The sequence below is a fragment of the Ruegeria sp. CRTD044 genome, assembly GCF_059613485.1.
In genome coordinates this window covers 171623-402308 of the sequence record NZ_JBXWSP010000011.1, presented here as the reverse complement: position 1 = coordinate 402308, position 230686 = coordinate 171623, and the positions used below count along the sequence as shown (strand labels likewise).

Annotated in this window: 206 protein-coding genes, 2 tRNA genes and 4 pseudogenes (2 of these 212 cut by a window edge); 100 read left to right on the top strand and 112 right to left on the bottom strand. The window is 61.1% G+C overall.

Features of this window, described 5'->3' with window-relative positions:
* Positions 1 to 1428, top strand: the 3' portion of a protein-coding gene (locus tag AC2FNL_RS11875; RefSeq protein WP_496833757.1) for a TRAP transporter permease. Its footprint begins 366 nt before the window's first position; only the last 1428 of its 1794 coding nucleotides appear in the window; its start codon lies beyond the left edge, outside the window; it ends in the stop codon at positions 1426 to 1428.
* 140 nt (positions 1429 to 1568) lie between these two features.
* On the opposite strand, the gene AC2FNL_RS11870 is transcribed toward AC2FNL_RS11875, so the two are convergent.
* Both AC2FNL_RS11870 and AC2FNL_RS11865 read right to left on the bottom strand, forming a co-directional pair.
* Positions 1569 to 1766 carry a hypothetical protein gene (locus tag AC2FNL_RS11870; RefSeq protein ID WP_496833756.1) on the bottom strand — a complete coding sequence of 66 codons (198 nt, stop codon included), beginning with the start codon at positions 1764 to 1766 and terminating at the stop codon, positions 1569 to 1571.
* A gap of 538 nt (positions 1767 to 2304) precedes the next feature.
* The gene (locus AC2FNL_RS11865) at positions 2305 to 2955 is read right to left on the bottom strand and encodes a 5-formyltetrahydrofolate cyclo-ligase (RefSeq protein ID WP_496833755.1); all 651 of its coding nucleotides are present in this window, start codon (positions 2953 to 2955) and stop codon (positions 2305 to 2307) included.
* A gap of 293 nt (positions 2956 to 3248) precedes the next feature.
* Between AC2FNL_RS11865 and AC2FNL_RS11860 the strand changes: the two genes are divergently transcribed.
* The 7 genes and pseudogenes from AC2FNL_RS11860 to AC2FNL_RS11830 all read left to right on the top strand — a co-directional run bounded on the left by AC2FNL_RS11860 (position 3249) and on the right by AC2FNL_RS11830 (position 8252).
* Complete coding sequence (locus tag AC2FNL_RS11860; protein ID WP_496833754.1) at positions 3249 to 4136, top strand: LysR family transcriptional regulator; 888 nt, start codon at positions 3249 to 3251, stop codon at positions 4134 to 4136.
* 107 nt (positions 4137 to 4243) lie between these two features.
* The gene (wrbA, locus tag AC2FNL_RS11855; protein ID WP_170446185.1) at positions 4244 to 4867 is read left to right on the top strand and encodes an NAD(P)H:quinone oxidoreductase; all 624 of its coding nucleotides are present in this window, start codon (positions 4244 to 4246) and stop codon (positions 4865 to 4867) included.
* Positions 4867 to 5505: a DsbA family oxidoreductase gene (locus AC2FNL_RS11850; protein WP_496833753.1), complete on the top strand. Its 639-nt coding sequence runs from the start codon at positions 4867 to 4869 to the stop codon at positions 5503 to 5505. The genes wrbA and AC2FNL_RS11850 overlap by 1 nt, the downstream gene beginning before the upstream one ends.
* A 177-nt stretch (positions 5506 to 5682) precedes the next feature.
* A complete protein-coding gene (locus tag AC2FNL_RS11845; RefSeq protein ID WP_496833752.1) occupies positions 5683 to 6579 on the top strand; it encodes an EamA family transporter in 897 nt (298 codons plus the stop codon).
* A gap of 255 nt (positions 6580 to 6834) precedes the next feature.
* Positions 6835 to 6984: pseudogene (locus tag AC2FNL_RS11840) on the top strand (IS3 family transposase); the annotation flags it as partial.
* A 132-nt stretch (positions 6985 to 7116) separates the two neighbouring features.
* Positions 7117 to 7251: pseudogene (locus tag AC2FNL_RS11835) on the top strand (excisionase family DNA-binding protein); the annotation flags it as partial.
* Between the two features lie 17 nt (positions 7252 to 7268).
* Positions 7269 to 8252, top strand: coding sequence for a tyrosine-type recombinase/integrase (locus AC2FNL_RS11830; protein ID WP_496833751.1), 984 nt, complete (start codon positions 7269 to 7271; stop codon positions 8250 to 8252).
* Positions 8253 to 8321: 69 nt separating this feature from the next.
* Here the strand turns inward: AC2FNL_RS11830 and AC2FNL_RS11825 are convergent.
* Positions 8322 to 8398 (bottom strand) — tRNA-Pro (locus AC2FNL_RS11825).
* Between the two features lie 105 nt (positions 8399 to 8503).
* Positions 8504 to 9616 (bottom strand): THUMP domain-containing class I SAM-dependent RNA methyltransferase, encoded by a 1113-nt coding sequence (locus AC2FNL_RS11820; RefSeq protein ID WP_496833750.1) that lies wholly within the window; start codon positions 9614 to 9616, stop codon positions 8504 to 8506.
* Between the two features lie 298 nt (positions 9617 to 9914).
* Here AC2FNL_RS11820 and AC2FNL_RS11815 point away from each other — a divergent pair, with 298 nt between their 5' ends.
* Genes AC2FNL_RS11815 through nqrF form a run of 6 tightly spaced genes read left to right on the top strand, consistent with a single transcriptional unit; the run spans position 9915 to position 15774 of the window.
* Positions 9915 to 11258: a Na(+)-translocating NADH-quinone reductase subunit A gene (locus tag AC2FNL_RS11815; protein WP_496833749.1), complete on the top strand. Its 1344-nt coding sequence runs from the start codon at positions 9915 to 9917 to the stop codon at positions 11256 to 11258.
* 5 nt (positions 11259 to 11263) lie between these two features.
* A complete protein-coding gene (locus AC2FNL_RS11810; protein ID WP_170407596.1) occupies positions 11264 to 12472 on the top strand; it encodes an NADH:ubiquinone reductase (Na(+)-transporting) subunit B in 1209 nt (402 codons plus the stop codon).
* Entirely contained in the window at positions 12465 to 13280 is an 816-nt protein-coding gene (locus AC2FNL_RS11805; RefSeq protein ID WP_170341479.1) for a Na(+)-translocating NADH-quinone reductase subunit C, read from the top strand. The genes AC2FNL_RS11810 and AC2FNL_RS11805 overlap by 8 nt, the downstream gene beginning before the upstream one ends.
* The gene (locus AC2FNL_RS11800) at positions 13280 to 13933 is read left to right on the top strand and encodes an NADH:ubiquinone reductase (Na(+)-transporting) subunit D (protein WP_170341481.1); all 654 of its coding nucleotides are present in this window, start codon (positions 13280 to 13282) and stop codon (positions 13931 to 13933) included. The genes AC2FNL_RS11805 and AC2FNL_RS11800 overlap by 1 nt, the downstream gene beginning before the upstream one ends.
* Positions 13933 to 14541, top strand: a complete 609-nt coding sequence (gene nqrE / locus AC2FNL_RS11795; protein WP_050603817.1) for an NADH:ubiquinone reductase (Na(+)-transporting) subunit E — start codon at positions 13933 to 13935, stop codon at positions 14539 to 14541. The genes AC2FNL_RS11800 and nqrE overlap by 1 nt, the downstream gene beginning before the upstream one ends.
* 12 nt (positions 14542 to 14553) lie before the next feature.
* The gene (gene nqrF / locus AC2FNL_RS11790) at positions 14554 to 15774 is read left to right on the top strand and encodes an NADH:ubiquinone reductase (Na(+)-transporting) subunit F (protein ID WP_093963365.1); all 1221 of its coding nucleotides are present in this window, start codon (positions 14554 to 14556) and stop codon (positions 15772 to 15774) included.
* Between the two features lie 303 nt (positions 15775 to 16077).
* Here nqrF and AC2FNL_RS11785 read toward each other — a convergent pair whose 3' ends face one another.
* The 6 genes from AC2FNL_RS11785 to AC2FNL_RS11760 all read right to left on the bottom strand — a co-directional run bounded on the left by AC2FNL_RS11785 (position 16078) and on the right by AC2FNL_RS11760 (position 20041).
* On the bottom strand, positions 16078 to 16395 hold the full coding sequence (locus AC2FNL_RS11785; RefSeq protein WP_496833748.1) for a hypothetical protein: 318 nt from the start codon (positions 16393 to 16395) through the stop codon (positions 16078 to 16080).
* 39 nt (positions 16396 to 16434) lie between these two features.
* Positions 16435 to 17718, bottom strand: a complete 1284-nt coding sequence (tviB, locus tag AC2FNL_RS11780; RefSeq protein ID WP_496833747.1) for a Vi polysaccharide biosynthesis UDP-N-acetylglucosamine C-6 dehydrogenase TviB — start codon at positions 17716 to 17718, stop codon at positions 16435 to 16437.
* Between the two features lie 22 nt (positions 17719 to 17740).
* Positions 17741 to 18754: a GDP-mannose 4,6-dehydratase gene (locus AC2FNL_RS11775; RefSeq protein WP_496833746.1), complete on the bottom strand. Its 1014-nt coding sequence runs from the start codon at positions 18752 to 18754 to the stop codon at positions 17741 to 17743.
* Positions 18755 to 18867: 113 nt separating this feature from the next.
* Positions 18868 to 18990 (bottom strand): hypothetical protein, encoded by a 123-nt coding sequence (locus tag AC2FNL_RS11770; RefSeq protein WP_496833745.1) that lies wholly within the window; start codon positions 18988 to 18990, stop codon positions 18868 to 18870.
* Between the two features lie 144 nt (positions 18991 to 19134).
* Positions 19135 to 19806: a polysaccharide biosynthesis/export family protein gene (locus AC2FNL_RS11765; RefSeq protein ID WP_496833744.1), complete on the bottom strand. Its 672-nt coding sequence runs from the start codon at positions 19804 to 19806 to the stop codon at positions 19135 to 19137.
* The gene (locus AC2FNL_RS11760) at positions 19766 to 20041 is read right to left on the bottom strand and encodes a hypothetical protein (protein WP_496833743.1); all 276 of its coding nucleotides are present in this window, start codon (positions 20039 to 20041) and stop codon (positions 19766 to 19768) included. The genes AC2FNL_RS11765 and AC2FNL_RS11760 overlap by 41 nt, the downstream gene beginning before the upstream one ends.
* A gap of 158 nt (positions 20042 to 20199) precedes the next feature.
* Here AC2FNL_RS11760 and AC2FNL_RS11755 point away from each other — a divergent pair, with 158 nt between their 5' ends.
* The 3 genes from AC2FNL_RS11755 to AC2FNL_RS11745 all read left to right on the top strand — a co-directional run bounded on the left by AC2FNL_RS11755 (position 20200) and on the right by AC2FNL_RS11745 (position 22702).
* Complete coding sequence (locus AC2FNL_RS11755) at positions 20200 to 21000, top strand: metallophosphoesterase family protein (RefSeq protein WP_496833742.1); 801 nt, start codon at positions 20200 to 20202, stop codon at positions 20998 to 21000.
* A 116-nt stretch (positions 21001 to 21116) separates the two neighbouring features.
* Positions 21117 to 21638 (top strand): sugar transferase, encoded by a 522-nt coding sequence (locus tag AC2FNL_RS11750; RefSeq protein WP_496833741.1) that lies wholly within the window; start codon positions 21117 to 21119, stop codon positions 21636 to 21638.
* A gap of 206 nt (positions 21639 to 21844) precedes the next feature.
* Positions 21845 to 22702 (top strand): Wzz/FepE/Etk N-terminal domain-containing protein, encoded by an 858-nt coding sequence (locus tag AC2FNL_RS11745; RefSeq protein WP_496833740.1) that lies wholly within the window; start codon positions 21845 to 21847, stop codon positions 22700 to 22702.
* 17 nt (positions 22703 to 22719) lie between these two features.
* On the opposite strand, the gene AC2FNL_RS11740 is transcribed toward AC2FNL_RS11745, so the two are convergent.
* Complete coding sequence (locus AC2FNL_RS11740; RefSeq protein ID WP_496833787.1) at positions 22720 to 22926, bottom strand: hypothetical protein; 207 nt, start codon at positions 22924 to 22926, stop codon at positions 22720 to 22722.
* Between AC2FNL_RS11740 and AC2FNL_RS11735 the strand changes: the two are divergent.
* From AC2FNL_RS11735 to AC2FNL_RS11725, 3 genes and pseudogenes are all read left to right on the top strand, one after another.
* Positions 22879 to 23007 (top strand): annotated as a pseudogene (locus AC2FNL_RS11735) (hypothetical protein); the annotation flags it as partial. The gene AC2FNL_RS11740 and the pseudogene AC2FNL_RS11735 overlap by 48 nt on opposite strands.
* Positions 23008 to 23388 carry a hypothetical protein gene (locus AC2FNL_RS11730; RefSeq protein WP_496833786.1) on the top strand — a complete coding sequence of 127 codons (381 nt, stop codon included), beginning with the start codon at positions 23008 to 23010 and terminating at the stop codon, positions 23386 to 23388. It begins immediately after the preceding pseudogene.
* Positions 23389 to 23428: 40 nt separating this feature from the next.
* Positions 23429 to 23710, top strand: coding sequence for a hypothetical protein (locus AC2FNL_RS11725; protein WP_496833739.1), 282 nt, complete (start codon positions 23429 to 23431; stop codon positions 23708 to 23710).
* A gap of 4 nt (positions 23711 to 23714) precedes the next feature.
* Here AC2FNL_RS11725 and AC2FNL_RS11720 read toward each other — a convergent pair whose 3' ends face one another.
* On the bottom strand, positions 23715 to 24239 hold the full coding sequence (locus AC2FNL_RS11720) for a CBS domain-containing protein (RefSeq protein ID WP_093963355.1): 525 nt from the start codon (positions 24237 to 24239) through the stop codon (positions 23715 to 23717).
* Positions 24240 to 24364: 125 nt separating this feature from the next.
* On the opposite strand from AC2FNL_RS11720, the gene AC2FNL_RS11715 reads away from it, so the two are divergent.
* The 7 genes from AC2FNL_RS11715 to AC2FNL_RS11685 all read left to right on the top strand — a co-directional run bounded on the left by AC2FNL_RS11715 (position 24365) and on the right by AC2FNL_RS11685 (position 31664).
* Entirely contained in the window at positions 24365 to 24550 is a 186-nt protein-coding gene (locus AC2FNL_RS11715) for a hypothetical protein (RefSeq protein WP_170341480.1), read from the top strand.
* A 66-nt stretch (positions 24551 to 24616) separates the two neighbouring features.
* A complete protein-coding gene (locus AC2FNL_RS11710; protein ID WP_496833738.1) occupies positions 24617 to 25642 on the top strand; it encodes an FAD:protein FMN transferase in 1026 nt (341 codons plus the stop codon).
* A gap of 15 nt (positions 25643 to 25657) precedes the next feature.
* The gene (gene nqrM, locus AC2FNL_RS11705) at positions 25658 to 25903 is read left to right on the top strand and encodes a (Na+)-NQR maturation NqrM (RefSeq protein WP_496833737.1); all 246 of its coding nucleotides are present in this window, start codon (positions 25658 to 25660) and stop codon (positions 25901 to 25903) included.
* Positions 25904 to 27571, top strand: a complete 1668-nt coding sequence (locus AC2FNL_RS11700; RefSeq protein ID WP_496833736.1) for an alkaline phosphatase family protein — start codon at positions 25904 to 25906, stop codon at positions 27569 to 27571.
* A gap of 92 nt (positions 27572 to 27663) precedes the next feature.
* The gene (gene gpmI, locus AC2FNL_RS11695; RefSeq protein WP_496833735.1) at positions 27664 to 29181 is read left to right on the top strand and encodes a 2,3-bisphosphoglycerate-independent phosphoglycerate mutase; all 1518 of its coding nucleotides are present in this window, start codon (positions 27664 to 27666) and stop codon (positions 29179 to 29181) included.
* Positions 29178 to 30311: a murein hydrolase activator EnvC family protein gene (locus AC2FNL_RS11690; RefSeq protein ID WP_170582712.1), complete on the top strand. Its 1134-nt coding sequence runs from the start codon at positions 29178 to 29180 to the stop codon at positions 30309 to 30311. Before gpmI ends, AC2FNL_RS11690 begins: the two co-directional genes overlap by 4 nt.
* Before the next feature lie 6 nt (positions 30312 to 30317).
* Positions 30318 to 31664 (top strand): S41 family peptidase, encoded by a 1347-nt coding sequence (locus AC2FNL_RS11685; RefSeq protein ID WP_093963348.1) that lies wholly within the window; start codon positions 30318 to 30320, stop codon positions 31662 to 31664.
* 54 nt (positions 31665 to 31718) lie between these two features.
* Here AC2FNL_RS11685 and AC2FNL_RS11680 read toward each other — a convergent pair whose 3' ends face one another.
* From AC2FNL_RS11680 to AC2FNL_RS11670, 3 genes are all read right to left on the bottom strand, one after another.
* On the bottom strand, positions 31719 to 33245 hold the full coding sequence (locus AC2FNL_RS11680) for an MFS transporter (protein ID WP_496833734.1): 1527 nt from the start codon (positions 33243 to 33245) through the stop codon (positions 31719 to 31721).
* A gap of 110 nt (positions 33246 to 33355) precedes the next feature.
* Positions 33356 to 33715 (bottom strand): hypothetical protein, encoded by a 360-nt coding sequence (locus AC2FNL_RS11675; protein ID WP_093963757.1) that lies wholly within the window; start codon positions 33713 to 33715, stop codon positions 33356 to 33358.
* 11 nt (positions 33716 to 33726) lie between these two features.
* A complete protein-coding gene (locus AC2FNL_RS11670) occupies positions 33727 to 34488 on the bottom strand; it encodes a DUF6478 family protein (RefSeq protein WP_496833733.1) in 762 nt (253 codons plus the stop codon).
* 247 nt (positions 34489 to 34735) lie between these two features.
* Between AC2FNL_RS11670 and AC2FNL_RS11665 the strand changes: the two genes are divergently transcribed.
* The 4 genes from AC2FNL_RS11665 to AC2FNL_RS11650 are packed head-to-tail and all read left to right on the top strand — an operon-like array spanning position 34736 to position 40992.
* Positions 34736 to 37816 carry an ABC transporter transmembrane domain-containing protein gene (locus tag AC2FNL_RS11665; RefSeq protein WP_496833732.1) on the top strand — a complete coding sequence of 1027 codons (3081 nt, stop codon included), beginning with the start codon at positions 34736 to 34738 and terminating at the stop codon, positions 37814 to 37816.
* A gap of 2 nt (positions 37817 to 37818) precedes the next feature.
* Complete coding sequence (locus AC2FNL_RS11660) at positions 37819 to 38718, top strand: CPBP family intramembrane glutamic endopeptidase (protein WP_496833731.1); 900 nt, start codon at positions 37819 to 37821, stop codon at positions 38716 to 38718.
* 58 nt (positions 38719 to 38776) lie between these two features.
* Positions 38777 to 39721 (top strand): acetyl-CoA carboxylase, carboxyltransferase subunit beta, encoded by a 945-nt coding sequence (gene accD / locus AC2FNL_RS11655; RefSeq protein ID WP_093963343.1) that lies wholly within the window; start codon positions 38777 to 38779, stop codon positions 39719 to 39721.
* Positions 39718 to 40992, top strand: coding sequence for a bifunctional folylpolyglutamate synthase/dihydrofolate synthase (locus AC2FNL_RS11650; protein WP_496833730.1), 1275 nt, complete (start codon positions 39718 to 39720; stop codon positions 40990 to 40992). Before accD ends, AC2FNL_RS11650 begins: the two co-directional genes overlap by 4 nt.
* A gap of 39 nt (positions 40993 to 41031) precedes the next feature.
* On the opposite strand, the gene zapE is transcribed toward AC2FNL_RS11650, so the two are convergent.
* Positions 41032 to 42090 (bottom strand): cell division protein ZapE, encoded by a 1059-nt coding sequence (gene zapE / locus AC2FNL_RS11645; protein WP_496833729.1) that lies wholly within the window; start codon positions 42088 to 42090, stop codon positions 41032 to 41034.
* A 145-nt stretch (positions 42091 to 42235) separates the two neighbouring features.
* Between zapE and AC2FNL_RS11640 the strand changes: the two genes are divergently transcribed.
* Positions 42236 to 43477 carry an MFS transporter gene (locus AC2FNL_RS11640; RefSeq protein ID WP_496833728.1) on the top strand — a complete coding sequence of 414 codons (1242 nt, stop codon included), beginning with the start codon at positions 42236 to 42238 and terminating at the stop codon, positions 43475 to 43477.
* A 2-nt stretch (positions 43478 to 43479) separates the two neighbouring features.
* Here AC2FNL_RS11640 and AC2FNL_RS11635 read toward each other — a convergent pair whose 3' ends face one another.
* The 6 genes from AC2FNL_RS11635 to mbfA all read right to left on the bottom strand — a co-directional run bounded on the left by AC2FNL_RS11635 (position 43480) and on the right by mbfA (position 48982).
* Positions 43480 to 44100, bottom strand: coding sequence for an HAD family hydrolase (locus tag AC2FNL_RS11635; protein ID WP_496833727.1), 621 nt, complete (start codon positions 44098 to 44100; stop codon positions 43480 to 43482).
* Positions 44101 to 44173: 73 nt separating this feature from the next.
* The gene (locus tag AC2FNL_RS11630; protein ID WP_496833725.1) at positions 44174 to 44629 is read right to left on the bottom strand and encodes a YaiI/YqxD family protein; all 456 of its coding nucleotides are present in this window, start codon (positions 44627 to 44629) and stop codon (positions 44174 to 44176) included.
* On the bottom strand, positions 44626 to 46095 hold the full coding sequence (sthA, locus tag AC2FNL_RS11625) for a Si-specific NAD(P)(+) transhydrogenase (protein WP_496833724.1): 1470 nt from the start codon (positions 46093 to 46095) through the stop codon (positions 44626 to 44628). Before sthA ends, AC2FNL_RS11630 begins: the two co-directional genes overlap by 4 nt.
* A gap of 3 nt (positions 46096 to 46098) precedes the next feature.
* Positions 46099 to 46932 (bottom strand): S-formylglutathione hydrolase, encoded by an 834-nt coding sequence (gene fghA / locus AC2FNL_RS11620; protein WP_496833722.1) that lies wholly within the window; start codon positions 46930 to 46932, stop codon positions 46099 to 46101.
* Positions 46933 to 47033: 101 nt separating this feature from the next.
* Positions 47034 to 47963 carry an AEC family transporter gene (locus tag AC2FNL_RS11615; protein WP_496833720.1) on the bottom strand — a complete coding sequence of 310 codons (930 nt, stop codon included), beginning with the start codon at positions 47961 to 47963 and terminating at the stop codon, positions 47034 to 47036.
* A 44-nt stretch (positions 47964 to 48007) separates the two neighbouring features.
* A complete protein-coding gene (gene mbfA, locus AC2FNL_RS11610; RefSeq protein WP_093963335.1) occupies positions 48008 to 48982 on the bottom strand; it encodes an iron exporter MbfA in 975 nt (324 codons plus the stop codon).
* Between the two features lie 127 nt (positions 48983 to 49109).
* On the opposite strand from mbfA, the gene AC2FNL_RS11605 reads away from it, so the two are divergent.
* Complete coding sequence (locus AC2FNL_RS11605) at positions 49110 to 49727, top strand: TetR/AcrR family transcriptional regulator (RefSeq protein ID WP_496833718.1); 618 nt, start codon at positions 49110 to 49112, stop codon at positions 49725 to 49727.
* A gap of 9 nt (positions 49728 to 49736) precedes the next feature.
* On the opposite strand, the gene AC2FNL_RS11600 is transcribed toward AC2FNL_RS11605, so the two are convergent.
* The 12 genes from AC2FNL_RS11600 to AC2FNL_RS11545 all read right to left on the bottom strand — a co-directional run bounded on the left by AC2FNL_RS11600 (position 49737) and on the right by AC2FNL_RS11545 (position 59549).
* Positions 49737 to 50576, bottom strand: a complete 840-nt coding sequence (locus AC2FNL_RS11600) for an EamA family transporter (protein ID WP_170588888.1) — start codon at positions 50574 to 50576, stop codon at positions 49737 to 49739.
* Between the two features lie 175 nt (positions 50577 to 50751).
* Positions 50752 to 51387 (bottom strand): urease accessory protein UreG, encoded by a 636-nt coding sequence (gene ureG / locus AC2FNL_RS11595; protein WP_093963332.1) that lies wholly within the window; start codon positions 51385 to 51387, stop codon positions 50752 to 50754.
* Positions 51384 to 52037 carry an urease accessory protein UreF gene (locus tag AC2FNL_RS11590; protein ID WP_496833716.1) on the bottom strand — a complete coding sequence of 218 codons (654 nt, stop codon included), beginning with the start codon at positions 52035 to 52037 and terminating at the stop codon, positions 51384 to 51386. The genes ureG and AC2FNL_RS11590 overlap by 4 nt, the downstream gene beginning before the upstream one ends.
* Complete coding sequence (locus AC2FNL_RS11585) at positions 52021 to 52467, bottom strand: urease accessory protein UreE (RefSeq protein WP_093963330.1); 447 nt, start codon at positions 52465 to 52467, stop codon at positions 52021 to 52023. The genes AC2FNL_RS11590 and AC2FNL_RS11585 overlap by 17 nt, the downstream gene beginning before the upstream one ends.
* A gap of 14 nt (positions 52468 to 52481) precedes the next feature.
* Positions 52482 to 54191 (bottom strand): urease subunit alpha, encoded by a 1710-nt coding sequence (ureC, locus tag AC2FNL_RS11580; RefSeq protein WP_496833714.1) that lies wholly within the window; start codon positions 54189 to 54191, stop codon positions 52482 to 52484.
* Complete coding sequence (locus tag AC2FNL_RS11575; RefSeq protein ID WP_170341555.1) at positions 54191 to 54496, bottom strand: urease subunit beta; 306 nt, start codon at positions 54494 to 54496, stop codon at positions 54191 to 54193. The genes ureC and AC2FNL_RS11575 overlap by 1 nt, the downstream gene beginning before the upstream one ends.
* On the bottom strand, positions 54493 to 54651 hold the full coding sequence (locus AC2FNL_RS11570; RefSeq protein WP_170341545.1) for a hypothetical protein: 159 nt from the start codon (positions 54649 to 54651) through the stop codon (positions 54493 to 54495). The genes AC2FNL_RS11575 and AC2FNL_RS11570 overlap by 4 nt, the downstream gene beginning before the upstream one ends.
* 11 nt (positions 54652 to 54662) lie before the next feature.
* Positions 54663 to 54965, bottom strand: a complete 303-nt coding sequence (locus AC2FNL_RS11565) for an urease subunit gamma (RefSeq protein WP_005976933.1) — start codon at positions 54963 to 54965, stop codon at positions 54663 to 54665.
* A 1-nt stretch (position 54966) separates the two neighbouring features.
* Entirely contained in the window at positions 54967 to 55734 is a 768-nt protein-coding gene (locus tag AC2FNL_RS11560; protein ID WP_496833712.1) for an urease accessory protein UreD, read from the bottom strand.
* 311 nt (positions 55735 to 56045) lie between these two features.
* Positions 56046 to 58025, bottom strand: coding sequence for a bifunctional 2',3'-cyclic-nucleotide 2'-phosphodiesterase/3'-nucleotidase (locus AC2FNL_RS11555; protein ID WP_496833709.1), 1980 nt, complete (start codon positions 58023 to 58025; stop codon positions 56046 to 56048).
* A gap of 209 nt (positions 58026 to 58234) precedes the next feature.
* Complete coding sequence (locus AC2FNL_RS11550; RefSeq protein WP_496833707.1) at positions 58235 to 58954, bottom strand: glutathione S-transferase family protein; 720 nt, start codon at positions 58952 to 58954, stop codon at positions 58235 to 58237.
* Entirely contained in the window at positions 58941 to 59549 is a 609-nt protein-coding gene (locus AC2FNL_RS11545; RefSeq protein WP_496833705.1) for an NAD(P)H-dependent oxidoreductase, read from the bottom strand. Before AC2FNL_RS11545 ends, AC2FNL_RS11550 begins: the two co-directional genes overlap by 14 nt.
* Before the next feature lie 128 nt (positions 59550 to 59677).
* Between AC2FNL_RS11545 and AC2FNL_RS11540 the strand changes: the two genes are divergently transcribed.
* Positions 59678 to 60043, top strand: a complete 366-nt coding sequence (locus tag AC2FNL_RS11540; RefSeq protein WP_170588900.1) for a winged helix-turn-helix transcriptional regulator — start codon at positions 59678 to 59680, stop codon at positions 60041 to 60043.
* A gap of 4 nt (positions 60044 to 60047) precedes the next feature.
* Here AC2FNL_RS11540 and AC2FNL_RS11535 read toward each other — a convergent pair whose 3' ends face one another.
* On the bottom strand, positions 60048 to 61061 hold the full coding sequence (locus AC2FNL_RS11535; RefSeq protein ID WP_170341549.1) for a LacI family DNA-binding transcriptional regulator: 1014 nt from the start codon (positions 61059 to 61061) through the stop codon (positions 60048 to 60050).
* Between the two features lie 246 nt (positions 61062 to 61307).
* Between AC2FNL_RS11535 and AC2FNL_RS11530 the strand changes: the two genes are divergently transcribed.
* The 6 genes from AC2FNL_RS11530 to AC2FNL_RS11505 all read left to right on the top strand — a co-directional run bounded on the left by AC2FNL_RS11530 (position 61308) and on the right by AC2FNL_RS11505 (position 67176).
* Complete coding sequence (locus AC2FNL_RS11530; RefSeq protein WP_260066514.1) at positions 61308 to 62576, top strand: ABC transporter substrate-binding protein; 1269 nt, start codon at positions 61308 to 61310, stop codon at positions 62574 to 62576.
* 101 nt (positions 62577 to 62677) lie between these two features.
* Positions 62678 to 63523 carry a carbohydrate ABC transporter permease gene (locus tag AC2FNL_RS11525; RefSeq protein WP_170341551.1) on the top strand — a complete coding sequence of 282 codons (846 nt, stop codon included), beginning with the start codon at positions 62678 to 62680 and terminating at the stop codon, positions 63521 to 63523.
* Complete coding sequence (locus tag AC2FNL_RS11520; RefSeq protein WP_170341552.1) at positions 63520 to 64359, top strand: carbohydrate ABC transporter permease; 840 nt, start codon at positions 63520 to 63522, stop codon at positions 64357 to 64359. Before AC2FNL_RS11525 ends, AC2FNL_RS11520 begins: the two co-directional genes overlap by 4 nt.
* Before the next feature lie 21 nt (positions 64360 to 64380).
* Positions 64381 to 65421 (top strand): ABC transporter ATP-binding protein, encoded by a 1041-nt coding sequence (locus tag AC2FNL_RS11515; protein WP_480776202.1) that lies wholly within the window; start codon positions 64381 to 64383, stop codon positions 65419 to 65421.
* A 10-nt stretch (positions 65422 to 65431) separates the two neighbouring features.
* On the top strand, positions 65432 to 66709 hold the full coding sequence (locus AC2FNL_RS11510; RefSeq protein ID WP_496833702.1) for an amylo-alpha-1,6-glucosidase: 1278 nt from the start codon (positions 65432 to 65434) through the stop codon (positions 66707 to 66709).
* 44 nt (positions 66710 to 66753) lie between these two features.
* Positions 66754 to 67176 carry a GNAT family N-acetyltransferase gene (locus AC2FNL_RS11505; protein WP_170457488.1) on the top strand — a complete coding sequence of 141 codons (423 nt, stop codon included), beginning with the start codon at positions 66754 to 66756 and terminating at the stop codon, positions 67174 to 67176.
* Between the two features lie 17 nt (positions 67177 to 67193).
* On the opposite strand, the gene AC2FNL_RS11500 is transcribed toward AC2FNL_RS11505, so the two are convergent.
* From AC2FNL_RS11500 to AC2FNL_RS11485, 4 genes are read right to left on the bottom strand one after another with little or no spacing between them, the layout of a single operon-like run.
* Entirely contained in the window at positions 67194 to 68177 is a 984-nt protein-coding gene (locus tag AC2FNL_RS11500) for a glycosyltransferase family 4 protein (protein WP_496833701.1), read from the bottom strand.
* A gap of 14 nt (positions 68178 to 68191) precedes the next feature.
* Positions 68192 to 69178: a glycosyltransferase family 2 protein gene (locus AC2FNL_RS11495; RefSeq protein WP_496833699.1), complete on the bottom strand. Its 987-nt coding sequence runs from the start codon at positions 69176 to 69178 to the stop codon at positions 68192 to 68194.
* A gap of 20 nt (positions 69179 to 69198) precedes the next feature.
* Entirely contained in the window at positions 69199 to 70119 is a 921-nt protein-coding gene (locus AC2FNL_RS11490; RefSeq protein WP_496833698.1) for a glycosyltransferase family 2 protein, read from the bottom strand.
* Positions 70116 to 71354: an oligosaccharide flippase family protein gene (locus AC2FNL_RS11485; RefSeq protein WP_496833696.1), complete on the bottom strand. Its 1239-nt coding sequence runs from the start codon at positions 71352 to 71354 to the stop codon at positions 70116 to 70118. The genes AC2FNL_RS11490 and AC2FNL_RS11485 overlap by 4 nt, the downstream gene beginning before the upstream one ends.
* 195 nt (positions 71355 to 71549) lie before the next feature.
* On the opposite strand from AC2FNL_RS11485, the gene AC2FNL_RS11480 reads away from it, so the two are divergent.
* Positions 71550 to 72779, top strand: a complete 1230-nt coding sequence (locus tag AC2FNL_RS11480) for a polysaccharide biosynthesis/export family protein (RefSeq protein WP_496833694.1) — start codon at positions 71550 to 71552, stop codon at positions 72777 to 72779.
* On the opposite strand, the gene AC2FNL_RS11475 is transcribed toward AC2FNL_RS11480, so the two are convergent.
* From AC2FNL_RS11475 to AC2FNL_RS11460, 4 genes are all read right to left on the bottom strand, one after another.
* Positions 72769 to 75327: an ATP-binding protein gene (locus AC2FNL_RS11475; protein ID WP_496833692.1), complete on the bottom strand. Its 2559-nt coding sequence runs from the start codon at positions 75325 to 75327 to the stop codon at positions 72769 to 72771. The genes AC2FNL_RS11480 and AC2FNL_RS11475 overlap by 11 nt on opposite strands.
* 61 nt (positions 75328 to 75388) lie before the next feature.
* On the bottom strand, positions 75389 to 75889 hold the full coding sequence (locus AC2FNL_RS11470) for a putative pterin-binding protein (RefSeq protein WP_254437822.1): 501 nt from the start codon (positions 75887 to 75889) through the stop codon (positions 75389 to 75391).
* A 100-nt stretch (positions 75890 to 75989) separates the two neighbouring features.
* The gene (locus tag AC2FNL_RS11465; RefSeq protein WP_170341569.1) at positions 75990 to 76877 is read right to left on the bottom strand and encodes a UTP--glucose-1-phosphate uridylyltransferase; all 888 of its coding nucleotides are present in this window, start codon (positions 76875 to 76877) and stop codon (positions 75990 to 75992) included.
* A gap of 21 nt (positions 76878 to 76898) precedes the next feature.
* On the bottom strand, positions 76899 to 78272 hold the full coding sequence (locus AC2FNL_RS11460; protein ID WP_496833689.1) for a WecB/TagA/CpsF family glycosyltransferase: 1374 nt from the start codon (positions 78270 to 78272) through the stop codon (positions 76899 to 76901).
* A gap of 253 nt (positions 78273 to 78525) precedes the next feature.
* On the opposite strand from AC2FNL_RS11460, the gene AC2FNL_RS11455 reads away from it, so the two are divergent.
* From AC2FNL_RS11455 to AC2FNL_RS11445, 3 genes are all read left to right on the top strand, one after another.
* Positions 78526 to 79140 carry a response regulator transcription factor gene (locus AC2FNL_RS11455; protein ID WP_496833687.1) on the top strand — a complete coding sequence of 205 codons (615 nt, stop codon included), beginning with the start codon at positions 78526 to 78528 and terminating at the stop codon, positions 79138 to 79140.
* A 115-nt stretch (positions 79141 to 79255) separates the two neighbouring features.
* Entirely contained in the window at positions 79256 to 80737 is a 1482-nt protein-coding gene (locus tag AC2FNL_RS11450) for a GumC family protein (protein WP_496833685.1), read from the top strand.
* A complete protein-coding gene (locus AC2FNL_RS11445) occupies positions 80734 to 82017 on the top strand; it encodes an O-antigen ligase domain-containing protein (RefSeq protein ID WP_496833683.1) in 1284 nt (427 codons plus the stop codon). The genes AC2FNL_RS11450 and AC2FNL_RS11445 overlap by 4 nt, the downstream gene beginning before the upstream one ends.
* Here AC2FNL_RS11445 and phoB read toward each other — a convergent pair.
* The 6 genes from phoB to AC2FNL_RS11415 all read right to left on the bottom strand — a co-directional run bounded on the left by phoB (position 82002) and on the right by AC2FNL_RS11415 (position 88023).
* Entirely contained in the window at positions 82002 to 82685 is a 684-nt protein-coding gene (gene phoB, locus AC2FNL_RS11440) for a phosphate regulon transcriptional regulator PhoB (protein WP_093963307.1), read from the bottom strand. The two genes, AC2FNL_RS11445 and phoB, sit on opposite strands and share 16 nt — an antisense overlap.
* The gene (phoU, locus tag AC2FNL_RS11435) at positions 82685 to 83413 is read right to left on the bottom strand and encodes a phosphate signaling complex protein PhoU (RefSeq protein WP_254920167.1); all 729 of its coding nucleotides are present in this window, start codon (positions 83411 to 83413) and stop codon (positions 82685 to 82687) included. Before phoU ends, phoB begins: the two co-directional genes overlap by 1 nt.
* Positions 83410 to 84207 (bottom strand): phosphate ABC transporter ATP-binding protein PstB, encoded by a 798-nt coding sequence (gene pstB / locus AC2FNL_RS11430; protein WP_496833680.1) that lies wholly within the window; start codon positions 84205 to 84207, stop codon positions 83410 to 83412. The genes phoU and pstB overlap by 4 nt, the downstream gene beginning before the upstream one ends.
* Before the next feature lie 19 nt (positions 84208 to 84226).
* Positions 84227 to 85531 carry a phosphate ABC transporter permease PstA gene (pstA, locus tag AC2FNL_RS11425; RefSeq protein WP_496833678.1) on the bottom strand — a complete coding sequence of 435 codons (1305 nt, stop codon included), beginning with the start codon at positions 85529 to 85531 and terminating at the stop codon, positions 84227 to 84229.
* Positions 85532 to 85542: 11 nt separating this feature from the next.
* Positions 85543 to 86919 (bottom strand): phosphate ABC transporter permease subunit PstC, encoded by a 1377-nt coding sequence (gene pstC, locus AC2FNL_RS11420; protein ID WP_254444320.1) that lies wholly within the window; start codon positions 86917 to 86919, stop codon positions 85543 to 85545.
* Positions 86920 to 86985: 66 nt separating this feature from the next.
* The gene (locus tag AC2FNL_RS11415; RefSeq protein ID WP_093963304.1) at positions 86986 to 88023 is read right to left on the bottom strand and encodes a substrate-binding domain-containing protein; all 1038 of its coding nucleotides are present in this window, start codon (positions 88021 to 88023) and stop codon (positions 86986 to 86988) included.
* Between the two features lie 303 nt (positions 88024 to 88326).
* Here AC2FNL_RS11415 and AC2FNL_RS11410 point away from each other — a divergent pair, with 303 nt between their 5' ends.
* Positions 88327 to 88989: a L,D-transpeptidase gene (locus AC2FNL_RS11410; protein ID WP_093963303.1), complete on the top strand. Its 663-nt coding sequence runs from the start codon at positions 88327 to 88329 to the stop codon at positions 88987 to 88989.
* Between the two features lie 4 nt (positions 88990 to 88993).
* Here the strand turns inward: AC2FNL_RS11410 and AC2FNL_RS11405 are convergent, their stop codons facing one another.
* A complete protein-coding gene (locus AC2FNL_RS11405) occupies positions 88994 to 89266 on the bottom strand; it encodes a hypothetical protein (protein WP_170529911.1) in 273 nt (90 codons plus the stop codon).
* Positions 89267 to 89515: 249 nt separating this feature from the next.
* Between AC2FNL_RS11405 and AC2FNL_RS11400 the strand changes: the two genes are divergently transcribed.
* The 17 genes from AC2FNL_RS11400 to AC2FNL_RS11320 all read left to right on the top strand — a co-directional run bounded on the left by AC2FNL_RS11400 (position 89516) and on the right by AC2FNL_RS11320 (position 109673).
* On the top strand, positions 89516 to 92026 hold the full coding sequence (locus AC2FNL_RS11400; RefSeq protein ID WP_496833676.1) for a heavy metal translocating P-type ATPase: 2511 nt from the start codon (positions 89516 to 89518) through the stop codon (positions 92024 to 92026).
* A 13-nt stretch (positions 92027 to 92039) separates the two neighbouring features.
* Entirely contained in the window at positions 92040 to 92426 is a 387-nt protein-coding gene (cueR, locus tag AC2FNL_RS11395) for a Cu(I)-responsive transcriptional regulator (protein ID WP_093963300.1), read from the top strand.
* Positions 92427 to 92603: 177 nt separating this feature from the next.
* Positions 92604 to 93269, top strand: a complete 666-nt coding sequence (locus tag AC2FNL_RS11390; protein WP_093963299.1) for a Crp/Fnr family transcriptional regulator — start codon at positions 92604 to 92606, stop codon at positions 93267 to 93269.
* Between the two features lie 96 nt (positions 93270 to 93365).
* Positions 93366 to 93581 carry a YgaP family membrane protein gene (locus AC2FNL_RS11385; RefSeq protein ID WP_093963749.1) on the top strand — a complete coding sequence of 72 codons (216 nt, stop codon included), beginning with the start codon at positions 93366 to 93368 and terminating at the stop codon, positions 93579 to 93581.
* 1 nt (position 93582) lies between these two features.
* Positions 93583 to 94014, top strand: a complete 432-nt coding sequence (locus AC2FNL_RS11380; protein WP_093963298.1) for a YeeE/YedE family protein — start codon at positions 93583 to 93585, stop codon at positions 94012 to 94014.
* A 4-nt stretch (positions 94015 to 94018) separates the two neighbouring features.
* A complete protein-coding gene (locus AC2FNL_RS11375) occupies positions 94019 to 94456 on the top strand; it encodes a DUF6691 family protein (protein ID WP_093963297.1) in 438 nt (145 codons plus the stop codon).
* Between the two features lie 85 nt (positions 94457 to 94541).
* Positions 94542 to 95426, top strand: coding sequence for an MBL fold metallo-hydrolase (locus AC2FNL_RS11370; protein ID WP_170341794.1), 885 nt, complete (start codon positions 94542 to 94544; stop codon positions 95424 to 95426).
* A 15-nt stretch (positions 95427 to 95441) separates the two neighbouring features.
* Positions 95442 to 97124, top strand: a complete 1683-nt coding sequence (locus AC2FNL_RS11365) for a bifunctional protein tyrosine phosphatase family protein/NAD(P)/FAD-dependent oxidoreductase (RefSeq protein WP_496833673.1) — start codon at positions 95442 to 95444, stop codon at positions 97122 to 97124.
* A gap of 65 nt (positions 97125 to 97189) precedes the next feature.
* The gene (locus AC2FNL_RS11360) at positions 97190 to 98926 is read left to right on the top strand and encodes a SulP family inorganic anion transporter (protein WP_496833783.1); all 1737 of its coding nucleotides are present in this window, start codon (positions 97190 to 97192) and stop codon (positions 98924 to 98926) included.
* Between the two features lie 87 nt (positions 98927 to 99013).
* Positions 99014 to 102574: an AAA family ATPase gene (locus tag AC2FNL_RS11355; RefSeq protein ID WP_496833671.1), complete on the top strand. Its 3561-nt coding sequence runs from the start codon at positions 99014 to 99016 to the stop codon at positions 102572 to 102574.
* A 30-nt stretch (positions 102575 to 102604) separates the two neighbouring features.
* Positions 102605 to 102862, top strand: a complete 258-nt coding sequence (locus AC2FNL_RS11350) for a DUF4242 domain-containing protein (protein ID WP_093963294.1) — start codon at positions 102605 to 102607, stop codon at positions 102860 to 102862.
* A gap of 105 nt (positions 102863 to 102967) precedes the next feature.
* Positions 102968 to 104383 carry an FAD-binding oxidoreductase gene (locus tag AC2FNL_RS11345; RefSeq protein WP_496833669.1) on the top strand — a complete coding sequence of 472 codons (1416 nt, stop codon included), beginning with the start codon at positions 102968 to 102970 and terminating at the stop codon, positions 104381 to 104383.
* 105 nt (positions 104384 to 104488) lie between these two features.
* Complete coding sequence (locus tag AC2FNL_RS11340) at positions 104489 to 105304, top strand: ABC transporter substrate-binding protein (protein WP_093963292.1); 816 nt, start codon at positions 104489 to 104491, stop codon at positions 105302 to 105304.
* 1 nt (position 105305) lies between these two features.
* A complete protein-coding gene (locus AC2FNL_RS11335) occupies positions 105306 to 106139 on the top strand; it encodes an amino acid ABC transporter permease (protein ID WP_093963291.1) in 834 nt (277 codons plus the stop codon).
* Positions 106139 to 106870, top strand: a complete 732-nt coding sequence (locus AC2FNL_RS11330) for an amino acid ABC transporter ATP-binding protein (protein ID WP_093963290.1) — start codon at positions 106139 to 106141, stop codon at positions 106868 to 106870. The genes AC2FNL_RS11335 and AC2FNL_RS11330 overlap by 1 nt, the downstream gene beginning before the upstream one ends.
* Before the next feature lie 98 nt (positions 106871 to 106968).
* On the top strand, positions 106969 to 108813 hold the full coding sequence (locus AC2FNL_RS11325) for an amidohydrolase (RefSeq protein ID WP_496833667.1): 1845 nt from the start codon (positions 106969 to 106971) through the stop codon (positions 108811 to 108813).
* A gap of 41 nt (positions 108814 to 108854) precedes the next feature.
* On the top strand, positions 108855 to 109673 hold the full coding sequence (locus AC2FNL_RS11320; RefSeq protein ID WP_496833666.1) for a M90 family metallopeptidase: 819 nt from the start codon (positions 108855 to 108857) through the stop codon (positions 109671 to 109673).
* Positions 109674 to 109680: 7 nt separating this feature from the next.
* Here AC2FNL_RS11320 and nadC read toward each other — a convergent pair whose 3' ends face one another.
* From nadC to AC2FNL_RS11280, 8 genes are all read right to left on the bottom strand, one after another.
* The gene (gene nadC, locus AC2FNL_RS11315; protein ID WP_496833665.1) at positions 109681 to 110529 is read right to left on the bottom strand and encodes a carboxylating nicotinate-nucleotide diphosphorylase; all 849 of its coding nucleotides are present in this window, start codon (positions 110527 to 110529) and stop codon (positions 109681 to 109683) included.
* The gene (locus AC2FNL_RS11310; RefSeq protein ID WP_496833664.1) at positions 110502 to 112094 is read right to left on the bottom strand and encodes an L-aspartate oxidase; all 1593 of its coding nucleotides are present in this window, start codon (positions 112092 to 112094) and stop codon (positions 110502 to 110504) included. The genes nadC and AC2FNL_RS11310 overlap by 28 nt, the downstream gene beginning before the upstream one ends.
* A gap of 8 nt (positions 112095 to 112102) precedes the next feature.
* Complete coding sequence (gene nadA, locus AC2FNL_RS11305; RefSeq protein WP_496833663.1) at positions 112103 to 113155, bottom strand: quinolinate synthase NadA; 1053 nt, start codon at positions 113153 to 113155, stop codon at positions 112103 to 112105.
* Positions 113156 to 113297: 142 nt separating this feature from the next.
* The gene (locus AC2FNL_RS11300) at positions 113298 to 114308 is read right to left on the bottom strand and encodes an endonuclease/exonuclease/phosphatase family protein (protein ID WP_496833782.1); all 1011 of its coding nucleotides are present in this window, start codon (positions 114306 to 114308) and stop codon (positions 113298 to 113300) included.
* Complete coding sequence (locus tag AC2FNL_RS11295; RefSeq protein WP_496833661.1) at positions 114308 to 115348, bottom strand: ABC transporter ATP-binding protein; 1041 nt, start codon at positions 115346 to 115348, stop codon at positions 114308 to 114310. The genes AC2FNL_RS11300 and AC2FNL_RS11295 overlap by 1 nt, the downstream gene beginning before the upstream one ends.
* Before the next feature lie 10 nt (positions 115349 to 115358).
* Positions 115359 to 116243 (bottom strand): ABC transporter permease subunit, encoded by an 885-nt coding sequence (locus AC2FNL_RS11290; protein ID WP_496833781.1) that lies wholly within the window; start codon positions 116241 to 116243, stop codon positions 115359 to 115361.
* Positions 116244 to 116279: 36 nt separating this feature from the next.
* Positions 116280 to 117161: an ABC transporter permease subunit gene (locus AC2FNL_RS11285; protein ID WP_093963282.1), complete on the bottom strand. Its 882-nt coding sequence runs from the start codon at positions 117159 to 117161 to the stop codon at positions 116280 to 116282.
* A 63-nt stretch (positions 117162 to 117224) separates the two neighbouring features.
* Positions 117225 to 118532 carry an extracellular solute-binding protein gene (locus AC2FNL_RS11280; RefSeq protein WP_437342520.1) on the bottom strand — a complete coding sequence of 436 codons (1308 nt, stop codon included), beginning with the start codon at positions 118530 to 118532 and terminating at the stop codon, positions 117225 to 117227.
* Positions 118533 to 118751: 219 nt separating this feature from the next.
* On the opposite strand from AC2FNL_RS11280, the gene AC2FNL_RS11275 reads away from it, so the two are divergent.
* Positions 118752 to 119765: a LacI family DNA-binding transcriptional regulator gene (locus tag AC2FNL_RS11275; RefSeq protein WP_093963281.1), complete on the top strand. Its 1014-nt coding sequence runs from the start codon at positions 118752 to 118754 to the stop codon at positions 119763 to 119765.
* Positions 119766 to 119787: 22 nt separating this feature from the next.
* Here AC2FNL_RS11275 and AC2FNL_RS11270 read toward each other — a convergent pair whose 3' ends face one another.
* The 6 genes from AC2FNL_RS11270 to AC2FNL_RS11245 all read right to left on the bottom strand — a co-directional run bounded on the left by AC2FNL_RS11270 (position 119788) and on the right by AC2FNL_RS11245 (position 125220).
* The gene (locus AC2FNL_RS11270; RefSeq protein WP_093963280.1) at positions 119788 to 120561 is read right to left on the bottom strand and encodes a LamB/YcsF family protein; all 774 of its coding nucleotides are present in this window, start codon (positions 120559 to 120561) and stop codon (positions 119788 to 119790) included.
* A 16-nt stretch (positions 120562 to 120577) separates the two neighbouring features.
* Positions 120578 to 121594, bottom strand: coding sequence for a 5-oxoprolinase subunit C family protein (locus tag AC2FNL_RS11265; RefSeq protein WP_093963279.1), 1017 nt, complete (start codon positions 121592 to 121594; stop codon positions 120578 to 120580).
* On the bottom strand, positions 121591 to 122319 hold the full coding sequence (locus AC2FNL_RS11260; protein ID WP_093963744.1) for a 5-oxoprolinase subunit B family protein: 729 nt from the start codon (positions 122317 to 122319) through the stop codon (positions 121591 to 121593). Before AC2FNL_RS11260 ends, AC2FNL_RS11265 begins: the two co-directional genes overlap by 4 nt.
* Before the next feature lie 8 nt (positions 122320 to 122327).
* The gene (locus tag AC2FNL_RS11255; protein ID WP_496833658.1) at positions 122328 to 123623 is read right to left on the bottom strand and encodes a TRAP transporter large permease; all 1296 of its coding nucleotides are present in this window, start codon (positions 123621 to 123623) and stop codon (positions 122328 to 122330) included.
* A gap of 9 nt (positions 123624 to 123632) precedes the next feature.
* Positions 123633 to 124184 (bottom strand): TRAP transporter small permease, encoded by a 552-nt coding sequence (locus AC2FNL_RS11250; protein ID WP_496833657.1) that lies wholly within the window; start codon positions 124182 to 124184, stop codon positions 123633 to 123635.
* A gap of 64 nt (positions 124185 to 124248) precedes the next feature.
* On the bottom strand, positions 124249 to 125220 hold the full coding sequence (locus AC2FNL_RS11245) for a TRAP transporter substrate-binding protein (protein ID WP_170341620.1): 972 nt from the start codon (positions 125218 to 125220) through the stop codon (positions 124249 to 124251).
* A 180-nt stretch (positions 125221 to 125400) separates the two neighbouring features.
* Between AC2FNL_RS11245 and AC2FNL_RS11240 the strand changes: the two genes are divergently transcribed.
* The 3 genes from AC2FNL_RS11240 (at position 125401) to AC2FNL_RS11230 (ending at position 127659) form a co-directional block, all read left to right on the top strand.
* Positions 125401 to 125922, top strand: a complete 522-nt coding sequence (locus tag AC2FNL_RS11240; RefSeq protein ID WP_093963275.1) for a winged helix DNA-binding protein — start codon at positions 125401 to 125403, stop codon at positions 125920 to 125922.
* Positions 125888 to 126745: a class I SAM-dependent methyltransferase gene (locus AC2FNL_RS11235; protein WP_496833655.1), complete on the top strand. Its 858-nt coding sequence runs from the start codon at positions 125888 to 125890 to the stop codon at positions 126743 to 126745. The genes AC2FNL_RS11240 and AC2FNL_RS11235 overlap by 35 nt, the downstream gene beginning before the upstream one ends.
* A gap of 71 nt (positions 126746 to 126816) precedes the next feature.
* Positions 126817 to 127659 carry an ATP-grasp fold amidoligase family protein gene (locus AC2FNL_RS11230; RefSeq protein ID WP_496833654.1) on the top strand — a complete coding sequence of 281 codons (843 nt, stop codon included), beginning with the start codon at positions 126817 to 126819 and terminating at the stop codon, positions 127657 to 127659.
* Between the two features lie 50 nt (positions 127660 to 127709).
* On the opposite strand, the gene AC2FNL_RS11225 is transcribed toward AC2FNL_RS11230, so the two are convergent.
* Positions 127710 to 127794, bottom strand: a tRNA-Leu gene (locus AC2FNL_RS11225).
* Between the two features lie 738 nt (positions 127795 to 128532).
* On the opposite strand from AC2FNL_RS11225, the gene AC2FNL_RS11220 reads away from it, so the two are divergent.
* The 12 genes from AC2FNL_RS11220 to AC2FNL_RS11165 all read left to right on the top strand — a co-directional run bounded on the left by AC2FNL_RS11220 (position 128533) and on the right by AC2FNL_RS11165 (position 144418).
* Positions 128533 to 128961, top strand: coding sequence for a hypothetical protein (locus AC2FNL_RS11220; RefSeq protein WP_093963272.1), 429 nt, complete (start codon positions 128533 to 128535; stop codon positions 128959 to 128961).
* Between the two features lie 2 nt (positions 128962 to 128963).
* Positions 128964 to 130976: a dynamin family protein gene (locus AC2FNL_RS11215; protein WP_496833653.1), complete on the top strand. Its 2013-nt coding sequence runs from the start codon at positions 128964 to 128966 to the stop codon at positions 130974 to 130976.
* A gap of 7 nt (positions 130977 to 130983) precedes the next feature.
* Positions 130984 to 132702 carry a dynamin family protein gene (locus AC2FNL_RS11210; protein ID WP_496833652.1) on the top strand — a complete coding sequence of 573 codons (1719 nt, stop codon included), beginning with the start codon at positions 130984 to 130986 and terminating at the stop codon, positions 132700 to 132702.
* A 126-nt stretch (positions 132703 to 132828) separates the two neighbouring features.
* Positions 132829 to 133230: a hypothetical protein gene (locus AC2FNL_RS11205; RefSeq protein ID WP_170341629.1), complete on the top strand. Its 402-nt coding sequence runs from the start codon at positions 132829 to 132831 to the stop codon at positions 133228 to 133230.
* A gap of 23 nt (positions 133231 to 133253) precedes the next feature.
* Positions 133254 to 134111 (top strand): hypothetical protein, encoded by an 858-nt coding sequence (locus tag AC2FNL_RS11200; RefSeq protein WP_496833651.1) that lies wholly within the window; start codon positions 133254 to 133256, stop codon positions 134109 to 134111.
* Positions 134112 to 134182: 71 nt separating this feature from the next.
* A complete protein-coding gene (locus tag AC2FNL_RS11195) occupies positions 134183 to 136225 on the top strand; it encodes a dynamin family protein (RefSeq protein WP_496833650.1) in 2043 nt (680 codons plus the stop codon).
* Entirely contained in the window at positions 136222 to 137505 is a 1284-nt protein-coding gene (locus tag AC2FNL_RS11190; RefSeq protein ID WP_496833648.1) for a dynamin family protein, read from the top strand. The genes AC2FNL_RS11195 and AC2FNL_RS11190 overlap by 4 nt, the downstream gene beginning before the upstream one ends.
* A gap of 340 nt (positions 137506 to 137845) precedes the next feature.
* Positions 137846 to 139987: a serine/threonine-protein kinase gene (locus AC2FNL_RS11185; RefSeq protein ID WP_496833646.1), complete on the top strand. Its 2142-nt coding sequence runs from the start codon at positions 137846 to 137848 to the stop codon at positions 139985 to 139987.
* Between the two features lie 207 nt (positions 139988 to 140194).
* On the top strand, positions 140195 to 141202 hold the full coding sequence (locus tag AC2FNL_RS11180; RefSeq protein WP_093963264.1) for an FHA domain-containing protein: 1008 nt from the start codon (positions 140195 to 140197) through the stop codon (positions 141200 to 141202).
* Positions 141203 to 141205: 3 nt separating this feature from the next.
* Entirely contained in the window at positions 141206 to 141991 is a 786-nt protein-coding gene (locus AC2FNL_RS11175; RefSeq protein ID WP_496833645.1) for a PP2C family protein-serine/threonine phosphatase, read from the top strand.
* Positions 141992 to 142013: 22 nt separating this feature from the next.
* Positions 142014 to 143264 carry a transporter substrate-binding domain-containing protein gene (locus AC2FNL_RS11170; RefSeq protein WP_170341687.1) on the top strand — a complete coding sequence of 417 codons (1251 nt, stop codon included), beginning with the start codon at positions 142014 to 142016 and terminating at the stop codon, positions 143262 to 143264.
* Positions 143265 to 143308: 44 nt separating this feature from the next.
* On the top strand, positions 143309 to 144418 hold the full coding sequence (locus AC2FNL_RS11165) for a transporter substrate-binding domain-containing protein (RefSeq protein WP_170341645.1): 1110 nt from the start codon (positions 143309 to 143311) through the stop codon (positions 144416 to 144418).
* Between the two features lie 50 nt (positions 144419 to 144468).
* Here AC2FNL_RS11165 and AC2FNL_RS11160 read toward each other — a convergent pair whose 3' ends face one another.
* Positions 144469 to 145332, bottom strand: coding sequence for a polysaccharide deacetylase family protein (locus AC2FNL_RS11160; RefSeq protein WP_496833643.1), 864 nt, complete (start codon positions 145330 to 145332; stop codon positions 144469 to 144471).
* Positions 145329 to 147104 carry a carbamoyltransferase family protein gene (locus AC2FNL_RS11155; RefSeq protein WP_496833641.1) on the bottom strand — a complete coding sequence of 592 codons (1776 nt, stop codon included), beginning with the start codon at positions 147102 to 147104 and terminating at the stop codon, positions 145329 to 145331. Before AC2FNL_RS11155 ends, AC2FNL_RS11160 begins: the two co-directional genes overlap by 4 nt.
* A gap of 475 nt (positions 147105 to 147579) precedes the next feature.
* On the opposite strand from AC2FNL_RS11155, the gene AC2FNL_RS11150 reads away from it, so the two are divergent.
* On the top strand, positions 147580 to 149157 hold the full coding sequence (locus tag AC2FNL_RS11150) for a carbamoyltransferase C-terminal domain-containing protein (protein WP_496833639.1): 1578 nt from the start codon (positions 147580 to 147582) through the stop codon (positions 149155 to 149157).
* 12 nt (positions 149158 to 149169) lie between these two features.
* Here AC2FNL_RS11150 and AC2FNL_RS11145 read toward each other — a convergent pair whose 3' ends face one another.
* Positions 149170 to 150330, bottom strand: a complete 1161-nt coding sequence (locus AC2FNL_RS11145) for a glycosyltransferase (RefSeq protein ID WP_496833637.1) — start codon at positions 150328 to 150330, stop codon at positions 149170 to 149172.
* Positions 150331 to 150394: 64 nt separating this feature from the next.
* A complete protein-coding gene (locus AC2FNL_RS11140; protein WP_496833636.1) occupies positions 150395 to 151711 on the bottom strand; it encodes a lipopolysaccharide biosynthesis protein in 1317 nt (438 codons plus the stop codon).
* Between the two features lie 289 nt (positions 151712 to 152000).
* Here AC2FNL_RS11140 and AC2FNL_RS11135 point away from each other — a divergent pair, with 289 nt between their 5' ends.
* Complete coding sequence (locus tag AC2FNL_RS11135) at positions 152001 to 153014, top strand: sulfotransferase (RefSeq protein WP_496833635.1); 1014 nt, start codon at positions 152001 to 152003, stop codon at positions 153012 to 153014.
* A gap of 230 nt (positions 153015 to 153244) precedes the next feature.
* Here AC2FNL_RS11135 and AC2FNL_RS11130 read toward each other — a convergent pair whose 3' ends face one another.
* The 11 genes from AC2FNL_RS11130 to AC2FNL_RS11080 form a co-directional block, all read right to left on the bottom strand.
* Complete coding sequence (locus tag AC2FNL_RS11130) at positions 153245 to 154438, bottom strand: glycosyltransferase family 4 protein (RefSeq protein WP_496833633.1); 1194 nt, start codon at positions 154436 to 154438, stop codon at positions 153245 to 153247.
* 51 nt (positions 154439 to 154489) lie between these two features.
* Positions 154490 to 155623, bottom strand: coding sequence for a glycosyltransferase family 4 protein (locus AC2FNL_RS11125; RefSeq protein ID WP_496833631.1), 1134 nt, complete (start codon positions 155621 to 155623; stop codon positions 154490 to 154492).
* Entirely contained in the window at positions 155620 to 156621 is a 1002-nt protein-coding gene (locus tag AC2FNL_RS11120) for a glycosyltransferase family 2 protein (protein ID WP_170369542.1), read from the bottom strand. Before AC2FNL_RS11120 ends, AC2FNL_RS11125 begins: the two co-directional genes overlap by 4 nt.
* On the bottom strand, positions 156618 to 157571 hold the full coding sequence (locus AC2FNL_RS11115) for an NAD-dependent epimerase/dehydratase family protein (protein ID WP_496833630.1): 954 nt from the start codon (positions 157569 to 157571) through the stop codon (positions 156618 to 156620). The genes AC2FNL_RS11120 and AC2FNL_RS11115 overlap by 4 nt, the downstream gene beginning before the upstream one ends.
* A gap of 215 nt (positions 157572 to 157786) precedes the next feature.
* Positions 157787 to 159001 (bottom strand): DegT/DnrJ/EryC1/StrS family aminotransferase, encoded by a 1215-nt coding sequence (locus AC2FNL_RS11110; protein WP_496833628.1) that lies wholly within the window; start codon positions 158999 to 159001, stop codon positions 157787 to 157789.
* Positions 159002 to 159020: 19 nt separating this feature from the next.
* On the bottom strand, positions 159021 to 160148 hold the full coding sequence (gene rfbG / locus AC2FNL_RS11105) for a CDP-glucose 4,6-dehydratase (RefSeq protein ID WP_496833627.1): 1128 nt from the start codon (positions 160146 to 160148) through the stop codon (positions 159021 to 159023).
* Positions 160149 to 160155: 7 nt separating this feature from the next.
* Entirely contained in the window at positions 160156 to 160965 is an 810-nt protein-coding gene (gene rfbF, locus AC2FNL_RS11100) for a glucose-1-phosphate cytidylyltransferase (protein WP_093963249.1), read from the bottom strand.
* Between the two features lie 106 nt (positions 160966 to 161071).
* Complete coding sequence (locus tag AC2FNL_RS11095; protein WP_093963248.1) at positions 161072 to 162694, bottom strand: hypothetical protein; 1623 nt, start codon at positions 162692 to 162694, stop codon at positions 161072 to 161074.
* A gap of 164 nt (positions 162695 to 162858) precedes the next feature.
* Positions 162859 to 164982 (bottom strand): polysaccharide biosynthesis protein, encoded by a 2124-nt coding sequence (locus tag AC2FNL_RS11090; protein ID WP_093963247.1) that lies wholly within the window; start codon positions 164980 to 164982, stop codon positions 162859 to 162861.
* 474 nt (positions 164983 to 165456) lie between these two features.
* A complete protein-coding gene (locus tag AC2FNL_RS11085) occupies positions 165457 to 166323 on the bottom strand; it encodes a sulfotransferase family protein (protein ID WP_093963246.1) in 867 nt (288 codons plus the stop codon).
* Positions 166324 to 166387: 64 nt separating this feature from the next.
* The gene (locus AC2FNL_RS11080) at positions 166388 to 167608 is read right to left on the bottom strand and encodes a polysaccharide biosynthesis/export family protein (RefSeq protein ID WP_496833626.1); all 1221 of its coding nucleotides are present in this window, start codon (positions 167606 to 167608) and stop codon (positions 166388 to 166390) included.
* A 667-nt stretch (positions 167609 to 168275) separates the two neighbouring features.
* Here AC2FNL_RS11080 and AC2FNL_RS11075 point away from each other — a divergent pair.
* The 14 genes from AC2FNL_RS11075 to AC2FNL_RS11010 all read left to right on the top strand — a co-directional run bounded on the left by AC2FNL_RS11075 (position 168276) and on the right by AC2FNL_RS11010 (position 185760).
* Complete coding sequence (locus AC2FNL_RS11075) at positions 168276 to 168902, top strand: sugar transferase (protein WP_217360697.1); 627 nt, start codon at positions 168276 to 168278, stop codon at positions 168900 to 168902.
* Positions 168899 to 169813: a methionyl-tRNA formyltransferase gene (locus AC2FNL_RS11070; protein WP_496833624.1), complete on the top strand. Its 915-nt coding sequence runs from the start codon at positions 168899 to 168901 to the stop codon at positions 169811 to 169813. The genes AC2FNL_RS11075 and AC2FNL_RS11070 overlap by 4 nt, the downstream gene beginning before the upstream one ends.
* Complete coding sequence (locus tag AC2FNL_RS11065; RefSeq protein ID WP_496833622.1) at positions 169810 to 170505, top strand: PIG-L deacetylase family protein; 696 nt, start codon at positions 169810 to 169812, stop codon at positions 170503 to 170505. The genes AC2FNL_RS11070 and AC2FNL_RS11065 overlap by 4 nt, the downstream gene beginning before the upstream one ends.
* A gap of 13 nt (positions 170506 to 170518) precedes the next feature.
* Entirely contained in the window at positions 170519 to 171700 is a 1182-nt protein-coding gene (locus AC2FNL_RS11060; protein ID WP_496833620.1) for a DegT/DnrJ/EryC1/StrS family aminotransferase, read from the top strand.
* Positions 171701 to 171778: 78 nt separating this feature from the next.
* The gene (locus AC2FNL_RS11055) at positions 171779 to 172897 is read left to right on the top strand and encodes a glycosyltransferase (RefSeq protein ID WP_496833619.1); all 1119 of its coding nucleotides are present in this window, start codon (positions 171779 to 171781) and stop codon (positions 172895 to 172897) included.
* A gap of 12 nt (positions 172898 to 172909) precedes the next feature.
* Positions 172910 to 174856, top strand: a complete 1947-nt coding sequence (gene asnB / locus AC2FNL_RS11050) for an asparagine synthase (glutamine-hydrolyzing) (protein WP_496833618.1) — start codon at positions 172910 to 172912, stop codon at positions 174854 to 174856.
* Between the two features lie 129 nt (positions 174857 to 174985).
* Entirely contained in the window at positions 174986 to 176329 is a 1344-nt protein-coding gene (locus tag AC2FNL_RS11045; RefSeq protein ID WP_496833616.1) for a hypothetical protein, read from the top strand.
* Between the two features lie 178 nt (positions 176330 to 176507).
* On the top strand, positions 176508 to 178016 hold the full coding sequence (locus tag AC2FNL_RS11040; RefSeq protein ID WP_496833614.1) for an ArnT family glycosyltransferase: 1509 nt from the start codon (positions 176508 to 176510) through the stop codon (positions 178014 to 178016).
* A gap of 106 nt (positions 178017 to 178122) precedes the next feature.
* Positions 178123 to 178563 (top strand): GtrA family protein, encoded by a 441-nt coding sequence (locus tag AC2FNL_RS11035; RefSeq protein ID WP_496833612.1) that lies wholly within the window; start codon positions 178123 to 178125, stop codon positions 178561 to 178563.
* A 309-nt stretch (positions 178564 to 178872) separates the two neighbouring features.
* Positions 178873 to 180714, top strand: a complete 1842-nt coding sequence (locus AC2FNL_RS11030; protein WP_093963236.1) for a GumC family protein — start codon at positions 178873 to 178875, stop codon at positions 180712 to 180714.
* Between the two features lie 131 nt (positions 180715 to 180845).
* The gene (locus AC2FNL_RS11025) at positions 180846 to 182288 is read left to right on the top strand and encodes a hypothetical protein (protein WP_496833610.1); all 1443 of its coding nucleotides are present in this window, start codon (positions 180846 to 180848) and stop codon (positions 182286 to 182288) included.
* Positions 182289 to 182363: 75 nt separating this feature from the next.
* A complete protein-coding gene (locus AC2FNL_RS11020; RefSeq protein ID WP_093963234.1) occupies positions 182364 to 183302 on the top strand; it encodes a UbiA family prenyltransferase in 939 nt (312 codons plus the stop codon).
* A gap of 252 nt (positions 183303 to 183554) precedes the next feature.
* Positions 183555 to 184274, top strand: a complete 720-nt coding sequence (locus tag AC2FNL_RS11015) for a class I SAM-dependent methyltransferase (RefSeq protein WP_170589041.1) — start codon at positions 183555 to 183557, stop codon at positions 184272 to 184274.
* Between the two features lie 43 nt (positions 184275 to 184317).
* Positions 184318 to 185760 carry a pectate lyase gene (locus tag AC2FNL_RS11010; protein ID WP_093963232.1) on the top strand — a complete coding sequence of 481 codons (1443 nt, stop codon included), beginning with the start codon at positions 184318 to 184320 and terminating at the stop codon, positions 185758 to 185760.
* Positions 185761 to 185769: 9 nt separating this feature from the next.
* Here AC2FNL_RS11010 and AC2FNL_RS11005 read toward each other — a convergent pair whose 3' ends face one another.
* The 5 genes from AC2FNL_RS11005 to AC2FNL_RS10985 form a co-directional block, all read right to left on the bottom strand.
* Complete coding sequence (locus AC2FNL_RS11005) at positions 185770 to 186939, bottom strand: O-antigen ligase family protein (RefSeq protein ID WP_496833608.1); 1170 nt, start codon at positions 186937 to 186939, stop codon at positions 185770 to 185772.
* Positions 186940 to 187130: 191 nt separating this feature from the next.
* The gene (locus tag AC2FNL_RS11000) at positions 187131 to 188018 is read right to left on the bottom strand and encodes an NAD-dependent epimerase/dehydratase family protein (RefSeq protein ID WP_496833607.1); all 888 of its coding nucleotides are present in this window, start codon (positions 188016 to 188018) and stop codon (positions 187131 to 187133) included.
* Entirely contained in the window at positions 188015 to 189049 is a 1035-nt protein-coding gene (locus AC2FNL_RS10995; RefSeq protein ID WP_496833605.1) for an ATP-grasp domain-containing protein, read from the bottom strand. The genes AC2FNL_RS11000 and AC2FNL_RS10995 overlap by 4 nt, the downstream gene beginning before the upstream one ends.
* A gap of 1 nt (position 189050) precedes the next feature.
* Positions 189051 to 189836, bottom strand: coding sequence for a metallophosphoesterase family protein (locus AC2FNL_RS10990; protein WP_496833603.1), 786 nt, complete (start codon positions 189834 to 189836; stop codon positions 189051 to 189053).
* Positions 189837 to 190154: 318 nt separating this feature from the next.
* Positions 190155 to 192368: an NADP-dependent isocitrate dehydrogenase gene (locus AC2FNL_RS10985; protein ID WP_496833601.1), complete on the bottom strand. Its 2214-nt coding sequence runs from the start codon at positions 192366 to 192368 to the stop codon at positions 190155 to 190157.
* Between the two features lie 297 nt (positions 192369 to 192665).
* Here AC2FNL_RS10985 and AC2FNL_RS10980 point away from each other — a divergent pair, with 297 nt between their 5' ends.
* Positions 192666 to 194972 (top strand): Tex family protein, encoded by a 2307-nt coding sequence (locus AC2FNL_RS10980; protein WP_496833600.1) that lies wholly within the window; start codon positions 192666 to 192668, stop codon positions 194970 to 194972.
* A gap of 21 nt (positions 194973 to 194993) precedes the next feature.
* Here AC2FNL_RS10980 and AC2FNL_RS10975 read toward each other — a convergent pair whose 3' ends face one another.
* On the bottom strand, positions 194994 to 196268 hold the full coding sequence (locus AC2FNL_RS10975) for a replication initiation protein (protein ID WP_093963740.1): 1275 nt from the start codon (positions 196266 to 196268) through the stop codon (positions 194994 to 194996).
* Positions 196269 to 196814: 546 nt separating this feature from the next.
* Between AC2FNL_RS10975 and AC2FNL_RS10970 the strand changes: the two genes are divergently transcribed.
* The 4 genes from AC2FNL_RS10970 to AC2FNL_RS10955 all read left to right on the top strand — a co-directional run bounded on the left by AC2FNL_RS10970 (position 196815) and on the right by AC2FNL_RS10955 (position 204028).
* On the top strand, positions 196815 to 198236 hold the full coding sequence (locus tag AC2FNL_RS10970; RefSeq protein WP_496833599.1) for an AAA family ATPase: 1422 nt from the start codon (positions 196815 to 196817) through the stop codon (positions 198234 to 198236).
* Complete coding sequence (locus AC2FNL_RS10965) at positions 198229 to 199296, top strand: ParB/RepB/Spo0J family partition protein (RefSeq protein WP_496833597.1); 1068 nt, start codon at positions 198229 to 198231, stop codon at positions 199294 to 199296. Before AC2FNL_RS10970 ends, AC2FNL_RS10965 begins: the two co-directional genes overlap by 8 nt.
* 509 nt (positions 199297 to 199805) lie before the next feature.
* On the top strand, positions 199806 to 202952 hold the full coding sequence (locus tag AC2FNL_RS10960) for an adenylate/guanylate cyclase domain-containing protein (RefSeq protein ID WP_496833596.1): 3147 nt from the start codon (positions 199806 to 199808) through the stop codon (positions 202950 to 202952).
* Positions 202953 to 203107: 155 nt separating this feature from the next.
* The gene (locus AC2FNL_RS10955) at positions 203108 to 204028 is read left to right on the top strand and encodes a hypothetical protein (protein ID WP_480727755.1); all 921 of its coding nucleotides are present in this window, start codon (positions 203108 to 203110) and stop codon (positions 204026 to 204028) included.
* A gap of 86 nt (positions 204029 to 204114) precedes the next feature.
* Here AC2FNL_RS10955 and queF read toward each other — a convergent pair.
* The 6 genes and pseudogenes from queF to AC2FNL_RS10925 form a co-directional block, all read right to left on the bottom strand.
* A pseudogene (queF, locus tag AC2FNL_RS10950) lies at positions 204115 to 204491 on the bottom strand (preQ(1) synthase); the annotation flags it as partial.
* 143 nt (positions 204492 to 204634) lie between these two features.
* Positions 204635 to 206098 carry an aldehyde dehydrogenase gene (locus AC2FNL_RS10945; protein WP_496833594.1) on the bottom strand — a complete coding sequence of 488 codons (1464 nt, stop codon included), beginning with the start codon at positions 206096 to 206098 and terminating at the stop codon, positions 204635 to 204637.
* Positions 206099 to 206109: 11 nt separating this feature from the next.
* A complete protein-coding gene (locus AC2FNL_RS10940) occupies positions 206110 to 207147 on the bottom strand; it encodes an LLM class flavin-dependent oxidoreductase (protein WP_496833593.1) in 1038 nt (345 codons plus the stop codon).
* 1 nt (position 207148) lies between these two features.
* Positions 207149 to 208063: a flavin reductase family protein gene (locus AC2FNL_RS10935; protein ID WP_496833591.1), complete on the bottom strand. Its 915-nt coding sequence runs from the start codon at positions 208061 to 208063 to the stop codon at positions 207149 to 207151.
* Entirely contained in the window at positions 208060 to 208875 is an 816-nt protein-coding gene (locus AC2FNL_RS10930; protein WP_496833590.1) for an alpha/beta fold hydrolase, read from the bottom strand. The genes AC2FNL_RS10935 and AC2FNL_RS10930 overlap by 4 nt, the downstream gene beginning before the upstream one ends.
* Positions 208847 to 209449 carry an amino acid synthesis family protein gene (locus AC2FNL_RS10925; protein ID WP_496833589.1) on the bottom strand — a complete coding sequence of 201 codons (603 nt, stop codon included), beginning with the start codon at positions 209447 to 209449 and terminating at the stop codon, positions 208847 to 208849. The genes AC2FNL_RS10930 and AC2FNL_RS10925 overlap by 29 nt, the downstream gene beginning before the upstream one ends.
* A 102-nt stretch (positions 209450 to 209551) precedes the next feature.
* On the opposite strand from AC2FNL_RS10925, the gene AC2FNL_RS10920 reads away from it, so the two are divergent.
* On the top strand, positions 209552 to 210253 hold the full coding sequence (locus AC2FNL_RS10920) for a GntR family transcriptional regulator (RefSeq protein ID WP_496833588.1): 702 nt from the start codon (positions 209552 to 209554) through the stop codon (positions 210251 to 210253).
* Positions 210254 to 210265: 12 nt separating this feature from the next.
* Here the strand turns inward: AC2FNL_RS10920 and AC2FNL_RS10915 are convergent, their stop codons facing one another.
* The 20 genes from AC2FNL_RS10915 to AC2FNL_RS10820 form a co-directional block, all read right to left on the bottom strand.
* Positions 210266 to 211768 carry a mannitol dehydrogenase family protein gene (locus AC2FNL_RS10915; protein WP_496833586.1) on the bottom strand — a complete coding sequence of 501 codons (1503 nt, stop codon included), beginning with the start codon at positions 211766 to 211768 and terminating at the stop codon, positions 210266 to 210268.
* Positions 211768 to 212541: an L-iditol 2-dehydrogenase gene (locus tag AC2FNL_RS10910; protein WP_093963214.1), complete on the bottom strand. Its 774-nt coding sequence runs from the start codon at positions 212539 to 212541 to the stop codon at positions 211768 to 211770. The genes AC2FNL_RS10915 and AC2FNL_RS10910 overlap by 1 nt, the downstream gene beginning before the upstream one ends.
* Positions 212538 to 213542, bottom strand: a complete 1005-nt coding sequence (locus tag AC2FNL_RS10905; protein ID WP_093963213.1) for an ABC transporter ATP-binding protein — start codon at positions 213540 to 213542, stop codon at positions 212538 to 212540. Before AC2FNL_RS10905 ends, AC2FNL_RS10910 begins: the two co-directional genes overlap by 4 nt.
* A gap of 10 nt (positions 213543 to 213552) precedes the next feature.
* Entirely contained in the window at positions 213553 to 214383 is an 831-nt protein-coding gene (locus AC2FNL_RS10900; RefSeq protein WP_093963212.1) for a carbohydrate ABC transporter permease, read from the bottom strand.
* Positions 214384 to 214396: 13 nt separating this feature from the next.
* Positions 214397 to 215263, bottom strand: coding sequence for a carbohydrate ABC transporter permease (locus AC2FNL_RS10895; RefSeq protein WP_093963211.1), 867 nt, complete (start codon positions 215261 to 215263; stop codon positions 214397 to 214399).
* Between the two features lie 108 nt (positions 215264 to 215371).
* Complete coding sequence (locus tag AC2FNL_RS10890; protein ID WP_093963210.1) at positions 215372 to 216673, bottom strand: ABC transporter substrate-binding protein; 1302 nt, start codon at positions 216671 to 216673, stop codon at positions 215372 to 215374.
* Positions 216674 to 216771: 98 nt separating this feature from the next.
* The gene (locus tag AC2FNL_RS10885) at positions 216772 to 217803 is read right to left on the bottom strand and encodes a LacI family DNA-binding transcriptional regulator (RefSeq protein WP_093963209.1); all 1032 of its coding nucleotides are present in this window, start codon (positions 217801 to 217803) and stop codon (positions 216772 to 216774) included.
* Between the two features lie 113 nt (positions 217804 to 217916).
* Positions 217917 to 218816, bottom strand: coding sequence for an FAD:protein FMN transferase (locus AC2FNL_RS10880; protein ID WP_496833584.1), 900 nt, complete (start codon positions 218814 to 218816; stop codon positions 217917 to 217919).
* On the bottom strand, positions 218813 to 219331 hold the full coding sequence (locus AC2FNL_RS10875) for a nitrous oxide reductase accessory protein NosL (RefSeq protein ID WP_496833582.1): 519 nt from the start codon (positions 219329 to 219331) through the stop codon (positions 218813 to 218815). The genes AC2FNL_RS10880 and AC2FNL_RS10875 overlap by 4 nt, the downstream gene beginning before the upstream one ends.
* Positions 219328 to 220149, bottom strand: coding sequence for an ABC transporter permease (locus AC2FNL_RS10870; protein WP_496833581.1), 822 nt, complete (start codon positions 220147 to 220149; stop codon positions 219328 to 219330). Before AC2FNL_RS10870 ends, AC2FNL_RS10875 begins: the two co-directional genes overlap by 4 nt.
* Entirely contained in the window at positions 220146 to 221039 is an 894-nt protein-coding gene (locus AC2FNL_RS10865) for an ABC transporter ATP-binding protein (protein WP_496833580.1), read from the bottom strand. Before AC2FNL_RS10865 ends, AC2FNL_RS10870 begins: the two co-directional genes overlap by 4 nt.
* Positions 221029 to 222285: a nitrous oxide reductase family maturation protein NosD gene (locus tag AC2FNL_RS10860; RefSeq protein ID WP_496833579.1), complete on the bottom strand. Its 1257-nt coding sequence runs from the start codon at positions 222283 to 222285 to the stop codon at positions 221029 to 221031. Before AC2FNL_RS10860 ends, AC2FNL_RS10865 begins: the two co-directional genes overlap by 11 nt.
* Positions 222286 to 222288: 3 nt before the next feature.
* Positions 222289 to 224196 carry a TAT-dependent nitrous-oxide reductase gene (gene nosZ, locus AC2FNL_RS10855; RefSeq protein WP_170369480.1) on the bottom strand — a complete coding sequence of 636 codons (1908 nt, stop codon included), beginning with the start codon at positions 224194 to 224196 and terminating at the stop codon, positions 222289 to 222291.
* A 14-nt stretch (positions 224197 to 224210) separates the two neighbouring features.
* Complete coding sequence (locus AC2FNL_RS10850; RefSeq protein WP_496833780.1) at positions 224211 to 226385, bottom strand: 4Fe-4S binding protein; 2175 nt, start codon at positions 226383 to 226385, stop codon at positions 224211 to 224213.
* A complete protein-coding gene (locus AC2FNL_RS10845; RefSeq protein ID WP_496833577.1) occupies positions 226382 to 226846 on the bottom strand; it encodes a DUF2946 family protein in 465 nt (154 codons plus the stop codon). The genes AC2FNL_RS10850 and AC2FNL_RS10845 overlap by 4 nt, the downstream gene beginning before the upstream one ends.
* 120 nt (positions 226847 to 226966) lie before the next feature.
* Positions 226967 to 227230, bottom strand: coding sequence for a hypothetical protein (locus tag AC2FNL_RS10840; RefSeq protein ID WP_170589094.1), 264 nt, complete (start codon positions 227228 to 227230; stop codon positions 226967 to 226969).
* A complete protein-coding gene (locus AC2FNL_RS10835) occupies positions 227187 to 228695 on the bottom strand; it encodes a cytochrome D1 domain-containing protein (RefSeq protein ID WP_496833779.1) in 1509 nt (502 codons plus the stop codon). The genes AC2FNL_RS10840 and AC2FNL_RS10835 overlap by 44 nt, the downstream gene beginning before the upstream one ends.
* A gap of 70 nt (positions 228696 to 228765) precedes the next feature.
* Entirely contained in the window at positions 228766 to 229980 is a 1215-nt protein-coding gene (gene nirJ / locus AC2FNL_RS10830; RefSeq protein WP_496833576.1) for a heme d1 biosynthesis radical SAM protein NirJ, read from the bottom strand.
* 5 nt (positions 229981 to 229985) lie between these two features.
* Positions 229986 to 230468, bottom strand: coding sequence for a siroheme decarboxylase subunit beta (gene ahbB / locus AC2FNL_RS10825; protein WP_496833575.1), 483 nt, complete (start codon positions 230466 to 230468; stop codon positions 229986 to 229988).
* Positions 230465 to 230686, bottom strand: partial view of an Lrp/AsnC family transcriptional regulator gene (locus AC2FNL_RS10820; RefSeq protein WP_496833573.1) — the final stretch only. It continues 231 nt past the right edge of the window; 222 of the gene's 453 nt are visible here — the last part of the coding sequence; its start codon lies beyond the right edge, outside the window; its stop codon occupies positions 230465 to 230467. The genes ahbB and AC2FNL_RS10820 overlap by 4 nt, the downstream gene beginning before the upstream one ends.

Here is a 230686-nt window from a genome sequence, read left to right as displayed (position 1 = left end):
CCGCTTCCCACAGTGGCAGCCCTCGCGCTTCTCTATGCATTTTTCGGTCAGCACATTCCCGGGGAGTTTGGTCATTCGGGAATGCCTCTGCGTTCCTTCCTTGGTTCGATGACCATTGCCGAAGGTGGCATCTGGGGCAGCCTTACGGCCGTCTCCGTCGGCGTGGTCTCGATTTTCGTGATATTTGGCGCCGTCTTGAACGCCGGCGAGGCGGGACAGGGCTTCATGAATGTAGCGGCTGCTGCCGCTGGCCGGCTCAAAGGCGGAGCGGCCAAGGTTTCCGTTTTGTCGTCTGCGCTGTTTGGCTCCATATCCGGTTCGGCCAGCGCAAATGTTGCTTCGACCGGAGCCATTACGCTCCCCGCCATGATGCGGTTGGGATACCCTAAGCGGCTGGCGGCGGGTGTCGAAGCCGTTGCAAGTTCGGGCGGACAGATCATGCCGCCGCTGATGGGAGCAGGCGCCTTTGTCATGGTCGAGCTCACGGGCGTCCCCTATACCCAGATCATGGGAGCCGCGCTTCTGCCTGCCATTCTCTATTTCTTGGCGGTCTGGGTGGGTATCAACGCCTACGCCACCCGGTTTGAGCTCAAGGGCTTGGACCCATCACAACGCCCGAAAACGCGCGATGTGGTCGTAACGTCCCTGTTCTTCCTCGTGCCCTTCAGCGTGTTGATGGTCGGAATGTTCGCAGCCGGCTACACGCCCCAATATGCGGCATGCCTTGCCATTTTCGCAGGAGCATTCCTGTTGCTGATCGATGGCAAGCTGACGTTCGACGTGAACAGGACCGCAGCCCGCATAATCCAAGCGCTGGTCACCGCATCCCGGCAAGTGTCCATGATCGCGGCTATCATCTTCTGCGCCTCGATCATTATCGGCGTCTTGGGGGCGACCGGGCTGGGCGTAAAGATCACTTCCGTGATCCTCGAAGGGTCTGGGGGCGTGTTGTGGGCATCCTTGTTGTTGACTGCCATTGCCTGCCTGATCCTGGGCATGGAAGTGCCGACAACGGCGGCTTACGTGATCTGCGTATCGGTGGCCGGCCCGGCCTTGATGCAGCTTGGCCTTGAGCCACTCCAAGCACATTTGTTCGTTTTCTGGTTCGCGCTGTTATCCACGATTACGCCACCCGTTTGTGGGGCTGTTTTCATCGCTGCTGGGATGGCGGGAGAAAACTGGATCAAGGTGGCGCTGACAGCGATGGCTTTAGGTGTCGGCCTCTATTTGATCCCGGTCGGGATGATCACTTGGCCGGATCTGATCCAACTTCCGTCTGAGCCAGTTGCTGCTATTACGGCATTTGTTGCCTTGGCCCTTGGGCTGTCAGCGTTGTCTTTCGCGCTGATTGGGCGGGCAAATATTTTGGTGAGAACGGCCTTGGGCCTCGCGAGCGTTGCGATCCTTTTGGGGCCGGTGATTGTGTGAGTTGGATCACGGGTTGTGGCGTTCGCCAACGCATCGTTTTTCGGGAGTCGCGGCCTGTTGCTAAGATCCGGACTTATCGCCTTCGATCATTGCATAGTGATGATGAAATATGCCGAGGTCCTGATGCAACGAGAAAGCCATCAAGACAGCAATTTCATCGATCCCTTGAGCCGCTTTTCCGCGTCGTTTGCAATGGCATGCAAGCGCTCTCGACGAGTCACATTTTCGCCGGACCCCTCCTGGCTTGATGACAAACCGGTTCGCGTGCGCCCTGTGTTTTCATCCCGTCCCGGACGCTTGTGGAGGTCTTGTTTTTTGCTTTCGTCTGTCTGTGCCATTCCGTTTCCTCCGTCTAGCCGTGAATCGTAGGCGATGGCTTCACCTGTGGCAATCACCCAGGAAACAGTTGGCCTTTGAATAGCTGACTGGTCTGTTCACAGATCACTGACCGCCGGGACCAGGAATGGCTCATGATCCTGTTCGCGGGATCCGTAGCGCTTACGAAAGAATGAAGTCTTAGAATTCTTTCGATGTGCGAAAGGGGATGCATTTTGGCTTGGCGCAGTTCAGAGAGCCAAAGCTCCCATTCAGTAAGAGACCAGGCACGCTTTGTTCGCTGGCTGCGGTCTGTTCGACTGCAAATCCAATCTCGGTCGGTCCCGGGGCCAGCACTCTAGTTGGCGGGCCTCCGGAAAAATCTTTCGAGTGTATTAGAGCGGTGTGTCCGTCAGTGTAGTCAGCGCGTTGTGATGGGGTGCCATGGCTGCACTGCGACGCTGTTGACCGGGGTGGCAACGTCAAGCTGTCCGAGCGGGAAAGTGAGCCTGGTGCGTAAGCATCTGTTAGAGACACTTGGCGCAAACACACCAATTTGAGTCAAGGTAAGCTTTTCCCATCGGACAGCACGATTTCATCCATCGGCACATCCCAAGGCATCGGGAAGATGGTTTCGATCACGCAATTTGCGAAACCCACGCCAATTACATGTGGACGTGGATCCAAGGACGCTAGCGTTCTGTCGTAATATCCACCGCCATTGCCCAGCCGGTAGAGGCTTTCGTCAACACCGACCAATGGTGCAATGACGATGTCCGGCACGTCTGCGCAGCTGTTTTTGGGAACCGGAATGTTCCACACGCCGCGCATCATTTCGCAGCCAGGGGACCACTTGTGGAATTCAAGCGGCTGGTCCTTTCCTCCCACAACAGGCAGAAGAACCGTGGCTCCGGCTTTATAAATCGACGCCATCCATTGCCGCAAATCAGGTTCGCCGCGAATGGGCCAATAAATCGCGATCTTCAGTCCTGGCTCCGGAGTGATGACGCTCTCCAACCCCGCGACCAATGTTTTGGTGGCATGTTCCCGTTCTTGAAGTGGCATCTTTCTCTGTGCCAACAGTCGAGCCCGCTCGGCCTGCCGGAAACGCGCAACATCGCGCGCGGCTTCGCGGTCGATACTAACTCCGGCGACGATCAGATGTTGGAAGCAGGGTGCTGAACCGCCAAGATCCGAATTGTCATCACTCATGCCGTTGCCTCCTGTGGCACCCTGCAATTAGTTTGCAAATGATTCAATACTACTGGTTGTTGAGCCCGATCATTCAAATCAACCGATTTGGCGCTTGTCGCAGCCTTGACTGCAGTGCGGGTGTTTTCATACTTGAGACAGCGATCTCCTACGTATCAAGCGTTGTCCAGAGCGTTGCCTGCGGAGATTTTGGAAGCACAAGTTTTAGGCCGCCGCCGTAGGAAATGGATGCGCGTTATTTGCGCGCAAATACGTCTGCTAGGGCCGTCAATTCGACAGAAAGGGTGCCCGATATGGACAAGCTGGCGGTCATGCACGCCTTTCGGCGCATCGTGGAACGCGGCAGCTTTGCGCGCGCATCCGAGGACTTAGGCGTGTCGCCAGCGTTGCTGAGCCGAGAGGTCAGGCTCTTGGAAGAAAGCTTGGGCACGCTTCTTCTGACCCGGACCACTCGGTCCATGTCACTCACCGATGCGGGCCGACTATATTACGAGGAGGCGCAAAACATTCTCGCTGCGGTAGGCGACGTTGAGAACCGCATCCGGGAGGGGGCCGGAGCGGTCCGGGGACACCTGCGAGTCAATGCGTCCAGCTCTTTTGGCCAAGAGGTGATTGCACCGATGCTGCCGGGGTTCATGGCGAGCTACCCTGATTTGCGGGTCACGCTGTCGATGGATGATCGCGTCGTCGACATGGTTGAAGGCGGTTTTGACGTGTCGATCCGCATTCGTGCAGCGATGCCAGACTCGGCGTTGGTTGCCCGAAAGATCGGAGCGGTGCGGCAAAGAGTGTATGCCTCACCAGCTTATGTTGCGTCGGCCGGAATGCCGGAAAAACCCGAGGACGTAGCCCGGCACAAAGTGATCGGATTTCTTCTTGCCGATCACCTCACCACATGGACGCTTACTGGTCCGGATGGGACAACCACAGTTGAGCTCGACCCAATGATCCGCGTGGGGAACAGTCTTGTTCTGCGAGACTTGCTGATTTCCGGTCAAGGTATCGGGACCTTGCCCGATTTCGTCTCGCGCCGCGCCGAAGCGCGCGGAGATCTGGTCCGCGTTCTTCCTGACTACGAGCTCCCGGCGCCTGAAATCTTTGCCGTAACAACATCAAGACTGGGTGCGGACGCAAAGGTATCGGCCTTTGTCGATCATCTGCGATCGGCCTTGCGCGACTGAGATTATTCAACCTGCGTAAAGAATGAAGTCAAACCAGACCGCTTACTGCGTGGTCGGGTATTTCCCATTCTCTCTGGCAAGCAAACGTCACGCCTGAGAGGTTCAAAATGACACGCATTCTCGTTCTTTACTATTCCAGCTACGGTCACGTCCGCGCCCTTGCAGAGGCTGAGGCGGAAGGCGCACGCAGCGTCGCCGGCACACATGTCGATCTGCGTCGCGTTCCGGAAACCGTTCCTGAAGAAATTCGCCAAAAAGCAGGGTTCACAGACGACAGAACCCCTGTGGCAAGCCCTGCCGACCTTGAGCGCTACGACGCCATCATCTTTGGCACACCAACCCTGTTCGGCATGATGGCCGGTCAGATGAAATCCTTTCTCGATCAAGCCGGCAGCCTTTGGGCGCGCAATGCACTGGTTGGCAAGGTCGCGGCGGTTTTTGCCTCCACCGGCTCGCAGCATGGCGGGCACGAAGCGACGCTGCTTACTACGCAAGTCCCGCTCCAGCACTTTGGAATGCTGATCGTTGGCATGCCTTATACCTATGTTGGCCAAACCACGGCTGACGAAATCGTCGGCGGCGCGCCCTACGGCGCTGGCACCATCGCTGGCGCGGATGGATCGCGCAGTCCGACAGAGAAGGATCTCGCCGGTGCGCGGTTTCAGGGCAAACATGTTGCGCGAATCGCAGTGCGGCTGGCCGGGGCGAACCTTCATGAGGAGGCCGCGTGATGGCGCCCCTCACTGTAGAGTTCTACCACGATGTCGTGTGCTGCTGGTGTTTCAACATTTCCTCGCGGCTGCGCGAACTTGCCACCGAGTTCGATCTGAAGGTCGTGCATAGAACTTTTATCCTGCAGGCAAGTCGCGCAGAAATGGCAGAGCGGTGGGGCACAGCGGATCAGGCCCGTGATACCATCCTTGGCCATTGGTCGGTTTGCCGACAGGTCAGCGACCGGCCCGAATTGGTTGATATCGATGCGATGCGCACGGCTAAATTCGACTATCCGCACGGAATGACCGCAGCCATCGGTTGCAAGGCAGCGGAACGCTTGGGCGGACAACCTGCCCATTGGGATATGTTCGACCGCCTCCAATTGGCCCATCTCAGCGAGGCGCGCAACGTCGCGGACACCGAGGTTGTGTTTAGCGTCGCAGACGAACTGGGTCACGACCCGCGCTTGTTCGCCGAAGTGTTCCGGGACCCAGCATCGGCCCGGGCGGTGGAGCAAGACCGACACCGCGCGCGCGCTCTGCAAGTTCACTCTGTTCCGACCCTCATCATACGAGAAACCGGCACTCGTCTGGTCAATGGGCCAACCGATGACCTTGCCGCGCAGTTGCGAACTGCCATGCGCCTGGTCGCCTGAAAGGAGAACGCCATGAAACGCATCATTCGACGGGTTTTCAAACCCATCCAACCGCCACGCCATGTGCGTTGCGATCTGCCACCTGAACTACGTCGCGACATGGGGCTTCCCCCGTGTCCGCAACGTCCCCGCTTGAAGATCCACACTCTGTGGTGATTAAGAATCTGGAGCTCTGCCATGTCCCGCACAACCGACATCTTTCTGACCGCTCTGGCGCCCGCCGTCTGGGGCAGCACCTACCTGGTTACGACCGAGGCTTTGCCGGACGGCTACCCGATCACCTTGGCAGCTTTGCGCGCGCTACCGGCCGGGCTGCTTCTTCTGGCGCTGACACGCTGTCTGCCTCATCGCGCCTGGCTGGGTAGGGTCTTTCTGCTGGGCGCCTTCAATTTTGCAGTGTTTTGGGTGCTGCTGTTCATTGCAGCCTATCGCCTTCCAGGCGGCGTTGCGGCGACCTTGGGTGCTCTTCAGGCAATGATGGTTATCTTCATGGCGCATGGCTGGCTCGGCACCCCCATCCGGATCGGGGCAGTTGTGGCAGCAGCGACTGGTGTCGTGGGAGTGGCCCTGTTGCTTGTCACACCGGAGGCCGCGTTGGACCCTGTCGGTGTTGCCGCCGGTCTTGGCGGGGCCGCGTCGATGGCGGCGGGAACTGTTCTCAGCCGGAAATGGCTACCACCAGTCTCAGCACTGAGCTTCACCGCTTGGCAGTTGACGGCTGGTGGTTTGATCCTGGTACCCGTGGCTTTGATCTTTGAACCGCCTCTACCTGCGCTCAGCGCGACAAATGTTGCCGGTCTTTTGTGGCTTGGATTGATTGGTGCTGCAGCTACCTATGCTCTTTGGTTCCGTGGCATAGCGCGCCTGGAGCCCAGTGCGGTTTCGATGCTTGGGATGATGAGCCCCTTGACAGCTGTCGTGCTCGGTTGGGTATTTCTTGGACAGGGGTTGAGCCTCACACAGTTGATAGGATCAACCCTAGTTATTGGCTCTGTTTTGATCGGCCAAAGAGTAAACCGAAAGGACAATTTGGGTTCAAATATTTGGCGATCATCGACAGTCGAGTCCGTCTGATGGTTTTTCCGTCGGCATGTGGACAGCTCAGAATGTCGACCGCATGCTCAAGTCATTAGAGCGAGTATCCGTAGAATTCGTTTCCGGTCAGGACCATGTCCGCGACCAGTAGTGCGGCACGAAGCATGCTGGTCCTGCCCGGCATCTGGTCGTAGCGAACATTGCCTTTGACCTGCTCCCCGCAAAATCACTCACCATGAAGTAGAGTCTGCCCAACCTATGTAGGAGCAGACGAATGCGGAAGAGCCGTTTTAAAACACCGTCGGGCCGCACCCATCGCTCGGGAACAAAACGCCGGCCGAGGCGCGCCGGACGCATGAGCAATTTGAGGGCTCCGCGCCCGGCGCGCTTGCCAAACCCGAAACCGACGACTACCAAAATCAAACCCGCACACTTTCGTCATGAACGAGGGGCCAGCGGGGCAGGTCAGAATTTCTTTCGTTTATTTTCAATATCTTAAACTTTTTCTCCCAAAACTTCGCGCATCGCAGCTCCTCGTCGCTATAGACAACTCAACTTGATCGAGGAGAGCAAAAGGTGACACGACCGTATACCCCGGAATCCCTTGCAAAGCGTTGGGATTGCAGCGCTGAAACTGTGCGGCAGCTCTGCAAGTCAGGCCGACTGAGTTCGTTTAGAATTGGTCGGCTTTTTCGCATCCCTTCACAGGCAGTAGAGGAATTTGAGCAGTGCAGGAATACACAATCGGCCGCCTCAAAGGTCGCTTCGTCGTTGTCTGGTATGAGAAAGGTGGAAAAAGACGCCGGTATCGTCGTGATGCGGAAACCCGTGAGGCAGCTGAAGCAGAAGCGCGGGATATCCTCCTCTCCGCAACAGCCCAGAAAAGCCAGTTGACCGTGGAAATGATCTGGCATGCATATAGCGAAACCGTCGTAGGCCGCCCGGTCCATGAAGACATGAAATACACAGGGCGTTCGGTTCTGCCATGGTTCGGATCTCTTCGCCCTGATCAGATCAGTGCGAATGACTGCCGTGCCTATATTGCGGACCGGAAGAGAGCGGGAATTCAGGATGGAACGATCTGGACCCAACTGGGGAAACTGAGAACATGTTTGAATTGGGCGGAGAAGACAGGGCTGATTGAGCGAGCGTCCTACATAGAACGCCCTAGCAAACCTGCGCCGAAAGAGAGACACTTAACGCGAGACGAGATCAAGAAGCTGCTTTCAGTTGATTGCGCACCCCACATCAAACTGGCGATCCGGCTGATGCTGTCGACAGCGGCACGAGTGACTGCCGTCTTGGCACTCACCTGGGACAGGGTAGATTTTTCGCGCCGCCAGATAATTCTTCGCACCGGTGAGGGGCGCAGAAAGGGCCGCGCCATAGTGCCCATGACCGACGGTCTCGACTCAGCATTGATAGACGCACACGAAGCGGCACTTTCGGAGTATGTGATTGAATGGGCGGGCGGTCCTGTGAAGTCTATCAAGAAAGGGTTCAAGGCGGCTGCGGACGCCGCTGGGCTGCGGAACGTTTTGCCGCATGTTCTTCGGCATACTGCGGCAGTCCATATGGCTGAAGCAGGAATTTCGATGGATGAGATAGCTCAGTATCTCGGCCACACCGATACCAGAATCACGGCGCCGACCTATGCTCGGTTCAGTCCCGAGCATCTGCGGAAGACTGCCAGAGTTCTGGAGTTCGAATAGCAATGAGGTTCAACGAACCTTGGGGCTCTGTCCTGCCACCAAAAGGCGCCAAAGGGCGCCTTGATTTATTGGTCGGAGTGAGAGGATTCGAACCTCCGACCCCTGCCTCCCGAAGACAGTGCTCTACCAGGCTGAGCTACACTCCGACCGTGGCGCGTGATCTATACCCAGTGGATTTGATGCGCAAGAGGGATTCTGTGTGCTTTTTGTCCGAACTGGCTATGCCGCTTGGACCCGCAGGAATTGTCCGGTCAGGGCAGGGCCTCGGTTTGATAGAGGCGTATCTTCGTGCCGCCATGATCGACGATCGGACCCGGAGGCAGCAACGGCAGGCGGGTGGCGCGCGCCAGAGACTGGTTGCTGGTAACGACGCCGACACGCCAGCCGGAAAACCTGGACAACATCACCTTGCCAAAGCTGCCATACAGCGACCGCAGGCGTTTTTCATCGCCGATGCGTGCCCCATACGGTGGGTTGACGATTACCAGGCCCGGCCCGCCCATGGGCGGTTTCAGGTCAGCGACTGCGCGTTTTTGGAATTGCGTCGCGCCGTCCACCCCGGCGCGGCTGGCATTTGCCTGCGCGGCCGCGATCGCCCCGTCATTCCGGTCCGAGCCAAAGAACACGGTATCTGTCTGCGTCGCGACCCAGTCGGCGCGGAGTTCTGCCCATGCCTTGGGGTCGAATCCAGCAAAGTCCTGAAAGGCAAAGGCTCTGTCGCGGCCGGGCGGCAGGCCCATCGCGATCTGCGCGGCTTCGATCACGAAAGTGCCCGAGCCGCACATCGGGTCCAGCACCGGTTCAGATCCGTCAAAGCCGCAATTGCGCAGAAACATCGCCGCCATCGTTTCGCGCATGGGGGCCTTGGCGACCGCTTCTTTGTGCCCACGCTTGTGCAGCGCCTCTCCGGAACTGTCGAGGGAAAGTGTGCAGATGTCTTTCTCGATTCGCAGTAGAACGCGGACCGTCGCCTCGGACGAGATCGGAGCCCCCAACGTGTCAGAGATCGCGCCTTCAATCCGTTGCCGTGCGGCGCCGGCATGATAGATGCGGGACTTTCGACTGGTGGCCTCAACCCGGACCGGAACGTCGGGTTTCAGAAAAACTCCCCACGGAAACTTTCGCGCCCGCTTGTCCAGCTGAGCCAGGTGCACAGCCGGGAACGAGCCCACCCGAACCAACACCTTGTTGGCCCCGCGCAACTGGAGATTGGCCCGCCAGACCTCGCGCAGGTTGCCACGAACCGTGACACCTCCGGGTGCGAGCCGGGCCTCTGCGAATCCGGCCTCCTGCGCTTCGGCAAGGAGGGGAGTCTCCAGACCGGGTGTCGCGACCAGAAAAATCTCAAGATCGGTGTTGTCCATTCCGGCTGCTTATAACAGCAGGGCCGTCCGTGCGACACGAAATTTCCTACCAAGTTTTTGGTATTCTGCCCGTGGTTTCGGGTAAAAATATATACACGGCGCGCGATTTGGGCGGTAACAGGTTTGCGTTTGGCCGCTTCGCCGCGTAAAGGGGCCGTAATCAGAGAGACGTCCGCGGGTTTCGGCCGGTCCTCGTCGTTTTAGCGACGGGCTTGACGAAACTCCGCGCCATTCAGCGCCCAAAGCAAAGGGCCCTGTATGACGGGCGCAAGAAAAAGGCTTGGAAGAACGTAGCGACATGCAAACTTTCAAACTGAAAAAGGGACTGGACCTTCCGATTGAGGGATCGCCTGAACAGGTCATTCAGCCCGGGCCAGCATATTCTTCGGTTGGCGTACTGGGCGGAGACTATATCGGTCTCAAACCACGGATGCTGGTGCAGGAAGGCGACCTCGTCCAGCGCGGCACGCCGCTGTTCTGCCACAAGGACGCACCCGAGGCGATGATGGTGGCGCCGCTGACCGGCAAGGTCGTGGCCATCAACCGCGGCGCGAGGCGCGTGTTGCAGAGCGTCGTCATCGAAGTGTCGGAGCCCAACGACCCCGGTGTCGATTTCTCAAGCGTGGGCGATGCCGAGACCGCGCAGGGCCTCACCGCCAAGCTGTGCGCCGCCGGCCTGTGGACCGCGTTCCGCACGCGGCCCTATTCCAAGATGCCGCAGCCGGGCACCCAGCCCGCCGCGATTTTCGTCACCGCCATGGACAGCGAGCCGCTGGCCGCCGATGCCGCGCTGATCATCAATGACGCGGCCGAGGCCTTTGCCGCCGGTCTGGCCGCCGTTGCCAAGCTGACCGAGGGCAAGACCTATCTGTGCCAGAAGGATGGCGACACGATCCCCGGCACTGATCTGCCGGGCGTCGAGGCCGCGGCCTTCAGCGGCCCCCATCCTGCGGGATTGGCCGGGACACATATCCATTTCCTCGAACCCGTGACCGCCGAGAAAACCGTCTGGACCATCGGCTATCAGGACGTGATTGCCATCGGGCGGCTGCTGCAGTCGGGCCATCTGGACCCGAACGTGGTGGTCGCTCTGACCGGTCCCGGCGCGCGTCAACCGCGTCTGATCCGCACCGTCATGGGGGCCTCGACCGAGGATCTGACCCGCGACGAGATCACTGTCGACGGCGAAGCACGGGTCATTTCGGGTTCGGTCCTGTCGGGCCGTCACGCCACTGGGCCGTTCGCCTATCTGGGACGCTTCGCGCGTCAGATCTGCATCATCCGCGAGGATCACGACCAGATCCCGATGGGCTGGATCCGTCCGATGCCGTCGAAATACGCGGTGCAGCCGGTTCTGGGTTCGGCATTTGCCAAAAAGCTGTTCGCCTTCACATCGAACCTGAACGGCGGTCGCCGCGCCATGGTGCCCACCGGCACCTTCGAAGAGCTCATGCCGCAGGACTACCTGCCGACGCAACTGTTGCGGGCGCTTTTGGTGATGGATACCGACACGGCGCAGGCCCTGGGCGCGCTGGAGCTGGACGAAGAGGATTTGGGCCTTGTGGGCTTTGCCTGTCCGGCCAAGTATGAATACGGGCTGGCGCTGCGCGACTGCCTGACCAAGATTGAAAAGGAGGGCTGATCCACATGGGTTTGCGCAGCTTCTTTGACCGGATCGAGCCGAACTTCACCAAGGGCGGCAAGTACGAGAAGTTCTTCCCCATCTATGAGATGGTGGAAAGCTTCATCTACACTCCGAAAACCGTAACATCCGTTGCGCCGCACGCGCGGTCCTACGTGGATATGAAGCGGATCATGACCTATGTCGTGATCGCCACCATCCCCTGCATCCTGTGGGGCATGTACAATACCGGCTTCCAGGCCAACTCGGCCATCGCGACGCTGGGCCCGGAGTCGGCAACCGGGTGGCGCATCGCCATCCTGCAGGCCCTGGGCATTTCTCTGGATCCCTCCAGCATCTTTGCCAACGTGATGCACGGGCTGATGTATTTCCTGCCGATCTATATCGTGACACTGGTCGCGGGCGGCACCTTCGAGGTGATCTTTGCCACCGTGCGCGGGCATGAAGTGAACGAGGGCTTTCTCGTCACCTCGATGCTGTACACGCTGATCATGCCGGCCACCGCGCCGTTGTGGCAGGTGGCGCTGGGGATCATCTTTGGTGTGGTCATCGGCAAGGAAGTGTTCGGGGGCACCGGCAAGAATTTCCTCAACCCCGCGCTGGTGGGGCGCGCCTTCCTGTATTTCGCCTATCCCGCATCCATGTCGGGTGACGCGGTCTGGACCCCGGTCGACGGTTTTTCCGGCGCGACCGCGCTGGCCGTTTCGGCCGCCGACGGCTACCAGGCGCTGGCGGCCGAGGGCATCACATGGTGGAACGCCTTCTTCGGCTCGATCCAGGGCAGCTTTGGTGAGACATCGACCCTGGCCTGCATGGTCGGGCTGGCCTTCCTGCTGATGACCAAGATTGCCAACTACCGCCTGATCGTGGGCTGTCTGGCAGGGACCATCGGCTTTACCCTGCTGCTGAACCTGATCGGATCGGACACCAACCCGATGTTCGCGATGCCGTGGTACTGGCACGTCGTGCTGGGCGGTTATGCGTTCGGTCTGGCCTTCATGGTGACCGAGCCGGTCTCGGCCAGCCACACCAACATGGGCCGCTATATCTATGGCGCGCTGATCGGGGTCATGGTCGTGATGATCCGGGTGGTGAACCCGGCCTTCCCAGAAGGCATGATGCTGGCCATCCTGTTCGGCAACGTCTTTGCGCCGCTGATCGACCATTTCGTCGTTCAGGCAAACATCAAACGGAGGGCGCGTCGCCATGTCTGATACGCAATCCCCTGAACCCAAAGGCGCCATCGCCCGGTTCCTGGCGGCCTCGCCGGACTCGGTGGGCAAGACGATCTTCATCGCGGTCGCCGTGTGCCTCGTGGCGTCGATGATCGTGTCGGCAGCGGCGGTCAGCCTGCGCCCGGTGCAAGAGGCCAACAAGCTCAAGGACAAGCAGATCAACGTTCTGCAGGTCGCGGGCGTTTATGAGCCGGGCATCGACGTGGCCGAGGCTTTTGCCGCTTTCGAACCGCATGTGCTGGAACTGGCGACGGGTGAGTTCGTCGACGACCAGTTCGACCCGGCCACGTTCGACGACATTGCCGCCGCCAGTGACCCCGAGTTGAGCGAGCCGCTTGCCGACGACCCTGCCGGCATCGGCCGCAAGGCGAAATACCGCGTGATCTACCTGCTGCGCGACGAAAACGGCGCGCTGGACAAGGTGATCCTGCCGGTCCACGGTTATGGGCTGTGGTCCACGCTCTATGGCTTCATCGCGCTCGAAGCGAATGGCAACGACATCTTCGGGCTGCAATTCTATCAGCACGGGGAAACGCCGGGCCTGGGGGCCGAGGTGGACAACCCGCGTTGGAAAGCCCTCTGGAGCGGCAAGAAGCTGCGCGACGATACGGGTGATCTCCAGATCACGGTCGCCAAAACCATGCCCGCCGCAGGGCCTGACTTCTATATCGATGCGCTGGCCGGCGCGACCCTGACTACGGTCGGCGTCGATAACCTGGTGAAATTCTGGATGGGGGACGCGGGCTATGCTCCGTTCCTGGCCAAGCTGCAAGCAGGAGAGATCTGATGTCACAGACCAAGAAAGATCTGCTGGTCGACCCGCTTGTCGACAACAACCCGATCACGCTGCAGGTGTTGGGCATCTGCTCGGCGCTGGCGGTAACTTCTTCGCTGCAGGTGGCCTTCGTGATGTCGCTGGCGGTGATGTTCGTGACGGCGTTTTCGTCCTTTTTCATCTCATGCCTGCGCAACCAGATCCCCGGCTCGATCCGGATCATCGTGCAGATGGTCATCATCGCGTCGCTGGTGATCCTCGTCGACCAGATCCTCAAGGCCTATGCGTTTGAGATTTCGAAAACGCTGTCGGTCTTCGTGGGCCTCATCATCACCAACTGCATCGTGATGGGTCGGGCCGAAGCCTTTGCCATGAAGAACCCGCCAGTGGCGTCCTTCATCGACGGCTTGGGCAACGGCATGGGTTATGGCCTTATCCTTATGCTGGTCGGCGTCATCCGCGAGCTGTTCGGCTCGGGCTCGTTGTTCGGGGTGACCATCCTGGAAACCGTGAACAACGGTGGCTGGTACGTCCCCAACGGCTTGCTGCTGCTGCCGCCGTCGGCCTTTTTCATCATCGGCCTGATCATCTGGGCCTTCCGTACGTGGAAGCCGAACCAGGTCGAGGAACGTGAATACAAGATCCAGCAGGTAGAGGCGCACTGATGGAAGGTCTCATCTCACTGGCCGTGAAGGCCATCTTCGTCGAAAACCTCGCGCTCAGCTTTTTCCTGGGCATGTGTACCTTCATCGCCGTGTCGAAAAAAATCTCGACGGCGCTGGGGCTTGGGATCTCGGTCATGGTCGTGCAGGCCATCACCGTTCCGGCCAACAACCTGTTGCTGAACTACCTGCTCAAGCCGGGTGCGCTGGCGTGGGCCGGGTTCCCGGATGTGGACCTGACCTTTCTCGGCCTGATTTCATATATCGGCGTGATCGCTGCGATGGTGCAGATCCTCGAGATGGTTTTGGACAAGTATTTCCCGCCGCTCTACAACGCGCTGGGGATCTTCCTGCCGCTGATCACGGTGAACTGCGCCATCCTGGGCGGCTCGCTGTTCATGGTCGAACGCGACTACAACTTTGCCGAGGCCGCGACCTATGGCCTGTCCTCAGGCTTTGGTTGGGCGCTGGCGATCACCGCCATGGCTGGGGTGCGCGAAAAACTGAAATATTCCGACATTCCGGACGGGCTGCAGGGCCTCGGCATCACCTTCATCACCGCAGGTCTGATGGCGATGGCCTTCATGTCCTTCTCGGGCGTCAAACTGTAAAGGGGCAGGGGCATGGAAACTTTCTCGCTCGGCGTTGTCCTTTTCACCCTGATCGTTCTGGCCCTGGTCGCGCTGATCATGGCGGCCCGGTCTCGGCTGGTTTCATCGGGCAACGTCAACATCACCATCAACGGTGAGAAAACCATCTCGGTTCCTGCCGGCGGCAAGCTGCTGCAGACGCTGGCAGCCGAAAAGCTGTTCGTTCCGTCGGCTTGCGGCGGCGGCGGTACCTGCGCGCAGTGCCGGGTGCGTGTGCTGGAGGGCGGCGGGTCGATCCTGCCGACCGAAGAAAGCCACATCACCAAGCGCGAGGCCACCTGCGGTGACCGCCTGTCGTGCCAGGTGGCCGTCAAGCAGGACATGAAGATCGAAGTTCCCGAAGAGGTCTTTGGCGTCAAGAAATGGGAGTGCACCGTCCGGTCGAATGACAACGTTGCGACCTTCATCAAGGAACTGGTGCTGGAACTTCCCGAAGGCGAGGATGTGAATTTCCGCGCGGGCGGGTACATCCAGATCGCCGCCCCGGCGCACAAGGTCGACTACAGCGATTTCGACGTCGCCGAGGAATACCGTGAGGATTGGGACAAGTTCAATCTGTGGCAGTACAAATCCACGGTTACCGAACCGATCGAGCGGGCCTATTCGATGGCCAACTACCCCAACGAAAAAGGCATCATCATGCTCAACGTGCGGATCGCCTCGCCCCCGCCGGGGTCCGAAGGCATTCCGCCCGGGCAGATGTCGTCCTACATCTTCAACCTGAAGCCGGGTGACAAAGTCACGATCTCTGGTCCGTTCGGGGAATTCTTCGCACGCGAGACCGACAAAGAGATGGTGTTCGTCGGTGGCGGCGCGGGCATGGCCCCGATGCGCAGCCACATCTTCGACCAGCTCAAGCGTCTGAACACCAAACGCAAAATCACTTTCTGGTACGGTGCCCGGTCACGCCGCGAGATGTTCTATGTTGAAGATTTCGACCAGCTGGCAGCCGAGAACGAAAACTTCGAGTGGCACGTTGCTTTGTCCGACCCGCAACCGGGCGACGATTGGGAAGGCTACACGGGGTTCATCCACAACGTGCTGTTCGAGGAATACCTCAAGAACCACCCGGCGCCCGAAGACTGCGAATTTTACATGTGCGGTCCGCCAATCATGAACCAGTCGGTCATCAACATGCTGCTGGATCTGGGTGTTGATCGCGAAGACATCATGCTGGACGACTTTGGTGGCTAAGAAATAACCGGCGCAAGATTGCGCCGGTTTCATTTTGTAACATCAAGACCCAGAACGCTGTGTATTGCCGTCGGTGGGTCAACGCGGTTGTCCCGCATTTAGCGTTCTACCAACACCAACGTCCGGGCGACACGACGACGATACCATAGACCCTGCAGCCGGTGAAACCGCCGCCCTTGACGGCTGTCCAAAAATCCCAGCCAGATCACGTATCGCAACAGGCAATAGGCCCAGGCCCTGAGCCCATCGGACGAGAACGTGCTGCATTCCCCATCGCAATCAGCGCGGTGGTCGCGGCGCCAGTCAGCACTGACACAAAAGCAAGGGCGCAGAGCACAACGAACCAAGCACCGGCGGCATGCAGTTACTTTTTGCAGACGCAGCTTCGATAGGCCACCGACGCTCGGCCAGTGCGTACAATCGTGCAATGGCTTGGTTCAGACCACCGAATACGGCCACCTGCCCAAAGCTGAAGGCCGTCAAGGCCAAAGCCAAGTGCGCATAAACCGACGGCTCCAACAGGCCGGTCTGCACCCGGACCAGCGCCAGCCCGCCGGTCAGAAGGCTGAACTGGCCGGCGGCAACCCACAGGGCCTCGGACCTTGCAGACAGAGGTTTCACAGTCAGAGAATGTCTCTCATTTCAGTGTGCTGACGCGTGTCAGAGCCTCAGATCACTGGCGCTGCGCGGCAGGCAGGATTTGACGTCGAACAGGACATTCCGGACCTTTCCAAACGCGCGGATTTCGGCCGGATCCATCGCAAGATATGCGTCATGGGCAACCGCAAGGACGATACCGTCATAGGTGCCGGGCTTGGGGTGCTCCAGCAGGTCGATCCCATACTCGTCACGCGCGGCTTGCGGATCGGCATGGGGATCGTGCACGTCCACGATCACGCCGTAGCTCTGCAACTCGTGAACGATGTCCACGACCCGGGTGTTTCGCAGATCAGGGCAGTTTTCTTTGAAGGTCAGCCCCATGACCAGGACCCGGGCGTCCGTCATCTCGATCCGCTCGCGGATCATCCGCTTGACCAACTGGGCCACGACATATGCGCCCATTCCATCATTCAGGCGCCGCCCTGCCAGAATGACCTGGGGATGATGGCCAACGGCCTCGGCCTTGTGGGTCAGGTAGTAGGGGTCGACCCCGATGCAATGCCCACCGACAAGGCCGGGGCGGAAGGGCAGGAAATTCCATTTGGTGCCCGCTGCGCGCAGCACGGCATCGGTGTCGATGCCCAGGCGGCCAAAGATCATGGCAAGTTCGTTCACCAGGGCGATATTCAGATCGCGCTGTGTGTTCTCGATCACCTTCGCAGCCTCGGCCACGCGGATGCTTTCGGCCTTGTGCGTCCCCGCCGTGATGATCCGCGCATAGAGCGCGTCCACCAGATCGGCGGCCTTAGGCGTCGATCCGGACGTCACCTTGCAGATATCGGCGATGCGATGCGCCTTGTCGCCGGGATTGATCCTTTCAGGACTGTACCCGGCAAAGAAATCCACGTTGAAACGCAAGCCGGATTCCCGCTCGAGGATCGGGACGCAGTCTTCCTCGGTCGCGCCGGGGTAGACGGTTGATTCATAGATGACCAGATCACCAGGCTTCAACACCCGTCCAACCGTTTCAGAGGCGCGCATCAATGGTGCAAGGTCTGGCTGTTTTTGTGCTGTGATCGGTGTGGGCACCGTCACGATATACGTGTCACAGTCCGCCAGATCAGCGGGGTCAGTGGTAAATATTAGACCCCCGGCGGCGGACAATTCGTCTTCGCTGACCTCATGCGTGGCGTCCTTGCCCTGGCGCAACGCGTCGATGCGCGTGGGATTGATGTCAAAGCCCAGAACCGGTCCGATCTTGCCAAAGGCAGCGGCCAGCGGCAGGCCAACATAGCCCAGACCGATCACGGCGATCCGGCGCGAATTGGGGTTTGTATCAAGCATACGTCAGGTCCGGGTCACTAGATCATTTGCCGTGGTATTCGCGGAACCATTCGACGAACTGAGCGATTCCATCCTTGAAATCGGTCTGCGGACGATACCCGGTCAGGCGTTGCAGCAGGTCGGTATTGGCCCATGTCGCCGGAACATCACCCATCTGCATGGGCATGTAATTCCGGATCGCCTTCTTGCCCACGGCTTCCTCGATTGCTTCGACGAAATCCATCAGACGCACCTTGTCACCATTTCCGATGTTGACCACGCGAAAGGGCGCGACCGGCGACAAGCTGTCACCCTCCTCGATATCCTCCGGGCTGTCCGGACGGACGGGGACCGCATCGATCAACAACCGGATCCCGCGCACCAGGTCGTTCACATTGGTGAAGTCGCGATACATTTCGCCGTGGTTGTAGATGTCGATCGGGCGCCCATCCAGAATTGCATCGACAAACTTGTACAGGGCCAGGTCCGGACGGCCCCAGGTGCCGTATACGGTGAAGAACCGAAACATGGTCGTGGGCAGATCCCAGAGATGGGCATAGGAATGGCCCATCGCTTCGTTCGCCTTCTTGGTGGCAGAATAGATCGTCAATTGGGTGTCGGCCTTTTCCACCTCGGTAAAGGGCATGTCTTCGTTTGCCCCGTACACCGAAGAGGTAGAGGCCATGAGCAGGTGCCCGACCTTGTGCTGACGGGCCACCTCCATCACGTTGAACGTACCCACAACGTTTGAATCGATATAGCTGCGCGGGTGTTCAAGGCTGTAACGCACACCCGCCTGAGCGGCGAGGTGAACGATCACCTCGGGCTGGAATTCGTCTGCAACCTGCATGAGGCGTTCGTGGTTTTCCAACAGATCCTCGGTTGCCGAGAAGCCGGGCGTCTGCAACAGCATCTGATGGCGGCGCTGTTTGAGAGTGACGTCGTAGTAATCCGTCATCCCGTCATAGCCATGGACCTGAAACCCTTCGGACAAAAGCAGCTTGGCCAGGTGGAACCCGATGAAGCCCGCAGTGCCCGTAATCAATACCCGTTGCATGAAACCCTCGAACGCAAATCAACAATCCCGACCATCAGGGACCCTTTCGACCCGCCAAGGTCAAGGGGATTATCGGTCGGTGGAGCCTCATATCCGATGCAAGGCAGGGCGCGTCAACCATTTGCCGCGTCCAGCCCCGCATTGACCCGCGAGGGCAGGAATTGATCCAGCGCCCGACCCCAGGTCGTGATCGGCTGTTCCCGGATGAAGACAATATCGTTGGGGCGCAGTTCCATACGGGCCGCGATCGACAATGCCGCGCTGTTCGGAACTCAGTTGGCTGCGAACCGTGAAATTGTCACGTAACTCCGTCAGTTCGGCGCTGCGCAGATCGACCTCCTGCTAAAGTTCGGCCAAGGCGGCCCCCCGAGCCTGCTGGTTCAGGCTGATGACGTCGATCTGATCGCGATAAATCGCGAGAGCCGGTCCAGGTCATAGCTGGTATCGGCAAACACGGCGTCCCCGTTCAAAAGGACCAGTTGCCGGAAGTCCGGTCGGGCCAGGTAGTTTCGCAACGGAATCTTATACAAATCCCCACTACGGTAGATGCGGATCGTGCCCAGCTCTCGATCCCGGGTCGTCAGGCCTCCGGCCGCGGCAATCGCCTGACCGAGTGTCAAGGGAGTGACGGTCAGCGGCACCACGACCGGCGTTGCAACCAGCCCGCCTACCGCGACGTGTTTCGAGTTGTACGCCACCACCTCCAGCGACACGGCCGTTTCCGCCTCACTTATCGTTCGGCCGGCGACTTGAACCCGACCGGCGTCGGGGATCGAGATCGTGCCGTCATCGCGCACGGTGAAGGTATCCCGCTGAGCACCCGCGCCAGCAAGTTCGGCAACCCGTGCGGGGTGTATGATCGCCACTACATCACCCGGTCCTAGGTGGTAAGGTGGAGCCTTCACTCGCGGAGGCGCGCGCAACTCAAGCGGCTCGGGGGTGAAATCCGGAACGGCAGGACCATCCGGCAGCGCAGCCAATCGGGAGTGGGCCGGCCCGGTGCTTGCGGTTTCATAGAAGGACTGCGGCAGACTGCGTGGCCGATAGGGCATCGTCACCGACCAGCCATAGGCGCTCGCCTGCTCTGATCTGCGTCGCAAAAGACCGCCTCGGTTGAACCGTGTGACCCAAAGCCGCTTCCAATTCAGGGATGGCATCGTCGGTGGCGATTTCAAAGCGGATCGATGCACCACCCACGTTGCTGAGAAGAATGTCCTGGTCCGCGGCCGCAACGTGGCGGTTTTCGACAGACCACTGCGCGGCCGGTTTGTAAGTCATCGAAGGCATGGAAAGCTCCTGTTGTTTGTCGGCGGCCACTCCAATGCCGAGGACCCTTGCGTTGCCGACCCGCCTCAGTAACCTGTTGTTCACATCTACGGCGGTGGCGTCAGCCGGCCCTGTCCACCATTGCTGCCGGGGCCACAGCGCGATAGGGAACAGGTCTGATGATAGGATCGTGGATCAGAAAACTCAGGCGGGGCACCGGCGAGCCTGAGCAGGAATCGCTGCTGGAGACCCTGGCACCCGATCGGCGGTTCTATGTCGTTGGTGACATACACGGGCGGCTGGACCTGTTGCAGCAACTGCTGACCCGGCTCGATCCAGTCATTCCTCTGGTATTTGTAGGGGACTATGTCGACCGTGGGGATTACAGTTCTCAGGTTTTGCATCACCTGCGGCATCTTTCGGAAAACGGCGAGCGTGAAGTGATTTGTCTGCTGGGCAATCACGAAGAGATGCTGCTTCGATTTATCGAGGAGCCAAAGCGGACCAGTCGCTTGTGGCTGGGAAACGGTGGGCTTCAGACACTCGCGTCGTTCGGCCTGACGGGAATAACCGAAGCGACACTGGGCGAAGATGCTGTCCAAATCTCGCATCAGTTGCGGTCTGTGATCGGCGACCCTGTTCTGACTTGGCTCGAAAACCGGCCACTGACCTGGTCAAGCGGGAATGTCTCGATCGTTCACGCGGCCCTTGATCCGGCTTTGCCAATCGATGACCAACCGCGCCATGTCTGTTTGTGGGGGCACCCCAATTTCCCGTCCACCGCTCGAACGGATGGCCAATGGGTCGTGCACGGGCATACCATCGTCCCAGATCCAAAGGTCAGTGGCCGGGTGATTTCGATCGACACCGGCGCGTTTGCGACCGGTCGGCTCACGGCGGCAGACATCAGCCCGGGCACCGTCAATTTTGTATCAACCAGCCCCAAGAATGAAGCCTCGGACACTGCCGGTCGAGCGTGACGGCCATAGTCAAAATATGATCTCGTAATACTCTTTTAACGTTAACTCGGCATTTTCCCTTCCGCAGCGAAACTCCCGCTGAGCCTACGCGACACCAGACGCTCAGGAGGGGATGGATGAGTATCGATTTTGTTGGTTCCCAGATCACTTTTTCCGGTATTGCCGCGCCGCGCGTAAGTCTGACATTCAGTGTCACCAAACGCTTCATGGATGTTGCTGTTTCTCTGGCCCTATTGCCACTTGTGGCGGGTTGTGCAGTTCTGTTGCTGGTCATGAACCCCATTCTGAACCGAGGGCGCTTGTTTTTCTTCCAGATCCGAATGGGCAGAGGAGGAAGAGCGTTCGTCGCCTACAAATTCCGTTCAATTAAGCCCGGGCACGGTGAGATCAGGGGACCCTATGGCCCGGTCGAAACGTCGTGTATCACGCCCCTGGGTCGCGCCCTGCGCCGATCCCGGATTGATGAGCTTCCGCAAGTCATCAACGTGCTGCTTGGTAACATGAGCTTGATCGGTCCCCGCCCGGATTGCATCCACCACGCGCGGTTCTATCTGCAACATGTGCCTGGTTACCGCGCCCGGCTTGGCGTCCGCCCCGGAATCAGCGGCTATGCCCAGACCGAAGGCGGTTGCGCATAAAACCCAAAAGATATTCAGAAAAAAGTTTGGGCAGACCATTACTACATCAACAATCCGGGCCTCGCATTTGAATTTTGGATTGTTTGGCGGACGCTGCAGGCGGTTGCAGGGTTCGAGGGCCATTGACGCTGAGCGACGGTGTCAGAACGCATGCACTTGCAAAGGCCTAGCATGACTGACAAAAAACGTCATGGCGCGAGGAAACCTTGGACGGTTTGGACCTGCTGGCCTTTATCCGGCTGTGTTGGGCAGGAAGACAAACAATTGCCGCCTGGGCGGGTCTCGGTCTTTTGCTGGGATTTGGGTTCTCTACCTTTGCGATGGAACCCCGCTTCCGGTCCAAAACAATGTTGGTTCTTATACGCCCTGCGGGCTATTCCGACGTGCCTTCGCAGGCCATGACGGGGCTAGGCGGAGACATCTCTGCCATCAATACTCAAGTCGAAATCCTTGGCTCTGCTCGGTTGATGCACAATCTGGCTTTGGAGTTGAACCTCCAGAATGATCCCGAGTTCAATCCAACTATCCTCGCATCGCGTTGGACCATACCTTGGCATAAACCGGCGGGCCGGCCGGACAGCGAAGCCCTGGGCATTGTCGTGGAAAACGTCACACAGGCCATATCTATCAAGAACGTCCGGAATTCAGATGTTATCCGGATCAGCACAACAACCAATGACCCTCAGAAGTCGGCTGAGATTGCGGATATCTTGGCCCAGCTTTTTGTTCGGGATCAGATCAACGCAAAAGCCGAAGGACTGACCGAAACTGTTTCATGGTTGTCGGACCGGGTGGCCGGGCTGGAGCAGGAAATCGCCCGGCAGGAGGACGCCATCAAGATCCTGCGGCCGCCAACCCCGATGCACTGGCCGCGCAGCTTTCGGAAACCCGAACAACGTTGGCCAATCTGCAGAGCCGTCTTCAAGAGCTTGACCAACTGGACCAGACACTTGTTGACTTGGACCCCGAACACTTCAGAGGCGAGGTTCCTGAAATCATTCATGATCGCATTCTCAGCAGCCTTTCAAGGCAGGTCGCCACGGGAGGCGCAGCCGCTAGGATAGCTCTCGCCGAACGTGTTTCAGAATTGATCGCCCAGAATGCCCGCGAACGCGCCGAACTCGATCACCAGTCCCGAACCCTGTCTCAACTGCTTACAGCGCTTGAGTTGGAATTTGAAAAGAATGCCAGTGTGACAGCCGAACTGCGCCAGATCGAGCGCGACGCCCGCGCAACCCGGTTGCTGCACAAAACCTTTCTTTCCAGGCTGAAGGAAGCCGCCGTCCAACAGGGCGCACAAACGCCGGACTGCCGCATAATTTCGACAACCACTCCGGGCAAACAAGTTGCACCGCGTTCTGGTCTGACCATGTTTCTTGGGGTGATCGCCGGGGCGGCATTAGGGCTGGGCATCGTTCTTGTCCGACAAATCCGGCAAGCCGCGGTTCCGACGGGGTCCGATCTGGAGCTGACTACCAGCGTACCGGTTCTGGGCCATTTGCCATTGGCGACGATCCGCCAGCGCAGTCAGTTGGCCGGGTACGTGTCCACAAATCCGACGTCACCGCTCTCGGAGGCGGCCAGAAACCTGCGAACGTCTCTGCTGTCGCCAAATTCGGACGCTCCACCGCAGGTCATTCTGTGCACCTCGTCGGCACCGGATGAGGGTAAGACCACGATGTCGATTGCCTTCGCGCAAAGCCTGGCGGGGCTCGGTCGATGTTCTGATGGGCGAGCGCAGCACACATAGCGCTGCAGATACTTTTTCGTCTTCGCGCTTTCATGACCTCATGACGGGGTTGCGGGCAGACTACGAAAATATTCTGATCGACAGCCCACCGGTACTGGCCGTTCCTGACGCCCGGGTAATCGGGCAGGCCTGTGACGCGATCCTTCTGTCGGTTGCACCGGCCATCAAGTCCCGCGCCCAGTTGGCACAAGCGCCGCGCGAGTTTTCCAGCGTGAACGTGCAGGTCACCGGGCTGGTCATGTCGGACCTGGGGTCTGCCCGAAAACAGACCAAGGCAAACGGGCAGGCCTATACGGCCTATGCCCGTTGCCACAACGTGTGACTATCTAGCCGACGATCATCTGCTTCATGCGAAGGGCTTCGTATTCCAGCTCTTTCAGCCGGAAATGCACGACATCTCCGATGGTGATCATGCCGCAAAGCTTGCCGTCGCGAAGAACCGGCATGTGGCGGAAACGCCCCTCGGTCATTGTCTTCAGCACGTCCATCAGCAGGTCGTCCGGCGTGCAGGTCCGCACATCGCGTGTCATCAGCGCCTCGACCGATTGTGGCAGCGTCTGACCCGGAGTATCCGCCATGCGGCGAACGATATCCCGCTCGGACAGGATCCCCTGCAGTGCGCCGTTCTGATCGGTGACGACAACCGCCCCGATGCGTTTCTCCTTAAGAATTTCGACCACCGAATGGATGGTGTCATTCGGCCGAACCGAAAACACCGCATCACCTTTTCCTTCCAGCAATTTGGCGACAGTGGTCTGAGTATGTGACAAATTCGACTCGGCGGATTGGCTGTAAGTGCTTGACCCGGCCTTGTCGCCACGTGTCGGGGGCTGGTAAGAGCTTGGGGCCATGGGCAGTCTCCTCCTTCAACGCTACAGGCTGTCCTCACCACCTTATCGCAGCAGAGAAACCTGTATAGGGTGCAAATTCAAAAACCGGCGCAACCGCGCCGGGTCGCAAGGAAAAACCGGACCCCGTGACCCAACTCCATCTGTCTCCTGCGGTTGCCGCCCTGATCTTCCTTCTGGTCGTGATCTGCGGACATAATTTTCGCAAACTGTGGAAAGAACAGCCCCCGGGTTGGCAGAAACGCGCGTGGCTGTTTGGTGTGCCCGCTGCGGCCGGGCTGCTAGTCCTGGGCTTCCTGCCGCTGGCGCCTTGACGCAGGTTTGACTCTGGGTGGGGCCGCTGGCATATGCCGGGCAACACTTTTCCAGGAGATCGCCCTATGCGCCGACTGCTTGCTCTGGCCCTGCCGCTTGTTGTTTCTGGCTGTCTGTTCGACGAGGAGCCTGAGATTGTCCGTCTGTCCGGCGAAACCATGGGCACGACCTATCACATCACCGCAATCGGCGAGGATCTGGACGAGGCTGCTCTGTCCGCCGCCGTCGAGGAAACGCTGGCGCAGGTGAACGCCAAGATGTCCAACTGGGACCCGAACTCCGAGGTCTCGGTCTTTTCCGCCTCAGCCAGCACCGACCCGATGCCGGTGTCAAAGGAATTCGCCTCCGTGATCGAGGCGGCCAACCAGGTGCACGACCAAAGCGGCGGCGTGTTCGACGTGACGCTTGGCCCGTTGATCGAGCTGTGGGGCTTCGGCCCGCGCGAGCCCGAAGACCCGGTACCTTCGGACACCGAGATCGCGGCGGCACTGGAGCAGGTGGGCCAGGCGCGCCTGTTGACGCTGGATGCGCAAGGGGGAACGCTGGCCAAGGCGCAGCCGGGCGTGGGGATCAACCTGTCGGCCATCGCCAAGGGGTACGGGATCGACGCCGTGGCGCAGGCGCTGCGTGAGGCCAACATCGAGAACTATTTGGTCGAGATCGGCGGCGATCTGGTGGCCCGCGGTCAGAACGACAAGGGCGAGGCCTGGCGCATCGGCATCGAAAAGCCCGAAGCCGGGTCGCAGACCGTGCAATTCATCGTGCCGCTGGACAACCGTGGCATGGCGACCTCGGGCGATTACAAGAACTTTTTCGAACAGGACGGGGTGCGGTATTCGCATATCATCGACCCGACCACCGGACGCCCGATCACTCATCGGACGACCTCGAGTACGGTTCTGGCTGAAAATGCGATGCTGGCCGATGCCTGGGCCACCGCGATGCTAGCACTGGGGCAGGAGCGGGGGCTGAAACTGGCCGATCAGCTGGGTTTGGCGGTGTTTTTCATCTCGAGGGATGTGACAGGCGGCGAAGATGCCTATATCACGGTACAAAGCAGCGCGTTCAAGGATGCGCTGGGATCGAACTGAAGGGCGGGCCGGCCGATGAGCACCTTTATCCTCGCGTTTGTTCTACTGCTGATCATCATGGTCGGCATGTCGCTGGGCGTGATGTTGATGGGCAAGAGCATCAAGGGCAGCTGCGGCGGGCTGAACGCGATCTCGGGCGCCGACAAATGCGTGGTTTGCCAAAAGGACGTGGACCCCAACAGCCCCCTGCGTGACAAGCTGCAATGCAAGCGCGCCCGCCGGATGGTGGAACAGATGGAAAGCCAGGGCGCGCAGCACTGAATGGCCAAGGCCCGCAACATCCTGTTCATCATGTTCGACCAGCTGCGCTGGGATTACCTGAGCTGTTACGGGCATCCACATCTGCACACGCCCAATATCGACCGGCTGGCCGCGCGCGGCGTGCGGTTCACGCGGGCCTATATCCAGTCGCCGATCTGCGGCAGTTCGCGCATGTCCACCTATACCGGGCGCTATGTGCAGTCGCACGGCGCCTCGTGGAACGGCATCCCGCTGAAGGTGGGTGAGCTGACCATGGGCGACCACCTGCGCAAGGCGGGGATGGACTGCTGGCTGGTCGGCAAGACCCATATGCGCGCCGACGCCGAAGGCATGGCCCGGCTGGGCCTGGAACCCGACAGCCTGATCGGCGCGCGCGTGGCCGAATGCGGTTTCGACGTGTACGAGCGCGACGACGGGATGCGTCCCGAAGGCCCCGACGGGTTCTATGACCCTGATGGAGCTAGGGCCTACAACGAGTGGTTGGCCGACAAGGGCTATGACGGCGACAACCCCTGGCACGACTTTGCCAATTCCGGCCTGGATGCCGATGGAAACGTGTTGTCGGGCTGGTTCCTTAAGAACGCGCCGCAGGCCGCAAACATTGCCGAGGAAGATAGCGAGACCCCCTATCTGACCACGCGCGGCATGGAATTCATGGAAACCCATGACGGCCCATGGTGCTGCCACCTGAGCTACATCAAGCCGCACTGGCCCTATATCGTCCCCGAGCCCTATGCCTCGATGTACGGGCCCGAGCATGTTCTGCCGCCCAACCGGTCCGAGACCGAGCGGGCCGAGGCGCACCCCGTGCTGAGCGCCTTCATGCACACCAAGATCGGTCAGACATTCTGGCGGCAGGATGTACGCGCGGCGGTGATCCCCGCCTATATGGGCCTGATCAAGCAGGCCGACGACCAGATCGGGCGGTTGCTGGACTGGATGGAGCAGACCGGCCGCATGGGCGGCACGATGATCGTGCTGACCTCGGACCATGGCGATTTCCTGGGCGATCACTGGATGGGCGAAAAGACGTTCTTCCACGACGCTTCGACCAAGGTGCCGCTGATCATCTACGACCCGTCCGAACAGGCCGATGCCACGCGCGGCACCACCTGCGACGCGCTGGTCGAGTCGATCGACCTGGCCCCCACTTTCGTCGAGGTCGCGGGCGGTGCGGTGCCCGACCATATTCTGGAAGGCCACTCGCTGCTGCCAATCCTGCACGGGCAGGCGGACGAGACCCCGCGCAAATTCGTGATCTGCGAATACGACTATTCGGCCTCGCCCATCGCGGAAACGCTGGGCGTGTCGGTGCGTGATGCGGCGATGTTCATGGTGGCCACGAAAAAATGGAAGCTGATCCATTTCGAAGGCGGGTTCCGCCCGATCCTGTTCGATCTGGAAAACGACCCCACCGAGTTAACCGATCTAGGCGACAGCGCGGCCCATGCGGATGTGATCGCGCAAATGTACGACCACCTGTTCGACTGGGCCCGGCGTCCGTCGCAGCGCACCACCCGCTCGGCGACCGAGCTGGTCGAGATGCGCACCAAAAGTCGCGGCAAGGGCGTGATCCTGGGCGCCTATGACGAAAGCGACGCGCCGCCCGAACTGACGGTCAAGTATCGCGGCCGCAAGGCGCGGCCCTGGCATCAGATCAGGAAATAGGCCGCCGCGGGGCGTATCGCCGCAAAAGGCGGTTCACGATGCGGCGGGCAGGGGATAGAAGAACGGACAAGAGCAGTTACCGGAGACCCGACATGAGCGCACCCAAACCCGTCGTCCTGTGCATTCTCGATGGCTGGGGCCTGTCCGACGACACGCAGGCCAATGCGCCCTATCTGGCCCACACGCCCACATTCGACGCGATCATGACCAAGGGTCCGCACGCGCGGTTGATCACGCACGGCCCGGATGTGGGCTTGCCCAGCGGCCAGATGGGAAATTCCGAGGTCGGGCACACCAATATCGGGGCCGGGCGGGTCGTGGCCATGGATCTGGGCCAGATCGATCTTGCAATCGAAGACGGCTCGTTCTTCGAGAACGCTGCGCTGCAGGACTTTGTCGCCAATGTGAAGGCGGCGGGTGGGACCGCGCATCTGATGGGGCTGGTCTCGGATGGCGGGGTGCATGGACACCTGAACCATATCGTCGCCGCCGCAAAAGCGATCACCGATGCAGGCGTGCCGGTGGCACTGCACGCCATCACCGACGGGCGAGACGTGGCCCCGAAATCGGCGCTGAACTTCCTGGCCGAGCTGGAGCGCCGCCTGCCCGCGAACGCGCGCATCGTCACCGTCTCGGGGCGGTACTATGCCATGGACCGCGACAACCGGTGGGAACGGGTCGGCCGCGCCTACGACGCGATCATCAGAGGTGAAGGCGCGCCGGCTGATACCGCAAGCGCCGCGATTCAGGCCGCCTACGACCGGGGCGAAACGGACGAGTTCATCGCGCCCACAGTTCTGCCCGGCTACGACGGCGTCCGCGACGGTGACGGCTTCTTCTGCCTCAACTTCCGCGCCGACCGCGCCCGCGAAATCCTGCGCGCCATTGCCGAACCCGGATTTGACGAATTCGACACCGGACCACGCCCGCAGCTGTCGGCGCTGCTGGGCATGGTGGAATATTCCGACGGTCACAACGCCTACATGACCACGGTGTTCCCCAAGCGCGAGATCGTCAACACGCTGGGCGAATGGGTCGCCAAGCAGGGCCTAAACCAGTTCCGTCTGGCCGAAACCGAGAAATACCCCCATGTCACGTTCTTCCTGAACGGCGGCAAGGAAACGCCCGAGCCCGGCGAGGATCGCTATATGGCTCCGTCGCCCAAGGTGGCGACCTATGATCTGCAGCCCGAGATGTCGGCCGCCGAGGTCACCGACAAGTTCGTCGAGGCGATCGATGCCGGTTATGACCTGATCGTCACCAACTATGCCAACCCCGACATGGTGGGCCATACCGGTGACCTGCAGGCCGCGATCGAGGCCTGCGAGGCCGTTGATCAAGGCCTGGCCCGTGTGGTCGCCGCTCTTGAAAAGGCGGGCGGGGCCATGATCGTGACCGCCGATCACGGCAATTGCGAAACCATGATCGACCCCGAAACCGGCGGCCCGCATACCGCCCACACGCTAAACCCGGTGCCCGTGGCGCTAGTTGGCGGACCCGACGGCGCAACCCTGCGCGAAGGTCGCCTGTCCGATCTGGCGCCTACGGTGCTGAACCTGATGGGCCTGCCCAAGCCTCCGGAAATGACGGGTCAGAGCCTGCTGTCATGAGGCTGCGCGCGCTTCTTCTGGCGGCCCTGATGGCGGGGCAGGCGGCCCGGGCCGCGCCGGACCCCGCGCAGGCGGCGCTGGAGGCGGCCCAGATGCTGGAACAGGCCTCGATCGCCCTGACCGAGGCCGAAACCGCCCGCGACCGCGTGCGTGCCCTGACCGAGACGATTCAGGCCTATGAAGCCGGACTGGCCGCCATGCGCGACGGGCTGCGCCGGGCGGCTTTGCGCGAAAGCCAGCTGACCGCCGAGTTGAATGCGCGCGAACGCGAAATCCGCCAGTTGCTGGGCGTGCTGCAAACCATCGAAACCACGGCGCCACCGGTTCTGATGCTGCACCCGGCCGGGCCGCTGGGGGCGGCGCGCACCGGGATGATGCTGTCCGAAGTCACGCCTGGCCTGAACACCAGGGCCCAAGCGTTGGCCCGCGATCTGGACGAGGTTCAGACACTGCGCCGATTGCAACAAAGCGCTGCAGACACGCTGACCGAAGGGTTGGAAGGCGTGCAGAATGCCAGGACGAAGCTGAGCGAGGCCATAGCGGATCGTACCGACCTGCCGCGCCGTTTCATCGAAGACCCGGTGCGGACAGCCATCCTGATCTCATCGACGGAGACGCTGGATGGGTTCGCCAGCGGTCTGTCTGAAATATCGGATGGAGAAATCATAACCTCGAACGCGGATGTGTCCCAACTGAAAGGACAGATTCCGCTGCCGACCCAAGGCGTCATACTCCATCGTTCCGGCGAAACGGACGCCGCCGGGGTCACGCGTCCGGGGCTTGTACTGGGAACCAGACCACGTGCATTGGTGCTGTCGCCGACAGCGGCCACGATCCGATACAGAGGGCCGCTTCTGGACCTTGGAAACCTTGTGATCCTGGAACCGCAGCCGGGTTTGCTTTTTGTCTTCTCCGGCCTTCAAGAGGTGTATGGGGACCCCGGTCAGGTGATCCCCGAAGGAACGCCAGTGGGCCTGATGCCCGGTCAAACACCAGAAATCGGCGCGATTTTGTCAACAAGCGGTGATGGCACTGGAACTGATCGTCCAGAAACGCTCTATATAGAGGTAAGAGAGAACAATAGCCCCGTGGATCCGGAATCATGGTTCCGGACAGACAAGGATGGATAGACGAGTATGAAGAGATTTGTGATGGCCGGTCTGGCCGGCACCGTGGCAGGGATTATTGCGACTACCCAGATCGCCGGGCCACTGCTGGCGCAAGAGGCCGAAAACAAGGCCGGAGTCTATGAACAACTTGACCTGTTCGGAGACATCTTCGAACGGATCCGCGCCCAGTATGTCGAGGAAGTCGCCCCTGAAGAGCTGATCGAGGCTGCGATCGACGGCATGTTGACGTCTCTGGATCCGCATTCAAGCTATCTTTCCCCGGACGACGCCGAGCAGATGCGCGTGCAGACGCGCGGTGAATTCGGTGGGCTGGGCATCGAGGTCACCCAAGAGGATGGCTTCGTCAAAGTCGTATCGCCAATTGACGGAACGCCTGCGGACGAAGCGGGCATCGAGGCCGGCGATTTCATTACCCATGTGGACGGCGAGAGCATCCTGGGCCTGACGCTGGACAAGGCAGTCGACCTGATGCGTGGCCCGGTCGGCTCGGAAATCGTGATCACCGTCGTGCGGGAAGGCGAACCAGACCCATTCGATGTGACCATCATCCGCGACACGATCAAACTGACCGCCGTTCGCGCCCGAACCGAAGGCGCCAGCGTGGTGCTGCGTGTGACCACCTTCAACGATCAGACCTTCCCGAACCTGAAAGAGGGGATGGAAAAGCAGATCGCCGAAGCTGGCGGCATCGACAAGGTGAACGGCTTTGTTCTGGACCTGCGCAACAACCCCGGCGGGCTGTTGACCCAAGCCATCAAGGTATCGGACGCATTCCTGAACGAGGGCGAGATCGTCTCGACCCGTGGACGCAATCCCGAAGATGGTGAACGTTTCAACGCAACCCCGGGTGATCTTGCCCAGGGCAAGCCGATCGTAGTGCTGATCAATGGCGGATCGGCGTCGGCATCCGAAATTGTTGCAGGTGCATTGAAGGATCACCACCGCGCCATCGTCGTCGGCACCAAAAGCTTTGGCAAAGGATCGGTTCAGACCGTGATGCCGCTGCGTGGCGACGGGGCGATGCGTCTGACCACCTCGCGCTACTACACCCCGTCGGGTCGGTCGATCCAGGCTTTGGGTGTCAGCCCCGACATCATAGTGGAACAGCCCCGCGTCCGCCCCGAGGCTGAGGAAGAGGAAGAAAGCAACGCTCGCACCCGGTCCGAGGCCGACCTGCGGGGCAGCCTGAACAATGACAGCTTGACCGAGGATGAAATCCGCCAGATCGAGGAAGACCGCACCAAAGCGGAAGAAACCGCCGAACTGCGCAACGAGGACTACCAGTTGGCCTATGCGATCGACATTCTCAAGGGCCTGTCCGCCTTCAATCCGACAGAGCGGGCATCGCAATAAGATGCGCAAACAATGACCGAAGGGCCGCGGTTTTCCGCGGCCTTTTCTTTTGGCTCAGCTCTCAATTTTGTGCAGTTTCTTTTCGTCAAGCATCAGCGCCAGAACCAGGCCGATCGACACCGACACCGTTGAAAACACAAAAGCCATATCCATCCCGCTGTCAAAGGCCATCGACAACGCGGATTTGATCTTTTCGGCCTCGGGCGCGCTGAATTTCTGCATGACAGCCTGCGCGGTCTTGGTCGTCAACGTACCGCCATTGATGGCTTTTTGATCGGCCAGGGACATGTCGATGCCGGCCTTGGAAAGGTGTTCGCGGAAGCTGGACAGACTGACCATGTACATGATGGCCGTCGCGCAGGCGACCGAAATGGCGCCATAGACCAAGTGCACCATGAAGCTCAGACCGCCAACCAGGCCTGCACGTTCAGGCTTGACGGCGCAAACGGCGGCGGTGCCCGACGGGCCAACCGTCAGTGTCGCTCCCAACCCGATCAGAGCCATCCCCGGAAGGATTTGAAAATACCCCAGCCCGGCCGGCATCACGACGACACTGGCCGCGCCCATCGTAGCGCAGAGATACCCCCAGAAGAGCAGGCGCTTGGGTCCGAAATCATTATACAATGTGCCTGACACTATCGACCCGACCGCCAAAAGAACGGTCAGCGGCGCGAGGCCCAGAGCAGATTCAAATACCGACCAGCCCAGAACCTTTTGCATGTATTGCGGAAAATAAAGCAATCCCACAAAGGCCGCCGAGACGTTGAACATGTTCAGCCCCAAGGTGATGCGAAATTGCGGATTTTGCATCATCTGCGGCAGTAAAAGCGGTTCTTTCACGCGTTTTTCCACGCGTGGGAACAACAGAAACAGCATCGCGCTGAGGAAAAACAGAAACATCAGCGGAACGGACAGCCAGCCCCAGTCCGATCCGACATCGAGCGCGTACAGCAGCAGCAGGACAGCAAAAGAAAGGACACCCATTCCGGCAAAGTCGATGTGCTCGCCTGTCCTGTGGGTCTTGTCCGGCTGCATCAGCACGAATGCCGTGGCCATCGAGATGCACGAGAAGACGACATTTGCCAGAAAGAACAGGCGCCAATCCCCAAGGTTGACGACAAACCCGCTGATCATCGGACCAAATACATTGCCCGTCGTGACACCGGCAAGGATCAAACCCATGACCATCGCACGGTGTTCCTCACGGGATACCCTCGTGGCCCCGAAGGCCAGCGTGCACGGCCACACGCATCCCGCGCCGATACCCTGAAGCGCGCGTGCGCCGATCAGGAAATCAAGACTGGGAGATACGAAACACATGACCGAGGCGAATAGAAACAGCGACAATCCGATGATCATGATCTTGCGATGACCGTACATGTCGCCCAGCCGGCCGCCTGCGACCATCGTCATGGCGAAGAACAGCGCATAGATGTTCAATACCCACTGAGTACTGGTGATATCGGCATCAAACGAGTTTTCGATCGCCGGAACCAGCATCAGCGCACCGGTGAAGTCTATGCCGATGCCAAACGCCGTTACCATCAGCGCTATGACCTTGATAATGCTGTCACGTTCCATCCGGCCCCCAGAGTTTCCTTGGTGGCTCAATCATGCATGAATTCAGCGAAAAAGATAGGAATGCGTCCAAGCAGACTTCGAATATGCTGAACCTGCCGGCTTTTGGCCGATCAACCCTGATCAGCGCTCAACCGACGCACCACGCGCTTCAGAAGGTCAAGTTCGGCGCGCAGCAGGTCCATCTCGGCGCGGATATCGCCTACGGCCGGCGCACCCGCGATTACGGTGATGTCACCCACTTTTTCCTGTGAAGCGCTGTCGAGGATAATCACACTATGCACACCATCGGACAACAGGACCGTTGGTACGGGAACCCGAACATGCCAGCCACCTTCGGCCTCGGAAACCTCGATACCTTGCAGGACCTGATCCCGGTACCGGGCTTCAAGTTGGGGTGCGGTATTTCCTGAATAGTGGCCTTCCCATACGCCATCTTCGAACCGGATCGGGACGAGTTTTGTTTCCGCCATGGCCTTTCCCTTCACAAGTCAGCGCGATGATGGCGGCACAGGGTCAAATCCCGCAGCACCACACGGTTCATACCAGGATCCTGGATGATAAGGTCCAGCCACATCTTCTCGATGCGACGTTCGTTCAAGGACAGATGCGCAAGATCAAAATCGATGTCGGATGTCGCATGTTGCGGTTCCAGCTTTCGCAGCACCTGCTCGGTATTCGGTCCATTCTGGATGTTCAGCCTCGCAAAGACCTCGGCCGGGCGCTCACTGTCGACCGTCACATGAGCCCGGACCAGGTGTTGCCGCGTCAGGCCCTCGGCGGCGCTGCCCGGAAGTCCGACAGACACGGAGAGGAACGAGCCTTGAAAGCTGAATACGTCGATCGCCAGGCTGAAAGGCGCCAGGTCCTTTTCCCCGCTGTTGCGGATTTGCCGGACTGCAATCTCGGCCAGCGGACAGTCATGGAAAAGCGCCACGCTGTCATCAAGCTGCGCCTTGCGAGACAATGATACCAGGCCCGTAACGGGCAGGGGGCTGCCCCACAAATCCGGGCGCCAGGCCCAATCCGTGCCAAGCGGCCTGGGAAAATTCTGGGTGCCGATATGCGGGCGGGTCAGGCGCCCGTCCGCAATCTGGATCAGACGATCAAGTTGGGCGCGAAGAACACGCGCCTGATCACGCTGCTGGCGAAGCAGAGGCAGGTCCTCGTGCGGCGCGTTCTGCGCCGTCCGTTTCCAGTGCCCAACTGCCTTGCGGCTGAAATACCGATCCAGAAGTCTGCTCATGTGCCCAGTGCCTGAAACTGCACCTCTTTAGTCGGAATCCGCGGGCGGAATAAACCCGCCTTCGGCAGATAGCACTGCAAAATTCCCGAATTGTGAAGAACGTCAGTCCTGCCGGCCGGTCTTTTTTGCAAGATCACGCAGGGGCACGTTCTTGAAATAGCACGGGGCAGAGCTTACCGTCAGTCACCCGGTCGCCGTGGATCCTCCGCAACGGGCCGCAGTCCAAAAAACAAGACGAGGCCGGGGCATGGAACCCACCCTATTCGCGTTCATCTGGAAACATTCCAAGAAACAGCAGTTCATTCTGCTGCTGTTGACCGTACTTTCGTTTCCGTTTCTCTATGCCTCGCTTGAATTGCCCAAGCAGATCATCAACGACGCCATCGGCGCGACCGGAAACACGGTAACGCTGTTCGGTACGAAGGTGACCCAGGTCCAATACTTGTTGATCCTGTGTTTTGCGTTCTTGGGAACCGTCCTGGCTGGCGGCCTCATGAAGATGCGCATCAACACCATGAAGGGGATCCTGGCCGAACGCATGTTGCGTCGGCTCAGATTCACCCTGATCAGCCGGATGCTGCGCTTCCCCAAGCCGTATTTCTCGACCACAAGCCAGGGCGAGCTGGTGTCGATGATATCGTCTGAAGCGGAACCGATGGGCGGACTGATGGGCGACGCGATCGCCCAGCCGGTTTTCCAGTTCGGTCAGATGATGACGATTGTCACATTCCTGTTCATGCAGAGCGTCTGGTTCGGGCTGGCTTCGATCGCGCTGATCCCGCTGCAAGCCTGGCTGATCCCGCGCCTGCAGCGCCAGATCAACCTCTTGAACAAGGACCGTATTCAGGAGATCCGCCATCTGAGCACCGAGATCGGCGAAACCGCCGCCGGTATCAGCGACCTGCGCGCGAACGGTGGTTGGCGCTATCGGCTGGCGCAGTTCAGTCATCGTCTGGGAACATTGTTCGATATCCGGGTCCGGATCTACAACAAGAAATTCTTCATGAAGTTCCTCAACAACCTGATCACGCAAATGACGCCCTTCCTGTTCTATTCGGTCGGCGGCTATCTCGCGATTACGGGCGAAGTGACAGTCGGTGCGCTGGTTGCGGCGCTGGGGGCGTACAAGGATCTCAGCGGCCCATGGCGCGATCTGCTGACCTATTACAATCAGGTTCAGGACATGTCGTTGCGCTGGCAGGTCGTCACCGAACGATTTGCGCCCGAGAACATGATCCCCGAAGAACTGTTCTATGGCGAGCCGGAGAGCATCCCGCACCTGCAAGGCGGCATCGAATTGCGCAATGTCACGGTGCGTGACGAAGACGGCAAGTTGATCCTTGAAGACATCGACCTGACGATCCCAAAGGGCGCTCGGGTCGCCATCAAGGCCTCGCACGACTCGGAAAGACAGGCGCTGGCCCAGTTGCTGATCCGCGAGATCCTGCCGGTTCAGGGCGAGGTCCTTCTGTCTGGGCACAACCTTCGCGAACTCCATCAGGCGGTGATCGCCGCCCGTGTCGGCTATGCCCACTCGCGACCCTACTTGTTCAACGGCACGCTTGGTGACAACCTGCTGATGCCTTTGCGTCCCCATCCCCATCACGAGGCCGAGGCTCTGAAGGCCCCATCACGTTATCAGGTCGAAGCCGTGCGCGCCGGCAACTCCCCGGACCTGCTGGAGGACGAATGGGTCGACCCACGGCTTGCCGGGCTGCAGAGCATCGACGAGATCCGCGATTGGTGGTTCGAACTGGTCGAGGCGATGGGCATCGACGAGTTCATGTTCCGGCGTACGTTACGGTCGCAATTCGATCCCGAATTGCACCCCCATCTGGCCAAGGCGATCGTGGATGCGCGCGACAAGGTTGCAGCGCGTCTCAAGGAAAAGGGCTTGGACAAATACGTTTACCGGTTCGATCCGGACCGGTTCAACCCGGCTGTGCCTTTGGGGGGCAACCTGCTGTTTGCCTCACCGTCGCGCAACATCTCACCGGACATCCTGGCCGGGGACGCTCGTTTTCTTGCCATGCTGAGGGCCCATGATCTGGACAAGGACGCCCTGAGCATCGCGACGGCGGTTCTCAGCACGCTGCGCAAAACATTCGGCCGCGAAGGGACGGATCACCCGCTGTTTCTGCGTTTGGGCATGTCCAAGGACATGTACCACCGACTGCTCGACATCGACGAACGCCGCATGTCGAAAGGTGAGGCAACACTGTCCGAAAGTGAAATGGCACTGTTGCTGACGGTGCCGTTCATGCTGACCGCCGAACAGATCGGCCCCAGTTTCCCCGAGGAATACAAGGAAAAGATCCTGTCGATCCGGCGCACGCAGGCCCCAAATCTGCATACATCTTTCGACGGGCTGTTCATTCCCGTGGCACCCGAAACCTATGTTCCGCGCCTGACCGTCATGGAAAATGCCCTATATGGCCGCGTGTCGCTGATGGCTGGGGCAAATGCCGAAGAAATCGAGGATGCCGTAGCCGAAGTCCTGATCGAGGCAGGACTGACTCGTCGATTGGCGGCTATCATCTACGATCTGCCGACCGGTCTTGGCGGGGCCAACTTGCCCACGGTTTTCCAGGAACGCGCCGCGTTTTCACGGGCAGCCATCAAGCGGCCCGACATCCTGATCCTGGACAAGGTCCTTGCCAGCCACGATTCGGAAAGCCGTCTGCGCACGCGCCTCAAGCTGCGTGAGTTACTTCCCGACTCGGTCATGATTTTCATGGAAGATCATTTTGGCCATCCCGAAGCCTATGACATGTACGTAGAAATCAAGGACGGCCGAATCGACGGTGTATCGCGTTCCAAGGCCGAGGCGGATGACGAACAACCCGAAGACTTCAGCCGAAAACTCAAGATCATTTCGGCAACCGAACTGTTTTCGAGGCTTGACGGAAAGCACCAGCGTCTGCTGGCCTTTTCGGCGCAATGGTACGAAGCCGCGGCGGGGCAGACCATATTCTCACGCGGGCAAACGCCCGACGCAGCTTATCTGTGCATCTCCGGACAGGCGAGCCTGGAATGGACGATGCCGGACGGCGAAAAGCGCAACATCTCCATCGTCGAGCCAGGCCGCCTGATCGGAGACCTGTCGATCATCACCGGCGCGCCTCGGCAACTTGACCTCGTTGCTATGACCGACTGTTCGTTCCTGCGGATCGGCGCGGAAGAGCTGCGCGCGGTGGTAGAAGGTGACGCGGCTGTTTCGATGCGCCTTCTGGAAACGGTTGCCGGGTATCTGACAACCGTCTCGGAACGACTGCTGCTGTCGAACACCCCGTTGACACCCGAAGCCGAGACCGGGGCGGGCGGTTAAGAATGCGTGACCCGCAGCCACACCCGGCCTATGCCCCGCACGAAATCCTGGTGGCACCGGCCAGGGCTTATCCCGAACTCTGGCGGCTGCTACTGGGGTTCGCGATCATCACGGTCGTCGTGCTGGCACTGAATCTGGTTCTCCTGGCCGCTGTAACCTCCTTTGGTTCGGCCGAACTGGTGTTCGGTTTCGAAGACGGGGCCTCGGCCCTGGCGCTGCTGGTCATCCTTTCCAGTTTCGCCTTTGCCACGCTGGGGGTCGGATTGGCCGTGCGACAGGTGCAGCACCGGAAACTGATCTCGGTGGTCGGGCCACCGATTCTGACTGCACGACAATTCTGGTGGGTTCTGCGGGCGCTTGTCGTGTTGGGCGCCTTGCTTTTTGTTCTGCCCCCATACGATATGGGACCGCCCTTGGAGCCAAACCTGCCGGTTTTCAGGTGGCTGCTGCTGTTGCCGCTGGCGCTGGTGGCTGTCCTTATACAGGTCAGCGCCGAAGAGATTTTGTTCCGCGGGTTCCTGCAACAATCGCTGGCCGCCCGGTTCAGGGCCCCGTGGATTTGGATGGGCGTACCGTCCCTTATTTTTGCCGCCGGGCACTACGCACCTCTTGCCGCCGGTGACAATGCGATCCTGATCGCAGGTTGGGCCTTTGTCTTTGGCCTGCTTAGTGCCGACATCACCGCCAGGGCAGGGACGCTGGGACCCGCAATCGCCATGCATTTTGCCAACAATGTAGCGGCTCTGCTGATTGTATCGTTGCCTGACGGTCTGGGTGGGCTGGCCCTCTATCATCTTCCGTTCGAAACATCGGACACCGGTATCCTGCGCCAGTGGCTTGTCGTGGATTTCGCGGTGATGATCGTCAGCTGGCTTGTCGCGCGACTTGCACTCAGGCGCTGATTGCATTTCCTTCCGTAGCGTCTTATTTGACTGCAACCCGCATCAGCAAGGTTCCGACATGAACTGGATCACAAACTACGTCCGCCCCCGGATCAACTCGATCTTCTCCCGCCGTGAGGTGCCCGAGAATCTCTGGCACAAATGCGACGAGTGCGGAACGATGCTGTTCCACCGTGAACTGGCGGACAACCAGAATGTCTGTACCCAGTGCGGACACCATATGCTGATCACCCCGCGCGAACGGTTCAAGCACCTGTTCGACGGTGGTATTTTCACCGAAGTCGCAGTGCCCGCGCCCAAGGAAGACCCGCTGCAGTTCCGCGATCAGAAGAAATACCCCGACCGCATGAAGGCAGCGCAGAAAAAGACCGGCGAGAAAGAAGCGATGCTGGTTGCCACCGGCGAGATCGGCCGCACGCCGATCGTGGCCGCGGCGCAGGATTTCTCGTTCATGGGCGGTTCGATGGGTATGTATGTGGGCAACGCCATCATCGCCGCCGCACAAGAGGCGGTAAAGCTCAAGCGCCCGCTGATCCTGTTCTCCGCCGCCGGCGGCGCCCGGATGCAGGAGGGCATCCTCAGCCTGATGCAGATGCCGCGCACTACGGTCGCGGTGGAGATGCTGAAAGAGGCGGGCCTGCCCTATATCGTCGTTCTGACCCATCCCACTACCGGCGGTGTGACGGCGTCCTACGCGATGCTCGGCGACGTGCATATAGCCGAGCCGAACGCCCTGATCTGTTTCGCTGGCCCCCGCGTGATCGAGCAGACGATCCGTGAGAAACTGCCCGACGGCTTCCAGCGCGCCGAATACCTGCTGGATCACGGCATGCTGGACCGCGTCACCAAACGGACCGAGTTGCGGGACGAGCTGATCACCATCACCCGGATGCTGATGGGTCTGCCCCCGGCGGTCAAAGGCGATCTGCCCGCCCCGAACGAGGGCGCGGCCGAACAGCCTGACGCGCAGAGCAAGCCTGCCGAAGACCAGCCCAAGAAATGACCGGGCCCACATCCGACGTCATCCTCGACCGGATGATGGCGCTGCACCCCAAGATCATCGACCTGACCTTGGACCGTGTCTGGCGTCTGCTAAAGGCCTTGAACAACCCGCAGGACAATCTGCCCCCGGTGATCCATATCGCCGGCACCAACGGCAAGGGCTCGACCCAGGCGATGATCCGTGCCGGGCTGGAAGGGGCCGGGCTGACGGCCCATGCCTATACCTCACCGCATCTAGCACGGTTCCACGAACGTATCCGGCTGGCGGGCGAGCTGATCTCGGAACCCGACCTGACCGCCGTTCTGGATGAGTGTTACACCGCCAATGGCGACGCGAACATCACCTATTTCGAGATTACCACCTGCGCGGCCTTGCTGGCCTTTTCCCGCGTACCGGCCGACTACACGCTGCTCGAGGTCGGACTTGGCGGGCGGCTCGACGCCACCAACGTGATCGCGAAGCCTGCCGTTTCGGTCATCACCCCGATCTCGATCGATCACGAACAGTTCCTGGGCAACACGCTAGCCAAGATCGCCACCGAAAAGGCCGGCATCATCAAGCGCGGCGTGCCCTGCATCGTCGGCCCGCAACCGAACGAAGCGATGGAGGTCATCGAGGCCACCGCCGCCCGCCTCGGCGCACCGCTGCTGGCTTACGGACAGCACTGGCACGTCCACGAGGAGCATGGCCGCCTGATCTATCAGGACGAAACCGGGCTGCGCGACCTGCCGCTGCCAAACCTGCTGGGGGCCCATCAGATCCAGAACGCCGGCGCCGCACTGGCGGTCCTGCGCCACCTCGACCTGGGCGACGAGGCCTACGAGGCCGCGGTCACCCGCGCCGAATGGCCCGCCCGCATGCAACGCCTGAAGACCGGCCCGCTCGTCGAACAGGCGCCTCAGGCCGAACTCTGGCTGGACGGCGGCCACAACGCCGCTGCCGGCGTCGCGCTGGCGGACGTCTTGGCCAAGCTGCCCCCGCGACCCACACACCTGATCTGCGGCATGCTCAACACCAAGGACGTGACCGGCTACCTCTCCCCGCTGGCCCAGCAAGCCGCAAGCCTGACCGCCGTTTCCATCCCGGGCGAGACCAACACGCTGAGCGCTGAAGAAACTGCCGCCGCCGCCAAATCAGTGAACCTGCCCGCGACAACCGCCAGCAGCGTGTCCCAAGCCCTAGACACCATCATCAAAGCCGACCCTCAGGTGCGCGTGCTGATCTGCGGCTCGCTCTACCTTGCTGGCAACATCCTGCGCGAAAACGGCTGACGATTCATTGAGCCACAGCTAAGGCAGAGGCAACGCTCGCTATTGTCCCCAGTCCTGCGCCTGCATCTCCCGCAGGCGCGAGGCTGTGCGCTCGAACTCGAAAACACCTTCCCCCTCGACATACAGCATCTCGGGCTCGGCGGCCGCTGAACAGATCAACCTCACCTTCGCCTCATACAGCGCATCGATCAACGTGACGAACCGCTTCGCCTCGTTGAAATTGTTGCGCGACAGGCGCGGTATGTCCTCGAGCACCAGCACTTTTACCGCATCAGCAATGGCAAGATAGTCCCCTGGCCCCAACATCCGGCCGCACAGATCATAGAACGAGGCCCGTGCCACACCATTGCGAAACGCGGGCAACACCACCTCGCGCCCCTTGACGTGCAGGGTCAGGGGTTCGGCCGGCCCACCTGACAGGTCGGCCCAAACGGCCCGGATCTTCTCTCGCGCCTCGGGTCCGATGGGTGTGAAATAGACCGGCGAGCCCTCGAGCCGGTTCTGCCGGTAATCCGTGGGCGACGTCAGTTCCCACACTTCGAGCTGCTGCTTGATGTGGTGGATGAAGGGCAGGAACAGCTGCCGGTTCAGGCCATCCTTGTACAGATCGTCGGGATGCCGGTTCGAGGTGGTCACAACGACGACGCCCCCCGCATGCAGCATGTCGAACAGCCGCCCGACGATCATCGCGTCGGTGATGTCGGTGATCTGCATCTCGTCAAAGGCCAGCAGGCGCACGGATTTCACGACCGAGGCCGCCACCGGCGCCAGTGCATCCTGCACCCCGGTTTCGCGCGCCTCATGCATGCCCGCGTGGATTTCCTGCATGAAGGCATGGAAATGGACGCGCCGGGCCGGAATCTCGCCCAGTGTTTCGACGAACATGTCCATCAACATGGACTTGCCGCGCCCCACGCCGCCCCACAGGTACAAGCCTTTGGGCGGCGGCGGTGCCTTGCGGAACAGCCCGCTTTTCACCGGCGCGGCCAGAGCCGCCCGGATACGCTCGAACTGGGGCAGAACGGCCTCTTGCGCGTCGTCGCGGTTCAGGGTGCCATCGGCAACGCGGGCCTCGTACAACGAGATCATGTCGGTCATGGCCCGAGCCATAGCGCCCACCCGCGCCATTGAAAAGAAGGCATCCCCCGACATGCATCAATTTTGGTTAATCGTGACCGCAAAACTCCTGAATTGACGAGCGAGCCCAAGTGGATACTGTCGGCGGGCTGAAACCGGAGGCCCCATGACCCCAACCGCCCGTCTGCTCAACCCGGTGCTGATCGTCGGATGCGTGATCATCACGGTCAGCTTCGCCGTGCGCGCCTCATTCGGCGTGTTTCAGATTCCGATCGCCGAGGAGTTCGGCTGGCTGCGCACCGATTTCTCGCTGGCCATCGCGATCCAGAACCTGGCCTGGGGCATCGGCCAGCCGATCTTTGCCGCCATCGCCGAAAAGATCGGCGATCGGCGGGCGATCATTCTGGGCGCGTTGACCTATGCGGCAGGGATGGTTCTGTCGGCCTGGTCCGTCACGCCCTTCGGGCATCAGCTTTATGCCTGGCTGGTGGGCTTCGGTATCGCGGGCACGGGCTTTGGTGTGGTGCTGGCGGTGGTCGGGCGGGCCTCGACGGATCAGAACCGCTCGATGTCGCTGGCGATCGTGACCGCGGCGGGCAGCTTTGGGCAGGTGATCGGTGCGCCGACGGCTGAATGGATGCTGACCTTCCTGCCGTGGCAGCAGGTGTTCATCATCTTCGCCATTGCCATTCTGGCCCTTGTGCTGACACTGCCCTTCATGCGCGCGCCCGGGCAGGTCAGCAAGGCCGAATTGGAAGAAAGCATGGGCCAGATCCTGGGCCGCGCCTTCCGCGACCCGTCCTATGCGCTGATATTCCTGGGTTTTTTCAGCTGCGGCTATCAACTGGGCTTCATCACTGCGCACTTCCCGGCCTTCGTGACCGAGATGTGCGGCCCGATCCAACCCGGCGGGGTCCTGCATGCGATGGGCATCACCACAACGTCTGCTTTGGGTGCGCTGGCGATCTCGCTGATCGGGCTCGCCAATATCGGAGGCACCCTGCTGGCCGGGTGGGCGGGCAATCACTTCCCCAAGAAATACCTTCTGGCGGCGGTTTATACCGGGCGCACGATCGCGGCCGCAGCGTTCATCCTGTTTCCCATCACGCCTATGACCGTGATCCTGTTCTCGCTGGTCATGGGGTCACTATGGCTGGCGACGATCCCATTGACCTCAGGCCTCGTCGCGCATCTTTACGGCTTGCGCTACATGGGCACGCTGTATGGCATCATATTCTTCAGCCATCAGGTCGGCAGCTTCCTCGGCATCTGGCTGGGTGGCCGCATGTATGACCTGTATGGCGACTATACCGTGGTCTGGTGGATCGGCGTGGCCATCGGTGCCTTCAGCGCGATCGTACACCTGCCGATCCGCGAAAACCGCCCCACGCAGCCTGCGGCCGCATAGGGTCAGGCGGCCTCGTCCGGGGTCAGCAGACCTTCGGCCACCAGCCTTTCAGCCCAGCCCTGCGGGCCGTCGAAATGGTGGGTCTGCCAACCACGGCTACGGGCGGTTTCGATATTGTCGATCCGGTCGTCGGTGAACAGCAGCGTCTCGGGCGGCAGGCCGCAATCCTGTTCGACCATCTGGTAGATCGGGGCATGCGGTTTCACCATCTTCATCCGCCCCGAGACATAGTGCCGGTCGAACTCGTTCAGGAACGGATAGACTGTGGTGGCATAGTCGAAATTCTGTACCCCGAAATTGGTCAGCGCAAAGACCGGCACGCCCTTGACCCGCAGCGCGCGCTGCAGCCGGACCGAATGCGGAATCTCGGGCGCGGCCAGTTCGATCCAGTTGTCGTGCCACATGCGGATTTCGTCGCGCCAATCGGGGTATTTCTCGGCCCAGGCATAGATCGTGTCGGTGAAGTGATGCCCCTGATCGACCAGGTCGTTCATGCCGTGCAGATCGACGGCCGAGAACATCTCGCGGCGCCGGTCCTCGCCGATCACGCGGTCATAATACCGCTCGGGCTGCCATTCGATCAGAACGTTGCCGATATCAAAAACGACCGCTTCTACGGGCATGGGATTTCCTGTTCGCTTGTGTTGCGGTTTCGGCCGACTGAACCAACCCGCCGGGCGGGATGCAAGGCCAAACTCAGCCGCGCAGGGCAGCGCGCATCTCACGCTCGAGCGCGTCCAGAAACCGCGATCGGTCGGCCTTGGAAAACGGTTTGCCACCGCCCCCGGCGCCCAGCGGGTTGGCGGCGCGCAGATCCGCCATCAGATCGCGCATCGCCAGTTGTTGGCCGATATTGGCGGCGGTGAAGGCCTCACCATTGGGGCGCAGCACCCGCGCGCCGGCCTCGACGCAATTGGCGGCCAACGGGATGTCCGAGGTGATGACGATGTCGCCCACGCTGCACCGCTCGGCGATCCACTTGTCGGCTTCGTCAGCGCCTTGCGCCACGGTCACGATCTGAACCAGCGGGTTGGCCGACGGGCGCAGCCCGCCATTCGCCACCACCACCATCGGCACCTTGTGCCGCGTGGCGACGCGTTCGGCCTCGGCCTTCACCGGGCAGGCGTCGCCATCGACATACAGGGTCGTCACGCCTGCTTGGCCTTCTTGGGCGCCAACTTTGCTGGCTCGGGGGCATCGGATTTGCGCACCTTGAACTCGTCCGGGATCGGCATCCGGTTGAAGGCGTCGAGCCCGGCAATCTTGTAGGCCTCGGCCAGGGTCGGATAGTTGAAGGTGTTCTGCACGAAATAGTCCACCGTGCCCTTCAGGTTCAGCACCGCTTGGGCGATGTGGATCAGCTCGGTCGCGCCTTCGCCGACGATCTGCACGCCCAGCACCCGGCGGGTTTTCAGGGAGAACAGCATCTTCAGCATTCCGTGCTCAAGCCCCATGATATGCCCGCGCGAGGTCTCGCGGAACCGGGCCACGCCCACCTCGTAGGGAATGCCGCGTTCCTGCAGCTCTTCCTCAGACATGCCGCAGGTCGAGATTTCGGGCACCGAGTAGATGCCGTAAGGGAACCAAGGGCTTTCTGGCAGGGTAGGGGTCTCAAGCGCGTGGCAGGCCGCAACGCGTCCTTGCTGCATCGAGGTCGAGGCCAGCGACGGATGCCCGATCACGTCCCCGGTGGCATAGATATGCGGCACCGAGGTCTGATAGGTCTTGCGGTCCACCGAAATGCGGTTGCGGTGGTCGGTTTCGATCCCAACCGCACCCAGATTCAGCGCCGAGGTGTTGCCCATGCGGCCCGCCGCAAACAGCAGCATCTCGGCCCGGACATGGCGGCCGTTTGACATTGTGATCTCGACATGCTTGCCGGCGTCCTCGATCTTTTCCACGGCCGAGCCCAGGCGCAGGTCCACCCCGTTTTCGCGGATCTGGTGGGTGAATTCCTGGATCAGGGTCTTGTCGATGAAATCCAGAAAGGTCTCGCGCGGTTCGATCAGCGTCACCCGCACATCCAGCGCCGAGAACATCGTGGCATACTCGACCCCGATCACGCCCGCGCCGATCACGCAGAGCGAGCGCGGGATCTCGGCCATTTCAAGAAACTCGTCGCCATCGACGATGGTCTTGCCGTTGAAGGGCACGTAATCGGGGCGATAGGTTTTGGTCCCGGTCGAGATCAGGAATTTCGCGGCCGTCAGGCGGGTGGTGTCGCCCGCATCGGCTGTGACCTCGATCTCGTGTGGGCTGACAAAACGGGCTACGCCGTCCATGGTTTCAACGTGGTTGCGGTTGAACTGGTGTTCGAGCACGTCAACCTCATAGTCCAGCGTCATGTGCAGCCGGGCTTTGAGGTCTTCGGCGCGGATCTGGTCCTTGACCCGATACGAGCGGCCGTAGAAGCTGCGCTCGCGCCAGCCCGACAGGTTCAACACCGTTTCGCGGAGTGTCTTCGATGGGATCGTCCCGGTGTGCACCGACACGCCGCCCAACCGGTCACGGCGGTCAACCACCAGAACCTTGCGTTTCAGCTTGCCCGCCTGAATGGCGGCCGCCCTGCCCGAGGGACCCGAGCCGATGATGATGAGATCGTAGTCGTATTTGCTCATGTCTCAGTCCCCATACAGCGCTTCGGCGTGGAAGGTGACGTGGTCTTCCATGAAGGTCGAAACGAAGAAGTAAGAGTGGTCATAGCCCGGCTGCAGGCGGTTCGTGGCCTGCTGACGGCGCTCGGCGATGGCCTGGGCCAGCGCCTCGGGGCGCAGCAGGTCGATGAACTGGTCGTTGGTGCCGGTGTCGATCAGGATCGGGCCATTGAACCCCTTTTCCTTCGTCAACAACGATGCGTCGTGCTTCGCCCAGGCGGCCTCGTCATCGCCCAGATAGGCGCTCAGCTGCTTACGGCCCCAGTCGCTGGCCGTGGGGTTAGAGATCGGCGCAAAGGCCGAGACCGAGCGGAAGCGGCCCGGAAGGTTCATCGCCAGCGTCAGCGCGCCGTGGCCGCCCATGGAATGGCCGGTGATGGCCTGGCGGTCGCCATCGATGGCGAAGTGTTCGACCAGCAGCGCGGGCAGTTCCTCGGCCACGTAGTCCCACATGTTGAAATGCGGTGCCCACGGGGCCTGAGTAGCGTTCACATAGAACCCGGCACCCTTGCCCAGGTCGTAATCCTCGTGGTCGGCGACCCCCTCGCCGCGCGGCGAGGTGTCGGGGAAGACCAGCGCGATGCCCTGTTCGGCGGCCCAGCCCTGCGCGCCCGCCTTGACCATCGCGTTTTCATGGGTGCAGGTCAGCCCCGACAGATACCACAGGACCGGAACCGGGCCGTCCTTGGCCTCGGCCGGCAGGAACAGGCCAAAGGTCATGTCGCACTGGCACGCCGCCGAGGCGTGGCGGTACACGCCCTGCACGCCACCGAAACAGGCGTTTTCGGAAAGGGTTTCCATCTGGCATCATCCTTACGTTGGGTTCGTGCCATGGCTAACGGGCGAAGGCCCCGGCGTAAAGTCCGGGCACCAATGTTCGCACGCATTTTGAAGTCGCCGCGTCAGAATGCGGCAACCCACGCGATGACCACCGGCACGGTCAGAATGCTGACAATGGTCGACAGTAGAATGGCGGCAGATGCCCGGTGCGGCGCCACGCCATAGTGGGCCGCCAGCATGTAGACATTGCCGGCCACTGGCAGGGCGGCGGCGGAGATAGCCACCGCCGCGGCAAAAGGATCAGTCGGCAGCAGCCACAGCAGCACCACAGCCACACAGGCCGGATGCACGGCAAGTTTGCAAAAGCTGAGCCAGAGCGCGATCTGAACCCGCTCGGCTGATTTGCTGGCCAGCGAGGCGCCGATGGCGAACAGCGCGCCCGGCGTGGCGGCGCCGCCCAAAATGGTCAGAAAATCGTTCAGCGGGGCCGGCACCGGCATCTGCAGGGCAGACCAGATCAACCCGGCCGATATCGAGACGATCATCGGGTTCTTCAGCAAACCAAGGCCGATCAGGCGCAAAGTTCCGGCACTCAGCCGACCATCCCGCCCGCCGTTGATCAGGATCACGATCAGAGAGGAAAACACCACCAGATCGACCGTCAGAACCAGCATGACCGGCCCGATGGCGGATTCGGAAAACAGCAGGGCCAACATCGGCAGACCCAGAAAGCCCACATTTCCGATAGCGGCGCATTGCGCCTCGACCGCCGCGGTGGGGATATCGAGCCCACGCAGATAGGCGACTAACGTGGCCAGCGCGTATACGCCGGCGGTGCCGATCAGATAGCCCAGCATCAGCCGCGCGTTGAAGATCTCGGCAAAGGGCAGCGTGGCGGCAAAGCGGAACAGCATCGCCGACAAAGCGAAATAGAATACGAATTTGGTCAGATAGGCCGTGGCGTCTTCGGTGAAGAACCGGCTGCGCCCGGCCCAGTATCCCAGGCCGATGATCGCAAAGAAGGGCAGGGTGCGCAGAAAGATATCGACCATGCGCAGATTGGTAACATAGAATTACCACATCGCAAGCAGGGTCATCACCCGCTGCCGATCAAAATCCCGGCTGCCAGCACCAGCGATCCACCCAGAACGACCTGAAAAGCCGCACGGAAGAACGGAGTTTCCATATAGCGGTTCTGAATCCACGCGATCGCCCACAATTCGAAAAACACCACGATGAAGGCAATGATCGTGGCCGTCCAGAATTCCGGGATCAGATAGGGTAGGGCGTGGCCCAATCCGCCGACCGTGGTCATCACCCCGGACGCCAAACCCCGCTTGACCGGTGATCCACGGCCCGACAGCTCGCCATCGTCCGATGCCGCTTCGGTGAAGCCCATGGAAATGCCCGCGCCCACTGACGCTGCAAGGCCCACAAGAAAGGTCGTCCAAGGGTCGTGCGTGGCAAAGGCCGTCGCGAAGATCGGCGCCAAGGTCGACACTGACCCGTCCATCAGCCCGGCCAATCCCGGCTGGACCCAGGTCAAGATGAATTGCCGGTGCGAAATCACCTTTTCAGCTTCTTTTTCATCGTGATCCAGGTGAGCTTCTTCCAATTCGGCGGCCGCGGCTTGATGTCCCGCTTCGGCCGCAGCCAGGTCGCCCAGGAGTTTGCGTGTTGCTGCATCGGTCGTACGACCAGCAGCCGCCAGATAGAAGCGTTCCGCGTCGCGCTCCATCATCTCGGCCTCTTCGCGGATTCGCTCGATTCCGAGATTCTCGACCAGCCAGATCGGACGGCGGGCGTAGTAACCGGCGACATGCTCGCGCCGGATCAGAGGGATCACCGGGCCGAACCGATCCTCGTGCAGACCGATCAGGCGACGGCGGTGCTCGTCTTCCTCGGCAGCCATGCCATCGAAGATTTTGGCCGTCGCCGGATAGTCGGGGCGCAGCATTTCGGCATATGACCTATAGATCCGTGCGTCATCTTCCTCGGACGAAATCGCAAGCGCGATGACTTCCTGCTCGGTCAGATCTCTGAAGTGTTTGCGCTGAGTGAAAAACCGCATTGCCGCCCTCGTTTTAGAATTATTCTAATCTACGCTGCGTAACGGAACTTTCAAGCCGAATTGAAAACCGTTGAAACTGAACTGACTGGTTTATAGATTTGTCGCAGCACCCAGCCAAGGAGACACCATGACCCAAGCCGCCACCATCGTGCGTACCGGACGGAAATTCGACCAGGTTCTGAACGGCGCCCGAGAGGTTTTCATGGCGGATGGGTTCGAAGGCGCAAGCGTCGATGACATCGCGCGCGCGGCGGGTGTGTCGAAGGCGACGCTCTACAGCTATTTCCCGGACAAACGACTTCTGTTTTCCGAGGTCGCGCAGACCGAGTGTTGCCGCATGGCGGAGAACGTGCTGGCCATGATCGACGAAACCAAGCCGGTACGCGAGGCGTTGATGATCACCGCCACGCATTTGACTCGGTTTCTGGTATCGGATTTCGCGCAGCAGGTGTTCCGCATCTGCGTGGCCGAGCGTGACAGGTTCCCGGAACTTGGCAAGGCATTCTACGAGGCCGGCCCCGCCAACGGTCAGCGCCAGATGGCCGAGTATCTGGAAAAAGCCGTGGCCAAAGGTGAACTGGCGATTGACGACGTGCATTTTGCCGCCGAGCAGTTTTCGGAATTGTGCAAGGTGCGTCTTTGGACCCTCGCGGCTTTGGGGATTCAAACCCGGTTCTCGGACGAGGAAATCGGCGAAGTGGCCACCAATGCCGTTGACATGTTCATGGCGCGTTACGGCACCTGACGGATCGGCTCAGCCCGACAGTCCAACCAGCGCCACGCCCCCCGCCATCAGGATGGCGGCCCCCAGCCTGCGCACCCAATAGCCTTCGTGCAGGAAGACGAACCCGATCAGGGCCGCAAAAATCACCGAGGTTTCTCGCAACGCCGAGACCGCCCCCAGCGGCGCGAAATTCTTGGCATACAGCACCAGCCCATAAGCCAGCATCGACACGAAGCCGCCCAAGATGCCGATCGCCCAGGTGCGGGCCGGGAGTTGTGTCAGAACCTGCCGCCGTCGAAGACCCACAAAGCCGGCGATGAACAGGTGCAGAAACGCCCCCCAAGCCCAGTAGCTGAGCGTGTTTCCAGACAGCCGCACTCCGATGCCGTCCACAACCGAATAGACCGAGATGCAAAGTCCGGTACCCACCGCAAACCCCAGCGCTGCGCCGCCGACGCCTTGCCGGAGCGAGCTCCAACTGCTGAGCTGGATGCCGACCGCAATCAGACCGATGCCGATCCAGGCTTGCAGGGGCAGAACCTCATCCAGCAAAAGATAGGCCCAAAGCGCCACTAGCGCCGGAACGATGCCCCGGGCGATCGGGTAGACGACGCTGAGGTCGCCATGCTGATAGGCTTTGCCCAGCATGAAGTAATAACCGAAATGCACGACGGTGGACAAAAGGATGTAGACAAAGCTGTCGCCGCCCGGAAAGGGCAGGACAAGGATCATCACGCTGGCTGGGATCACATGCCCGAAGGCCACAAGCCCCAGCGTCGTCGTCCGGTCGCCCGCGGTTTTGACGATGGCGTTCCAGACGGCGTGCAGGATGGCAGCCGACAGAATGATCGCGACGACGAATGGGCTCACCGGCGGTCCTCAGGTGATGGGGCGGCCCCTAGAAGGATCGGCCCGGCTGCAACTTTCTCGCACCGGGCTATCGCAAGGACAGCTTCGGTGGTCGAGTCCGGTTACATCGGATTACCCGGCAGGCGCAAGGTTCCAAATTCTGGAACCGGAAACGCCCAAAGTCGTGTTGTGGGTCCTACGCCGTTGCACGCCGCCCGGCGTCGATGCCGGCGATCTTGTCCAACAGGTCGATGATTTCATTCGTTCCGCTACCGCTCCGCAGGTTGGTGAATACGAACGGCCGATCGCCGCGCATCCGGGCCGCATCGTGCTGCATCACCAACAGGTCCGCTCCGACGTGCGGGGCAAGGTCGATCTTGTTGATGATCAGGATGTCCGACCGGGTGATCGCGGGGCCACCCTTGCGGGGGATCTCTTCGCCCGCGGCCACGTCGATCACGTAGATCGTCACATCCGCCAGTTCCGGGCTGAAGGTGGCCGACAGGTTGTCACCGCCGGATTCGATCAGAACGATCTCGACCTCGGGGTGACGGCGCACCATCTCGGCCACGGCGGCCAGATTGATCGAGGCATCCTCTCGGATCGCCGTATGCGGGCAACCTCCGGTTTCCACGCCGATCACCCGGTCCTGCGGCAGGATCTGCATGCGCATCAGCGCCTCGGCGTCTTCCTGCGTGTAGATGTCATTGGTGATCACCCCGATCGAGTGGGTATCGCGCAGCGCGCGGGCTAGGGCGGCGGTCAGGCTGGTCTTGCCCGCACCGACCGGGCCGCCGATGCCCACCCGCAGAGGGCCGTTCATGCTACTCATGTGCGGAATATCCTTGGTTGTTGAGTTTCATGTTGCATGGCCGCGATCTCGGCCAGAAAGGCGGTGCCGGACAGGGCGGACAGATCGGCCTCCACCGCCGCGTGCGCCTGATTTGCGCACAAGGGCGCCATGTCTCGGACCACCCCTTGCGCAGCGGTCTGGCCCAGGGGCATCAGCCGCTGCGCGGCAGAAACAAGATTGCTGATGAACGCATGCAGATACAGCCGCGCGGTCGGTTCCACCGGCAAACCGGCCTGGCGTGCGGCGCAGCCGACGGCGATGGGGTAGGTCAGTTCCGTCAGTTCGATGCCCCAGACAGCAGCCGTCACACCGCAGAAGGCCGCGCCTTGTTGCGCGGTTTCGAACCTGCGCTCGAAGGGGCCGGCGAAGGCGCGGGCCATATCGTCAAGTTCGGTCACGGCCAGCTCGGATTTGGCGCGCCAAGCGGCGGTCAGAAACAGGGCATCCGACCATCCCGCACCGTGTTCCAGCACGTCGTGCAGCCAATCCCGCAGGCTGGCCGCATCGTGCACCGCGCCCGATTGAACCAGACGTTCCAGTCCGTGCGAATAGGCAAAAGCCCCGACCGGGTAGGCGGGTGACAGCCATTGCGTCAGCGTCAGCAGATCAAGGTCAGTGGCTGTGGCCATGCGTCCGTCCGTGCCCATAGGCGCCGCCTTCGGGGTTGAAGGGTGCGCGGATGTCTTGCACCGTCGCGCCAAGCTTCAAAAGCATGTCGCGGATCACGTGGTCGCGGCGGATCACCAGCCGGTCGGGCTCGATCTGGCAGGGGGTGTGACGGTTGCCGATATGCCAGGCCAGCCGGGTCAGATCGGGGCCGGTGACGGCGAACAGGTCCTCTTCGGCGGCGACCACCTCGATCAGGCGACCATCGGCCAGCTCGAACGCGTCCCCTCCGTCCAGCGAGGTCGTCTGCGACAGATCCACCAAGAACTCTTCGTTCTGGGCGGTGCGCAGCATTCGGCGGCGCAGAAAGCGGTCTTCGTAGTTCAACATCACGGTGCCATGGGTTTCGTCCCACTGACCGTTGCGGCGGATTTTCTGTGATGTGGCAAGCATCAGGGCGTCCCTTCTCAGAACAGGAAATAGCGTTGCGCCATGGGCAGGGTTTCGGCGGGTTGGCAGGTGAGCAATTCGCCGTCGGCGCGCACCTCGTAGGTTTCGGGGTTCACCTCGATCTCAGGCAGCGCATCGTTCAGCCGTAGGTCGCGTTTGCCGATCGCGCGGGTGTTGCGCACGGCGACGGTCTGCTTGGCAAGGCCCAGACGCGCAGCGATGCCGTCCTCTTGGGCGGCTTCCGACACGAAGGTGACCGCGCCCCGTTCGACCGAGCGGCCATAGGCCCCCCACATCGGCCGCGAATAGACCGGCTGAGGCGTGGGGATCGAAGCGTTCGGGTCGCCCATCTGCGCACAGGCGATGGTGCCGCCCAGCAGCACCATCTCGGGCTTCACGCCGAAAAAGGCGGGATTCCACAGCACCAGATCAGCGCGTTTGCCCTCCTCGATGCTGCCGATATGGGTGCCAAGCCCGTGCGCGATGGCCGGATTGATCGTGTATTTCGCGATATAGCGGCGCACGCGGAAGTTGTCGTTTTCGCCCGTCTCCTCAAGCAGGCGCCCACGTTGTTTCTTCATCTTGTCGGCGGTCTGCCAGGTGCGGATCAGCACCTCGCCCACGCGGCCCATCGCCTGGCTGTCGGACGCGATGATGCTGAACGCGCCCATGTCGTGCAGAATGTCCTCGGCCGCAATGGTCTCGCGCCGGATGCGGCTTTCAGCAAAGGCCACGTCCTCGGGGATGGATTTGTCGAGGTGATGGCAGACCATCAGCATGTCCAGATGCTCTTCGACGGTGTTCACGGTAAAAGGCCGGGTCGGGTTGGTCGACGAGGGCAGCACATGCCCTTCGCCGCAGATCTTGATGATGTCAGGGGCGTGGCCGCCGCCCGCGCCTTCAGTGTGGAAGGCGTGGATCGTGCGGCCTTTCATGGCGGCCACGGTGTTTTCGACAAACCCGCTTTCGTTCAGCGTGTCGGTGTGGATCATCACCTGCACGTCCATCTCGTCGGCCACCGACAGGCAGCAATCGATGGCTGCCGGGGTGGTGCCCCAGTCCTCGTGCAGTTTCAGGGCGCAGGCCCCGGCCAGGACCTGTTCGCGCAGGGCCGCCGGTTGCGAGGCGTTGCCCTTGCCCGCAAAGGCCAGGTTCATCGGAAAGGCATCGGCCGCCTGCAGCATGCGCCCGATATGCCAGGGGCCGGGCGTGCAGGTGGTGGCCAGCGTGCCATGCGCCGGGCCGGTGCCGCCGCCCAGCATGGTGGTCAGGCCGGAATGCAGCGCATCCTCGATCTGTTGCGGGCAAATGAAATGGATGTGGCTGTCGAACCCGCCGGCGGTCAGGATGCGGCCCTCGCCGGCGATGGCCTCGGTGCCGGGACCGACGATGATATCCACGCCGGGCTGCGTGTCGGGGTTGCCCGCCTTGCCGATCCGGGCGATGCGCCCGTCCTTCAGGCCCACATCCGCCTTGTAGATGCCCGTCCAGTCAACGATCAGCGCATTGGTGATCACGGTGTCCACCGCCCCTTCGGCACGGGTGGCCTGTGACTGGCCCATGCCGTCGCGGATCACCTTGCCGCCGCCGAACTTGACCTCTTCGCCATAGGTGGTCAGGTCGCGCTCGACCTCGATGGTCAAGTCGGTATCGGCCAGCCGCACCTTGTCGCCCGTGGTGGGGCCGTACATCGCGGCATAGTCGGAACGTTTGATCCGGGCTGGCATCAGAGGTCTCCCATGACTGCGCCGTTGAAGCCGAAGACGCGCCGCGCGCCGGCGATCGGGATCAGCTGCACCTCGCGCCTTTGGCCGGGTTCGAACCGCACGGCGGTGCCGGCGGCGATGTCCAGCCGCATGCCGTGGGCGGCGGCCCGGTCGAAATCCAGCGCCGGGTTGGTTTCGGCGAAATGATAGTGCGAGCCCACCTGCACGGGCCGGTCACCGGTATTGGCCACCATTAGGGTGATCGCCGTCGCGCCCGCGTTCAGCTCGATCTCGCCGGGGGCGGTGATGACCTCTCCGGGGATCATTTGCGTGCCTTCAGCCAGAATGCGACGCCGCCGATCGCCAGCAGCAGGACCAGCACCAGCCAGGTGCCCGAGTCATGCGGGTGCAAATGCGGTCCGTCATGCGCCAGCGCGGGCGCGGCCATCAGGGCGAAGGGCAGGGAAGCCAGGTTTCTCATCGTCATCTCCTTCAGCGGATGGGGTTGTGAACGGTGACCAGCTTGGTGCCGTCGGGAAACGTCGCCTCGACCTGCACCTCGTGGATCATCTCGGGGATGCCGTCCATGCACTGATCGCGGGTGATGACCTGCGCGCCGGCCTCCATCATGTCGGCGACCGAGCGGCCGTCGCGGGCACCCTCGACCACGGCATCGGTGATCAGCGCGATGGCCTCGGGGTAGTTCAGGCGCACGCCCCGAGCCAGGCGCTTGCGCGCCACCTCGGCGGCCATGGCAATCAGCAGTTTGTCTTTTTCACGCGGCGAGAGTTGCATGTCAGATCATCCAGGGTCTTGGCAGGGAATTGCGGGTCAACCGGTTCAGGATCGGCACAAGGGTCTGGCGCAGCGTGAAACCGTCGGGCGCCAGCAGGCGCATCAACAGCATGTCGTCACCCACAAGGCTTACGCCGCCGGTGTCGGGCAAGGCCGCGCGGATCGGGTCCAAATGCGCAGCGGCATCAGGGCGGATCAGTATCAGGCTGCTAAGCGCGCCCGCGCCGTCGCCAACGCCCGGCCGGGCCATTTCTGCCGCCAGATCACCGGTCAGGCGCAGCGCGTCCAGATGGGCCAGCCGGCCCGCGCGCCAGATTTCGATGCGGTCGTGGAAGTGGGCCGACGTGACCTGCTCGCCCATTGCGGCGCGTCCGAAGATCAGCGATTCCACCAGCAGCAGGCCGGCATCGAGGGCCAGATCGACACGCAGGCGGCGGTCGATCGCGCAACCATCGAACAGGATTGTTTCCTGCGGAAGCCAGTTCAACTGGCCGCCTGTTGCCACAGTCAGATGTGTCCGAATCCGGCCCGGAACTGCTCCGGACGCGCGATAAGCGCGCTCGGCCGCCTGCGTGGTCAGGGTCAGATGTGCATCTGCCTGAGCGGTAGCGGAAAGGTCAAAACTGTCTCCGCCGGTGACGCCGCCGGCGGTGTTGATCAGCACCGCCTGCATATCCGTGCCATCACGAAGTGGAAACAGCAACTTCAGCGACCCCTGCTGGCGCAGGTCCTGCAACTCGGTCCGGCCCGCGCGGCCAACCACGGACACAACACCCCGCCCGACAGCACGGGGAGGCGCGGCGATCGCTTGCGCGGGAGTTATTGCGGACAAAGAGGTTATTGGAAGCTCCGGGCGAGAGGACTGTCGGATGCGAAAGCACCACAGCCTTTTCCTCGAGTCAGCGCAGCCCGGCAGAGGCAATTGAGTCAGAATACTTGTCCGCCCACTTTATGGGCATTATTACCCCTATCGCCCGAAAAATAGGCATCACACCAATGCGTGTGATGATCCGGCTCTCGGCTCCAAACCAAAAGAAAAGGGCGGCCAGTTTGGCCGCCCGATCCGATGTCTGTCGCCGGTCAGAGCGTGATGCGGAAGGCCGCGAAGCCGTCGGCCCCGTCGCCTGCGTCTTCCAGCGCCAACCCCTTGACGTCGCTAATGTAATCGCGTGCCTTGGGACCGGTTTCAAACAGAACCGTGGTGTCGCCCAGCGGTGCGAAGGACCAGTTGCCGTCGGCCTTGGGGTCGATCGTGCCTTGTTCGACGATATAGCGCACGATCACGTCGCGGTTGGTGTCCGGGGCCTCGAACACGATGGTGTCGCCCATCGCCCCCGGGAATGATCCGCCGCCGGAAGCGCGGTAGTTGTTGGTGGCGATGATGAACTCCATGTCGTCGGTCACCTGGGCACCGTCGAACTGCAGGTTCACGATGCGCGCCGCAACGGGGTTGACCTCTTCGCCCTTCGGGCCAAAGCGCGAGGGCTGAGACAGGTCGATCTGATAGGTCACACCGTCGATCACGTCGAAATTGTAGGAGGGGAATTCGGGGTTCAGCAGCAGCGCATCCTTGGCGCCCGGCTCGATCTGGTTGAACATCCCGGCCGAACGCTCCAGCCAGCCGCGCAATTGCGCGCCGTTCACCCGCACCGCGCGCACGGTGTTGGGATAGAGATACAGGTCGGCCACGTTCTTGATCGCCACATCGCCCACCGGCACGTCGGTATAGTATTCGGGTCCACCCCGGCCACCGGCCTTGAACGGCGCCGCGGCCGACAGGATGGGCAAGCCCTCGTGCTCGGTGCCTTTCAACATCTCTTGGACATACCATTTCTGCGCGATCGACACGATCTGGACCGAGGGGTCGTCGGCCACCAGCGCGAAATAGCTGTGCAGCGGCGCCGAGGTCTTGCCCACCGCGCGGCGCACATAGGCCAGCGTTTCCTCGTGATCCTGCGCGACCGAGGCCAGCACTTTGGGGTCGTCCTCGACCAGTGCGGTGATCGAGCGGTCTTCGTTGCGCTTCGAGATCGGCCGCGCCTCGGAGGTGGTGGTGACCACGCGCCATTCGTTGCCGTCGCGTTCCAGCAGCAGGTCGAGCACGCCCAGATGCGACCCCCAGAACCCGCCCATGACGGCCGGCTTGCCCATCAGCGTGCCCTTGTCCACGTCAACGCCCGCACGGTCGGCGAAGGTGGGCGAGGGGAAGACCAGGTGGTTGTGCCCGGTCACCAGCGCGTCGATGCCATCGACCCCGGCCAGCGGGACCGAGGCGTTCTCCATCCCGTCCGCGTGATCGGCCGCGCCGATGCCCGAGTGCGACAGGGCCAGGATCAGATCGCAGCCCTGCTCTTTCATCTCGGGTACATAGGCCTTGGCGGTCTCGACGATGTCGCGGGCCTGCACGTTGCCTTCCAGGTGGCGGCGGTCCCAGTTCATGATCTGCGGCGGGGTGAAGCCGATGACGCCAATGCGGATCGGCTGCTTGCTGCCATCGCCCAGCTCGATCTCGCGGTCGAGAATGACATAGGGCTGCACCAGCGTCTTGTCCGCGCGCGGATTTGCACCCTGTTCCTTGGCGATATTGGCCAGCACGATCGGGAACCGCGCCCCGGCCAGCGATTTTTCCAGAAAGCTCAGGCCATAGTTGAACTCGTGGTTCCCCAGCGTCGCGGCATCATAGCCCAATGTGTTGAACGCATTGATGATCGGGTGGGTGTCGCCATCGTTCATGCCACGCTCGTAGGCGATGTAGTCGCCCATCGGGTTGCCCTGAAGAAAGTCGCCATTGTCGACCAGCATCGAGTTGGTGGCCTCGGCACGGATCTGGTTGATGATCGAGGCCGCGCGCGACAGGCCCACCGTATCGCGCGGCTTGTCGGCGTAGTAGTCGTAGGGAAAGACGTGAACGTGAATGTCGGTCGTTTCCATGATCCGCAGATGCGCCTGGTTGCTTGCGGCGGCGGCGGAGAACGGGTGCAGGGAAACCATGGCGACGCCGGCCGTGGTCGTGGCCATGAATTGACGCCGCGACATCGCGAATTTGCTGGATAGGGTCATGAGGCACCTCTCGAAATAAATTGGTCGACGCATCATCTGAACGTTTATGACGACAATGATGTGACAGCGCGATCCGAGGGGATCACCCGGCGCGCCGATGGTTCAGACTGACCGCTTTTGACACCCGAGTAAAGCGTCCACCCGGCCATCGACCCGCGCTTGGGCCGTGCGGCGCCCAAGGTGCTGTTGTGCGGGCCCGGGCCGCGGCTTCAGTCCTTTTTCACGTCACCGGCAAACCGCGCGGCGTTTTCCCGCGCAAAGGCGCTGGCATCAGCCGAAGCATCCCAGAACTGGGGATTGGCCTTGGGAATGGTCAGCGCCTTCTGAACTGCGGGCCGGGCATCGATGCGGTCGAACCATGCGTTCAGATGCGGAAGGTCATCGACCTGAACCTGCGCCCAGACATAAGCCCGCGCCCAGGGGTACAGCATCATGTCCGCGATCGTATATTGTTCCGCCGCGATCCAGTCGCGTCCATTCAGGCGATCATTCATCACCTCCATCAGGCGGCGGCTTTCGTTCACGTAGCGGCGGATCGAGAACGGCTCGGTATGGCCATTGGGTGCGGCAATATGCTGGAAATACATCGCCTGGCCCATCATCGGACCCACATGCCCAACCTGGAACAGCATCCACTGCATCACCTCGGACTGCTGCGCGGGGTCTGAGGGCAGAAACTGACCGTATTTCTGCGCGAGGTGCCACAGGATCGCGCCGCTTTCGAAAATCGCACGACCTTCGGCCCGGTCCTCGATCACCGGGATCTTGCCGTTGGGGTTCAGCGACAAGAACGCCGGCGTCTTTTGTTCCTGCTTGGAAAAGTCGATGGGGGTCAGGTCGTAGGGCACGCCTGCCTCTTCCAGGAAGATCACCGGCTTGTAGCCATTCATCGTGGCCGCGGTGTACAGGTGGATGTCAGGCCGCGACATGCGCGATCTCCTCGAAATGCTCTTTCAGATGCGCGTCGAACCGCTGGAAATCCTGCTCGATCCGGGGGTTCTTCATCACGTCGAAAGCCGCGAAGGTGGGCAGGGGCTGCATCGCCAGAAACTTGGCGTTCAGGTGCATGGGCCACAGCAGGTCATCGACGCTGGCCCCGGCAAAGAACGGCTCGGCCGGGTTGTCGAACGCCTCGCTCGGGGCGTTGAAGGTGACCGACAGCATGTAATTCGTTCCGTGCAGCAGGCCACCGGTGCCGTAATTGGCCTTGGGCGCCTCGGCGGTCCGGCCGTCGCCGGCCAGCAACCGGCCGTCCATGCCCGCGGTGTAGACCTCGTCGAGGTATTTCTTGAACACCCACGGTACACCCATCCAGTTCACCGGAAACTGCATGATGACCACATCCGCCCAGACATGGGCGTCAATCTCGGCATTGATGTCGTACCCTTCAGCAACCGTGGTCACGCGCACCTCGTGGCCCATACCGACCAGTGCGTCCTGCGCCCGTTGCACCAGCGACGCATTCAGGCGGCCAGGTGCGAATTCATAAGGCTGCGTACCGTTCACGATCAGGATCTTTTTCATGTCCATATCCTTGGTTTTGAAACTGCTTGCCCCTTGACTTCGGTTGGGGTGAAACCGAACTTGAGAACGGTAGTGATGAATTGCAACCAGTTTACTTTTTGTAACCTGAAACTGGACTGGAGTAGGCGATGCGTGCCCGTATCGAACAGGACGACCAAGGCAAGCGGCAAGCGGTGGATGCGTGCCGCGAACCATGCCCCATCGAGCGCGGCATGCGGATCATCGGTGGCAAGTGGACCGGGTCGATCCTATGGCACCTCAAAGACGAGCCAGTGCGATTCAACGACTTGGCGCGGATGATCGGCGGCGCCAGCAAAAAGATGATCGCCGAACGCCTGCGCCAATTGGAGCAACAGGGCCTTGTAATCCGCCAAGTGCTCGAAACCTCACCGGTTTCAGTGCAGTACTCCGTGACCGAACGTGGACGCACCGCGCTGGGTTTTCTGGACGAGCTGCGGAAGTGGAGCGAGACCTTGCCGGATACGCGCGCCTGATCCGTCAGCGGTCCTTCTGCAGCGGCCCCGTGGTTTCCCGTGCGATGAACCGGGCTGAAACTTCGGACACGATTACCGGCATATCAGGGTCTTTTATCCTGTCCAGCAGAGTGCGCGCGAGCTTGCGGCCCAACCGTTTTGGCGAAACCGCCATGGTACTGAGCGCGGGAATTGCGACCGAGGCATCCTCGGTATCGTCAAATCCAACAATCGAAACATCCCGCCCCGGCTGCAACCCAGCCCGCATCAGACCGAAACACGCCCCCAAAGCGACCATGTCCCCATTGCAGACCACCGCCGTGACCTCTGGATGGGCGTCATGCAATTTCAGCATCTCCTGCATACCCGCACGCTTGGTGTCAGGTGAGGGCCAGATGATCGGCGGCCCCAAAGACAAGTCCTGCAGAGTACGCTGATACCCGGATATGCGCTGCTTTCGAACGGGGTTCATGCCGATACCGCCAAAAAATGCTATGTGTCGATGCCCAAGATCTGCCAAGTGATTTGTCGCGGTCGCAGTCGCCTCGGCATTTCTGATGCCCACATGATCAAAATCGGGGCTGACATGGCGCAGAAAGGTCACCGTGGGCAAACCATGCGTGCGCAGCAGTTGAAGAGTTTCGGCCGTGGTCTCCAGCGCAGGCACCCACAGCAGGCCGCCGCGCCCGTTGCGGATGAAATCCCGCAATTGCTTGCCCTGCCGGTCCGCGTCGTCGCGCGTATCCAGGATCGAAACCAGATACCCCTCGGCCTCCAACAGTTCGACCGCGCCGCTGACGACTTCGGCGTTGAACGGGTTTGCGAACTGGTTCAGAACGAACCCGATTTCCCGGTTCTCGCCCGATCGCATCGACGCCGCGCGCGAGTCAGTGACATAGTGCAGGTCCTCGGCCGCCTGCAGCACTTTCTTGCGGGTCTGCTCGGAAATCCGCCCGGTGCCGCGCATCACCTGACTGACCGTCGGGATCGAGACTCCGGCGGCTTTGGCGACACTGGCGAGGGTGGGTTTGGCGGGCATTTCTCGGACTTCTGATATATCGTTGCATCATCAAAATGCCCAACCCACATGGGTATTGCAACGAGCAATTCCCACAATTTACTAAAGTTCGGGCCAACCGATTGGAAAATATTCGTTGACGGAAGATATATCGTTATACCATGCTAATGGCATCGCCTGGGGTGAGTCGCCGCACGACACGCACAGCAAACCGACCCCACCGGGCAGAACGGGCAAAAGGCCCAATCGAAACTCTGGGAGGAGTCCATGTCAATTCAATCCAAGCTGGTCGGTGCCGCATCCGGCCTTGTTCTGGCCCTGGTCACAAACGTTGCGCAGGCCGAGGTTCTGTTCTGGTCGACACAGGCCAAGCCGGTCGAAGAGGCGCAGGCCATGCGCGAACAGGTTCTTTCAGGCTTCGAGGGTGGCGTGGACTACCAGCCCAATGACGGCGGCCCCTGGCTGACGCGTCTGCAGGCCGAATTGCAGGCCGGCTCGGGCACGATCGGCGTTCTGGGCGCGCTGCATGGCGACTTCTCGGCCATGAACCCAGATGATCTGGTCGACCTAGATGATCTGGGCATCGCATCGGCCTCGGACACCTTCAACGAACTGGCGACCCTGGGAGCAGGCAGCCTGCAATACATCCCCTGGATGCAAGCCAGCTATATCATGGCGGCCAACAAAGAGGCGCTGCAGTACCTGCCCGAAGGCGCAGACATCAATGCGCTGACCTATGACCAGCTGATCGAATGGGCCGCCAACGCGCATGAGGCTGCGGGCGAGCCGAAATTCGGCTTCCCGGCCGGGCCCAAGGGCCTGAAGCACCGCTTCTTCCAGGGCTATCTGTATCCGTCCTATACGAACGGCGTGGTGCGGACCTTTGCCAGCGACGATGCCGTGACCGCGTGGGAAAAATTCCGCGAGCTGTGGACCCACACCAACCCGGCCTCGACCAACTTCTCGTTCATGCAGGAACAGCTGTTGTCGGGCGATGCCTGGATCGTGTTCGACCACACCTCGCGTCTGGCGCAGGCCTTCAACGAGCGGCCTGATGACTTCGTGGCCTTCCCGGCCCCGGCGGGCCCGACCGGGCGCGGCTTCATGCCGGTTCTGGCTGGTGTTGCGATCCCCAAAACCGCACCGGACATGGAAGCGTCCAAAGCTCTGGTCGCCTATATGATGAAGCCGGAAACCCAGATCGCCACGCTGCGTGCCACCAACTTCTTCCCGGTCGTCGCGGTTGACCTGCCCGCCGACCTGCCGCCAGCCGTAAAGGCCGCAGGCGACGCGGTCGCCAAGATGAGTGGCTCGGCTGATGCCAACCCCGGGCTGCTGCCCGCAGGACTGGGCGACAAGGGCGGTGACTTCAACCGTGTCTATACCGATGCGTTCGAGCGGATCGTACTGGGCGGTCAGGACATCCGCACCGTGCTGGACGATCAGAAAGGCGCATTGGAGGCGATCATGCAGGAGACCGGCGCGCCCTGCTGGGCTCCGGATGCGCCTTCGGACGGTCCGTGCCCCGTCGAATAAGGGTCTGACCTGATCCCGACACCGGGCTTGTCGCAGGCCCGGTGTCCCCCGACCTCTCTGCCCGAAACCACCGGAACTTCCGCAAGGAAAGGAGCGATCTGATGAACGCTCGTGTGTTGCCCTATGTGCTGATCCTGCCCGTGACGGCGTTTCTCTGCCTGTTCTTTCTGTATCCTTTCGTCCTTGTCGCCAAGCAGGCTTTCAACACCGGCGACGGATTCACGCTGGACAATTTCCGGCAGGTGGTCGGGTACTGGAAATTCCCGATCTCGCTGCAGAACACGCTGCTGCTGGCGGCGGCGGTGGTTCCAGTGCAACTGGCGCTGGCGCTGCTGATGGCCACGATGGTCAACAAGATGCAGCGCGGGCGCGACCTGGTGCTGTATGTCTGGACCATCCCGCTGGGGATCTCGGATCTGGCCGCGGGCATCATCTGGCTGGCAATCTTCGAACAGTCGGGCTTCCTGAACTCCATGCTTTCTGGGCTGGGCGTGGTGGACCGGCCGGTAAATTTCCTCAGCTATCAGCACCCCGGCGTGGTGTTCCTGGCCATCGCCCTGGCCGAGATCTGGCGCGCCACGGCGATCATGCTGGTGATCCTGGTGGCCGGGATCGGCCTGATCCCCAAGGAATATTATGAGGCGGCTGAGGTCTTTGGCGCGTCACCCTGGAAACGCTTCACCCGCATCACGCTGCCGCTGCTGCGCCCGTCGCTGCAGACGGCACTGGTGCTGCGCGTGATCCTGGCCTTCGAGGTCTTCGCCGTGGTGCTGGCCCTGGGGGGAACCCTGTTCCCCGTCCTCATGAGCGAAACCTACGCCTATCAATTCGACCTGCTTGACAGCGGCGCAGCGGCGGCGATGGCGCTGATCATCCTCGCCATCTCGATCGGGTTCACCCTGATCATCCTGCGCGCCCTGCGTGTCCCGAAAGGAGCCACGATATGACGACCGTCACGACCGATGTCGCCGCGCCCGATACGCGCCGGGCCGGCCGCTATGTCTACATCGCCGCGGTGGTGCTGCTTTGCGCCTGGGTGCTGGTGCCGCTGTATTTCCTGCTGATCAACACGCTGTCCTCGCCGGAAACGGTGAACAGCTTTCCCAAGCCGTTCATCCCCGAATTCGACCTGGGCAGCCTTGGGTTCTTTGCCGGTTTCGCGGGCATCCTGACCGCGCTCAAGAACTCGATCCTGGTGGCCGGGCTGACGATGATCATGTCGATCCTGATCGGCGCGCCGGCCGGCTATGCCCTGTCACGGTTCGACTTTCGCGGGAAAGAGGCGTTCCGCCTGCTGATCCTGCTGACCCGCGCCTTTCCGCTGCCGCTGCTGGCGCTGCCCTTGGCGGTGATGTTCATCCAGACCGGGCTGGATGACACAGTATTCGGCCTGTCGCTGGTGCACACCACGCTGGCCATCCCGTTTGCGGTGCTGATCACGTTCTCGCTGTTTTCCGGCATCCCGCTGGAACTGGAAGAGGCCGCCTGGACGCTGGGCTGCACCCGGCTGACCGCCTTCACCAAGGTGGTGCTGCCGTTGATCCTGCCGGGGATCACGGCCTCGGCCATCTTCGCTTTCGTGATCTCTTGGAACGAGGTGTTCGCCGCCGCTGTCTTGACGATCGAGAACCGGACCCTGACGGCCTTTTTGTTGCAGAACCTCGACACCTCGCCGCTGCATCTGAAATTCGCGGGCGGTTTCATCCTGGTCGTTCCGGCACTGATCTTCATCTTCGCCGTGCGCAAATACCTGTTCGCCATGTGGGGCATCGCCAACCGCTGACAGCCCCAAGGAGTTGGAATAATGGCAGAAATTCAAATCAAGAATGTCGCAAAACGCTTTGGCAGCTATCAGGCGCTGCACGACATCAACCTGACCATCCAGGACCAGGAATTCATGGTTCTGCTGGGGGCCTCGGGCTGCGGCAAGACCACGCTGCTGCGGATCATCGCCGGGCTGGAGACCGCAACCGAGGGCGAGGTCTGGATCGGCGGACGCCGGGTGGATCACCTGCCGCCCAAGGATCGGGGTATCGCCATGGTGTTCCAGAACTATGCCGTTTTCCCGCATCTGACCGTGTTCGAAAACATCGGGTTCGGCCTGCGGATGCAGAAACTGCCCAATGACGAGGTCAAGCGCCGGGTCGAGCGCACGGCGGGTCTGATGCATATCGACCAGCTGCTGGGGCGCTATTCCGGCGAGCTGTCCGGCGGTCAGCGCCAACGCGTCGCCGTGGCCCGCGCCCTGGCGATGGAGCCCGACGTGATCTTGATGGACGAGCCGCTGTCGAACCTCGACGCGCTGCTGCGTATGGAGATGCGGGCCGAGCTCAAGGGCGTTCTGGCCGAAAGTAACACCACCGCCATCTACGTCACCCACGACCAGGTCGAAGCCATGAGCATGGCCGACCGGATCAGCGTGATGCATCAGGGCAAGATCGTTCAGGCGGCCTCGCCGATCGAAGTCTACCGCAACCCGGCGGCCGAGTTCGTGGCCGGATTCATCGGCAATCCGCCGATGAACTTCCTGCCCGCCACCCCGTCCGGAGACGGCAAATGGACCGTCGCGGGCCAGATCCTCGACGGGCCGCCCCGAACCACGCCGTTGCATTTCGCCATCCGCCCCGAGGATCTGCGCCCGGCCGACACGGGCCTGGCCGCCACGGTCAAGGTGGTTGAACCCCTGGGCGCGCATCTGCTTGTCACATGCAGCGTGGACGGCGCTCTGTTCCGCGCGGTTCTAGACAGCGATCTGAACGTCCGCCGCGGCGACACCCTGACCCTGGCCCCGCAGCCCGACCGGGTGCGCTGGTTCGACCCCGAAACAACCCTGGCGGTAGCCTGAGGAGCGCGCAATGAAACAGGATCTTATCGAACAGGCCCGCGCCGTTCTGGTCCGAAACGACCGGGGCGACTATACGGTGCCCACCCACGGCCTCTATCCGTTCCAGTGGAACTGGGACAGCGCCCTCAGCGCCCTTGGGTTCTCGCATTTCGACGAGGCCCGCGCCTGGCGCGAGATCGAGACCTTGTTCCGGCATCAGTGGGATGACGGCATGGTGCCGCATATCATCTTTCACGAGATGAATGACGGCTATTTCCCGGGGCCGGATGTCTGGGCCACGGGCCGCGCGGTTCCGACCTCGGGCATCACGCAGCCTGCGGTGGCCGGGTTTGCCGTACGGCGAATCTATGCGCGGGCGAAGAACCGGGCGCTGGCCGATGCGCAGGCCCGTGCCCTGCTGCCCAAGATCCATGCCTGGCACCAATGGTTCTATACGAACCGTGACCCGCAGGGCACCGGACTGGTCGCCATCATCCACCCGTGGGAATCGGGGCGTGACAACTCGGTAGATTGGGACGCGGCGCTGGCCCGGGTCCCGACCGAGGGCGTGGCCCCGTTCCAGCGTCGCGACGTGGCCCACGCCAACCCGGCGCACAGGCCGACCGATGAAGAATACCGCCGCTATATCTGGCTGGTGCAACATTTCCGCGGCCTTGGCTGGGATAATTCCAGGCTGCATGACGCCTCGCCGTTCCGGGTCGTAGACCCCGGATTCAACGCGATCCTGATCCGCTCGTGCCTCGACCTTGCCGCGCTGGCCGACGACCTGGGCGAGGCCGAGATCGCAAGCGCCTCGCGCGCCTTTGCGCAAGCGGCCATCGCGGCGATGGACGCCCTGTGGAGCGAGACCCGTGGGCAATATCTGTGCTTTGATCGGGTCACCGGGGAGTTGATCGACAGCCCCTCGATCGGCGGGTTGCTGGCGGCGTTCTGTCCCATCCCCGAGCACCGCGCGCAAGCCATTGCCCAGCGGTTGGAAGCCATCGGTGCCACGGTCCCGTATCTGGTGCCCAGCCACGACCCGGCGGCCCCCGAATTCGACGGGCTAAGGTACTGGCGCGGGCCGGTCTGGCTGATCGTGAACTACATGATCGCAGATGGTCTGCAACGCGCCGGGCAAACCCGGATCGTGCAGCGGATCGTCGACGACAGCCTGCGCCTGATCGAGCAAAGCGGCTTTGCCGAATATTACGACCCGGTCACCGCCGAACCCTGCGGCGGCAGCAGCTTCACCTGGACGGCAGCGATGGTGATCGAGATCCTGAACGCGGAAACTTCCCCGGCATGAGCGGTGCCGCACCGATCCCCACTCAACGGGCATGGGCCTGACCGATGACGGGCCCGTCCATTGTTTCCGCCCCCGGGCAGGAGGACTGGGTCGAGCAAGCCCTTCTTGCGGAACTGCGGGCCACCGCGCCGCAAGGGGTCAATGACAGCATCACGCTGATTGCGCAGGACGGCGCCAACCGGGTGGGCGGCCTGCATGGCGCAACCTCCTATGGGTGGCTGCTGATCAAGACCTTATGGGTCGACCCGACCCATCGACGCCGCGGTTTGGGCCGGCAGTTGCTGGACCACGCCTTTGCCGAGGCACGCCAGCGCGGGTGTCATTCTGCGTGGCTGGACACATCCAACCCGGCCGCTGCGCGGTTCTATCAGGCTTTGGGATTCGAGCCCTTTGGTCGCCTGGCCAACACGCCCACGCAAAGCCCGCCCGGACATTGCCGCTGGTTCTTGTGGCACACCTTGCAGTAGCCGTCACCACGCCGCCCTCAAAACCCTTTGGCCGGGTCGAACACCTGCCGCCACCGCTCTGCATAGCGGGATCTGTCAGCCTTGGGCGCCAAGGCGGGAACCACCGGAGGCGTACCCGCCAGAACTGCCTCGATCGATTTGCGCCACGCCTTGGGATCGGACCCGCACGGGATCACGCCGCTTGCCCCGATCCGGTCACGCAGACCGTCGACCATGCTGACGATGACCGGACGCCGCGCCGCGCGCGCCTCATCCGCCACCAACCCGTAGGCCTCCCACCGCGAGGGCATCGCCACCACGTCCACGGCCCGATAGGCTTCGGCCGGGTCGTCGGCGTGGCCCCTAAACTCGATCCGCCGATCGCCTGCGGCCAAGGCTGCAAGGCGGTCGCGCTGGCTGCCTTCGCCAAAGATCACAAGCCGTGCATCGGGGTTGGGGCACATGCGAAATCCTTCGATCAGCAGATCGAAGCCTTTCTGCGGCTCGAGCCGTCCGATCGCACCGATGACCCGGGCCGCCTCGACCGGCCCGGCTGCGCGGGCAACCGCGCCCAGGTCAACCTGGGGCGAGATCACGCTCAGCTTGGATGCGGGTGCCAACCGACGTTCGGCCATCCAGCCGGCCTGCGCCTTGCTGACGGCGATGACCTGATCGAACAACGAATAGGTCACGCGCAGCATCGCAAAGAACCGCCGCTTGTGCGGCACGTTCAAGGCGGTGAAAGACCGGGTATAGCTGTGTTCGACATGCACCAGCCGCGCGGTGGGATGCATCGCCCGCAGGGCCGAGAAGGCCGGCAGGCAACGCCAGCCGGGGGCGATGTGGCATACGATGACATCGGCGTCGAAACTGCCCCAGCTGAAGGCGGTCCGCTTGACCGGGCGAACCTCTTGGTGGACTTCGTCGGCCAGTTCGGGCAGCTGCGCAAGATGGTCGAGCATACGCATGACCCCACCGGCCGTGGTGTCATCAACAAGGTGAAGAACGGTGATCTTGGACATTTGGAAACCTCGGTTCAGATGGAAGTCTGGCGGCGCATGAGGCGACCGGCTTGAACAACAGGCGCCGGCCCGACCGCGCGCAGGGCTGCGGCCGCGATGATGGTGGTCAACGTTTTGCCGGGTTCTTCGATCGGGGGCCGGGCGCTGGTTGAAATCGACCGCTGCGCAAGCTCCCAAGCCTTGTGCGCATCCAGATTGCTGACCGCGCGTCGCGCTAGATAGCGCAGCTGATAGGCGCACGCCGCCGCCTCGTGCCGGGCAAAGAATTCGGGGTTCAGTGGACGCAGCTTGTCGACCATCCGCTCCCACGCCTGCAACTGTCGGTCCAAGGCCGCCGACAGGCCGGTCGCATGGATCCGATAGCGGGTCAGCAACCCCGGTACGCCTGCGATTTGCCAATCCGTCGTCAGCATCAGCCGCAGCCAGCATTCGATGTCCTCGGACTGGCGAAAGGTTTCGTCAAAGACCCAGTCGCGCTTGGACTCGAACGCCGGACGGTAGGCCAGATCGAGCAAGGCGGATTTGCGCATCACCGCTGCCGATCCATTGCCGATCGGGTTGCGTTTCAGGACATGTGCCGCCGTCACGTCCCGCAGGCGCGGCGACTGACGGACGCGCATCAGCCGACCACCCTCGTCGATCATGGCACTGCCGGAATAGCTGATCGCAAGGTCGGGTTCGGCCTGCAGGTGACGCACATGGGTGGCCAGCTTTTCGGGCAGCCACAAGTCGTCGGCGTCGCAGAAGCCGACGAACTCTCCCCGAGCGGCCGCGATGCCGGTATTGCGCGCCCCGGCGAGGCCGCGGTTTTCCTGCCGGATCACCCGCACTTTGGGGTCGATAGCATTGGCGCGGGCAATGGCGGGGGTTTCGTCCTGCGAGCCGTCATCCACGATGATGATTTCGAAATCATCATGGGTCTGCGACAGAAGCGAGGCCAGAGTCTCGGTCAGGGTCGCGGCGGTGTTGTAGGCGGGAACGATGATGGATGCCTGGGGCATTTTTGGTCTCCTGGTTGGAATCAGCGGGCAAACAGCGCCTGACGGATCGGGCGGGGCAGGGCGGGGGCCAGTGCCGCGCCAAGTGCAGTGGGCACACCGCGGCGGATTGGGTTGAGAAAGCTGCGCGCGCTCAGCGCCAGACCGGCGCGGGCATAGGCGCGGGCCATCGACGGTTCCGCGCCCAGACGCAGTGCGCGCCGGGCCAGATACCGCATGTAGATCGCCTCGGATGCGGGCGACGGCGCAACGCCGTAGCGGGCCGCCGTTGCAACCGCCCGAGCGCGCCCGGCCCGCATCGCCTCGAGGTCCGAAGACAGACCGCTGCCGCTGGTCCGGTACCAGACCTGCAGGCGGTCAACCCCGATGATCACGTGGCCTTCGCCCGCCAAGCGGATCAGCAGCTCGAGATCTTCGTTGTGGACCGCAGCCGGGTTCAGCCCGCCGACAGCAGCGAACACCTGGCGGCGCACTGCAAGGTTCGACATCGTGCACACCGCGTTTTCCGTCAGCAGGTCAGGAATGGTCAGGGGATCGGTAGGAACCGTTGAGCGCGTCGGACAATCGCCGGGGGTTTCGGAAAAGAAACCGATCTGGCCAAAGGCCGCATCAATGCTGGTATCTGCAAACAACCGGTCCAGTTGGGCCAGCTTGTCGGTGACCCACAGGTCATCCGCGTCGCAGAACGCGAGGATGTCGCCGGTGGCCACAGTTGCACCATGGTTGCGCGCAGAGCTGGGGCCGCGATTGGGGTTGGCCTCGACCCGCACCCGGGCGTCGCGCGCACAAAATTGCCGGACAACTTCGGTCGTCTGGCGCGAGGGCTTGTCGCCCACGCAGATGAGTTCGAAATCCGCAAAGCTCTGCCCCAGCAGGCTATTCAGGGTGGCGGCAATGGTTGCCGCGTCATTGTGGAAGGGAACGATGATGGAAAACCGGGTCATTGGGCGCGCGCCTCCTGAGTGATTGCAGAACCCCGCGGCAGCAGCGCCCAGGATGCGGCCAGCATGATGGCGCTGCAGGTGCAGACATACCCGACGGCGACGGGCATCAGGCCCAGCGGCGCCATCAGGGTCGTGTTGGCGATCAGGCCCACGGCCAGAACCGTGCTGACCCGCAATTCGGTGACGGGGCGGTTTTCCGAACGCAGCCACCCGGCGACCGCCGACCAGATCACCGTCGGCAGGGCTGCAAGGCACAGAACCGATACCACCGGGGCGATCTCGGCCCATCCCTGTCCCAGCAGCAGCGGCACATAGACCGGGGCCAGCGCCGCCTGCAGCAAAACCAGCGGCGTCAGGATCAGCAGAGACAGGCCCAGCCCGTGGCGCAGCGCCCCGTGCTTGTCCTCGGCCGCGCACAGATGCGGGAACAGAACGACCGAGAAGGCTTGGGTGAACGAAGTGGCCAGCCCAAGCCCCGCATTGAAAGCCATGAAATAGATACCAAGCGCCTCGGCGCCCAACATGGCGCCCACCACCAGCTTGTCGGCCTGCAGGCGCAGAACCTTGACCAGTTCCACGCCCAGAACGGCCCAGCCATAGCCCACGAACGGTTTCAAGGCTGCAAACCCGGCCCGACGATCAGGCGACCACCGACGCAGGCGGCGCATCAGCACAAGCCAGACAGGTGCAGTCAGCAGGCGCGGCAGAACCAATGCCAGAGGCGAGGCCCAGACCACCGCCAGAAGCGCTGTCAGGGCATTGGCCCCCACGACTTGCCCGCCGGCGATCGCGGCGGTCTGCTGCAGCTTGCCCTCGCGCATTGCCAGTGCGGCCTGAACCAGGCCCGCCGGCATGAACAGGTATTCCCCGGCCAGCACCGCCAGCAGCATCGCCAGCATCGTGTGGCCCATGACGAACAGCGCCGCTGCGACCGCCAGTTGCAGCAGGCACAGCCCCGCGCACCAGACCCAGAAGATGCGGTGCGCCGTGTTGCACCGCTGCGCCAGTTCCTCGGACGGGGCCTGAATGATACGCTGGTTCACCCCGTTCTCGGTCAGCGCCTTGAGGATGTCGCCCGCCGCAAGAGCCGCAGCGGCCAGACCGATCGCTTCGGGGCTGAGGGTACGGGCAACGGCCACCACGACGACCAGGCGCGACGCCTTGGCCGCCACTTCGGAGGCGGTGTAGGCCAACAGGTGCCGCAGAAAACCGGATTGTGCAAAGCTGTGCGTCATGACGCCGTTATCCCGAAAAACAGTTGTTGGTTCCGTTTTACGGGTGGCCAGGGTCTGTGTCCCGGACGCGATCGGACGGGGCTGGGGACCGTTCGGAGAGGCACCTATCCGAATGGGACAAGCCGCCATCCCGATGCCGGGCTGACGCAGGCCGCGCGGCAGGGTTTATCTTCTGTGAAAGATCAGGAGATGAAAATGACCATGAATTTCAAGACCTTACTTATTACGGCCGTCAGCGCCTCGACCCTGCTGGGGTGCAGCAGCATGCAGACCCCGCGCAACATCGAAGCCGTATCGCGCGGCGAAAGCTATCAGGCGCAATACCGCGAACCCGGACGTCGACGGGGCGACACGCCGTTGCTGCAGGCCGCCGCGATGAACGGCCAGAGCTGCATGCCGCAGGCCGGCGATCAGGGCGCAAATGCCTATGCGAAATGGTCGCAACCCGCACTCAGCCCCTTGTTGGGCGAGAAACTGTCGCGCAACGACATGGTCCAGATCACCATCGAAGGGGACGACCTGCTGAGCGACGCTTATGTCGTTTCGCGTGACGGAGACCTCAAGCTGCCGTACCTGCCGCCCGTGCGCGCTCAGGGCCGCACCACCGAGCAGGTCGAACAAGAGGTGGCCCGTGTTCTGGTTGCGGCCCAGTTCTATGACGCCGAACCCCGTGTGACCGTACGGGTCAGCGATTTCGCCTCGGTGACAGTGGGTGTACGTGGCGCGGTGTTCGAGCCGCACTCGGTCGAGATTGGCGGTGTTCCAGGCGATTCCCTGGACCGTCGGCGCCAGGGCGCGCTGGGGGCCTCGACCGAGGGGCGCAACCTGTCGGTGGCACTGCGGGCCGCGGGCGGGGTGCGGCCGGATGCCGACCTGTCAGCCGTCGAGCTGCACCGTCAAGGGCGCATCTATCGCATGGATCTGCGTGGTGTGTTCGAAGGATCGGACCCGACCGACATCATGCTGTTGACCGGCGACCAGATCGTGGTCAACAGCCGCGGGTGCTTTCAGGACGCGCTGATGCGCCCCAGCCCGATCAGCCCGCCCGGCGTGACACTGTATATGTCAAACCTGACCCAACCCGCTGCGGGCAATGCAGAATCCGCCATCGGGCGCGACGTGCGTGAAGTGCCCTATGGCACCCGTTTCCTGCAGGCCGTGGTTGACAGCAACTGCGTCGGCGGGTCGAAAACCACGAACGCCAACCGCAGTGCTGTACTGTTCACGCGCAACCCCGTAACCGGGTCCTCGGTCGTCATCGAGCGCAATATCGAAAAGCTGCTGCGGCGCGGAGACCGCGACGACTTCGATCCCTATGTTCTGCCGGGTGATGCCGTGGCCTGTTACGACAGCAAGGTCACCGGAGTGACCGAAATCGCCCGGTCGCTGGGCATCGTCGGGGCCGCTGCGCTGCTCATCCCTTGATCGCTCCGGGGGCGGGCAGGGCAGCCTTTGCCCGCTCCCAAACCTCGGGCAGACCGCTCAACAGGTGGGCGACCTGCTGACGGTCTGCGGATTTTGCGGCCATCTCGGTCGCAATCAGCGCATCACGGAACCCCATCGCACCAAAGGTCGCCGCGCTTCCGGCCAGCCTGTGACACTCCTGCGCGACCCGGTCCAGATCGGCTTCACCGCCGTCCAACTGGGCAAGCTGCGCGACCACGGCATCCCCTTCGGACAAGTATTTGGCAAGCAACCGGTCAAAGACGTCGGCGCCGAGGTTGGCGCGCAGATCTGCGATATGATCCGTTTCGTCCTCGGACCGGGTCGAAGCTCCGGGGCCGGAGACAACCGACAAGGCCTTGCGCAAGGCATCCAGGGCAATCGGCTTGCCGACAAAGGCTGTCATACCGGCGGCGCGGAACGCGTCGACCGCATCAGGCAGCACGTTGGCCGAAACGGCAATGATCGGTATCTCCGCCGAAGGCCCGCCCCCGCTGCGGATGTGGCGCGTGGCCGTCGGGCCGTCCATGACCGGCATGCTGATATCCATCAGGATCACGTCGAACCGATGCGCTGCCGCTGCGTCCACACCCAGTTGGCCGTTCTCGGCAACCGTCACCCGGTGACCGTCCAGTTTCAGCATGTTGCAGATCACCTCGCGGTTGATCTCGTTGTCTTCGACCACCAGCACGTCCAACGGCTGGGCGTGCTGAACCTCTGGCTGGTCGCTGTCAACGTTGGCGTCCAATTCCGCGTCCTGCAGCGGCAGACGAACCCAGAACACGCTGCCCTCGCCGGGCGTGCTTTCAACGCCGATCTCTCCGCCCATGGCCCGAGCAAACCGACGTGCGATGCCCAGGCCCAGACCGGTGCCCCCGGTGGCCCGACCGATGCTTGGATCGCTGGTGTGAAAATCATCAAAGATGACGCCGACCTCATCCGCGCCGATGCCGATACCCGTATCGATGATGCGGAATTCAAAGATGTTGACGCTGGCCGTGGGGCCAGGCTCGGTTACTTCGACCTCGATCGAGATCCGACCGTTTTCGGTGAATTTGATGGCATTGCCGACAAGGTTCAGAAGAATCTGCCGCAACCTTTGGGCATCGGCGGCAACGCAGGGGCGCGCCTCGCCCACCCACTGCCAAGAGATGGAGTTCTCCCGCGAGGCGGCGTTGCCGCTTTGACCATCCACAATCTCTTGCAGGATGTCGTTCAGGTTCGAGGGCTGCAACGCCACCGACAGTTTCCCGGCCTCGAACCGGGCGATGTCCAGAACGGTGTCGACGTGGCTCAGGAGGATCTGGCCCGAGATTTCCATGTTCTCGACAAACCGCGCCTGTTCCCGGGTGGTGCGGGTGTTTTTTAGCAGCGTGAGGTTGCCCAGCAACCCGTTCAGCGGCGTGCGGATCTCGTGGCTCATCACGGTCAGGAAATCGGCCTTGGCCTTCTCGCCGGCCAAGGCGCGGTCACGAGTGCTGATCAATTCCTGCTGGGCGGCAACCCGCTGCGAGATGTCACGGACAAAGCCGATGACGATTTCCTGATCGCCTGCCCGGGCCGATTGCAGCGCCAGTTCGACCGGAAACTGCTCGCCATCCGCGCGCATCGCCTCCAACTGGACACGGCCTTTGCCGACGACATGACGTTCTCCGCCAGACTGCATGCGCACCATGCCGGCGCTATGTGCCTCACGCAGATGCGGCGGCACGATCAGGTCACCGATCGCGCGACCCCGGGCCTGATCCGCCGTATAGCCGAATATTGCCTCGGCAGCTGGGTTGAACTCGATCACGTCGCCCTTGGCATCGACCACGATCACTCCGTCCAACGAGGTTGAGAGGATCGTGTTCATCCGTTCATTCGCCTGCCGCAGCGCGCGTCCGCGGCGCGTGGCGCGCCGGTTGACCACCAGAAGATAGGCGCTGACAGCACCCAGAGTCAGAAGCAAGGCCCCCGACAGAATCGCCAATCGCAGCAAGTTTGCCGCCGTCTGGATGCGCTGCTGGTCCGACTCGGTGGCAAAATACGAGATGCCCGAAACGGCCAACGTGCGGACATGCGGACCGATCTCAAGGGCGGCGCGTTTCAGATCGTCCAGTTTTTCGGACAGCTCCGCATCCGGCGCGTCGATCAAGGGGATCGCGGCGTTCAGGTGCCGGGTCACCCGATCCAACGGCAGGCGGAACCGGTCATCCTGGCGCAAAGGCTGGAACACGCGGGATTGGGCCAGCGTATCGACACGGCTGTAGAACAGATCGAACCGCCGGCGCACCAGATCCAACGTGCCATTCTCCGCGTCCTGCGCCGCCGACGCGGTTTCCAGAGCGTTCAGGTAGGACAAATAGTCGACCTCGACCTGCGACAACGTCCATTGGACATTGTCCGAAGGTGCCGCTCGCCGGTCGTTGAAATCGGTAAACACCTGCGCCGACAGCCACGCCACCGTGACCAGACCCAACAAAACGCCGAAGCCGATGAGTCCGAAGACCCATCGGCGGCGCAAAACCTGCGTATCGGTATCGCTCAATCCGAGCCTCATCGATTGTTCACTGCGCTTTACTCATTACTTCACTCATTCCGGTTGCAAGCTATTTAACTACCTCGAGACGATCGAGTTGCCAGATGCTGCGCGAATAGGTCACCTCGGTCTGGTATTTCGGGTCGCTGTCATAGGGGTAGACGATCCACAGCGGGCCCTTCTGCCGGCGTGACATCTCGGCACCGTTCATTTCATAGGCCACGATCGGGTCGCTTTCGGTGACCGAGTCCATCGGGATTTCAACCGCATAGTCGTTGATCGCCGTGGCGCGGATAATGCTGCCATCTGCACCGACTGCCTCCAGCACCACCGACAAGGGCACGCCGACAAAGGTGTTTTCACCTTCGGTCCAGATCGTCGAGGTCGCAAATGTCCGTGCGGGCAAGGCTTTCAACATGTCCATGTCGAACCGCGCTCCACCTTCGGCTCCGGGCTGGGTCAGGTTGCCGGTGATCGTCAGAACCACCTCTCCGGTGGGTTCGGCCAGATCCTGGGCCTGTGCCTGGCCCAAGGTCAGAACCATTGCCAAGGCTGCAAGTAAAATCCGCATGTCATTCTCCTCGTGTCCAATTGCACAAGATCAGAAAGCGTGACCGGGCAACAGACGGGCATCAGGATAAGCACCTATCCGAACGGATAGGTGCCCGCCGTTACGCGGCCGGGCGCAGGTGGCCCATGCGCTGTGCCATGATCCGCTCAAACCCTTCGCGCAGCTCTGACCGCTGCAGGGCAAAAACCGCGGTGGCCTCAAGGTACCCGGCGACTGAGCCGCAGTCGAAGCGTTCACCCGCGAAGGCGTAGCCCGAGCAGCCAGCGGTTTCGATATCCGCAGCGATGGCGTCGGTCAGCTGGATTTCATTTCCCGCACCCGGTGCCTGGCCGGCCAGACGATCAAAGATCGATGGCTGCAGGATATACCGCCCGACGATGCCGTAGTTCGATGGCGCCTGCTCGGGGCTGGGCTTTTCGACCAGGCCGCGCAGCTTTTGCACACGCCCGGCCTGCAGGGCGATATCGACCACCCCGTAGGACTCGATCCTGTCGGACGGCACGGATTGGGTCGCAACCATGTGGCCGCTTTGGTCACAATAGCTTTGGACCATCTGTGACAGAGCCGGGCGTCGGGCGCTGATGACGTCATCGGGCAGGATCACCGCAAACGGCTCATTGCCCACGCACTCGCGCGCCAGCGACACGGCATGGCCCAATCCACGGGGCGCATCCTGCCGGACAAAGCAGTATTTGCCATCCTCCAGATCGGCGCAGCGCAGGTTGTTCAAGAGCTCGGTCTTGCCACCATCCTTCAACTTGCGTTCAAGCGCCGTATTCCGCCCGAAATAGGCCTCGAGCGCGGTTTTCTCGGGTGACGTAATGAAGATGAATTCTTCGATACCGGCCGCGCGCGCTTCGTCGACGGCATATTGGATCAGAGGGCGGTCGATCAGGGGCAGCATTTCCTTGGCCACGGTCTTGGTTGCGGGCAGAAACCTTGTGCCCAGTCCGGCGACGGGAAAGACGGCTTTGCGAATCTTGGTCATAACAATTCTCCTTGGGTTTTCTCAGTAGGCGCCGCGGCCGGACACGACGGCCCGCACGGTCATGGCAATCAGCATCAGATCCAGAAGGGCCGAACGGGACCGCACGTAGGCCGTGTCCAGATCGATCATTCGGTCAAAGTCGATGGCGGCCCGGCCCGACACCTGCCACAGGCCGGTGATCCCGGGGCGGACGGCCAGGCGTTCAAGCGCGCGGGGCGGGTATTTGGCGACCTCCTCGGGCAGGGCAGGGCGCGGTCCGACGATCGACATATCGCCCTTCATTACGTTGAGGATCTGCGGCAGCTCATCCAGCGAAAAGCGGCGCAGAACCTTGCCCACCCGCGTGACACGCGGATCGTGGCGTGCCTTGAAGCACACGCCTGCGCGGTCGGACTGCGCCAGCAGGCTGGCCCTTTGCGCTTCGGCGTCGGTGGTCATCGAGCGGAACTTGTAGACGGTGAAAGGCACCCCGTTCCTGCCCACCCGTGTCTGCCGGAACAGGGCCGGGCCGCGGCTGTCCAGCCGGACAAGGGCGGCAATGGCCAGCATCGGCAGGGCCAGAACCGTCATGGCCGCCAGCGCGACGGTCAGGTCAAGAATACGGCTGGGCGTCAGCCCGCCAAGAGCCTGGGCGACGCACCGTCCCAGAAATTCGAAATTTCCGATCAGATAGCGGCGGGCCATGCGGCGCGGCTCCATCGCCAACCGCCACGCCCATTCCATCCGGACCCGCCGCACGATCCCGGGTGCCCGCCGGACGTTGCCCGCCAGAAAGTCGAACAACGCGCCGACACCCAGAACCAGATTCGGGTTCAGCCGGGCACGGTGCCGCGTAATCCACAGTTCTTGCAGCGGAACGCCGATGGCCACCAGCAGGATATCTGCGCCGGATTGGTTGATCTCGTCCAGGGCTTCGTCCGTCCGTTCGAGGCCCCCAAACCCGTCGCGGGAACCGGCAATCCTCAGGCCGGGCGCCATGTCTTGCAGGCGCGCTGCTGCGGCCTGTGCGGTGCCGGGCGTTCCGCCCAGCAGATAGACCGACTGGCCCAGCTTGGCCGCGCGCCGGACCAGGCGCGGGACAAAGTCGGTTCCGTTCAGGTTCTCGGTCAGGTGTTCGCCCTGCATCGCGGCGGCAAGCTCGACCCCGATCCCGTCGGGCAGGACGAGGTCGGCTTGCGTCAGGGCTGCTCGATATTGGTCATTCTTTGCCCGGACATTTGCGCAATGTGCGTTCAGGAAAAAGACGGTCCGGCGGTGACCATCCAAAAGCGTGGTGATGACCGGACCGGATTCTGCATTCACCACCGGCTGCCCGAGGATTTCGGTGATTGGCAGCGCGGTGCCGGGCGTGGTGTGTGCGCCGTCGAATAGGGCGTGTGCGGCTTGAAAGTGCATGGAACTCTCCGAACATGAACTGAACTCTTGCCCTGAACCTGCCCGCTGTGCCGGCACCACAACAGACGAGCATCGGGAGAGCGCGCGGAGAAATCGGCTGACTGACACGGCCCGGATGCGGCACCGCAAGGAAATCCGGCCAGTTGCTCCTATCCGATCGGGTATCTGCCTGTCCGTTCGGTAGGCTTCACCGCCAATCATCAATAGTTTATTAACCTTTTCAGGTCTGGGTGGAGGCACATGGAGTTCATTGATGAAAGTTCTTATCGCCGACGATCACGATCTGGTTCTGGACACGCTCGTCGCCTTCATCGAGGCCACGGGCGGGATCGAACCCACCACCGCGCCGGATTTTGCGACCGCCAAGGCCAAGATCGAATCCGACGGTCCGTTTGATCTGGTTCTGCTGGACCTCAATATGCCGGGCATGAACGGGCTGAGCGGGTTGGAAACCTGCATTGGCATGGATCGCGCGCGGCATGTGGCACTGTTCACCGGCGATGCCTCGCGCGATCTGGCTGAACGTGCGCTCGAGCTGGGGGCAGCCGGGTTCGTGCCCAAGACCCTGCCGGCCAAGTCTCTGGTAAACGCCATCCGTTTCATGGCCATGGGTGAGCAATATCTGCCCGTCGGTTTCATGAGCGCCGAGCAGCCGAACGACACCCACCCGATGGCCAAAAAACTGACCGAGCGCGAGCGCCAGGTCCTCAAAGGTCTGACCGAGGGCAAGTCGAACAAGGAGATCGCCCGCGATCTGGACCTATCCGAGCCGACGATCAAGCTGCATGTGAAGACGCTGTACCGCAAAGTGGGTGTCAGCAACCGCACCCAAGCCGCGATGGCCGCACGCGAGGCGGGCCTGTTCTGACCCGCGCCCATCCTTTCGGATAGGGGGCCTGTCCCAACCCGCCCCGGCCTAACCCCTTGCGCAGCGGACAGCCCAAGCCGCCCCGGTATATCACTCCTGTAAGAGAGGATTTGATATGCCGAACCAGATTTCCGACAACCATCAGCCCCTTGCGCCCAAACGTCCCAGGGACTGGGCGCGCATCAGCCGCAGCGACATCCGGTCGCTGGGCTGGCGGCGTGTCCTCAGGGGTGGGCGGTTGACCGATGCCGGACGGCTGCCGCGATATGTTGCGCTGTTTCTTCTGGGATCCAGCTGCATCTGGGCCCCGATCAGCGGGTATCTGGCAACCGCGCCGGTCAAATACGCATCCCACGCCTCGTTGATCCTGCCGGGATCGGGCGCGTCAGCCTCGGTCAATCTGGCCAATATCGGGCAGGCCTCGTCCTACGCCAATTCGGCCTTTGCCAACGGGTCGATCAGCCCCACCGAAACCTACAAGCGGCTGTTGTCGGCCGATCGCATTCTGGATGCGGCCGCACGCGCCGTCGGGGCCGAGCGGGATGCGTTCGGCAAGCCGCGCATCCGCCTGGTGGACCAGACCAGCCTGATCCATATCGAAATGGAGGCCGCCAGCCCGGGGGACGCGCAACGCCACGGCGATGCCCTTGTCGCTGCATTCTTTGCCGAGATCGACGCCCTGCGCGCGGACGAGATCGCCACGCGCGAAGCCAGCAACAGCGGCGCAATCGACGAGTATCAGCGCTCGGTTCGTGAAACCCGCGCTGCGATCGAGCAGTTGCAGCGGCAGAGTGGGCTGCTCTCGGCCGCCCAATACCGTGAGCAGGTGGCCGCCAATGACCGCGCGCGCCAGACGCTGCGGGCCGAAGAAAGCACGCTGGCCCGCCAGGCCGAGCGGGTCGCGGCTCTTGGGGTCGCGCTGGATCTGCCGCCGGATGCCGCCGCGGTGACGCTGAAGCTGTACGCCGACGCGCAATACATGTCGCTGCTCAAGGATGCCTCGACCGGCGCGGCCAAGCTGGCGCAGGCCGATGCTAATTTCGGGCCGCGCCATCCGGTCTACCGCACAGCGCGGGATGAATATGAAGGCGCAAGACAGGTTGCCGTCCAACGCGCGGCCGAGGTGACCGGCCTGTCGGTCGATCAGCTCTCGGGTCTGGACCGCGCCCCCGAGGGAGAGCGCGCGCAGTTGCTCAGCGAGCTTGTCCGCGAAAACGCCCTGCGCGCGGGGCAGGAGAAGCATGTAAAAACCCTTGCCGCACAGGTCGCGGCCGAAACTGCGCGCCTGTCCGCGCTGGCACCGGTGGCGGCAGAACTCGAAGACCGTCAAAGGGATTTTGCCGTGGCCGAAGCCGTCTTTGCCTCGGCCATCGCCCGGTCGGAATCAAAAAAGACCGATGTCTATGCCTCGTACCCGCTGATCCAGGTGCTGGAAAATCCGTCGCTGCCGGAACGACCGTCTTCACCCAACAAGAAGCTGTCGATCGCGGCCGGGATTGCCGCCACTTTGATGCTTTTGATCGGGCTGACGTTGGCATGGGTCCGGAACCCGCTGATCTCGCGGCTGTTGAAAGACACAGGCGAGAACAAGCCATGACCGAGGCCGCGCCGCAGAACCCGGCCGAGCGGCTTGTCTTGCGCGCGCTGGTCTGGACATGGCCGTTCTATGCCATCGGTGCGCTCTATGTCGTCGGGCCGGTACTGGGATGGTCCTTGGCGGGGTTGGCGGCGCTGGCCTTGTATCTGGGGCCGACGATCCGTCCGGACCTGCGGGCCACCGGGCCGGTTCCGGCGCTGGTTTGGCTATGGATGGCCGGCATGCTGTTGATGCTGTTTGCACTGTGGGCCGGCCATCTGGATTGGGGGCTGGGGCTGGGTAAAACCATCAAGTCTTCGATCGGCTGGGCCAAGGGCTGGGCGCTTATTCCATTGTTCATTCTGGCCGGGGCCGTGCTGCCGATCCGGCGCGAGGTTCTGGTGCGGGGCCAGTGCAGACTGGGGCTGTGGACCCTGTGCCTTGCGCCCCCGCTGTTGGCGGCACCTTATCTGGGCCTGCCCAGCCAGATCTTCACCTCACCGCTCAAGGCGGTAGGTGGGCCGGGGCCCGAGTATTTCTCAGTCTATCTCTACACGATCGACCCGGCCAGTTGGACGCCCCGGTGGCAGTTCTTCGCGCCCTGGTCGCCATTTGCCGCCCTGCTGGGGGTATGCATGGTCCTGTTCGCGCTCGAAGAGCGGCACCGGGGATGGATGGCCGTCGGTCTGAGTGCAGGCATTGTGATGATCCTGGCGTCGAAATCCCGCATGGGGCTGGTCGGGTTGGTGGCCTGCACGCTGGGGCCGCGCCTTTTGCCGTTGGTGGCGCGCAGCATCGGATGGTTTCTGGTGTCGGCCGTGGCAACGGCGTCCGCGGCGTGGGGAGCCGCCGCGATCGACCTGGGCAACCAGGCGCTGCAGAATTTCAAATCGGCCCGCGCCGACAGCACCCGTGTGCGCGAAACCCTGCAACGCATTGCCTATGAACGCTGGCAGTCCGACGCGATGCTTTTTGGTCACGGAACGGTTCAGCCCGGTGCACATTTGGTCGAATACATGCCCATCGGAAGTCACCACACCTGGTACGGTCTTCTATTCGTCAAGGGCATCACCGGCTTCGTGGCGTTTCTTGTCCCCTTCGCCGTGCATTTCGGCGTGGTGATCACCGACGCGGTCCGCTCGGCGCGCGGCCGACTGCCGCTGGGCCTGCTGATGACCCTGCTGCTGCTGACCTTCGGCGAAAACATCGAGATCGAGGCCTATCTGCTCTGGCCCGCGCTGCTGATGCTGGGATGTCACCTGCGCGAAATGGCAGAGGCCAGGGCTCAGCCGAGCGCGTAACCGGCCCCGCGCACGGTACGGATCGGGTCATCCCCCCCACGCACCGTCAGAGCCTTGCGCAAACGCCCGATATGCACATCGACGGTCCGGGTGTCCACGTAGATGTCGCGCCCCCAGACCCGGTCGAGCAATTGCTCGCGGCTCCAGACCCGGCCCGGCTTTTCCATGAAGGTCGACAGCAGCCGGAACTCGGTCGGACCCAGCTTGATGTCCTCGCCCGCGCGGGTCACGCGGTGCGTTTCGGCATCCAGGACGATGTCATCGTATTCCAACCGCTCGCCCACGGCTGCGGGGCGGGTCCGGCGGAACTGGGATTTGACTCGGGCCATCAGCTCGATCACCGAATAGGGCTTGGTGACATAGTCGTCGGCACCTGTCTCCAGCCCGCGCACCTTGTCGACCTCTTCGGATTTTGCCGAGAGCATGATCACCGGAATGGCACGGGTCGCCGCGGTCATCTTCAGCTGGCGGCAAATCTCGATCCCGGAAACGCCGGGCAGCATCCAGTCCAGCAGGATCAGATCGGGCGGCACTTCCTTGATCTGCAGCAGCGCCTCGTCACCGGTTTCGGCCTGGCGCACGTCAAAGCCTTCGGCCTCGAGGTTGTAGCAGATGATCTCGCGCTGTGCGGGCTCATCTTCGACGACAAGGATCGATGGCGTTGGCATCACAGGACCTCGGTGGTTTCCGTCGGTGTCTTGTCGAGGCGCGGGCGATCATCATCAGGCAACTGCCCACTGACAAGATAGATGGTCTGCTCGGCGATCCCGGTAGCATGATCACCGATCCGCTCGAGGTTCTTGGCCACAAAATGCAGATGCATGCCCGGGGTGATATTGCCCGGGTTCTCCATCATATGGGTCAGCAGAGCGCGAAACACGTTATTGTACATCGCATCCACATCGGCGTCACGTTCACGGATGGCCTGGGCCCTGTCCGCGTCCCGCTGGATGAAGCAATCCAGGGTATCCGCAATCATGCTCTGCACCAGCTGGGCTTGACGCGCGATCGCCGATTTGACTTCGTCCAAACTCGCGGAGTCCGCCAGGGTCACGGCCCGCTTGGCGATGTTTTTGGCATGGTCCCCACTGCGCTCGAGCTGGTTGGCGATGGTGAAGGTCGCCAGGACCACGCGCAGGTCGATGGCCGTAGGCGCGCGCCGTGCGATGATGTTGGCGCTGTCATTCTTCACCATCTCTTCCAACTCGTCGATGGCGCGATCGGCCTTGACGGTGCGCGCGGCGAGTTCGACATCCTTGTCGCACAGTGCCCGGATCGCGTCCGACAGGCAGCTCTCGACCAAACCACCCATGCGCATCAGATGCGCCTGAACGGACTCGAGTTCCTGATCAAAAGATCGGACGATGTGCTTGTCCTTCATGGCGTCCTGGGTCATCCGATTCTCCCGGTGATGTAGGATTCCGTGCGCGGGTCTTCGGGATTGGTGAAGATGTGCCCCGTGTCCCCGTATTCCACCAGACAGCCGAGGTGGAAGAACGCGGTTTTCTGGCTGACTCGAGCCGCCTGCTGCATCGAGTGCGTGACGATCACCACAGAGAAATTCAGCTTCAACTCGTCAATCAGTTCCTCGACCTGGGCGGTCGCGATCGGATCCAAAGCCGAGCACGGCTCGTCCATCAACAGGACCTCGGGTTCAGTGGCAACCGCGCGCGCGATGCAAAGGCGCTGCTGCTGACCACCGGACAAACCGGTGCCGGGCTCGTGCAGGCGATCCTTCACCTCATCCCAGATGGCCCCGCGGCGCAGGGATTTCTCAACGATCTCATCCAGATCAGCTTTGGTTCTGGCCAGTCCGTGGATCCGGGGACCATAGGCTACGTTGTCGTAGATCGACTTGGGGAACGGGTTCGGCTTCTGGAACACCATACCCACCTTGGCACGCAGCTGCACCGGGTCGATCCGCTTGTCGTAGATGTCTTCGTTGTCGATCCGGATGTCACCTTCGACCCGGCAGACGTCAATCGTGTCGTTCATCCGGTTCAGGCAGCGCAGGAACGTGGACTTGCCGCATCCGGACGGGCCGATGAAAGCGGTTACCGTCTTGTCGAGAATGTCGACCGATACGTCCTTGATTGCCTGGTTGTCGCCGTAAAAGACCTGGACGCCCTTCGCCTGAATCTTGATGGCGTCGACGGCGGTACTCGGCTCGATCTTGCTCATGTCGTTCATCATGATGACCCCTTTGCGCTTACCAGCTGCGCTCGAACTTGTTGCGAAGATAGATCGCGATTGCATTCATCGTGACTAGGAAACCCAGCAGCACCAGGATCGCGGCCGAGGTCCGGCTGACGAAGCCGCGCTCGGGGCTGTCTGCCCAGATGAAGATCTGGGTGGGCAGGGCGGTGGCACTGTCGAAGGGGCCGGCCGGAGCCGAGGTGATGAACGCGTTCATCCCGATCAGCAGCAGCGGGGCAGTTTCCCCCAAGGCCTGCGCCAGTCCGATGATCGTACCGGTCAGAATGCCAGGCATCGCCAGCGGCAGCACATGACCGAACACCACCTGATGCTTGGACGCGCCGATACCCAGGGCCGCCTCGCGGATCGACGGGGGCACCGCCTTCAGCGCTGCGCGGGTGGCGATGATGATCGTCGGCATGGTCATCAACGCCAGCGTCATGCCACCCACGAAGGGGGCCGAGCGCGGCAGCCCGAACCAACCGATGAACACTGCCAGCGCCAACAGGCCGAAAACGACTGACGGCACCGCAGCGAGGTTGTTGATGTTGACCTCGATAAAGTCACTGACCTTGTTCTTGGGTGCGAATTCTTCAAGGTAGATCGCCGCGCCGATGCCCAGCGGGAAGGAAATCACGAAACACACGAACAGCGCCCAGAACGACCCGATCAGCGCGCCCTTCAGGCCCGCCAGTTCCGGAAATCGGCTGTCGGCATTGGTGACAAGGCCAGTGTTCAGCGGCTTGCTGATCACGCCTTCGGCCTTGAGCTGATCGAACCACGCGATCTCGGAATCGTTCAGACGACGGTTCTGCTCGGGCGTGTCGCGGTCGATGGTGCCCTTGTTCAACTGGTCATAAGGATCAGATACCGGCACGGTCATTGTGATGGTCTGCCCGATCAGTTCAGGGTCGGCCACCACCCGGTCGCGCAGATCAAACTGCGCTCCGTTGGACAGAATGCCCGACAAGGCCTTGCGGGTAGCCCGATCGCTGGTGTCCACCTCGGGCAGCAACTCGGACAGTGAGGCTTGCAGCACGTCCTTGAAACCTCCCCGCGGCAGCTTTTCGGGCTTGATCTCCTCGGGGTCGACATAGACCTCAAGCGTGATCTTGGTCTGGGTGAACGCCTGGTATCCGGATGACACCAGCGAGGCCACCAGGATGAACAGCATCAGAAATGCAAACCCGATGGCGCCTAGGCCAAGACCCTGTAGTATCTTCTGTTTACGGTTGCGGCGGGCCAGGCTGGCGCGCACGGCGTCGGCGGTGTCTCCGCCTTTGGGCGAATTGTTTTGTCCTGCGGTCAGGTCAGCCATGATTCTTGGCCTCAGTCATAGGCTTCGCGGTACTTGCGCACGATGCGCAGCGCGAAGACGTTGATGATCAGGGTGACGACGAACAGCATCATGCCCAAGGCAAAGGCTGCCAGCGTCTTGGGGTTGTCGAACGAGGTGTCGCCGATCAGAAGCGTGACGATCTGCACGGTCACCGTGGTCACGCTGTCCAGCGGGTTGATGGTCAGCGAGGCGATCAGACCGGCCGCCATCACCACGATCATGGTTTCCCCGATCGCGCGGCTGACGGCCAACAGGATGCCACCGACGATGCCAGGAATGGCAGCGGGGAACAGCACGTTCAGAACCGTCTCGGCCCGGGTTGCCCCCAAAGCCAGCGCTCCGTCGCGCAGCGATTTCGGCACGGCTGACAGGGCGTCGTCGGTAAAGGACGAGATGAACGGGATCAGCATGATGCCCATTACGCTGCCTGCGGCCAGCGCCGTGTTGGGCGACACCGGAATGCCCAGCGATGCGCCGAAACTGCGCATGGCCGGGGCCACGACCAGGATCGCGAAGAAGCCATAGACCACGGTCGGCACGCCGGCCAGGATCTCCAGCACTGGCTTGGCCACCGCCCGCAAGCGGTCGGGCGCGAATTCATTCAGGTAGATGGCCGACAACAGTCCCACCGGAACCGCCAGGAACAACGCGACAACGGTAATGACGATCGTGCCGAGGATGACCGGAAGCCAGCCGAAAGCACCTTCGGCGGCAATCTGGTCCTCGCGCAGAGGAATCTGCGGTTCCCAGTTCAGGCCGAAGAAGAACTCGGTGATCGGCACCATCTCGAAAAAGCGGATGGATTCGAACAGCAGCGCGGCAATGATGCCGACGGTCGTAAAGATGGCGACGGTCGAACAGAAGATCATCAGGCCGGAAACGATGCGTTCCACACTGTGGCGGGCGCGGAATTCGACACCGACACGCGACCGGGCAAATGCCACGATGGCCAGTGACAGAATGACAACGATAGACAGCAGCACCCATCCCGACATCTGATGCAGCTCAAGATACCGCTGGGCCGCGTCCATCTTCCACTGTTCAGGCTCGCCAAAGATCTGCCCGCGCGAGATCGACTTGATCTCGGCCAACACCAGTTGACGCCCTCCAGTGTCCAATCCGTCAAGGCTGCCGGCAGGCAGGCCCGACATGACCACATGGTCGATCATCGGGCCCTGCAAGATCAGCCACAGTACGATCAGCACAAAGACCGGAACCAGCGTGGACAGAAAAGAAAACAGCCCGTGATAGCCGGGCAGGGAGTGCAGGGACGTCCCATCTGCGCGCAGACCGGCCGCGGCCCGTCTGTTCAGCAAATATCCAAGGATACTGACGCCCAACAGCGCCGCAAACACGAAAGTAGTCATCTGCCCCCCAGGCACAAAAATGGGCTGCCCGGTTTCGCGGCCGGACAGCCCTGTGAATTGCAAATCTTACGACTTGGGTTCCATGTTCTGGCCGTCCAGGATTGCGTCCTGCAGTTCTTCACGGCGCTCGTCGGACAGGCCAACCAGACCACGTTCGGCCAGGTAGCCGTCGGATGCCAAAGCATCATCCGACATGTATTCCTCGAGGAACTCGTCCAGGTTCGGGATCACACCGCGATGCGCGTTCTTCACATAGAAGTACAGCGGGCGAGACACCGGATAGGATTTGTCGGCGATGGTGTCGGCATTCGGCTCGACGCCTTCGATCGTGACCGGCTTCAGTTTGTCCAGGTTCTCGTACAGGAACGAGTAGCCGAAGATGCCCACGGCGTTCGGGTCCGCCTCAAGGCGCTGAACGATCAGGTTGTCATTCTCGCCCGCTTCGACGAAGGGCCCGTCGGTACGCATGCGCGAGCAGTTTTCCTTGACCCATTTCTTGTCGAAGTCACCGCTCTTGACGAAGTCCAGCTCTTTGCAGCCTTCATGCATGGCCAGCTCGACGAACGCGTCGCGGGTGCCCGAGGTCGGCGGCGGGCCATAGGCCAGGATTTCCACGGCCGGCAGGTCGGGGTTGATTTCGTTCCAGGTCTTGTACGGGTTGTCCTTCCACTCGCCATCAACCGGCACCTGGGCGCCGAGGGCCATGTAGATGTCGGCCAGCGACAGGTCCCAATCCTGCTCGTTGCTGCGCGAGATGGCGATCGACAGGCCGTCGAAACCGATCAGGGCTTCCGAGATGTCGGTCACACCGTTCTTTTGGCACAGCTCGTATTCCGAGGCCTTCATGGCACGCGATGCGCCGGTGATGTCGGCGGTGTTTTCACCGATGCCTTCGCAGAAGATTTTCATGCCGCCGCCGGTACCGGTCGATTCGACGATGGGCGAAGCTGCGCCCGTGTTGTTGGCGAACTGCTCGGCCACGGCTTGGGTGTACGGGAATACGGTCGACGATCCGACAATACGGATGGCGTCGCGCGCCGAGGCAGCGGACGCGGCGATCGCGGTGATTGCCAGAACCGAAGCGGTCAGTTTAATGGTGGTCATGGTCACTCCTGAGAATCAGCTTTGGCCGCCCCCTGCGGCCTTGATGAGTGCAGTAGTCCGGGCGTGCGAAGCTTATGTAACGCTTCCGTAACAGTTTTATGACAACCCACCCGAGGCGGCTCAGAAATTCGTCTTATCCAGATGCGTGGCTTTCGGCAGCCGTTTGTGCACGACCTCAAAACACCAGTTGCGACAAGGTTTTGCGCCCAACGAACAAGTGAATGGACTCGGGGTCTGTTTCAGGGAATCTTTTAGTCCGATCTTTTTTCTTGCTGCTACGGCAAGGCGACTGGAGGTGCAGACATGCTGACCAGAAGACATTTTGTTGCGACTTCGCTTGCTGTTTTCTCGCAACCGATTCTCGGCGCGACATCGGCCGAAGCGTCGACCGCATCTCAATGGGCGGCTTGGGACAGACAGGTGACGCCGGCCAACTATGACCCGGCCACCTCGAACCCTTGGGGGCTGAATCCCCGGTTTCTGCCGCAACGGGTCGAGACCAACCGGTCGCTGGTGCCCGGTGACATTCACGTGGATGCGGTCGCGCGCTACCTGTATTTCATCGAAGAAGGCGGAACCGCGATGCGATATGGCGTAGCGATCGCCCGTGGCAATCTCTACGAACCCGGGACCTACACGATCCGGCGCAAAGCCAAATGGCCGCGTTGGACCCCGACCGCAGACATGATCAAACGTGATCCGCAGGATTATGCGCAGTTTGCCGACGGAATGCCCGGCGGACCCAACAACCCCTTGGGCGCACGCGCTTTCTACCTGTTTCAGGGCAATCGCGACACATATCTGCGCATCCACGGAACACCCTATTCCCGGTCTATCGGCGGGCGGGCAAGCTCAGGGTGTGTGCGTATGGTCATGGCCCATATCATTGGCCTGTATGACCGGGTGCAGCCGGGTGCGACGGCTCATCTTTACCCACCCGAAAGATTTGCGACTGCCAGCAGCTGATCCGTCACGCCCGGGCGCAGATCGGGCGGCCGTCGGCGGTTCTCAACGGTAGGTATGTCGTTTCGACCGGACCCACGTAACGGTACCAGTAACAACCGTCTTCGGGCATGATCCGAACGGCGGTCAGGTCCTGCCCCGGCGCGGCGATCTCGACCACGCCTTCGGGCACTTTGGCAAGATCACCGGGGGCTTTGGCGCCGGACATGGACGTGGTCTCGGTACAGGCGGCAATCAGGGACAGCGCGCATAGCCCAATCAATGCTTTCCTCGTTGTCATGCCACACCTTTCCAATTCCCAAGTGATTCTCTTTGCGTGATACCCTCGCATCCAAGCGATCCCGCTTCAATTCACCAAGGATCTGTCGCCATCCATCTTTGCCCTGTTGCCGACGGAGCACAGCCGCAAACTGCGCTTGCCCTGACGCGATGGTTTGGTTCGGGTGCAGGGATATTCCGCAGAGGGCCTTGACCTTCCACTTGCTGGAACCCTTATGTACAGGGTCGACCGAATAATCATGGTGACGACATGGCCAAAATTTCACATGCCAAATTCCAGGTTCAGGGGATGAGTTGCGCGTCTTGCGTGGCCCGGGTTGAGCGTGCGCTCAGCGCGGTTCCGGGCGTCGACTCGGCTGCCGTAAACCTGGCGAATGAGAGCGTCCAGGTGGATTTCCACGCTCCGGCTGATGTCAAAACCATCGCACAGGCGATGGCAGCGGCGGGCTATCCCGCCGTGACCGAGACCGTCACGCTCAACATCCAGGGCATGAGCTGTGCTTCATGCGTCGGCCGGGTCGAGAGGGCTTTGCTCGCCGGGCAGGGGGTGCTGGCGGCGTCGGTCAACCTCGCCTCGGAAAGCGCGACCGTCCAGTTTGCAGCGGGCGCCACGACACCCGAAGCGATTGCTGCATTGGCCAACGCAGCCGGGTACCCGGTGACGCCGCGCAACTCGGCTCAGGCAGCGGCGCAGGATCGCAAAGCTGACGAAATCCGCAAACTGGCACTGCGAACGGGGTTTGCGGCAATCCTGGCCTTGCCGGTTTTCATTCTTGAAATGGGCGCGCATGTCATTCCCGGCATGCATCACCTGATTGCAAGCACCATCGGCCTGCAAGCCAGCCACTACATTCAGTTCGTCTTGACGACACTGGTCCTGTTCGGGCCCGGTCTTCAATTCTACACCAAGGGCTTTCCAGCACTTGCCAAGGGCGCACCAGACATGAATTCGCTGGTCGCTTTAGGCACGTCGGCGGCCTATGGGTTCTCGCTGATATCGACCTTTGCGCCCGAAATCCTTCCGACTGGCACGGCCAATGTCTATTACGAGGCGGCCGCGGTCATTGTGGTTCTGATCCTGCTGGGCCGCTTCCTTGAGGCACGCGCCAAAGGCCGAACCGGCGAGGCGATCCGCAAGCTGGTCGGCCTGCAGGCCAAAACCGCGCGGGTCGAACGGGAGAACCGCATCGTCGAGCTGCCCATCGATCAGATCGCAGTGGGCGATCTGGTTCATGTGCGTCCCGGCGAAAAGATCCCGGTCGATGGTTCAGTGCTGAGCGGCAGTTCGTATGTCGACGAAAGCATGATCACGGGTGAGCCCGTTCCGGTCGAGAAATCCTCTGACGCAACCGTCGTAGGTGGCACCGTGAACGGTACCGGAGCATTGACCGTCCGCGCCGAAAAGATCGGAGCGGATACGATGCTGGCGCAGATCATTCAGATGGTCGAAAAGGCTCAGGGCGCGAAACTGCCCATTCAGGGCATGGTTGACCGCATCACCCTTTGGTTTGTGCCCGCAGTGATCGCGGTTGCGGTCGTGACAATCCTTGTTTGGTTGCTGTTCGGACCGGACCCGGCGCTCAGCATGGCTCTGGTTGCCGGGGTCGCGGTGCTGATCATTGCCTGCCCCTGCGCAATGGGGCTGGCAACACCGACATCGATCATGGTGGGCACGGGGCGCGCTGCAGAAATGGGCGTTCTGTTCCGCAAGGGCGACGCGCTGCAGATGTTGCAGGAAACCACTGTTGTAGCGGTGGACAAGACCGGCACCCTGACCGAAGGCCGCCCGGAACTGACTGATCTTGTCGTCGCCCAAGGGCTGGATGAGGACACCGTCCTGCGTCTGGTCGCAGCCGTCGAAGCCACTTCGGAACATCCAATCGCCACCGCCATCGTACGCGCGGCCGAGAAACGCGGCCTGGATCTACCGAAACCCGAGGATTTCAAGTCGATCACCGGCTATGGGGTTCAAGCGGCCGTCGAAGGGCACAGCATCCTCATCGGTGCCGATCGTCTGATGGAGCGCGAAGGCATCGACATCAGTGCGCTGTCAGATCACGGCGCGTCGCTGGCCGCCAAGGGCAGAACACCGCTCTACGCCGCAATCGACGGAACCGCTGCCGCCGCAATCGCGGTGGCCGACCCGATCAAGCCTAGCACACCGGAGGCCATCGAAGCCTTGCACGCGCTGGGGCTCAAAGTGGCGATGATCACGGGCGACAACAGTGCGACGGCCGATGCCATCGCAGCACAGCTTGGGATCGACACAGTCGTCGCCGAAGTCCTGCCCGAGGGCAAAGTCGCTGCGCTGGAAAACCTGCGCGTGAACGGCGGCAAGTTGGCTTTTGTCGGCGATGGGATCAACGATGCTCCGGCGCTGGCGGCCGCGGATGTCGGCATTGCCATCGGCACCGGGACCGACGTCGCGATCGAGGCCGCAGACGTGGTGCTGATGTCGGGCGATCTGATCGGCGTGGTCAACGCCTTCGACATCAGCCAGCGCACCATGCGCAATATCCGGCAGAACCTGTTCTGGGCCTTTGGCTACAACACGCTGCTGATTCCAGTGGCTGCGGGGATCCTCTATCCCTTTGGCGGACCCTTGCTGTCCCCGGTTTTGGCGGCTGGCGCCATGGCGCTGTCCAGCGTGTTCGTCTTGTCAAACGCACTGCGGCTGCGTTGGGTCAAGGCGGCCCGACCGCCGAGCGGATCTGACCGCAAACCGCAGACCATCGCACACGCACCCACACCCGCCGAATAGGAAAGGAGCCGCCATGAACATCGGGGACGTCGCCGAACGCTCGGGTTTGCCGGCCAAGACCATCCGGTATTATGAAGATATCGGTTTCATCAAACCCAGACGCTCGACCAATGGATACCGCCATTTCGACGAGAAAGAGCTGCACAAGCTCGCGTTCATCGGGCGCGCGCGGTCGCTGGGGTTCACCATCGAAGACTGCCGCTCGCTGCTGGCACTGTATGAGGACAAGCACCGCGCCAGCGCGGACGTCAAACGGATCGCGAAACAGAACCTCGAAGAGATTGATGCCAAGATCGAAGGCCTGAAAGCCATGCGCGAAACACTGTCGCACCTGATCCAAGAATGCGCCGGAGATGACCGCCCGGATTGTCCGATCCTCAAGGATCTAGGTCGCGACTGATCGGATGGACCCGAGGCATATTCGGGCGCTTTCCCTTGATCGTGACCACGGTTCTGTCCTACGCCATGCGCCAGGTGCACAAGATGCACCGTTACGAGCGTGTCGTCCGGGCCGGACGAAAGACGGCAGAACCGTACTGATCTACGAGGGCTTTTGGTCACCCATGCAAGCAGCCACATGACGATCACTGACTGGACCCAGCGGTTCCACGGAACCAGCCACCTGCCCGAGGCGGTCCGCGCCCGGTTGCGCGCGGCTGCGCGGATCGTGAAATTTCCAAAAGGGGCCGAGGTGTTCGGGCCCGACAATGTACCGGACAGCCTCATGTTTCTGTACGAAGGCCGGATCCGCGTTTCACAAAGCTCGGATACAGGGCGCGAAATCGTCTTGTATCGGGTCGAAGCCGGCGAAAGCTGCGTGCTGACCACGGCATGCATGCTGGCCGAAGAGGCCTATAACGCCGAAGGCATTGCTGAAACAGATGTCACCGCGATAGTCCTGCCCAAGCCTGCCTTCGACCGCCTTGCCGCGGAAGAGGACGCTTTCCGCGATTTCGTGTTCCAAGCCTATTCCCGCCGTTTGATCGACCTTCTGCGTGTGGTCGATGACGTCGCCTTCGGCCGGATCGATGTCCGGCTGGCAGAACGTCTGCTTGCATTGGCCGATGGCGCGAACGAGGTGCAGGCGACACACCAACAACTGGCCAGCGAACTGGGAACCGCGCGTGAAGTTGTCTCGCGGGTGCTGCACGACTTCCAAAAACGCGAGTTGGTTTCGCAATCCCGGGGCAAGATTACGCTCACCGACACAACGGCTTTGCAGGCTTTGGCCCACAGCACCTGATTTATCGGGAATCTTTTCGGCTTTCGTGACATTGTCACTGAAGAGACGCTCCTGGCGTCATATATGCCATTCAGAAACCTGAATATGGAGGGCGATATGACCAACAACGTCGGAACGATCGACCGCACGCTGCGCGCAGCTCTTGGGTTGGTCCTGCTGTACCTGGCAATCTTCAGCGGGCTGGCCCTGTTCGCCGCACCAGTGTTCAAATATGGCGCTGTGATCGTCGGCATCATCATGCTGTTGACCGCGACCATGAAATTCTGCCCGGTGTACACGCTTTTGGGCATCAAAACCTGCAGGACCAGATAATATGGAAACCGTATTCACGCCATTTGCATCCTTTGGCGGCGGCCTGCTGATAGGCTTGGGCGCCGTGTTGTTGATGCTGGGCCTCGGCCGCATCATGGGTGCCACCGGGATCATGTCCGGCCTGGTCTTTCCTGACAGCGGGTCCGAGTTTTCCTGGCGTCTGGCGCTTGTTGCCGGAATGATCGTTGCGCCAGGTCTGATTTACGTGCTGACCGGCACCATGCCGGCCATCGACGTGCCGATCAGCCCGCTGATGATCGTTGTCGGCGGCGTCATCGTCGGTCTGGGCGCCAGCCTCGGCTCGGGGTGCACCTCGGGTCACGGAGTGTGCGGCCTGTCGCGGTTGTCGACCCGGTCCCTGGTTGCCGTTCCGACCTTCATGGCAACTGCCGCCATCACGGTTTTCGTAATCCGCCACGTGTTCGGAGGGTGAGGCAATGAAACTGTTCCATACGTTCCTGACCGGCCTCGTCTTCGGCACAGGCATCGCGATCTCGGGCATGATGAACCCGGCCAAGGTGCTGAATTTCTTCGATCTGGCCGGAACCTGGGACCCCAGCCTCGCCTTTGTAATGGGCGGTGCGCTGGTGGTGACATTCATCGGCTATCGCTTGGTATGGAGACGCGCCGCGCCGCTTTACGCGGACCGGTTCCAGATTCCGGGCGCTAAGCACATCGACATGAAGCTTGTCGGCGGCTCAGCCTTGTTTGGCGTGGGCTGGGGCATCGCAGGATTCTGCCCGGGCGCGGCAATTCCGGCCCTGGGCACCGGGCGGTGGGAGGTTCTGCTGTTTCTGGGCGCGGTCGCCGCCGGGCTGGCGTTGGCGCGCATTCTGCAAGGGCAACCATTGATTACACGTTCGGCCAAGGCCTGAGCGTCAGAGAGGAGGCACGATCATGACCGACCAAAAGGCAATCGACACCCACAACCAGAAAATGGCTGACGCAATCGCGACACCGATTTCCGCGTATCCGGTGGATCTGAGCGTCAAACCCAAGGTTCAGGGCTTCTACGACGAGGCCACGGCGACGATCAGCTATATCGTTTCGGACCCGACATCCAACGCTTGCGCGATCATCGACAGCGTGATGGACATCGACTATGCCGCTGGCCGGATCACATTCGAACATGCCGACCTGCTGATCGCCGAGATCGAAAAGCAGGGCCTGAAACTGGAGTGGATCATCGAGACCCACGCCCATGCCGACCACCTGTCGGCGGCGCCCTACATCCAGCAGAAGCTGGGCGGCAAGATCGGCATCGGCGAGAACATCAAGATCGTGCAGGAAGTGTTCGGCAAGATCTTCAACGAAGGCACCGAGTTCCAGCGCGACGGAAGCCAGTTCGATGCGCTGTTCACCGACGGCATGACCTACAAGATCGGCAACATGACTGCTTTCACCATGCACACGCCGGGCCATACGCCGGCCTGCATGGTGCATGTGATGGGCGATGCGGCCTTTGTGGGTGACACGCTGTTCATGCCCGATGGTGGTTCGGCCCGAGCCGACTTTCCGGGCGGAGATGCGGGAACGCTTTATGACTCGATCCAGAAGGTGCTGAGCCTACCGGACGAAACCCGCCTGTTCATGTGCCACGATTACGGCCCCAACGGCCGCGACATTCGCTGGGAAACCACGGTGGCGGAGGAAAAGGCGCACAACATCCATGTGGGCGGCGGCAAGTCGCGGGACGAGTTCATCAAGATGCGCACCGAGCGTGACGCGACGCTGGCGATGCCAACGCTGATCATCCCGTCGATCCAGGTCAATATTCGGGCGGGTGACATCCCGACCGACAAGGACGGCAACCAGATGCTCAAGGTTCCGGTCAACAAGATCTGACCTCAGGAGACAACAATGGAAATCCGGAAGATTTCGGGCGCACTCTCGGTGTCGCCACAGGTAACGCTTGCCGATATCCCGGCGATCAAGGCCGCGGGCTTCCGCGCCATCATCTGCAATCGCCCCGACGGTGAAGGGTCCGACCAACCGACATTCGAGGAAATCGAGGCCGCTGCAGAAAAGCTGGGCATCGAAGCCCGGTACGTTCCCGTCCAGACCGGCCTGGTCCGGGACGAGGACGCGCAGGCCTTCGGTCAGGCCCTGACCGAACTGCCTGGTCCGATCCTGGCCTATTGCCGGACGGGAACGCGCTCGGCCACCCTGTGGTCGCTGCACGAGGCCGCGCAGGGGCGACCCCTGCCTGACATCCTGACCGCGACCAAGGCTGCCGGATATGACATGAGCGGCGTGGCCCGCCGCATCGCCAATGGCGGCAAGACGCCCACCGACACCGGCGACGCGTCCTTTGACGTCGTGATCGTGGGCGGCGGGGCAGGGGGCATCGCCACCGCCGCCAGCCTGCATGCGCGCAAATCCGACCTGTCGATCGCCATCATCGACCCGTCGGACGTGCACTATTATCAACCCGGCTGGACCCTGGTGGGCGGCGGCGTGTTCACGCCGGAACAGACAGCCAAGACCATGGGCGCGCTGATCCCGCGCGGGGTCAAATGGATCAAGACCGCCGTGGCGGCGTTCGAGCCACAGAACAACGCCGTCATTCTGGATGGTTGCCGAGTGGTCAAATACGACCGTCTGGTGGTGACTCCGGGGCTCAAGCTGGACTGGGGTGCGGTCGAAGGGCTCGAGGAAACTCTGGGCCGCAACGGCGTGACCTCGAACTATCGCTATGACCTGGCGCCCTATACCTGGCAGTTGGTCGAAAGCCTGAAAGCGGGTCGGGCGCTGTTCACCCAACCGCCGATGCCGATCAAATGCGCGGGCGCGCCGCAGAAGGCGATGTATCTGTCGGGCGATACGTGGGTCCGGCGCGGGGTTCTGAAGGATATCGACATCCAGTTCATGAACGCGGGCGGGGTGCTGTTCGGGGTCAAGGACTATGTCCCGGCGCTGATGGACTACGTCAAGAGATACGACGCCACGCTGAATTTCTTCCACAATCTGGTGGCGGTGGACGGATCGGCGAAGACCGCCACGTTCAAGGTGGCCAAGCCCGACGAGCAGCCCGAACAGGTGACGGTCGAGTTTGACATGATGCATGTCTGCCCGCCGCAGGTGGCGCCGGACTTCATCCGGGTCTCGCCGCTGGCGGATGCGGCGGGTTGGGTCGATGTGGATCAAACGACGCTGCGCCACAAGAGCTATGACAACATCTGGTCGCTGGGCGACGTGATGAACGCGCCGAACGCGAAAACCGCGGCGGCGGCGCGCAAGCAGGCGCCAGTGGTGGCCGACAACATCGTGGCCGATATCCAAGGCCGCGGCCCGGTGGCGGCCTATGACGGCTATGGCTCGTGCCCGTTGACGGTGGAGCGCGGCAAGATCGTGCTGGCCGAGTTCGGCTATGGCGGCGTCCTGAAGCCCAGCTTTCCGAAGTTCCTGATCGACGGGACCAAGCCCAGCCGCGCGGCCTGGTTTCTCAAGGAAAAGCTGCTACCGCCGGTCTATTGGTCCGCGATGCTGAAGGGCAAGGAATGGATGGCCAAGCCCGAGCCGCTGAAGGTGGCGGCCGAATAGGTCGCTAGGGCTTCTTGCCCTGCGCCATCCAACACCCGCCCTGCGCCCTCTTGAACGTGGAACCGATGCACAACCTGTTGCGATACTTGCCAATTCTTGACTGGGGCCGCCGGTACGACCGGACGGCGCTGTCCAATGACATGATCGCGGCGGTGATCGTGACGATCATGCTGATCCCGCAATCGCTGGCCTATGCGCTGCTGGCGGGGCTGCCGCCCGAGGCGGGGATCTATGCCTCGATCGTGCCGATCATCCTCTATGCGATCTTCGGCACCAGCCGGGCGCTGGCGGTGGGTCCGGTGGCGGTGGTGTCGCTGTTGACGGCAAGTGCGGTGGGGCAGGTGGCCGAGCAGGGCACCGCAGGCTATGCGGTGGCGGCGCTGACGCTGGCCTTTCTGTCGGGCGGGTTCCTGGTGTTGCTGGGCGTGTTGCGACTGGGCTTTCTGGCCAACTTTCTGTCTCATCCGGTGATCGCGGGCTTCATCACCGCCTCGGGCATCTTGATCGCCACCAGCCAGCTGAAACATATCCTAGGGGTCAGCGCGCATGGGCATACTTTGCCCGAGATGCTGGGCTCGATCCTTGCGCATCTGGACCAGACCAGCGGGATTACCGTGGTGATCGGCGCACTGGCCACGGCGTTCCTTTTCTGGGTGCGCAAGAACCTCAAACCCGCGCTGCGGCGCATGGGCGTACCGCCGCTGCTTGCGGATGTGCTGACCAAGGCCGGGCCGGTGGCGGCGGTGGTGGTCACGACCGTGTGGGTCTGGGCCTTCGGGCTGGACGCGCGCGGCGTCCAGATCGTGGGCGAGGTGCCCCAGAGCCTGCCGCCACTGACCCTTCCGGGGCTGTCCTCGGACCTGATCGGCGCGCTGCTGGTGCCGGCGATTCTGATCTCGATCATCGGCTTTGTCGAAAGCATCTCGGTCGCGCAGACGCTGGCGGCCAAAAAACGCCAGCGCGTCGACCCCGATCAGGAACTGATCGGCCTGGGCGCGGCCAATCTGGGCGCTGCGTTCACCGGGGGCTTTCCGGTCACCGGCGGGTTCTCGCGCTCGGTGGTGAACTTCGACGCGGGCGCCGAGACCCCGGCGGCTGGTGCCTTCACCGCCATTGGGCTGGCGATTGCCGCGCTTTTCCTGACCCCGCTGGTCTATTTCTTGCCCAAGGCGACGCTGGCCGCGACGATCATCGTGGCGGTGCTCAGCCTGGTGGATTTTTCAATCCTCAAAAAGACCTGGGGCTATTCACGGGCCGATTTCACCGCCGTAGCCGCCACAATCGTCCTGACCCTGATGGCCGGTGTCGAAGCGGGTGTTGCCAGCGGCGTGGCGATCTCGATCCTGCTGCATCTGTACAAGACCTCGCGCCCGCATGTGGCCGAACTGGGGCTGGTGCCGGGCACTCAGCACTTCCGCAACATCCTGCGCCACAAGGTCCAGACCGACCCCACGCTGGTCACGCTGCGGGTGGATGAAAGCCTATACTTCGTAAATGCCCGCTTCCTTGAGGATCTGATCCAATCGCGCGTGACCGAAGGCTGCGAGATCCGCAACGTGGTGCTGATGTTCTCGGCGGTGAACGAGGTCGACTTCTCGGCGCTCGAGAGCCTCGAGGCTATCAACCACCGCCTGCGCGACATGGGCGTCGGGCTGCACCTGAGCGAGGTCAAAGGCCCGGTCATGGACCGCCTGAAGCAGTCGCATTTCCTCGATGAATTGAATGGGCAGGTGTTCCTGTCGCAATATGACGCCTGGCAAAGACTGACCGCGCCTGACCGAATCACCTACGCAGCAGAATGAGTTCTGATTCTTACCCGCGTAATCATGATTATGTAAAGTTTACTCCTCACGCTTGATTGACGAATTGCAACCACGCATGATCCGTCAATGGGGTTCACGGTCAAAACATGGCTGAACGATCTGGGTCTGGGCCAATACGCAGAGACATTTGCGGAGAATGACGTTGATGCACGCGTATTGCCTCTGCTGACCAATGACGATCTCCGAGAGCTTGGAGTCAGCCTCGGGCACCGCAAGGTCATTCTGGCTGCCGCCCGCGTCCTGTCTGATGAACAAACGCCCGAGCAGCCAACATCTGACATCGCAGCAGCCGCAGCCGAAATACGGCCCGACACGGATGGGCAACCGTCGCGCGCTCCGGCCGAGCGGCGCCATCTGACGGTCTTTTTTGCCGATCTCGTCGGCTCGACCGAATTGACCAACCGGATCGACCCCGAAGACATGCGGATCCTGTTGCAGCGATACCAGGATTCCGTCGCAGGTGCCGTCAGCCGGTACGGAGGATATGTTGCAAAATACCTTGGCGACGGGCTGCTGGTCTTTTTCGGGTGGCCCCGCGCCTATGAGGATCACGCCATTCGGGCCGTCAAAGCTGGTCTCGAAGCCGTGCGAAGGGTCCGGCAGATGACGACGCCCGACGGAACCCCGCTCGCCGTGCGCATCGGCATCGCCAGCGGCGACGTGGTTGTCGGTGACGCGATCGGTGAAAACTCGTTCGAAGAAGGTGCCATGACCGGACCGGTGTTGAACTTGGCCGCCAGGTTGCAGGAAAAAGCCCCGGCAAACGCCGTCGTCATGCCCCGTGCAGACCTGACAGGGTCACTGGATGGCGTATTCGAGGTTTCATCCTTGGGCAGCGTGCCCCTGAAAGGCTTCGATGTCGCGCACGACCTGGTTCAGGTCGTGGCTGAGCGCAGCGCCGAAAGCCGGTTCCACGCTGTTCGCGGGGATGGTGCCCACGGATTCCTGATCGGCCGCAGTTTTGAAAAGGGCATCCTTCTGCAATCCTGGAAACACGCGCAGGACGGCAAAGGCGAAGTGGTCCTGCTGTCAGGTGAAGCGGGAATCGGCAAGTCGCGCCTGATCGAGGAGTTTCTGCAAGACGAAAGCGTGGTCCATCAGGCCGACATCATCAGACTGAACTGCTCACCCTACCTGACCAGCAGTCCGTTTCACCCGGTTGCCGAACGGATTTCGCAGGATGCGGGCGTCGACCCGGATTTTGACGACGACAGGGTGCAGGAGAGTGTTAACGACATGCTGGCCCAGCGTCAGGGGTTGGATCTGGACCTAGTTCTTCCTGCCTTCGCCGCCTTGGTCGCCCCGCGAAGCACCTTGGCCCAGCAGGTCTTGCAACTGTCGCCCCAGGAACAGCGAGACCTGACGATCCAAGCGCTGATCACCACGGTAAAGGCCCGGGCCGTCCAACGTCCAGTCATCCTGTTTGTCGAGGACGCCCATTGGATCGACGCCTCGACCCACGCGCTGCTGGACCGTTTCAAAGCGTTGTGCGTCGACCTTCCCCTTCTGATCGTGATCACGCATCGCCCCGGCTGGGAAATGCAGAAGACCGAAGGGGACAGCCATGTCCAAACCCTGCATCTGGGGCGGCTTGATGCCGAGCAGGTCGCCCATCTGGTGCAACGTGTCTCGGGCCGCGATCCGGATCCGGAATTGGTCGACCTGATTGTCGACAAAACTGACGGCGTGCCGCTTTTTGTCGAGGAACTGACCCGCGCGATACACGAAACCGGCGGGGTCGGTGTGAACGTCCCCTCGTCCCTCAGCGGAGCATTGATGGCCCGGTTGGACGCCGTATCGCCCGACGCCAAGCAAACGGCTCTTGCAGCGTCCGTTATCGGTCGCGAGTTCGAACCGGCTCTGCTTGCCGCGTCGATGCCGGAAGCCCCGTCAGAGCTCGACACTTGTCTGGCTGAGCTGTGCCGCGCTGGTCTGGTCTTTGAAAGCGGGCACCACAAAGGGCATTATGTATTCCGCCATGCGTTGATCAGGGACACCGCCTATCAGTCCATGCTCAGCAGTACGCGCAAGACCCAACACGCCAATGTCGCCCACGCGCTGATGCAGTTGCGGTCGGCCGAGATTGAACGGCGCCCCGAGTTGGCCGCCCGGCACCTGACCGAGGCCGAAGACTGGGCTGCCGCCTATGACCGGTGGCGCGCTGCGACGGAAATGGCTCTGTCACGGTCGGCCAGCCAGGAAGCCCTGGCCAATGCGACGGAAACCCTGAAAGCCGCGCAAAAACTGGGCGACGAAAAAAGTCCTCAGACGATCGTTGGAAACCTGCTGCTTGGGCGCAGCTATGACAGCGCAGGCAGGTTGCCGGAAGGAATCGCCAAACTGAAGGAAGCTTCGGACGCGGCCCGGCACTCAGGCCGGACGGACCTTGCTGCCGACGCGGCACATCACTTCGCCGATTCATGCATGATGGCCGGTCAACGGCACGGCCAGGCGATCAGCCTTTGCCTTGAGGCATTAGACAACCTGCCGCCAACAGATGAGGTTCGGCGGTGTCGTCTGATGGCCCAGATCGCCCGCGCCTACATGTTCATCGGCGACTTTTCCGAGGGCGCCAAATATGGCCAGCTATGCATGGAACTGGCCGCCCGGCTGGGGGATCACAAATCCCAGTTCGCCGTCATGATGACCCGCTTCGGCGCTCCCTTCGTGGCGCGACAGGGCGAAGATCGGCGGAACTGGCGCAAGAACCTCGAATCCATGCACGAAGTTGCGGAAAAGCTTGGAAACATCGATCAGGGTCGCGACCGTACCCTCAGCCTGTTTGTCGGCGCCGAAATGGCGGACCGCCAGTTGGTCGACACCTCGTTGAAACTGCTGACCGAGATTTCGGACAAGGACAACCACCGACAGCTGTATTGGGTCCAGATCCACGCCCGTGCAATGGTGGCCATCCTGGATGGTGATTTCGAACGCGCCGAGACCTATGCAGGCGAAGCGGTCAAAATTGGGCGTCAGACACACGGCGCCCATGTCGAGGGCGTCTACGGCGTTCAGATGTTCACCATCCGGCGCGAGCAGGCCCGGTTGCATGAGGTGGCCCCTGTGATCAAACGGCTCATGTCCGACAGTCCCGGCGAAACCAGCTGGAAACCCGGATTCGGCCTGATAGCCGCCGAACTGGGGTTTCGCGAGCCCGCCGAGCGAATTCTCAATGAGATCGCGGACACCGGTTTTGACCTGCCTCAGGACGCGATGTACTCGACCACCCTGTCCTATCTGGCGGATATCTGCGTGGCAGTCGAGAACACGCACCATGCCCAAACGCTGATCGACAAGCTGCTGCCCTATAGGGACCTGACGATCACGGCCGGCGCGACAACAGTCTGCACGGGATCCGCGGCCCGGCGGCTGGGAGCTCTGTCCGCCGTGCTGGGTGATTGGGGCACCGCCGACGAGCTGTTCGAAACCGCGATCCAAGTGGACACAGCGATGGCCGCACCGCCGTGGATCGCCCACAGCCAAGCCGCGCGGGCTTGGGCCCTTCGCCGTCGCGGTCGCGCTCAGGATCTGCGCGCGGCCCTGTCGCTTGAGGCCGAAGCGTTGGCAACTGCCCGGGAATTGGGTATGGTTTCCCTTAGGTCAAAACTTGAAGGATCCGCGTCTTAGACTCCGAGCACATGCGCAGGGGGGTGCATAATGCCAAGGTACATCATCGAACGGAACTTCGCCGAACAGCTTGAGCTTGGCGACGATGACAAGGTAAAGATCAAGGAAATCAACGACGAAGAAGGGATCGAGTGGATTTTCTCGTTCCTGAGCGCGGACAAGCGAAAAACCTATTGCCTGTACGAGGCGCCGGACGCGGAAAGCCTGCGCAAGGCGGCCAAGCGTCTGAACATTCCGGCTGACGTCATCACACCAGTTGATCGGATCGATCCCGGCATCTTCGCCTGAAACGACCCAATTTGCATTGCGCGCCCTTCGCTCGAATGGGGCGCGCGACCCATTGCCCGAGGCAGCACCGCAGGAAACCTGTCCACCTGATCTGGAGGACTGATCATGTTTGACCTGATAACGCTGAACGGCAGCACCAAAACCGTGGACCAAGACGGGCTGGACGCTTTGGACGCGTCGCTGCGTGGATCCGTCTTTCTTCCCGGCAGCCCGGAATACGATGAAGCCCGGACGACCTGGAACAGCATCGTCGACCGCAAACCCGGCTTTGTGATACGGGCGTTCGGGGCCAGCGATGTGCAGAAGGCCGTCAATTTCGTGCGCGAGGCGGGGCTGATCATGTCCGTCCGCTCAGGCGGGCACCAGATTGCAGGGCATGCGGTGGCCGATGATGCGGTGATGCTGGACCTGTCGCAGATGAAATCGGTGCATGTCGACCCGAAGGCCCGCACCGCGCGTGTGGCGCCGGGCGCGGTACTGGGTGACGTGGACCGCGAAACGCAGGCGCACGGGTTGGTGGTTCCGACGGGCATCAACTCGACCACCGGGATCGCCGGGCTGACACTGGGTGGCGGCTTTGGCTGGACGACGCGCAAGTTCGGTATGACCATCGACAACCTGATCTCGGCCGAGGTGGTGCTGGCCGATGGTTCAATCGTGACCGCATCGGAAAACAGCCACCCGGACCTGTTCTGGGCCATTCGCGGCGGTGGCGGCAATTTCGGCGTGGTTACCTCGTTCGAGTTCCGCCTGCATCCGCTGGGGCCGCAGGTGCTGTCCGGCCTTGTGGTGCATCCGATCGAGCAGGGCCCCGCCCTGCTGCCCGAATACGCGCGGATCGCTGACACCGCCCCTGACGAGCTGACGGTCTGGACGGTGATGCGTAAGGCCCCTCCCCTGCCCTTCCTTCCCGAAGACTGGCACGGGCGCGAGGTGCTGATCTTTGCCGCCTGCTATGCAGGTCCCATCGAAAACGGCGAAGCCCCGATGGAGCCGCTGCGCGCCCTCGGAGACCCGATCGTGGACGTGATCTCGCCGCACGCTTTCGTCGACTGGCAGGCCGCTTTTGACCCGCTGCTGACCCCCGGCGCGCGGAACTATTGGAAAAGTCACGATTTTGATGCCCTGTCCACGGATGCAATCACAGGGCTTCTGGACAGTATCTCGACCCTTCCGGATCCGTCCTGCGAGGTGTTCATTGCCCATGTCGGCGGTGCGATGGCCCGGGTCGAGACTGCGGCTACAGCCTATCCCCAACGCTCGGCCCATTTCATCATGAACGTGCACACCCGTTGGGAAGATCCGGCCAAGGATGACACCTGCATCGCCTGGGCGCGTGCGCTCTATGACCGCATGACGCCGCATGCAACCGGCAGCGCTTATGTCAATTTCATGCCAGCGGACGAGGCCACCGCCCTGTCATCGGCCTATGGTGCGAACGCGGCCCAATTGTCCCGGATCAAAGGCCGGTACGATCCCGGCAACCTGTTCCGAGTGAACCACAACATTCCACCCGCGTGACGGCTTGAACTTCTTGCGGTGTCTGGCATAGACCGCGACCAACTGGACAGGGTCGGCGGGCAACACTACCGTGGGCCCGACATTCCCAACAGGAGACCCAGACTCATGTCCAAGATGCTTTCGATCGCGGCCGCAACCCTTGCGTTCACCGCAACTTCGGCCCTTGCGGACGGGCATTGCGCCGCGGGCAAGACCCTGACCGAGGGCAAGTTCACCGTGGCCACCGGAAACCCGGCCTATTACCCGTGGGTGATGGATGACGCGCCCGAATCCGGCCAGGGCTTTGAAGCCGCCGTCGCCTATGCCGTGGCCGAGGAGATGGGCTTTGCCGCGGATGACGTGGTCTGGGTCCGGTCGTCCTTTGACGAGGCGATCCAGCCCGGCGCCAAGAATTTCGACGTGAACATCCAGCAATACTCGATCACGCCCGAGCGCGATCAGGTCGTTGATTTCTCGGCCCCCTACTACACCGCGCCGATGGCCGTTCTGGTCAGCGCAAACGCCGTTGACACCCCGCCCACGCTCGAGGCGCTGAAGGGCCTGCAATGGGGCGCGGTCGGGTCGACCACCGCCGTGCCGAAACTGGCCAGCGTGATCCAGCCGGATGCCGATCCGCTGCTCTATGGCGACAATGCCGATGTGAACGCGGCCATGACTGCGAACCAGATCGATGCCGCGCTGTTCGACCTGCCCACCGCCCTTTTCCTGAGCGCGGTAATGATCGAAGGGTCCAAGGTCATCGGCCAGTTCCCTGCTGATCAAGGCGACAACCCCGATAAGTTCGGCATGTTGATGGAGGAAGGCAACCCGCTGAAATCCTGCGTGGATGCGGCCATCGCCGCGCTGACCGAAAGCGGCAAGCTGGCCGAGATCGAAGCCAAATGGCTGCAGGACACAACGGGCGTTCCGCTGATCAAGTGACATGACACGAAACAGAACGGCGGGCCCGACCCGCCGCGAACTTTTTGAGGCGCAGCAGCGGTGGCGGTCGATCCGGATCGCCGCGACCAGCACCGTTCTGGTCGTCGTGGCGCTTATCGTGCTGGTGCCGCTGGCGCCGGGCTGGGCCAAGGTCCAGCAGAGCTTTTTCAACGGCGAGGTGCTGGTCAAGTCCTTCCCGAAGCTACTTGAAGCCTTCAAGATCAACGTGATGATCTTTGCCTGGTCGGCGCCCGCGATCGCGGTGCTGGGGCTGCTGATCGCGCTGGCCCGCGACACCAAATCACCCGCGCTGTTCCCGTTGCGCATCTTCGGCGCGGCCTTCACCGACATCTTCCGTGGCGTGCCTGTGATCCTGACCGTCTATCTGATCGGTTTCGGCATTCCCGGGCTGGGCCTGACCCGGCCATGGAACTCGCCCTATATCTGGGGGTCGCTGGCGCTGATCCTGACCTATTCGGCCTATGTGGCCGAGATTTTCCGCTCGGGCATCGACAGCGTGCATCACAGCCAGCGCGCCGCCGCCCTGTCGCTGGGCCTGACCGAAGGACAGGTGATGCGCGACGTGGTGCTGCCGCAGGCCGTCCGCAACGTCGTGCCCTCGCAGATGAACATGCTGATCGCGCTGCAAAAGGACGTGTCGCTGCTCAGCTTCATCGGCCCGGTCGAGATCTTCCGGCAGGCCGGCGTGTTCAAATCGCTGCTGGCCAATTTCACGCCCTATGTGGGCGCGGCGATCATCTTCCTGATCGTGACCATCCCGGCGACGCGCTATGCCGACCACCTGATGGCCCGGCAGATGCGGGAGCGGCGCTGATGGCGAAACTGAACCTGCAGAACGTCGTCAAACGCTTTGGCGACCGCACCGTCTGCGACGGCATCGACCTAACCGTGGACGAGGGGCAGATGGTCTGCCTGATCGGCGCTTCAGGGGCGGGAAAATCCACCGTTCTGCGCTGCATCAACCTGCTTGAGCCGATTGAGGATGGTGAGATCCTGCTGGACGGGGTTGACATTTCGGTGCCGGGTCTGGATCCGCAATCGGTGCGCGCGCGCATCGGTATCGTGTTCCAGAGCTTCAACCTGTTTCCGCACATGACAGCGCTGGACAACGTGATGCTGGCGCCGCGCCGCGTGCGCGGACGCACGCGCGCCGAACTGCTGCCCCAGATCGAAGAGATGTTCGAACGCTTCGGGCTGGCCGACCGGATGCACAATTATCCTGACCAGCTGTCAGGCGGACAGCAGCAGCGCGTCGCCATCGTGCGGGCATTGGCCATGCAGCCCGAGGTGATGCTGTTCGACGAGATCACCTCGGCCCTGGACCCGCAACTGGTGGGCGAGGTTCTGGACGTGCTGCTGATGCTCAAACAGCAGGGCATGACGATGGTGATGGCCACCCACGAGATGGGCTTTGCCCGGCAGGCCGCAGACAAGGTGTGTTTCCTGCAGAACGGCCGCATCGTCGAGGAAGGCCCGCCCGAGCAGCTGTTCGACCACCCGCAGCAAGACGCCACACGGCAATTCCTCGCGCGCGCGCTCAAGTAAACGCCGGCGCGCCGGTTCGACAACTGAATATTGCACGGGCCAGACGCGGACTTCGTGCTAGACTCCATCGCATTGCCATATGCTGCTGGAGGTTCGGAATGCGTCTTTCATCCCTGTCTGCCGTGAGCGTTGCAGCGGGTCTGACCCTCGGCAACATGGCTTTGGCCCAACAGGTCGCGGACACGATCTATACCGGCGGTCCGATTCTGACGATCACTGACGCTCAGCCCACGGTACAGGCGGTCGCGGTCAAGGATGGGCGGATCATCGCAATAGGTGAACTGGCCGAGATGCGCAGTCATCAGGGCGAAGAAACGACGATCTTTGATCTGGACGGGCGCGCAATGCTGCCCGGTTTTGTCGACAGCCACGGCCACGTCGTCATGGGCGGTTTGCAAGCCTTGTCGGCGAACCTGCTGGCCCCACCGGATGGCAAGGTCACCGACATTGCCAGCCTGCAGGCGGCGTTGTCCGCGTGGGCCGAGGCCAATAGCGACACGGTCGAAGCGATGGGGGTGATCATCGGCTTTGGCTATGACAACGCGCAACTGGCCGAGCTGCGCCACCCCACCCGTTCCGAACTGGACGCGGTCTCGCGCGACGTTCCGATCATGATCATCCACCAATCGGGGCATCTGGGGGTGGGCAATTCCAAAGCGCTCGAATTGGCCGGGATCACCGCAGAAACCGAGAACCCGCCAGGAGGTGTGATCCGAAAGGACGAGGCCGGCGAGCCGAACGGTGTGCTGGAGGAATACGCATTCTTCGGCGCCTTGGTGCCTCTGCTTGGCAATGTCGGCGAAGACGGGCTGCAGACTTTCGCGCGCGCCGGCAGCCGGATGTGGGCGCGCTTTGGCTACACCACCGCGCAAGAGGGGCGCTCCTCGGGCGCGGTGGTTCAGGCCCTGCGCCGGGTGGCCGCAGACGGCGACCTTCCGATCGACGTCGTGGCCTTTCCCGACATTCTGGAATCGCGCGATTTCATCGCGTCGGACGCCTCGCGCACCTATGCCGACCGGGTGCGAGTCGGCGGGTGCAAGCTGACAATCGACGGCTCGCCGCAAGGATTTACCGCGCTGCGGGATCGGCCCTACTACGATCCGGTCGGGGATTACCCGCCCGGCTATGCCGGATACGCCGCCATCACGCGCGAGCAGTTGCAGGATGCGGTGAACTGGTGTTTCGAGAACGGTCACCAGATCCTGACCCACTCCAATGGCGAGGGCGCCACGGACATGCTGATCGCTGCCATCGACGAGGCCCGGCTGACCTATGGCGATCCGGGCAATCGGCCGGTTCTGGTGCATGGTCAGTTCCTGCGCGAGGATCAGGTGGCCAGCCTCAAACGATTGGGCGTGTTCCCATCACTGTTTCCGATGCACACCTTCTATTGGGGCGACTGGCACCGCGACCACACGGTCGGGCCGGTCAATGCCGACAACATCTCGCCCACCGGCTGGGTGACGGAACGCGGCATGATGTTCGGTACGCATCACGACGCGCCCGTGGCGTTTCCCGACAGCATGCGGGTTCTGGCCGCAACGGTCACCCGGCGCACCCGGTCGGGCGACATCCTAGGCCCGCATCAACGGGTCGATGTGATGACGGCGCTCAAGGCCATGACGATCTGGCCGGCGTGGCAGCATTTCGAGGAAGATCAGAAGGGCTCGATCGAAGTGGGCAAACTGGCCGATTTCGTGATCCTTTCGGACGACCCAACCGCGGTCGACCCTGAAACGCTGGCCAAGCTACGGGTGCTGACCACCATCAAAGAGGATGCGGTGATCTTCGACGCCGATACGGCGGTCAAGGAGGGGCGACTAGACCGACGCCCCCTTGCCCCGGACCCGGTGACGGCACATCTGCTGCTGCATGCGCTGTATCAGAGCATGGATGTCGAACGGCCTTGGCTGGCGAGCTTCACGCAGCCCTCGACCGAATGAATCGGCTTTCCGAGGTGGGGCAATAGAGATACCGTCGCCACATGGTGCTTTTTCTGACCCTTGTTGCGGCAATCGCCGGTCTGGTGGCCTGGTTTTTCTGGTCGAAGTCCAGGGCCAAGGCCGAGCTGTTGCAAACACCGCTGAGCGATGAGGAGCTGCGGATCATCCTCGCGACGGTGCCGATCCTCGAGCGGTTGCCTGCCAAGTTGCGCGCCACTTTGGAAGGCAAGATCAACCTGTTCCTGAATCAGGTCGATTTCATCGGCTGCGACGGGCTGGAGGTCACGGACGAGATGCGTCTGTCGATCGCCGCACAAGCCTGCCTTCTGGTCGTCAACTCGGACCAATGGTACGACAATCTGACGACGGTCCTGATCTATCCCAATGCCTTCAAGTCCCGCCAACAGCGGCACAGCGGCTATGTCGTGACCGAACAGGAGATCATCCGTACCGGCGAAAGCTGGGATCGGGGGCCGGTGATCCTGTCCTGGGCGCACAGCCAACAGGGCGCGGCAAACGATCATGACGGGCACAACGTCGTGTTTCATGAATTCGCGCATCAGTTGGATGATCTGTCCGGCGGCACCAACGGTGTGCCAGTTCTGGCCAGAGATCAAAGCTATGCCGAGTGGGAACGTGTTTTTCTGGCCGCGTATGAGGCGCATCTGCACGCGGTCGAGACAGGCCGGCGCACGGTGATCGACCCCTATGGCGCCACCGGACACGAAGAGTTCTTTGCCGTCACGGTCGAGCTGTTCTTCGAACGCCCCGAGGCCCTCAGGGATACCGCGCCCGAATTCTACGTGCAGCTGTCCAAATACTTCCGGCTGGATCCAATCAAATGGCCGAAACCGTCATGATCTATGATCAGAAATCCAGACCCAGATCGATTGTCCGATAGGAATGGGTCAGCGCTCCGGACGAGATATAGTCGACTCCGGTCGCCGCGATCTCGGCCACCGTCCCCACGGTGACATTGCCTGACGCCTCGGTCACCAGACGTCCGTCCACCATCGCCACGGCCTCGGCCAGCATGTCGGGCGTCATGTTGTCCAGCAACACGACATCGGCGCCGCCGGTTTCCAGAACCTCGGCCAGCTGGTCCAGCCGGTCCACTTCGATCTCAACCTTGGTCATGTGCGACGCACGCGCCTTGACCGCCCTCAGCGCCGCGCGCACCCCGCCGGCTGCGGCGATGTGGTTGTCCTTGATCAGGATCGCATCCGACAGCGAATGGCGGTGATTGAACCCGCCGCCATGCAGTACGGCCAGTTTCTCGACGATCCGCAGGCCCGGCGTGGTCTTGCGGGTGCAGGTGATGCGCGCCGTGGTCCCGGCGGTCTGCGCGACCAGCTTGGCGGTCAGGGTCGCCACCCCGGTCAGACGACCGGCAAAGTTAAGCGCCACGCGTTCCCCCGACAGGATCGAAGCCGCGCTGCCGGTGATCTCCATCAGGGTCTGGCCCTTGGTGCAGCAGTCCCCGTCGGCCACAAGCGGCGTGATCTTCAACGTCGGGTCCACCAGCCGGAACGCCAGGGCCGCCACCTGCATGCCCGACACCACCGCATCCTCGCGCGCGTTCAGCCGCGCGGCATAGGTCACGTCCGCCGGGATTACGGTGCGGGTGGTGATGTCGCCGCAGGTGCCCAGATCCTCGGTCAGCGCGGCGCGGACCATCGGCTCGAGGATCAGGTCGGGGACATTGGCATAATGCATGTTGCGGTTTCCTTGATGATTTTCGACCGCAGCGCCACGGCCTCGTCCAGTGTCAGATCAGACCGTCGCCCCGGCCCTTCGGCCGCATCCGCACAATCGGATCGGTAGTGCGCGCCGCGGCTTTCGGTGCGCATCAGCGCAGCCGCCGCGATCAGCGTGGCGGTTGCGGTCATGTTACGGAATAGGTGCGACTGGCCGTGCAGCGACTCCAACACGGCAATCCGGCCCAAGGCGCGGCGCAGCCCGTCCGCGTCGCGCACCACGCCCACGCAATCGGTCATGATCTGTCGCAGATCGGCCACTGCCTGCGGGTCGGGCTCGGCACCGCTCGATGGCAGGCGCAGCCGCAACTCGGGTGCGTCGGCCAACGTCAGGGTGCCGGCAATGTCACGGGCGCAGGCGCGGGCAAAGACCAACGCCTCGAGCAGACCGTTCGACGCCAGCCGGTTCGCCCCGTGCAACCCGGTCGAGGCCGCCTCGCCACAGGCCCAGAGCCCGGCCAGCGAACTGCAGCCGTTCAGGTCGGTTGCCACGCCGCCCATGTGGTAATGTGCCGCCGCCGCCACCGGGATCGGTTGGGTCACGGGGTCGACACCGTTGCGCAGGCAGGCCTCGGTCACCGCCGGAAACTGACTGCGGATCGCTGCGCCGATCGCCGCACGGGTATCCAGCGCGGGCCGGTTGCCGGCCTTGGTTTCCAGATAGACGGCGCGCGCCACGACATCACGTGGGGCCAGCTCGGCATCGGGGTGGATGCCTTGCATGAACCGTTCGCCGTGGCGGTTGATCAGTATTGCGCCCTCGCCACGCAAAGCCTCGGTAGCCAGAGGCATCGGGTCCTCGCCCACGTCGATCGCGGTGGGGTGAAACTGGATGAACTCGGCATCGGCGATCCGGGCCCCGGCCCGTGCGGCCATGCCGATCCCCTGCCCACGGATACGCGCCGGGTTGGTGGTGCGAGCATAGAGCCCCGCCGACCCGCCCGTGGCCAGTACATGCGCCGCCCCGCGCAGTAGCACCGGTTCGGCCCCCGGCGCATCGGTCGGCGCCAGATACACGCCCGAGACCTTGGCCCCGTCGCTTTCCAGCCCCACCGCCAGCGCCCCTTCGATCACCTGGACCGAAGCACGCCGCCTTAGCTCGGCGATCAGGGCGCGCATGATCTCGGCACCGGCTTGGTCGCCCTTGACGCGCACCACACGGGCCACCGAATGGGCCGCTTCCTGCGATTGGATGAACCCGCCATCGGCGTCCCGGTCGAACCCGGTGCCCAGATCGGACAGGTCCAGAATGTGATCCCGCGCCGCGCGGGTGACGAACTCGGCCACCTCCTGCAGGACGGACCCTGCACCGGCGCGCATCGTGTCGCGGGCATGGGCTTCTGGGCTGTCGGACGGGTCCATTGCCGCCGCCACCCCGCCCTGCGCCCAGGCCGAACTGGCACCAGAGCCCAGCGGCTCGGGCGAGATCATCACCACCGGCTGCGGGTCGAGCTTGAGCGCGGTATAGACCGCCGCCAGACCGCCGCCGATGATGACCACCCGAGGGGTCGAGACCGTCTGCATCGCCCCGATCAAATTCCCAGCTTGCGCGACAGGTCGATCATCCGCTGCACCGAAAGGCGCGCTTTTTCCGCCACGTCGGGGTCAACTTCGACCTGTCCGGTCATGGTGTCCAGTGCGTACAGTACCTTTTCCAACGTGATCTTCTTCATGTAGGGGCACATGTTGCAGGGGCCGACGAAATCGACCTGCGGCAGCGCGTCGGCGATGTTCGAGGCCATCGAGCACTCGGTGATCAGCATCGCCTTTTCGGGCTGTTCGTCGGTGACATATTTGATGATGCCGCTGGTCGAACCCGAGAAATCGGCCTCGGCCACAACATCGGGCGGGCATTCGGGATGCGCAATCAGGCGGGTACCCGGGTTCCATTCGCGGAACTCACGCAGGTCCTGCGCCGTGTATTGTTCGTGCACGATGCACGAGCCTTCCCACCAGACCACGTTCTTCTGCGGCACGTCGCGGGCCACGTTCTGCGCCAGGTACTGGTCGGGCGTCATGATGACCGTGTCGCTGTCCATCGCCGCCACGATCTGCGCCGCGTTGGACGACGTGCAGCAGATGTCGGATGCCGCCTTCACCTCGGCCGTGGTGTTCACATAGGACACGACCGGCGCGCCGGGATAGCGGCGGCGCATCTCGGCGATGCCCTCGGCGGTGATCGACTCGGCCAGCGAACAGCCGGCCTCCATGTCGGGCATCAGAACCGTCTTTTCGGGGCTGAGGATCTTTGAGGTCTCGGCCATGAAATGCACGCCGCATTGCACGATCACCTCGGCCTCGACCTCGGTCGCCTTGATGGCCAGCTGCAGGCTGTCGCCGACGAAGTCCGAAATGCCGTGATAGATCTCGGGCGTCATGTAGTTGTGGCCCAGGATCACCGCGTTGCGTTCGGCTTTCAGATCGTTGATCGCCCTGACATAGGGCGCGTAGATCGCCCAATCCGCTGGCGTGACGACACGCGACATGCGGTCGTAGATATCGCTCATGCTGGCGGCCAGCTCGGGCGACGGGGTCAGGTCGAATTTCTCGGCAAGATGCGCGCGCTGCGCGGGGAGGTCAAACACTGGACTGGTTTTCCGCCTGTTGAATAGGTGGCCTCGTTCTTATGGGGTTTCCAAACCGTTTTCCACAGTCGAACCGCGAAAAAACGCCCCGAAATTCATCGGGACGTTGGCCACGTGACCAAATATCGCGGACAGGCCGGAGTCACCCGGCGTCAGGCACTTCAACCGCGCACCAGACACAGTCATGATCCGAGAGCGGCTTGGCGTCAGCGGTCAGCGACGAAAGCAGACCCCGGTCGCGGCAGATCAGCCCCTTGCCGGCGAACCAGTCCAGCTTCATCACCCGGTCCGGGTGCGGCGTGATCAGGCTGGGCCGGGTGGTGTGGCCTTCGGTCGTGAACTCCCAGGAAAAGCCGCGCTGCTCCGCCAAAGCAAACAGGGTTTCCCGGCGCCAGTCGAAATCCGGTGGCAGGTGGTTGCCGGTATTCAGATCGCCACCGATCAGCACCGGCACCCCGGGCGCAAACTCATCGAGCGCATCCAGCAGAAGCTGAAACTGCATATGGCGATGCGCCGCCGCAGCATTGCTTTCCAGATGGGTGGAGACCACGCATACAGGCCCGTTCTCGGTCGCGACTTCTGCAGCAATCGCCATTCGGCCACCCAGCCGCGGTTGTTGCGGATCCGACGCCCCGGACTCGGCCGCAAACCAGTGGCCATGGTCGTCAAGACGGATCATGGCCACGCGTTTGAACGGAACCGAGGACAGAATCGCGTTCCCATGCCACCCGAGGGTGTTGAAATCATCCTTGCAAAAGGCGCGCTCGGTCGGACCGCCCAGATCCAGTTCGTGGAACTCGACCCCAAAAGCGTAGGCCATACCCAGCTTGTCGGCCATTTCGGCCGTCGTGTGACGTTGACCGGTACGGGACATACCGTGGTCCACCTCGGACAGCAAAACGATGTCCGGAGTCACAGCCGCTAGGTGGGCTGCGCTCTCTTCGGGGAAAAGGCAGCGTTCCACATTCCAAGCCGCAGCCGAGAAACGCGCACCCAGAACGTCCCGGGTTGCGTTTCCGCCCAGTTGCACCGCGTTCATCGCCGGTGTCTGCGCCATCAGGGCGCGGTGCGCCTCGGCCGTTCGCGGCGCCGCCAATATGCGGTCTCGAACATCACCCGAGACCGGCGGCAAAGACGACACGATGTCCGTGATCACAGGGCTTTTCCGGTTTCCGGGTGGAACAGGCTGATCGCATCGGGCTTGAGTGCGATCCGCGTTTCTCCGGGCGCGGCTTCGACATCCTTGCCCACGTGGATCGTGAACTCCTGATCGGCCAGACGCCCGTGCAGCAGGCGGTGCGCGCCAAGCTCTTCGATGATGTCGACGTGAAAGGCGATCGAGCCCTCCGCCCCGATCAGTACATCTTCGGGCCGCACACCTACAGTCACCGCGCCGGACCCTTCGGCCGTGGCAAGCACCGTGTCGCCGTTGATCATCACGCGGCCTCCCTCCAGACGTGCGCCGATCAGATTCATCGGCGGAGCACCCATGAAGCTGGCCACGAAGGTCGAGGCCGGGCGGTGATAGATCTCGGCCGGGGTGCCGATCTGTTCGATCCGGCCCGCGTTCATCACAATGATGCGGTCAGCCATGGTCATCGCCTCGACCTGGTCATGGGTGACGTAGATCGAGGTCACGCCCAGACGCCTCTGCAACGCCTTGATCTCGATGCGCATCTGGTTGCGCAGCTTGGCATCCAGGTTCGACAGCGGCTCGTCGAACAGGAACAGCGCCGGATCACGCACGATGGCCCGCCCCATGGCGACCCGCTGGCGCTGACCGCCCGACAGCTGCGAGGGCTTTCGATCCAGAAATTCGTTCAGGTTCAGCATCGAAGCGGCTTCGGCCACCTTGCGGTCGATTTCGTCCTTGGGCGTCTTTCGATTTTTCAGACCATAGGCGATATTCTTGCGCACGGTCATATGCGGGTACAGCGCATAGTTCTGGAACACCATGGCGATATCGCGATCGGCCGGGTCAACATCATTCATGACGCGGCCATTGATCGTCAATTCGCCTTCGGTGATTTCTTCCAGCCCGGCCACCATGCGCAGCAGTGTGGACTTGCCGCAGCCCGACGGGCCGACAAGAACCACGAACTCGCCGTCACCGATGTCGAAACTGGACGGGGTCAGCGCCTCGGCGCCGTTGGGATAGATTTTTCGGATGTTCTTCAGGGATACCTGAGCCATTGATTCTGCCTTACTTGTCGGATTCCGTGAGGCCCTTGACGAACCAGCTTTGGAAAAAGATGACGACCATGACCGGGGGGATGATGGCGATGATCGCCAGCAGGTTGGCCCGGCCGTATTCGGGAATGCGGTTGCCCTCCAGCACCTGCGTGATCTGCTTGATCCCGCGCACCAGGGTGAACATGTCCTCTTCGGTGGTGATCATGGTGGGCCACAGGTACTGGTTCCACCCGAACACGAACATGATGATGAACATCGCCGCAATCATGGTACGCGACAGCGGCACCAGGATGTCGATGAAGAATTTCACCGGGCCGGCGCCATCGATACGCGCGGCCTCGACCAGTTCTTCGGGGACCGAGCGGAAGAATTGCCGGAAGAAGAACGTGGCCGTGGCCGAGGCGATCAGCGGGATGATGAGGCCCTGATAGGTGTTCAGCATCCCCAGTTTCTGCACCACTTCGTACGAGGGCAGAATGCGCACCTCGAGCGGCAGCAACAACGTGGTGAAGATCACCCAGAAGGCCAGCGTGGCGAAGCGCAGACGGAAATACACGATCGCATAGGCCGCCATCATGCCGATGATGATCTTGCCGAGGGCAAAACCGATGCCCAGGATGAACGAGTTCTTGAGCATGTTCATGCCCGTGTTCTGGCCGGAAAATCCCGAGGCCTCGAACATTGCCTTCTGGAAGTTGGGGGCAAGTTGGTCCCCGATCGTCAGGCTGGGTCCGGTCTTGATAACCTCGACATCCGGAACGGTCGTCATCTGGAAGATCATCAGCAGCGGCAGCATCATGAACAACGAGCCGACGATCAGGATCGCGTGATCAAGGATCGTGGACAGTCGGATGCCGCGCTTTCGCGTTTGGGTGGGTGAAGTGGCGGACGCCATCGCAGGGGTATGTGCTTCGGTCATTGTCTGCCCTCCTTACGTGTAGTGGATGCGGCGTTCGACCAGCCGGAACTGGAACACCGTCAAGGCCAGAACCAGCACCATCAGAACAACCGACTGCGCCGAGCTGCCACCCAGATCGTTGCCTCGGAAGCCGTCCACGTAAACCTTGTAGACCAGCGTCATCGGGTTGTTGCCCGGCTCACCCTTCACCATCGTGTCGATCACACCGAAAGTATCAAACAATGCGTAGGTGATATTGATGATCAGCAGGAAAAACCCGGTCGGCGCCAACAGGGGGAAAGTCACGTCCCAGAACCGGCCCGTGGACGAGCGGTTGTCGATCAAAGCCGCCTCACGCACCGATCGCGGAATCGATTGCAGGCCAGACAGAAAGAAGATGAAGTTCACCGGAACCTGTTTCCAGACCGAAACGATAACCATCGCCGTGGCGGTGTCATTGAAATTCACGCCCAGTTTGAAATCCCACCCGATCGAACGCGCCAGTTCGGTCAATGGTCCCCAGCTCTGGTTGAACAGGATCAGGCCGATGAAACCCGCCACTGGCGGCGCCACAGCATAGACCCACATCAGCAGCGTGCGATAGGTCTTGGCGCCGCGCAGCACATTGTCGGCCTTCACCGCCAGCAACAACGCAATCGACAGCGAAAAGAAGGTCACCAGAACGGTGAAGATCACCGTGAACCAGGCAATGCTGAGGTATTCGGAATTCCCGGCAAGGTCGCTGTAGTTGTCCAGCCCGACGAAGGTCGACCCAAACCCGAACGGATCCTGAAGGAAGAACGAAGACTGCACCGCGTGAGCGGCAGGCCAGTAGAAAAAGACCGCGATGATCAACAGCTGCGGCAACAGCAGTAGAACCGGCAGCCAGCGAGTGGAAAAACCAGCGCGTTTCATGAAAACTCCGAAAAAGGGAGGACGGTCGCACTTCTGCGACCGCCCGTTTCTTGGCGAGTGGGATCAGCCCTGGGTTTTTGCGAAACGTTCGAGCAGACCGTTGGCTTCGTCCTCGATTGCCTTGAAGGCGTCCTCGACCGAGGTTTCACCAGTCAGGATCCGGCCATATTCGCGGTTCATCACGTCGCGGATCTGGACGTAGAAGCCCATGCGATAGCCCTTTGTGTTCTCACCCGCAGGCAGCGACAGCTGCTTGATGCCGACCTCGGCCGCCGGGGCACGGTCATAGTGACCATCGCCCTTCGCCATTTCATAGGCGGCGGTGGTGATCGGAACATAGCCGGTCTCGCGGTGCCACATGTACTGGGTTTCGGGCTTGGTCAGGAACTCGAAGAATGCCGCGGTGGCCTTGTTTTCCTCGTCGCTCTTGCCGGCCATCGCGAACAGGGCCGCGCCGCCGATGAAGGTCTGCTTGGGCTCTTTGGTCACCGCCTCCCAATAGGGCAGGAAGGTGGCCGAAAACTCAAACGGCAGATCCTTCTTGGACAGGCCGCCGAACGAACCGGACGAACCCAGCCAGATGGCAACCTTGCCTTCTTCGAACGGGGTCTGGTTGTCGCTCCAGCCGGTGCCGTACCATTCGAAGAACCCGTTGTCTTTCCAGTCTTTGACGGCGCTGAAATGTGCCTTGATCGCGTCGTTGTTGACAAGAATCTTGGTGCCGTCAGCGCCTTCATAGCCGTTGTCGTTGGTGGCAAACGGCAGGTCGTGGCGCGAATGGAAGTTCTCGGTGAAGATCCAGGGCAGATGCGACTGCGACAGGCCGATATAGCCGGCCTCTTTCAGCGCCGGGGCCGTCACGGTCTGGAACTCTTCCCAGGTTTTCGGCGGCGTCACACCCGCTTTTTCCAGCGCATCGACGTTGTAATACATGATGGGCGAGGACGAGTTGAACGGCATCCCGATCATCTTGCCGTCGCTGTCGGCATAAAAGTAGCGAACACCCGAGATATAGTCCTCGATGTCGAACGCAACGCCGTTCTGCTCCAGCAGGTCCTGAACCGGAACAGTCGCGCCCTTGGCGCCAATCACGGTGGCGGCGCCGGCGTCGAATACCTGCAGGACGTTGGGCTGTTCACCCGCACGGAATGCGGCGATGCCGGCAGTCAGAGTCTCTTCATACGTACCCTTGAAAACCGGCGTGATCTTGTAGTCGTCCTGGGACGCGTTGAAATCCTCGGCAATCTGGTTGACGGTGTCACCCAGGGCTCCTCCCATGGCGTGCCACCACGTAATCTCGACTTCGGCCGAGACCGTATTCGCCATCATCGCGAACGCGGCAGCAGCAGCACATGTTTTGACGTTTATCATGTAGTTCCTCCGATTCATGTTGCGCCCCTACGGGCGGGCCAAAGCCCTGGAAACTATGGGGTATTTTCCCCGATGACATATTTCACATCCAGAAAAAGGCTGACACCTTTCGCAAAATGTGCACACGTGTTCACTAGCTTCCAACCGTGACAGTTTGATGAAAGATTCGATTCATTGCAAGAATGTTGAAACCCTCTGAAAAGGCGAAACGCCAACCGCATGTGTAGCGATAGAAACAAGGACGCAAAACGCCCCCGGCGCGCAACGGCCCAGACCGTTGCGGACCTTGCGGGCGTCTCGCGTTCAGCTGTTTCGCGCGCTTTCACGCCCGGAGCCTACGTCGATTCCGAGAAGCGTCGACGTATCCTGAAGATCGCGGCCGATACAGGGTATCAACCGAATGCACTGGCGGCTGGCCTCAAGGCCGGGCAATCAAATTTGGTCGCCGTCTTCGTCGGCAACATGCGCAGCCCCTACGACTCGGCCTTTGTCGGTGAACTGGCCCAAGCCCTGAGCGGGTTGAAGAAATGGCCCATTCTGATCGACCGAACCGGCGCCAACACGGATCAGGCGCTGCGAGAGCTGCTGCGCTATCCGTTGGACGCATTGATTCTGCGCGGCGGCAGCATGTCCGAAGAAATCGTGGACAGATGTGCGCGCTTCGGCATCCCGATGATCTCGTCAGGCCGTCCCGTCCAAGGGCCCCGTGTCGACAATGTCTGCTGCCGCAATGCCGATGGCATGACCATGATCACCGACTTGCTGATCAGCAGGGGACGGCGCCGGTTCGGGTTTCTCAGCGGGCCCGAGGAGTTCTACTCGTCTTCGCGGCGCCGCGCCGGGGTTCTCCAGGCGCTGGATCGGGCGGGGCTTGACCTCGTGGCCGAACACCCGACTGATTACTCGGTCGACAGCGGATACGGCGCCGCGCGCAGCCTGCTGTCCCGCGCCTCTCTGGATGCGCTTGTCTGCGCCAATGACGCCACGGCGATCGGGGCGCTATCGGCTGCGCGCGATCTGTCTCTGAACGTTCCCGGCGATTTGGCGATTGTTGGTTTCGACGACATCGCCATGGCGAAATGGCCGACATTCCGCCTGACGACAGTCCGGAACCCCATCGACGCCGCCGTTGACGCGATCATCGCGCTGCTGGAGCGTAGGCTGGTCGATCCCGGCCGTCCCGAAGAGAGTATCTTTTTGGACCCCAGCGTCATCGAACGCGAGACGCATTGAACAGCTGCGTCAATCGAGAGGCCTAGGCAGGGCCACCGGCGAACTGCTTGAGTTCCACGCCGCTCTCCTGCAGGGCACGGCGGACACCGGCCGCAATTGAAACGGCCGTCGGCGTGTCTCCGTGCAGGCAGATCGTGTCGATGCGGGTCGGGATATGCTTGCCGCTTTCGGTGATGATCGCCCCGGCCTTGACCATCTTGACCATGCGCGCGGCGGCCCGATCAGGGTCGTGGATCACCGCGCCGGGCAGGCTGCGGTCGACCAGCGTGGCGTCATCGTTGTAGGCGCGATCGGCAAAGATCTCGCAGGCCACCGGACAGCCCAGTTCGCGAGCAGCGCGCTGCTGGGCGGTTCCGGCCAGAACCATGATGATCAGATCCGGGGCAACCGAAAGCGCCGCCTCATAGCACGCCCGCGCCATCGCCTGATCCTCGGACGCCATGTTGGCCAGCGCGCCGTGCAATTTCAGATGACGCACCTGCCCTCCGGCCGCCCGTGCCATCGCCTGCGCCGCGCCGACCTGATAGCGGATCAGGTTCTGCAGCGACGGCAGGGGATAGTGCATCCGCTGACGCCCAAAGCCGTGCAGATCGGCAAAGCCGGGATGCGCGCCGATGCCCACGCCGTTTTCGACCGCCTGCGCCATCGTCGTGGCCATCACGTCCCAATCACCCGCATGAATCCCGCAGGCCACGTTGGCCGACGTCACGATCTTCAGCAGCGCCGCGTCATCGCCCATTTTCCAGGGGCCAAAGCTTTCGCCCATATCGGCATTCAGATCGACTTGATGTGCCATGGCACAGGCTCCTTTTCTACAAAACGTCCTCTTCGCGGGCGATGGCGCCGCTGATCAGTTGATAGGATAGAAGGTCGGACATGCTGCGCGGATCGCGGATCAGCGGGCGCAGCGCCCGGGGCAGCGCGGCGCGAGCCTGGGCGGCGGCGCGCTCGGCCGCCACCGCTTCGTCCAGCGACACGAAGCGGAACCTCAGGTCGGCCCCGGCCGGGGCCTGCGCCACCTTGGGCAGGTCGCAGGGCAGAACGGTGCCGATGCGGGGATAGCCGCCCGTTGTCTGGCATTCGGCCATCAGCACGAAGGGCGTGCCGTCGCCGGTGACCTGGATGTCACCCGGCACGATGGTTTCCGAGAGCACGCTGCGCCCGCCCGAGACATGAAAACCCGGTCCGTCGCTTTCCAGCCGCACGCCCATGCGGTTGGCGCGCGCGTCCCGACGGAACGCGGTGGCTTGCAGCCGCTCCAGAACGTCTGGGGCGAACAGGTCAGTCTGGAAGCTGGCCACGATGCGGATTTCCCCGCCCGAAAACCGGTCGTCAGGGTCGAAGGTCATCCCGGTTGCACCGCCCGCGTCCGGGCCGATCGCCAGCCGGTCCCCTGCCTTCAGCAGAGCACCGATCCCCGCCGTCAGATGCGCCGAACAAGCGCCCAGAACCGGATCGCCCTGAACCCCGCCGCCGACGCTGAGATATCCATAGCTGCCGGCCACGGCTGGTCCGATGCTCAACCGCGCGCCCGCAGGCAGCAGGTGCGAGGCGTTCCAGACCGCGGTCGCGCCATCGATCTGCGCCCGCATCCGGGCGCCTGTCAGAGCGATGCGCAGGTCCTGATCAGCCTGGAACTCGCCGCCCATCCCGGCCATTTCCACGGCGGCAAGACTGTCGGGCTGCCCCAGCAACGCCGCGCCTTCGGCCAGGGCAAGGCGGTCTACTGCACCGCCGCGCGACAGGCCCATGTCCAGATATCCGGGCCGCCCCATGTCCTGCACCGTCAGGCCGGGCCCGGCGCGCAAAATGGTCAGATGCGCGCTCATGCCAGCGCCTCGCAACTGGCGCCGCCGCGCGGATCGCTGCGCATCCGCGCCAGCGTTTCCGGGTCGGTGGGCGTGAACTGCACCTCATCCCCGGGGCGCAAAAGGAAAGGTTCGGGAACATCCGGCTGGAACAGACGGATGGCGGTCTGGCCCACATGCTGCCAGCCGGTCGGCGTGGTGACCGAGAACAGCACAAGCTGCCGCAGCGCCACCGCCAGCGCGCCTTCGGGCACGCGCGGGGTCAATTCTTTTTGCCTGGGGATGTCCCAGGCGGGCGGCAATTCACCCAGATAAGGCTGGCCGGGGGCAAAGCCGATGGTTTGCACCCGCACCCGCGCCTGGGAAAGCGACCGGACCGCCTCGGCCTCGGACAGGCCCGCCGCCTGCGCCGCCTGCCCCAGCTGCGGCGCCAAATCCGTACCGAAGACGGTGGGCACCCGCCAGAACCTGCGCCCGCCGGGCAAGTCGGCCGCGTACCAGTCGCGCTGGTCCAGCAGCGCCTGCACCTGCTGGTGCAACGCGGCATGCGACATGTGCAGCGGATCGAACCGGACGAAGGCCGAGACCAGCGAGGACGAGGTTTCCTCGACCCCTGCCCAGCTTTCCGCCTCGAGCGCGGCGCGAAAGGCCAGCGCAGCCCGGTTGGCCGGTTCGCTGAGTGCGGCGGCAAAGCTGATCAGCAGCCCGTCCACCCCGGCGGTTCGTATGATCGGAAAATCCTGCATCGCCCCCGTCACATCTGGTTCGGCAGATAGGTCACGATGCCGGGGAAAACCACGATGATCACCAGCGCCACGATCATCAGGAAGAAGAACGGCAGCGCCGCATGGGCCACCCGCAGGATGTCGCGCCCGGTCAGTGATTGCAGCACGAACAGGTTGAAACCGACGGGCGGGGTGATCTGCGACATCTCGACCACGATCACCAGGAAGATGCCGAACCACAGCGGGTCGATCCCCGCCTGCATCACCATCGGCATGATGACCGACGCCGTCAGCACCACAACCGAGATGCCGTCAAGGAAGCATCCCATGATCACGAAGAACACGGTCAGCGCCGCCAGCAGCGTGAAGGTGGACAGGCCCAGCGACCCGATCCATTCCGCCAGCACGCGCGGGATGCCGGTAAAGCCCATCGCCACGGTCAGGAACGAGGCCCCTGCAAGAATGAAGGCGATCATGCACGAGGTCACGGTGGCCCCCATCAGCCCGTCGACGAAGCTTGCGCGGGTCAATGTGCCCTCGCGCCAGGACAGCATCAGCGCCAGCACCACGCCCACGGCGGCCGCATCGGTGGGCGAGGCGATCCCGGCATAGATCGAGCCGATCACACCGACGATCAGCAGGATCACCGGCACCAGTCGGCGCGAACGGCGCAGTTTTTCCACGAAACTCGCGCGGATGTCCTCGGTGGGCAGGTTGGCGCGGTTGATCAGCGCCCAGATTGCGACATAGCCCACGAACAGCCCCACCAACAGCAGTCCCGGCAGAACTCCGGCCACGAACAGGCGGGCGATGGATTGCTCGGTCGCCACGCCATAGACGATCAGGATGATCGACGGCGGGATCAGCAGGCCCAGCGTGGCCGAGCCGGCCAGCGTGCCGATGATCATCTTCTCGGGATAGCCGCGGCGCGAGAGTTCCGGGATCGACAGTTTGCCGATGGTGGCTGCGGTGGCCGCCGAAGACCCCGACACAGCCGCAAAGATCCCGCAGGCAAAGACGTTCACATGCAGCAACTGCCCCGGCAGCCGGTTCATCCAGGGCGACAGGCCTGTAAACATGTCTTCGGACAGGCGCGAGCGGAACAGGATCTCGCCCATCCAGATGAACAGCGGCAGTGCCGCCAAAGCCCAGGAGTTGCTGTGCCCCCACAAGGTTGTGGCCATGACCAGCCCCAGCGGCGCATCGGAGAACAGCGCCATCGCCGCGATCCCGACCCCCAGCAGCGAAAACGCCACCCAAAGGCCAGACCCCAGAAAGGCGAACAGCAGAACAAGAAGAATGATGGAAAGCGTGGCAATCGACATCTGCTGGCCCTATTCGCTCAGAAGGTTTTCGCCCTTGCCGTCCCAGCTGGGCGCGCGGCCCGCTAGCAGACCGACCAGCTCGTCGATCAGGGCAAGTGTCAGGATGGCCAGCCCCAGCAGGACCGGCATCTGCACGATCCACAACGGCACCGACACCATGCCGGGGCTGCGGTCGCCATATTCCAGAGATTCCAACACCAGCAGGCCCAGATACCAGGTGGCAAAGGCGCTCATGGCCAGGGCAATCGTCACCACACAGATCTCGGTCAAGCGGCGCTGCCCCTTGGGCATTCGCCCGATCAGCAGCGTCACCCGGATATGCCCGCCGGCGCGCAGCGCATAGGCCAGCGCCAGAAAGCTGGATGCGGCCAGAAAAAAACCGGTGAAGTCGGCATAGGACGGGATGGTCAGACCCACGCCCTGCCCGGTCAGCGCGGCCCAGATCTTGTCGGCCAGGTTCAACCCGACCTGCGCAAAGACCAGCACGACGATGGCCAGAATGAACAGCGCCGCCAATCCGCCGGCCGCACGATAGATGAAATCAAGACTGCACCGCAGCATCGCTATCCCCTCCCCTTGTTGTCGAACCCGGCCGGACGTTTGGCACCCGGCCGGGTCGGATCGTTTACTGCTGATAGGCCTGCAGCAACGCAGCGCCCGAGTCGCCGGCTTCGGCGGTCCAGTTCTCGAGCATCTGCGCACCGATCGCGCGCAGGCCGGCCATCAGCTCTTCGGACGGCTGCACCACGGTGATGCCGTTTTCCTGCAGAACCGCGGTCTGCTTGGCGGTCTCGGCCTGGCTCATCTCCCAGCCGCGGGCTTCGGCGGCGGCGGCGGCCTCCAACACGGCGGCTTGAGTCGCGTCATCCAGACGGCGGAAGGCGCGCTTGTTCACCACGACCACGTTCTTGGGAATCCAGGCCTGGATGTCTGTGTAATGGGTCAGGAAGTCCCACGCCTTCGAGTTCACCCCGGTCGAGGGCGAGGTGATCATCGCTTCGACCCGGCCGGTGCTGAAGGCCTGCGGAATGTCCGGAACCTCGACCTGCGTGGGTGCGGCCCCCGCAAGGTTGGCGAATTCTTCCAGCGTAGCGTTGTAGGTTCGGAACTTCAGGCCCGCCAAGTCATCCACGCTGTTGATTTCCTTGGTCGTGTACAAGCCCTGCGGTGGCCACGGCACGGCGTACAGCACCATCATGCCCTGCTCGTCCAGCAGACCGTTTATCACGTCTTTCTGTGCCGCCCAAAGCTTTTGGGCGTCGTCATAGTTGGTGGCCAGGAATGGCAGCGAATCCGCGCCGAAGGCCGGGTTGTCATTGGCCAGCAGCGACAGGAAGAACTCTCCGACGGGCACCTGGCCGCTGCGGACTGCCTTGCTGATCTCGGGGTGCTTGAACAGCGACCCTGCGGAATGGACCTTGATTTCAAGGGCGCCGTCGGTGGCCGCGGCCACGTCCTTGGCGAAATCGTGGATGTTCACGGTATGGAAGGTGGCATCCGGATAGGGCGTCGGCATGTCCCAGGTCTCGGCCTGCACCTGCATGGCCAACCCGGCCAGCGCGGCAACCGCGCCACCGGCAATCTTCATCAGTTTCATTTTGGCTCTCCCTGCTTGAGTACTCGCAGAAGCTGACTCAACGTTTGCGATTTGTCAACGTTTTGTTATCGTTTTGACCGAAACGCTGCAGAGTCCAAAGGTCAGCACGTTGAAAACACACGCACTCCATGCCAAAACACTGATAATTTCTCAGCGTTTTGCAGATCAAAAGGCCGCAACATGACCGATTCTTCCCCCGACACGCGCCGCATCGTTTCCTCTCGCCACTTGGCCGAGGGCGAAGGCTGGGAACTGTCCGAACTCGAATTCGGCCTGATCATTGTCTACAACGCGTTCTCCCGCTGGATGACCCGCTGCATGGCCGCAGCTGGTCAGGCCGATCTGGGACCGCTCGACATCCTGATCCTGCACAATGTCAATCACCGCGGCCGCGACAAGCGCTTGACGGACATCTGCTTTCTTCTGAACATCGAGGACAGCCACACCGTGAACTACGCCCTGCGGAAACTGCTGAAGGCCGGTCTTCTGACGTCGGAAAAGCGCGGCAAAGAGGTGTTCTACCGCACCTCACCCGAGGGCGTGGAGCTATGCGACGCCTACCGGAAAGTTCGCCAGCAGTGCCTGCTGGAAGGGCTGTCAGCCACCGACCTGTCGGGCCCGGATCTGAGGGACCTGGCCCGCGACCTGCGCGCCCTGTCCGGCCATTATGATCAAGCCAGCCGCGCGGCGGCATCTTTGTAGCCAGTCGGCAAAGCCCCGCGGCCAAGGCCTGTTGCATCGATCCCTTCGAGACTTTAGGCCAAGTACAACCAACCCGGAGGACCCGATGCTCACGAATTTTGGCTGGAAGTCGTTGAAACTGTTTTTGTCCAAAAAGCAACGTGAAGAAACGAAAGTCTATCGCCTGCTCAGCGACACATTCGGCCACTATCGCTCTTTGGTCGAAGGCCGGCCGGTTGATGCCCAAGGGGCCGAGATTCCATGGTATTGCTATCCGGCTATCGAATTTCTGGATGGCCTCGAGTTGTCCGGGCTGAGTGTGTTCGAATATGGAAGCGGAAACTCCTCGGCCTTTTTTGCGTCCCGCGGGGCGGTGGTGACGGCCATCGAACATGACAGGGAGTGGTTCGAAATCACTTCGCAGCGTTTGGCCGGACTGGATGGCTTTGCGATACATCACGCGACCGAAGCCAAAGAGTATGCAGAGCGCCCTGAAATCAACGATGCGGATCTGGTGGTGATAGACGGAACGCACCGCGTACCTTGTGTCGACTTTGTTACCGCCGAGATCGGGGCAGGACGCGCGAAACCAGCCCTCATAGTGTTCGACAATTCAGATTGGTACCCGGAGACGATCTCGCGCCTGGAACACGCGCTGGGTTGGTGGCGGGTTGATTTCTGTGGGTTCACGCCAATCAACACATACACCCAAGCGACTACCGTTTTTCTCAATCCGGAACGCAATATTCGCAGGCTCGGCCCGATCCAGCCGACCGGTGGCCACAAGAAAATCTCGATCGAAGAGCTTGGCCAACACGGGAAAGGCCGCCCAGCACCTCAATAAATGAAATCACCATGACACACCTTCTTCGCAGACTTCGTCGACGCCTCATACTCGATCTGTTCCGATACCCGGTGCGCTACGCCCCCTACAACGATTGGGGCGACAAGCTTGCACTCTGGTACTGGTTCTTCGTTCAGCATGACCGCTTTCCCAGCTCCAAGATGATTTTCAATGACGTGCTGTACCGATTGAAAACAACCGATGCCATGGTCCGGCCGGATCGGGTCGCTACATCTGACAAGGAATTGGTCAAGGAATTCGCCATCCCGCTGATCGGTGCTGACCATGTCGTTCCGACTTTGGCCGTTCTGCGAACCGAGGCAGAGATCGACAACTACGAGTTTCCTACCCCTTGCGTGGTCAAACCGACTCAAGGCTGCGGAGGCATTCATTTCCTGTTCCCCGGCGATACGCCCGACCGATCGTTGATGAAGTCTCAGCTGGCCGAGAACTACTATTACCAATATCGCGAGAGGAACTACAGAGACCTGCAGGGAAAGCTCATCGTTGAGCCGATGCTTTTTGCCGGACAGCCCGTCAACGACTACAAGGTTTTCTGCTGGCGCGGGGAGCCGCGCTGCATATTGTACGCAAACGACCGCCACCACGAGTTCTACCGCGTACTATTCGACACGGATTGGACAGAATTGCCGATTCCGCTAAGCCCTGCAGTGCAAGATCGCCCCCAGCCACCACGGCCCGACAGACTTGATGAGATGCTGCAAGCCGCCGCCAAACTGTCCAAACCCTTCGACTTTGTCCGCATCGACTTCTACGCCGACCCTGAAAGAGTGCTGCTCGGTGAAATCACCCACCTGCACAACGGCGGCAACGAACAGTTTGCCAGCCTTGAAGATGAGCTTGCATTGTCTCGCCATATCTTCGGTTCGATTGACCCGAAAAAGACCGTTTGATGCGAAAACGCGGCCGAGACGTTTGATTCAACGGTCGCTCTTGGAACAAGTGGTGCGGGTGGAGGGACTTGAACCCCCACGCCTTGCGGCGCCAGAACCTAAATCTGGTGCGTCTACCAATTTCGCCACACCCGCAACACGGCGCCGACGCGCCGAATGGAAGGGCTGATAACAAACCTTTTGGACAAGCGCGAGAGGGAATCTTGCCGTCTGCGGCGGAATATTGACCCCCGTTGGGAAACAATGGAAATGACCAAGGCGAGGGGAAGATCGACCCGCGCAACGGCGCAAGAATGTGTGGCATCCGGCTTCCCGGTTTATTTTTAACGCCAAATGGAATTCATAACGCTGAGACCCGTCGTTTTCGGAACGAAACAAAACGCCATAATTGTTCTGTTTTTGGACACATTCCCAAATTTTCGAAAATTACCAAATTCTCGCTGACGTTGTGGATCGCATGGGGGCGCCTAGACCACCGTTATCAACCCCACCCTGCGCCCAAAGCAATGCGGTCCCTCCTCCTTCTGCCGAGACGCGCACTCAGCCTTCGATTCGCCTTCCTATTTTTCGTATATTTTTCTAATATTTATCCATCGATCGAGATCATCACGACAACCCAAATTGCACGCAAAAACACACCCCGAATTCATACCCAGCGGTCTTGTCTGTCTTGATCAATACATCCTGAAGTTGCGGCATTGTCATGCAACGACCACCATAATTGCGCCACATTTCAAACGCCAAAATATCTCAATCACGTCAAAATAACACCGTGATGAAGGTAATTCTGTCTACCAAGGAGTTAATGAGTCTTTTTCGCCTTTTTGGCACCGTACGAGTTTTTTGCTCAACTCCAGTACAAGGGTCTCAGTCGTGACCGAACAGATCAACTCCGCTGCCACCGAGCAAGACGTCGTCTTTCTTGCAAGAGAAAGCTTTGTCGGCGAGCTCAAAAACCTCAACCAGCAATTCCCGAACACGGGTTTCGGCATCGCCCTGAAGACACATGAGGGCAACGAATACCTGTTGGCTAATGCGCGAATGCCCCTTCCATCGGCCAAATCCAATGGGTTCCCGACCGGACGTCGGGTCGCGCGCCTGGACAATGGAACCCGCTTCAGCTCGATCGAAGTGCTGGCCGATTCGCGTGCCTTCGATACCATCTCGCCCGGAACCGAGGCCGAGATGCTGGGCAACGCTCTCGAACTGATCGCCCGGATCGACAGCTTTTCAGGCATGGCGCCTGCCAGTTTGACGGAATCCGGGCATACCCAAATCGCTGCAACCGGAACCGGAGGCTGAACATGGCCCGCAACGACCACCTTTTGTCCGTAGGAAACGAGGCATTGGCGCCGATGTCGGAAGCCATGTCCGCACTGACGACACAGATCGACCAACTGACAGAGGTGGCGGATGCGCGCTCGACTGCGCGGCTGACCACGCTCAAGACCCGTATGGAAAACTTCACCGCCAGCGTCACTTTCGTCGGCCAGGTGAAGGCGGGCAAATCTTCGATCGTCAACATTCTGGCCGGTCGGCCTGGTCTGCTGCCGTCGGATGTGAACCCGTGGACCTCAGTTGTGACCACGCTGAACATCAACACCCGCATGCCCGGTGAGTACAGATCCAAGTTCACCTTCTTCGAGCAGGAAGAGTGGGACAATCTGATGGTCGGCGGTGGCCGTTTGGGCGAACTGGCCAATCGCGCAGGCGCCGACGACGAAATGGAAGACATCCGTCGTCAGATCGCGCAGATGAAGGCCAAGTCCGAGGAACGCCTTGGCAAGCACTTCGACCTGATCCTGGGCCAAAGCCACCAGTATGACTATTTCGACGAAGAGCTGATCCAGCGCTATGTCTGCCTGGGTGACGAAGACGATCCGGACATCAATCCGAAAACGGGCCGGTTCGCCGACGTGACCAAAGCCGCGGAATTGTATATGGACATTCCGCAGTACCCGATCGCGCTGAAACTGTGCGACACGCCGGGCGTCAACGACACGTTCATGGTGCGCGAACAGATCACTCTGCGCAGCCTGCGCGGATCGGAAGTCTGCGTCGTGGTCTTGGCGGCAAGTCAGGCGCTGACCACGATGGACATGGCGCTGATGCGGATTATCGCGCAGTTCGAGAACCGGCAGATCGTCCTGTTCGTCAATCGGATCGACGAACTGACCGACCCGGTCAAGCAAGTCCCCGAAATTCGCGACCGCATTCAGGACACGCTCAAGCAAAATGGCATCGACACAAGCACCAGTGTCGTTTTCGGAAGTGCGTTGTGGGCCGAGGCTGCACTGACCGGCAACCCCGATATTCTCACCGACGATTCCCGCCAGGCCCTCAACACGTTCTATCTGGCCGCCGGTTTTGGTGATCAGGCCGCATCGCTAGACAAGATCTGGGCCCTTTCTGGTCTGCCTGACCTGCTGTTGGCCATGAACGAACGGATCGCCCAAGGCGCAGGCACGCGTCTTCTGGATCGGGTCCGTCACCGCGCCCGCAACATCGCAAGTCAGATTCGCGCCACCTCGGTCGCCAAGAGCCTGTCCGGCGGAGGCGGTGTTGTTCGCGATCTGGACGGCGTGTCACCCGAAGATGCGATCGCCACTGTCGCGGCCGAATATGACAAGAAAGCTGCTGCCCTGACGACATCCCTGCGCGACAAGGTGTTGGAACGTCTGGCATCGGCCGAGGCAAACTTCGTCAAACGTGCTACCGACTCGTTGATCGCGCATCTCGAGCAGAACGGCGAACAGGGCACCTGGCAATACGACCCGGCCGGGCTTCGTACCCTGCAGAAGGCCGCCTATTTCAGTTTTGCCCGCGCAATGCGCAAGGAAGCCGGCGCGCTGTATTCCGCAGCCGCCGCGGATGTCGAGGCCCTGTATCAGAAGCTTCTGGGTAACCACTTGGGCGAATTCAGCATCGAGGCGCCCATTGTGCCGCGCGTACCGCCTCCATTGGGCATTGGCCGAACGATCGCCCTGGACCTTCAAAGCACATGGTGGCGACGCTGGTGGCAACGCCGCAAAGGGTTTGAAGCCTATGCGGCGGACTACACCCGCCTTATCGCATCAGAAGCCAATTCGATCACCAAGGACCTTGAAGAAACCCAGATCGCAGCCGTTCTGGAAAATGTTCGGGCCGTCCTGTCGGATTTCATGCGCGAGCAGCAGGAAACCCTTCTGAGCATCTCGCAATCGGCCGAGAAGGCACCGGGCACCTCCCCGGACCTGATGGCCGGGCTCGAGCCGAAGAAATCTCGTGACGAAATCCTCGGCGATATCCTCAAAGACCTCAGCAACGAAGCAGCGTAAGAAAGCCATGGCAAAAGATTCACAAATCCGCTTCGTCTCTCCTCGGGCATGGGAACGCATCGAGCAGTGGTCCCGCCGCAAACCAGTTTTTGCGCTGATGGGAGAGTTCAGCGCAGGCAAGTCCACGCTCATGAACTTCCTGCTGCGCAAGCAGGCCCTACCGACGCAGGTGACGGCCACCCAGCTGCCGCCGGTCTGGTTCAGTTGGGGCAACAAACCCGCTTACGTCCAGCGCCATAACGGGACCACTTCTCCGATTGGTTTGGACGAATTGGACAAGGTGGGCGTCAACGACGCGCAGTTCATCCGCATCTATCTTGAAGCGGACATTCTCGAGGCCGTCGACCTGATCGACACGCCCGGCATTTCAGACCCCAAAATCCAGGCCGATGTCTGGCGCCGTGCGGTGGGTCAGGCCAACGGGGTGCTGTGGTGTACCCACTCGACCCAAGCCTGGCGCGAGACCGAACGCGCCACGTGGGTTTCGTTGCCTGAACGGCTTCAGCACAACTCGCTTCTGTTGGTCACGCGCGCGGACGCATTGGATCTGAAAGACCGCCAGAAAGTGTTGCGCCGCATTAACCGCGAAGCGGGGCACCTGTTCAATCGGACAATCCTGTTTTCCGCCCGTGACGCGATCATCGCGCGTGACAAAACGGGCGACGCCGAGCTGTGGTCGCGCAGCGGCGGCGGCAAGATGATTGACAGCTTTCTTGAGATCACCGAGCAGATCATGGACAGCCGTGCGGAAAAGCTCGCCCGCTACCAGATCGACAAGAGCCTCGCCGGCACGCCCCCGGTACAACCGGTGCGGCCCGAACGATCCGATCGCCAGACCGCAGCGGAAGAGCCCGCGCCTTTCAAGTTGACCAACCCGCTGGATCAGGATGATGGATTCGAAGCGGTCCGGAACTCGGACGATGTGATCGCAACCTTCCCGGTTCGACCGGCCCGGGTGGAGCGCCGCGGCGAGTCGACCGAACGCGAACGGATCAACCCGGATGACGCCGACCGTTTGCGCGCCGAAATGACGCCGGTGCCCGATGACGATTTGCGGGCCTTGTTCCGGGACGAGAATGAGGATCGGCTCAGCGTCGCGGCAGCTTCGACAGCGGTGGCTCAGCTGGACGACGAAGACTTTGACGAGATCGATGACGATAGGCTCGATGTCGAGGACGACGAAATGCTGGTCGCAGATACCGATGACCAGACCACCGAGCAGGGTGCCCAGGACGAAGATCTGCTGGCCACGCTGTCCGAACGTTTGGTTGGCGAGACCCCCGCGCCGGTAACGGACGAACAGGACGAGACCCCGGGACCCAGCGTCGAGGACTCGGTCTCGTCCATCGCTTCGCTTTTGTCTCAGCAACAGGGTGACGATGCCACGACCTATGAGCCTGAGCCGGAATCGAACGGCCTGGTCGCGGCACAAACCCCTGAAGAACGGGAAGCCGAAGCGCCCTGTGAGCAGGTCGGTGAAGGCGAAACCTCGCTGGAACACCTTTTGAGCGTGCCGGCAGGAGCTCCGCTCAGCGCAGCGGCGATGTGGCGGGAAATCGCGACCAGCGAAGATATTCCCCAAGACGTGGACGGGCTGCACGCCGTGTTCCAGGCCTTTCTTGAGGAGTTCGACAAGATCGCTCACGAGCACACCGGGCACGACGAACAGGATACGATTCAACCCGTGCCAAATCCGAAAGACAGGGCGGAGTGGCATGTGTTGTAACCGGGCCTCAAGGGACACTTGGGAAACGATAGACCGTTTCCCGTCCCGAACGGCAATGCTACTCAGCGGCGCGACGGTTTCAAACCGCTGCGCCTTTGGGCTTAATAAGGGATAACAGAGCTTTAGATGACGATTGACGCCGCATTAACCACCGCCATGGAGACCATTCCCGACTGCATCGCAGCGGGATATGTCGACATGGAAACGGGCATGCTTCTGGGCATGTCGGCAACCGAGACCGAGGATGGCACAGCCTTGGAAACCCTCGCCGTTGCAGTGGCAAACCTGTTTCAGGGCCGAGGCGTTCAAGCATTCGAAGCGCTGTTGGCCTCGGCCGGATTACAGGATCCGGAGAACCCGGGATTTGGGGAAATCTCGGTGTTCTCGAACGACCGGCTGCACATCTTCATGCGGACCCGGGCCTATCCGGAACACGTGGTCTGCTACATCTGCCGCGACAGCGCGAATATCGGGCTGACGCTTACGAAATCACATCTCAGCCTGGGGCCGGTAGCGGCCGCAGTTTAGACGGGACCAGAGGGGGTCACGGCATGATGGCGACAGACATAATCGACATGCTCGAAAACATCGGGCGGTCCGCGACGCCCCGTTTGTCGCCGGCCGTTCGGTTGACCGGGGACACGGCCGAGGCCCGGCGGGCCAGTATTCTGAAACTGATCCGCGGAACGGTTCTGCCAAGACGTTTGGAGTTCAACGCCCAGAACGGAACGATCCTGGCGATCGAGGTGAACAGCTCACGGATCACGGATGTTTATTCGGCAAGCACCGGCACCCTTCCGGATTTCGAAACCGAACCGCGCGAAGCGCTGATCGAAAAGCTGGCGCGGCTCGTGTCCGACCTGGCCGCGACCGCTCCTCCGATCGAAGTGGTGTCTCTGAAACCGGACGGGCCGCTGGAGGCGGATGACGTCGGTATCACGTTCAGCGAAATGCAGAAAGCCTGTTCCGAAATCGTCCTGCCGTCAGAGCCGCGGGTTTCGGTTGTCCCGGACCCCGTCGAGGACACGAAAGAACAGGACAGCGCTGAAGGTGCAGAACCCAGTGTAGCCGCGGCTTTCTTCGACGGCGCCGAGCGGTTCGCCATGGGACGCCTGCTGACAAGTGCGGAGGGTGCGACCCAACAGTTCGATGGCGTGTGCGCAGATGGCCAGCCTCTTCACCCTTCGGATGATCTGTTGACCCGGTTCGCACAGGATCTGGCGGGATGGGATGCGGACAATGCCGGGCTGCTCGAGCAGCCGCAACTGATCGTCATGCGGCCGTCAGGTGGCAAGGGCGCGGGTGTCGCTCTGGTCCGGGATGGTCGCAAAACAGCCGCCGCCGTACATGACGCGCGCAAGCTGGGTGCCGTCGTCAACCTGTGGAAATCTCTGCGGGAGTCGGTCTGATGGCACCGCTTTCGCGACAGTTGAAGTTAAGTTTGAAGCAAATCTTGGGTACCAGTTTTTAGGGTAGTGTTATGAGTGAAACCAACCGCCGGGAATTGATCCGGATCGCCAGCGAAATGAAAGAGGTGAGCAATGACGAGACCTGTCAGTTCATCTCTCGCATCGTTGACGATCTCAGCGGCCTGAAACCGTCGATTGCATTCGTCGGGCAGATCAAGGCCGGGAAGTCCCGCCTGATCAACGGCTTTACGGGACAGGCAGAATTCCTGCCGTCGGACGTGAACCCGTGGACAACCGTGATCACCGACATGCATTTCGGACATCCCTCCGGGCGCACATCTGGGGCCGAATTCCATTTCTTCGACAACCGCCAATGGCAGGCGCTGATCGCCGAAGGCGAAGAACTGCGCAACATGTTCCCCGACGATGAGGACAGCTATAAGCGCGAGATGATCGAGGAGCAGGTCGAGGCGATGAAGACCCGCGCTCGTCTGCGCCTGGGTGACAGTTTCGAACAGTTGATGGGTCAGCATCACGACCTCGAAGAACTGACGTCGGATGATCTTGCCCGTTATGTCTGTGCCGGGGATGATCCGACCGACGAAGCCGAACATGATCCGGGCTCGGACCGGGGTTTGTACAGCGACATCACCCGCAAGGCCGAGGTGTATTTCGATCTGGGCCACTTCCCGTTCCCGCTGACCGTGACCGACACGCCCGGCGTCAATGATCCGCTGTTGATCCGCGAAGAGATCTCGCGCCAGTACCTCAAGGAATCCGACTTTTTCGTCGTGGTTCTGTCCGCGCACCAGGCCCTGTCGCGCGCCGATTTGAAACTGTTCCGGCTGATGCAGGCGCTTGAGCTGGGTCAGATCGTGGTCTTCATCAACCGGGTCGACGAATTGGGCGGCGGTGCGGAAGACGCGGCGAAAGTGCGCGCCGACGTTTTGGACGGGTTGGAAAAGGCGCTGGGGAAGTCCAGCATCGACGTTCTGATGGGCAGCGCTCAGTGGGCGCATTACGCACTGACCGGGGACGAAACCGGCGTCAACCACGATCACATCCTCGCCTGGCTGCGGGCGCATCCCGAACAGATGAAGCAGTACCTTGCGGGCGTCGAAGAAATCAAACGCGGCCCCGGCCCCATCAGCCGCGAGGCGGTTCTGCGGTATGCTGCGATGATCGCCTCGGGCTTGCCCGACCTGCGCCGACATGTCACCACCGCGCTGACTGATGGCCCGCGCAACGAACAACTGCGTATGGCGTGGCAACATCTGAACGGCTTTGCCCAGGGCGAGCTGGAGCGCAGCAAGGCCCGCCTCCGCGCTCTGGAAGAGGATGGCCAACCTTCGGACGACGCGGCTGGCGAGAATGACAAGACCCTCGCCGAGTTGCGCAAGCTGGTATCGGACAATACCGCAGAAATCACTCGGGACATGGATGATGTTCTGGCAAACCTGCGCGGTGTGATGGATGACACCGTGGCCGAAGCCGTCGTATCGGTTGTGCGCGGTCCCGACGGGCAATCCCCGTTGCTTGCCAAAGGTGGTGCAACCGAACTGAACTTTACGCCGTTGCGCGAACGCATGCGCGAACTGGTCCAGGGTGCGACTCAGGTCATTCGCCAGCGGATGCTCAGCGAACTCTATGCCATCGATATGCAGGCCAACGCGTCCCTGCGGTCCCTGCCGGGCTGGCAGGAGCCGACCGACAGCCGTATGAACACCAGTGCCGTGCGTTGGTTCCGTCCGGACACCACCGCTCTGACCCGGGGGATTACGGTCGAGTTGCGTGTGAACTGGTTGTCGCGTCTGATTTCGCGGAAATCCGTCGTCTCTCGCGCCGAACGTATGATCGTGCAGGAATTCGAGATGATCGGAGATGATCTGATCGATACCGCGCGTGAGAACCTGCTGGAGCGACTGAACACCGCTCTGGACCATTTCCTGGCCCTGCTCGCCGGGCATCTTGAAAACCGCACCGCGACGGGCGAGACATGCGAGCGCACCCAGGCGCAGGTCGATTTCGACCGCGCACGCCGGATCGCGGACGAATTGCAATCGACCTTTGGCGCTGAACACAGCGACGAACGACAAGCGGAGGCCGCCGAGTGATTGAATTTCCCGGAACCGAGACGGAAGTGCGTCAGCTTGATCGCTTTCTGACCGCAACCGAGCGCCTTCCGTCCACGCCCGAGTTGGACGACATGCGCGCGCGGGCACAGTCCCACGCCGAGCGGTTGTCAAACGCAGTCTCAATCGGTTTTGCCGGAGAATTCGGCGCCGGGAAGTCCAGTCTTGCCAACATGCTCGCCGGAGCTGACATCCTGCCCACGGGTCCGCAACATCTGAAATTGCCTTTGGTGATTGTCACCTATGCGGACACGCCTGAAACGACCGTTGGGTGGTGGGACCGCGAGCCAAAGGTTTATTCCGGCATCGCGCTGGAAAAGGCCGCGGCCGACAATCCTGATTTTATCTCGGTGGGGCTGAACACCCCTGCCCTGCGCGAAATCTCGTTGTTCGACCTGCCCGGCTCGGGTGCGCTGGATGACACTTACAAGCAAACGCTCGATCTGTTGAAATTCGTCGATTGCGCCATCTGGTGCACGAACGGAACCAACGCTTGGCGTGAAACCGAGCGCCATTTGTGGGCACAAGTCCCACAAAATCTGCGCGACAACAGCTTGCTGGCCGTCACTCACACCGATCTGCCGCCTGTCCGCGACGCCCTCGATCGCGTTCTGTCGCGGTTGGAGAAGGAGAAGTCGGGCATGTTCCGCGCGATCGTACCGATCGGGACACCGGTTGCCGTTCGCGCCATGGCGCAAGAGCCGGAACCGGACTTCGCCCTGTGGGAAACCTGCGGCGGTCAGAACCTTGCGGAGAAGGTGCTTGAAATTGCGTCGCATCGCCGCCGGACGGATCTGGTGGCCGCGCGGCAGGACCTTGCCGCGGATTTCCTGCCGTTCTTGGAGACCTTGACCGGCGCGGGCGAACCCGCAGCCTCGGACACCAGAACGGTTCAGCCCAGTCTGGAATCTGCGCTGCCGCCGTTGGACAACCCGATCCTCGAAGACTGGCTGGCGGCGATCGCCAGCATTTACGAAGACCTGCGCGACAGTTCGGACATCGAACCGGCCGCCTTCCTGCAAAGCTGTCAGGAAATTGTCGAGGATTTTGCTGAACGGCTGGAAAACGGGTCCGAGATCGATCCCGAAGCCGACTGGATTCCGGGCGAGTTCGAAAAAGCCACCGACCTGCTTCTGCTGCTTCAATTCGAGAGCGGCGAAGGGCCACTCAAGGATGCGATCAGCATACTGGCGCAGCTCAGCGACAACCTGGCCTGGGCCGGCAGCACCGTCGCTTCGGCCCCTCCGAAGACCGGAACCTGAGTCATTCCCGCAGAGATTGAGCCGCGGCGCGGCGAATCGTTAACACTGGAATCATGATTCCATTGTTTCGAATCCGTGGACCATGGGTCGTCTGGCGCCGGGACTGAATCCTTTTTGTTCGCCGGGCGACACTACATATATGCGTTCCACTGGTGTCGGAATCAATATATTGATCTGCGTCCGAAGCCGTTCTCAGTGAAGCCACGAGGCGGCCCCATTAAAGTCAAATTTGAAACGTCTAACCGTTCTCAAGTGTCCTGCGGTTGTGTTGGTTGTGAGTTCGCGGGCTGATTGCCCGGTTATTTTGGCCGCAAGTTTTTTGAATGATGGGCGGGAAGAAATGAACCACAACCAGGCTGTCGGTGCATCGCACGACGAACCTCAAATTCAAGGTCTGCAACCGGGCGCGAAACTGCTGCGAGGTCAGTACGAAATTCTTCGCTTCCTCAGCAATGGCGGGTTCGGCATCACGTATTTGGCGCGTGACAGCCTGGAACGCGATGTGGTCATCAAGGAATGCTATCCGGGTGCTCTGTGTCGCCGCAACGGTGACCTGGTCGAACCCAATGATCCGGCCTTCAAGGACGACCTGCGCGCGATCATCGACCTGTTCATTCAGGAAGCCCGCAACCATGCCCGCCTGGTCCACCCCAATATCGTCGACGTGCACCAGGTCTTTGAAGACAACGATACTGCATATATCGCGATGGACCTGATCCGCGGATGCGATCTGCTGGATTACATCGAGGACCCCAAAACCGAAACCGGTCCGGACTTTATCGTCCAAGTCACCGAAAAGATGCTGTCCGCGGTGTCGTTCATCCACCAAAGCGGGATGCTGCACCGGGACATTTCGCCAGACAACATCCTGATCGATGAAAATGGCGAACCGATCCTGATCGACTTCGGCGCTGCGCGCGAGCAGGCTGCCAACCAATCCGCGGCCCTGTTGACGCTCCGGGTGATCAAGGATGGGTACTCGCCGCACGAGTTCTACGTGCGCGGCTCGGAGCAGGGTCCCAGTAGCGACTTGTATGTGTTGGCGGCAACGCTCTACCACGCGATCAGCGGCGAGCGCCCGATCGACGGCCAATCGCGCCTGAATGCCTTCAACAACGGACAGAAGGATCCCTATCAACCGCTCACCGGCCGCTTCCAAGGTTACCCGGACGGCTTCCTTGAGGCGATCGACAAGGCCATGGAGGTCCACGCGACCGACCGCCTTCAATCCGCACTGGACTGGTTGCGGATGTTCCGCGGCCCCGGTGTCGAATTCGACAGCTTTGCCTATCGCCCCGTTTCGGTAATCGTGGCCTTGGACCGCAAGGACGAAGAGGCCGAAAAGGCCCGCATCAAGGCCGAAAGCGAAAATGCCGAAGCGGTTGTAACAGCCCTGCTGGCCGGCAATTCCGATCTGGCCCTTGGGCATGGCGAAAAGAACGACGACGGTCCGGCAAGTTTTGCCCAGAAGGACGAACCCGCAGCGGCAGTGGACACTGTCGTCCAAAAAGGATCGGGCGGCAACGGCAAGTTGGTCGCGGGTGTCGCCGCAATCGCGATTCTGGCCGCTGGTGGCTTCTTCGTGATGTCCGGCGGCTCGACCGAGACGGACCCGACACCGATCCAGACCGCGACGCCCACCGAGACGGCCGAACCTGCCGAAACGCAGACGGCCGAACCAGTGATCGCGCCCGAAGCAACCAAGGCAGAAGAAACCGCAGCAGCAACCGAAACAGAACAGCAGGTGGCAAAAGACCAGCCTGTCGAGCAGGCCGCAGCGGCTGTTACACCGCCGGCGGTGGAAACACAGGAAGAAGTGGCTCAGCCCGAAGAACCCGTGGAGGTGGCAGCGGTTGCACCGAGCGCTCCGGTCAATCTGGCCGAGACCCAAGTCAGCTATGCCCATTGGGATGTCAAAATCCCGTTCTCAACCGCGCAACGGCGCGCCTCGACCGGAAATATCATCGCAATCACCGGTGTGGACGCCGGCCAGAACATGTCCACGATCGGTGAATGGGTGCAGCGAGGCGCGGCGATCTATACCCTGAACGGCAACCCTGTGCGCGCCGGAACGACGCTTGCCGCGCAGGTTCTGGACAACCTTCAGGTTGACCCTGACGGCTATATCCGTGTCGCGGCGCGGTATCGCCCCATCGGACAGACCCGCGCGCAGAACGGTCTGCTGGCTCTGCCCGCAATCCGCGAGTTCGGGCTGGCCAACGGTTACTCGTTCGAAGCCCGCGGCGCCGATCTGCCCGAATGGCAGACAGTTGTTGCCGGAGCACCGGCCGCAACGGCAGGTGGCCTGCAGACCGGCGACATTCTTGTCCGCGAGACTGTCTCGGGAACCGAGATGATTGCTGCCGACAGCCTGGATACCGCGCTGAACACGTTGGTTTCCGAAAACAAGCCCGAAGCACGTTTGGTTGTGCTTCGAAACGGGGCGGAAACAACCGCCGTGATGCCTTTGGCGCAGGAGTGATCAGACCGGTACGTATTTGATCCGCCAGTTTGTGTTTGCTGAGGAGGATGCCGCGTTCTGGCCCTCCTGGTGGGGACCGACCCGCCGCGGAAGGTAAGAGTGTTTCAGGTTTCCAACTTCATCAGTACCGCTGCGCCATGCGCAGAGGTTCGTAGCAGCCCCACGGGTCACCGAAGCCCGTGCAAGTAGTCAAAAGGTGTCGACACCATGTTCAAATACAAAAGCCCACTCAGCCGGCTTCTCGAGGGTGCCGGCAAAGCCAAAGAAGCCGAAGGGTCGGAACCCGAAGTCGAAACGACCGACAAGGCCGAGCCGATTGCGGACTTCAATGCACTGCGCCAGGCTCTGGCTGGTGGAAACCTGAGCACGGACAGCTACGAAGAAACCGACGAGCTGATTCCGGAAGAGAAGATGCCCGATTTCGCCGAGACCGAACCGACGGTGGAAGAGGCAACAGAGAGCGAAGAAACGGCCGAAGCCGCGCCTGAAGCGCCGGAAGAAGCCGAACAGGTCGTGACGCTGCACGTTGCGGCAACCGAAGAAGAAGAGACCATCCAGTCGGTCATGGCCGAATCTGCCGAACCCGATCTGGAGGAAGTCCAAGAGGAAGAGGCCTCGGCGCCAACGCCGTTCGAGCTGCCGGATCCCATTGCAATCGAAACCGCCCCGGACGAAGCAGCGGCAGATGCCGAACCTGTGGCCAGCGAGCCCGAAGAAGCCGAAGCCGCTCCGGAAGCAACCGAAGCGCCGGCCTCGGATCGTCGGTCGCGCGTCAAGACCACCTTCCTCGGGTTCGAGCGCCCTGACACACATGTGCAGGAACTGATCGAAACCGCCGAGCCGGTGGCCAAAACCGAGACCGCAGGCGCGACATTCCCGGTCGGTTGGCTGGCAGTGACCAGTGGCCCCGGGCGGGGGTCCAGCATCACGCTGACCGAAGGGCTGATGCAGATTGGCCGCAACGATGATCAGGCGATCCAATTGGATTTTGGCGACACCGGGATTTCGCGGTCAAACCACGCCGTGATTGCCTATGACCCCGAAGACCGCAAATGCTATCTGGGCCATGGCGGCAAGGCAAATCTTGTGCGCCTGAACGGCAAACCCGTCCTCAGCACCGTGCCGCTGTCCAGCGGCGACCTGATCCGCATCAGCGAAACGTCGCTGCGGTTCGTGGCCTTCTGTGACGAAAACTTCGACTGGCGGGACGCGTAACGGATGCTGGCTACTCCGGCATATGACATTGCACTGATCCTGGATCAGGGTCAGCGCGAAACGCAGGAAGACGCGGTTGCCTCGCGGGTCTTTGACGCCGCCAACGCCGGTTATGTCGTGGTGGCAGACGGCATGGGCGGTCACGCCGCGGGCGAAGTGGCCTCGGATCTGGTGGTCAAGTCCTGGTGCGAAGTGCTCGACGCAGTTCTGGAGAATCCGGAATTGACCGAGAATACGCTGCTGGATGCGTTGCCCATGGCCGCAATGCAGGCCAACGCGGCCGTGGCGGGGTATGGCGACGACCAGCAACAAGGCTTCAACATGGGCTCGACCCTGCTGGGAGTTCTGCTGCTGGGCAACAAAGTGTTCTGGATCTCAATCGGCGACAGCCCTTTGTACCTGTTCCGCAACGGCGTTCTGTCCCAGATCAACGAGGATCACTCGATGGCACCTGTCATCGACGCACAGGTGACCCGAGGGGAGCTGTCCGAAGCCGAAGCGCAGTCCCATCCAGACCGCAACCAGCTGACCTCGGTCATCATGGGCGCGGCGATCCCCAAGGTCGACTGCCCCGAAGACGCGCTGGAACTGACGACCGATGACATCCTCATCCTCGGCAGTGACGGGCTGCAATATCTGGGCAACCACGACATCCAGTCCATCCTTCAGGACAACGCTTCGGCCCTCTCCCAGGACATCGCCGACAGCCTCCTCAAGGCGCTGATCGCCAAGGGTGATCCGGATCAGGACAACATTTCAATCGCCGTCATCAAAACGGCCCGACAATAACAAAAGCAAAGCAACAGGACCCATGAGAACACACCTGATCATATCCAGCATTGCCCTGGCGGCAGCAACGGGGGCAGCCTCGGCGCAAGAGGCATGCTCGACCTACGAGATCCAGCGCGGCGACAGCCTGCGTGAACTGGCCATCAAGGTCTATGCGACCGAAGACTACCGGATCATCTACGACGCCAACCGCGACACGATCGGGTCCAACCCCAACATCATCCGCGTCGGCGACGTTCTGACCTTCCCCTGCCTCGAGGATGTCGGCCGCGCCGCACCTGAACCGGAAACCGAGGCCGAGCGCATGGCCGCCGAGATGGCAGCCGAACTGGTCAAGGCCGCGGAAGAGCGTGCCGCCAAGGCCATCGCCGAGGCCGAAGCCCGCGTTGCGGAGGCCCAGCAGGCCAGCGACAAGGCTGTCATCGAAGCCAAGGCAGCCGCGAAGAAGGAAATCGAGGCCGCCCGCGCAGAAGGTGCCGCGTTGATCCGCAACGCCGGTGACGGCACCCGCCCCGAGATCCGCGACCGCCAGTTGCTGCTGATCACCGGGGGCAACTACGCGCCGTTTACCGACGAAGCCCTGCCCAATCGTGGTCTGTACACGAACCTTGTCGAAACCGCGATGCTGCGGGCGGCGCCGGAACAGGCCTACAAGATCCAGTTCGTCAACGACTGGTCATCGCATCTGGACCTGCTGATGCCCACCCTGGCCTTCGATGCCACGTTCCCTTGGTCGCGCCCCAACTGCGAAGAAGCCGAGACACTTTCGGAAAGCGACCGGAACCGGTGCGAGACCTACAACTTCTCGAACCCGTTCTATGAAGTGGTCGATACGTTCTTCGCCAAGGATGGCTCAGGCTACGAAACCTCGCTCAGCTACGCGGAATTCGTCGGCACCACGATCTGCCGCCCCGAGGGCTGGTCAACCTCGCACATGGACGCTGTGGGTCTTTACGAGCCTGCGATCACCATCTTGCGCCCCGTCGATCCGGACGAGTGTTTCCACGCAGTCATGGACGGGCGGGCTGACCTTGTCGCCATCGAAGCGCATCTGGCCGTCGAGGCCATCGGTCGGCTGGGCTATGAACACAAGATCATCGAAAACCCCAACCTGGCGGCGATCAAGTCGCTCAACGTCATGACCCACAAGGACAATCCGGATGGGGAAGCGATCCTCGAGACGCTCAATCAGGGTCTGGCGATCATGCAGCAATCGGGCGAATGGCGCGACATCGTCTCGACCGCCCTGCGGTACCAAATGGAAAACGGATAAGGGCCGGAAAGGTCTGACAAAACAAAAGTCTGGAGGAAGTGGACATGTTTGAAATCAATCTGAAAAAACTGGTGGCGGCAGCCACCGCAGTAACCGCCCTCAGCGCCGGCGCCGCCGCCGCTCAGGAGGCCTGTACCAACTATACAGTTCAGGACGGCGACACGATGGCAACCATCGCCATCGCGGCCTACGGCACATCGAACTACCAGCCGATCTTCAACGCAAACCGCAACGTCATCACCAACCCGAACTCGCTTGAGCCGGGCATCGTTCTGGCCCTGCCCTGTGAAGACGGCAGCCTGCCGAACGGCCGCAGCGCGCAGGAAATCATCGCCGCGGAAGAGCAACGCGCTGCAAGCGTGAAACGCTCGAGCGTCTATGAGCCGCCGATCAAACTGGTCACCGGTAACGGCTGGGCGCCCTTCGCAGATGAATCGCTGAATGGCGGTGGTATCATCCCGCGTCTGGCAACCACCTCGCTGCAGCGGGGCGGCAACGCCCGCGACTATTCGGTCAGCTTTGTTGACGACTGGAACTCGCACCTGGAAACCCTGCTGCCGCTGGGCGCGTTTGACGTGTCGATGGCGTGGAACATGCCGGACTGCACCAACCGCAGCTACGAATGGTCCTGGGAAACCGAGGTGCGCTGCACGCAGTTCGACTCGTCGGTCCCGGTCTATGACATCGTGGTCGGTTTCTACACCCTGCCCGAAAGCCAGTTTGCAAACGCGACCACCTTTGACGAGCTGAAAGGGTCGACCATCTGCCGCATGGACGGCTGGTTCATCCACGATCTGGAACAGCAAGGTCTGATCAATGGCGACACCATCACCTTGATGCAGCCGATCACCGCGCGGGAGTGTCTGGATGCCGTGTTGACCGGCACTGCAGATGTTGCAACCTTCGAGGTTCAGCTGTTCTCGGACACCATGGTTGAAATGGGTCTGAACCAGAACGACCTGATCGAGAACCCCTTCGTGACCTCGCTGTCGTCGCTGCGTTTCATTGCGCACCGTTCGAACCCGTTCGGCAAGCAGTACCTGGCCATGCTGAACAAGGGCCTGAACGAAATGCGTGAATCCGGCGAATGGTACGCGATCGTTTCGGACTCGCTGCGCGAGCACAACGACAAACTGATGGCCGCGTCGAACTGATCCCTCGGTTCCGCGAATGACTGGGGCTGGTCGACTGACCAGCCCCTTTTTTATTCTCCGACCAACTGATCCAGCCGACCCGCAAGGCCGCCTGCGGGTATCAAACTCTCTACCTTTCGCAGCAGTCGCGCGCCACCAAAGTTCAGCCACTGAGACTGCCGCAACGCCCAGTAAGCGGCTTTGGCAAATCCCAAGGCCGCGAGCTCGTCCATTGAAACCATGAATGACTGAGGTTCCACGATCTCGTAGGGATGCAGATAGACTTGCGGCGGGATGCCGGCCTGTTCGGACCGTTCGATCAGTTTCCCCGCCAGATCCGAAGTCATGAACTTCAGATAGCTGCCTCCCAGACGCACCATCGGCCCCTTGACCGCCAATGGCGTCATGAACAACGGCAAGATCCGGAGCGTGGTCAGCCCCATTTCCCGGGAAAACCGATCACATTCCTGCGCCGAGGCGAAGAATGACGAACAGTCGTAGTCGAAATGGCGTTCAATCAGGCGGTACTGTTCAGGCGTTGCGCGGTTCAATCGAAAGCGCGGGGCGCGAAACCCTCGAACAGGGGTGTTCCCGGCCTCTTCCAAAGCTTGCCGCGCCTGACCCAGCATACGGTCTATGGTCTCCGCAGACTGCAGGTCCATGCTGTCATGAAAATAGTAGTGGCAGGCAACCTCGTGGCCCCGCTTTGCGATTTCGGCCACCAGATCAGGCGCGTCGCGTGCCACGACCCCCGTGCAAAAGAACGTTGCGGCGCAACCCGTCGATCCGCCATGTGAGCGAAGGAAGTCATCAATGGTTTCAAAGCTTTGCCACAGCTCTTCAACTGTGAGGGGTCCGGTTTCCCAAACCCCCAGAAGGCGTTTCAGATCATGCGCAAAGTCTTCAAAATCGACGCTGAGAAACAGCCGGGTCACGCGACAGCTTGGGCCCGGGCGCTGTCATCCTTCAGCGCTTCGCGCAGCACGACGTAGTCACCGATCACCAGCGCATCTACTCCGGATGCCGCAAATGTCGCGCAAGCATCCAGAGGCGAATAGACGATGGGCTCCTGGATATTGAACGAGGTGTTCAACAACACAGGCACTCCGGTCTTTTCGCCAAACCGGGTCAACAAGGCGTGGTACAGCAGGTTCGCCGACTGCGACACCGTATGTACGCGTGCCGTTTGGTCAGTATGGGTGATCGCCGGAATGTCTGCCGCCCGATCGCCACGCACACGTGCAACGATGTTCATGTAGGGGCTGGTCTGATCGATCTCGAAAAAGGTCGAGGCCGCCTCCTCCGCAACGCTGGGCGCAAAGGGCCGGAAATGCTCGCGTTTCTTGATCTTGACGTTCAGATCGTCGCGAATGCTGTCCTTGCGTGGGTCTGCAAGGAAGGATCGGGCACCCAGGGCACGCGGGCCAAACTCTGCCCGCCCCTGGAACCAGGCGATGATCTTGCCCTCGGCCAGCAGGTCGGACACACGATCCAGGAACTGATCGACAGGCAGGGCCTGCTGCGGTTCCGCACAATACTGAGCCAAGGCAGAGGTGATGTCGGCATCCGCCCAATCGGCACCCTGATAAGGGCTGCGGACCGAGGGCAGATCGACCTGCTCGCTCGGAATGCAGGCCAGCCCTGCGCCAACTGCACAGCCAGCATCATGTGGGGCCGGTGGAATGATGACCTCGTCAAACGTGCCGTCCGCGATCAGTGTTCCATTCGCCGTGACATTCAACGCGCAGCCGCCGGAAATTACCAATTTGCGCAGGTCCGGATTGGCTTTGCGGACCGGCTCCAGAATATGGTGCAGGGATGCCTCGAACGCGGCTTGCACGGATGCCGCCAGGTCCACGTGGCGTTCGTTCGGCGCGGTGCCAGGCTCGCGCCGGGTGCCGAACAGTTCTTCCATACGTGGATGGAACTCACCGCGCAGGGCTGAGTGATAGTCGCACAGCGCGGTGTTCACGCGGTAACCGCCGTCATCGTCCAAGATCAGAATTTCGCGCAAGATGGCGTCGCGGTAGATGGGTTTGCCGTACGGCGCCAAACCCATCATTTTGTATTCACCTTCCAGCATCTTAAAGCCAAGAAAACCGGTGAAGGTCGAGTAGAAATGACCCAGCGAGTTGGGCCAGCGATGATCCGCAAGACCTTCCCGCTTGCCGTTCCGCACAACTGACACGATGGTCGAGCTTTCCTCGCCGCCACCGTCATAGGACAGCGAAACGAAGCTGTCCCAGTCACGCATCGCTTCGGCGTACAATTGATGGGTCAGATGGTGGTTGATGTAGTGCAACTTGAAATCGGCCGGACCATGCTCGGCCGTCAGGATCTTGCGGATGCGAAACAGGTCCATCCAGCCGCTGTCCTGTGACTCTTCCGACGAGGTATCTGACACGAACAGTGCCCCGATCCGCGCCGTTACGCTTTTGGCGGCCGAGGGTCGCTGCAAAATCTTGCGCATCGTGCCCATTCCGCGGCCGACCATACGCCAGGGCTGCCAATAGACCGCAACCTCATCGATGTCCGAGAACTTCAGCCCGGCAATGCGCAGAACCTCGGCGATCGCCTGATGGGGAAATGCCCCGTCATTCTTGACCCGCGTCAGCCGCTCTTCTTCGATTGCGGCAACCAGCTTGCCGTCCTTGAACAGCGCGGCAGCGCTGTTGCTCATTGTAGCCAAACCCAAAATTACTGACATAACCTAAAACACCCTTGGCCAAAAAACTTGCCTGATAACGCGGCCACGTTAACGGTCAGAGGCTGGTAGGTGCAACCCGGATGAAGGTGCCGCTCGATCAAATTTCAGCCTTTCCCGGCCAACCGGAAGCCATGCAAGTGTGATTCACCGGACTTGTCAGCCTGTTGCACCGGTCTGGTGCCGGGCACTGCGTGGGATACGCAATGCCCACCCAGTGAACAATCGCGCCAAAAGTGCTCTTTCGTTCACGAATAGCCACTGCGTTTAGCCCGACGGCAGCCGGTTGCGAACTTGGGTTCCCCGAAACACCGAGCTTCTGCTAGGCTTAATCGTGGCATTTGTTTTGGTATTCGTGGAATGGATTTGCGGTCAATTCGATCCGTCAACGCCCCGGCATTTTTGACCCGTCGGACTGTCACATCTGTTTGCGAGGCACGTGGTCTTCAGACCGTGACTTGTCGAGGGAGGGCTATTCATGAAAATCCTGTCTTTCAAATCCGGACATGACGGCACAGTTGCAGGTGTCGACAGCACCGACGGGCGTCTGCTGTTTTCCTACGAGGCGGAAAAGAACAGTTTCCCGAGGTATACGCCGGTTACGCCCGACACGTTCATAGACGCGGGTCTATGGTTCAAGGATTTGCCGGACGTCCTGGCCCTCAGCGGGTGGTCAAGCAACGGGGCCGACCACGTTACAACTTCGGGGGCCGGATACTTCGGCATCGGCGCGGGGTCCGAAACAGTTGGCAAACGAACCTTTTTTGGAAAGTCGGTCGATTATTACTCATCAACTCACGAACGGGCGCATATCTGGTGCAGCTATGCCATGTCCCCCTTTCGTCAGGGCGAGCCCTGTTATGTGCTTCTGTGGGAAGGTGCATTGGGAGATTTCTACGAGATCGACAGCGACCTGACCATTCGTCATCGCGGGCAGGTGATAACGGCACCGGGCACGCGCTTTGCGTTTCTCAATGCCCTCGCCGACCCCGACTTTCCGGTCACGGGCAAATCACCCCGGCCACAGGATCCCGGCCGCCTGATGGCAGCCTGCGCATTTGGCGAAGACGGTCCACCAGATGCGGACGAGACGGAACTGATCAACCGGTTGCTTTCCTCGGACCTGGGCGGCGACGCACTTCGCAAAAGCGATTTTGTGACTTCGCCCTTCTTCAACATTGGAACGGATAGCCAAAAACTGAAGAACATGGCCACCAAGCTGTCCAAAGCGATATTCCAGAAGTTTCGCGACTATGCGGAACAGAACCTGCCTGAAAAGCATCCGCTGCTGATCGCCGGAGGGTGTGGCCTGAATGGACACTGGAATACCGCGTGGAAGCAAAGCGGGCTGTTCCGCGAGGTCTTCGTTCCGCCGACGACCGGCGACTCGGGATGTGCTATCGGAACCGCCGTGGACGCGATGCGCCACTATACCGGACAAGCCAAACTGGAATGGTCGGTCTATTCCGGCCAGTCCTTCTGCGACGACCGCATCGACACGCTGGGCATGACCGCAACCGAACTGAACCTCAACACGATCGCCAAAGACCTGCTGGACGGAAAGATCATTGGCTGGACCCGCGGCAATTGCGAGATTGGGCCGCGCGCTTTGGGAAACCGGTCAATCCTGGCCGCGCCGTTTTCCCCGGAGACACGTACGCGACTGAATCGGATCAAGGGACGGGCCAGCAACAGTCCAGTGGCGCCGTCTTGCCTGGAGGAGGATGCAGCACTGCACTTCGACATCAGCGCACCCTCACCATACATGATGGACTTTCACCGCGTTACCAATCCGGACCTGGCCGCGGTAACCCATGTCGACGGATCGGCGCGGGTACAGACGGTCAACCGCAACCAGAACCCCTATTTTTACGACCTTCTGGCCGCGTTCAAGGCGGTGTCGGGGGTGGGCGTGCTCTGCAACACCTCGCTCAATTTCAAGAACTCCGGCTTCATTAATACAACCCGGGATCTGGCACATTATGGCCGGCTGGTCGGGTTGGATGGATTCGTCGCGGGCAATACTTATTACACATTCGATAACCCGCGTCGTTGACCGAACAAGCTATCAAGCGAGCAACCGATCATAGATCTCGCAAACCCCGTTCACATGAATATCCAAGCCGAAATTTGCACGGGCATAGTTCTTTGACGCTTGTGAAATCTTCTCGAACAACGCTCTGTCCTGATGCAACTTGCGCACAGGTTCCACGAATGCCTGCGGATCGTCCGGGTCAACCAGCACACCGGTTTCCCAGTCCGTGATCGCTTCGATGTTGCCGCCGTGACGGGTCGCGATGACCGGAGTTCCCAAATACATCGCTTCGATCAACGTACGGCCAAACGGTTCGTCCAGAGCGGTCACCAGATTGGCATCCATCGCCGCCATGTACCCATCGATCGGCTGACGGAACCCCATCATATGGATATGCTCGCTGATCCCCGCCTCTTCTGCGATGCGAAGGCAGGTCTGGCGCAACGGTTCGTCCCGCTCGGCCGCGCTGCCGAACAGAAGACCATGCACCGGAGTGTCGGGCATCGCGTTTTGCACAGCCGCGATGACCCTCACAAAATGGTCGGGACGCTTGCGCGTGACGAAATTCCCAAAATACCCGAGAAGCAGCGCGTCATCGGGCAATCCCATCTCGGCGATTACGGCTGCTCGGGCTTCGGACCTTTCCTGTGGGTGCGGGTTGAAATCAAATGGGCTGCGGATCACGGTGAACTTCTTGTCGACCGACCGCACCGGGTTGCTGGGCTTCGAAAAATGCGAAACGCTGATGATGTGGTCGGAAAAAAGCGGCGCCAGTTTGTTGATCCCGCACGCGGTCGGATCCTGCCGGTGGTGCCAGATGTGTTTCCTGCCCGCCAGGCGGGCCGGCAGCACCCAGTTGGCATGCATGCGACCTTCGTTTGTGTGAACGATGTCGGCATCGATGCGCTTTAGTACGCTCGCCAGCCTCCATGCGCTGGAAGTCAGGTATCGCAGCGGACCACAGTCGCGCGGATAGCTGAGCCCGCCCGGAGACATCAGTCTGGGATCGCGCAGGATTTCGACGTCCAGTCCCAGCGATCGGGCATACTCCGCCGCCGGGCCGGCCTCGTAGTGGACCAGGATGTGGGGCACATATTTCGACCGGTCCAACGCCGCCGCAAGTTTCAAGGCTGACACGTGACTGCCGCCAATAACGGTGTCACCTTCGAAGGGAAATAGAATACGTCTTGGCATGGATGGTCTCAAAATACTCGTTACTTAAGGGATTAAGGGACAGGGCAGGAAGAACACCAACCCATCATGTTTCGTGTTTTCTGGCCAGATAAGACCGGATGGCGAATATGCAGCCCACCGTCCAGACCAGATTGAACAACAAATGGGCCAGGGCAATGCCTTCAATCCCCATCCAATATAGCATCGGCAGAAATGAGGCGGCAAAGATCACCGTGGCAACAATCGTCGTGCGCACCAGCGCGCTGTCCAACCCCATGCTCAGCAAGGCGGGGTTCAACACCAAGCCCCCCAGATACACGATCGCGGCATACATCAAGATCGTCATGACGGGCGCGGCGCCACGGAACTCTGGCCCGAACAGCAGAACGGCCAATTCAGGCATCTTCAACGCCAACGGAATGGAGACCAGGATCGACACCCCGCAAACCGAGAGCGACACCAGCCGTACAAGACGCCAGAACCGGCCGAAATCGCCGACGACCCATAGGCGGGTCATCTCGGGGTACAGGACTTGCCTGACAGGGCCGCCAATCCGAACAACATTTGCCATGATGCGCTTGCCCACTTGATAGAAGCCCACCGATGTCACGTCCAGCAAGGCGCCGACGACAAGAATATCCAGCCGCTGAGTCGATTGTCGCAGGATCACGTTGAAATTCGAATTCCAAAGGAACCGCAGATACCCGGGATTATGGGCAAAAGCCCGCCGCAGCGGCTGGGACAAAAACCTGTGCAGGTTGCGTTTTTTCAATTCGACCAGAGCCAGAAAGAACGCAACCAGCCCGGTCAGGATCTGATGCATCAGCAACAGAGCCACAAATGCCCAGATCCCCAGATCCAGCAGAAAGGCGATGATGACTCCAACAAGCCGAAGGCCGGCAATTACCATGTCCGAGATCGCCAGCACATCGAACCGGTCGAAAATTCGAAGAACCCCGATGCCGGTTGGTCGGAGCGATAGAAACAAGCCAAGGGCAACCAGCGTGATATAGGACGCGCCTTCAGGTTCAGACAGCCCGATGAACGGCGCAAGCTTTGGCGCCAGCATTATCGCCACCGAACCAGCCAGCAACCCGCCAAGGCAATCGGTCACCACAGACATCTTGATCAATTGTCGAAATCTGTTCTGATCCTCTTCGATCAGAGCCTCGCTGCCGTATTTGATGGTTGCCTGCCACGGCTCGAGCCGGAACAACCTGTCCATCACCTGAATGTACGCATCCACCAGCGCCAGAATCCCGACCGCAGCCGGCCCGATCGCGCGAGCCGTAAAGATGAGGCTGGCCAAACCGAACAGACCAACCAAGATCTGCGACAAGAACATCCATGACATGTTCTTGGCCAGCCGCTTCAGCAGCGGCTTCGAGCTTGGCTCACTCATCGGTTCACGCGAAACCACGCGGCGCTATCCACGCGGTGTTCAGGAAGCGGGTCATCAATTCACCCATGCACTCGGTACAATTCAATACGTTTCCAAAATTTGTGGCGGGTTAAGTCATGTTTCCGGTTGTTTCCGTTCCTATCATTTAGTTGTCTTGGATTATATCGTTTTACGAAAGCGCAGTTTGCCGATTGAATCCAGTACTGATTGTTGAAAGGGCTTTTGAAGTTGCGACAGAAACCAATTCTTGTTCGGAGCACCTGTCGGGGTGCCAACAGGTGCGGCTCGGATGCCGACCGCGCCCGAAGCCAGACTGAAATCACCCGGTCCGAAGGCTGAATATCCCGTCATGACCCGTGCACCCGTTCTTGTCCATATCGGCTATCACAAAACCGCTACGTCGTCCCTGCAACAGCAGCTGTTCTCGGCGCCGGACGCACCGTTCGCCACTCCGCATGGCGATCGCAAATACATTCTTTCGAACCGGATCGTGCTGCCGCAGCCGATGACCTATGATCCCGGAGAAACTCGCGAGATGTACGAGAGTTTCCTTAGAAAATCGCAGGATAACGGGCAGGTTCCGGTGTTCTCTCACGAGAGATTCTCGGGTTACCCGGCCAGCGGCGGGTTCGACAGCACCATCATTGCCGACCGTCTGCAACGCACTTTTCCCGACGCCTACATCCTAGTCGTATTCCGCGAGCAGCTGTCGTCGATCCTGTCGATGTACAGCCAGTACATTACCGATGGCGGCCACGGATCGCTGAAGACATATCTGTCCGAACCTGAACCGAATCTGCGGCGCGCGCCGATGTTCTCGGAGGAGTTCTACCGGTACCACCGCTTGTTCAAATTTTACCAAGACAAGTTTGGCAAGGATCGTGTGCTTGGATTGGCCTACGAACAGTTCATTTCCGAGCCGGATTCCTTTGTGAAAACCCTGTGCAATTTCGTCGGCGTCGAGCACAAGAAGCGCGAATTTGAAGTCACGAACGAGAAGAGATCGGAGTGTTTTCAGATTCTGCAGCGATTTGTTAATTTCACGCTCAGCGACAACCAGCTAAGCAAAGGCGCATTGTTGCCGTTTCCGAACGCAACGCGCAGATTCGGAAAATTGAGCCGGCCGATCGGACGCATCTTTCCCGGCAAGTTGGATCAGATGCTCAAAGACCGGCTGGTCGGCAGAATTCAGTCCCAATTTGACGGTGCCTTTGCTGAGTCAAACGCCGAACTCCAATCCTTGACTGGCCTCGATCTAGGTCAGTTCGGGTATCAGCTGCCTTCGACCACAACCACAGACTGAACTGCGCTTTTCTGTCCCCCCAAAAAACAAAATGACCAGCACCCCATATGCTGGTCATTTGTCGAGTGAGTGGTCGGGCCAACGGCCCCACCGGTCGAATTCCGCTGTTGAAATAAAGTTAGCCAGTCTCAGGCGGCCTGGAAATTAGGGGTTTCCCGTAGTTTCCGCGAATTCCTTCAAATATTCCCATTTATCATTAAATAACAAATGCTTGGAAGAGCCGCCTCCCCTCAACTTGCCTCATCCTCTCGGGTATTGGTCGAAAATCCCATCTTGCCGAGAAGGATCGCATTGATCCGACGGACGTCGAACGAATCCTCGGCACGTTTCCGCGATGCCAGACCCATTCGGGCCACCAGATCAGGACTCTCGACGAACGAGGCCATGGCGCGGCTCAGGGCCTCGGGGTTTCGGACCGGCACGACGTAACCAGTCTCGCCGTTGATGACCGGATCAGCGCAACCCGGCGCATCCGACGTGATGACAGCCCGCCCTGAGGACATCGCCTCGAGGATGGTGCGCGGTATCCCTTCGCGGTAGGCCGACGGCAGCACAAAGACCGAACACGCCGCCAGATAGGGCCGGACGTCCGAAGTTTCCCCCAAGTATTCGATCACGCCTTCGCGCGTCCATTCGTCGATCTCGCGTTGGCCGATGGAATCCGGGTTGGCGTCCATCGGACCAAGCAATTGGCATCTTGCTTGGGGTTGCGTTTCTTTCAGTAAACGGGCAGCTCGAACGAAATCAAACACGCCCTTCTCGCGCAGCAGGCGCGAGATCATCAGAAATACGGGCGGCCCAGCTGGCGGATCGGTATATCCGTAGCGATCCAGATTTACGCCAGACCCGGGCACGATGCTGAGCTTGGCATCTGGTGCAACAAGACGCCTATCTCGGAACTCTTCGGCATCTGCGCGGTTGTAGACGAGCACTTCGTCCACGCCTCTCAGCGCAATACGATACAGAACCGATGACACGGCACGAACCGCCCGCCTCCGAAAAGTCAGGCCATGGGTGCTGTAGACATAGCCCAACCCGGTGTTCATGGCATAGATCCGGTCCACTCCCGCCCATTTTGCGGCCAGGCAACCATAGATGATTGGCTTCATTGTGTAGGCAAAGACTATGTCGGGTTTGAATTCCTTGAAAACGCGCACAAGAGCACGCAGCGTGCGCATGTCCTCAACCGGGTTCATCCCGGCACGTGATAGCGGAAACTGCACGAACTTCACCCCGATCTCCGCGAGCGCAGTTTCCGTCGCCTCGTGGCGCTCGGGACCGCAGGCGACGACCTCAGCCCGCTCTGACAGCTCCTTCAGCAGGTCATAGCGAAAATTCAGCAAAGACGCAGTCAGATTGGCGACAACCACGATCCGTGGTCGTGCCCGGCTGGGGAGGGAGACCTGCGGTTTCAACTTTTGCAACAATGCCAACTCCTGATGGCAGAGCAGGCGCTGCGGCCCGCCTGGTTTGGTTCAACTCTCCGGGCGGCAGGTGCTATGGCCATGTTCGACCCCCGCTCCAACCCTGCGATGAGCAGCATCGGCAATGATCCGGTCCCATTTCTCAAGAATACTGTCTGGGGCCAGCCAGTCCCTGTTGTGTTGGTATCCCTGACGCATCTTGTCCAGCAATTCAGGATCGTCGCTCAGCTGCAGCACTGCGCGGGCCAGTTCCGCCGTGTCTTCGGGCGCAACAAGCAATCCATTCTCACCGTGTCGGATCAACTCTCTCGGTCCGTAGGGGCAATCAAAAGACACAACCGGCAAGCCTGCGACGGTCGCCTCTGCCACCACATTTGGAAACCCCTCGAAGCGGGAGGAAAACACCAGTATGTCTGCGCCCTTCATCCACGCTCCGGGTGTGTCGCTCGCGCCGGGCAAGGAGATGACGCCCTGCAGACCCAACCGGTCCCGCTGAGCCTCGAGCGCGGCACGTTCCGGGCCTTCCCCGAAAATCGTCAGGCGCGCGTCCGGGTTTTTCTGGATGATTTCCGACATTGCATCGATCAACAGATCGAACCCCTTTTGCGGATCCAGCCGCCCCACCGCGACCAGCCGATTGCCACCCGAACCAAGGAGCTGGGCTGCACCTTCGATTGGCGCACAGGGGTTTGGAATGACCCGCGCCTTGCTCCGCAATGACGGCGGCAGGTCCTGGCGTACCCGCTCAGTCTGCATGACCACGGTGCTGGCTCGATGTCCAAGGATGTTTTGAGCGTGGCGCCAGACAGGGTTGGCGTTTTGCACAATCGGGTTGTTCCGTTCTGAAACGATCACCGGAACATCCCGCCCCAGAGCTGCAGCGAGCGTCAGGACGTTGATTTTGGTCAGAAAGGATACCACCACGTCGGGGTTCTCGTCCCGGATGAAACGACGAATCCGGCGCAGGCGGGCCAGCTGTTTCAGCCCCTTGAACCCGTCGTATCCGCCTTCGGCGACCAATAGGCTTACGCTGTCAGGGAAAGAAAAATACGACCCGTCCTCGGGCATGGTCATGCCCGCAACCGAGACCTGATCGCCAAGCCCGATCCGATGGGCTGCAAGAACCGAGACGATCTTTTCGGCGCCGCCAGCTCCGAACCCACCCTGAACGATCAGTATCTTCACTGCGCCCGCTCCACCATTTGCGCGCTGTCGGCGCGGTTCTGTTTCCCAGACGTGTTCAGTTGTTCCACCGGGCCATTCAGCTCGGCTTCAACCACGGGCTGGTTGAGGTTTTTGGCCTGCAGAAAGATCCGGCCGACGTATTCCCCAAGGATGCCAAGGAACATCGCATTCAGGGTCATCGACAAGAGCAGCAGGATGGTCGTGGTTGCAAAACCTGCGGGCCAATCCTGGCCGAAGAACAGCTTGCCGATGAGGTAGCCGATCATCAACAGGAACATCGACAGCCCTACTGTCAGGCTGATCAGCGAAGCCAGGCGCAGCGGGAGCAGGGAATGGTTGATCAACCCGTCCACAGCCAGCGCCACCATCGCCCGGACCGGAAACTTGGATTCCCCCGCTGTCCGGGCCGCGCGATCATACTCGAACCCGACCTGCGAAAACCCCATGCCGCTGATCAATCCACGAACATAGGGCGAGCGGTCATCGACCCGGCGCAATTCGTCCAATATCCGTCTGTCAGTCAGACGAAACTCACCCGCGTTGCGCGGAAGATTATCGTTGCTGATCATGTCGATCAGTGCATAGAACCCCCGCCGTGCAGCGGCAACAACAGGGCCATCGGGCAGGCTGCGGCGAATACCATAGACGACATGATTCCCCTGCCGCCACAGGTCCAACATCTGAGGGATCAACTCGGGCGGGTCCTGCATATCGCAATCGAGTTGCACCGCGCAGGCACCGGTCGCTGACCTGTATGCTGTCAGAACCGAAGCCTGGTACCCCATGTTCCGAGCAAAGCGGATCACTCGGACCCGAGGGTCCTTCCCCGCGATTTCAGACAGGATTTCAAACGTCCGATCCTCGGAATGATTGTCGGTGAAGATGATTTCAGGCTCGTACCCATCCAGTTTGTCGAACACCGCCAGCACGCGCTCATAGGCCGTACGGACGTTGTCTTCCTCGTTGTAGGCGGGGATCAGAATGGAAATGACCGTCATGCGTTTTGTCCTGCCATGTTCTTCTGCGCATCCGAAGAGGTAGCCCAATCGATTGTGTCCCGCAGGCCGTCCTCCACCGCGATCCGCGCGGTCCAGGGATAAAGGGAATGGATAAGTCCGGGATTGTTGACCAGGTGCACCGGCTTACCTGACGGGTCGGCATAGTCGAGCTTCCCGGGTCCGGAACCGGTCAGCTCAGCCAGAATCGCGGCCGCGTCACGGACTCGAGTAGCTACTCCGGTACTGACATTCACTACCGGAACGTCAACCCGCGGGGCGGACGCCAACATCAAAAGGGCGCGCACGGCATCGCCGACATGCAGAAAATCCCGGATATCATCGGGGCGTCCGATGCGCGCGGCATCCCCGTTCAGCAAAGTGCGGATCAGATACGGGACCAACTGGGGCCCGGTCTGACCCGGACCATAGGTCAGTGAAAGCCGGGCCGTCATTGCCGTGAATGGCAGGCGCGGCCGCAGCATGGTCAAGTACTTGGTCCCCGCCAGCATCGATGCCCCATAGCTGTCGCGCGGCATTTCGCATTGGGTTTCAGTGTAGGGAGAAGGAACCTCACCGTATTCGGCAATGGTTCCAAGACGGATGAACGCATCCGGCGGTGCGTCGCAGGTCGCGGCGGCACCCAACACTGCCATCAATGGCACAAGATTGTCGCTCACGCTGGCTTCGGCATCTTTTAGGCCGGGCCGCGCTACAGCCCGGGTGTTTGCCGCCGCATGAAACACAACCTCTGGCCGGGACGTGTCAAACACGCGGCGCAAAGCATCCTTGTCGCTCAGGTCGACACGCTGCAACTCGACATCGGGCATTCCATCAGAGAGGAATCCGGGTCGGACCAAGGCCACGACCTGATCCCCACTGTCCAAACAGGCTCGGAGCAGATGCTGTCCGATGAACCCTCCGGCCCCGGTGATCAGAACGCGCCTCGTCATGACAACCCGCCGCCGGCCATGTTCTGGGCCAGATTGGTGAAACCCGCGCTTTGCGGGTTACCCGTATCATGATCAGTTGCCATCAGTTTCATTCCTGCGCCCTGGCCGGTCCCTTCGATACTATGGAATTTGGACCCCTTGGGATAGTTTCGCCAACACCGATCATTCCGCACCCACGAACCGCAGACGGAAAGCGACCGCTGGAAGACCTCGGATCAAGATGCCTTGCGCGGCATCCCGGTCATATACGGCTTGAGGAATTCCTGCGTCTTTTCATGCATATAGTCGATATGAGCCTGAGTCAGCCCGTGATGGCATGCCAACAGAATGCCCCCGCGCATCACGGCATCAGACACAGGATAACCTGCGGTATCCGCGCGATACTCAACATCTTTCATGGCCGGCTGGCGCAAAATGTTGCCGGTAAAGACCGGCCGGGTCTGGATGTCCGCCTTCTCCAGGAAAATCTGCATCTCGCGACGGGTAAACGGAGAGCCTTCTCGCAGAGTCAGCGGAAACGCCAGCCAACCGGTGCGTGCGCCCGGCAGCTGTTCGGGCAGAATGAACCATTCCTCATACTGCGCAAAGAACGCGCGATGGGCTGCAAAGGCTTCCTCGCGGACCCGAATGTTGTTCTCAAGCTTGCCCAGTTGCACCAGGCCGAAAGCGGCGCTGATCTCGGAGGGTTCAAGATTGTAGCCGAGCGCCTCAAACAGGAACTTGGCATCATATTCGATCCCATCCAGCTGAACGTTGAAGCGGTTCTCGATGGCCTCGGATTCGACGAACAGCGACGAGCTGCGCCCCCACGACCGCATCAGCAATGCCTTGCGTGCCAACTCGTCATCATTGACGCACAGCATTCCGCCATTTCCTGCGCCGTTGATGACATGGCTACCGTAGAAGCTGGTGGTCGAAACATCCGACCAGATGCCCGTGCTGGCACCGTCGATCGTGGCACCCAATGTGTCGGCACTGTCTTCGATCACCTTCAGGCCATGTGCATCGGCCAGTTCCCGGATCCGACGCCAGTCCGGGAGGTTGCCAATCAACGAGGGGATCATCATCGCCGAGGTCTTGGGCGAAATCATCCGCTCGATCTGTTCTACATCTATGTTGTAGGTTCCCTCGGCCGCATCAACGAATGCGGGCACAAGCCCTTGCCGCACCAGCGGAGCGACCGTGGTGGCAAACGTCAGAGCCGGGGTGATCACCTCGGATCCTTTGGGAAGATCCAGGATTTCGACGGCCAGATAGTTCGCCGAGGACCCGGAATTAACCATGATCCCATGTGCCTTCGAAAACAGTGCAGCGACTTTCTGCTGCATCTCCCGGACTTTGGGTCCCATTTGGGTGGATGTTTTCAGAACCTCGACGACGGCGTCGATCTCTTCCTGGCCGTGGACTGTCTGTCCGTAATTCACTCTCATCAAAAAATCTCCTGAAAATCTACTGTGCGGCCAGCCCGGTTTGGTCGCAACTCGTGCCGGACATGAGGTCTTGGTACGCGGTGATCTGCGATTGGGTGACCTTGCCCATATCGTCGCCCGCAGCGTGGGCCTTGTACCAGTCGGTTGTCAGTTCAACGGCTTGAGACAGTTCAAGCCGAGGCCGCCAGCCCAAACGGGTCTGCGCCTTGGTGCTGTCCAACCGAAGTATGCCAGCTTCGTGGGGCGCCGTTGCGGACTCATCCGGGAAACGGAACCCGGGCGCGCCTGCCCCCCAGGCGCGCCACATCATATCCGCCAGATCCCGGACATTGACGGTGCCCGAAACGTCTGGCCCGAAATTCCATGCCCCTGCAAAACGCTGTCCGTCGCTCAGAATCTTCTGGGCCAGCAGCAAATACCCTGCGACAGGCTCCAGCACATGCTGCCATGGCCGAATGCTATCCGGGTTTCTGATGGTTACCGGCTGGCCATCATGCCAGGCTCGAATGATGTCCGGTATCAACCGGTCTTCACCCCAGTCTCCTCCGCCGAAGACATTGCCCGCCCGAACCGTCGAAAGCTGAGGGCCACTCGTGTCAGAAAAGAAAGTATGCGCATACGACTGGGCCACAAGCTCGGTTGCCGCCTTGGAGGCACTGTACGGATCCTTGCCGCCCAAAGGGTCGTTTTCGCGATAACCCCACAGCCACTCCCGATTGTCATAACACTTGTCGCTTGTAATTACGACAACGGCCTTCAGCGATGGCATTCGTCGCACGGCCTCCAGAACGTTGACCGTACCTTGGACATTGGTCGCAAATGTCTCGGCCGGTTCGCGGTAGGATTTGCGCACCAGAGGTTGCGCAGCCATGTGAAACACCACTTCGGCATCCAGACCCTGAGTCGCCCTTGCCAAAGCCGCCGGATCACGGATATCGGCAAAACGGCTGTCCATTGTCCGATCCAGTGCGCACGCCTGATAGAAGGAAGGCCCGGGCTCGGGCGGCAAGGCAATGCCTGTGACCTCCGCGCCCAGCCGGTTCAGCCAGGTTGAAATCCACCCGCCCTTGAACCCGCTATGCCCTGTCACAAGCACCCGGCGGCCGGTGAATTGACCGCCGAAAATCTGATCGGACTGACCAGTCATTCGTTCCTCAGATCGCTATGGCGGGGTAATCAGAGGAGGGCTTGGCATCAAATTGCAGCCAAGGCGGCGTATCATCCTCGCAAAGGGCCTCCAACGCGTTGCGGTCGCGGATGGTATCCATCGGATGCCAGAAACCCTCGTGGCGATAGGCCATCAGCTCACCGTCGCGGGCCATCTGAGACAGCGGTGACTGTTCCAGCGGCTCCATATCGTCGACCATGTAATCCATGACCCCGGGCTCGAACACGAAATACCCACCGTTGATCCAGGTCTCGCGGCGACGCACCTTTTCGGTGAACGCGTCCACGCGGTCGCCCTTCAACTCGATGTTGCCGAAACGCGCGGGCGGCTGAACCGCCGTGACCGTCGCCAGCTTGCCGTGCGACTTGTGAAAATCGATCAACGCGTTGATGTCGATGTTCCCCAAGCCATCAGAATAGGTGCACATGAAGGTCTCGCCCGGATCCAGCCATTCCTTGAGACGCCGAATGCGCCCGCTTGTCATGGTATGAGCCCCGGTATCGACGACCGACACGTTCCAACCGCCGGGCGCCGAAGGCACCAGCTTGAGTTCGCCCGTATCCAGAGCGACCGAGATATTGTTGGCGATGAGGTGGTAATTCGCGAAGAACTGCTTGAGCAAAAGCGCCTTGTATCCGGCGGCTACGACGAAATCGCGGTGCCCGAAATGGCTGTAGATATCCATGACGCGCGCGATGATCGGCCGGCCGCCGATTTCGACCATCGGCTTGGGGATCGAGACTGTTTCCTCGGCCAGCCGAGACCCCAGACCGCCAGCAAGCAGTATCGTTTTCATTCGTGCCACTCCCTCAAATACTTGTTACTAAAATCTGCATGTCTGCGTAGGCCTCACACCGGCCGCTTGACGAACCGGCCACCAGAGACCGCGGATCGGGTTGGGCTCATTCCGTTGCTCCCGATGGCTTCAAGTATACCACACCTTGCCCGTAGCGGTTGCCCAATCCCGAAATTTCCACGGGCTGGTAGCCGTTTGTTTCCGCATAGCGCAACAATGGCTGCTCAAGAGCCGGATCATATCCCAGCAGGAAAGCGGAGGGAGGGTTGGAATCAAACACTGCCTGCAACCCGGCCGCATCCGCCATCACGTATTTCGTGGCCAAGTCAGGTTCCGTATAAGGCGCGATCCGATAGGCAAAAGGGCCAGTAGACAGTTCCGGATAGACCGGCAGTTGCGCTTCAAGCGGGTAGATCGGCATGATCGTCGCCACGGGTCCGTCTGGATGGGCACTCGATTCAAGCGCGGCCTTCAACGCTTCGCCACCCTGCGCCACTCGGGTAGTCGTAAAGCCGCTGCGATCGCTCAGCGCTGCCAGACCGGGAACGAGGCGCGGCGCCCCCAGCACTGCCAGCAGAACGAAACCGGCAGCAAGGACCGGGGTGACCTGCGAACGCTGCTCTGGCCCGACCTTTCGGAAAACCAACGCGCCCAGTAGGGGGATCATGACCAAGGGCTGAATGTAGTACTGCGGAAACCCGGGCGACGGCACAAAGCTGAAGGCGGCGGTCACGGCGATCAGGACCAAAACCAATAGAACCGCGCCGAGTTCGGAGAGCAGCATGCCGCCAGATCTGGCCAAAACTGCCAGATAGGCAACGACGAACAGGCAAACCAGCGCCGCTCCACCCAACCAGACCGAATAGGCCAACTGCACTTTGCCCCCAAGGCCCAGAGCCAGATCGGGTTCAGAGGCGGCGTTGGCCTGCCAGTAGGCCACGTGCGGACCCGTATGGAACTTGAGGACATGCGCGATGAAAACCGTAGGATCAACGGCCATGTTCCAAAACAACGGCAAGGCACCCAGCAGCCCGCCCGCCAGCATCGGCAGGGTCACCCGTCGAACACGTTCTGCAAACGCCATATGTCCGGGCATCAGAAAAGTGGCAATCGCGACGGGCGGAATGAAGACCACTGCGCTGACTTTCATCCCCGCTGCGATCGACAGGCAGACTCCAATCAGTACAAAAACAACTGGCCGCGGATGGTCGCGCTGGGTTTCCAGCAGAAAACCCCCGACACCCCATACAACGAAGGGCAATGGCAGCAGGTTGTTGCTGGCGGCCATTCCGGCCTGCGCAAGAAGTGTTCCATCAACCATCAAGACCGCGATGAAGAATGCCGCCAGCAGAGCCGATCCGGACAGGCGCCAGGTCACCCAACCGGTACCGCCGATCAACGCAATCCAACCAAGAAACACACCAAGGCGCGCTGAGCCCAGCAGACCCTCCTGACCGGTGATCAAATAGAGACCGCGGAAATACCACGCCGAATCCGGAACGTGATTGTAGAAGAAGTCCTGGTACAGGCGCCATTGGCCCAACAATTCTGCCGGTGCCACGAACATCAGTTCGTCCCGACGCAAACCAAAGGACATGATCCGGCCAAACAGGGCCGCCAACATCACGGCCAGCAGCCCCCCAAACAGGAGCCACAACACCGCCCGACGACGACCAGACCCGGCCTGAGAAACGGCCCGGTCACGCATATGTTCGGCCTCAGCCGTCATATCGTTCTCGCTTTGCCCGTTCGGACGGGCCCGCCAAAATCTGCAGGTTGCCGTGAACCGCCAGGGTCGCAAATGATCATCAACAATATGCTCCGAAGAGCCCTTCTGAAATCGTAACCCGCGGCTGAAAATGCCGCTCACTTAAATGTACTTTTGACAAAATTTTAGCGACCGGCGTTGATCGTCTCCAGATTTTTTTGCGGTGCGAAGTTTGCAATCCGCTTGGGCGTCGGCACAGGTTTGATCTGCGGCTTGCCGGTGCGCGCGGCCAGCTCTTTGCCATCGATCGGGCGCAGACCGTTTGCACCGTAACCCGGCACCAGATCCTTGAGCAGCTTTTTGACCCCAAGATCACTGCCGTCCTGAGCAGCCTGTTCCAGCTTGAGAATCAGCGCCCGCAAACGCGCGGCAGAGACGCCTTCGGGAATAGCCGAGGAAACGCCAGGGATACCGCTTTCGCGACGCTCTTCGGTCACGTCGAACAGCTCTTCGTACAGCTTTTCACCCTGACGGATACCGATGAATTTGATGTCGATGTCCTGATAGGGCTCAAGGCCGGCCAGACGGATCATGCGCTCGGCGAGGTCCACGATCTTGACTGGCCGACCCATATCCAGAACGAAAATCTCGCCGTGACTGTCTTCAAGGTTCAAACCCCGCGCGGCGGCGACCAGTGTCAGCTGCACGGCTTCACGGATGGTCATGAAGTACCGCTCCATTTTCGGATCAGTCACCGTCAGCGGCCCACCTTCCGAGATCTGGCGCTGGAACAGCGGGATCAGCGAGCCGGACGACCCCAGCACGTTACCGAACCGAACCGAGAAGAAGCGGGTCTTCTCGTCGGTTTCGTTGGTCACACGGTCCTGCGCCTGAACGTAGAACTCGGCCACGCGCTTGGTGGCGCCCATGACGCTGGTGCTGTTCACCGCCTTGTCCGTCGAGACCTGAACCATGGCGATTGCACCCACATTGCGGGCCGCGTCCGCCACATTCCGGGTTCCGATCACGTTGGTCAGAACGCCTTCGCAAGGGTTCAGCTCAACCATCGGCACATGCTTCAGTGCAGCAGCATTGAAGACCAACTCGGGGCGGTGACGTTCAAAGATCGCGTTCACGCGGGACGCGTTGCGAATGTCGGCCACGTAGATGCGGCGTGCGACATCCGGGAAGTTTTGACCCAGATCCATATCGATGGAATAGGCGTTATATTCCGTGTTCTCGATCATCACCAGCTCGGCCGGCTCGAACGAGGCGATCTGGCGTGTCAGCTCGCTACCGATCGACCCTCCGGCGCCGGTGATCAGGACACGGCGGCCCTTGAACATCTCGCGCAGCATCGAGCGTTCGACCGCTTTCTGCGGACGGTCCAGGATGTCTTCGGGATTGACGGTCCGGATGCCATTGCTCTCGGTGCCAAGTTCTTCGAGTCCCGCCAGACGCGATACCGGAATGCTGTTGGCCTCAGCCCAACGGGTCAGCTTGCGAATGCCATCGCTTTCAAAATGGGTTACGGGCTCGGTCAACAAAACGCGCTGCGGCAGTTGGTCATAATACTTCAGACGTTCGATGACGGCGTCAGCATCCAACAGCGACCCGATGATCTTCACATCGTGAAAATACAGGCCCTGCGTGTTCCGCGCATCGTCGATGATCCCGACAGGTTCATACTTGGATTCCTGATTGTGCAGCGACCGCACGAACAGGTCGCAGCTGGCGCCGGTTCCGACCAGAATAACCGGGATTTTCCCGTTAGACGCATCCGGGCAACGGCGCGCCGGATCGCTCGTCAGCTCGGTGCTGCGCGCTAGGACGCGCAGAGTACCAAAGGCGGGAACCAACAGCAGGAACTGAATAACATAGACCGCCAGCGGCACCTGTGCGGTAACGGGAAGGGCAGCACCCAGCAATGCCAACAAAACAACCGACAGCCCTGCAGCACGCACGATCAGCGTCACATCGCGCAGCGAAGTCGACCGTGTGTGGCGTTTGTAGATGCCGGAAAGCGGCAAAACCGCCAGCGCCACCAGGCAGGTCATAACGACCAACGGCAACAGAACAGACCCGAACTGTTCAGGAACGATGCCACCATTAGCCAGAACGACGGCCGCGGCCACAGCTCCGGCGGATGCGAATACATCTCCAATCAGCAGGCGCCGGTTGGCGCTCAATTCGGTCAGCTTCTGTCGCAGCTTCGACTGGATGTCTCCGAAGGCGCGATCCTGTTCGATCGTGCTATCTGCATCCGGTCCACTCTTGAGCTTAACCAACTCTTGCTCGTACATACTCATAAGAACCCCCGGCAAAAATTGCCACTTACCACTCGACTGAAATGAGACGGGCCAAACACGCCCGCTCCACCACTAAAAAGCCTCAATTCCCGATCGACGCCACATGGCGCCGGCCGGCAAACACATTGCTTCGCTAAAAGTCCCCCACGTGAATCCGGGCGCCTAGAAACCTCCGCCCTGAACCAAACCCCCTTTTAACTCGTCAACTCGTTACACTATACGTCGTCTGGCCCATCACAGGGTCCCGACCACGAACCCACGTCTTCAAGGCTACCACACCACCATTGGTATCAAAATCCCCTTTCCACCACTTGGACACCATAAAATCACAGAAATGCCATTTTTTTCAGCACGCGACCGCCGTCGCAGTATCAATTGTTGTATCCTCAGGGCCCGATAGTCCCGGTTCATCGTGCACGCACAAAGCCCTAAGGCGCTTTTGTTTCCTGAATGGAAACCAAACTATGGCTTCGATCATGACATGGCCTGCGATTCGCTTCTGTGAACGGCATCCGAAACCGTCCAATTCTGGCAGAGACCCGGATTGCGGCGGGCAAGCAATTCTACGTCGGCCGCATAGAACTCGGTCATCTTCGCCTCCAACTCGGGCGACAGGGCCGGGTAGGTCACCTTTCGAGCGACGGCGTTTCGGATGGACCGTACCGGCCAGGTGTGACGTACAGGGTCCAGAACAGCTCGAACCGGCTTCAGCACGCGACGCAGCGACAGTGGCACCATGGGTGCATTCTTATCTTTGACCTTCTGCTGCACCGGCGGTTCCAGCTGTCCGTCATATCCAATATGGCCGGCCACCTTCTTCAGGTTCCCATGAGGGTTCACACGTACATCCTCATAGGCCAGCAGCAGGATCTGGTCCTCTGGGAACAAGTCGTAGAACCGCTTCAGATGGTGGCCGTATCGCCCATCGGACAGAAACCGCTGGTCGGCCGCGACCGCCGGATCCAGATAATCTTCGATCCTTCCCGAGACCTCGCCGCGGCGGAACAGCATGCAATAGTCGGAATAGGCGCGCTGAACCGGGTCCCGCATCTGCAGGATCAACCGAGTTTCAGGGAAATTGTCTCGGATGCGTTGCGCAGCCAAGGGTTCAGTCAGGTACGAATTCGATTTTTCCCCGATCAGATCTGCGCCATCGCAGTCTTCGAACTGGTCACGATACCAGTCCAGTCCGTTTCCAAAATACCGAGAAAAGAAATGCAACTCGGGACCCGGCATATGAATGGCCGGCGTCTGCATCAGCGACTTTTGCAACCAGGTGGTTGCACATTTCGCGGCACCAAAAATCAGAAAGTCGACCGGACGACCGTCAGGGAGAGACATTGGAATACTCGTGACCTTGCGAACAGACTAAAAAACAAACCCGGCAAACCTCGCGCCGGAAAACTCAATTCGACGTAACAATGGTTCTTCGTACGACTTCTATGGTGTCCCCGGGCTGAACCGCCTCGGTCCCGTCGATCTTGCGTGGCGCCGTGCCACCCGCCCGTGTGACGATGTATTCAATCACGACTTCACTTGCGATGTCATCTTCGCTGAGCAAGCCGGCGGCGGCCAGTTCTCCGTGCAGGCTCGCCGCGGTATCTAGGCGCGTCCGAAGCGCGGCCAACTCGCGTTCGACCGCGTTCAACTGGACCAGAGCATCAGAGCGCGCCTTGTCATCCAGTTCCAGCTCGTCGCGCTCGGCGCGGTTCAGCTCCTGACGGGCCAGCATCAGCGCAACCTCCTGATCCAGACGCTTGGATTCCAGATCGTTCAGAAGATTGGTCATAGTCGTCACCCGGTTCGATACGGTCAGACCTTTTTCCTTGAGCTGGTTCAGGTTTTCTAACTCCCGGCTGACATTCTCGATCTGCGTTTTGCGAAGTTCCAACTGGATGGTCAGGCTCGAGATCTGCTCTTTGAGCATCTCCTGCAGATCCCGAATTCGTTCACCCAAACCCTCGCGGGCGTTCATTGTCGCCTCGAGGATTTCACCCTCGAGCCCTCCGGGAGCGTCAGGCGCCGCGTCGGTGCCGGTCTCAATCCCTTCTTCCTGCAGGCTCGCAAGGTCAGCTTTCAGCCGCTGCCTCTCATCTTCCAACTCATCGATCTGAGTGGATAGGAGCCGCATTTCGCCACCCATCCGCATGATCTGGAAATCATTGTTTGCCCCAAACTGGATCGGAGGACGGATCGGGCCACCTGCAAGGGCCAGAACCTGCTGGGCGGTCATCCCGGGATGGTAGGCGTAAGCGCCCGGCGAATTGACGTCTCCAAGAACAAAGACCGGAAGGTGGCTGGTCACTTCAAGCGCGACCTTTGGCGGCTCGGCCATGCCGGTCTGGCTGCTGAGCTCAAGCTCCAACATCTGCGACAGTTCCAAAGTAGTCAGTCCGGCCGCCTCAACCTGCCCCACCAGCGGAAACATCAGCGTTCCGTCACCGGCCAGAGCGAACTCGCCGGACACGCCATCCCAAATCATGTAACTTGCGGACAATGGGTCCCAACGCATGGCACGAACCGACAGGCGGTCCTGCGGCAGCAGGCGATAGCTTTCGGCCAGGGCCGGCACAGCGGCCAGCACAAACAACAGCGTCGCCAGAATTACTTGAAAGAAGCTGCGCAAAACCTGGCCTCCCAACTCTTAAATACCAACAAGCCGGGCGTGGGTGCCGGGCACGATACTCAAATCTCGAAAACACAAACCGCACCCACAGCGCAAGTCGGTCGTCAAAAGCAATTTCGGTCATCGACGGAACAGAAACGATCCCGCTCGGCAAATCATAGGCGCTTGGCCTCAGGCTGACAAGCAAAGCCAATGGCGCTTCGCCTTTGGCGCTGGCTTTCCTGTCGACACTGACCTGTCAGCGCCTGGGCCGCCGCCTCGGCCGCGTTCGCAACCCCCTGTGAATGCAGCCCGAAGGCTGGGTCTTTTGCGCGAAACACCCGATCAGAACACCCCGCCTTGTTTCGCGGCAATCACGGCGCGGCTTGGGCTCCTGCTTTTCCTGACTGGCAACAATTCACGGCTTTAGTTCGAATCGTTGACGCAATACAGCAGCCAAATCAGCATCAGCGTCTAGTCAGCCCTGCATTCTCAGCCCCCGCATCCCGCGGCGGCATCGACGGCTTGCAAACAGAATCCGTTTCGACCAATCTTGCTGCATCGCCGCTTGTCGACCCGGGTTGTCGGTATTTCAGTCGCGGTTGCTCGGGTGGCGTGTCGCGTCCCTTTGTATTGGTTGATTTTTTGTGTGTGCGGGACCCCGCGTGTTGCGAGTTGGATTTGATTTGTGAATCGGTTGCTTGAAATCCTGATCTGCCTGCTGCTGGGCCTGCTCGCGCTTCCCTTCTTTGTCATTGCGTGCGTCGTGGTTTATTTGTCCATCGGCCGCCCATTGATGTTTTCGCAGATCCGAGCTGGACGCCAGGGTCGCAATTTCCGGCTCTACAAACTGCGCAGCATGAAAGAGACGCGCGCGGCGGATGGCTCGTTGCACCCCGATGCGGATCGCCAGACGCGCGCCACGGCAATGATCCGGCGCCTACGCCTCGACGAGATCCCGCAACTTGTCCTGATCCTGCAGAACAAAATGGCCCTGGTTGGGCCACGCCCCTTGCTGCCTGAGACGATCGAAGACTTCGGACCCGCCGGACAATACCGATGTTCCGTTCGGCCGGGGCTGACCGGGTGGGCGCAGGTCAGCGGCAACACCAACCTCAGCAACAGTGAAAAGCTGAGCCTTGATCTATGGTACGTGGCGCATCGGTCACTGGCGCTGGACCTGCAGATTTTGGGCGAAACAGTCGGAGCGGCCCTGCACAACGAACCCCGCCGCGACGACCGGATCGAGGCGGCGCGGAAATGGATGGACTCGAATGGCTCGCTGGCCCAGGACATGCAGGAGATGAACGCGTGAATATCGTACTTGTCGGCGCCGTCGAGACCACGCTTGCAGCCCTGATGTCGATGTGCGGTGCCGGGCATGTGCCGGCCCTTCTGGTAACCCTGTCGCCGCGCCTGTCCGCACGGCATTCGGATTTCGTCGACCTGTCACCGACGGCCGAGAAATATGGCGTCCCGGTTCTGCATATCGAGAAAACCAACGATCCGGCGACTCTCGAACAGATTGCCAAGGTCAAACCCGACCTGATCCTGGTGCTCGGTTGGTCACAGATCTGCGGCCCCGAGTTCCGGGCATTGGCGCGGATTGGCTGCATCGGGTTTCATCCGTCGGCCCTGCCCCGCCTGCGGGGGCGCGGTGTCATCCCCTGGACGATCCTGTTGCAGGAACGAAACGTCGGGTCCTCGCTTTTCTGGTTGGGCGAAGGCGCCGATGACGGCCCTATTGCCGCTCAGGCCATCTATGCGGTCGATCCCGAAACCGTCACCGCACGCGAGTTGTACAATCGAGCCTTGCGTGCCGTCTCTGGACTGCTGCCGCCTCTGTTGAACCAGATCTCCAATGGCGACATCCCGGCCGAACCGCAACGCACCGACGGAATCAGCCTGTGCGCCCGCCGCCGCCCCGAAGACGGCCTGATTGACTGGACCAATCCTGCCGCGGACATTCACCGCCTGATCCGTGCATCGGGTCCGCCCTACCCCGGCGCCTACACCTTTGGCCCCGATGGCGTGAAACTGGTTCTGACAGGGGTCAGGTATACCGAGCCGGAGGGCTACTTCATCGGTCTGCCCGGCCAGATCCAGGCCATCGGCAACGGCGGCTTTACGGTAGCCTGCGGCGACGGGCGCTGTTTGGACATAACCGAATGGTCAGGGGCCGACACCCCCCCTGCCCTTCACGCGAAACTGAGGACACATCCATGATCGCTTCGGACCTGACCACTGGCCACGCCGGCCCCGCGCTGATCGTCGCTCCGCATCCCGATGATGAGGTTCTGGGCGCCGGCGGCACGATGGCCCGCATGGCCGATGCTGGGCGCGAAGTGCATGTGGTTGTCGTCACTCGCGGCAAACCCCCGAAGTTTACCGATGAACAGGTCGCAACCACACGGCGCGAGGCACGCAACGCACATGACCTGCTGGGCGTCACCGAAACACATTGGATGGACTTCAATGCGGCGGAGTTGTCAGAACATGCCCATTCGGACCTGAACGGTGCGCTGGGAAAGCTGGTCCGCGACATCGCCCCCAGCCTGATCCTGGCTCCGCATCCGGGCGACATTCATATGGATCACCAGTTGAGTTTTCTGTCCACGCTGGTGGCAAGCCGCCCGCATCAACATGACTATCCAGCCAATATTCTGGCCTACGAAACCCTTTCCGAAACCAATTGGAACGCCCCCTATCTGACCCCGGCCTTCGTGCCAAACGTGTTTGTCGACATCTCGGACACGATCGAACGGAAGCTTCAGGCGTTCGGCAAGTTCGAAAGCCAGGTCAAGCAGGCCCCGCACGAACGTTCGGTCGACAGCTTGCGCGCCTTGGCCACCCTGCGCGGCGCGACGGTGCACCGGTCGGCGGCTGAAGGCTTTGTTCTGGTCCGATCGGTGATTTGACAGGAGGTGCGAAATGCAGATGTGGCCCATCTATGACCAGGAACAGATCGACGCCGTAGCGCAAGTTCTGGCCTCTGGCAAAGTCAACGCCTGGACCGGCCCGGATGTTCGCGCATTCGAGGCCGAATACTGCGCATATACCGGAGCCAAACACGCGATCGCCATGGCCAACGGAACAGTAACGCTGGACGCCGCGATGCTCGGGCTAGACCTGCAACCGGGTGACGAGGTCATCGTAACCCCGCGCAGCTTCATCGCCTCGGCCAGCTCGGTGATGCTGGCGGGCGGTGTCCCGGTCTTTGTCGATGTCGATCCCGACACCCAGAACATCACGCCCGAAACCATCGCCCCGGCGATCACGCCGCGCACCCGGGGGATCATACCCGTGCATCTGGGCGGTTGGCCCTGTGACATGGACGGCATCATGGATCTGGCCCGCGCCCACGACCTTTGGGTCATCGAAGACTGCGCCCAGGCCCACGGCGCAATGATTGGCGACCGCCATGTCGGAGCCATCGGGACCTTGGGCTCGTTTTCCTTCTGCCAGGACAAGATCATGACCACAGGCGGCGAAGGCGGTCTGCTGCTGACCGACAATTCTGATCTTTGGAGCCGTATCTGGAGCTACAAGGATCACGGCAAAGGTTATGACACCGTGTTCAACACCAAACACCCACCCGGCTTTCGCTGGCTGCACGACTCGGGACCCGGCACCAATCTGCGAATGAACGGCCCTTCGGCAGCACTTGGTCGAATACAGCTGAAACGCCTGGACGCGTGGCGCGCGCACCGGACGGCAAATGCGGATCTCCTGCACAACGCCCTTGCGACCTGCCCGGCCTTTCGCGTGCCAATGCCACCTGACGGCGTTACCCACGCATTTTATCGGTTCTACGCATTTGTACGGCCGGAAACACTTGCGCCCGGCTGGAGCCGGGACCGCATCATCGCCGAGATCGCCGAGGCCGGCTTTCCCGCCTTTTCCGGCAGCTGCTCTGAGATTTACCTCGAGAAAACCTTCACCAGCCGAGGCCTGGGACCCAAGGAACCGTTGCCCGTGGCTCGCGAGCTGGGCGAAACCAGCCTTGCCTTCCTGGTCGACCCGGCCTGGTCCGCCGAGAACGTCGCTCGTCTGGCGCAGGTCATCGTTGATGTGGGCCAAAAGGCGACGGCCCGCCACATGGCACAGGGCTGAGCGCGAATTGGTGATGTGTGGCCGATCAACATACAGCTTGTGTCGAACGCCCACCGGTGAGCTGCGGAGGGTGACCCGATGATCTTGCATGTCACCACTGATTTCTCGGGCCAAGGTGGCGCACAAGCCATGTTGGCCCGACTTTTGGCCCATTCGGGCGAACGGGCCTGCGTCGTCGCCCTGACCGAGGTTTCGGAGCGCTGCCGCGCGGTGGCGGCGAATGACAAGGTCGAATACGTTTCGCTGCGTGCCAGATCGCCATTGGCCCTGTTACGCGCGGTTTGGCAGATCCGACGTTTGATCCGGACCCATCAGCCCGATGTGGTTCTGTGCTGGATGTACCATGCAATGGTCCTCGGCCTGATTTCCGGCAAACTTGCCGGGCGGCGCGTTCCCGTCGTTTGGACCGTGCGGCAAGCGCTGGACGACCCGGCTGCCTTCACCCGCAGCACCCGCGCTGCGGTGGCGCTGTCTAAGGTGCTTTCCCGATTCTGTCAGGGGATCCTCTACAACTCGACCCGCGCTCAAACTCAGCACGAGAAATACGGCTTTGCCGGGGACCATTCCACGGTGATTCCAAACGGGTTTATCCTTCCGCCCAATCCAACGGCGCGGCCGGGGCCCGCCCGCGTGCTTGGAGTGGCGGCAAGGTTTCACCCGCAGAAAGACTTCGAAACCTTCTTCCGCGCCTTCTCGGTTGCGCGCCAGTCCGTCCCGGACCTGCACGCCCGTCTGGCCGGAGACGGCGTGACGCTGGAGAACCCCGAGATCCGCGCGATGCTGGCCGACAACGATTTGCTCGAAGACAGTGTGACATTGTGCGGTGACCTGCACGATATGTCCGAGTTCTATGCGAGTATTGACCTGCTGGTTCTGGCCTCGCGCACCGAAGGCTTTCCGAATGTGATCGCCGAAGCCATGAGCCACGGCCGCCCGGTCGTGACGACTCATGTCGGCGACAGCGCCAGAGTGGTGGACTCGTGTGGCTATGTCGTGCCGCCACGTGATCCGCAGGCATTGGCAGAGGCCCTCGTCCAAGCTTCCAACTGGCCGCCCGAAACCTACAAATCCCATAGCAATGCTGCCCGCGACCGCATCGCCACACATTACTCCCTCGACGCGATTGCCCGCGCCTATGATCAGGCCCTGAACCAAGCTGCCAACCCTGCGCCACCCACAGCGCCCCAAGCCGAATAAAGGACCTGACCCATGTGCGGTATCGCCGGATTTCTGACTTTTCAGCCGATGGGCTCCGACTCGGGCCGCGCCACGCTGCAGGCCATGTGCGACGCTATTCAGCACCGGGGTCCCGATGCCGACGGGTTGTTTGTCGATCCAGACGCCGGCGTGGCTCTGGGCCACCGCCGCCTTTCGATCGTCGACCTGTCGGAGACCGGGGCGCAGCCAATGACCTCGCCCAGCGGCCGGTTCACCATCGTCTACAATGGGGAAATCTACGGTTTTCTGGCCCTGCGGCAGACGTTGCTGAACAAGGGCGTCACGTTTCGCGGCACATCCGATACCGAGGTGCTACTGGCGGCGATGGACCGCTGGGGCATCCGCAAGACACTGGAACAGGCGCACGGCATGTTCGCCTTCGCGGTCTTGGATCGCAAGCTGAACCGGGTGGTTTTTGCACGCGACCGGCTGGGCAAAAAACCCCTGTATCTAGGCCTCAAGTCCGGCCAGCTTTTGTTTGGTTCCGAACTCAAGGCGCTGCGCGCGAACCCCGCATTTGGCTCGCCGGAAGCCGACCGGCGGGCCCAGGCGCAATACGCCCGCTACGGATATGTGCCGGCACCACTCTCGATCTATCGCGAAGTTATGAAGTTGCCCGCCGGATCAATGGTCGAAGTCCGCTTGGACCAGCCGCCCGCGACGGCTCAGGACCTGGTAGATGCCATCCGGACGTTCTGGGACCTTCGCGACTGCGCGAAACGGGGACTTGCCGCACCGATCCACGACGAAGAACGGGCGCTGGCTCGTATTGAAGAGGAACTGCAGCGTGCCGTGCAGGAGCGCATGGTCGCGGACGTCTCGGTGGGGTCCTTCCTGTCCGGCGGGATAGATTCAACCCTGATCACTGCCATGATGCAGGAACAAACCAACGGCAAGGTAACAAGCTTTACAGTCCGTTTCGAGGAAGAAGGCCTGAACGAAGCAGACCATGCCGCCGCAATCGCTGCACATCTGGGCACGGACCATCACGAGGTCACTGCAACACCATCCATGGCCTTCGAATTGCTCGATGACCTACCGCACGTCTATGACGAACCTTTTGCCGACCCGTCCGGCGTTCCAACCCTGCTGGTTTCCAAACTGGCCCGCGATCAACTGACCGTCGTGCTGTCGGGTGATGGCGGCGACGAGTCCTTTGGCGGGTACGAACGCTATGCCCGAATGATGGCGATGGAACGCCTGGGCCGAAAGCTTCCTCGGCCGGCTGCGTCGATTTTGGCAGCATCGCCTGATGCCCTGCGTGCAGCCGTTGCGCCGATCCTGCGTAAACTCGTTTCAGGCACCATGCGCGACCAGATCACAGCCGACAGGATCTCCAAAGTCGCCTCGGTCATCGCGCAGCCTGATTTCAGAAGCCGATACAATACCCTGTTCAGTCTTTGGGACCCGGCAGCAGCGCTGAAGGACGTGAATGACGGCGGGGTTTATCAAACACTCGGATTGCCCAACGGCCTTGATGAAGTTGACACGATGCTGCTGCTGGATTCCTGCCTGTATTTGCCCGAAGGCATTCTTGTGAAAGTCGATCGAGCGTCGATGGCCGTCGGTCTTGAGGCGCGCGCGCCCTTGTTGGATGACCGCGTTGTCGCCGCCGCTTGGCAGGCGCCCCGATCCCTGCGTTTCGACGGCAAACAGGGCAAGGTGGCCCTAAGGCGCCTAGTGGACAAGCGCGTACCAAAGGCCTTGTATGATCGTCCGAAACAAGGGTTCGGAATTCCCGTCAACGACTGGCTGCGTGGCCCGCTGAAGCCTGTGGCAAACGAGGTTTTTTCAACAGGACAAGGGGTCGAGGACGTATTCGACACAGCCACCTTGGCGCGACGATGGCGCGAGCATCTCAGCGGACGTCGCAATTGGGGGCCCCATCTGTGGACGGTTCTGATGTATCATTTCTGGCAGAAAAAATGGCTGGCCTGATCCTCAAACCGCGGACTTCTGTTTGCCAAATTCGCACAAAAGCACGCAATCCGGACGATTGTCATGCGAAACAGAGGTGCACGCCCGTATCGTTTGTCACGCGCCGTACCGACGTGCCTAAGTCTGTTCATGACTGAACTGATTGCATCCTGCTCGGGCCTTTGGCGCGATATCCGGTCCGAATTTCGGTCTTTACACTCTCCTGCAACGAGACGGCAGGCGGGCCTCGCGCTACTGCTTCTGTTTGGCGTGGTCTTTGCTTTTTTCTATTTCCGGCTGGAATTCGCGCGGCAGTTTCTGGACATGCCCGCACCGCCGGGCAAACCGTTCTACAACGACGACTGCATTCTTGCCTCGGACCCTGGCCGTTACTCGCATGGCTTGTTTCAGGGGCACTACCTGGCTTTCCACCTTGCGCGCCACCCGCTGGTGGTGATGCTGAACGCCGCCATCGCCGAGCCGCTGACCTGGCTGGGCATCCGGCAGCCTGTCGCGATTTCGATCAGCCTCGCATTCTGGGCCGCCATGTCGTCCGTCACGATTGCACTATTCCTGCTACGCCAACGCCTGTCGCTCTCCGTTTCCATTCTGGCGACGCTTGCTGTTCTTCTGACCTTCGGAACCGTCACCACGCTCAGCGTTGTTGAGACCTACAGCGTCTCACTCTGGGCGATCGCCATGTCATTGTTGATCATGGCCGAGATGGCCAGACACTGCGCCAAGTACCCGGCCCTTACCAGCGTGATCGCTGGCCTGGCTTGCGGTGTGCTGGCCGGATGGTCCCATTTGCCGGCGGCCGCATTCTCACTGGTTTATGCTGGATTTTCATGGGCTTCTCTCAGCGGAGGTGTCGGGCGGAAACTGACGTTCGGAGTGGCGGTTCCGTCGGTGATCGCCGTAGTCTGCATGATGGCTCCGGTCGTTTTTCTCGGCATCGTTCTGGACGGTGATCCTTTCATGGAACCGACCGAGATGGTTGGCCGCTACGCGGACGCCGCGAACTTCACCAACCCGGAAATCATCAAAGACTATGCCGCCAGCTTCTTCCTGTTTTCGTGGGTCGCGCCGGCCGAAACCGTTCAGTGCCGCTTTTTGCTGGATCGGCTATGGGAGATTTTCCGCGATCCAAGCCGTTTGATCCTGACAATTCTGGCGACAATCCTGGTCGGATGGGCAATTGTTTCAGGCGCAAGAACAGCTGGCCGCGCCCCGCTTGTGCTGGCAGTGTGGACGTTGGTGGGCACGTTCTTTGTGTTCTACCTGTTTTTCAACCCGCTCGAAGTACTGCTTTACAGCTCTCACTGGACCACGGCCCTTATCCTGGGTTCGGTCATTCTGCTGAGGGAAAAGCCGGGACTTGTCTTGCTGTTGAGTGGAATTGTGGCGCTCAGCCTGCATGTAAATGTACCGCCTCTTGCGGATCCGGCTTCATTCGATCCGGCGCAATGCTGTCCGCACGGAGGTCGAAACTAGGCCGGTCTGGGCGGCGGCTGTGGATAAACTTGACAACAAAAGTGACCCTACTTAGCGTTTTGGGTCATCGTCTCCGCCGGTGAAAAATTAAGGATACGCCGAATTCGCAAACTGCTACTTGCGCCGTTCGGCAGTGTTTCACGCTGTTGGTTGTAAAAGTGTTTTTTGGGTTGAATTCATGCGGCAGTCCACCGAACTGAAGGTCTTTTTCTTTTTCCTCGTTGCCTGTGCAGCCGGGCTTTTTGCCGCCGGCACATGGCACGGAATCGGAATGCGTCCGGATTCAATGGCCTATCTGGGGCTGTCCCCCGACCGGTTTCAACAGGCGCCAACCTATACCGCGCTGATTGATCTGCTGGCCGGAATGGGTGTCCAGCCCGTGCTTGCGGCCACTGTACTGAATATCCTCAGCCTGATCCTGAACATCGCTTTGATGTTCTTGATCCTGCACGACTGCAAGGTTCGGCCACGGATGATCTTTCTGGCAGCGCTGATCATGGTCCTGAGTCCCCAGTTCATGTACGCGCATGTCACGATCCTGTCGGAACCGCTCACGACAAACTGCTTGCTGGGCACCTATTTCTTCATGTCCCGTTACCTGCGCGGCGACAACCTGTCCGCCTTTGTGTTGGCAAGCTTTGTGGCGGCCCTGTGCGTGCTGACCCGGTTCGCACTGGTCCCTCTGATCGCGGCCTGCTCGCTGACAATCCTGGTTTATGGTCACGGCGACCTGCGCCGTCGACTGGTTTCGGCGATTGTGTTCGGCCTGATCGCATCCGCACTCATCATCGGGTGGTACCTGTACAATCAAACCTCTGGCGGGACCGGCATCGGGCGTCAAGCAGCGCTCCTTGGGGATCCCAACGCCGAGACCTTCCGCGCTGCACTGACCACGCTTTCAGCCTACGTGCTGCCAAGCTCCCTGCCGCCAATTATCACGTTGACCGCTTTGGTGTTGGTTTTGGGGATCGTCGTTGTTTTGATCGGCACAGCTTTGAAGGTTCAGACCAACCCTGATGACCTTCCCGGTCTGCCAGTTGCGCGTCCGATCTCGTTCTTTTTGTTGGTCTACGTTCCTTTCCTGGTTCTGGCCCTGTTTATCGAGGCGAATCTGACCATCCATGCCCGATACCTGTTGCCAGTGTTCATTTCGACCCTGGTTCTGGGGTTTGCTCTGGTTGGTGGTCAGCCAGGAACGGATATGATGAACCGGCTGCGTCCCGTAGCCCTCATACTTGCGCTGGCGTTGACCGGAACCTATGCCGTACGCACGGCAGCGATGACCCGCACCCACATGACTGAGGGGAATTTCTATGCCTCACCGGTCTGGAAGAACTCTCCGACCTTGGCGCATCTGGACAATTTGCGGGATGGTGTCGTGGTCTATTCCAACGGTTATGATGTCATTCGGCTGGTCAAGGGCGTGGATGCGCTCAAGTCCCCTGAGTTGTTCGAACGCAGAACCGGCAGGCCGGACCCTGGTACGTCGCCAGAAAAAGAAATTCAGGAGGTCCGCAAACGCGTGGCAAACCAAAACGCGGTTGTCGCCATCCTGAACGAGGTCGACTGGCGGTTCTATCTGGTCGATGAGGAACGGCTGATCCGCGAAGCTGATCTGACGCTACTCTATGAGGAGGCCGACGGGCGGATCTATGGATCTCCCGCCAGTTTCAAACCGATCGAATGAAGGATCGTTTATCATGAAGCTTGTTCCAACACTCGCGGCCGAACAATGATAGGATCGATGATATTCAATCGGGTGGCTCTGGATTCACGCCCTGAAGGATTGCTTGATGAAGTTTGAAGACCTCAAACACGTCTCGGTTCTGGTCGGTCGCTATTTCGTGACCGGGTGCACGGCCGTCATCATCCATTTCTCGGCGATGGCGTTCTCGGTCGAGGTCTTGGGCATCTACGAAACGATCGCTTCGGCAATCGGGTTCCTGATGGGGGCCACATTCAATTACTGCATCCAAAGACTATGGGTGTTTCGGTCCAGCGTTCCACATCGCAGCGCCGTGCAGAGGTTCATTCTGGTCACGGCGACGACGTCGGCGATAAACGTGGCGCTGTTCTCTCTTCTCTTTGCGTTGTTGCCTTTCCACTACTTGATCATTCAGGCGTTCGTGACCGGGTGCATATTCCTTCTGAATTTTACCCTGAACTGGAAAATCACATTTCGCGAGCCTGCTGCTGAACCACCGGAAGCCCGGGCGCAGGACGCCGGAAGGTAGGTATGCCGGACCAAACCCACTGTATCGGCTTTGGCAACAACGCCGGCAACAAAGCGCTTTGTTCACGAATTTAAAACTTCAAAAAGGCAACTCTTCGCCCGACGCCAGAATGGCCAAAAACTCTCTGCTCTCGGATTTGCATCGCTTTTTTTGCCCGCCAAACGCACAGGGACGGCCTTTTGGCCTGATATGGCTAGATAAATCTATCGAGCCGATCAAAGTACAGGTAAAACAATATGATAAATAACAGTTCGATTCTGACGCCGATTTTAAGCCGTATTCACGGTCCGAAAAAAATGGAGAACACTCGTGCAATCCGGTGACGACGCAATTGCCAGCCAGCATGAAACCAACGATTTCATCAATATCTGGTTGCTGCTGCGCCGGAACCTGCTGGTCATCTTTCTGTTGGTCGTCGGTGCGGTCTCGGCAACAGCCTTCTACATGTCGACCATCCCCGACCAGTATCGGTCGGACGCGCAGATGGTTCTGGCTCTCACGGAAACACGATTCAGCGAGTCGACCGGACAGCTGGAAACCTATGAACTGAACCGGTCGAGCGTGGAAACCGAGTTGGCCCGACTGCGGTCTCGCGACTTTGCCGAGCAGGTGGCAGACCGCCTGGGTCTGTTCGACGACCCCAGCTTTGTGCGCCGTGCCCCCGGCGCGGACAGCGAGGCGGATGAAGAGATTCACCGCGCTGCGGTCGCTGACAAGGTTCTGGCCTCTTATTCCGTCTCCCGCGCGGGAGAAAGCCTCGCCATCAGCATCGAAGGCCGATCCACATCGCCGGTGCTGGCTGCAGCCCTGCCCAATACCGTCATTGCCGTCTATATCGCGAACGAGCGCGACGCACGCGTCAATCGCTTGATGACATCGATCGACAATCTCAAACGCCGGGTCGGTATCCTTGGCGAAGAGTTGACCCAAGCGGAATCGAATTTGGCCGAGTTCATCCGTGAGGACAATCTGGACGACGAACAGTTCGTGACCCGGCTGCGCGCCGAGGTTGAGCGGCGCAAGGCCCAGCTGCGCATCGGCATCGAACGCAACCTACCGGAAGACGAAATTCTGGCCCTCCAGGAGCAGCTGATCACATCTGAGCAGGAGCTGGAGGCCCGCACCCGTCTGGAGCTGTCGTTGCTGCGCCGGGAACGCGAGGTCGAACTACTGCGAACTCGCTACCAAACCACGATCGACAACCTGACCTTGCTGGAAACCCGCATCGGCCAGCTTGAGGACGGCACAGTTCAGGTTTCCAAAGCGCGAATTCCGGTTGAACCCTATGCCCCCAGCAGGTCGTTGATCACGGTGCTGGCCGGCCTGTTCGCCATGATCGTTGGCTTCATCATCGCGCTGGTGCGCGAGGGCCTGGACAGAACGGTGCGCAGCGAAAACCAGATCATCCGAATGACCGGCCTCAGCAACCTGGGATATATCGCCCGGCAGCGACGCAGCAAAATGTTCGCCGGTGAGAACAAAGCGATCGAAAACCTGTTGCAGAGCCAGAAATCGCCGCTGGCCGAAGCCGCCCGAGGCATCTTGACCAATTGTATCAAGTTCCAGCATTCCAAGGTGATCCTGATCACCTCGGGCCTGCCGAACGAGGGCAAATCCTTCGTCAGCAGCGTTCTGGCGACCTCGGCGGCGGTCGACGGACTGAACGCTCTGCTGATTGATCTGGACACGCACCGTCGCGGCGCGACGAAGACGTTCATTCCGGACATGGATGAGGTGCAACTTTCGGAAATCTATTCTGACAGTGTAACCCTGCAACATGCTCTGACCACCGAAACCAAGGGGTCACTGGATCTGATCACCGCAGCCTCGCCTACGCACGAGCTTTCTGATGCCGCGTCGAACAAGCTCAAGCAGCTGAAAGAGACGCTGCTGGATCAATACGATATCATCATTGTGGACACGCCCCCGGCACTGGTGATGGATGAAGTGTACCGCAACGACATCCTCGCCGACGCCGTTCTGCTGGTCGCGCGCTGGGGAAAAACGCCACAGCATGCGTTGCAAGCCGCGGCTAAACGGCTTCAGTCATCCGGCTTCAATGTGCTGGGTACGATTCTGAATGACGTCGATCCCAAGAAGTACCGCTGGACCACGTACGAAGGGTATTACGGCACTTACGACGACTACTAGAAAATCCGGCGACCGCGCCGTTCCGGCCACCGGGGATGTCTGGTGGCCGAGTCTGTGCTACCATGCGAGTACCGGATGCTGCGCGCGGGTACTGATCGACGTGCGGCGCGGTCGGAAATACCGGACTTTGCTTGGAGTGGGTTTTGGGGAAAGCTTCTTCAAGGGCAGATGAAAACGGGGGGCTCATAATCATCGCGCTGGCACTGGTCCTGGCGGTGATTCAGACGGCTTTTCCCTTGGTTGACGTAAACTTCTCCAGTGACTCGGCAGACTACGTTCAAGCCGCCGCCTATCGCGGCTTTGCATATCCTTTTTTTCTGGACCTTTTCGACGGGTTCCCGGACCCGCTGCGCGCCGCTGTTGTGGGCCAGATCTGGGTATTCTCGGCTGCTGCATGTCTATTGTCGGTCACACTGGCTCAGGCCACTGGCCATCCCCGCGCCGGTCTGGTCCTGCTTGGGATTCTGATCATCAACCCGATGACGGTCTACTTCAACTACAGCATCTTGTCCGAGTCTTTGTTCCAAAGCGCGACATGCGTCTATCTTGCCTGTCTGGTGCAAGCGATCCACGGCCCGAAGCTTTGGCACTTTGCAGCCCTAGGCATGACAGTCGGCGTCATGATCGCGATCCGCCCAGTTGGTTTTGCTCTTTTGCCCATCGTTATCGTGGCGGTTCTTTGCGCGAGCTATATCAATGGCAGGCGCCCTTGGGCAGGCCTGGCTCTGGCGGTTCTGGGCGTCGCCTTCGTGCTGTTTGCAGACCGCGCCGCTTACGATCTTCGCCACGATGAACCTCGCGAAAGTGTGCTGGGGAACGTCGTATTCGCAAAAAGCGCCATGTTCGCCGCAGGCCCAAGCCCCTATGCCCCCGATGATCCACGAACCGAAGTCTGGATTATTCTTGAAGAAGAGGGCCCGGCTGACGCACGAGAGGCGATTTCCCGGGCGCCATTTGGACCGGTCTCCTTCTTTCTGATGCACAGCTACGAAGCCAGTTTGATGTTTCTGTACGAGAAGGGCCGGTTGCAATCCATTGCCGACCGAATTGGCATCCCAAAGACCGAACTCATGGCCGAAATCGGTTCAAAACGAATTCTGGCGAACCCGACGGGGTTTCTGCGGTTGCCGCTACAGCACTATGTCGCCCTCTGGCAGCCCTTCTACCATGCCGTGACCGCGAACGACATCACCGCCTACATCGCGCAGAATGGGCCGTTCCCGATGGACAATGCGCTCGGCTACATCACCCGCGATGTTTTTGATCCGCCGTATGCACGTCTTATCCATTCCGCGCTTGCGATAGGTTGGCTGGCTTCGATCTTGATCCTGGCGGCCTCAATCCTTTGGCTGCGCCAAAACTGGGCCGGACGTCAAATACTGACTTTGGCCGGGTTGGGGGTGCTGAGCCTGCACGCGCTATTGTTTCTGTCTGCAACACTATCCATCGCATCGGTAAGGTATCTTGCAGCACTTTGGCCTATCGTCGCGGTGGTCATATGTGCTAGTTTTCTTGTGGTTTTGAAGCTTTATGATCGCCGGAAGAAGCACGCAAGGCGCAGTCTGGAAATCTGACATGCCGCCCGTAGTGTTCTGTTTCCCGCCTTTTCGGGCCCGGCAAATGTTGTTGTGTCGGTGAAAGTGGTTGCAATGGTAAGAGCCGGATTCAAAGACTATCTGTCCATTGCGCGCATCGACCATTGGTTCAAGAACATCTTCATTCTGCCGGGTGCCGTTCTTGCGGTCATCATGGGTGCCGAGTTCACCAGTCGGTCGGCAATCGACCTCGCCGTCGGGATATTTTCGATCTGTCTGATCGCGTCGGCCAACTATACTATAAATGAGTGGTTGGACCGCGAATTCGACCGACACCACCCGAAGAAGAAAGAGCGTGCCTCGGTCGTGACCGAGATCGATGGCCGGATCGTCTGGTTGCAATGGCTGGGTCTGGCGATCGTCGGTCTCGGACTCGCGCTACTGATCAATACGCCGTTCTTCCTGACCGCGCTGTCCCTGCTGATCATGGGGATCATCTACAACGTCAAACCAATCCGGTCCAAGGACCGCGCCTATTTGGACGTTCTGAGCGAGGCCATCAACAACCCCATTCGGTTCTTTGCGGGCTGGTTCATTATGGTTCCGCCGATCGTGGCACCGTCCAGCGTGTTGATCTCGTACTGGTTCGGCGGCGCGTATCTGATGGCGATCAAGCGCTTTGCCGAATATCGTACCATTGACGACCCGGCACTTGCCGCGCGGTACCGCGCATCTTTCAAAGACTATGACGAGTCGAAGCTATTGGTGTCGGCGCTGGTCTACGCAATCTTGTCCACCGCTTTCCTGGGCGTTTTCCTGACAAAGTACAAGGTCGAGCTTCTGCTGTCTCTGCCCTTCGTGGCGATGTTGTTCGGGCGCTATCTTGCCGTCGGGCTGGCCCGGGACTCGATCGCACAGGCCCCCGAAAATCTGTACAAACAACGCGGCCTTGTTTTTCAGGTTATTCTGCTGGTGGTGGTCATGTTCGTTCTGCTCGAGATCAAGCTTCCGTTCTTTGAACAGTTGCTTGAAATCCGGCCAGTCGGGTCATAGGTGCCGGGCAACGGACCGGCTTGCTGCCAGACTGGAGGTGATGCGCGCATGGTGAACCAGCCTTCAGATGATGTTGTATCCGCACCGATCCGGCGATGCTGGCTGTGCGGCACCGGCGGCCTCAGGAGGATAAAGGAAAGCACCCTGCGCGGGGATCCGACGTCGCGGAACTTTGAAATTTCGAATGCCGACTACGGTACAACCGCCGCGATCGACCAATGCGTCCGCTGCGGTTTTTGCCAATGCACGGATATGGTCGATGTCCTTAAATTCTACGAAGACCTCGAAGACCCGGCCTATGAGATGACGCGCCCCCAAAGGGCGCGGCAGAAACGGGTGCTGCTAAACAGGCTGCCAAGACCCACTGCCGGCGCGAACCGGCTGCTGGATGTGGGGGCCGGAACCGGTATTCTGGTCGAGGAGGCCATCGCCTGTGGTTACGACGCGATCGGGGTTGAGCCGTCGCGACGGTTTTGCGCCCGCGCAAAACATCATGGCCTGCCGGTGGTCCAAGGCGTTCTTCCACATCCCGATCTGACCGGCCCCTACGATGTAGTCACGCTGGTAGACGTGGTCGAACATGTTCCGGATCCGCTGGACCTGATCACCCGGGCTGCACGGTTGTTGGCCGATGGCGGAGTACTGGTCGTCGTTACGCCCGACCGCTCGTCCCTGCTGGCGCGTATCATGGGAGACCAATGGTGGCACTATCGTGTTGCGCATATCGGCTATTTCGACCCTGAAACACTGCGCTTTGCCTTGGCCAAAGCTGGCTTGCAGCAAACCGAATTTCATCGTCCAACTTGGTATTTTCCGTTAGGATATCTGGTTGAAAGAGTGCATCGTTATCTACCCAGATGGGCGCGCTTCAAGGTTCCGGCACGGCTGTCTGACCTAGTGATCCCAGTGCACCTGCGGGATTCAATGATGGTCTGCGCGACCAAAGCACAAACCCGGGACACCGCGCCCTAGACCAAAGGCAGAAGAATTTTGACAACAGCCAAGGTTTTTTAGAATGCCCATTGCAAAAAGGCAAAGACCGCTCGCCATATTCAAAGTATCGCTATTTGCGACTGTTCTGGCGATTGGCTGCGGCCCCGGTACGCTGCTGGCAGAGAACGCGAACCGGACCTTTTCGGCGCAACTGCCGGATGGCTCCCAACGAGCATTTCCCAGCGCTGAAGGGCATGGCGCCGCCGCCAAAGGTGGGCGCGGCGGGCGCGTGATTTATGTGACGACTACCGAAGAATTCGGGCCCGGTTCCCTGCGTGCATGCATCGACGCCAAAGGTCCTCGAACCTGCATCTTTCGGGTCAGCGGAACGATTACACTGGAAAAGGCGTCTCTGATCGCAAACAGTCCTTTTCTGACCATCGCCGGAGAAACCGCCCCGGGCGGTGGGATTGCGATCCGAAACGGCCCACGTCAATTGCGCCCATCACTGGAAATCCGAACGCACGATGTCATCGTGCGCCATGTTCGGTTCCGGCCCGGACCGCACGACGTAGAATCCTGCTGTTCAGGGGCCATTGGCGTCTACACCAAAGCCGCGCGTGACGTGATCTTCGACCACATTTCGGCCAGTTGGGGCAGCGACGAGACGATTGACTCAGAAAACGCCGAACGGCTGACCTTTCAGTGGAGCATCATCAGCGAGCCCCTCTTGCATGGCGGACCAGGCAAAAGCAACCGGGCCCGCAACATGCTGCTGACAAAGGGCGGCAACTTCAGCATCCATCACAACCTGTTCTCTCATGGGATGTTCAGAAACCCGCAAATCGCGCCCCAGACCCCGGGGACCACGACCGAAATCGTAAACAACCTGATGTACTCACCGATCTGGCAATATGTCGTTTCGCTGGACAATCGCTGGACCGAGCTGGACGCCAATATCATTGGCAACCTGAAGCTGTCGGGTGAAAGCATCGATTCCAATCTACTGGTGCACTTGTTCGACGGCTTCAAGAACGGCTACCGGTTGTACCTTCGGGACAACCTTGATGAAGACAACCGCAACAGCCTGGACCTTCCCGAAGAACTGGTCCTTGCCCCCGAACATCGTGTCTATGTCGTTGATGAGCCGGTCACCCCGCCTTTGGTCCAGGCCGATCCGGTTTCGACAGTGTTCGAAACGGTCCTGCAAAACGCCGGAGCGACACGCCCGTCTCGCGACGCGGTGGATCAGAGGGTTGTTCAGGAGGTCCGTGACCGTTCCGGCAAAATCCTAAAGAAGAACCCTGAAAAGGTCGGCGGTTGGCCCGAGCTTGAAAGCGCCCTGCCCTATGCAGACAGCGATGTCGACGGGATGTCGGACGAATGGGAAACGCAATGGGGCCTGAATCCCACGGACCCAACGGACGCAACCGAGGATTCGGACGAAGATGGCTGGACCAACCTTGAGGAGTTCCTGCACGAATTGGCTGGCGACGGGAACGGCATGGGACAAAGCAACCCCTGACGTGTAACGCTAACGGCGCCGGTACAGATCGGACGCAGCCAACAGCCCCAATGCCACGATCCACGGGATCAGCATACCGCGCTGGTAAACATGGGTGTAGTTCATGGACAGCGCCGCAAAGGTCAGCGTGACAGTCACCACGGTCGCGCGCCCGTACACCCTGTTCGGCACATTGTGCCGGGCCATTACGGCGTAGACGATTGCGGACCCCAAAACGAAGCACAATCCCAGCAAGGCCAGAATGCCCCCTTCGTTGGCCAGCAACAGGTACAGGTTGTGAACGGGAATGCCTTGACTGCTCAGTTCGCGATACTGTCCCGCGCCCATACCGACCAAGAAGTAATCCGGCAGAAACCGCCAGGCTTCGATCATGAGATCGGCACGGTCTTCAAATGTACCCGCATGACTCAGGTCGCCCTCGAGCAGAGGTGACAATACCCGGTTGCGGAACGTCGGCGGAAAGATGAACTCGGCCCATTGGATACTGATCCAAGCCATCGTCGTCACAGCTGTTCCCCAGATCATCAGCACGCGCTGGTTTCCGACCAGCAGCAGGAACAGAGCACCACAGATGACCGCACCAGCAAGGCTGGAATTCGAACTTGCGTAGATCAAAGTGATGGCGAGCAGCCCGAAGAGGGCCAAGAATGGCAGTTTTCTTAGCGCACCCGTCAACCCAAGATACCACAACACCGGAAACCAAAGCACGATCAGTCCAGCCAACCCGTTTGGATTATCCACCAGACCCGCCACGCGGTAGTTGCCGCTGACCAGCATGAAATACCGGGCTTCGCCACCGGAATAGCCCACGCCATAGGCGATCATCCCGACAAGACAGTTCAGGGCAATCGAGATCACGCCGACCTTTGCAAGAGTAACCGCCTCTTCATACGGGCGGCCCAGGATAGCCAGAGGCAGAAGGACAAACGAAAAGAAATACTGAACGATGACCACGAAGGCCGACACCGGATCGCCGTGCGCGATAGAGCCGATCGACAGTCCCGCCACCATCATCAGCATCCCGATGAACCAGATCGAGGACGCGGATTGCAACGGAAACAGCGGCAGGCTGCGGTTGCTCCGCAGGATCACGGCAATCGTCAGAAACATGTCGCTGGCCGTGAACAGAACCGCCGGATGGCGAAAGGCAGTGAACGTGCTGAACAGCAACGCAGTCATCAGACACGCGAATTCGATCTGCTCCAAAATCGGCTTAGGCCGGCTGATACTGTTAACTGGCACCATATTCTACATTCCAAACGGCGGTGGGTTACCTGGCCCGCAGACTGGTACCCGGACTACAAGGGTAACACCCAAGATACCTTCAAAAAACATGTTTCCGGCTCCAATCACCCGGCTGCCGGACCGGGTCATGCCGCTCCCGGCAGCAATTGGCCCCTCAACGTCATTTCCAGACCCGTTGCAATGTCCACGACCGGCGCATAGCCGAATGCAGCCCGGGCTGCGTCTGAGGACAGATCGAATCTCGTGAATGGCGGACTGTCTCCGGATCGGGTTTCGATCATACCCCGGCCACCTGCGACGGACATGACCTCCTGCGCCAAATCCGCCAAGGAAACCGGATCTCCGCCGGAGATATTGAATACACCGAAAGCTTCGGCCTGGGCCGATTGCAAAATCGCCCGGCTCAGGTCATGCGCATGTACGAAATCAATGCTGTTCTTTGGACCGGTTACTGTGATGTTTTGCCCCGCGGCCGCATCATTCAGCATCCGCACAAGAAACTTGTCATCAGGCAGCCCATGACCATAGAGCGCCGAAGGTCTGAGCACGGTCACTCGCGCTCCAGAAGTCTGGGCAAGCTCAGCCAGCCCCGCTTCAGCCAGACGCTTGGTTGTAGCGTAATCACCCCCGAGCGGCCCCGGGGCGGTTTCCGCGCTTTCGTCGATTCTGCGGGCATGAGGATCGCGATAAACCGACCCGCTGGACACAAAGATGAAGTGCACATCACGATCTGTCGCCCAACGCGCCGCATTCAACGTGGCTCGGACATTGCTGTCAAACAGCACCTGCCAAGCCGAGCCGTCACCCGCAGGCCCGGCAAGGTCAATCCGGGCCGCGCAGTGCACGAATACATCCGCACCTTGCGCCAGTTGATCCAGCCTGTCATGGGCGATCGCGTCCTGCAGATCCCAGTCCGACCGGTCGATCCGCGCAACAGGAATGTCACGTCGGCTTAACCAGGCCACAAGATGGCGACCCAGCAGGCCGGTCGCCCCTGTCAGGGCAACTTTCATGACGTCCCGCCATAGAGGCTGAACTGGGCCGGGATCTGAGGTTCCAACTTTCCGGCCTGATCCAATGTATCTGTAATTGAACGCGGAACGACCAGCTCGCTCCAGTACCGCAGAACCATGCTGTCCCAAGCGATTTCTGGCTCATAGGCAAGGCCGCGGTCGGTCTTGAGGTAACATTCGACCGGGTTGAAACCCAGTTGAGCACAGAACGGTGTAGTACCAGAGAACCGGGCATTGATTTCGAACACCTTGGGTACTCCGTCGTCGCCAAGGCGCAGCTGAAAATTGCAGGCCCCTTCGACGTCCAGCTTGCGCGCGATAGCTGTGACATAGTCTTCGATCACCGGATTCCGCTCGGGAATGGCCCGATATGTATCGCCCGACCGAAGCACTCGGCGCAGTGCCAGTACCGGCGACAAACTCCCCTTCGCCCCGACGATCGTGCACGTGAACTCGCGCGCGTCATCGCCGATCAGCTCCTGTACGATGGTTGCCGCCGGATCACCGGGGTAGTTGGCCAGCTCGTCCCGAGAATTCACCCGTTCGACCCCGATGGACCGAAACCCGACCGCCGGTTTGGCAATAACCGGGTAGACCAGATCATCCATTTCCAAAGCCTCGGCCATAGGCCAAGTGCGCGGATAGGGCAGCCCGTTTTTCGCCAAAAAAGCCGAGGTCAGTCCCTTGTCATCGGCAATCCGCACCGTCTCTGGACTGTTGACCACGACCTTTGTCCCGAAACGTTCCGCAATGCGATCCCGGTTTTCGGCACACAATGCCAGTTCGATATCCGTTCCGGGGAAATAGTAGTCCACGGACTCTGACTGAAATATCCGCGCCAGTGAGTCGAGATATCCCGGCGAGCGGCACCCTTCGACCAGAAAGGCTTTGTCGCAGGCATAAAGGCCGGCGGATAGGGCAGACATGTCGGCTCCAAGAATACGCAGCGGCAAATCAGAAATCAGCCTGAGCGACTTGATGATGCCCTGGCCCACACCGCCACCCGCACCTGTAACCAAAACCGTGATCAATTCATTTCTCCATAAATGAAATAAGCCGTTCCTTTGTCCCCTGACTGAGGTCAGTGGCCTGAATATCCGCGCGGATCTGTTCCAGATCAAAGCTGATCGACGGGATGTCGATTCTCACCCGGTCGCCATCCAGCTCGAGGGTCAGATAAGACAGGCCCGTGCCCCGCCCCTGCCCGACCGCTCCGGGGTTCAGCAGCAGCACTGACCCTTTCGGAGTCCTTATCCATTTGCGTTGATCCGCAGGTGTCGGTCTTCCGGCTTCGTCGATCATGACGGCAAAGGCCCGGTGCGAATGCCCAAAGACCCCGACCGTTTTTCCCATTTGTCGCAAGACCGCTGCCGCTGGTGCCCATTGATCCGGTTTCGAGACGTAGGACCAGTCCCCATAATCGTAAGGGTTGGCATGTGAGAACAGGATCGGCCCCATGCTATGGCGGTCGGCCCAGGGGTATCGGTCGGCCAACGGTGGGTCGCCCCGGACCTCACCATGCGTCCACTCGACGGACTCCAACACAAATCCTGCAATGTTGTCGTAGAAAGACGGGGTGCCTTTATCCAGATCGAAATAGAACTGATCGTGGTTGCCGCGGATGAACACGCAGTTTTGGCGAGCCATCAGTTGGTCGGTCAGTTCCAACACCTGCCGAGGGCGCACACCATATGTCAGCAGATCGCCCAACATGATGACGACATCCGGCGCAAAAGCTTCGGCCTTTTGGATCGCGGTCGCATACGCCGTGGCGTTTCCATGTATGTCGGACAGTACCGCGATCTTCAGCGTACTCATGACCACTCTCCGCCGACCATGTCCGGCAATCCAAATCAAGCGCCGGCCCTGGTTCCAATCACTGCGAACACAGGCGCTCTGAAACATCCTTTAACAAATCAACTGCACAGTCCGGCCGAAACGCTCGACGGTGCAAACTTTCTGGGATGATACCGGCTGAGAGCCGTGCCGCAACTCCCTTTGTCCAACCTAGGTCGCGCTGGAACAGTTCGGGTCCGGCCAATCAAGCCAAAGCAAACAATAGCTCAGGAAAATAGTAACTGTCGCCTGATCGGACGAAATAAGAAAGGCCGGGCTCATTCGCCCGGCCTTCTGTGGTCAGCCAATGATCGCGTTCAGTGTCGCACTGGGACGCATCACAGCCGCAGTTTTGGGGCGATCGCCATGGTAATAGCCGCCCAGATCAGCAGGCTTGCCTTGAGCGGCCAGCAGTTCGGACAGGATCTGCTCTTCCTTTTCCGCCAGTTCTTTGGCGATCGGTGCAAAATGCGCCGCCAGTTCAGCATCATCCGACTGCGCGGCCAGTGCCTCAGCCCAGTAGCGGGCGAACCAATAGTGGCTGTCGCGGTTGTCCGGCTCGCCAACCTTGCGGCTGGGCGAGCGGTCATGGTCCAGGATCCCCTGCGTCGCGGCCTCGGCTGCAGCGCCCAAAACGGCGGCCTTGGCGTTTCCGCGGCTGTCGGCCAGGAAGTTCAGCGATTCACCCAGTGCGCAGAATTCGCCCATCGAGTCCCAACGCAGGTGGTTTTCCTCGACCAGCTGCTGCACGTGCTTGGGCGCCGAGCCACCTGCACCGGTTTCGAACAGGCCGCCGCCATTCATCAGCTTGACGATAGACAGCATCTTGGCCGACGTGCCCAGTTCGAGGATCGGGAACAGGTCGGTCAGATAGTCACGCAGCACGTTGCCCGTGATGGCGATGCTATCCTTGCCGGCGGTGATGGTTTCCAGCGATTTGCGGGTCGCCTCACGCGGGGCCATGATCAGGAACTTGTCGGCCACGCCCGCAGCCTCCAGCACCGGTTTGACGTATTTGATCAGCTCGGCGTCATGGGCGCGGTTCGCATCCAGCCAGAAAATCGCCTCGGACCCGGTCAGACGCTGGCGGTCCATTGCCAGCTGGATCCAGTTCTCAATCGGGGCTTTCTTGGCGGTGCAAGCGCGCCAGATGTCACCCTTTTCGACCTCGTGCGAATGCAGGGTTTCGCCATTGGCCAGAACAACGCGGATCGTGCCGTCGGCGGGCGCCTCGAAGGTGGTCGGGTGGCTGCCATATTCCTCGGCCTTCTGCGCCATCAGGCCCACATTGGCGACCGAACCGGCGGTCGCCGGGTTCAGCGCACCGTTGGCTTTAAAGAAGTTGATGGCCTCGTCATAGACCGGCGCATAGCAGCGGTCTGGGATCACGCAGTTGGTGTCGCCCTTCTTGCCGCTCTCGTCCCAGCCCTTGCCGCCCGCGCGGATCACGGCGGGCATCGAAGCGTCGATGATCACGTCCGACGGCACGTGCAGGTTGGTGATGCCCTTGTCACTGTCCACCATGTACATCGAGGGTCGATCGGCCTTGACCGCCTCGATCGCGGCCATGATCTCGGCATCGTCCTTGACGCGGTTCAGCAGATCGCCCAAGCCGGAGTTCGGGTTGACGCCCAGCTGTGCCATGCGGTCACCGAATTTCTCGAACACCGGCGCCAGCCACGCCTTGACGGCATAGCCGAAGATGATCGGGTCGCTGACCTTCATCATCGTCGCCTTCATGTGCAGCGAGAACATGGTGCCGTCTTTCTTCGTGTCCTCGATCGCGGCATCCAGGAACTCCGACAGCGCCTTGACCGACATGAAAGTGGCGTCCGCAACGGTGCCCTGTTCCAGCGTCCAGCCTTCTTTCAGGACGGTAACACCACCATCCTTGCCCACGAACTCGATCCGCGCATCACCGGCCTGATCGGCAGTGACGGTGGCCGATTTCTCGTTGGCATAGAAATCATTGCCCGGCATCGACGACACCTTGGTCTTGCTGTCAGCCGACCATTCGCCCATCGAATGCGGGTGCTGCTGGGCATATCGCTTGACCGCTTTGGCGGCGCGGCGGTCGCTGTTGCCCTCGCGCAGAACCGGGTTCACGGCCGAGCCCTTGATCGCGTCAAAGCGGGCGCGGATCTCTTTCTCGGCGTCGGTCTTGGGGTCCTCGGGGTAGTTCGGGATGTCATAGCCCTGCCCCTGCAGTTCCTTGATGGCAGCGACCAGCTGCGGCACCGAGGCCGAGATGTTGGGCAGCTTGATCACGTTGGCCTCGGGGGTTTTCACCAACTCGCCCAGGGCGGCCAGATCGTCGGGCTGACGCTGTTCTTCGGTCAGGTTTTCGGGGAACGCCGCGATGATGCGCCCGGCCAGCGAAATGTCCTTGGTTCCGACGCTGACGCCTGCGGCCGAGGCGAATTTGCGGATGATGGGCAGGAACGAGGCACTGGCCAGCTCCGGCGCTTCGTCTACGATGGTATACAATATGTCGAAGTTCGATTTTTCTGCCATGTTCCCTTACCTTTTTTAAGCCTTTCAGGGGCGTGCGATCCGAGAGTTGTGCCGCGTACGACGCGGCGTGCGAGGAGCGTGAATTCTGTTCCGCTCCGGGGTGACTCTGATTTGACAGGGTTTCCCTTAAATCACCCGGGGCCCGGGATCAATCGCATCCGAACGCGCATTTTGACCCAGTTTGCGCAAAACCGCGCAAATGCTTGGATTTTCAGCCCGCCGACGACAAGCGACGCCTTTTCCTTGGCGCGGACGCTGGCTAAGACGGTCCTCCAACCAAAGATCAAGGAGGCCCCGTTGGATCGCATCACCCAGACCATCGCCACCGAAATCAATGCCCGGCCGCAACAGGTCGAAGCGGCGGTCAAGCTGCTGGACGAAGGCGCCACCGTGCCCTTCGTGGCGCGCTACCGCAAAGAAGTGACGGGCGGGTTGGACGACAGCCAGCTGCGAACCCTGTCCGACCGGCTGGCTTACCTGCGCGAGCTTGAGGCGCGGCGCGAGGCGATCCTGAACTCGATCAAGGATCAGGGCAAGCTGACGGACGATCTGGCCAAATCAATCGCCCGGGCCGAGACCAAGGCGCAGCTGGAAGACATCTACCTGCCCTACAAACCCAAGCGCCGCACCAAGGCGATGATCGCGCGGGAAAACGGGTTGGAGCCGCTGGCCGACGCGATCTTGGCCGACCGTAGCGCCGAGCCCGAGGCGCTGGCCCAGGCCTTTGTGACCGAGGCCGTGCCCACCACCAAAGACGCGCTGAACGGCGCGCGCGACATCATCACCGAGCGTCTGACCGAAAACGCCGCCCTTCTGGGCGAGCTGCGCAGCTTCATGCAGGCCGAGGCGCTGCTGACCTCGAAAGTGATCGAGGGCAAGGAACAGGAAGGCGCCAAGTTCAGCGACTATTTCGATCATGCCGAGCCCTGGGCCAAGGTGCCCTCGCACCGGGCACTGGCGATGCTGCGCGCGTCGAAAGAGGGGATCGTGACGCTGGACATCGCCCCCGACCGCGAAACCGGCGCCGCCCGGGCCGAGGCGATAGTGGCCGCACATCTGCACACGCGCGGTGACGGGCCGGGCGATGTCTGGCTGCGCAAGGTCGCAGGCTGGACCTGGCGGGTGAAGCTGTCTCTGTCGATGATGGTCGAGCTGATGGCCGATCTCCGCAGCCGCGCGCAGGAGGAGGCCATTCAGGTTTTTGCACGCAATCTCAAAGACTTGCTTTTCTCGGCCCCCGCTGGCCCCCGCCCTACATTGGGGCTGGACCCGGGCATCCGCACCGGCGTCAAGGCCGCGGTGGTGGACGCCACGGGCAAGCTGGTGGCGACCGACACGCTGTATCCGTTCCAACCCAAGAAGAATCTGCGCGGCGCACAGGCCACGATTCTGAACCTCATCGCCACCCACAAGGTCGAACTGATCGCCATCGGCAACGGCACCGCCAGCCGCGAGACCGAGCGGCTGGTGGTCGACACGCTGAAACTGCTGCCCAAGGGGGTGCAGGCGCCCACCAAGGTCGTGGTGTCCGAGGCCGGGGCCTCGGTTTATTCGGCCTCGGAACTGGCCGCGCGCGAGTTTCCCGACCTGGATGTCTCGCTACGTGGCGCGGTGTCGATCGCCCGCCGCCTGCAGGACCCGCTGGCCGAGCTGGTCAAGATCGAACCCAAGAGCATCGGCGTCGGCCAGTATCAGCATGACGTCGATCAACACCGGCTGAGCCAGTCTCTGGAAGCGGTGATCGAGGACGTGGTGAACGCCGTTGGCGTCGATCTGAATACCGCCTCGGCGCCGCTGCTGGCCCATGTCTCGGGCCTGGGCCCCGGTCTGGCCGAAGCCATCGTGGCGCATCGCGACCTGAACGGCGCGTTCCGGTCGCGACAGGATCTGCTGAAGGTCGCCCGCCTTGGCCCCCGCGCCTTCGAGCAATGCGCGGGCTTCCTCCGCATCCGCGACGGGGATGAGCCGCTGGACGCCTCGGCCGTCCACCCCGAAGCCTATGACGTGGCCCGCCGCATCGTGCAGGCCTGCGGCCGCGACATCCGCCAGATCATGGGAAATGACGGCGCACTGCGCGGCCTGCGCGCCGAACAGTTCGTCGATGACCGCTTCGGCCTGCCCACGGTGCGCGACATCCTTGCAGAATTGGAAAAGCCCGGCCGCGACCCGCGCCCCAGCTTCGTGACCGCCAGTTTCAAGGAGGGCGTCGAAGAGATCACCGACCTCAAACCCGGCATGGTTCTGGAAGGCACCGTAACCAATGTGGCGGCCTTTGGCGCCTTTGTCGATATCGGCGTGCATCAGGACGGTCTGGTGCATGTTAGCCAGCTGGCCGACCGGTTCGTGAAAGACCCGCATGAGGTAGTCAAGGCCGGTCAGGTCGTGCGCGTCCGTGTCGTTGAGGTCGACGTGCCGCGCAAGCGGATCGGGCTGAGCATGCGCAAGGATTGCGCTGCCTCCGACCGGCAAGATCGCGACGTCAAAGGCCAGAGCGCGCGCGGAAAGAATACAGGCATACCGAAATCACAACGCGCAAAATCACCCCATAATGCGCAGCACAGTGCGATTGGGGATGCGCTGCGAAATGCATTGAAAAATCAATAAGCCCCCTGCCCCGCCTGAACTTCAGGCGGGGGTTTCCGTCTGGAACGCGTCGGGCTCCAACTCCTCCCAAAAGGCAAAAATGGCATTGGCGTTCAAACCTGATCGCCATCCGTGTTGCCGGAAGTTCTCTCGGTCTAGCTCGTCCGACAGAGTCGACATGAACAAGCGTTTGTCGGCATCCCGTTGAGTGGGGTTTCGCCGCGAAACCAGGTCTTCGACTATGGCCAGCTTGCGGGCACGCTCGGCGCGCTCCGCCACGCGCGCGGCATAAGCTTGATCTTCGCGCGCTTTCTCTTCCTCCCGCTGCTTGGCTGCGGCCAGCGCCTCGGGACTAGGCGGCTTCACGGTCTCTGCCGCGGGAGCCTTGTAGTCATCGCGCAGGGCGGCCGAAAGATATCCCAGCGTTGATTTCACGTCCCCCTGCCCGGCTACATAGTCCAGCTTCTGCTGAACGTAATCCTCACCATGCTCAGAGATCCACTGCCGCGCCAGCCGATCGGACACCCCTTGTTTGCGCAAGGTTTTGTAGACCGCCAGGTTGCGCACCCCATCGCTGTCGTCGATCTCGAACATTGCCTTCTGCGGGTTAGCCTTGATCAGGAACCGAATGTCGGTGACGCTTCGGCCCTTCTTGCGGAACTCGGGCTCGATCAGAATATCCGAGCTCTTGTTCACCTCGGCCACAGCGGGTTTGATGATCTTGGCATTCAGGTGTTTGAAGCTCGTGTAATAGTCACTGCCGTCCACACCCATCAACTTGCGGAACACCTCGAGCGCCCACCACCCGGTCGACCCGGTACGGACGAAACGATAACAATTTTCATACAAGGCCAGCCCGTGCCCCGAGCTGAAATTGCGCTGGATATGCACATTGATCAACGCATAGATCTTCGGATCGTACAGCTTCTGCGCCAAGGCCGGGGAATAGGCGTATTCGCAGATCCCGCCCTTGAGCTTGGCGAAACTCAGCAACGACGACACGCCCCACTCTTGCCGACCTTTTTCGTCGAGCATGTCCCATTCGGCCACTGTCTCGGCAAGCGCTCTCAGGCTGGCGCGCAGTGTGTCGAAGTCGTTCGAGTTGTAGCCTACCATCATCGCCAGGGTGCGAGCATCGATCGTATGGGTCTGCGCGGTGGTCAGTGAGTCGTAGGCATTGAGAAGCAACACGTTGGACAGCTTGCGCTGCAACAGCGTCAGCTTGCCGCTGATATGGATCGCGGCCACATTCTTTTTCACCGTTTCCCGACGCAAAGCGCCTGAGAGGTGATCCATGTCCAGTTGTGTATCCGGCATGATTCTGCCCGGCTGCTCGTTTCCCAAGTTTGTGACACAAAAGGTACCCGTGGATCAACTGAATTTGGGTCCCCATATGCAGGACGGAGTGAATCCCGTAGACAGGTACCTATCCGAATCGGCGACCCAGTTATCCACAGAAGCGGGGGGCAATTGGTTCAAACTTGGAGTCGTGTCCCGCGTGGGCGGCGGTCATCGCAATCGGATTAGACCCTAAATAGTCTACGATAGAGCCAAACCGCGAATCGGTGCCCTACTCCCCGGATTCGGGACCCTTTGATCCTGTATACAGGTGCCTTTGATCCCGAAGCCAGGAACCCTTGGTCCTGTATCCAGGTGCCAAAGCTGGCGTAAACACATGTTTTATCGATGTTTTCAGCAAGCAAAGAATCTAAAACTCTGAAAGAAAATAAACTTTTTGGTGTGCACTTTTTCCAGAATAAATGCTGGTTTCGTCGCGAAACCGAACTCTTCGTCATTCTTCTGTGGAAAACTGCTCTTTCGAGGATAGCGCAGAAAGAAAATGTTCGGTACATTTCCTGACATATGCTGGAAAGGCGAACATTATTCGAGGCATCGACAGTGACAAAATCTAAACAACCCGCTCTACCGCCGTATTTCAATCTGGATCCGGCCAAGGCTGCATCAAAGTTACCCGATCCTATCGGGACATCACGATTCGCAAAAGCTGCAACCTTCTGTGCCAAAGGGCGCGAAGATCTGGCGCGCCGCGGGTATGCGCCCGATGGCGAAAAGCGCCTTCGCCGGTTTTCGATATGGGAGATTACCAAATATCTGATCCCAGTGGCTCCGGCCCACCTGCGCCGTGTCCTCAAGGCGAATCCTGACCTTCCGCAAGGCGAAGGCGAAGCGGGATCGAAATGGTTCACGCTCGAAGAAGTTCTGACCTTGAGGCACCATTTCGCTGCTGAAGGTGTAAGCACCAAGGAATACCTGCCTTACCGACCGGAAAACTTGCCGGCAAAAGTTGTTGCCGTTGCCAATTTCAAAGGTGGAGTGGGCAAGACGTCGACCGCTGCTCATCTGGCAATGTCGGCTGCTTTGGACGGTTATAAAGTGCTGGTGATTGACCTTGATAGCCAGGGATCCATGACATCCATCCTGGGTGGTCGCGTCGCGGATGAATGGCAGACGGTCTTCCCCTTGATCGCAAAAGACTATGCGCGCGCGGTCCAGGAAGAGAACAGGGTCCGCGCCGCTGCCGGTCAACCCGAAATTCCGTTGGACGAAACTCTGCAAGAGGCATTGAGGACCCAACCTCAGGATGTCATTCAGAAGACCCACTGGCCCAACATTGATCTTATTGGCGCTCAACTGAACCTGTATTGGGCCGAATTTCAGATCCCGGTCTGGCGGATGGGCCTTCGCAGCTGGCCGCTGTGGGACGGGCTCACCAACTTCTTGCAGGACGAGGCCGTATTGAATGACTACGACATCGTGTTCCTCGATACTCCTCCTGCACTTGGGTACCTAACGATCAATGCGCTGGCCGCAGCGGACATTTTGCTGGTGCCGCTCGGAGCCTCATTCCTCGAGTTTGATTCCACCGGGCGCTTCTTCGACATGCTCTACACCACGTTCGCCAGCATCGAGGATGGCGAGAACGCGGCACAAAGGGCGGCTGGGTTGCCCGAACTGAAGTTCGAGTGGGATGTCGTGCGCGCGATCATCACCCGGTTCGACGCCAGCCAGCAGACGGACATGGCCAACGTAATCCAGGCGTATTTCGGTGACTTCATGAACGCCTATCGGCAGGATTACACCGCCTTGGTCGGTCAGGCCGGAGAACAGGTGAACGGAATCTATGAAGCGGACTACCGTGACTTTAACCGCGACACCTATGTCCGAGGGCGAGAGACCTTCGATCGGACCTACGCGGAATTCAAAGAAGTACTGATCGGGTGTTGGTGGCGCGACGCCCAGATGGGAGGACAGGCAGATGGCTAAACGCAGAAGACTGACGGCGCCGGATGCGGCGGAACTTGAACAACTCGAGGCTGGTTTCGCCGCGAAACCCTCGATCAGCCCGTTCGAGGCCAACCCGTCAACTCCGCCAATCGCGCAGGTCGCGGCCGAGGCCGCAACGCTGAATGGCATGGCAGCGGTGACCGACCGCGCAACCCTTGCAAAAGACCAAGGCGACGCTGCGCGTTGGCGGGATGCCCAGGGCGCGGGCTTGGTCGCAGAGATGGTGCCCATCGATCAGATCGACGCCGATTTCTTGCGGCGCGACCGCATGGTCGATGACGAAGAGGCAATGTCCGAGCTGCTGGAATCTTTGCGCTCCAACGGGCTGCGGACGCCGATCGAGGTGACCAAAACCGAGGATGGCTATGGCCTGATTTCGGGCTATCGCCGGTTGGAAGCCTTCCGCCGCTTGGCTGGCGGTGACCCGAAATTCGCCCAAATTCCCGCGTTCGTGCGCCAGGCTGGCGCAGGGCAGGGCGCCTATGTTTCGATGGTTGAGGAGAACGAACTTCGATCAAACCTCAGCCCGTATGAACGTGGGCGCATCGCAGTCCTCGCCGTGGGGCAGGGTGTCTTCCCGTCAACCGAAGCCGCCGTGGATGTTCTGTTCGCCGCAGCCTCCAAGGCCAAAAGGTCCAAGGTCCGCAGCTTTGCGGTGGTTCACGAAGCCTTGGGCGACTTACTGCAGTACCCGGTTGCGTTGTCGGAGAAGGCGGGTCTCAGGATTGCCGCGGCTATTCGGGATGGCGCGCAGACCAAGCTGAGGGAGGCCTTGTCTCGGGGTGAGGCGACGGACCCGAAATCGGAATTGGCCGTGATAGAGGCTGCGTTGAAGGAAGCGCCCGCACCGACTCAGGAAAAGCCGCGTGGGGGCCGCCCGAAACAGATCCAACGGCTGCCTATTCAGACGCTGCCCAAAGGCGGAGAATTGCGAGCAGAGGTATCGGCGGGCGAATTGCGGATTCATCTTCGCGGTCGGACTCTGAGCGTTGACGAAGCCGCGCTGTTGTTGGACCGGCTGGCCGAGCATTTGGGCTGACCATTATTAACCATTGGTTTGGCCTGTGCTTCCACCGGCCAAACCTTCCTGTAAACAGGTACCTTTCCGCTACTTTCCTTGTAGTGTGCAAAAGGGAATAATTATGATCATTATGACGGACGCTAGGTTTGTTTCCAATAAGCCGGCGTTAAGCCCTTTTGACGCCAAACTGCCTCCGCTATGAATAGCGGAAAGGCAGACTGAAACTCGGATAGTGTGAACGTCGGCTGGGCCAACTCCGGCTGGATGTGTTCTTGATTGAATCCCGTTTGGCCCACAGGTGCATTTCGCCAGCCAGTAGACGCAAATTCCGACTTGGGATAGGTTCGTGTTGGGGCAACAATGCGGGCGTTCTGCCTTGCATTGGCAATTAATACGCAACGCGCTGACTATAAGGGCCGGCATACGGTCGGACATATTTTAGCTTCGTCAGAAACCAGGTCCCTCTGACCGACGCCGATTGAACAAAAGGCAAAACACATTGAAGTAATTTCGACCGAGGACTGAAGATGGCTGACATCAGGGCGTGGTTGGAGAGGTATTCCCTTGAGAAATACCATGATGTGTTTGCCTCGAACGCGATCGAATTGGATGTTCTTGCCACCCTCACTGAAAATGACCTGGTCGAGCTTGGACTGAACCTCGGGGATCGCAAACGCATGATGCGGGCGATCGAGGCGCTTCGCTCGGATCAAGGTGACGTATCACATTCCGAGAATGCTTTCACGTCATCGCAAATTGGGCCTCACGCGCCTCAACCCACGGCATTGGAAGATGTTCCCGAGCGCAGGTATCTGACTTTGGTTTTTGTCGATCTCGTTGGATCGACTGAATTGTCCAGTCATCTGGATCTTGAGGAGTACCGCTCCGTTCTGCACGACTATCAAGCCCTTTGTTTTGATGTCGTGACCCGCCACCAGGGGCACATTGCCCAATTCATCGGAGATGGAGTGGTCGCTTATTTCGGTTATCCGACGGTCGAAGAGAACGATGCGGAAAGGGCCGTTGCCGCCGGACTGGAAATCTGTGGCTCCATTGGTCGTATCAAACACGGCAAGGGTGAGGTCATCGGAGTTCGGGTCGGGATTTCTTCCGGGGAAGCCGTGGTCGACAATCACTCGACTTTGGGGGGCCTGGTGGTTGGTGAGGTGCCGAATTTGGCGGCCCGTATCCAGGAACTGGCTGACCCTGGGACGGTCGCCATCAGCGAGCACACCAAACTGCTGATCGGCAGTAACTTTCGTTGCGAGTGGAAGGGGAAACAAAGCCTCAAGGGGTTTGAGAACCCGATCGGCATCTGGAAAGTTCTGAGTGCGGAAGAGCCGATGCTGCGGTTTCAGGCGCGTCCCGGGGTTCAAGGCTCGCCCTTCGTCAACCGGGTTGATGAGATCGCGACGATCAAGACGCATTGGCAGGCCGCACTGAACGGGGCAGGGCAGGCGGTTATGGTTTCCGGTGAGGCCGGCATCGGAAAATCGCGTCTTGTCGAGGAAGCGACCCGCGGATTCGAAGAGCAGCAATATCTGCGGCTTGGGTTCCAATGCTCGCCCAACCACGAGCGAAGTGCCCATTTCCCGGTTCTCAGCTGGATCAGCCACATGGCCGATTTCCGCAGAACCGACTCCGACCAGCGGAAGCTACGCAAACTCAGGCAACTGTTTCAGGAATGGTCGGAGGTTCCGGAAGACTACCTTCCTTTGTTTGCCTATGCCATGTCGTTGCCGGTGGAGGCCGAGGAAGAGCTGCTGAAACTGCCCTTTGACCGGCTCAAGCAGCAGTTTCAGGAGGCCTTGGTGCAAACCGTTGCTGCGCTGGCGCGGCATCGACCGGTTCTGTTGCTATTTGAAGACCTGCATTGGATCGATCCCTCGACTGAGGAAATCATCGCTTTGTTGATCGAGCGCTTCAGGTTCATGCCGGTCATGATCATGTGCACGTTCCGCCCGTCCTACCATCCACCGTGGGAAGGCCGGGAGGGTGTGGTCCCGCTGACGATTTCCCGCTTGGACCGGGACCACGTCCACCAGATGCTGGATGCGCTTTTGCAGTCCAAGCAAGTGACACAGACCATGAAAGACCGGATCGCGAACAGGACGGATGGCGTCCCTCTGTTTGCGGAAGAGATGGCACGAATGATCCAAGGTGGGTTCTTTGACCAAACCGACGCGTCCGCAATGCAGATGCAACAGGCACTGCCATCGACGCTCAAGGAACTCTTCTGGGCCATGTTTGACCGGCTGAGCACAGCGCGCGATATCGTGCCGGTCTGCGCCGCCATTGATCGCAACATCCTGCCTGCGATGGTCAGTTCGGTCAGCGGTCAATCGTACGAGGCAACTCTGCGCATGTTGGACGAGTTGGTCGAGGCGCAAATATTGGTGCGCCGCGGGGTCAATATGGGAGGCGCCTATGCGTTCCGCCACGCTTTGATACGTGACGCGGCCTATGACCTGATGTTGCCCAGTCGGGCGCGGGCGGTCCACAGCCGGATCGCCGAGGTCCTCGATACTTCGTTCAGTGACCTCGTGGGTCAGAACCCGGAATTGCTGGCGCAGCATTACGCCCGCGCGGACATGCCCAAACAGGCCCGGGACGCGTGGCGCCGGGCGGCAGTCATCTCGGGCGAGCGATTTGCCAACGAAGAAGCCATCCATCATCTTGATGAAGCCTTGACGGAGAACGACAAAATCGCCCCAAGCCCCGACCGGGACAGAGAAGAGATTTCGCTGCGCAAGATGCTGAACGTGGCCCTCAGTACCAGAGCGTTCGGGTCGAAAGAGGTTTTGGCCAATCTGGACCGGTTCCGCCACCTGCTTGACCGTTCTTCAGCCAGTGTGACGGATGCGTTTCTGGCCGTGCATGTGCAGTTCGGTGCTCAGTTGACTCTGGGCGATCCGATGGGCGCGTTGGCTTTGTGTAATTACCTGGAGGAGGTCGCACGGCGCGCGGAAAACCCAACGATGGAGGCGCTCGCGGCGCACAATATCGGCATGAGCAACTTCATGCTTGGGCGTCTCGAGGTCGCAATCTCTGCTTTCGATCGTGCGATTGTGTTGCGCGGGGCAACCGGCCCGGACGATCTGCTGAATTATCACGAGGCAGACATATACTTGGTTGATCAGGCGATGCGGTGCTGGGCAATGGCGCTGCAAAGCGGAGACGGCGGAACGTTTCGCGCCGAGCTGGCGGAACTGGCTGGGCGGATCGGTCGTGAACCACACGATTTCACCCGGTGCTACGGGCTGAACATCCTGGCGACCATCTATCAGATTTTGGGCGACACAGGTGCATTGCTGGATATGGTCAACCAGGCTCTCGAAATCAGTGGGCAACGGGAGTTCCACTACTGGGATGCCTGGGGCCGCATCCTGCACGGCTGGGCGCAGGCATCAGAAGGCCACCATGCCGAGGGGATCGCCGAGATCGCGGCCGGGATCGACGCCTATGTTGAAACAGGTTCAACTCAGATCGTTCTCTACGCTCAGACATTGCTCGCAGACGCGCACTTGATGGCTGGAGAGATTGCCGAGGGCTTGAAGGTGATCGAACTTGTGCGAGCGGGTGAGAAATCCTGGAGTGTCCGGTATCAGCTCCCGTTCACCGACCGGGTCGAGGCGGCCTTGCGCAATGCACAGTCCGAAGTCGCAATGAAGTGAGCCACCCGGTTCGACGCCCTTTTCGCGCCAGATCTATGGTCTAGACATAACTTCCGCAGGGCCGCCGAAAGGTGCAATTATTGAAACATATACGAAAATTTGATAGTGTTTGATGGCATTGTTTCGATTTTTAGATCAAAAAACTGGGGATAATCATGTTCAGACTTAAGGCTTTAGGCGTTTCAATTCTTGGCGCAGCAATGGCGCTTGCAATCCACGGACCAGCAACGGCACAGGAGATTTTGTCCGAAGACGGAACCGTAAAATTTGAAGATGGGATACCGCAGTACTCCGGCGGCACCGAGTTGTTTACTTTTCAGTATCATCAAGTCGTCGACGAAAATGATCCTGAGAACCTGTTGTTTTCGGCGGACCGTCAGTTGGTTTCCTTGGATCCCGTCGAACTTTTCCGGGAATACGGAGACTCCACACGGGTTTTAGAAGCCCCCGGAATGTCGGCGCTTATGGCGCAGTCCCTGGAAGGCGGTTTTGCATCGTCCTTTTCGGACATGGTTCTGACAGAACTTGCGGTGCTGCAGAAGAATTGTGTCGTCAACGGTGCTCCGATCCAAAGTGCAACCATCAAGCCGGTTTACAGCGTTCTGAGGCTTCACACGAACCCGATTAGAACAAACGCCGTGCTGAACATTTTTTCGTACAAGTTGCTGGAATGCAGTGAAGACGGAGTTGATATTTCCATCCCGCTCAAGCGCCGGTGGGTTATCTCGATTGGTTCTGGGTTGGAACAGGGGCCGATCGACAAGACAATCGGTGGGGTCCAGATGAACTACAAGATGTTCGCGCAGGGTAAATCGATCAAGCTGATGGCATATTATTCCAATCTGACACTGCATGGCGAAAGATGGGGACCGGATATGCGTCTAATTTCCGGGTTTGACCAACTCGGCAATGTCGACCCCAGAAACAAGTACTACACTCCGAAGGCCGCAAGTTGCCTTGATATCGACTTCAAGAACAAGCCGCCGAATGATGTTGACGTTTGGTCTGTTGCGCCCAGCGACATGAGGTTCTGCGCCCGTGGGTGCATTCCCGGAGATGTCAGCGCCACCAAGTAAGGCTGTTTCTGTTCAGGTTTGACCAAACCGCAGACCCTGCGCCCGCGACATTTGTCGACTGATCAAGGCGCAGGGTTTTCAAAGGATTAACCGTGTCCGCGATAGGGCGCACGCGCTGATCGGAGATCCAGACATTTTCGGGCATCGCGCATGTCTGCATGAACACGTCGATAGGGATGCCGCCACGTGGATACCAATACCCACCAATCCGCAACCATCGCTGCGTCAAAAACCTGACTCGGCGCCGGGCAATGGAACCGGTGCAGTCCTCTTGGAAGGCGCCGTGGTTTCGGATCGATCCCAGAAACAGTTTCAGCGACTTCGACCTGACAAGCCGGTCCCCCGGAATGTAATCGATCGCCAGATGGGCAAAGTCAGACTGTCGCTTCATCGGGCAGAGCGAAGTGAACGCGGGCGCGGTGAAGCGCACGCATTACTTGAAATCGGCTTGTGGATTCTGAATCCCTGTTTGCAACCTGGGTAGGCTGCAACCGGGATGCGCAGTGTTTAAAGGTGGGCAATCTACTGCCAAGCCGAAATGTTTCGTGGTCTCGAATGTCCCTGAGCTTCCTGCCGAATACTGCGCATTTTGAGGTGGCCGGCAGGTCACCGCATGACAAAAGGATCGGGAATGGGGTCGTCGCTGGTGCGCAGCCAAACGGACTTGATTTTTGTGTAGTCCAGGGCAGCCTGCAACCCGCCCTCGCGCCCGTGTCCGGACAATCCATGCCCCCCAAAAGGAGCGATCGGGCTGACCGCGCGGTAGGTGTTGACCCAGACAATGCCGGCTCGGATTGACCGAACCATCCGATGGGCCCGCGTGAGATTTTGCGTGAACACGCCCGAGGCCAGGCCAAACCGGGTATCGTTTGCGATCGCGATGGCCTCATCCTCTGTTTCGAAAGAAACAACCGACAGGACGGGGCCGAAGAATTCGTGCGTCAGGCAATCAGCATCGCGCGCCCGACTGCAATCCAGAATGGTCGGTGGAAAGTAGAATCCTGCGCGATCAAGTGGCTGGCCGCCAGTAATCAATTGCGCGCCTTGGGCCTGCGACCGGGTGACAAGTTCGGCGGCCCAATTCTGCTGTCGCTGAGTGCACAGAGGTCCGACTTCGGTCGCCATCTCATCCGGTGCGCCGATCACGACCGCTTCCGCCTTTTGCCGCAAACGGTCCAGGACCACGTCCTTGATCGATGCCTGAACCACAAGCCGCGAACCGGCAACGCAGCTTTGACCCGACGCTGCGAAAATCCCGGAGACCTGAGCGTTGACCGCACTGTCCAGATCCGCATCCTCGAACACGATGAAGGGTGACTTTCCACCCAGCTCCAACGAGGTCGACGCCAGGTTTTCCGCCGAGTTCCGCACGATATGCCGTGCCGTTTCCGGCCCGCCGGTAAAGGCGACATGGGCAATTTTTTCGTGCCGGGTCAAGGCAGCGCCGACATCGGGCCCGCCCGTCAGGACATTCAGAACGCCTTCGGGAAATCCGGCCTTGTGAAAAATCCGCGCGAATTCCAGCATTGGGGCAGGGGCCTCTTCCGAGGCCTTCAGCACCACTGTGCAACCGGCCGCCAGGGCCGGGCCGATCTTGACCGCCGACAGGAACAATTGCGAGTTCCAGGGCACGATCGCCGCGACAACCCCTACGGGTTCTCGCCGCAGCCAAACTTCCATATCTGGCTTGTCGATGGGCAAATGGGCGCCTTCGATCTTGTCCGCGAGGCCCGCGTAGTAACGATAGTAATCCGCGACATAGGCAATCTGCGCCGAGGTTTCGCGGATGATTTTTCCTGTGTCGCGGGTTTCCAACTCGGCCAGTCCGGGCGCGTTTTCGGCGATCAGATCTGCCAATCGGTATAGCAGCTTGCCCCGCGCCGTTGCGGTCAGTGACGCCCATTCCGGGGAATTGAAGGCCTTGTCCGCAGCCATCACCGCCTGGTCCACATCGGCTTGGCTGGCGGCGGGGATCTGCGCCCAAGCCTCACCTGTGGATGGATCTACACTTTCGAACCAGGTGTCGCCATCGCGGAAAGTGCCGCCGATATAGTTCTGAAACCGTTGCATCCAGAATTCCCCTATTGAAAGGCCGGCATCACATCCTTGATGAAACGCTCCAACGAGGCCTTTTTGCGTTCAAACGGCATGCTGGAGTCGATCCAGAATGAATACTCGTCATACCCCAATTCCTCGCATCTCCGAAGCCGGTCGACAACGGTATCGGCTGTTCCGATCACTAGGTCCCGCTCCATGTTCTGGGGCGAATAGAACGGATGCTCGGCGACTTCGGCATCACTCAGAGGGGCAATAAGGCCATGTGTGACGTCACGCTTGTTCATGAACCATGCGCCGAAATAGCAGTAGAACCGGTTCAACTCGATGGCGGCCTGTTTCACGTCGTTCTGATCTTCGGCCACATAAGTGTGGCGCAGCAACATGATCTTGGGGCGCGGCATGTCAGGATACTTTGCACAGGCGGCATTGAACTTGGCCATCAGGTCGATGACCTCGTCGTCGCCGTTCCACAATGGCGTGACCTGTACGTTGCACCCTGAGCGTACGGCGAATTCGTGGCTGTTGGGGTCGCGTGCGGCCACCCAGATGGGCGGCCCACCAGGTTGCAGGGGCAGGGGCGACGAGGTGGTCTTGGGAAATTGGTGGAATTCGCCGTCATGGGCGTAATCTCCCTGCCAGAGCTGTTTCACGGCGGGGACGAGTTCGCGCATACGCTGCCCGGCTTCCCAGGCATCCATGCCAGGCATCATGCGTTCGTATTCGTAACTGTAGGCACCGCGGGCAATGCCCAGATCCAGCCGTCCGTCGGTTATGATATCCGTCATCGCGGCCTCGCCTGCCAACCGGATCGGATGCCAGAACGGCGCGATCACGGTGCCGGTGCCCAGCCGGACATTCCGGGTGTGCCGAGCCACGTCAATCAGGCTGAGGAAAGGGTTGGGCGCGATTGTAAAGTTCATCCCGTGGTGTTCGCCTGTCCAGACGGCATGCATCCCTCCGTCGTCGGCGATTTTGCACAGTTGGATGAACTCGTCATACAATTGCTTCTGGTCCTGCTCTGGCGAAATCCGCTCCATATGCGCAAACAGCGAGAACTTCATTTCAACTCCCCCGAACCAACGGTTTGACCCGTCCGCTGGTTTCATCTCCGTAGTATATGCCGAAATTGCCCAAACGGCTTTCTCGGGCAAAACGTTCCAGCATCGTACAGATGGCCGGGTCCGCGACATCCATCAGCGTCGACTCGACGATTTGCGTAAAAGCCCCGTTGGCTGGGGAGCCGTCCTCGGCTTGACAAAGGAACGAGATATGCTGTCGTCGCGACTTGTCTTGGTAGACCGAATAGATGAAGCCCGGTTCTGCCTTGATCCGACATCCCGCGATCAGCTGGGCCAGCGCAGTATCGGCGCCGTTCGCCATGTCCTCGGTTGCCGGAATGGTCAGCCCGCCGTTGCCATCGTCCAGTAGAAGAATCTGGCCGTCCCGCTCGATCAGCGCGGAAACCACGACGCCCGCACGACGGTTCAGCGCCCGGGCTTCGGCGGCAGGCGTCACGTAGGCGCCGCGGGCATAGCCCAGGCCCGGTGCGATCGAGTGGTCGAAGGCCTCGACACGACCGATCAGGATCAGGTGGTCGCCGGCCTCGACCGTCTTGAAAACCGAGCAGTCGAACCAAGCTGAAACCCCGGCAAGAATTGGTGCGCCGTTGGGTCCGGGCTTCCACTCGACACCGGCAAACCGGTCCTGTGAAGGGCGTGCGAAGGTGTTCGAAACGCTGATCTGATCCTCCGACAGGATGTTGACGGCGAAACCGGTGGCTTCAGAGAATGTGTTGAAATTGCTGGAAGTATTGGCAAGACAGACCGATATCAGCGGAGGGTCCAGCGATACCGAGGAAAAGGAATTGGCGGTAAAGCCGATCGGTCGGCTGGATTTGTCATGGGTCGTGACCACCGTGACACCGGTGAGAAAGGTTCCGAACGCGCTGCGCAGGGCGCGAGGGTCGAAATCGGTCATGCGGGCGACCTTTCGTGCGTTGGGGTCTTCAGCCATTGAACAAGGGCCGCGTTGACAGTCTTTGGATCAGTGAGGTTCACCATGTGCCGATGACCGTCGACGACAACCGCCTGCCCCTTGGCGGCCGCAGCGATGGCGCGGGTCATGTCGGGTGTGGAATTCGGATCCTCAGCACCCGTCAACGCCAGCAAGGGGCAAGAGATCTGAGGGTAGCGATCGGCGTAGACCATGTCGCCGCGGGCAAAGGCATCGTAGGCCGTCGCATAGCCGGTTATGTCGACCGCGGCCAACCATGCCGCGACCCTATCCCGAGCGGTGCGGTCGGCCGGACTGTTTGCAAACCAGCGCTGTAGCGGGGTTTCCAGATCAAACGTTCCGGCGCTGATCAAGCCGGCGCGCGCCAGCACAGAGTCCCGGGCCTGATCGTCCCGACGAAACACTCCGTTCAGCAAGGCGACGCGTCGGACCCGATCGGGATGTTCGACCGCAAACCCGCCGGCAATCAGTGCGCCCATCGAATGACCGGCAAGGTTCACGCGATCCAGGGTCAAAGCGTCCAGCACCGCCTGCAGCCACTCCACAAATGCTGGTAACTGCGCCCCCACAGCGATCGGGTCGGACTGGCCATGCCCTGGCAGATCCAGTGCGTAGACCGCGTGCAAGTCGGACAAGGCATCGATCTGCGGCGCCCAGGCCTCCGACTGCATACCGACCCCGTGCAGAAGGACCAGAGGTTCGCCATCAGGCGGGCCGGCAAAGCGCAAGCCAAGGCGCCCGAATGGTTCAGACAGCTGCCGGATTGTCGACGTCATGTCCCAAATCCTTCAGATCCTGATAACGATCTCCAATGCGGTGATGTGGACGCCCTCCGATCGAAGCGCCCAAAGCGATCATGATCTCATCCGGGGCCGGAGCGTCGGCGACCTGCAGGTGGATGGTCAAATAGTGGCTGCGCCGCCCACCATCATTCTTGTCCATCAGGGGAATTTGCATGGCCGCATTTGCCGGTCCGCGCGTGTTGGTGAAGGCAAGGTAGGATTTTGCGCCAACCGCCTCACGATAGGCATTTCCGAACCTCAGTGTATGGATCAGGGCCGACCCGTGCTCGACCTCGCCGTTCACTCCGACAACGGCGGCTTTGCCATAGGCTTCAACCCGGTCACCGCCGCCGGTTGCCTCGAGAATCATCTCGGTCAGCATGTGGCCCAGCCCCGGAGCGCAATCGTGTATCTCTGGACGCAGATCTTCGACAAAGCCGCGGGCGGCCCAGGGATTGGTGACAACGGCGACCGCCGCGATCAAGGTCAAAGGGCGTTCGGCGGTTTTGCCACCTTCGATCAGCGTGTTTTCGACATGCAGCAGTGTTTTACGAATGGTGGCGGGCATCGCAAAGGTCCTGTGATTCCGTTTCCGGCATGATGGTATACCATAAGACAGGATGTCAATCATACCTTGCTGAGGCAACGCGCGACCGATAGGTTCCCGTCCATGACATCGCCAAGACTGACCAAGATCGATCATCCCCCGGCAACCCTTCGCGACATGGTGCAGGAGCGCATGCGCGAGGCCATCATCGAAGGTGTCTTCCAGCCCGGCGAACGGCTGGTGGAACGTCCGCTATGTGATCAGCTTGGTGTCAGCAGGACAGTCATCCGGGAAACGATCCGCTACCTCGAGGCCGAAGGCCTGGTCGAAATTCTGCCCGGGCGCGGGCCCATCGTGGCTTCGATCACACGGGATGAGGCACGGCAGATCTACGATATCCGCCGCATGCTGGAAACCGCGGCCGCCGATAACTGCGCGCGCAACATCACATCAGACAGGGCCAGTAGCCTGCATGGGGCGCTGGTGCGGCTCAAGCAGGGCTTCGTGGACAAGACGCCGGGCTCGATCTTCCGCGCCACTTCAGATTTCTACTCAGAAATTTTCGAGGGGGCAGGGCATCATGTGGCCTGGGATGTGGTCCAGCGCCTGAACGGTCGGATCAGCCGGTTGCGGATGATGACCTTGACGGCAACAGAACGCGACCGCCCCGGAATTGAGCATATGGAGGCCATCTGTTCCGCGATTCAGTCAGGCGACCCCTCCGCCGCGCGCCGAGCCGTTGAACGGCATCTGGACGATGCGGCGTCGGTTGCCGAAACCCTGTTCGATGCAGAAGAGGGCCTGGGCAAAGCCGCAAACAGCTAGATCATGCACCGGTCAGAGTTGGGCGCCCAGATACGTCGTCAGGGCCTGACGCGCTCCCTGATCCCAGATCACCCTGAGCCAACGGTCAAACGCATCGCGAAACGCGCCGGATTGTGACAGGTCCTGATAGTACTGGGTCTGCTCAAGCCAGGTGGTCGGGTTGTCGCGGGCCGCGTTGGCCGAGTTGACCAGATCGGACCAGTTGGGATCGTTGGGTTCGATGATACTTCCATCCTCGCGAGTGCCGGCACACATGCGGGCCCACAGCGCCTCGACCAGGGCCAGCCCGTTGATCGGCGCGGTGGCAGCCAACGCATCATAGACGGTGGGAAGTACGAAACCCACATGCCGGGATGATCCGTCAAAAGCAACGCGCCGCGTGGTGTCGACAATGGCTGGGTTGCGGAACCGCTCCTCAATCAAGGTGATGTAGTCCGCCACCGACTGATTGGGCACCGGACGCACGAAAGGCGCGATCTCTTCGACCAAAACCTTTCGGAAGAATGCTGAAACCAGCGGATCGGCCATGCAGTCTGCGATCGTATTCAGGCCGAGGGTCTCGCCGACATTGGCCAGAACCTGATGGCCCGCGTTCAGGATGCGCAGCTTCATGACCTCATAGTCATGAACGCGGTCGGTAAAGGTGGCGCCGACCTTGTCCCAGTCGGGACGTCCGGCACAGAAGGCATCCTCGATCACCCATTGGCGGAAGCTTTCATGGGTGACCGGCGCTGCGTCGTCGATCCCCAGCGCGCGCACCAACTCCAGCTCGGTCGGGCCGGTGGCGGGCACGATGCAATCGACCATCGAATTGGGAAAGGTACATTGCGTGTCGATCCAGTCGGCCAAATCGGGGTCCGACAGGCGCGCCAGCCCCAACACCGCCTGACGCAGAACCTGCCCGTTGCCGATCAGGTTGTCGCAGCTCAGCCCGGTCAGCGGACCGACGCCCGCATCACGCCGCCGTCGCAGGCCCGCGACGATTGCGCCGAAGGCGGTGCGCGGACGGTCGGGATTGGCGGCATCGTGGCGGATGTCGGGGTGGTCGGTGTCCAGCCCCTTGGTAACGGGGTGCACGAAATAGCCGCCCTCAGTCACGGTCAGCGAGACGATGCGGATCGCCGGGTCGGCCAGCTGCGCGATCAGCGGACCGTTGTCCTCTTGCGGGGGCAGGTAGTCGATCATCGCGCCGGTCACCTCGGCGCGGCGTTGGCCTTCGGTCAGCTCGACCAGCGTGGTCAGACAGTTCTGAGCAAGCAGCTTGCGCCGCATCTCGGCGTCATAGGCGCGCACGCCGGCACCGATGATGCCCCAATCCTGCGCCGCGCCCTGCTGCATCAGCCGGTGCAAATACCAGGCCTGATGCGCGCGATGAAAATTGCCCACTCCGATATGCACGATCCCCGGCGTCAGCGCCGCGCGATCGTATTCCGGGCGCAGAACACCTTTGGGCAACGCGCCCAGATTGGCCTGACACAACTGGACCGGTCGGGTATCCGCGGGGCGCTCCACCATCAGCTCATCCAATTTCCACCATCCACGTTGTATGTCTGAGCGACGATGTAATCGGCCTCGGACGAGGCCAGAAAGACCGCCATTCCGGTCAGGTCCTCGGCCCGGCCCATCCGGCCGAAGGGCACCGCTTCGCCCACTTCCTTCTTCTTCTGTCCCGGCGCCTTGCCCTCGTATTTGGCAAAGAAGGCATCGACGCCGTCCCAGTGCTCGCCATCCACCACGCCAGGGGCGATGGCATTCACGTTGATCCCGTGTTTGATCAGGTTCAGCCCCGCCGATTGGGTCAGGCTGATCACCGCCGCTTTGCTGGCGCAATAAACCGCCACGAGTGGCTCGCCGCGGCGGCCGGCCTGGCTGGCCATGTTGATGATCTTGCCGCCGGTGCCCTGCCCGATCATGTGTCGCGCGACCGCCTGCAGGGTGAACAGGGTGCCGGCGACGTTGATGTCGAAAACGCGCTGGTAATCCGCGCGGGTGATTTCCACGATCGAGGCGGCGGTGAAGATCGCGGCGTTGTTGATCAGGATGTCGATCCCGCCCATCCGCGCCACGGCGTCGGCCACGCCCGCCTCGATGCTGTCCTGCTGCGAGACATCCATTTCTACCGCGATCGCCTGCGGCCCGATCTCGCGCGCGGCCTTGCGCGCCTGCTGCACGTCGATATCGGCCAGCGCCACCTGCGCGCCCTCGGCGGCATAGGTCCGGGCAAAGGCCAGCCCGATGCCGCGCGCGGCCCCGGTGATCAGGGCCCGTTTGCCGACCAGCCGGTTCATGCGATCCGCAGCCCCGCCGCGTCGAACCGGTGGATCTTGTCTTCTTCCGGTGTCAGATGGATCGTGTCGCCATGGCGCAGGCCGACCTCGCCGCCGGCGCGCACGGTCATCGGCTCGGCAAACCCGTCCACATGGACGTGAAAGAACGTGTCCGAGCCCAGATGTTCGGACACCCCGACCGTGCCTTTCCACAGACCCTCGCTGGGTGAGGCGGCAATGTGCTCGGGACGTACGCCGATCGTGTGGGCGCTGTGTTTTTCGGCCTCGGGCCCTTCGATGAAATTCATCTTGGGCGAGCCGATGAAGCCGGCCACGAACTTGTTGCGCGGCGCGCGGTACAGTTCGAGCGGCGAGCCCACCTGTTCGATGACCCCCGCCTGCAGGACCACGATCTTGTCGGCCATGGTCATGGCCTCGACCTGGTCATGGGTGACGTAGATCATCGTGGTTTCCAGCCGGTTGTGCAGCTCGGATATCTCCAGCCGCATGCCCACGCGCAGGGCTGCGTCCAGGTTCGACAGCGGTTCGTCGAACAGGAAGGCTGCCGGTTCGCGCACGATGGCGCGGCCGATGGCGACCCGCTGGCGCTGGCCGCCCGACAGCTGGCCGGGGCGGCGGTCCAGATAGTCTGTCAGGTTCAGAACCTCGGCCGCCTGTTCCACGCGGCGGTCCTGCTCGGCCTTGTCCAGCCCGGCCATGCGCAGTGGAAACGCGATGTTCTTGCGCACGGTCATGTGCGGATACAGCGCGTAGGACTGGAACACCATGGCCAGACCCCGCTTGGCCGGCGGCACCGCGGTGGCGTCCTGACCGTCGATCAGGATGCGGCCGCCGCTGACGTCCTCCAGCCCCGCGATCAGGCGCAGCAGGGTGGATTTCCCGCAGCCCGAGGGGCCCACGAACACCACGAATTCGCCGTCGTTGATTTCGAGATCCAGCGGGGGAATGACTTCCACGTCGCCAAAGCTCTTGCTGACTTTCTCAAGTACGATGCGTCCCATGTGTCTTTCCTTACTTCACGGCGCCGAAGGTCAGGCCGCGGACCAGTTGTTTCTGACTGAACCACCCAAGGATCAGGATCGGGGCGATGGCCATGGTCGATGCCGCGCTGAGCTTGGCGAAGAACAGGCCCTCGGGGCTGGAATAGCTGGCGATGAACGCGGTCAGCGGGGCCGCGTCGACGGCGGTCAGGTTTAGGGTCCAGAACGCCTCGTTCCAGGCCAGGATGAAATTCAGCAGCACGGTCGAGGCGATGCCCGGCACCGCCATCGGCGTCAGGATGTAGAGGATTTCCTCTTTCAGCGTGGCGCCGTCCATGCGCGCGGCTTCCAGAATGTCGCCGGGGATTTCGCGGAAATAGGTGTACAGCATCCAGACGATGATCGGCAGGTTGATCAGCATCAGAACCACCACCAGCCCGGCGCGGCTGTCCAGCAGGCCCAGCTGGATGAACAGCAGGTAGATCGGGTACAGAACCCCCACCGCTGGCAGCATCTTGGTGGACAGCATCCACAGCAGGATGTCCTTGGTGCGTGCCGAGGGCACGAAGGCCATGGCCCAGGCGGCGGGCACCGCGACGATCACGCCCAGCAGGGTGGACCCGCCCGCGATGATGATCGAGTTCCACAGAAACCGCGTGTAGTTCGACCGTTCCTGAACCACCGCATAGTTTTCCAGCGTCCAGTCGAAGTTCAGAAAGATCGGCGGGCTGGCGATGGCCTGGGCCTCGGTCTTGAAGCTGGTCAGGATCGTCCAGAGGATCGGGAAGAAGATCAGCAGGCCGACAGCCCAGGCAAAGGCGGTATTGATCAGCTTGCGTTGTGTGGTGACGGTGCGGGCCATGATGTCGTCCTCCTCACGCGTCCAGGTTTTTGCCGACGATGCGCATCAGGAAGATGGCGACGATATTGGCAAGGATGATGGCATAGACCCCGCCGGCCGAGCCCAGCCCGACATTCTGGCTTTCCAGCACGCGCTGGTAGATCAGGTAGGTCAGGGTGCGGGTGCCGAAGGCGCCGCCTGTGGTCACGAAGATCTCGGCGAAGATCGACAGCAGGAAGATCGTCTGGATCAGGATGACGATCGTGACCGCGCGGCTCAGATGCGGCAGGATGATGAAAAAGAAGCGTTTCAGCGGCGGCGCGCCATCCATTTCGGCGGCCTCCAGCTGTTCGCTGTCCAGCGACTGGATCGCGGTCAGCAGGATCAGGGTGGCAAAGGGCAGCCACTGCCAGGACACGATCATCACGATCGACGGCATCGACGCCTCGGACAGCCACGAGATCGGCTCGGCCCCGAAGAACCGCCACAGATGGGCGAAAAGACCGTTGACCGGGTCCATGAACATGTTCTTCCAGACCAGTGCCGAAACGGTGGGCATCACGAAGAACGGGGCGATCACCAGAATGCGCACGACGCCTTGGCCCCACATCGGCTGATCCAGCAGCAGCGCCAGCAGGATGCCCAATACCACGGTGATGGCCAGCACACCGCCCACGATCACCAGCGTCGCCTGAACGGCGGGCCAGAAGGAACTTGAGGTTACGAACCGGACGTAGTTGTCGAATCCGACCCAACCCAGATCACCGCCGCGCAGCGGCAGGTATTTCTTGAAGGAAAAATACAGGGTCATCGTCAGCGGAACCAGCATCCAGCCCAGCAACAGGACCACGGCGGGGGCCATCATCAGGCGTGCGACGGATCGGGAGTGTTGAGTTGCCATGACGCAAGACCTCTCTGTTCAGGCGGCTTGTTGCCTGCGAGACTAACACGGGTTGTGGAAGGGGGGAGAGCGGGGGACAGAAACCTGCCCACCCGCCGGGAGGAGGCCTCAGTACCCTGCGGCTTCCATTTCTTCGGCCGTGAAGGCCTGTGCCTTGGCCAGAGCTTCGTCAACCGACTGCTGTCCGGCATAGACCGCCGAGAATTCCTGGCTCACCTGGGTGGCGATGCCCGCGAATTCGGGGATGGCGACGAACTGGATCCCGGTATACGGCGTCGGCTTGACGCAGCAGTTTTCCGGATCGGCCGCAAGGATCGACTTCAGCGTCATCTGCGCGAAGGGGATGTCCTTGTAGTTCGGGTTCTCGTACAGCGACTGACGTGCGCCCGGAGGAACATTGGCCCAGCCTTCGTTCTCGGCAACCAGTTCGATATAGTCTTTCGAGGTGGCCCATTCGATGAACTGCTTGGCGGCATCCTCTTTCTGGGTGCCGGCCGGAATGGCCAGGGCCCAGGCCCACAGCCAGTTGGCGCGCTTGTCAACGCCTTCCGAGTTCGGTGCCAGTGCAAAGCCAACCTGATCGGCGACAGTCGAGTCGTTGGGGTTGGTCACGAAGGAGGCCGCAACGGTGGCGTCGATCCACATGCCGCATTTTCCCTGCTGGAACAGCGACAGGTTCTCGTTGAAGCCGTTGGTGGCATACCCGGCGGGGCCGGATTCGTTCATCATGTCGACGAAGAAGGTCAGCGCCTCTTTCCACTCGGGCTGATCGAACTGGGGTTTCCAGTCTTCGTCGAACCAGCGCGCGCCGAACGAGTTCGCGGTCACGGTGATGAAGGCGCCGCCCTCACCCCAGCCGGCCTTGCCGCGCAGGCAGATGCCGTTGATGTCGTTGTCCCGGTCCGTCATCGCAGCTGCCGCTTCGCGGATGAACTGCCAGGTCGGCGCCTCAGGCATCTCCAGACCGGCCTTCTCCATCAGGTCGGTGCGGTACATGATCATCGAGCTTTCGCCATAGAACGGCGCCGCGTACAGCGTGCCGTCGTGGCTGAGGCCGCCGCGCATGGCGGGCAGGATGTCGTCCACGTCATACTCGGCCGACATGCCGTCCAGCGGCACAAGCCAGCCGTTCGCGCCCCAGATCGGCGTTTCGTACATGCCGATGGTCATGATGTCGAACTGGCCGCCCTTGGTCGAGATGTCGGTGGTCACACGCTGGCGCAGAACGTTTTCTTCCAGCGTGACCCATTCCACTTCGTGGCCGGTCGCTTCGGTGAATTTGTCGGTGTATTTCTGCATCCGGATCATGTCGCCGTTGTTGACGGTGGCGATCGTGATCGTCTCGGCCGACGCGGCGCCGGCGGTCAGGGCCGCGGCACTGGCCGCCCATAGAACAGATTTCAGGTACATTCTTTCCTCCCTGGTGTCGAATTACCTGGAGGAAAGCATCGTGAATTATTTGCCGCGCGTCAACTAAAATTTTACGCGCGTAAAAAAGTTGTCGAAAATCAGGCCGAACTCCGCAGTATTAGACGCGCGGGAAACAGGGTTTCGGTGCGCGCGCTCAGCCGCCCGCCGGATTCGACCAGTTGCGTCAGCGTCTCGACGGAGCGATTCGACACCGCGTTGTAGTCATGCGCCGCGGTGGTTAGCGACGGGCAGGTGAACTTGGAAAACGGATGGTCGTCATGCGAGGCGACGCGCAGGTCGCAGTCGTCGCCCAACCCGACCCGCAGGCCCTTTTCATAGCAGGCCGACAGGAACCCGATGGCCAGCCGGTCGTTGCTGCACAGAATGGTGCGCGAGGGCAGCCTGGGCTGCTCCAACAGCTTGAATGCGCCCTCGCGGCCGATTTCTTCGAATCCCCAGCCGCGCCCGTCGACCTTTATCACCTGCGGCTCAAAGCCCAGGCTCTCCATCTTCTTGACATAGGCGATTCGACGTTTGTTGGCGTTGGGGTTGGCGGGGTGGCGCATCTCGAAGAACGCGGGCGGCTCGCCGCTGCGGCACAGGTAATCGACGGTCTGTTCGATGAAGCTGGCATTATCCGATCCGACAAAGGCCGCGCCCATACCCTCCAGGTTGCTGTCAAACAGGATGGTGGGGATGTCCTTGCAGAACTTCTCGATGAACGATCGGTCGGAATCGCGCCCCAGCGGTGCCAGCAGCACGCCTGCCGGTTTCAGCGCGCGCAGGCTGTCGAGGATCTCGGCCTCCTGCGCGGGGTCGCCATAGGCGCTGTAGAGCGTCGGGCGGAACCCGGCCTCGATGCATTTTTCCTCGATGTTGCGGGCGATCTCGGCAAAGAACGGGTCGGCCAGATAGGGCACCACGATGCCGACATTCTTGGTCAGCTTGCGGTTCTGGTTCATGGCAAAGATGTTGGGGCGATAGTCGAACCGCTCCAGCGCCTGCTCGATCCGTTCGCGCGTCGACCGGCGGACGCTGTCGGGATCGTTGAAGTATTTCGAGACCGTCGGGCGCGAAATCCCGCTGACGGCGGCGAACTCCTCCATGTTCCGGATTTTTCTGGGTGCCATGCCTTGCCTCTGGCGCGGGGATACGGCCCGCGCCACTCTGAATTTGTCGGTGTTTTACCTTTTCTTATCGCGCGACAAATTTCAACGGCAGAGTTCCGGGACGGCCATTCCGGTCAGATCAGCATCTCGAGCCGGGCCTCAGGGAAGCGTTGCAGAACCGGCGCGATCCGGTCGGCGGGCAGCAGGCACAGCGCGGTCGACAACCCGTCGGCCAGCGCCGCGTCAGGGGCCGAGACCGAAACCGCCCGATGTCGGACCGGCTGACCCTGCGGGCCCAGAATGTGGCCATGACGACCGGCCAGTTGCGTCGCATCAGGGGCCGAGGTTGCCACCGCCCGGTCGCGCAGTTCGATTCGCCGGGTCACGCCCTCGGGGCCGGCCAAGCCGACGCGCCAGTCCGACCCGTCGACGCGGGTGCCGATGGCGGCGATCTCGCCCATGTCGACCAGCACATCGGTCAGCCCTTGCGCCCGCAACAGCGCCGCGATGCGGTCGGTCACGGCGCCCTGCGCGATGCCATTCAACGTCAGCGCCGCGCGGCCAGGATGGGGCAGGCGGATCGCTTCGGTCGAAACCGAAACCCCCTGCCACCCGACCAGCGCCCGCGACCGTTCCACTTCGGCATCCGGGGCGCCGCTCGCCAGCGCCATCCACAGCGGTTGAACGGTCGGGTCGAATGCGCCGCCGGTTGCGTCATGCAAGGCGGCGCTTTGGGTCAGCACCTGCAGCAGTTCCGGCGCCGGGGCGGGCAGGGTGCCGTCACGGTTCAGGCGGCTCAGCTGCGAATCCGGGCGGTACAGGCTGAAGATGTTCTCCAGACGGTTCAGTTCGGCTTCGAGCGCGGCGATGATCGGCGCGGCTTGCGCGTCGCTCAGCCCGACCAGTTGCAGGCTGGCGGGTGCCCCCAGCGCGATGCCGCGCCAGCGGGCAACCGGGGCGGCGCGCGCCATGGTCGGCAAGGCCGAACAGGCGGCCGAGATGGTCAGGAAACGGCGTCGGGACAGGAGGGTCATGCGGGTGTCTCCAGGGATTGGGTCAGATCGACGGGGCCAAGCGCCGCGTCGTCGGGAATGTCGGTTAGGGGCAGTGCGGTACCGCCATAGGATTCGATGAACCGTGCGGCGGCGTCCGGCGTGGCAAAGGGCACGATCTCGGGCGCGCCCATGCCGCCGGCCACGCCGGCGCCCACCACGAAGGTGGCCTGATCGGCGGCGATCCAGTTCGATATGCCCGGCTCGTGCCAGCTGGGGGCCGCGCCCATGTCGCTGACATAGACCGCGGTGATCTCGGCATCCCGCTCGGGGCTTTTGAGATAGGCCACCATGTCGCGCACCTGCGCGAAGAACAGAGGCGCGGGATAGCCCTCCAGATGTATCTGCCCCTTGGGCCCGCCGTGTTCGGCCACGTTCATCTGGCAGAAATAGCTGAGCGCGGTTTCGGTCAGATCGACCGGATCCGGCGGGGCGGCGGCCTGTTCTTCCTTGCAGGCTGCCAGCGCGATCAAGGCAATCAGGGCAAGGCGTGTCATGGCTCGACTCTCCGGAACGCCAACCGGGCCAGGGCAAAGGCCAGCACCGGCCAGATCAGCAGCGAGCCGGGCGCCGCCCAGGCGGGTAGGGCCTGCGCCGCGCCGGTCATGCCGGACGCCATCGCCACGCCCTCGGTGGCGGCGATGTTCCACAGACGGAAAGCGTCGGCCGGGTTGGCCACCATCACCCAGGGAAAGACGGATTGGGTGAAGACGCCGCCCTTGTCCATGACGACGGCTCCCAACAGCCCAAGATCATAGAGGACGACGAAGACCAGCCAGAGCCCGGCCGACAGACCTGCCGCCGCCGTTGCGCCCCTCGCCAGGGCGGACAGCAGGTATCCCAGCGCCAGAAATACGGCGCCCAGCAGGATCGAGGTGATGATCAGGCGGCCAAGCGCGAACAGGCTGTCCGCGCCCGCGCCGCCGAACCACGCGGCGACCGCCCCGGCGGTGCCGAAACCGACCGTCATGGCAAAGGCCAGCGCCGCCAGATGTGCGGTGAATTTGCCCAGCAGAATTTCCCCGCGCCCCGCCGGATAGGACAGAAGCAGCGACAGGCTGCCCCGGTCCACGTCACCGGCGATGGCGTCAAAGGAAATCATCAGCGCCAGCAACGGCGCAAGATATACCGAAAGCGTGGTCATCGAGGCGACCGACACCGTCAGCATGTCGACCCCCAGCGTGCCGGTGGGCGCGCTTCCGGCAAAGGTCAGGGCCAGCGCGAACAGGACCATGATCAGCGTCGCCACCAGCAGCCAGCGGTTGCGGCGCAGGATCAGCATCTCGGTCCGGGTGATGGCAAGGAAACGGGTCATTGCAGCGCCTCCTGAGCATAGTGGCGATAGAGGTCTTCCAGCTTGGGCGGGGTCATTTCCACGTCGGCCACCGCATCGCCCAGCCCGGCGATGCGGCGCAGCGCCTGCATCTTGTCGGCGGGCGAACACAGCAGCTCGACCGAGGCGCCGTTGATCCGGTTGCCGCCCAGTTCGGCGGCCAGCGCGTCGGCATTGGCGCGGGCGCGGACCCGCAGCCGGATCGGCAACCCTGCCAGAGCCGACAGGTTGGCCAGCGTGTCATTGGCCACCATCCGGCCCTTGCGCATTATGGCGATCCGGTCGGTGCGGGCCTCGACCTCGGTCAGGGCGTGGCTGGCGATCAGCACCGCGGTGCCCTGCGCGGCCAGCTCGTCGATGATGGCGTACAGGTCCTGGCGCGAGATCGGGTCCAACCCCGAGGTCGGCTCGTCCAGCAGCGCCAGTTTCGGCTGGCCCAGCAGCACCTGCGCAAGGCCCAGCCGCTGCCGCATCCCCTTGGAATAGGCGCCGATCCGGCGGTCCATCGCGTCGCCCAGCCCGACACGATCCAGCAGGGCGGGCACGTCGGCGCGGGTGCCTGACAGCTTGGCAAACAGGGTCAGTTGCTCGCGCCCGGTCAGGGCCGGGTGGAACGAGACCGCCTCGGGCAGATAGGCCGTGTCGCGACGCGCCTGCGCGCTGCCAGTGGCGGCGGTGCCGATGCGGATCGTGCCGGCCTGGATGGGTGTCAGGCCCAGGATCGACTTGATCAGGGTGGATTTTCCGGCGCCGTTGTGGCCCAGCAGCGCCACGCGCTGTCCGGGCTCGAGCGTCAGGGAGATATCGCTCAGAACGCGGGTCTTGCCGCGATCTTTGCAGACCGTTTCGATGGTCAGGGCCTTATCCGTCATGAGGCACCTTTTTCATGGCTGGGGGTTGAGGGGCTTGCATCAAGGGGTGGCTGTCGATCACGCCGCCCGGCAGCAGCGCCGGGAAGGCCGATTGCGACCAGCGCACCAGCTGCACGGCGGGCGAGCCGAGCAGCAGCTTGGCTGCGGGTTGGGTCCACAGCACATGGTCCATGCTATCGTTGGGGCGATAGGGGGCGTCGGCAATGCCGTCGCCGTTCACGTCAAAGGCGGCAAACTCGGACCAGTAGTTGCCGCGGCCGTCTTCCGACCACTCGACCCATTTGGTCGAGACGTATTTCACCTGTGTCCGGTTGCCGACAAAGGCGTTGCCGACGATACGGTTGCGTTCGCTGCCGGCGGTGAAATGAATCCCGATGCCGCAGCCTTCGAACCAGTTGTCGGTGAATTCGTTCTTGTTGGAATTGTACAGAAAGGTGCACTTCTCCTTGGCGCCTTTCACCACGTTGCCCGAGATCACGCTGTCATTGGCATAGTTCAGCATGACCCCGTGTTCGCGGTCGCCGACTGAGACGTTGTTGATCACCTGCACGTTCGAGGTGAACATCACCGCATAGCCCAGATCGTTGCCGATCGAGACATTGTCGCTGACGATGGAATCGTCGGCATACATGTAGTGCACGGCAAAGCGCAGATCGCGGAAGGTGTTGCCGGTGAAGGTGTTCTTCTTCGACGAGTTCACGAAGATTCCGTCGCGGCCAAAGCGGATGTCATTGCCTTCGACCACCGCGCCCGGCGCGTTCCAGACATAAACACCGTTGCCGCGGTCGTTCATCCGGCGGTCCTGCCGGCCCTCGATGCGGTTGCCGCGCACGATGCTGTCATCGGCACCGTGGATGTCGATGCCATAGAGATTGCCCAGTAGCACGTTGTTTTCCACCACGGCGGCGCGGGCCGTCTTGGTCAGTTGGATGCCGCTGTCGATCTCACCATGGTCCGACCCCGACCCGATCACGGTCAGGCCGCGCAGGTTGATGTCGGGTCCGGTCACGGTGATGACGCTGCCGGTGCCTTGTCCGTCGATTGTGGCCTGGCCCTGCCCGTCGATGGTGACGGGCCGGTCCAGAACCAAGCGTTCGGCATAGACGCCGGGGCTCAGGCGGAGGGTGTCGCCATCCGCCGCCTGCGCCAGTGTCTCAGTGATGGCCCCCGCCCGGTTGGGCACGTCCCAGTCCGCCGCCCAAAGCGGCGAGCCGAGCAGAAGCGGGATGAGCAGGGGCCAGCGCATGGGTCAGGCTCCCTGCGGTTCGACCAGCATCCGGCCGCGCATTTCCATGTGCAGCGCGTGGCAGAACCACTGGCAATAGAACCAGTGCACGCCCGGACGGTCGGCAGTGAAGGTGATCGAGGCGGTGGCCTGTGGCGCGACCTCGAAGGCGATGCCGTAGTTGCCCAGGCAGAAGCCGTGGGTCACATCGTCCACGTCATCCAGGTTGGTGACGTAGATCGTGACCTCGTCGCCCTGTTTGACGGTGAACTTCTCGAGGCTGAAGGTCGGCGCCTGCGAGACCATGTAGACCCGCACCTTGTTGCCGTCGCGGATCGGCTCTTCGGCGCCTTCCTCCAGATCGACGCCATCGGCCTCGGCCTGTTTGCGCGCATCTTCCCAGGTCGGGTCGTTGCGGTCCCAGACGTTGACCGGGTTGACGATGTCGCGGCGTACGATGATCGAGTCATGCGGCTCGGCGAAGGTCGGGCCGTCATGCACCACCTTCATCTCGTCGGTCGAGATGTCGATCACCTGCTCGTTCTCGGGCTTGAGCGGGCCGGTGTTCAGGAACCGGTCCTTCGAGAACTTGTTCATCGAGATCAACCACTTGCCGTCGGCCTCTTTGGTTTCACCCATCGAGGTCGAGTTGTGGCCCGGCTGGTAGTGCACATCCACCTTCGAGATGATCGGGTCGACGTCCTCGCCGTTGTAGGCGCGGATGGCCTTGTCGAGGTTCCATTTGACGATCTGGCTGTCCAGGAACAGCGTGGTGAAGGCGTTGCCCTGACCGTCATAGGCGGTGTGAAGCGGGCCAAGGCCCAGCTGCGGCTCACCCACGATGCACGACCGCGGATCGGCATCGCTTTCGAACAGCGCATCCAGCTTGGTCACGTCCATGATCGACACGGTCGGCGACAGCTTGCCGTTGATGCAGACGTGCTTGCCGTCGGGTGCGGTGTTGATGCCGTGCGGCGAGTTCGGGATCGGGATGTAGCGGGTATACTTCTTGTTCGACCCCTTGCGCCCGTCCAGAACCTTGACGCCCTTGATCTCCTGATAGTCGCCCGCGGCGATGCCGGCCTCGATTTCCTTGAGGTTGAAGACGACGACGTGGTCCATCTCGCTCTCGGTCATCTCGGCCAGGTTCATGCCCATTTCCGAGTTGTACGAGGTCGAGTAGGCGTATTTGCCCTGATAGTCGCAATCGGTGTTGTCGAGGTTGCCCGACACCATCACCTGCCAGGCGATCTCCATCGTGTCACCGTCGATGGCGGTGAAGATGTTGACGTATTGCGACGGATCGTCCAGCACGCTGCCGTCGTTGATCAGCGGGGTTTCGTCCTCGCCATTGGCAAAGACATAGCCGGTGCGCGGGAATTTCTGCGGGCGCAGACCGTGGATCGCCTTGGCGTTGGGGATCTCGATGATCTTGTCGCATTTCATCACGTCGCAGCGCACGCGGGCCACGCGTGTGTTGGCCTTGTCGTTCATGAAAAGATAACGGCCGTCATAGGTGCCGTCGGTGAACGACATGTGCGGGTGGTGCAGGTCGCCGTTGTCATAGGTTTTCATGCCGCGCTTGGCCAGGAACTCCTTGGTTTCCGGCAGAAGGCCTTCGGTCATGATCTTCAGCGACTCGTTGGTCTGGCCCCATCCGGTGGCCGAGCAGCGGTTGAACACCGGCACCCGCATCAGTTCGCGCATGGAGGGGAAGCCCATGATGCGCAGCTCGCCAGTCTGGCCTGAAGACCAGAAGCCGTAATATTCGTCCAACTCGCCTGGCGCCAGTTCGACCTTGGCCGCGGCGCTGGCCTGTTTGGCGGTCATCATCGTGGACCCAAGGCCGGTTCCGGCCAGCACGGCCCCGGTGGCCGTGGCCCCCAGCATCCCGCGGCGGGTGATGTTCAGTTTGGTGTCGTGGTCCGACATGGTCGTTCCTCCTTTTAGGAAACGGTTTGCGGTTTGGCGTTCGGATGGTTCGCCGGTGGTTGTCCGAGGGGGGTCTTGATCTTGACCGACCCGGTCTTGGCCCGCCGTTTCAGTTGGCGGATGACGACGGGACATTTGCTCTCGGACTGATAGAGCACCTGACAATGCAGGCAGGTGACGCACTCGTTCGGGTTGATCTCGCCGGAGGGGTGGATGGCCTGAACGGGGCATTCGTTGGCGCAGGTCTGACAGGGGTTGCCGCAATCCTTGTAGCGGCGCAGCCAGTCGAACATGCGGATGCGGGCGGGTATCGCCAGCGCCGCGCCCAGAGGGCACAGATAGCGGCAATAGAACCGTTCGATGAACAGACCTATTACCAGCAGACCCACCGCAAAGACCACGAAGGGCCAATCGCGCATGAATTTCAGGATGATCGCGGTCTTGAACGGTTCGACCTCGGCATATTTCTCGGCCAGCGGGATCGACACCATGCTCAGGCCGAACAGCGCCAGGAAAATCATGTACTTGATCGGCCACAGGCGCTCGTTCAGGCCCCAAGGCAGGGTCCATTGCGGCACTTTCAGCGCGCGGGCGATCTTGTTGGTCAGCTCTTGCAGGGCACCGAAGGGGCACAGCCAGCCGCAATAGGCCCCACGCCCCCAGAACAGCAGCGCCGCGGCCACGGCAAACCATTGGATGAACACCAGCGGGTCCAGCAGAAAGGCATCCCAGGTGAAGCCGCCGCGCAGGCTGCCGGCCAGCGCCATGATGTTCACCACGCTCAGCTGCGCATTGGCGTACCAGCCGACGAAGAACAGTGTCATCGTCAGGAACCCGATGCGGAACCAGTAGAAGACCCGCGCGTTCATCGTGGCGTGGAACTGGAAGAAGAAAGTGATCGTCAGCACCAGCAGCATGGCGCCCAAGACGGCGATCTCGACTTGGCGGTCCTTCCAGATGCGCTGCCACAGGGCCGATTTGGCGGCGGCCTCGCCGGTGGCATCGTTCACGACTTTGGGCGCGACCGCGACCGGCAACAGGTATTGCTCGGGCAGCTTGTAGCCTAGATCAAAGGTCAGGAAGGTCTTTTCCACCGCGCCGATGGCCCGCTGCACCAGCAGTTGCAGGCGGAACGGTTCGGTCGGGTCGAACTCGGCATCGGCGGGGATCTTGAAGATGTCCAGCTCGGTAAAGCTGGGCGCATCCTCGGCGGCCACCGTGCCCAGGCGACGGTGCTGACGGTCGAAGAACCGTTCCGAATTGTCGCCCTGGATCAGCTGGATCCGATCGAAGATCCCGCCGCGCACATAGCCCGAGCCCTTGAAGCTGTACTTGCCGCGGCCCAGCACCAGGATGGCGTGTTCGCCCTCGTCCAGCCAGTTGACCAGGTTCTGGTACTCGGCCTCGCCCAGCAGCGATTTGCCGATCGAAGGCACCGAGACCAGCGCCATATGCATGTCGATGAAAGTGTCGTCGGGGTTGCCCTTCTCGGGGCGCTTGATTGCGCGCTGGTCGCCGGTGGCCTCGAAGGCGGCGTTGACCTGACCCACGTCCAGCGTCAGCCGCCGGGTCGAGCCGTCGCCCGAGAGCGTTGACCAGTCATGAGTGTCGGCCTTGGTCAAATCGACTTCGCGCTGGGGGCCGTCAGCCTGCACTTCGGACAGACCGCCCAGACCCAAGGCGCGGGCCACCTTGATGCCGCCGCGCACAAGGCTGTCATCGATCACCATGATCGTCACGGTCGCACCCGAGATGATGTCCAGATCATGTCCCTCGCCGCCTGTCTCGACCTCGCGCTTGAGGTCCAGACCGGCATAGCCTTCGGTCAGCTCGACCATGCGCGCGTTGGGAATGCCGATCAGAACGATGGGTTCGGAATGTTTGACCAGCTTGACGCCGGTCAGCACCGCATCACCGTCGATGGCGGCGACGACGTGAATGGGCTTGCCGGAATAGCCGGTGGTGCCCACGAAATCGGATGTGAGAAAGGCCCAGGCGACGGTTTCACCGCCCTTCAGCACCGGGGCCACCGGCACGTCTTCACGCACCGGACCGATGGCATCGGCACCGGGCGCTAGTTCGGCGGGTTCGATCTCGGGCAGGAAGCTGGCCAGACTGTCGGCCCGCGCGCCAAGCGCCAGCAGGCAAAACAGGACAAGGGCAACAAGGAAATGGGCAGCGCGGGTCACGACCACGGCGCACCTCCTTCGGTTCGGGTTGACGCCATGGACGCTCGGGGCGCGCGTTCGGTTCTGATTTCGGGCTCGGCCGGGGGGCCGCGGGTTTCGGGCCACAGCCGTTCGGAGCTGTACGAATCCAACAGATCGGCGCACTCACAACGTGTTATCTGCACAAATCCGGGCTGTTGCACCTGCGGCAGGTCCGGGACCGGTGCCGCCGCCGTGATCGCGCACAGGGCGCAATCGGCGCATTTCGGGCAGGCCGCGGTCGGGTCGCCAGTGTCGCCTTCCAGGTCCACCTGCACCCAGACCGCGCCTGCCTCCGAGCAGATCTCCATCCAGGTGCCCTGGCCGGGACTCGCCAGCGCTGGCCCAAGCACCTGCAACATCAAAAGAAGGATGCCCGCCAGCCCGGGTGCCACGCGTATCGCGCGGACAGGGAGGCTGTGGTTTTTGCGGGCGGCGGGCATGGAGACTCCGACTCGAATTTGATGTTGCCCGAGTCGTAAGTGAATGGTTGGCGGTGCGACTTGACTTCGATCAGGTGGTCAAAAAAATGGCACTTCGGTTTGGCGGCCGTGCGCCAGGGATCAGCCGTCGGCCTCATCCATCAGCCGCCGCACCCAGCGCCCCGCCAGCCAGCTGGCCGGAACCCCAAGGGGCACACACCAGATCAGCGCGGCCACCGGTGGAACTGCGCCGAACCCCAGCGCATGGGCGATCAACCCGGCCAGAAACAGGTTGATGGCGACAGTCAGCGCCGTCGCCGGATACAACAGAATGGCCAGTTTCCAGACCGGCCAGCGCCCGTCAGTGGCTGGTGCCTTCCGAGAAGGTGATCTTGTTCCAGACATTGTATTTCCCCGAAGGTTTGCGCATCGGCAGGCGTTTGATTTCCTCGAGCGTCTGCGCGTCATAGACGATCACCGCGCCGTCATCCTCCCAGATCGACACCAGCGCATGGGCGCCGTCGCGGGTGAATTCCACATGCGCCACGGTCTTGCCCGGCGCGGGCCGCAGGGTTTTGACGATCTCGAGGCTCTGCTTGTCGATCACATGCATCGCGTCCTTGTTGGGGCCGAAGAATACGTCGGCCCAGACATAGGGCGAGTTCTCGTGGCTGCGCATGAAAAAGCCCGGGCCTTCGGTCTCGATCCGCTTGATCGTTTCCCAGGTGCCCATGTCGATGACCGAGATGGTGCCTTCGGTCAGGTGCGGCGTGGCCATCACCGTAGTGCCACCCCGCTGCCAGGTGATGCCCGAGCCCAGATGCGGCATGCCGGGCAGGTCCAGATCCGCCACTTTCTGCCCGATCACGAGGTCGATCACCTGACCGTCCTTGCCATCGCGCGACGCGCCCATGACGTATTCATAGCTCTGGTCGAAAAAGAAATCGTCCAGATAGTCGGGCGTGGTGATCTTGCGGACGGGGAAGGGGTCGGGATTCTTGAACTGCCCCTCGATCCGGAAATCATGACCCAGCCCGAATTGCGGCGGGTTATCGCCATAGAACACTTCCCAGATCTCGGGCACATCCTTGAGCGCCAGCACGAAGCTTTCGCGCGGGGGGGCCTGGTACACGGCCGAGACCCGGCTGGGCTTGCCCTGTTTGCCCTTGACCTCGACCACCTTGGCGACCGACAGATCCTCAGTCGACAGCAGGGTCAGGCTGTTGGGCAGATAGTTCGCCACGGCCAGCCATTTGCCGTCGCCCGACATGGCGATGTTGCGGCTGTTCAGGCCGGCGCGGATGCGGCCCACCTGTTTCAGCGCCCAGATGTCGTATTTCTGCACCCAGCCATCGCGGGACATGATGAACACATAGCGCCCGTCGGGGCTAAACTTGGGGCCGCCATGTACGGCAAAGGGGGTCTCGAACCGGTCCAGAACCTCGAACGTGTCGCCGTCCAGAACGCTGACATGGTGATCACCGGTTTCCACCACAAGCGTGATGTTCATCGGGTCGCTGTCCCAAACCGGCGCATCGACCGGTGCGTAATCGGCATCCAGCGTGCGGCTGGCCATGATCTGTTCGGCATCCCATTCGGGGTCCACCTCCAGCGGAGATTTCAGCCAGCCCGCCAGTTCCTCGATCTGAAGTGAGTCCAGCTCGTGCGCGAAGGCAGGCATCTGGGTCGCGGGGCGCCCTTCGGCGATGACGGCGGCCACGCGGGGGCCGCGCATGCGTTTGAGTGTTTCGGGGATCAGCGCCGGGCCGACGCCGCCCAGCCGCGCCTCGCCATGGCAGCTGGCGCAATGCTCGGCGTAATCCGCCTCCGGGTCGGCCAATGCCGCCCCGACCGCCAGAACCGAGCACATCACGGCGACCGTCGTGGTGCGGGTGATGCGTGTGCGCGCGGCATTTTTTGATGCGTCAGGGCAGCGGTCGTCAGAAGAACTGATGCGCCGGATCATGGCTTTTCCCCCGGAAAGGCGTGACCTGCAGGCGCTCGCCGGCACCGTCCACGCCGATTTCTTCATTGGTCAGATAGCAGGCCGGATCTTCGGCCCATGGATCGCCGGTCAGCTGCAGAGCGCGAATGCGGGTGTTGCCGCCGCAGACATCCTGCAACCGGCAGGCGCCGCACCGCCCTTTCAACGGGCGCGGCCGCGTGCGCAGCAGGGCCAGCATCGGGTCATCCCCGGACCACAACTCGGAAAACGGAGTGAGTTTGACGTTGCCCACCGTGTAGTCCGACCAGTAGGTGTCGGGATGGACGCGGCCCAGATTGTCGATATTGGCCACGCCCAGACCGCTGGAATTGCCGCCCCAATGGGCCAGGTGCTCGCGCACATGCGTGACGGTATCGGAGTTGAACCGCGCTGCGGCCCAGTTCAGGAAATACCCGGCATCCGCGTCGTTGTTGCCGGTCACGATGTCCAGCGGGCTTCCGCCCGATGCGGCCTCCCATGCGCGGTCCAGCAACAGGTCGAGCCCCTGCCGGGTGCGCTGATGTTCCGCGTCCTCGCCCCGGTTCTTGTCGCCGCGCCCCGCATAGACCAGATGCGAGAGATAGAACTTGTCTACCCCCTCGTCGTCGCACAGTTTCAGCAGGTCGGGCAGGTGGTGCCGGGTGCCTTCGGTCAGGCAAAACCGCAGGCCCACCTTGATGCCGCGCTTCTTGCATTCGCGGACGCCGCGCAGGGCGTCAGAGAAGGCACCCTCGACCCCGCGGAACCAGTCGTTGGTGGCGCCGATCCCGTCCAGCGAGATACCGACGTAATTAAATCCGACTTCCGCAATCATGTCTGCGGTTTCGTCGTGGATCCGCGTGCCGTTGGTCGATAGCGCCAGCATCGGCACCAGCTGGCGCGCGCGCCGGGCGATGTCGAAGAAATCGAACCGGTCCAGAGGCTCCCCGCCCGAGAGGATCAGGGCCGGGACGCGAAACTGGCCCAGATCCTCAAGGGTGACCATGGCTTGCTCGTGGCTGAGCTCGCCCGGGAAGGCCACATCCGCAGACACGGTGTAGCAATGGCGGCATTTCAGGTTGCAGCGCCGGGTCAGGTTCCAGATCACCACCGGCTTCACCGGTCCGGGGCGGCGTTTGCGCACCGGCGTCGGGTTGACCAGCTGCTGCATGTATTCTGTCAGGCGGAACATCGGTCTCAGCCTTTCGCTTTCAGGCGCAGCCCGGTTTTTTTCAGGATGCGCGTGGAATAGAGGATGTCGCTGCCCCGGCAGGCCGATCCCAGGATCGCGGCGATCTGGCCGCGTTTGTCTTCGACCTCATCGGGCGAGCTGCCATGAACCATGGCGAACAGGTTGTAGGGCCAGTCGGGCAGGGCGCGGGGCCGTTCATAGCAATGGGTGACGAAGGGCAGTGCTCCGATATGGGCGCCGAGTTCGGTGATCAGGTCGTCCTGCACGTCCCAGACGGTCATGCCGTTCGATGTCATGCCCAGCTTGTAGTGGTTGGGGGCTGCGGCGATCCGCCGGATCACCCCGCGCGCCTTCAGTGTGGCCAGCCGGTCCAGCAGGGTGGCCTCGGGCACACCCAGGTCGTCGGCGACCTGCGCATAGGGCGCGGGCACCAGGGGCAGCCCGCCCTGCAGCGCCTCGATGATCCGTCTGTCGGTTGCGTCGATCATGCTGCCACCCGGAAGCCGATAAAGAATTCCTGCAGTTTCGGGAACCGGTGAACCGTGATTCCCGTCTCGCGTTCGATCGCGTCGGCCGTGGCGGTGATCGCTTCGGGCGTTTCGGTCGCCAGAACGAACCACATGTTCAGCCGGTGCGTGCGCTCATAATTATGTGCCACCTCGGGGTGCGCATTGACTTTGGTCAGGACGGTTTCGAACTCGACCTC

Excerpts from the sequence above, each read along its gene's own strand:
- AC2FNL_RS11870 (WP_496833756.1), bottom strand. The coding sequence starts at position 1,766 with ATGGCACAGACAGACGAAAGCAAAAAACAAGACCTCCACAAGCGTCCG.
- AC2FNL_RS11865 (WP_496833755.1), bottom strand. The coding sequence starts at position 2,955 with ATGAGTGATGACAATTCGGATCTTGGCGGTTCAGCACCCTGCTTCCAA.
- AC2FNL_RS11860 (WP_496833754.1), top strand. The coding sequence starts at position 3,249 with ATGGACAAGCTGGCGGTCATGCACGCCTTTCGGCGCATCGTGGAACGC.
- wrbA (WP_170446185.1), top strand. The coding sequence starts at position 4,244 with ATGACACGCATTCTCGTTCTTTACTATTCCAGCTACGGTCACGTCCGC.
- AC2FNL_RS11850 (WP_496833753.1), top strand. The coding sequence starts at position 4,867 with ATGGCGCCCCTCACTGTAGAGTTCTACCACGATGTCGTGTGCTGCTGG.
- AC2FNL_RS11845 (WP_496833752.1), top strand. The coding sequence starts at position 5,683 with ATGTCCCGCACAACCGACATCTTTCTGACCGCTCTGGCGCCCGCCGTC.
- AC2FNL_RS11820 (WP_496833750.1), bottom strand. The coding sequence starts at position 9,616 with ATGGACAACACCGATCTTGAGATTTTTCTGGTCGCGACACCCGGTCTG.
- AC2FNL_RS11815 (WP_496833749.1), top strand. The coding sequence starts at position 9,915 with ATGCAAACTTTCAAACTGAAAAAGGGACTGGACCTTCCGATTGAGGGA.
- AC2FNL_RS11810 (WP_170407596.1), top strand. The coding sequence starts at position 11,264 with ATGGGTTTGCGCAGCTTCTTTGACCGGATCGAGCCGAACTTCACCAAG.
- AC2FNL_RS11805 (WP_170341479.1), top strand. The coding sequence starts at position 12,465 with ATGTCTGATACGCAATCCCCTGAACCCAAAGGCGCCATCGCCCGGTTC.
- AC2FNL_RS11800 (WP_170341481.1), top strand. The coding sequence starts at position 13,280 with ATGTCACAGACCAAGAAAGATCTGCTGGTCGACCCGCTTGTCGACAAC.
- nqrE (WP_050603817.1), top strand. The coding sequence starts at position 13,933 with ATGGAAGGTCTCATCTCACTGGCCGTGAAGGCCATCTTCGTCGAAAAC.
- nqrF (WP_093963365.1), top strand. The coding sequence starts at position 14,554 with ATGGAAACTTTCTCGCTCGGCGTTGTCCTTTTCACCCTGATCGTTCTG.
- tviB (WP_496833747.1), bottom strand. The coding sequence starts at position 17,718 with ATGCTTGATACAAACCCCAATTCGCGCCGGATCGCCGTGATCGGTCTG.
- AC2FNL_RS11775 (WP_496833746.1), bottom strand. The coding sequence starts at position 18,754 with ATGCAACGGGTATTGATTACGGGCACTGCGGGCTTCATCGGGTTCCAC.
- AC2FNL_RS11770 (WP_496833745.1), bottom strand. The coding sequence starts at position 18,990 with ATGGAACTGCGCCCCAACGATATTGTCTTCATCCGGGAACAGCCGATC.
- AC2FNL_RS11765 (WP_496833744.1), bottom strand. The coding sequence starts at position 19,806 with ATGCCCTATCGGCCACGCAGTCTGCCGCAGTCCTTCTATGAAACCGCA.
- AC2FNL_RS11760 (WP_496833743.1), bottom strand. The coding sequence starts at position 20,041 with ATGCCTTCGATGACTTACAAACCGGCCGCGCAGTGGTCTGTCGAAAAC.
- AC2FNL_RS11755 (WP_496833742.1), top strand. The coding sequence starts at position 20,200 with ATGATAGGATCGTGGATCAGAAAACTCAGGCGGGGCACCGGCGAGCCT.
- AC2FNL_RS11750 (WP_496833741.1), top strand. The coding sequence starts at position 21,117 with ATGAGTATCGATTTTGTTGGTTCCCAGATCACTTTTTCCGGTATTGCC.
- AC2FNL_RS11730 (WP_496833786.1), top strand. The coding sequence starts at position 23,008 with ATGTTTCTTGGGGTGATCGCCGGGGCGGCATTAGGGCTGGGCATCGTT.
- AC2FNL_RS11725 (WP_496833739.1), top strand. The coding sequence starts at position 23,429 with ATGACGGGGTTGCGGGCAGACTACGAAAATATTCTGATCGACAGCCCA.
- AC2FNL_RS11720 (WP_093963355.1), bottom strand. The coding sequence starts at position 24,239 with ATGGCCCCAAGCTCTTACCAGCCCCCGACACGTGGCGACAAGGCCGGG.
- AC2FNL_RS11710 (WP_496833738.1), top strand. The coding sequence starts at position 24,617 with ATGCGCCGACTGCTTGCTCTGGCCCTGCCGCTTGTTGTTTCTGGCTGT.
- nqrM (WP_496833737.1), top strand. The coding sequence starts at position 25,658 with ATGAGCACCTTTATCCTCGCGTTTGTTCTACTGCTGATCATCATGGTC.
- AC2FNL_RS11700 (WP_496833736.1), top strand. The coding sequence starts at position 25,904 with ATGGCCAAGGCCCGCAACATCCTGTTCATCATGTTCGACCAGCTGCGC.
- gpmI (WP_496833735.1), top strand. The coding sequence starts at position 27,664 with ATGAGCGCACCCAAACCCGTCGTCCTGTGCATTCTCGATGGCTGGGGC.
- AC2FNL_RS11690 (WP_170582712.1), top strand. The coding sequence starts at position 29,178 with ATGAGGCTGCGCGCGCTTCTTCTGGCGGCCCTGATGGCGGGGCAGGCG.
- AC2FNL_RS11685 (WP_093963348.1), top strand. The coding sequence starts at position 30,318 with ATGAAGAGATTTGTGATGGCCGGTCTGGCCGGCACCGTGGCAGGGATT.
- AC2FNL_RS11680 (WP_496833734.1), bottom strand. The coding sequence starts at position 33,245 with ATGGAACGTGACAGCATTATCAAGGTCATAGCGCTGATGGTAACGGCG.
- AC2FNL_RS11675 (WP_093963757.1), bottom strand. The coding sequence starts at position 33,715 with ATGGCGGAAACAAAACTCGTCCCGATCCGGTTCGAAGATGGCGTATGG.
- AC2FNL_RS11670 (WP_496833733.1), bottom strand. The coding sequence starts at position 34,488 with ATGAGCAGACTTCTGGATCGGTATTTCAGCCGCAAGGCAGTTGGGCAC.
- AC2FNL_RS11665 (WP_496833732.1), top strand. The coding sequence starts at position 34,736 with ATGGAACCCACCCTATTCGCGTTCATCTGGAAACATTCCAAGAAACAG.
- AC2FNL_RS11660 (WP_496833731.1), top strand. The coding sequence starts at position 37,819 with ATGCGTGACCCGCAGCCACACCCGGCCTATGCCCCGCACGAAATCCTG.
- accD (WP_093963343.1), top strand. The coding sequence starts at position 38,777 with ATGAACTGGATCACAAACTACGTCCGCCCCCGGATCAACTCGATCTTC.
- AC2FNL_RS11650 (WP_496833730.1), top strand. The coding sequence starts at position 39,718 with ATGACCGGGCCCACATCCGACGTCATCCTCGACCGGATGATGGCGCTG.
- zapE (WP_496833729.1), bottom strand. The coding sequence starts at position 42,090 with ATGACCGACATGATCTCGTTGTACGAGGCCCGCGTTGCCGATGGCACC.
- AC2FNL_RS11640 (WP_496833728.1), top strand. The coding sequence starts at position 42,236 with ATGACCCCAACCGCCCGTCTGCTCAACCCGGTGCTGATCGTCGGATGC.
- AC2FNL_RS11635 (WP_496833727.1), bottom strand. The coding sequence starts at position 44,100 with ATGCCCGTAGAAGCGGTCGTTTTTGATATCGGCAACGTTCTGATCGAA.
- sthA (WP_496833724.1), bottom strand. The coding sequence starts at position 46,095 with ATGAGCAAATACGACTACGATCTCATCATCATCGGCTCGGGTCCCTCG.
- fghA (WP_496833722.1), bottom strand. The coding sequence starts at position 46,932 with ATGGAAACCCTTTCCGAAAACGCCTGTTTCGGTGGCGTGCAGGGCGTG.
- AC2FNL_RS11615 (WP_496833720.1), bottom strand. The coding sequence starts at position 47,963 with ATGGTCGATATCTTTCTGCGCACCCTGCCCTTCTTTGCGATCATCGGC.
- mbfA (WP_093963335.1), bottom strand. The coding sequence starts at position 48,982 with ATGCGGTTTTTCACTCAGCGCAAACACTTCAGAGATCTGACCGAGCAG.
- AC2FNL_RS11605 (WP_496833718.1), top strand. The coding sequence starts at position 49,110 with ATGACCCAAGCCGCCACCATCGTGCGTACCGGACGGAAATTCGACCAG.
- ureG (WP_093963332.1), bottom strand. The coding sequence starts at position 51,387 with ATGAGTAGCATGAACGGCCCTCTGCGGGTGGGCATCGGCGGCCCGGTC.
- AC2FNL_RS11590 (WP_496833716.1), bottom strand. The coding sequence starts at position 52,037 with ATGGCCACAGCCACTGACCTTGATCTGCTGACGCTGACGCAATGGCTG.
- AC2FNL_RS11585 (WP_093963330.1), bottom strand. The coding sequence starts at position 52,467 with ATGCTTGCCACATCACAGAAAATCCGCCGCAACGGTCAGTGGGACGAA.
- ureC (WP_496833714.1), bottom strand. The coding sequence starts at position 54,191 with ATGCCAGCCCGGATCAAACGTTCCGACTATGCCGCGATGTACGGCCCC.
- AC2FNL_RS11575 (WP_170341555.1), bottom strand. The coding sequence starts at position 54,496 with ATGATCCCCGGAGAGGTCATCACCGCCCCCGGCGAGATCGAGCTGAAC.
- AC2FNL_RS11570 (WP_170341545.1), bottom strand. The coding sequence starts at position 54,651 with ATGAGAAACCTGGCTTCCCTGCCCTTCGCCCTGATGGCCGCGCCCGCG.
- AC2FNL_RS11565 (WP_005976933.1), bottom strand. The coding sequence starts at position 54,965 with ATGCAACTCTCGCCGCGTGAAAAAGACAAACTGCTGATTGCCATGGCC.
- AC2FNL_RS11555 (WP_496833709.1), bottom strand. The coding sequence starts at position 58,025 with ATGACCCTATCCAGCAAATTCGCGATGTCGCGGCGTCAATTCATGGCC.
- AC2FNL_RS11550 (WP_496833707.1), bottom strand. The coding sequence starts at position 58,954 with ATGTCGCGGCCTGACATCCACCTGTACACCGCGGCCACGATGAATGGC.
- AC2FNL_RS11545 (WP_496833705.1), bottom strand. The coding sequence starts at position 59,549 with ATGAAAAAGATCCTGATCGTGAACGGTACGCAGCCTTATGAATTCGCA.
- AC2FNL_RS11540 (WP_170588900.1), top strand. The coding sequence starts at position 59,678 with ATGCGTGCCCGTATCGAACAGGACGACCAAGGCAAGCGGCAAGCGGTG.
- AC2FNL_RS11535 (WP_170341549.1), bottom strand. The coding sequence starts at position 61,061 with ATGCCCGCCAAACCCACCCTCGCCAGTGTCGCCAAAGCCGCCGGAGTC.
- AC2FNL_RS11530 (WP_260066514.1), top strand. The coding sequence starts at position 61,308 with ATGTCAATTCAATCCAAGCTGGTCGGTGCCGCATCCGGCCTTGTTCTG.
- AC2FNL_RS11525 (WP_170341551.1), top strand. The coding sequence starts at position 62,678 with ATGAACGCTCGTGTGTTGCCCTATGTGCTGATCCTGCCCGTGACGGCG.
- AC2FNL_RS11520 (WP_170341552.1), top strand. The coding sequence starts at position 63,520 with ATGACGACCGTCACGACCGATGTCGCCGCGCCCGATACGCGCCGGGCC.
- AC2FNL_RS11515 (WP_480776202.1), top strand. The coding sequence starts at position 64,381 with ATGGCAGAAATTCAAATCAAGAATGTCGCAAAACGCTTTGGCAGCTAT.
- AC2FNL_RS11510 (WP_496833702.1), top strand. The coding sequence starts at position 65,432 with ATGAAACAGGATCTTATCGAACAGGCCCGCGCCGTTCTGGTCCGAAAC.
- AC2FNL_RS11505 (WP_170457488.1), top strand. The coding sequence starts at position 66,754 with ATGACGGGCCCGTCCATTGTTTCCGCCCCCGGGCAGGAGGACTGGGTC.
- AC2FNL_RS11500 (WP_496833701.1), bottom strand. The coding sequence starts at position 68,177 with ATGTCCAAGATCACCGTTCTTCACCTTGTTGATGACACCACGGCCGGT.
- AC2FNL_RS11495 (WP_496833699.1), bottom strand. The coding sequence starts at position 69,178 with ATGCCCCAGGCATCCATCATCGTTCCCGCCTACAACACCGCCGCGACC.
- AC2FNL_RS11490 (WP_496833698.1), bottom strand. The coding sequence starts at position 70,119 with ATGACCCGGTTTTCCATCATCGTTCCCTTCCACAATGACGCGGCAACC.
- AC2FNL_RS11485 (WP_496833696.1), bottom strand. The coding sequence starts at position 71,354 with ATGACGCACAGCTTTGCACAATCCGGTTTTCTGCGGCACCTGTTGGCC.
- AC2FNL_RS11480 (WP_496833694.1), top strand. The coding sequence starts at position 71,550 with ATGACCATGAATTTCAAGACCTTACTTATTACGGCCGTCAGCGCCTCG.
- AC2FNL_RS11470 (WP_254437822.1), bottom strand. The coding sequence starts at position 75,889 with ATGCGGATTTTACTTGCAGCCTTGGCAATGGTTCTGACCTTGGGCCAG.
- AC2FNL_RS11465 (WP_170341569.1), bottom strand. The coding sequence starts at position 76,877 with ATGACCAAGATTCGCAAAGCCGTCTTTCCCGTCGCCGGACTGGGCACA.
- AC2FNL_RS11460 (WP_496833689.1), bottom strand. The coding sequence starts at position 78,272 with ATGCACTTTCAAGCCGCACACGCCCTATTCGACGGCGCACACACCACG.
- AC2FNL_RS11455 (WP_496833687.1), top strand. The coding sequence starts at position 78,526 with ATGAAAGTTCTTATCGCCGACGATCACGATCTGGTTCTGGACACGCTC.
- AC2FNL_RS11450 (WP_496833685.1), top strand. The coding sequence starts at position 79,256 with ATGCCGAACCAGATTTCCGACAACCATCAGCCCCTTGCGCCCAAACGT.
- AC2FNL_RS11445 (WP_496833683.1), top strand. The coding sequence starts at position 80,734 with ATGACCGAGGCCGCGCCGCAGAACCCGGCCGAGCGGCTTGTCTTGCGC.
- phoB (WP_093963307.1), bottom strand. The coding sequence starts at position 82,685 with ATGCCAACGCCATCGATCCTTGTCGTCGAAGATGAGCCCGCACAGCGC.
- phoU (WP_254920167.1), bottom strand. The coding sequence starts at position 83,413 with ATGACCCAGGACGCCATGAAGGACAAGCACATCGTCCGATCTTTTGAT.
- pstB (WP_496833680.1), bottom strand. The coding sequence starts at position 84,207 with ATGAACGACATGAGCAAGATCGAGCCGAGTACCGCCGTCGACGCCATC.
- pstA (WP_496833678.1), bottom strand. The coding sequence starts at position 85,531 with ATGGCTGACCTGACCGCAGGACAAAACAATTCGCCCAAAGGCGGAGAC.
- pstC (WP_254444320.1), bottom strand. The coding sequence starts at position 86,919 with ATGACTACTTTCGTGTTTGCGGCGCTGTTGGGCGTCAGTATCCTTGGA.
- AC2FNL_RS11415 (WP_093963304.1), bottom strand. The coding sequence starts at position 88,023 with ATGACCACCATTAAACTGACCGCTTCGGTTCTGGCAATCACCGCGATC.
- AC2FNL_RS11410 (WP_093963303.1), top strand. The coding sequence starts at position 88,327 with ATGCTGACCAGAAGACATTTTGTTGCGACTTCGCTTGCTGTTTTCTCG.
- AC2FNL_RS11405 (WP_170529911.1), bottom strand. The coding sequence starts at position 89,266 with ATGACAACGAGGAAAGCATTGATTGGGCTATGCGCGCTGTCCCTGATT.
- AC2FNL_RS11400 (WP_496833676.1), top strand. The coding sequence starts at position 89,516 with ATGGCCAAAATTTCACATGCCAAATTCCAGGTTCAGGGGATGAGTTGC.
- cueR (WP_093963300.1), top strand. The coding sequence starts at position 92,040 with ATGAACATCGGGGACGTCGCCGAACGCTCGGGTTTGCCGGCCAAGACC.
- AC2FNL_RS11390 (WP_093963299.1), top strand. The coding sequence starts at position 92,604 with ATGACGATCACTGACTGGACCCAGCGGTTCCACGGAACCAGCCACCTG.
- AC2FNL_RS11385 (WP_093963749.1), top strand. The coding sequence starts at position 93,366 with ATGACCAACAACGTCGGAACGATCGACCGCACGCTGCGCGCAGCTCTT.
- AC2FNL_RS11380 (WP_093963298.1), top strand. The coding sequence starts at position 93,583 with ATGGAAACCGTATTCACGCCATTTGCATCCTTTGGCGGCGGCCTGCTG.
- AC2FNL_RS11375 (WP_093963297.1), top strand. The coding sequence starts at position 94,019 with ATGAAACTGTTCCATACGTTCCTGACCGGCCTCGTCTTCGGCACAGGC.
- AC2FNL_RS11365 (WP_496833673.1), top strand. The coding sequence starts at position 95,442 with ATGGAAATCCGGAAGATTTCGGGCGCACTCTCGGTGTCGCCACAGGTA.
- AC2FNL_RS11360 (WP_496833783.1), top strand. The coding sequence starts at position 97,190 with ATGCACAACCTGTTGCGATACTTGCCAATTCTTGACTGGGGCCGCCGG.
- AC2FNL_RS11355 (WP_496833671.1), top strand. The coding sequence starts at position 99,014 with ATGGGGTTCACGGTCAAAACATGGCTGAACGATCTGGGTCTGGGCCAA.
- AC2FNL_RS11350 (WP_093963294.1), top strand. The coding sequence starts at position 102,605 with ATGCCAAGGTACATCATCGAACGGAACTTCGCCGAACAGCTTGAGCTT.
- AC2FNL_RS11345 (WP_496833669.1), top strand. The coding sequence starts at position 102,968 with ATGTTTGACCTGATAACGCTGAACGGCAGCACCAAAACCGTGGACCAA.
- AC2FNL_RS11340 (WP_093963292.1), top strand. The coding sequence starts at position 104,489 with ATGTCCAAGATGCTTTCGATCGCGGCCGCAACCCTTGCGTTCACCGCA.
- AC2FNL_RS11335 (WP_093963291.1), top strand. The coding sequence starts at position 105,306 with ATGACACGAAACAGAACGGCGGGCCCGACCCGCCGCGAACTTTTTGAG.
- AC2FNL_RS11330 (WP_093963290.1), top strand. The coding sequence starts at position 106,139 with ATGGCGAAACTGAACCTGCAGAACGTCGTCAAACGCTTTGGCGACCGC.
- AC2FNL_RS11325 (WP_496833667.1), top strand. The coding sequence starts at position 106,969 with ATGCGTCTTTCATCCCTGTCTGCCGTGAGCGTTGCAGCGGGTCTGACC.
- AC2FNL_RS11320 (WP_496833666.1), top strand. The coding sequence starts at position 108,855 with ATGGTGCTTTTTCTGACCCTTGTTGCGGCAATCGCCGGTCTGGTGGCC.
- nadC (WP_496833665.1), bottom strand. The coding sequence starts at position 110,529 with ATGCATTATGCCAATGTCCCCGACCTGATCCTCGAGCCGATGGTCCGC.
- AC2FNL_RS11310 (WP_496833664.1), bottom strand. The coding sequence starts at position 112,094 with ATGCAGACGGTCTCGACCCCTCGGGTGGTCATCATCGGCGGCGGTCTG.
- AC2FNL_RS11295 (WP_496833661.1), bottom strand. The coding sequence starts at position 115,348 with ATGGCTCAGGTATCCCTGAAGAACATCCGAAAAATCTATCCCAACGGC.
- AC2FNL_RS11290 (WP_496833781.1), bottom strand. The coding sequence starts at position 116,243 with ATGGCGTCCGCCACTTCACCCACCCAAACGCGAAAGCGCGGCATCCGA.
- AC2FNL_RS11285 (WP_093963282.1), bottom strand. The coding sequence starts at position 117,161 with ATGAAACGCGCTGGTTTTTCCACTCGCTGGCTGCCGGTTCTACTGCTG.
- AC2FNL_RS11280 (WP_437342520.1), bottom strand. The coding sequence starts at position 118,532 with ATGATAAACGTCAAAACATGTGCTGCTGCTGCCGCGTTCGCGATGATG.
- AC2FNL_RS11275 (WP_093963281.1), top strand. The coding sequence starts at position 118,752 with ATGTGTAGCGATAGAAACAAGGACGCAAAACGCCCCCGGCGCGCAACG.
- AC2FNL_RS11270 (WP_093963280.1), bottom strand. The coding sequence starts at position 120,561 with ATGGCACATCAAGTCGATCTGAATGCCGATATGGGCGAAAGCTTTGGC.
- AC2FNL_RS11265 (WP_093963279.1), bottom strand. The coding sequence starts at position 121,594 with ATGAGCGCGCATCTGACCATTTTGCGCGCCGGGCCCGGCCTGACGGTG.
- AC2FNL_RS11260 (WP_093963744.1), bottom strand. The coding sequence starts at position 122,319 with ATGCAGGATTTTCCGATCATACGAACCGCCGGGGTGGACGGGCTGCTG.
- AC2FNL_RS11255 (WP_496833658.1), bottom strand. The coding sequence starts at position 123,623 with ATGTCGATTGCCACGCTTTCCATCATTCTTCTTGTTCTGCTGTTCGCC.
- AC2FNL_RS11250 (WP_496833657.1), bottom strand. The coding sequence starts at position 124,184 with ATGCTGCGGTGCAGTCTTGATTTCATCTATCGTGCGGCCGGCGGATTG.
- AC2FNL_RS11245 (WP_170341620.1), bottom strand. The coding sequence starts at position 125,220 with ATGAAACTGATGAAGATTGCCGGTGGCGCGGTTGCCGCGCTGGCCGGG.
- AC2FNL_RS11240 (WP_093963275.1), top strand. The coding sequence starts at position 125,401 with ATGACCGATTCTTCCCCCGACACGCGCCGCATCGTTTCCTCTCGCCAC.
- AC2FNL_RS11235 (WP_496833655.1), top strand. The coding sequence starts at position 125,888 with ATGATCAAGCCAGCCGCGCGGCGGCATCTTTGTAGCCAGTCGGCAAAG.
- AC2FNL_RS11215 (WP_496833653.1), top strand. The coding sequence starts at position 128,964 with ATGGCCCGCAACGACCACCTTTTGTCCGTAGGAAACGAGGCATTGGCG.
- AC2FNL_RS11210 (WP_496833652.1), top strand. The coding sequence starts at position 130,984 with ATGGCAAAAGATTCACAAATCCGCTTCGTCTCTCCTCGGGCATGGGAA.
- AC2FNL_RS11205 (WP_170341629.1), top strand. The coding sequence starts at position 132,829 with ATGACGATTGACGCCGCATTAACCACCGCCATGGAGACCATTCCCGAC.
- AC2FNL_RS11200 (WP_496833651.1), top strand. The coding sequence starts at position 133,254 with ATGATGGCGACAGACATAATCGACATGCTCGAAAACATCGGGCGGTCC.
- AC2FNL_RS11195 (WP_496833650.1), top strand. The coding sequence starts at position 134,183 with ATGAGTGAAACCAACCGCCGGGAATTGATCCGGATCGCCAGCGAAATG.
- AC2FNL_RS11185 (WP_496833646.1), top strand. The coding sequence starts at position 137,846 with ATGAACCACAACCAGGCTGTCGGTGCATCGCACGACGAACCTCAAATT.
- AC2FNL_RS11180 (WP_093963264.1), top strand. The coding sequence starts at position 140,195 with ATGTTCAAATACAAAAGCCCACTCAGCCGGCTTCTCGAGGGTGCCGGC.
- AC2FNL_RS11175 (WP_496833645.1), top strand. The coding sequence starts at position 141,206 with ATGCTGGCTACTCCGGCATATGACATTGCACTGATCCTGGATCAGGGT.
- AC2FNL_RS11170 (WP_170341687.1), top strand. The coding sequence starts at position 142,014 with ATGAGAACACACCTGATCATATCCAGCATTGCCCTGGCGGCAGCAACG.
- AC2FNL_RS11165 (WP_170341645.1), top strand. The coding sequence starts at position 143,309 with ATGTTTGAAATCAATCTGAAAAAACTGGTGGCGGCAGCCACCGCAGTA.
- AC2FNL_RS11155 (WP_496833641.1), bottom strand. The coding sequence starts at position 147,104 with ATGTCAGTAATTTTGGGTTTGGCTACAATGAGCAACAGCGCTGCCGCG.
- AC2FNL_RS11150 (WP_496833639.1), top strand. The coding sequence starts at position 147,580 with ATGAAAATCCTGTCTTTCAAATCCGGACATGACGGCACAGTTGCAGGT.
- AC2FNL_RS11145 (WP_496833637.1), bottom strand. The coding sequence starts at position 150,330 with ATGCCAAGACGTATTCTATTTCCCTTCGAAGGTGACACCGTTATTGGC.
- AC2FNL_RS11140 (WP_496833636.1), bottom strand. The coding sequence starts at position 151,711 with ATGAGTGAGCCAAGCTCGAAGCCGCTGCTGAAGCGGCTGGCCAAGAAC.
- AC2FNL_RS11135 (WP_496833635.1), top strand. The coding sequence starts at position 152,001 with ATGCCGACCGCGCCCGAAGCCAGACTGAAATCACCCGGTCCGAAGGCT.
- AC2FNL_RS11120 (WP_170369542.1), bottom strand. The coding sequence starts at position 156,621 with ATGACGGTCATTTCCATTCTGATCCCCGCCTACAACGAGGAAGACAAC.
- AC2FNL_RS11115 (WP_496833630.1), bottom strand. The coding sequence starts at position 157,571 with ATGACGAGGCGCGTTCTGATCACCGGGGCCGGAGGGTTCATCGGACAG.
- AC2FNL_RS11110 (WP_496833628.1), bottom strand. The coding sequence starts at position 159,001 with ATGAGAGTGAATTACGGACAGACAGTCCACGGCCAGGAAGAGATCGAC.
- rfbG (WP_496833627.1), bottom strand. The coding sequence starts at position 160,148 with ATGACTGGTCAGTCCGATCAGATTTTCGGCGGTCAATTCACCGGCCGC.
- rfbF (WP_093963249.1), bottom strand. The coding sequence starts at position 160,965 with ATGAAAACGATACTGCTTGCTGGCGGTCTGGGGTCTCGGCTGGCCGAG.
- AC2FNL_RS11095 (WP_093963248.1), bottom strand. The coding sequence starts at position 162,694 with ATGACGGCTGAGGCCGAACATATGCGTGACCGGGCCGTTTCTCAGGCC.
- AC2FNL_RS11090 (WP_093963247.1), bottom strand. The coding sequence starts at position 164,982 with ATGAGTATGTACGAGCAAGAGTTGGTTAAGCTCAAGAGTGGACCGGAT.
- AC2FNL_RS11085 (WP_093963246.1), bottom strand. The coding sequence starts at position 166,323 with ATGTCTCTCCCTGACGGTCGTCCGGTCGACTTTCTGATTTTTGGTGCC.
- AC2FNL_RS11065 (WP_496833622.1), top strand. The coding sequence starts at position 169,810 with ATGATCGCTTCGGACCTGACCACTGGCCACGCCGGCCCCGCGCTGATC.
- AC2FNL_RS11060 (WP_496833620.1), top strand. The coding sequence starts at position 170,519 with ATGCAGATGTGGCCCATCTATGACCAGGAACAGATCGACGCCGTAGCG.
- AC2FNL_RS11055 (WP_496833619.1), top strand. The coding sequence starts at position 171,779 with ATGATCTTGCATGTCACCACTGATTTCTCGGGCCAAGGTGGCGCACAA.
- asnB (WP_496833618.1), top strand. The coding sequence starts at position 172,910 with ATGTGCGGTATCGCCGGATTTCTGACTTTTCAGCCGATGGGCTCCGAC.
- AC2FNL_RS11045 (WP_496833616.1), top strand. The coding sequence starts at position 174,986 with ATGACTGAACTGATTGCATCCTGCTCGGGCCTTTGGCGCGATATCCGG.
- AC2FNL_RS11040 (WP_496833614.1), top strand. The coding sequence starts at position 176,508 with ATGCGGCAGTCCACCGAACTGAAGGTCTTTTTCTTTTTCCTCGTTGCC.
- AC2FNL_RS11035 (WP_496833612.1), top strand. The coding sequence starts at position 178,123 with ATGAAGTTTGAAGACCTCAAACACGTCTCGGTTCTGGTCGGTCGCTAT.
- AC2FNL_RS11020 (WP_093963234.1), top strand. The coding sequence starts at position 182,364 with ATGGTAAGAGCCGGATTCAAAGACTATCTGTCCATTGCGCGCATCGAC.
- AC2FNL_RS11015 (WP_170589041.1), top strand. The coding sequence starts at position 183,555 with ATGGTCGATGTCCTTAAATTCTACGAAGACCTCGAAGACCCGGCCTAT.
- AC2FNL_RS11010 (WP_093963232.1), top strand. The coding sequence starts at position 184,318 with ATGCCCATTGCAAAAAGGCAAAGACCGCTCGCCATATTCAAAGTATCG.
- AC2FNL_RS11005 (WP_496833608.1), bottom strand. The coding sequence starts at position 186,939 with ATGACTGCGTTGCTGTTCAGCACGTTCACTGCCTTTCGCCATCCGGCG.
- AC2FNL_RS11000 (WP_496833607.1), bottom strand. The coding sequence starts at position 188,018 with ATGAAAGTTGCCCTGACAGGGGCGACCGGCCTGCTGGGTCGCCATCTT.
- AC2FNL_RS10990 (WP_496833603.1), bottom strand. The coding sequence starts at position 189,836 with ATGAGTACGCTGAAGATCGCGGTACTGTCCGACATACATGGAAACGCC.
- AC2FNL_RS10985 (WP_496833601.1), bottom strand. The coding sequence starts at position 192,368 with ATGGCAGAAAAATCGAACTTCGACATATTGTATACCATCGTAGACGAA.
- AC2FNL_RS10975 (WP_093963740.1), bottom strand. The coding sequence starts at position 196,268 with ATGCCGGATACACAACTGGACATGGATCACCTCTCAGGCGCTTTGCGT.
- AC2FNL_RS10970 (WP_496833599.1), top strand. The coding sequence starts at position 196,815 with ATGCTGGAAAGGCGAACATTATTCGAGGCATCGACAGTGACAAAATCT.
- AC2FNL_RS10965 (WP_496833597.1), top strand. The coding sequence starts at position 198,229 with ATGGCTAAACGCAGAAGACTGACGGCGCCGGATGCGGCGGAACTTGAA.
- AC2FNL_RS10960 (WP_496833596.1), top strand. The coding sequence starts at position 199,806 with ATGGCTGACATCAGGGCGTGGTTGGAGAGGTATTCCCTTGAGAAATAC.
- AC2FNL_RS10955 (WP_480727755.1), top strand. The coding sequence starts at position 203,108 with ATGTTCAGACTTAAGGCTTTAGGCGTTTCAATTCTTGGCGCAGCAATG.
- AC2FNL_RS10945 (WP_496833594.1), bottom strand. The coding sequence starts at position 206,098 with ATGCAACGGTTTCAGAACTATATCGGCGGCACTTTCCGCGATGGCGAC.
- AC2FNL_RS10940 (WP_496833593.1), bottom strand. The coding sequence starts at position 207,147 with ATGAAGTTCTCGCTGTTTGCGCATATGGAGCGGATTTCGCCAGAGCAG.
- AC2FNL_RS10935 (WP_496833591.1), bottom strand. The coding sequence starts at position 208,063 with ATGACCGATTTCGACCCTCGCGCCCTGCGCAGCGCGTTCGGAACCTTT.
- AC2FNL_RS10930 (WP_496833590.1), bottom strand. The coding sequence starts at position 208,875 with ATGACGTCGACAATCCGGCAGCTGTCTGAACCATTCGGGCGCCTTGGC.
- AC2FNL_RS10925 (WP_496833589.1), bottom strand. The coding sequence starts at position 209,449 with ATGCCCGCCACCATTCGTAAAACACTGCTGCATGTCGAAAACACGCTG.
- AC2FNL_RS10920 (WP_496833588.1), top strand. The coding sequence starts at position 209,552 with ATGACATCGCCAAGACTGACCAAGATCGATCATCCCCCGGCAACCCTT.
- AC2FNL_RS10915 (WP_496833586.1), bottom strand. The coding sequence starts at position 211,768 with ATGGTGGAGCGCCCCGCGGATACCCGACCGGTCCAGTTGTGTCAGGCC.
- AC2FNL_RS10910 (WP_093963214.1), bottom strand. The coding sequence starts at position 212,541 with ATGAACCGGCTGGTCGGCAAACGGGCCCTGATCACCGGGGCCGCGCGC.
- AC2FNL_RS10905 (WP_093963213.1), bottom strand. The coding sequence starts at position 213,542 with ATGGGACGCATCGTACTTGAGAAAGTCAGCAAGAGCTTTGGCGACGTG.
- AC2FNL_RS10900 (WP_093963212.1), bottom strand. The coding sequence starts at position 214,383 with ATGGCCCGCACCGTCACCACACAACGCAAGCTGATCAATACCGCCTTT.
- AC2FNL_RS10895 (WP_093963211.1), bottom strand. The coding sequence starts at position 215,263 with ATGGCAACTCAACACTCCCGATCCGTCGCACGCCTGATGATGGCCCCC.
- AC2FNL_RS10890 (WP_093963210.1), bottom strand. The coding sequence starts at position 216,673 with ATGTACCTGAAATCTGTTCTATGGGCGGCCAGTGCCGCGGCCCTGACC.
- AC2FNL_RS10885 (WP_093963209.1), bottom strand. The coding sequence starts at position 217,803 with ATGGCACCCAGAAAAATCCGGAACATGGAGGAGTTCGCCGCCGTCAGC.
- AC2FNL_RS10880 (WP_496833584.1), bottom strand. The coding sequence starts at position 218,816 with ATGACCCTCCTGTCCCGACGCCGTTTCCTGACCATCTCGGCCGCCTGT.
- AC2FNL_RS10875 (WP_496833582.1), bottom strand. The coding sequence starts at position 219,331 with ATGACACGCCTTGCCCTGATTGCCTTGATCGCGCTGGCAGCCTGCAAG.
- AC2FNL_RS10870 (WP_496833581.1), bottom strand. The coding sequence starts at position 220,149 with ATGACCCGTTTCCTTGCCATCACCCGGACCGAGATGCTGATCCTGCGC.
- AC2FNL_RS10865 (WP_496833580.1), bottom strand. The coding sequence starts at position 221,039 with ATGACGGATAAGGCCCTGACCATCGAAACGGTCTGCAAAGATCGCGGC.
- AC2FNL_RS10860 (WP_496833579.1), bottom strand. The coding sequence starts at position 222,285 with ATGCGCTGGCCCCTGCTCATCCCGCTTCTGCTCGGCTCGCCGCTTTGG.
- nosZ (WP_170369480.1), bottom strand. The coding sequence starts at position 224,196 with ATGTCGGACCACGACACCAAACTGAACATCACCCGCCGCGGGATGCTG.
- AC2FNL_RS10845 (WP_496833577.1), bottom strand. The coding sequence starts at position 226,846 with ATGCCCGCCGCCCGCAAAAACCACAGCCTCCCTGTCCGCGCGATACGC.
- AC2FNL_RS10840 (WP_170589094.1), bottom strand. The coding sequence starts at position 227,230 with ATGTCTGGAACAAGATCACCTTCTCGGAAGGCACCAGCCACTGACGGG.
- AC2FNL_RS10835 (WP_496833779.1), bottom strand. The coding sequence starts at position 228,695 with ATGTGCTCGGTTCTGGCGGTCGGGGCGGCATTGGCCGACCCGGAGGCG.
- nirJ (WP_496833576.1), bottom strand. The coding sequence starts at position 229,980 with ATGTTCCGCCTGACAGAATACATGCAGCAGCTGGTCAACCCGACGCCG.
- ahbB (WP_496833575.1), bottom strand. The coding sequence starts at position 230,468 with ATGATCGACGCAACCGACAGACGGATCATCGAGGCGCTGCAGGGCGGG.